Here is a 227,770-nt window from a genome sequence, read left to right on the forward strand (position 1 = left end):
GGGTCCGAGCGCCAGCAGCGGCGCCAAGCCGATCGCGGAGACCAGCATGATCACGTACAGGCCCAGCGCGTAGAAGCGCTGTCGCACCGGATGCCGCAGCGGTGTCTGATCGTGGGCCTCCACGATGGAGTCCACGAATGCCGACACCGCCGACGACCCGGCCCACAACGAGATCACGAAACCCACCGACACCACCTCGCCCCGGGCGCCCTTCACGATGTCGCGGATCGTCGGTTCGATGATCTCGTTGACGACGTTGGGGGAGAAGAAGCTGTTCGCCGCGTTGATCAGTTGGTCCTGGATCGTCGGCAGGGTGTCCGGCCCGAACAACGGCGCGATGTAGGCCAGGCTGCCGAGCATCCCCAGCAGGAGGGGAGGCAACGACAACGCGCACCAGAACGCCGCCTGCGCCGATTCCGAGAAGATGGAATCGTCCCAGCTCTTCGACAACGTGCGCCGAGTGATGTGCCAGATGTGGTGGCGTGATGGTGGTACTGGAAGCGGCTGGCCAGTCATGACCAGTCAAGCATTACTGACGAAACGTGCTCCTGCCCAGGCGGGTGGTGTCCGAGACGACGGCTGATGGCCGTCAGGCGTCTGCGGTGCTGGTTTCCAGCACCGCGGCCAGCTCGACCAGCTTGGCTTCGTGCTCGTTGGCATGGTGTTGGCAGAAGAGCAGCTCGGCCCCCGAAGGCAGCTTCGCGCGCACGCGTGCGGCCGCACCGCAACGATCGCAGCGATCGGCTCTGGTTAGCTCCGGGCTTGTCAGAGTTGCGTTCATGGCTCCTCCGTCTTCTGCTCTGCGCATCTCGGCAAAGTCGTCGTGATTGCGTATGTCTACTCTGTCAGACGTTTTGGATTCCGGCCTTGTTCCCCAAGGGTTCACCGGTGTGTCGTGTCTCACTTGGTCGCCGTGTTGCTGGACAGGCAAGCTGACGGTATGCATCCATCGCCGCGTGTCCTGGTTCACTTGTGCAGCGCCGAGGACTGGCTGACGGCTCAGCGGAGCGGCGAACATCGCCCTGACTCACTCGGCGTGCAGGGCTTCGTCCACCTCTCGGCTCCTGAGCAGGTACATCTGCCCGCGAACCGGCTCTACTCCGGACGCGGCGACCTGGTGCTGCTGCACATCGATCCGGCGAAGCTCACCGATCCGGTGCGCTGGGAGCCGGGGGTTCCGACGGACCCCGAGGCGATGCTGTTCCCGCATCTGTACGGTCCGCTGCCGGTAGACGCTGTGATGACCACCACGGTCTACGAACCCGACGATCAGGGACGGTTCGCGCCGTTGGCCGACACGCCGTCGGGGTAGAGCGCAGCTCAGCGGCCGGTGCGGCACGTGACATGCTCGTCACGTGTCCGGCGCGGCCCAGAATCGGCAGGGCGCGGCCACCCGGCTGCGCCTGGTGAAGGCTGCCGAACGACTGTTCGCCGCCCAAGGGGTGGATGCGGTATCCGTGCGGGCGGTCAACGCGGCCGCGGGCCTCGGCGCGGCGTCGGTGCACTACCACTTCGGATCCAAAGATGACCTGCTGCGCGCGGTGCTCACCGACGTCGGTGCGCCGGTGCGCGACGAGATCGCCGCCAATGTGGCGGTGCTCGCGGCCGATCCGGTTGCGCCCAGCCCCGACGCTCTCGTCCGGGCGGTGACCGAGCCGTACCTGAAACTGCTGCTGCGCCACCGCGTCCGGGGCATGCGCTGGATCAAGATCATCGCGCAGATCTCGCAGGAGAACAATCCGGTGCTGCTCGATACCGAGCAGCGCCTGCCCGACGAATTGTTCGCACAGGTCCAGCGGGTGTTTCCCGATTCGGATCCGGGCCGCCTGGAACTGCGGTGGGCCATCTCGATCATGAACTTCATCCAAGCGCTGAGCCGGGCCGACGAATGGCGCCGCAACGGTAGCCGGCTGGACGAGGGCGAACTGCGGGATTTCTACGAAGACCTCGTGTGTTTCGTCGTCGGCGGAGTCGATCGCCTCCTCGGTTCCTGACTGATCCGTCCTACCCAGCGGGAGCTTCCGCGGCAAAATTTCTGGATCACTTGATCCAATCAGTTGATCCAGATAGCGTCCCGGGCATGTGGAATTCGAGCTCGATCAAGTTCGGGGCGTTCCTGGCGCCCTATCACCCCCTCAACGCCGACCCGGCACTGCAGTTGCGGCGTGACATCGATCTGATGGAACATCTGGACCATCTCGGATTCGACGAGGCGTGGATGGGTGAGCACCACTCCACCGGATCCGAAACCGTCCCTGCGCCAGACGTGTTCATCGCGGCGGCGGCCGAACGCACCGAACGCATCCGGTTCGGCACCGGTGTGATGTCGCTGCCGTACCACCACCCGCTGATCACCGCGGACCGCATCACCCAACTCGATCTGCAGACGCGCGGCAGGCTGATCGTCGGCACCGGCCCGGGCAAGATCCCGCTGGACGCGCACATGATGGGGATCGACCCGATCGACCAGCGCCGGATGCAGGGTGAGGCACTGGAGGCGGTACTGCGCCTGCTGCGCGGCGAGGTCGTCGACATGGAGACCGACTGGTTCACGCTGCGCGATGCGCGGGCCCAGCTGCCCACCTACGACCCGGCCGGTGTCGAGGTGGCGACCGCGTCGACCATCTCTCCGAACGGGTCGGTGCTCGCCGGCACGCACGGATTGTCCCTGCTGTCACTGGCCGCCAGCTCGCCGAGCGGATTCGAGGTGCTGGACCGCAACTGGGGTGTGTACGAGCAGGTTTCGGCAGCGAACGGGCATCGGGCGGACCGCTCCACCTGGCGCCTGGTCAATCCGATGTTCATCGCCGAGACCCGGGCCGAGGCCGAACGGGCCGTCAGCCGCCGGATCCACGCCATCGCCGAATACGTCAACCGGCAGCAGGGCATCCACCCCGACTGGGCGCAGACACCCGAGGGCATCATCAACCAGTGGCGTACCGACAACCTGGGCGAGTTCGGTCAGGTGATCATCGGCACGCCCGAAGATGCGATCGCACAGATCGAGCGCCTCATCGAGAAGACCGGCGGATTCGGCACGCTGCTGATCCTGCATGTGGACATGGCCAGTTGGGAGGACACCAAGCGCAGCTATGAACTGTTCGCCTCCGAAGTGGTACCGCATTTCAAGAAGCGCAACGCAGGCCGGCAGGCCAGCCTGCAGTTCGCCGAGGACAACAGCGAGTACCTCCTCGGCGGCCTGATCGGCGCAATCACCAAGGCGCACACCGACTATTACGGCCAGCCTGCCGAGCAGCTCGCCGGGCAGCGGGCGTGATGCGCGCGGCCGAATACTTCGACGGTCGGTTCACCGTCACCGACGTCACCGAACCACCCGCCACCGGGCCTGGACAACTGCGCATCAAGGTCGCGGCCTGCGGCATCTGCGGCAGCGATCTGAGCATGTCCAAGGATCCGTGCCGGTTCGTCTCTGTCGCGGCGGCCGGAGGGTTCCCGCTCGCCGTGTTCGACCACAGCAAGCCCATCGTGCTCGGGCATGAGTACGCCGGCACGGTCGTCGAATGCGGCGCGGGTGTCACCGATTTCGAGGTGGGCGACCGGGTCGCGGGCATCGGCGTCGCAACCGAGGCCGACACCGGAATCCCGACGATCATCGGCTATTCGAACGAATACCACGGGGCCTTCGGCGAATTCATCGTCGTCGACGGTTTCTGGGTGCGCAAGGTGCCCGACGGCCTGTCGCTCGAACACGCGACCCTGGCCGAACCGCTGCACGTGGGTGAGATGCACGTGCAGCAATCGGGCCTCACCGAGACCGACGCCGCCCTGGTGATCGGTTGCGGCTCCATCGGTCTCGGTACGATTCTGGCGGCCAAGGCGCATGGTGCGCACACCGTCATCGCCGCCGAGCCGTCGCCCAAGCGCCGCGAGCTCGCCCTCAAGATGGGCGCCGACATCGTGGTCGACCCCGATGAGCAGGATCCGATCGAGCGCTGGAACTCGATGCTGGCTGAGGGCAAGGGCGGCTCAGGCATCCTCATCGCCTACGAGTGCAGCGGGCGCGTCGGCACCCTTAACACCCTGACCCACACTCTGCCGTTCGGTTCCCGGATCCAGGTCGTCGCTTCACCTTTCGGTGACGAGACGATCATCCCGGTGGTGGCCCAGTTCCGGCAGATCGCGATCAACTTCGGACACGGCCCCTACCACGAGGCCTACGAGACCGTGCTGAAGCGGCTGGCCGACGGCGAGATCGACGCCGAGGCGATCATCACGGGCCGCGTCGGACTGGGCGGTCTGGGCGACGCGTTCGAGGCGCTGCGGGATCCCGAGGCGCACGTCAAGATCCTGGTGCTGCCCGGGGCGTGAGCGGCCGGGGACCTCGCCTGGGGTTCAGCTGGTGTGGGCCGGCGTCACCGGAATCCGGCCCGCGCTGGCGCCGCCGTCGACCGTCAGGTCCGCGCCGGTGATGTACGACGACGCATCCGAGGCCAGGAACGCGACGACGTCAGCAACCTCTTCGGGGGTGCCGACGCGCGTGAGCGGTGCACCGGGATGGCCGCCGAGGCCGCGTTCCACCTCAAGGTGGGCGATCATCGGTGTGTCGATCATCCCGGGGTAGACAGTGTTGACGCGAATACCCAACGGGCCCAGCTCGATTGCCGCGACCTTCGACATGCCGCGCAGGCCCCACTTGGATGCGCCGTATGCGGTGTAGCCGGCGAGTCCCTGCACGCCCGCCTGCGACGAGATGTTGACGATCGATCCGCCGCCGGCGGCCTTCATCGGTTCCGTGACGGCCTGGATCCCGAGAAAGGCGCCGATGAGGTTGACCCTCAGCATCTGCTCGAATCCGGCGGTGTCCTGCTCGGCCAGCGGCACCACCTTGCAGATGGCGGCGTTGTTGACCAGTACGTCGACCCGGCCGAACTCTGTGACCGCGGTGTCGACCGCCACGCGCCAGTCGGTTTCGCTGCCGACATCGTGGCGGACGAAACGGGCGGCGGCGCCGATCGATTCGGCGACCCGCTCACCCTCCTCGGCGAGGACGTCGGTCAATACCACCCGGGCGCCGAGGGCGGCGAACAACCGCGCTTCGGCCTCACCCTGTCCGCGTGCGGCGCCGGTGACGATCGCGACCTTGCCGGACAGATCCATCAGCTTTGCGTCTGTCATCACTACTTCTCGTTCTGGTCGATGCCGGTCAGCAGGATCTCCGACATCCGGCGGGGGAACTCGGTGACCTTGGCCATGGCCACGATCTGACGCGGCATGACGACATGGCGCTTGTTGCGTTCGATGGCGTCGGCGATGGCAGTGGCCACCACCTCGGGCTCCAGCGCGGACGACGGCAGCATGCGCAGGCGTTCGAACCGCTCGATGGTCTTGCGGGCGGGCGTGAATTCCCGGATGTGGTCGATCATGTCGGTCCGCACCTCGCCGAGCTGGACGAGCGTGGTGCCCACGGGCTTGCCCCGCAGCTCCGCGCGGATGCCTGCGGTGAAATGGCTCAGTCCGGCCTTGGAGGTGCCGTACAACGTGACGCCGGGACCCTGCGCGATCGCCCCGTAGGACGACACGTTCACGATGTGACCGCGGCCCCGGCGCACCATCCGAGGCATGGCCTGTCGGCACAGCTCCAGGGGCGCGGCGAGGTTGACCTGCAGGAGGTTCTGCACGTCGGAGGCGCTGGCGTCGGGGAACAGGCCCACCCGGTCGATTCCGGCATTGTTGACCAGGATGTCGACCGGGCCGTCGGCCTCGACCTGGTCCAGCAGTGCCTCGACGGCGGCGGGATCGGTGAGGTCGGTGGGGTAGGCCTTGCCGCCGATCTCCTTGGCGAGCAGGTTGAGCGACTCGGCATCACGCGCCACCACGGCGACGTCGACACCGCGGGCGGCCAGCACCTCGGCGATGCTCTTGCCCAGTCCGCGGCTCGCGCCGGTGACCAGAGCGCGGGTGTTCGCAAGCTTCATGGGTTGCCTTTCAATGGTTTTCAGGTGTGGTCTTCGTTGTTCGGTTCGGGACGTACAGGGCCTCGCGGACGACGGCGCACACGTCTTCGGTGGCCTCGGCCGCGGCGGGGAGGTGATCGGCGAGGTTGAAGAATCCGTGGAAACCGCGCTCGTAGCGCCGGACGCTGACTTCCGCGCCGCCGGCGGCGAGCATGCGGGCGTATTCCTCGCCCTCCTCGCACAGCGGATCCAGCGCCCCGGTCAGCACGTGTCCATCCGGAAGCCCGGTCATGTCACCGAGAATCGGCGACGCCGACACCTCGGCCTGGGCGCCGCTGGCACCGAGGTACTGCGCGGTGAACCACTGCATGTGCTCGGCGGTCAGCACCCCGCTCTTGGTGTGCGGGCTGGACAGCGACGACTTGCGGCGCTGGTCGACCACCGGGTAGATCAGCACCTGGAATGCGATGGGCGGTCCGCTGCGGTCCCGGGCCGTCATCGCCACCACCGCCGCCAGGTTGCCGCCCGCGCTGTCGCCCGCGACCACCAGCCGGGCCGGGTCACCGCCGAGCTCGGAGGCGTGGGCAGCCGCCCATTCGGTTGCGGCCCAGGCATCTTCGACGGCGGCAGGATAGGGATGCTCCGGTGCCAGCCGGTAATCGACCGAGATCACAATCGCGCCGATGCCGTTGGCGAGCCTGCGGCAGCACGAGTCGTGGGAGTCGAGGTCGCAGAGGACGAACCCGCCGCCGTGGAAATAGACCAGTACGGGCAGTCCGGCGTCAGTGTCGATGCAGGAGTCGGCGGGGTCCAGCGGATGGTAGATCCGCACCGGGATGTCGCAGGCAGGCCCGGGAACGGCCCGGTTTTCCACGCTGCTCACCTGCATGGGCCTGGCCGGTCGGCGGCTGGCCTTGAGCCGGGCCCGCACCTCGGCCGCGGCGGCGATGGGGTCGTTGCCGCCGGAGAGGATCGGGGCGAACGCGTCGCCCATCCGTCCGGCGACCTCGCGCTTCATGGTCTCGTCGGGCGTGGGTGAGCCGGTCACCTGGAACCCCCGGTCAGCTCGCCGCGCAGCACCTTGCCGGTGGCATTGCGGGGCAGCCTGCTCAGGAACTCGACGTCCCGGGGGATCTTGTACCGGGCCAGGTTCGCCCGCACGTAGTCCCTGATGTCATCGGGGGCCAGGGTGGCTCCGTCGATCAGCACCACATAGGCGTTGAGCCGTTGGCCGAAATCGTCGTCGCTGACCCCGATCACCGCCACCTCGTCGACCTCTGGGTGGCTGGTGATCAGGTTCTCGACCTCCAGCGGATAGACGTTCTCGCCACCGCAGATCACCATGTCGTCGTCGCGGCCGTCGATGTAGAGCCGGCCGGTGTCGTCGAAGTGGCCGACGTCGCCGCTGCTCTGCAGTCCGTCGATCGACTCCTTGGTGCGGCCGTCGGTATAGCCGGCGAAGCTCACGTCGCTGCCGGCGAAAACCCGGCCGATCACTCCCGGCTCGGTGATCTGCACACCCTGCGAGTCGTACAGACGCACCGCACACCCGACCGGCGCCCGGCCCGCGGTCCGCGGATCGTGCAGCAGGTCCTCGGGCATCGCGACGGTCATGACCGCGAGTTCGGTTGAGCCGTACAGGTTGTAGAGCACCGGACCGAATTCGGCGAGGGTGCGCTCGACCAGGTCGGGTGGCATGGCCGAGCCCGAGACGAAGATGATCTTGAGCGACGACGTGTCGTAGCGATCGCGAACATCCTTGGGCAGCGCCAGGATTCGCTGCAGCATCGTGGGCACCACGACCAGCACGTCGCAGCCGTGGTTCTGGACCGCGCGCAGCGTTTCCTCGGGGTTGAACTTGCGCCGCAGGACCAGGCGGTTGCCCAGCGCCAGCGACAGCACCGCCTGGCCGAGCCCGGTGCCGTGGAACATCGGCGCGGCCAGCATGCAGGTCTGGCCGCGGCGCCGCGGCACCCGGTCCAACAGCTGCGCCGAGAACAGGGGAGAGGTCTTGCCGCGCGGGGCGCCCTTGGGCGTGCCCGTGGTGCCGCTGGTCAGCAGCGTCATGCCACCCGGCTTGGCGGGTGCGGCCACCGGCGCGGGTGAGGTGGCGGCGATCAGGCCCTCCAGCGACCCCTCGACATCGGCTGTCGAGCGTTCATCGGTCCACGCCAGGAAGCGCCGAACCCCCGGATCGATGGCGCTCACCAGGTCGGTGAACTCCTCGTCGTAGATCAATACGTTGACCTTCTCGCGAGCCGCGACATCCGCGAGCTGCGGCTTGGCGAAGCCGGTGTTCATCAGCAGCAGCTGCGCCCCGACCTTGCCGGCGGCGGCCAGGATGGTGACCAGCCCTCGGTGATCCCGGCACAGCGCCGCGATCACCGCGCCCGCGCCGATACCGCGTGAGTTCCAGGCCCGGGCAAGTGCATTCACCCGGTCGTTGAGTTGGGCGAACGTCACATCGCCCCATTCGTCGGTGATGGCGATGGCATTGGGATCGCGGGTTGCGGCGCTCTCGATCACGGCGGCGAAGCCCCCGAACCGGCGGACCAGCTTGGCCTGCCGGATGCCGTCGGCGGCCCCGCCGGACAGGCCTGACTCGCGGAGCACGGCGACGCTGCGGGCGACCACCCGGAGTCGATTGACCCTGGCGACGAGGCCGGCAGGGCGCGGAATAGCTCGCTTCATGGCGCAAACCGTACGGCGCACCGAGCCGGCCACGAGCCACGCAGTCTCGCTGGGCGGGACAGCTTGTCTACTGGGACACACGTTTGGATAAGAGTGATGGCAGCCACAGAAAGAGCCGTAATGGCGGCCGGACAAGCGAGGTTGAGAATGCGGCGTTTGAAGGGTGAGGACAACAGCTTCCTGGCATGGGAGAGCTCCGTCCAACCGCAGCACACGATGAAGGCCGTCGTGCTCGACCCGAGCCAGATGTCCGAACCGCTCACGTTCGACCGCCTCAAGACCGCCGTGCAGGGCTGGGTCGATCAGATCGAGCCCATGCAGTGGCAGTTGCTGTCCCCGCGAGTGGGGTTCGGCCGGCCGTGGTGGGTTTCGCGGCCGCAGATCGACATCGAGCATCATCTGCAGCGGACCACCGCGCCCGCACCCGGCGGAGACGAGGAGCTCGCCGCGACCATCGGCGAGATCTTCGAGGTGGCGCTGGATCGCGGTCGGCCGGCCTGGCAGCTGTGGTACGTCGAGGGCCTGGCCGACGGGCGCGTCGCGCTGGTGCTCAAGATTCACCATGCCGTCGCCGACGGCACCGCCTCACTGCGGCTACTGGAAACCCTCTACAGCGCGGACCCGCAGACGCCGTTGCCGCAGCCGCGGTCGACGCCGTTGCCGAACGAGCGCCGCCCGGCCCCGTGGCTCTGGTGGCCGCGCGTGCTGCGCCACCAGATCGCGGCACTGGCACGTTTCCCGAGCATCATCGCCCGCACCGCGGCGGTCACCGGGGTGATCCGCCGCCGTCAGAAGGCCGGAAAGCCCGGTTACGCAGAAGCTTTCGCCGCACCGGCCATGCCCTTCAACGAACCGTTCTCGGCCAGCCGCCGATTCGCCTACCGGCGCTGCGACGTGACAGAGATCAAGCGGGTGTCGAAAGCGTTCGGCGTCACCATCAACGACGTTTTCCTCACCATCTGCGGTGGGGCGCTGCGCGACTACCTGGCCGAGAACGGACAGCTCACCGACGAGAGCATGACCGCCGTGGTGCCCGTGTCGATGCGCCCGGACGAAACCGAAGCCGAGTGGGGCAACAAGGTGGCGCGCTGGAACGTCGACCTCGCGACCCACATCGCCGATCCGGTGGAGCGATTGGCCGCCGTCGCCTCGGCGACCCGCACCGCGCGTGAGGTGCAGGCCGAGCGCGACGCCTGGCTGCAGCACGACTGGATGGAGTACTGGCCGCTGTTCTGGTTGTACTCGCGGGTGTTGCCGATCCTCGGGGCCAAGATGAAGCGGCGCCCGATGTTCAGCCTGATCGCGTCCAACATGCGCGGCCCGCAGAACACCCTGTACTGGGGCGGTGCGCCGATCGAACAGCTCATCTCCTCGGGGCCGATCGTGTTCCCGATGGGATTGAATTTCACCGGATGGAGCTATCGCGACGAGATGGCGATCTGTGTGCTGACCTGTGGTGATCAGGTGTCGGACCCGTACGGGATCGCCGACCGGGTGCCGCAAGCGCTGGCCGAGCTGTCAGCGCGGGCGAACTCAGCCGGCGTTGAGGTCCCCGCCGATCCGTCGGATCGTCAGGCGGTATCCGGCTAGGACGTCGAGCCACAGGCGGGCCACCGGATCCGTCGCGTCCAGCGCGTGCCGGCTGCCGCTGCTCAACAGTTGGTCGGCGGCGTTGCGAGCGCGGGTGACGGCCTGGCGCAGCGCTGTCGCGGCGCCGGCAGCGTCGGCGCTCAGCGCCGCGACGAGTTGCAGCCGCGCGGCGTCGATGTCCGACTCCGCCTTGGCCACCAGTACCGCCGAAGCCGTCAGTTCGGTCGTGTCCTCGCTGCCGTACGAGGTGGCCAGTCGGCGGCGGACCTGGCCGACGTGTGCCTGCCACACGCCGGAGGCCGCGCCGACGACGGCGGCAGTGCGCGCGACTCCGGCGAGAATCCCGTAGGGAGGCCCGGCATCATCGAATTCTCCCGTGGCACAAGAGCTGTCGTCGGGACTCTCGAACACGGCCTGTGTGTCGACGAGCGCATCGGACACCGCGACGTCGCCGATTCCGGCGGCATCCAGGCCGCGCAGGCCGGCCTGTTGGTCTACCCGCACCGTGTCCCGGGGGAGAAGGACGCACCGGACCGAGTCCCCGTCCAGGGCGCTCAGCAGCAGCCAGTCCGCGCACAGCGCACCGGTCACCGACTCCCAGCGGCCCGTCAACCGAAACTGTCCGGCCTCGGCGGTCAACAGTCCCGCCGGCTCCTCGCAGGCGGCGACGAGGGCGCCGGTGTCGGCGCCCCATACGCGTTCGGCAGCAGCATCGCCCAGGCTCGCAACCCGATAGGCCGAGGTATTGACGGCCGCGGCGAACCACCCGCCCGATCCGTCGCGCTCGGCGAGGTCGGCCACCGCCGCGATGAAGCCGGACACCACCGAGGCCGACCGGGAGGCCGCGCGCCCGCCGAAGCGGACCGGCTGCAGCAACCGGCACGATTCCGAATCGCGCAGGACGGCAATCGATTCAGCAGCCGAGACACCGGGATCGGTACCGGGTGCACCGGGCGGCTCGGCCATATGACCTCCTGGGAGGGGTGACGAATGGTATCCACGATGGTGACATACCGGACGGGAAGGACAGGGCGGCACTGATGACGCAGAATGTGCGCGCTGCGGTGGGTCAGGCACTGCCGGCGATCGCCGACGCCGCTGCCGATGTCGACCGCACCGGGGCCGTCGACCCGTCGGTGATCAGCGATCTGCACGATGCGGGTTTCTTTGCGATGCTGCGGCCCAAGGCGTTCGGCGGGATGGAAGCCGACCCGGCCGAGTACCTGGCGGTCACCCGCGACCTGTCCGCGGCGTGTACCTCCACCGGCTGGCTGGCCGGGTGGTTGGGGGTCAACACCTGGCATCTTTCTTTGTTCGACGAGCGTGCCCAGCGCGATGTGTGGGGGCGGGACCCGCGGACCCTGCTCTGCGAGTCGTATGCCCCGACGGGCCGGCTCGAACGGGTCGGCGACGAATTCCGGTTGTCCGGCCGGTGGAGCCGGTGCACCGGAATCCTGCACGCGTCATGGCTCATGGCTGCCGCGGTGCTGGTCGGAGAGGACGGTGCGGCCCAGGATTTCCTGGTGGCCCTGGTGCCGCGAGCCGACTTCGTCGTGGAATCGAGTTGGAACAGCGTGGGATTGCGCGGTATCGGCGCTCACGATGTCGTCGTCTCGGGTGCGGTGGTTCCGCGATACCGGACGTTCGGCTGGGTCAGCGGCGAGCAGCTCGGCACACTGGCTCCGCTGTACCGGCTGCCGCAACCGACCATGTACACCCACACCGGCACGGTTCCCCTGCTCGGTGCGGCCGAGAACATCCTCTCGGCGTTGCGGCCCCGGGCCGGCTCATCGGTCGAGCCGGTGGCCATGGCGTGCAGCGACCTCGAGTTGTCGGTCGCCCAGATCGAACGCAACCTCGGCGACCTGATCGAGTCCGCGCGTGCCGACCGCGCCCCGGGCAGCGACCTGGTACTGCGATCGCGCCGGGACCAGGTGCTGGCCTCCGAACGCGCCGTCGCGGCGATCCGGACGTTCATCGCGCACTCGGGCGGCCGCGATACCGAGGACCCGCTGGTGGAGCGGGTGTGGCGCGACGTCCAGACCGCGCAGACCCACGTTGCCAGCAATGTGGAGCAGGTGCTGGCACTCGTCGGTCGCCACTCGTTCGGCATGGAGGTCGACGAGATCCTCTGGTAGTCGTGGCGTCAGACCCACGCGTCGGAGGTGAGCGTCCGCAGCACGCGGGACAGGAGGTTGTCGGTGGCCTGCGCCTGGGACGGGGCCGCCGACGTGGCATCCCGGCCGGCGCCGAGTTGCTGGGAAATGTGCCGGGCCGCGCGGATCACGAACGGGGCGGTCCGCTGCAGGCGGTGCAACGGGACCGCACCGGTCAGGGACAGGCCCGCCACCTCGCCGTCGGCAGAGCGCAGCGGGGCCGCCACGCTGGTCAGCCCGATCGCCAGTTCCTCGTTGTCGTAGGCCAGGCCGTGCCGCGAGCGGATCCGGGCCAGTTCCCGGTGCAGGGTCTCCAGATCACCGATGGTGGACCGCGTCGACCGGGTCAGCCGTGGCCCCAGGACTGCGTCCACCTCCTCGGCGGGCAGCTGGGCCAGCATGGTCTTTCCCAGGGCGCTGGCGTGCGCGGGGGTGTGCCCGGCGACGCGGGTGGGCACCACCGCGCTGTTGCGGCCGGCCACCTTGTCGAGGTAGACGACGTCACCGCCGAACAGCACCCCGAGGTGCACCACCAGTCCGGTGTCGGCATGCAGGCGGGACAGGGTGGAGGATGCCACGCTGCGCAGCTGCGAATGGTCCACCATCCGGGTCACCGGCAGCGGGGAGGCGGCCAGCGCGTAGCCGTCGGGACGGTGCTGCAGGAGCCCGGCGCTGTGCAACTGTTTGAGAATCCGGTGCACCGAGGACCGGGGCAGTCCCGTCCGGCCGGCGACCTGGTCCAGCCGCAGGTGCTTGCCCGGTTCGTCGAAGACGTTGAGGATCAGGGCGACACGGTCCACCATCGATACGGCCGTGTCGCGCTGTTCGGCGCGTGGTCGTGACGTCGCGTCACTGGCGGATGCCGGCACCTGCGCCCCCTCGGACGTCGAGCAATGGGTCACCCACCATCTCACTCAGCGGGATCGCGCCGCAAGCACATGACACAAGTACCCGACCATGAGGGTCGGCACGCGATGCGCGACAAGGGAGTTTTGGATGCGTGGTGTTGAAATGACCAGGGACGTTCTCGACGGCATCAATGACAATGCCGATCGGATACAGGCACTCGGGCCCGTCAACGAGAAGCTCGGCCGGCTCGACAACCGGACGGTCGACGCGCTGCGAGAGTGCGGGGTGATGCACATGCTGCAGCCCGAGGAGTTCGGCGGGATCGAGACCCATCCCGGCGACTTCGCCGAGGCGGTGCTCGAGATCGCCCGGCTGGACGGCTCGGCGGGCTGGGTCGCCGGTTCGGTCGGCGTGCCGCCATGGGCATTGGCCTCGGCCGACCGTCGTCTGCGCGACGAGGTGTGGGAGGCGGATCCCGACGTCTGGATCGCCTCGGCGCACACGCCTGCCGGGGTGCTCCTGCCTGTCGACGGCGGCTATCGCCTTTCCGGCGAGTGGCGGTCGGTCGCGGCGATCGACCACTGCGAGTGGGTGGTCGTCGGCGCCCGTGTGGTGGGTACGGGGGATACCGACGGACTCGGGTATTCGCTTGTGCCGCGGTCGGATCTGAGCATCGTCGAGGAATCCTGGGATGCGATCGGGTTGATCGGTACCGGAAGCAAGAGCATCGCGATCGATGACGCGTTCATCCCGGGACATCGGTTGCTGAACCACAACAGCATCGTCGACGGCACCGCGGCGGGACGCGCGGGCCTGCGCAATCCCATCTACCACATTCCGCTCAGTACCATTGCACCGCTGGGAATCACGGCCGCGGTGATCGGCATGGCCGAGGGTGCGCTGGCCCACCACGTCGACGCGGTGGGCTCAGAGGGTCCGGTCTCCGAACACGCCGCCGCCGAGATCCGGGCGTCGCGGCTGGCGCTGCTCGACACGCTCACGGCGTCGTTCAACCGGGTGCTGGACGGGCCGATCGACCCGGGTATGCGGGCACGTGCACGCCGCGACCAGATCGCCGCGGCTCGCCGGGCGGTGCGTGCGATCGATGAGATCGTCTGCCACTCAAGCGTTGAGGCCCTGCGCCGCAACAGCCCGGTGCAGCGGTTGTGGCGGGATGCCCACGTCGGTCTCGCGACGGTCGTCGGCGAGTCGAAGGCCGTGGCCCCGTAGCCCGACGGCTCCACGGAAGAACGGTGGGCGGCGCTGAGGTCAGCGCCGCCCACCGTTTTCGTCACCTGTGATCAGGCGTGCGTTCCGCCGTCGATCCGGATCTCGGTGCCGCTGATGAACGCACCGTCGTCGGATACCAGCATCGCGATGACGCCCGCGACCGCGGACGGGGCACCCATCCCGGCACCGCCGGAGGCCAGGTTGGTCGGCATGATCGGCGACAACTTGGCGAACAACGACCAGTCGCTGTCGGCGGGAACGAGTCCCGGTGTGGCGTCGGTGATTCCGGACTTGATACTGCCCGGCGCCACGCTGACCGCCCGCAGGCCCTGCTTGCCGTACTCCAGGGCAAGCGCATGGGTCATTGCCTGGATGCCGCCCTTGCTGGCCGCATAGGCCGCCATGTACGGATGGGCGAACGCCGCCGACGTCGAACTGAAGTTCACGATCGCACTCTGCGGATTCTCCAGCAGTGCCGGCAGAGTCTCGCGGATCACCAGGAACGTCCCCGTGAGATTGACGGTGATGATCTGGTTCCACGCCTGCAGGCTCATCTCGTGGGTGTGCACCGCGCGCAGCATGCCCGCGGCGTTCACCACTGCATCGAGCCCGCCCAGCGTCTCGACTGCGGCACGCGCGCCGTCGACCACCGACGCCTCATCGCCGATGTCCATCGTCAGCGCGGTGAGGCGGTCTGCGGTGCCGGCCTCCTGTGCGCTCTGCCGGGTGGTTTCCAGGCCCTCGGCGGAGATGTCGGCGCCGACGACCGCGGCACCCTCGTCCAGCAGTCGCAGCGCGGTGGCCTGTCCGATCCCGGATCCTGCGCCGGTGACCAGGATTCGGCGGCCCTCAAGTCGATTCATGACCATTACTGTCCCATCACGTATTTCACGGTCGGACCGGCGGTCCAGCCGCCGTCGACGGCGATCTCCGCGCCGGTGACGTAGGTGGAGGCGCCGGAGAGCAGGTAGCCGACTGCGCCGGCGATCTCGTCGGCCTCGCCGACACGGCCCATCGGGGTGTTGGGGTAGTTGCCCTCACCCTGTGCGATGCCGATCTGTGCGGTCATCGGCGTGTAGGTCATGCCGGGATGCACCGAGTTCACCCGGATCCGGTCGGGTGCCAGTTCCACGGCGGCGATCTTGCTCAGGCCGCGCACACCCCACTTGGATGCGCCGTACCCGGCGGTCAGCGCCAGGCCCATCAGGCCGGCGGCCGAGGAGATGTTGACGATGGAACCCCCACCCGCTGCGCGCATCGGCGCGATGACCGCCTGAAGGCCGTTGAAGACGCCGACCAGGTTGATCTCGAGCACGGTGCGGAAGTGGTCCAGCGGCTCGTGCTCGATGAACTGGCCGGTCGAGATGCCCGCGTTGTTCACCAGGCCGTTCAGAGTGCCGAACTCCGCCAGGGTCAGCTCGACCGCGGATTGCCACTGCGCCGCATCGGTCACGTCGAGGTGGACGTAGCGGGCGTCGGCACCGAGCTCGGCGGCCAGCGCGGCGCCGTCCTCGTCGAGCACGTCGGAGATCACCACCTTGCCGCCACGCGCGACGATGTGCCGGGCGAACGATGCGCCGAGGCCACGTGCGCCGCCGGTGACGACCGCTACGACATCCGACAAGCTGTCCGAATCTGCTTGCATCCCAACAATTTCCTTTCAGGGTAAAACCCGGGCCGGAGTCAGGATGGATCCTGGCCGCAGCGCCGCGGTGGATGAACGCAACGATATTCGTCACGGTGGTGGCGTGGCGGAAAGTCTCATTCAGCGGGAATGGGTGGGGCAGTGCTGCGACGATGCCGCCTAGTACCGGTGAGTGAGACAACGGCTGTCCGCTGCGCTCTCCGGTTCGTAACGTGACGAGCCGAATCATGAATCGAAAGGCAACGATGTGACAGCCCAGCCAGCTCCGTCAGGTACCGCCGACAAATCCGCCGCGGTGGATGTGGTCGTGGTGGGAGCCGGTTTCGCTGGGCTGTACGCACTGCATCGCCTTCGCAGGCAAGGCCTTTCGGTGCGGGTGTTCGAGGCCGCCGCCGGGGTGGGCGGAGTCTGGTACTGGAACCGCTATCCGGGCGCGCGCTGCGACGTGGAGAGCGTCGACTATTCCTACTCGTTCGACTCCGCCCTTGAGCAGGAGTGGAACTGGACCGAGAAGTACGCCACCCAGCCGGAGATCCTGGCCTACCTCAACCACGTGGCCGACCGGTTCGACCTGCGGCGCGACATCTCCTTCGAAACCCGCGTGACCGACATGGTGCTCGATGAGAAGACGCTGCGCTGGGAGGTCCGCACCGACCGCGGTGACGTCGTGTCCGCGCGGTTCTGCATCCTGGCGGTCGGGCCGTTGTCGAACGCGAACATCCCGGCGATCGAGGGCCTCGATTCGTTCGCGGGCGAGGTCTACCACACCGCGCACTGGCCGCACGAAGGCGTTGATTTCACCGGCAAGCGGGTCGGCGTGATCGGCACAGGATCCTCGGGCATCCAGGCGATCCCGCACATCGCGAAGGAAGCCGCACAGCTCTACGTCTTCCAGCGCACCCCGAACTACAGCGTGCCGGCCGGCAACATTCCGCTCGACGATGAAACGCGCGCCGCCCAGAAAGCCGGGTATGCCGAGCGGCGCAGGCTCTCGATGCTCAGCGGGGGCGGCTCACCGCATCAGCCTCACCCCGAGTCCGCCCTGGACGTCTCCGCCGAGGAACTGCGGCAGACCTACGAGCGGCGCTGGGAACTGGGCGGTGTGCTGTTCTCCAAGGCCTTCCCGGACCAGCTGGTCACCATCGAGGCCAACGACACCGCACGGCTGTTCTGGGAGCAGAAGGTGCGGGCCGTGATCGACGATCCCGCGGTCGCCGACGTGTTGATCCCGAAGGATCATCCGATCGGCGCCAAGCGAATCTGCACCGACGACAACTACTTCCAGACCTTCAACCGGGATAACGTCTCGTTGGTGAATCTGCGGGCCACTCCGATCGAGCGGATCGACGCATCCGGCCTCGACACCACCGAGGCGCACTACGATCTCGACGCTCTCGTGCTGGCGACCGGGTTCGACGCGATGACCGGATCGGTCCAGAAGCTCAACGTGGTGGGCCGGGGTGGCAGGACGCTGAACGAGGCGTGGGCGGAAGGGCCCGCGACCTACCTCGGTCTCGGTGTCCCGGGCTTCCCGAACCTTTTCAACATCGCCGGTCCCGGCGCCCCCTCGGTGCTGGCCAACATGGTGCTGCACTCGGAGTTACACCTGAACTGGGTCGCCGATGCGATCGCCTTCCTCGACGCCCGGAGCGCTCCGGCGATCGAGGCGCGTGAGGACGCCGCAGCCGAGTGGGTGGCCGAATGTACCCGGCGTGCCGCCGAAACGCTTATGCCGCAGGCCAATTCGTGGTACCTCGGGGCGAACATCCCGGGTAAGCCGCGGGTGTTCATGCCGTTCGTCGGCGGCTTCGGCGTGTACGGCGAGATCATCGCCGATGTCGCGGCGGCGGGCTACAAGGGCTTCGACATCCACCAGGATCTGACCGCATAGCGTCGGTCAGCCGTCACCGCCCAGCACCGCCCGGATGTCGGCGCACACCTGCCGCCTGGCGGTACCGGCCAGGGTCAGCGCCGGCATGGTCATGAACCCGTGGATGGCGCCGGGGTAACTCCGGTGCACCACCGGAACCCCCTGGGCCGCCAGCGCTTCGGCATAGTCTTCGCCTTCGGAGTGCAGCGGGTCGAAACCCGCGGTGATCACCACTGCGGCCGGCAGCCCCGACAGATCCGCCCGCAGCGGCGACGCATGGGGGTGGCTGCGGTCGCCCGCGTCCGGAACGTACTGGTCCCAGTACCACGCCATGGCGGCGCGGGTGTTGTAGTAGCCCGCCTCGAACCGGCGGTAGGACTCGGTGTCGAGATCCGCGGCGATCACCGGATACAGCAGTGCCTGGCACGCGATGTCCGGACCGCCGCGATCGCGGGCGAGGATCGCGGTGACGGCGGCGAGATTTCCGCCTGCGCTGTCGCCCGCGACAACGATCTGAGACGCGTCGGCGCCGAGTTCACCGGCCGTACGAGCAACCCAGCACAACGCGGCGTACACGTCGTCGGCCGCGGCAGGCCAACGCGCTTCGGGTGCCAGCCGGTAGTCGACGGACACCACCACCGCACCGATGCCGTTGCACAGGTCCCGGCACAGGTCGTCGTGGGTGTCGAGGTCGCAGAACACGAATCCACCGCCGTGCGCGAACAGCACCACGGGTGCCGGGGCACCGGAAGACGTTTCCGGCCAGTAGATCCGGACGGGAACATCGCTCCCGGGACCCGGTATCGTCCGCTGCTCGACCGCATCGATCGGCTGCGGACGGTCCGGTGCCCGATACCGGGACCGCACGGCGGCCCTGGCCTCGGCGCCGCTCATCGTCTCGACGGCAGGGAAACCGGTATTCAGTACGGGCAGCAGTTCTGCGATCTCCGGATCGACTGTCATCTCCACCTGTTCGTCGGGTTGTCCGCACACGGCAACGGGTCCTTTGGCTCACCAAACCACGCCGGCGCCGGCCCGGGTCTGTGTGTTCCGCGCAGCGGGATTCACGGGATCCGGCTCTCGGCCAGCACGATTGGGACTCGTTTTGTACCGCTGAGCGAGATTGCGGGTCCCCGTCGCACCGCGAGTGCGGACCATCACATGGCCCGGCCCAGTGAGGCGGTCGACACACCGAGCGGCTCTCGGCGAAATCCACAGTCGGGGAGTCGCATTCGGCCGGGCAACCTGAGCCGCCACTGCGGCGTGCTCGACAACCTGACAGATGGAGAGGAAATGGACCGACATAGCAAGTTCGACAACGGCGCCGTACCCGCTGTGCGTCGTCGTTCGAGAACGACATGGAGAGCCCTCGGCATCGTGCTGACCGCCTTCGGCTTCTTCGTGATGTCCGTGCTGCCCGCATGGGCCGCCGAGAACATGCGGGTCACCTTCGTGCGCCACGGTCAGTCCGCGGGCAACACGTCGGGGAACATCGACACCTCGACGCCGGGTCCGTCGCTCACCCCGCTGGGGCGAGAGCAGGCCCAGGCGGTGGCCGACAAGCTGGGGGACAACAACTATGACGCCATCTATGCGTCGCAGATGATCCGTACCCAGCAGACCGCAGAACCGATGTCGGCCTATCTGGGTTTGCCGATCCAGGTGCTGCCCGGCCTGCAGGAGATCGAGGCGGGTGACTACGAGGGCACACCCGAGAGCGGTGCACTGGGTGGTTATCTCCAGTCTCCGATCGCCTGGGCGTTCGCCGGTCAGCTCGGCGCACGCATCCCGGGGTCGATCGACGGCAACGAGTTCGACGCGCGTGTCGACGGCGCGTTGAAGACCATGTACGACAAGGGCGACCGCAACGCGGTCGTGTTCTCGCACGGCGGCACCATCATGTTCTGGACCATGATGAACGCCAAGAACCTGACCCTGGCGGAGAAGGGCATGCTGCTGAGCCAGCACGCACTGGGCAACACCGACTACGTCGTCATCGAGGGAAACCCCGAGGACGGCTGGACATTGGTGGACTGGAACGGCCAGCGGTTCAGCCCCGAGCCGACCTTCGGGCACGAGGTCGGGGTGCAGATGCGGACACTGACCCGCCAGCTCGAGGCCGCCATGAAGCAGGTGACGGATTCATTCGCCACCGGTGACGTGATCAAGGTTGCGACGGCGATCAACCGCAGCGTGGCCGATGCCTCCTTCTCGGTGGCCAAGTTCAACCGTGCGATCAATGCCGAGGTCATCAAGCGGGTCGGCAAGACCATCGATCAGGCGCGCAATCCGGATTCCGATCCGGTGCCGGATCTCACCGACAAGGTGTCCGAAACGGTCAAGAACATCGTCCCGGACACGGGTTCGGCCACGGACCTGCTGAAGCCACTGGACGCTGTGGTGCCAGATCCGAAGGACACGCCGGAATCGGCCGGTTCCGGCCGCGACAACGTGACCCAGAAGGTCACCTCCTCGGTGCGGGGCAACGGTGCGAGCGACCTGACCGCCGGCAACATGGTCAGGCCCGGCAAGGCTTTCACCGATGCCAAGCGTGCCGGCGAACAGGTTCGTACCGCGCTGTCCGACACCGCCGATCAGCTCAGGTCGACGGTGAAGTCCTCCCTTGGCGGCATCACCGGTGCCGCCAAGAAGGTGTCCGAGACTGCGGGCGCGCCAAGCGCTTCGCGTGACACCGCCGGTTCCGAGAAGGCCTCCGCCGATTCGGACAGCTGATGAGCGCAGACCGGCCGGTGTAGATGCCCGTCGCCTGCGGTAAGAAATTGGCCCCCTCCGTCAGACGGAGGGGGCCAATCTCGTTGTGGCACGTGGCGGCCCGGACCGGGCCGGGTGCTAGTCGAGGTAGTCGCGCAGAACCTGCGAGCGGCTGGGGTGCCGCAGCTTGCTCATGGTCTTGGACTCGATCTGGCGGATGCGCTCACGGGTGACGCCGTAGACCTGACCGATCTCGTCGAGCGTGCGGGGCTGACCGTCGGTCAGGCCGAACCGCAGCCGCACCACGCCGGCCTCGCGCTCGGAGAGCGTCTCCAGCACCGACTGCAGCTGATCCTGCAGCAGGGTGAAGGACACCGCGTCGACGGCCACCACGGCCTCGGAATCCTCGATGAAGTCACCGAGCTGGCTGTCGCCCTCGTCGCCGATGGTCTGGTCCAGCGAGATGGGCTCACGCGCGTACTGCTGGATCTCCAGCACCTTCTCCGGCGTGATGTCCATTTCCTTGGCCAGCTCTTCGGGCGTGGGTTCGCGACCCAGGTCCTGCAGCAGCTCACGCTGGATGCGGCCGAGCTTGTTGATCACCTCGACCATGTGCACCGGGATACGGATGGTGCGGGCCTGGTCGGCCATGGCGCGGGTGATGGCCTGGCGGATCCACCAGGTGGCGTACGTCGAGAACTTGTAGCCCTTGGTGTAGTCGAACTTCTCGACCGCGCGGATCAGGCCCAGGTTGCCTTCCTGGATCAGGTCGAGGAACGCCATGCCGCGGCCGGTGTAGCGCTTGGCCAGCGACACCACCAGACGCAGGTTGGCTTCCAGCAGATGGTTTTTCGCGCGATCGCCGTCGCGGCAGATCCACTGGTAGTCGCGTCGCACCTGGGTGGTGAGCTTCTCGCCCTTCTCGGCGAACTCGGCCATCTTCTGGGTGGCGAACAGCCCGGCCTCGATGCGCTTGGCGAGCTCGACCTCTTCCTCGGCGTTGAGCAGGGCGACCTTGCCGATCTGCTTGAGGTAGGCGCGGACCGAGTCGGCCGAAGCCGTCAGCTCGGCGTCTTTGCGTGCCTGCCGCAGCGCCTCGGACTCTTCCTCGTCCCACACGAAGTCGCCGGAGGCCTTGTCCTTCTCGGACGGCTCGGGGTGTTCCTCGTCGGCCTTGGCCGCTTTGGCCGGCGCGGCGGCCTTGGCGTCCTTGCTCTCGCCTTCCTCGGCGTCGTCCTCGTCCTCGTCGTCGGCGGAATCTTCGACCTCGTCGTCGGTGTCGAGTTCCTCGTCGAGCTCGAGGTCGGCGTCGTCGACGTCGAGCACGTCGCCGGGCTCGGCTTCGAGATCGTCGGTGGTCTCCAGATCGTCGTTGACGTCTTCGGGCTTGCCCGCCGCGGCCTTCGTGGCCTTCTTGGCGGGGGCGCGCTTGGTGGCGGTACCGCCCTCGGCCTTGGCCGCGGTGCTCTTGGCTGCCCGCTTGGCCGGGGCCTTCTTGGCGGGAGTCTTGGTAGCGGTGCGCTTCACCGGCTCGTCGGTCGCCGGGCTTGCCTTTGTCGCTGCCACGTACACCCTTTCGGTCTCGCGAAATTCTCGGTGGGCATGGGCATACTCCACCGAAAGCGTCTGCTATCGAATGTTGGCGTTCTTATCGGCTGGGATATTCACCGCTATTCGGTAGGCGGCCGCCGAGGACCATTGTAACGACAGTGTGGGTGTTCACCGTGCCGAGCGGCAAATTTCGCCACGTGACCGACCGAAAGCGGCAAAGTTACCCGGCGGTAGGTTGCGTGCCGGTGGGCCCCGGATCCTGACTGGCCATGGCCGCACCCACGATGCCTGCCGTGTTGAGCAACGCCGCCGGGACGATCGGGGTGCGGATCTTCAGCAGGGGAAGCCACTTGTCGGACTTACGGCTGATGCCGCCACCCGCGATGAACAGGTCCGGCCAGATCGCGTTCTCGATCGTCACCAGAACCTTGTTCACCTCTTCGCTCCACCGCGCGTAACTCCACTCCTTGCGTTCCTTGACCGAGGACGCGGCGCGGTGTTCGGCTTCCTTGCCTTCCACCTGCAGGTGGCCAAATTCGGTGTTGGGCAACAGCACACCGTTGTGGATCACCGCGGAGCCGATGCCCGTGCCGAAGGTCAGCAGGACCACGACGCCGCTGTTGTCCTTGCCCGCCCCGTAACGCTCCTCGGCAAGGCCTGCCGCGTCGGCGTCGTTGAGCACGCGCACCGGCTGCCCGCCGAGCGCGGCGCTGATCACCTCGGCGGCGTTCACCCCGATCCAGCCCTTGTCGACATTGGCGGCGGTGCGCACGATGCCGTCGGTGACGACGCCCGGGTAGGTGACGCCCACGCTGCCGGTCCAGCCGAACTCGGCCACCACCGCAGCCACCGTTTTGGCCACCGAGTCGGGCGTCGACGGCTGCGGCGTGTCGAGCTTGAACCGCTCGCCGATGAGCTGCCCGGTGTCCAGGTCGACGATGCCGCCCTTGATCCCGCTGCCGCCGACGTCGACGCCGAATCCGCGGTGTTGCGCGTCGGCGGGGGAAACCGGATCTGCCGCGGATGCGTCGGGTGCGGTCATGGGTGCTCCTTTGTGGGACAGGCGGTGAGGCTGTCGGACAGGATGAGGGACAAACCAAGGCGCGTCCCCACCCTAGTCGGTGAACATCGCACCCGCGGCTGGTCTGCCATCCACTGCGAAGCGACTTTTCGGTCAGAAGATGTTGCGATAGGGCCGTGACCGACAACAGTTTCGATGCTCCCGCCTTGCGTGCCGTGGCCGAGCAACTGGCCACCGAAGCCGCCGAGTTCGTCTCGCGCCGTCGCGCCGAGGTGTTCGGCGCCGGGGTACGTGACGATGTGCGGACTGTCAGATCCAAGAGCACCCCGACCGACCCCGTCACGATCGTCGACACCGAAACCGAGCGGTGGCTGCGTGAGCGGCTGGCGGTGTTGCGGCCCGCAGAGGCCATTCTGGGGGAGGAGGAGGGCGGTCAGCAGGACGACCGCCCGGGACTGAGCTGGGTGCTCGACCCGATCGACGGCACGGTCAACTTCGTCTACGGGATCCCGGCCTACGCGGTATCGGTGGCCGCGCAGTACGACGGACGGTCGGTGGCCGGGGCCGTGGCGAATGTTCCTGCCGGCGAGGTCTACTCGGCCGCCCTGGGGCACGGTGCCGAAGTGGTGCGGGACGGGGTGCGCACGCAGCTGCGGTGCTCCCGCGTCGAGGATCTGTCCATGGCGCTGCTGGGTACCGGGTTCGCCTACGCCCCAACCCACCGGGCGCGGCAGGCCGGGGTGCTGGCCCAGGTGCTGCCCTCGGTGCGCGACGTGCGCCGCATCGGCTCGTGCGCGCTCGATCTGTGCATGGTGGCAGCGGGCCGGCTGGACGCCTACTACGAAGACGGTGTGCAGGTCTGGGACTGGGCAGCGGCGGCGCTGATCGCCGCCGAGGCCGGGGCGACGGTGTGGCTGCCGACCGCTCCCGGTGCCGAGTACGCGGCGGCGTCGGCGCCGGGCATCGCCGACGCCCTGCACGAGGCGCTAGCAGGTGCCGGTATGGATCTTTGACAGCAGTGCGGAATCCGACGGTGCGGTGGCGTCGGGGCGCAGGCTGGCCAGCACGGCCTTGATATCGTCGTTGCTGGTGAGTTCGCTGAACTCGGTGCCGAGCGCCAGATCGACTGTGGCGTCCGGCCTTTCGTCCTGGAACAGCTCGGTGCACGGAGCCACCAGCCACACCGCTGCGGCGGCTGTGCGGCCGGACGGGCCGAACCGGATCTGGCCCTGGCATTCCAGCCGCGTGCTGGCGTAGATCGGGTCGTTCGCCGCCTCGGGCTGGGCGAAGCCGAGATCGCGCAGGGCCCCGGCCACCTCGCCGGCCTGGCCGCCCTGGCCGCTGGCGTTGAGCACCCGGATCCTGGTCTCGGCCAGCGGTGCCGGCGTGACTTCGGTCATCGCCGAACTGGCCACCTGCTCACCCAGCTTCGGGGCGGCCGGATCGGTGGCCGGCGGGTTGTTGCAGACCGTGGCCTCGTGCACATCGGCGGGCTGATTGAGGGCGATGATCCAGACGATCATCGTCACCACAGCGAGTGCGACGAAGAGCACAATGCCCGGAACGAAACTGCGCCGACGGAAGGGTCGACCGTGACGGTCGAAGGCGGTGCCATCGGTGATTTGCGCGACCACACCTGCACTCTAAGGGCAATGGTGTTCGCTGACGCAGTAGAGCTCAGACGGTAGTGTGATGTAAATCACACTGAAACGTGTGGCAATACGGGCACGAATCATTTGGGGAATGCGTTCGACGCTGGTACAAAGCTCTGCTGCAAGGTAAGGGAGGGGACACAGACGATGGCTACCGACTACGACGCTCCACGGCGTTCCGAAGCAGACGAGGTTTCTGAGGATTCGCTGGAGGAGCTCAAGGCGCGTCGCAACGAGGCGCAGTCCGCGGTGGTGGATGTCGACGAAACAGAAACGGCGGAGTCGTTCGAGCTGCCGGGCGCAGACCTGTCCGGCGAGGAATTGTCGGTACGGGTGGTCCCGAAGCAGGCCGACGAGTTCACGTGCTCCAGCTGTTTTCTGGTGCATCACCGCAGCCGGCTGGCAAGCGAGAAGAACGGCGTGATGATCTGCACGGACTGCGCCGCCTGACGGCGGCTCAGCCGCTGCAGTTAGATTCGCGGCTCAGCCGCGGAGCGCACCGAGGACACGATCCGGATGGCGGGAACTGATGAGCCAGTACGGGGTGGGATCATCCGGATCGTCGAGCACCACCAGCACCATCGGGCCCACCCAGGCCCGGTGGACGACGTAGGCGGCGGGATCGAGTTGGCGACCCAGCGCGGCGGACTTGGCGGACCGCGGCACCTCTGCGGTCCGGGAGATGACGCTCGTCGGCAGGTGTGCGTCACCGACCCACAACTCGGTGTCGCCACCGCTGTGGCGCACGACCTTCAATTCGGTCTTGCTGAACCACATCAGCACAGCCCCCGCCACGCCGAAGAGCAGCAGGTACGGCAACCACGCCGGAATGGCCGGCGCGGCCAGGCCGATCTCGAACGCGATGACCCCTGCCAGCACCGCAGCCGGCAGCGACCACCACCACGGCACCCACAAACGTTCGCGGTAGTGAACGCTTTGGGCGGTTGCGCGCGTGTCTGACACGGGGCTCAGAGTAATCTGTGACGTCGTGTCCACCTCTCTGGCGGTCGTCCGATTGGACCGCGAACTACCGATGCCCAGCCGGGCGCACGATGGGGACGCGGGCGTAGACCTCTACAGCGCGCGTGATGTCGAGCTGGCCCCCGGGCAACGGGAGCTCGTGCCCACCGGAGTCGCCGTGGCCATTCCGTACGGAATGGTGGGATTGATCCATCCGCGTTCGGGTTTGGCTGCACGCGTGGGACTTTCGATCGTCAATAGTCCGGGCACCGTAGACGCCGGTTATCGCGGCGAGATCAAGGTCTCGCTGATCAACCTCGATCCCGACACGCCGATCGTGATCAACCGCGGTGACCGGATTGCCCAGCTGTTGGTACAGCGGGTAGAACTGCCCGAGTTGGTCGAGGTGACCTCGTTCGACGAGGCGGGCCTGGCTGACACCTCCCGTGGCGAAGGCGGCCACGGTTCCTCCGGCGGACATGCGAGTTTGTGATGGCATTCGGAAAACGCAAGAGCAAGGATTCGGCTGACGATTCGGCCGGTCGGAACGATGACGAGCTGGTCGCCGACCAGTCGTCCTCAGCGGACGTGGCCGATGATGTCGACGAGGATTCCGACCAGGGCCCGTTCGACATCGAGGACTTCGACGATCCCGCGGTCGCGGTGCAGGGCAGGCTCGACCTCGGCTCGGTGCTGATCCCCATGCCCGATGGCGGGCAGGTCCAGGTCGAGCTGAACGAGGCCGGGGCGCCCAGCGCGGTGTGGGTGGTGACCCCGAACGGGCGGTTCACCATCGCCGCCTACGCCGCGCCCAAGAGCGCGGGCCTGTGGCGTGAGGTGGCCGGCGAGCTCGCCGAGTCGCTGCGCAAGGACGCCAGCTCGGTGAACATCCAGGACGGCCCGTGGGGCCGCGAGGTGGTCGGCGCGGGCAACGGTGGAGTGGTGCGCTTCATCGGCGTCGACGGCTACCGCTGGATGGTGCGCTGCGTGGTCAACGGTGCCCCCGAGACCATCGACGCGCTGGCCGCCGAGGCGCGGGCATCATTGGCCGACACCGTGATTCGTCGCGGTGAGACACCGCTGCCGGTGCGCACGCCACTGCAGGTGGAGCTGCCCGAGCCGATGGCGGCCCAACTGCGCGCCGCAGCGCAGCAGGCCGCGGTGCAGCAGGCCGCCCAGCAGCTCGCCGCTGCCACTCAGGCGTTGCCGCAGGATCAGCCTCCGGCCGAGCCGGTGGCGCGCCGCAGTGAGCAGGGCTCGGCGATGCAGCAGCTGCGCACCATCACCGGCGGGTAGTACACCCGCGCATCAGCCTGCGACGGTGTCGCTGGCGGCCTCGTGCAGGGCCGCCACGCAGGCGGCACCCAGCACGCCGGTGTCGAGCCCCATCTGTTCGAGGGTGACCGACCGCAACGCCGCCTGCGGTGCCGCGGCCACCCATTCGTAGCCGACCTCGGCCGGATGCACCGGATCGTCGGTCGCCACCGCGACGCCCATGGGCACCCGGAGCTGTTCGAGTTCGGCACTGCCGGGTGCGCGGTAACCCGAGGCTTCCTCCATCGCATCGGGCAACGTCGGCCACTGGCCCACCCAGGAGCGGGCGAGTTCGTCGGCCAGCCACGGCGGGCTGGAGGCACGCATCTGCGCGACTGTGGCCGCCAGCCCATCGCGGCGCAACAGGTCCGCCGATTGCCGGGCCAACAGTGCGGCGGGGGCGTGCTGGGAGGAGCCCGTCCAGGGCGGCAGGGCGGCCAGCACCGCCACCGTGTGGCCGGGATGGTCCAATGCCCACCGGAGCGCCACGACGGCCCCGATGGACACTCCGCCGACGGCGATCGGGCCCGATCGGGCCGCGTCGTCCAGCGCGTGCAGGTAACCCTCGACAAGCCGGTCCGGAGTCGGTGGCGGGGTCACCACCAGAGCCTCGGCGGCGTGCAGTGCACCCGAAAACGCCCGGTAGACGTAGTTGTCGTCGGACCCGGTGCCGGGCAGCAGAACGGTTGGGACACCGCGCAGAATGACGCTCATCACACGATCGTGCCTGCCCCGTCAAATCGTCGGCGTGCCGACCCACACCCCACGTGGCATTCCCCGTGCAAGAGGTCTACCGTGGCCTTGGTTGGGCGGATTCACAGTGGATCTGCAGAAGGTCAGGAGAGGCCATGGCTACGGCCGAAGGGTATCTGCGCCGGCTTACGCGACGCCTGACGGAAGACCCCGAACAGCTCGATGTCGAAGAGCTCAGCGACGAAGCCGCCAATACCGGCGCGCTCAAGGCGATCGATGCTCAGCGCGGCCAGGAAGTGACGATGGTCGGCACCCTGCGCAGCGTCGAATGTAACGGCAAGGGGTGTTCCGGCGGCATCAAAGCCGAACTGTTCGACGGTACCGACACGGTGTTGCTGGTGTGGCTGGGGCAGCGCCGCATCCCGGGTATCGAGTCCGGCCGCACCCTGCGGGTGCACGGCCGGGTCGGCAAGCTGGAGAACGGCGCCAAGGCGATCTACAACCCCCGCTACGAAATCCAGAAGTGAGTCAGCCCGACAACAACGCGCCCCCGCGATCCGAGAGTGAGCCGGCGCCGACCCCTGCCCATGGTGGCGGACGGGCCGTGCTCGACCAGATGGGCGGCATCAGCGGCCTGATCTATTCGTCGCTGCCGGTGGTGGTTTTCGTCCCGGTGTCAACGGCGTTCGGGCTGTTGCCGGCGATCGCCGCCGCACTCGGCGTGGCGACCCTGATCCTGATCTGGCGGTTGATCCGCCGCGATTCCATTCAGCCCGCGGTGTCGGGATTCTTCGCGGTCGGGGTCAGCGCACTCATCGCCTATCTGGTGGGGGAGTCGAAAGGCTATTTCCTGCTTGGCATCTGGAGCTCGCTGATCTATGCCGTGGTGTTCGGGGTGTCGGTGGTGATCCGGCGCCCGCTGGTGGGCTACATCTGGGGCTGGGTGAATTCACACGACCGGGCCTGGCGCGATGTCCGTCGGGCCGTTGTGGCCTTCGACGTCGCCACGCTCACCTGGGTCGCGGTGTTCGCGTCGCGATTCCTGGTTCAGCAGTACCTCTATGACTCCGACCAGACCGGCTGGCTGGGTTTCGCGCGTATCGCGATGGGCTGGCCGCTGACCGCTGTCGCCGCGTTGGTGACCTACCTGGCCATCCGGGCCGCGCAGCGCGCCGTACACGCCCAGGACGCCGCAGCGCCGGTCGAGCGCGATACAGCAGCGGGCTAGCCAACCTGCCTGGGCAGTACAGCTAGCGCGGCGCCGGACGCAGCAGCAGTTCGCGCAGTTCGTCCTCGGACTCCGTGACGGCCACGAACAACAGCTCGTCGCCACCCTCGAGGGGCTCATCGGACTCGGGCACGATCACCCTGGCGCCACGCAGGATCGTCACGAGAGCGGTGTCACGGGGCAGATCGAGGCGCTTGACGGGACGCCCGCCCCACGGGGTGTCGTCGGGCAGCGTGATCTCGACGAGGTTGGCCTGCCCTTTACGGAACTCCATCAGGCGCACCAGATCGCCGACCGCGACGGCCTCCTCGACGAGCGAGGCGAGCATGCGCGGTGTCGAAACCGCCACATCCACACCCCAGTTCTCGTCGAACAGCCACTCGTTGCGGGGGTCGTTGACGCGGGCCACCACCCGGGGAACCGCGAACTCGGTTTTGGCCAGCAGGCTGACCACGACGTTGACCTTGTCGTCACCGGTCGCCGCGATCACCACGTCGAATTCCTCGAGCTTGACCGACTCCATCAGGCTGAGCTCGCAGGCGTCACCGAGCCGCCAGTGGGCGGCCGGGATGGCGTCGACGTCAATATGGTCGGGATTGCGCTCCAGCAGCGTCACGTCGTGATCGCTGTCGAGCAACTCGCGGGCGATCGAGCGCCCCACGGCCCCGGCCCCGGCGATGGCAACTTTCATCAGTGAGACTCCAAGTCCTCGCTGGGCGGCAACGCCGCGATGGCCAGCGCTTCGGCGATGTGCCCGGACACGGCGGCCACGTACACCTGGTCGCCGGCCTGGATCACGGACTTCGGTTCGGGCAGGTAGCCGTTGCCGAACCGGATCATGAAGGCCACCCGGCCGCCCGTGGCGACCTCCAGATCGGTGACCAGGTGCCCGGCCCAATCCTGGTGCAGCGGAAGTTCGGCCACGCCCACGTTGCCCGAGGGGTCGCGCCACTTGGTGGTCTCGGTCTCCCTGGTCAGCACGTTGAGCAGACGATCGGTGGTCCACGGCACCGTGGCCACGGTGGGGATGCCCAGCCGCTCGTAGACCGCGGCACGCTTGGCGTCGTAGATGCGCGCCACCACGCGCTCGACACCGAATGTCTCGCGGGCCACCCGGGCCGAGATGATGTTGGAGTTGTCGCCCGAGGAGACCGCTGCGAAGGCGCCGGCCTCTTCGATTCCGGCGCGCAGCAGCACATCGCGATCGAAGCCCATCCCGAGCACGCGCTCGCCGGTGAACTCCGGGGAGAGCCGGTGGAAAGCGGTGCTGTCGCGGTCGATGACCGCGACCTCGTGGCCGATGCGGGCCAGGCTGTCTGCGAGGGAGGCGCCGACCCGGCCGCACCCCATGACGACTACACGCACCCGACGGTCCTTTCCGGTGGCAGAAACGCGCTGTTGCGCTATCCGTGCCCTCGAACGCTACAGCTTTGTGACGACTTTTCCCGTTCGGGCTTAGTCTTGGCTCTCGTGTCCAAGCTTTCGACGGCGACGCGCCGGTTGGTACTGGGGCGGCCGTTCCGCAGCGACAAGCTCTCTCACACCCTTCTGCCCAAACGGATCGCCCTGCCGGTGTTCGCCTCCGACGCTTTGTCGTCGGTCGCCTACGCGCCGGAGGAGATCTTCCTGGTGCTGTCGGTGGCAGGGCTGACGGCCTACTCCCTGACGCCGTGGATCGGCCTGGCGGTGGCGGGCGTGATGCTGATCGTGATCGCGAGTTACCGGCAGAACGTGCACGCCTATCCGTCTGGTGGCGGGGACTACGAGGTGGTCACCACGAACCTCGGGCCCACCGCGGGGCTCACGGTCGCCAGCGCTCTGATGGTGGATTACGTGCTGACAGTTGCGGTGTCGATGTCGTCGGCGATGTCGAACATCGGCTCGGCGGTGCCGTTCGTCGCGCAGCACAAGGTGCTGTTCGCGGTGGTGGCGATCCTGCTGCTGGCTTCGATGAACCTGCGCGGGCTGCGGGAATCGGGCACCGCGTTCGCGATTCCCACCTACGCCTTCATGGTCGGCATGTACATCATGCTGGGCTGGGGGCTGTTCCAGATCTACGTTCTGGATCATCCACTGCGCGCGGAATCCGCCGGTTTCGAGATGCGTCCCGAACACGGCGAGGTGCTCGGTTTCGCACTCGTGTTCCTGGTGGCCCGGGCGTTCTCCTCGGGTTCGGCAGCGCTGACCGGTGTCGAGGCGATCAGCAACGGGGTGCCCGCCTTCCGTAAGCCCAAGTCGCGCAACGCTGCGACGACCCTGCTGCTGCTCGGGGTGATCTCGGTCACCCTGTTCATGGGGATCATCCTGCTGTCGAAGGCGACGGGAGTGCAGATCGCCGAACGGCCACACGAACAGCTGATCGGCGCACCACCGGACTACAACCAGAAGACGCTGATCGCACAATTGGCCGACGCGGTGTTCCACAACTTCCCGGTGGGGCTGTACCTGATCGCCGGGGTCACCGCGCTGATCCTGGTGCTGGCGGCCAACACCGCGTTCAACGGGTTTCCGGTGCTCGGGTCGATCCTGGCACAGGACCGGTTCCTGCCGCGGCAGCTGCACACCCGCGGTGACCGGCTGGCGTTCTCCAACGGCATCCTGTTCCTGGCCTTCGCGGCGATCGCGTTCGTGGTGGCGTTCCGCGCCGAGGTGACCGCGCTGATCCAGCTCTACATCGTCGGCGTGTTCGTATCGTTCACGCTCAGCCAGATCGGCATGGTCCGGCACTGGACCCGGTTGTTGCGCACCGAAACCGACCCGGCGGTGAGGCGGCACATGATGCGGTCGCGGATCATCAACGCGGTCGGTCTGACGGCCACCGGCACGGTGCTGGTGGTCGTGGTGGTGACCAAGTTCCTCGCCGGTGCCTGGATCGCCATCCTGGCGATGGGTGCGCTGTTCGTCATCATGAAGCTCATCCACAAGCACTACGACACCGTGGCCCGCGAGCTCGAGAAGGAGGACGAGGAAGCGGGCGACATCGTGCTGCCGAGCCGCAACCACGCGGTGGTCCTGGTGTCGAAGCTGCATCTGCCGACCAAACGGGCGCTGGCCTATGCCCGGGCAACCCGGCCGGACGTGCTGGAGGCGATCACGGTCAGCGTCGACGACGCCGAGACCCGTGCGCTGGTGCACCAGTGGGAGGACAGCGATATCAGCGTGCCGCTGAAGGTCATCGCCTCTCCCTACCGTGAAATCACCCGGCCGGTACTCGATTACGTCAAACGGGTCACCAAGGAATCGCCGCGGACCGTGGTGACGGTGTTCATCCCCGAATACGTCGTGGGGCACTGGTGGGAACAGGTACTGCACAACCAGAGCGCGTTGCGGCTCAAGGGCCGGCTGCTGTTCATGCCTAACGTGATGGTGACATCGGTTCCGTGGCAATTGAGTTCGTCCGAGCGGTTGAAGGCGCTGCAGCCGCGCGCCACCCCGGGTGATGCTCGCAGGGGGTTCCTCGAATGACGGAACTCACGCTGACCGCGGGACCGGCGGCCAACGGCGGCAGTTGCGTGGCCCGCCACGACGGCCGGGTGGTGTTCGTCCGTTACGCCCTGCCCGGCGAGACCGTGCGGGTCAAGGTGCTCGACGAACGTGGGTCGTATTGGCACGCCGAGGTTGTCGAGGTCTTGGAACCTTCTGGTGACCGCGTCGATCCGCTGTGCCCGATCGCCGGGGTCGACGGCGCCGGGTGCTGCGATTTGGCGTTCGCCGAGCCGGAGGCGGCGCGGCGGCTCAAGGGCTCGGTGGTGGCCAACCAATTGGCCCGGCTGGGCGGATTCACCTGGCGCGACGAACAGACTGCGGTCGCCGAACCGGTCGGTGCCGGGGAAGTCCGTGGCTGGCGGACCCGCGTGCGACTGGACACCACCGCCGACGGCCGGGCCGGATTCCACCGGTACCACAGCGCCGATCTGGTCACCGACCTCGATTGCGGACAACTGCCCGCGGAGCTGATCGATGGCCTGGCCGAGATGCGTTGGACGCCGGGCGCGCACGTGCACGTGGTCCTGGACTCCGACGGCCGCAGGCACATCGTGCAATCAGGCCCCAAGGTGACCGGCCGTAAAGGCAGCCGAGCGGGCGGTCCGAAAAGTACGACACGGGTCATCGAAGGCGATTACGAGGCGGTACAGCGCGTCGGCGGGCGGCAGTGGATGCTGCCGGCGACGGCGTTCTGGCAGGCCCACCGTGATGCGGCGGCCCTCTACAGCGGGCTGGTGGCCGATTGGTCAGGGCTGCAGCCGGGCATGACGGCGTGGGACCTGTACGGCGGTGCCGGGGTATTCGCCGCGGCGCTGGCTGAACTGGTCGGGCCGGACGGACGCGTGCTGACCGTCGACACCTCACGCGGGGCATCACGTGCGGCGCGCAGCGCTCTGGCCGACCTGCCCTGGGTCTCGGTGGTCACCGAATCGGTGCGTCGCGCCCTGTCGGCCGAGTCGGGACGTCCCGACGTTGCGGTGCTCGACCCCCCGCGCACCGGTGCCGGCCGGGAGGTGATCGACGCGCTTGCCGCCACCGAGGTGCCGAGGGTCATCCACATCGGTTGTGAGGCAGCGTCATTCGCCCGGGACATCGGGCTGTATCTGCGGCACGGTTACGCCGTGGAGGAGCTGCGGGTGTTCGATTCCTTCCCGCTCACCCACCATGTGGAGTGCATCGCGGTGCTGACCCGCTGACCCGGGTGGACCCGCGCCGCTCACTCCTGGGTGTCAGGCCCCATCGTCGGGGTGGGGAAGTGCGCATAGGTGGCCCGGTTGCCGCCCTGGGCCCTCGACTGGTTCATCGCGGTATCGGCCAGTGCCACGAGGGCGTCGACGACCTGCGGGGTGGGCAGTTCGGTCAGCGGGCGCAATTGGCTGCAGGCCGTGCCGATGCTGGCCGTCAGGCGCATGGGCGTGGTGGTGATGGCCATCCGGATCCGGTTGACCAGTGGCGAGGGGTCGTTGGTCTTGAACACGTCGGCGATCAGAAACTCGCTGTCGGACACGTGGGCCAGCGGGACCTTGTGGCGCACCGTCTCACGGATGGCCTGCGCGACGGCGACCCGGGCGTGGAACGTGCTGTGGCTGCCGTCCATGTCGCTGAGTAGCGCCATGTCGTCGATGCCGACCGCTACGACCACCAGGTACTGATCGTCGTGGCGGCTGTGGGAGCCCAGCATCGTGGCGGTGTGCATGTCGAACGCCTCGCGATTGAGCAGACCGGTCAGCGGGTCGATCTCGGCCGGGTGCTGAACCCGGTCGGGTTCGATCAACTCGACTGCCATCCGGCATAACGCCGAGGTACTCAGGATCACCAGCAGTGCCACCAGCGTGCCCACGGCTCCCAGCCAGACATCCGTCAGCCCTACCCGCACGCCCAGGAAGGCCACCACCGCGCCCGAGGCCACCCAGGTCAGGTACAGCACCCGGCGACTGTGCAGGAAGGCCGTATAGGCGGTGATCAGGCTCAGGGAACTGGACCCCATGAGCCCGACGACCGGATCCACCAGCAGGATGCAGGTCGCCGCGATACAGGCCGTGCCCATCGACACGACGGTCCACGACTGGGTGCGGCTGGGCCACTGCCGCCGCCACCACCATTGCGCCAGGGTCAGGCCGCCGACGGCCACGGCCACAGCCACGTATTGCAGGCCTCCGTGCGGGCCCTTCGGGCTGACCAGCAACAAAAGCGGAACCAGGCTCAAGCCGACGATGGTGACCCCGACGAGGCGCTGCATCTGGATGCGCTTGCCCTGCGCAGCGAGCAGCGCGGTACGCGCGTAGTAGTTATCGAATGGACTCAACCCGCACCCCGGAGTAATCGACTTCGCCTTCACCTTACGTAATCATGGGAGCCGCGGTTTTGTCGCCGGTTTGAGGCGCTGCCACGGACTTCGCCGGTATTTGCTCGACCACCTCACCTGTTAGCGTTTACCTCAGGTGTGCCGGGAAGTCTGGTCGGCGTTCGATGCATGCTGACCCCAGGAGCCCCATGAGCAATCGCCGTGAACACAGCAGCCGACGACTGCTGGCGCGCGGGTCCTGGCCGGAGTGGCAGCGGGTCTCCGAGCTGCTGCGCACCGAGACGGTCGGCGGGGCGTTGCTGCTCGCTGCCGCGGGCGCGGCGCTGGTATGGGCCAATTCGCCGTGGTCATCCGGCTATCACCGACTTTCGGAGTTCACCGTCGGTCCGCAGTCCCTGCATCTCGACCTGAGCCTGTCGGCCTGGGCGGCCGACGGGCTGCTGGCGATCTTCTTCTTCGTCGTGGGCGTGGAGCTCAAGCGCGAGTTCGTCGCGGGGGATCTGCGTGATCCGGCCCGTGCCGCGCTGCCCATCGCGGCGGCCGTGGGCGGCATGGTGGTGCCCGCGGCGATCTTCGTCGGGATCAATCTGTTCTCGGGCCATCCGGAGAACCTCGGCGGGTGGGCGGTACCGATCGCCACCGACATCGCCTTCGCGCTGGCGGTGCTGGCCGTGGTGTCCACTCACCTGCCCACGGCGCTGCGGATCTTCCTGCTGACGCTGGCGGTCGTCGACGATCTGCTGGCCATCACGGTGATCGCTCTGTTCTTCACCGACCACGTGGCGCTCGGACCCCTGGTGGCGGCGCTGATCCCGATCGGCCTGTATGCGGTCGCGGTGCAGCGGGGGATGCGTCAGTGGTGGATCCTGCTGCCGCCGGCGATCCTGGCCTGGGCGTTCGTGCACGCCAGTGGCGTCCACGCCACCGTGGCCGGGGTGCTGCTCGGTTTCACCGTTCCGGTGTTGGGCCGCCATGCTTCGGCCGAGCACTTCGAACACTTGGTTCGGCCGCTTTCGGCGGGGTTCGCCGTGCCGGTGTTCGCGTTCTTCGCCGCGGGCGTGACGGTCGGTGGATGGTCGGGCTTCGCCACGGCGTTGTCGCATCCCGTGACCATCGGGGTGATCGCCGGCCTGGTGCTCGGCAAACCCATCGGCGTGCTGGGAACCACCTATTTGCTGGCCCGCTTCACCCACGCGAGCCTGGATGAGGATCTCGCCTGGCGAGACGTGCTCGGTGTCGCGATGTTGGCCGGGATCGGTTTCACGGTCTCGCTGCTCATCGGGGAACTGGCGTTCGGGCACGCGACCGTGGCCGACGACGACGTGAAGATCGCGGTGGTCACCGGATCGGTGGTCGCAGGCCTGCTGGCCGCGGTGGTTCTGGTGTCGCGCAACGCCGCATATCGCCGCATTCACGAGCTGGAAACCGTCGATGCCGACCACGACGGTGTGCCCGACATCTATCAGCCTCGACAGGACTGACTTCGGGATGCGTGCGTACACTGGCTGGATGCTTGAACAGGTCCGCGGTCCCGCTGATCTGCAGCACCTGTCACAGTCCGAGCTGACTGATTTGGCACAGGAAATCCGTCAGTTCCTGATCCACAAGGTCGCTGCAACCGGTGGACATCTTGGCCCCAATCTGGGTGTCGTCGAACTCACCTTGGCGCTGCATCGCGTGTTCGATTCGCCACACGATCCGATCATCTTCGACACCGGCCATCAGGCCTATGTGCACAAGATGCTGACCGGGCGCGCACAGGATTTCGACACGCTGCGGATGAAGGACGGGCTGTCCGGATACCCGTCGCGCAGCGAGAGCGAGCACGACTGGGTGGAGTCCAGCCACGCCAGCACCGCCCTGTCCTACGCCGACGGTCTGGCCAAGGCCTTCGAGCTGACCGGGCATCGCAATCGCCATGTGGTGGCGGTCGTCGGTGACGGCGCCCTGACCGGTGGCATGTGCTGGGAGGCGCTGAACAACATCGCGACGGGTGGCCGCCCGGTGGTCATCGTCGTCAACGACAACGGCCGCAGCTACGCGCCCACCATCGGCGGCTTCGCCGATCACCTCGCGGGCCTGCGCCTGCAGCCGGCCTACGAGCGGATCCTGGAAGAGGGCCGCAAGGCCGTGCGCGGGCTGCCCGTGGTCGGGGAGTTCTGCTACCAGTGCATGCACAGCATCAAGGCGGGCATCAAGGATGCGGTCGCCCCGCAGGTGATGTTCACCGATCTGGGCATCAAGTACGTCGGGCCGATCGACGGTCACGATGAGCATGCGGTGGAGAACGCGCTGCGCAACGCCCGCGGCTTCAATGCCCCGGTGATCGTGCACGTCGTGACCCGCAAGGGCATGGGCTACGCGCATGCCGAGAACGACGAAGCCGATCAGATGCACGCCTGCGGCGTCATCGACCCCGAGACCGGGCTGCCGACGAAGGCTTCGGCGCCCGGGTGGACGTCGGTGTTCTCCGACGAGCTCGTCAAGATCGGCACCAAACGGCGTGATGTCGTGGCGATCACCGCGGCCATGCCCGGGCCCACTGGTCTGAGTGCGTTCCGGGATCGGTTCCCCGACAGGTTCTTTGACGTCGGTATCGCCGAGCAGCACGCCATGACCTCAGCGGCCGGGCTCGCCATGGGCGGCCTGCATCCGGTCGTGGCGATCTACTCCACGTTCCTCAACCGCGCGTTCGACCAGCTGATGATGGATGTGGCGCTGCACAAGCTGCCCGTCACGATGGTGCTGGACCGGGCCGGTGTCACCGGGCCCGATGGGGCCAGCCACAACGGGGTCTGGGACCTGTCGATTCTCGGCATCATCCCGGGCATCCGGGTCGCGGCCCCCCGCGACGGTGCGCGGCTGCGGGAGGAGCTCGGCGAGGCGCTCACCGTCAAGGACGGCCCGACCGCCCTGCGGTTCCCCAAAGGTGATGTGGGTGAGGATGTTCCGGCGGTCGAGCGGCGCGGGGGCGTCGACGTTCTCGCTGTGCCCGCGACCGGTCTGACCGACGACGTGTTGCTGGTCGCGGTGGGCTCGTTCGCGACCATGGCCCTGGCGGTCGCCGAGCGGCTGCGCAATCAGGGGATCGGTGTCACGGTGGTGGATCCGCGCTGGGTGCTGCCCGTTCCGGAGGCCCTCGGTGAGCTGGCCCGCGGTCACAAACTGGTGGTCACAGTCGAGGACAACGGCGTGCACGGCGGCATCGGGTCGTCGGTGTCCGCGGCACTGCGTCACGCCGAGATCGATGTGCCGTGCCGGGATCTCGGTGTGCCGCAGGTCTTCCAGGACCACGCCTCGCGGGGAGAGGTGCTTGCCGAGATCGGCCTGACCGACCAGCACATCGCCCGGCAGATCACGGGATGGATCGCCGCGATCGGTGCGCCGGAAGGCGCGCAGGAAGTCAGCCAACAGGTCGACTAGGAATCGTCCGGCCTGTCGCGAATGTGGTCGGCGCCGGTTCGCTGTAGCCGCAGCACGAAGATGGCGATCGCAAGGACGAGCACCAGGGCGCCGAGCACGCCGACCTGCACGATGGCGCGGGCGAACTCGGGTCCTTTGTCGAACAGGTTTGCCGCGTCGACGGACACCACGACGATTTCTTTGATGCAGGCCAGGATGCCGACTATCAAGAACGGCTCGGCGACGAGCTCGCGAGATCGCAGCGAGGTCCGCACGGCGTACAGCAGCTCCACGAAGATGAAGACCAGCAGCAGGCCGTCGAGCAACTCCAGCATCACCTGAGTGGTCGGGGAGTCGCCCAGGTGCAGCAAGACTTTGACCTGAGCGATGATCAGCACGACTGACCCGGTGAGCAGGAGTGCGGCGATCGACCAGTAGACAGCGTCCTCGGCGATCCTCACCACCCGGTCCGCGAAGCGTTCCCGCTCCTGTTCGTCGTCCGTTTCTTCCCGCTGTGCCACCGCACTGACGATATTCCAGTCCCGGCGCGGCCATGGTGAAATCAGGTCGCGAACGCCGGGACGCGCGGTGAACTAGGTTGCAGATATGGACGCCGAACTGCAGAGCTGGAAGGACGCCGGGCGGTTCTTCGACTACCTGGGCTTCGATATCTTCTACCGGGTCGAGGGAAGCGGGCCGAATCTTCTTCTCATCCACGGCTATCCGTTCAACTCGTGGGACTGGTCGCTGATCTGGCCCACGCTGACCGGGCGGTTCACGGTCATCGCGCCGGACATGATCGGGATGGGTTTCTCGGACAAGCCCGCCGCCTACGGCTACTCGGTACCGGACCATGCCGACATGCACGAGGCGCTGCTGGATCACCTCGGGGTCGGCAGCGCCCACATTCTGGCCCATGACCTGGGAGTATCGGTCGGTCAGGAACTGCTGGCCCGCCACGAATTCGGTGGACGGTCCTACGGCGCACTGGACATCGAATCGATCACCTGGCTCAACGGCGGGTTGTTCAACGAGGCCTACACCCCACGGCTGCTGCAGAAGGCGATGTCGCGAACCCCGTTGGGCGACATCATGAGTCCGCTGCAGGGCAGCCGGTTCTCGCGCCGGATCGTGGAGCCCACCATCAACGAGATGTTCGGGGTGAACACCAAACCGTCGCCCCAGCTGATGGAGAAGTTCCATCAGATCCTTGAGTACAACGACGGTAAGCGGGTCATCCACAAGCTCGGCCGGTTCGTCAACGACCGCTACACCTACCGGAACCGGTGGGTGCGGGCTATGCGGGAGACCGAGGTGTCGATGCGGCTGATCGACGGGCCGTCGGACCCGAATTCGGGAAGGCACATGGCGCAGCGCTATCTCGAGGTGATTCCCGATCCCGACGTGGTGATGCTCGCGGACGACATCGCGCACTGGCCGCAGATCGAGGATCCACAGGGTGTGCTGTCACATTTCCTGGCCCACATCGACCGCATCGGCGGGTGAGCCGAAGGGTCAGTCGGCGCTGAGTGCGGCGGTCAGCACCGGCACCGTCAGCTCCCGCTGCCAGGGGCGGACGTTGGCCTCGACGAGGAATTCCGACACCGCGGTGGCAACGTCGCCGACCGGACGCCAGTCCCAGCACAGCCGGCGCACCACTTCGGGGGTGATGAGGTTCTCGGCAGGCACCGATACGCGCTCGGAAAGTTCGGCCAGGCCGGCGCGGGCGGCTTCGAGCCGTGCCGCCGCTTCCGGCTTGCGCCTGGCCCAACGAGCCGCCGGCGGCGGGCCGCTCTGGGTGTCGTTGGCCTCTGGCGGGTCGGTGCTCTCCCTGGCCCGGTTCAGTGCGTCCAGCCAGACCTTGGCGCTCTTCCGCTGTTTGGAGCCACCGAAGACCGGCAGTGCGGTGAGCTCCTCGACGGTCTTGGGATCTGCCGTGGCCGCGTTGATGATCGCCGAGTCGGGCAGGATCCGTCCGGGCGCGATGTCGCGGCCGCGGGCGATGCTGTCGCGGGTGGTCCACAGCTCGCGGACGGCCGACAGCGCCTTTGGGTTGCGCACCTTGTGTATGCCGGAGGTGCGCCGCCAGCGGTCACGCCGGGTGGGCTGGGCCACGTAGGTGCGAAGGTACTCGAATTCCTGTGCCGCCCAGTCGGTTTTGCCCTGCTCTTCGAGGACCGCGGCGATCGCGTTGCGCAGTTCCAGCAGCACCTCGACGTCCAGCGCGGCGTAGTTGAGCCATTCCTGCGGCAGCGGGCGCTTGGACCAGTCGGCGGCACCGTGCCCCTTCATCAACTGCAGGCCGAGCAGCCGTTGCACCATCGCGGCCAGGTTGACCCGTTCGAAACCGGCCAGCCGGCCGGCCAGCTCGGTGTCATAGAGGCTGCCCGGACGCAGGCCGATCTCGGACAGGCACGGCAGGTCCTGATCAGCGGCGTGCAGCACCCATTCGTCCTGGGACAGCGCTTCGGCCACCGGCGCCATCGCATCGATGGGGGAGCCGCCGTGGTTGACCGGGTCGATCAGTGCCGTGCCCGAGCCGGCGCGCCGGATCTGCACCAGGTATGCGCGGTTGGAATAGCGGAAGCCCGACGCCCGTTCCGCATCGATCGCGAAGGGCCCGCTGCCCTTCGCGAGAGATGTTGCCGCAGAGGATATTTCACCGGCGGTAACGCAGACCTCTGGAACCCCCTCGGCGGGTGACAGCAGTGGGGTCGAGTCGGCCTCTTCGGGCTCGGCTGGTTCTGGGTCTTCGTCAGTCATCTCACGCGCGCGTACGGGAACTCAAGTCGGTCACACCTGCCGGGGGCAACCCTGCAGCGTGCTCAAGCACTTCACAGAATGCCTCCACATGCGGCCCCAACTCCAGGTTGGTGGCGGTCCAGGAGGCCCGCAGTTCGAGCTGGTGTGCCCGCGGCGGGCCGGAGATGTCACCGTAGCGCACCGAGGTGGTGGCGGTGACAGTGCCGCCCAGTGCGGTGACGTGCTCGGCCCGCGATTCCAGGGCGTCCACCAGCCAGCTCCAGGCCACCTCGGGCAGCAGCGGGTCGACGGCTTCGCTGGAATCCAGGTCGGCCTGGATATACGCGACAAGCCGCATGGTGCCGTCCCAGGCCTCGGCTCCCTCGGGATCGTGCAGCAGGATCAGCCGTCCGAACGCGTCACCCTCGGAGCGCTCCGGGATGACCGCCGCATCGGGATGTCGGACCTCGGCGCCCAGCGCGTAGCTGTAGGGCGCCAGCCGCTGTGGCGGTCGTATCGGACCCAGTTCGATTTCCGGCCGTACGGTGGTGGCGTTCATCGCCGCCACCGCCGTCCGGAACTGGGCCGGTTCGGCAGAGGTCACGGCGTTTGACGCTAGCGGATACGGGCAGGACGGGACGCAGGCGCGCCGAAGTCGCGGCGTCACGAACCGGCAACGGTGCGTGCCCACGGGCACGTGGCACCATAGGAGCCGATGAATACCCGCCGGGAGCTGCCCGATTCCCCCTATCTTGCCGCCGCGAGCGGCCGCACTCCGCACCGCGTGCCGGTGTGGTTCATGCGGCAGGCCGGCCGCTCGTTGCCGGAGTACCGCGCGCTGCGTGCCCAGCACCGCATGCTGGAGGCCTGCTTCGACCCCGAACTGGTCTGCGAGATCACCCTGCAGCCGGTGCGCAGGCACGGCGTCGACGCCGCGATCCTGTTCTCCGACATCGTGGTGCCGCTGAAGGCCGCCGGGATCGGTCTGGACATCGTCCCGGACGTGGGGCCCGTGATCGAACACCCGATCCGGTCGGTGGCCGATGTCGAAGGCATGAAACCGCTTGATCAGGCACAGGTTTCGCCGGTGACCGAGGCCGTTTCGATGCTGGTGGGCGAGCTGAGCGAGGTACCGCTGATCGGCTTCGCGGGCGCGCCGTTCACGCTTGCCTCCTACCTCGTGGAGGGCGGGCCCAGCCGCCACCATGAACGCACCAAGGCGATGATGCTGGGTGAACCGGCGACCTGGCATGCGCTGATGACCGCACTGACCGATCTGACCATCACCTTCCTGCAGGCCCAGGTCGACGCCGGCGTCGATGCCCTGCAGGTGTTCGACTCCTGGGCCGGGACGCTGTCACTGGCCGACTACCGCACCTACGTGCTTCCGCACACCACGCGGGTGTTCGCCACCATGGCCGCAGCGGGGGTGCCGATGACCCATTTCGGCGTCGGCACCGCAGAGCTGCTCGGGGCGATGTCCGAAGCCCTGGGCTCGGCGCCGGCCACCATGGTCGGGGTGGACTGGCGCACCTCGCTGGTCGACGCCGCTGCCCGGGTCAAGCCGGGCAGCGCCCTGCAGGGCAACCTCGATCCGGTGGTGTTGCTGGCGGGCTGGCCGGTGGCCGAGGTCGCCGTGCGGCGCGTGGTCGACGACGGGCGTGCCGCGGTGGCGGCCGGAGCGGCCGGCCACGTCTTCAACCTGGGCCACGGTGTGCTGCCGGCGACCGATCCCGGCATCATCACCGAGGCGGTGACGCTGGTGCACTCGCTGTGAGTGCGTCCTATTGCGTTGTCGGCGGCGGTATTTCAGGACTCGTCGCGGCATATCGCTTGAGGCTCGCGGCCGGACCGCGGGCCCAGATCACCCTGCTCGATCCGGCTGACCGGCTCGGCGGTGTGCTGCGCACCGAACGGGTCGGCGGGCAGCCGTTCGATGTCGGCGCCGAGGCATTCATCGTGCGCAGACCCGAGATGCTGGACCTTCTCGCCGAGCTCGGCCTGGCCGGCCGCCGGCTCAGCCCCACCGGTACCCGGCCGCTGATCTACAGCGGGGCGCGGCTGCACCAGCTGCCGCAGGGCACCTTGCAGGGCATTCCGGCACAGGCGTCGTCGCTGCTGGGTCTTGTCGACGACGAGACCGTGGCCCGCATCCATGACGAGCGCTCCCGGCCTCTGCGGTGGAGCCGGGGCGCCGATCCGTCGGTCGCCGAGCTGGTCGGTGACCGGTTCGGCCCGCAGGTGGTGACGCGGTCCGTCGACCCGTTGCTCACCGGCGTGTACGCGGGGTCCTCGGCGACGATCGGATTGCGCTCGGCGGTCCCGTCGCTGGCCGCCGCGCTGGACCGCGGGGCACAGAGCCTCACCGAGGCGGTGCGTGAGGCGCTGCCGCCACCGTCGGACGCACCGGTGTTCGGCGCGGTCGACGGCGGGTACACCGTGCTGCTGGAGGAGCTGCGTCGCCGCGCCGACGTGCGGTGGGCCCAGGTTGCCGCGGTACGGGTGGACCGTCGCGGGCGGGGCTGGTCGGTGCTCGACGACGAGGGGGCCAGTTGGCACGCCGACGCGGTGCTGCTGGCGGTTCCGGCGCCGCACCTGCCGTCGCTGATCGAACACATCGCCCCCCGTACGGCGGCCGCGGCCAGGCGCATCCGGGTGGCCTCGGCGGCAGTCGTGGCCCTGGCGCTGCCGGGCGGGACACCGCTGCCGCAGCAATCGGGTGTGCTGGTGGCCGCGGGCGAGCACCTCAACGCCAAGGCGGTCACGATGTCGTCGCGCAAGTGGGGCCGGCGCGGAAACGTCGAGATGGTGCGGTTGTCGTTCGGACGCTACGGCGACGGCATGGCCGCCAACACCGGCGACGACGATCTGCTGGCCTGGTCGGCGCGCGATCTGAACACGCTGTTCGGTGTCACCGTGGACCCGGTGGACAGCCATGTGCACCGCTGGATCGACGCGATGCCGCAGTACGGACCCGGCCACGGCGATCTGGTCGCCGAACTGCGTGCGGGACTGCCCCCGACGCTCGCGGTGGCCGGCGGTTATCTGGACGGGATCGGGGTGCCGGCGTGTGTGGGCACCGCCACCCGGGCGGCCGCGGAACTGGTGTACAACGGCGTGGCACGATAGGCCTATGGCCAAGCTCGACTACGACGAACTGAACTCCACCATCCGCTACCTGATGTTCTCGGTGTTCGCGGTGAGCCCCGGGGAGCTGGGTGACGAACGGACCCCGGTGATCGACGAGGCGACGGCCTTCTTCAAGACCCAGGAAGAGCGTGGGGTGGTCGTGCGCGGCCTGTACGACGTGGCCGGCCTGCGGGCAGACGCCGACTTCATGGTCTGGACCCATGCCGACAACATCGAGGCGCTGCAGGCGACCTATTCGGACTTCCGGCGCACCACCGCGCTGGGCCGGGTCAGCGACCCGGTGTGGAGCAGCGTGGCGCTGCACCGCCCGGCCGAGTTCAACAAGAGCCACGTCCCGGCTTTCATCGCCGGTGAGGACCCGGGCAACTACATCTGCGTGTACCCGTTCGTGCGTTCCTACGAGTGGTACCTGCTGCCCGACGAGGAGCGTCGCCGCATGCTCTCCGAGCACGGCATGGCCGCCCGCGGCTACAAGGATGTGCGGGCCAACACGGTGCCCGCGTTCGCCCTCGGCGACTACGAGTGGATCCTGGCCTTCGAGGCTCCCGAGCTGCACCGCATCGTCGACCTGATGCGCGACCTGCGCGCCACCGACGCCCGTCGCCACACCCGCGAGGAGACACCGTTCTTCACCGGCCCGCGGGTCAGCGTCGAGGACCTGGTCGCCAAGCTGCCGTAGCTTTCTCCTTGCGCGAACAGACGCGAATGTCCCTGTGCAACCGGCGTGTCGGGGACATTTGCGTCTGCTCGCAGGGGTGGTTGACCTGGGCTTTTAGTTAGCGGGTTTACCCTCGCGGCCATGACTGCTCCGCAAGAATCCGATCGCTTCGAAGAGATGTACCGCGACGAGCGGACGGCGCACGGACTGCCGGCCGCGACACCATGGGACATCGGCGGGCCGCAGCCCGTCGTGCAGCAGCTCGTCGCGCTGGGCGCCGTCAAGGGCGAGGTGCTCGATCCCGGCACCGGGCCCGGTCACCACGCCATCCACTATGCGTCAAAAGGGTTGTCGGCCACGGGCGTTGACGCGTCACCGGCCGCGATCGAGCGGGCCCGGCAGAACGCGCGGAAGGCCGGCGTCACGGTGGATTTCCAGGTGGCGGACGCGACGAAGCTGGAGGGACTGGAGGGAAGGTTCGACACTGTCGTCGATACCGCCTTCTACCACGTTTTCACGGGCGAGCCCGAACTGCAGAAGTCGTACGTGCGGGCGCTGCACCGGGCCACGAAACCCGGCGCGCGGCTGTACATGTACGAGTTCGGTGAGCACAACGTCAACGGCTTCAGGATGCCGCGTTCGATGACTGCCGACGATTTCCGTGAAGTCCTTCCGGACGGTGGCTGGGAGATCACCTATCTCGGAACCACGACCTACCAGGGCAACGTCAGCGTCGAGGTCTTCGAGATGATGGCCGCGCGCAACCCTGACATGGCCGACGAGATGACCCCTCTGCTGGAACGACTGCGGGTGATCGAACCATGGCTGGTCGACGGCCGGGTGCACATGCCGTTCTGGGAGGTGCACGCCACCCGCGTCGACTGAGGACGGCCACCGCGTCAGTCCGTCTTGGGCACCAGCTTCAGCGAGATCGAGTTGATGCAGTACCGCTGATCGGTCGGGGTGGGGTAGCCCTCGCCCTCGAACACGTGGCCCAGGTGGCTGTGGCAGTTGGCGCACAGCACCTCGACGCGGCGCATGCCCAGCGTGGTATCCGACCGCAGGATCACTGCGGCCGAATCGGCCGGATCGAAGAACGACGGCCAACCGCAATGGGATTCGAATTTCTCGGTGCTGCGGAACAACTCGGCTCCGCAGGCCCGGCACTCATACACGCCTTCGGTCTTCGTGTCGGTGTACTCACCGGTGAAGGGCCGTTCGGTGCCCGCCCGGCGCAACACCGCGAACTCCTCGGGGGTCAGCTTCTCGCGCCACTCGTCATCGGTCAGTTGCAGCTTGGGACCGTCGGTCGTCATACCCCCAAATTACGTGCTGTCCGGCGGTGCGCGCCAGGTAGGACGGATCCGTACAAGCCACCGCGGCGCGCCCGGGCCAGGATCAGCGGATCGCGGCGTCGCGGGGCCTGATCCTCACCACCGATCACGTGCATCAGAATCCCCACGGGGCGATGGTGATCTCCGATGTGATCGAGGAACACGTGGACATGGTTGCGCCGCTGCGGCAGCGGTAGCCTGCGGTATGCGCGGCAGCTGGACCACCGGACCCGGCATGGTGGCGGTGGTGGGTTCGTTCGGTGACATCGAGTTGCACCACCATCCGGCGGTGCAACTCGCGATCGGCATCGATGGCCCGCTGGCGTTGGTGGCCGGAGACGGCACCGAGCAGCGCTGCTCCATCGCCGCAGTGGCCGGCGGAACCAGGCATGCGATGCGGCCCGACGGTGCGCGCGCGGCGCTGTCGATCTATCTCGGGCCTGAAACAGGCACGGCCACAACGCTTAACGCCACGATCCAGACGCACGCCCGCCATCCCGGCCTGTGGGCGGTGGACGGCGCCGAGCCGCTGGCCACCGCGGTGGCGGCCGCAGCGCGGGCCGGGGACCTCACCGGTGCGGCGGACATGGTGGTCGACGCCCTGCTCGGCAGGTCCGATGCCCCCGCCGGGACGCCGGTGCACCCGCAGGTGCGCCAGGCGATCGAACTCGTCACCGCCCGGATACCCAGTCGTACCGATCTCGGTTCGGTCGCCGGAGAGGTGGCGATGTCGGCGGACTATCTGGGCCGGCTCTTCCGCAAACAGACCGGGACCTCGTTCGCGGCGACGGCACGGTGGACACGGCTACTGGCCGCGTTGGAGCACCTGAGCGCGGGCGCATCGATCACCGATGCGGCACACATGGCCGGATTCTCCGACGGCGCGCACGCCACCAGGGTGTGTCGTGAACTGACCGGGATCGCACCCAGTGATGTGGCGCGGGCATTGAGCTGATCGGACGGATCCGTACAAGCGGCGGTGGTGGCGACCGGTTCAAGCTGGGGTACCAGCACATCGACAAGGGGAGCCCACATGCCGGCAATGTCACGGATCGAGCGCGCATTCTGCAAGACGGCACTGTGGCGCGGAGGAACCGGGCAGGCTGTCCTCGGTAGCATCCCGGTCGATCGGCTCGGCCACGATGTTCTCGAAATCGGTTCGGGCAGTGGCGATATCGCGGCGCGGCTACGCCAGGCGAACCCGGAGCTGGCCATCACCGCCACCGACTTCGATCCGGCCATGGTGCGCTCGGCGGCCCGGCGGTTGCAGGCATATCCAGATGTGACCGTGCGCGGGGCCGATGCCACCGATCTGCCCTTCGCCGACGACTCGTTCGATTCGGTGCTGAGTTGCCTGATGCTGCACCACATCGTGGAGTGGGAGAAGGCGATCGCCGAGATCGCCCGGGTACTGCGGCCGGGCGGTGTGTTCACCGGCTACGACCTGACCCGCACTCCGATGGCGACGGCGATCCACCGGCTCGACCGGTCACCGTTCCGGTTGGTCGATCCCGACGAACTCGACGAGGTCTGCGGGCGGTACGGCCTGCAGATGCGGACCCAGACCCGGCTGGCGGGTCAGGTCATGCAATTCACCTCAGACTGATTCGGGTTCCCGGGCACGGCTCAGCCACGGCGGGTCGATGCCCTCGTCGAGCCTGCCGTCCTGCTTGGCGTCGAGATACCGGAAGACCAACACGCAGAACACCACGATCAGCATGAGCGACCAGCCGTAGGTGATCTTCATGTATTCGAGGTACCGCCCGGTGGTGGGCCAGCGCCACATCAACCAACGGTCCATCGTCATGAATCCGTAGACGGCCAGCCAGGCCGGCCAGTTGCGCAGGACCGAGTTGGGCAGCACCACGGTCATCAGGAATGGGAACAGCATCATCGAGTAGTAGCCCTGGGCCAGCGACAGCACCAGCCACGAGGTGATCAGCAGCACGCCCGAGGAGGTGAGCATCCAGAACAGTTGATCGCGCTCGTGGTAGTAGCGGTACAGCAACCACAGGCTGATCACGGCCAGGATCACGAACCCGATGCGCAACAACAGGATCAGCCACTCCGGCAACCCGTAGTACACGCCGTTGCCGATGATCGAGCTGTTGAAGTAGTCACGCGTTTCGAACATGTAGGGCACCGTGTTGCGCACGAAGCCCATCGGGTCGGCCGACAAGGGCCAGGCCACCGCGTTGAACACCAGCGGGACGGCGAAGGCCGTCACCAATGCCCGCCACTGCCGGTTCAGCAGCGGCAACAGCAGCAGCACGGCCAGAACGGGTTTGACCGTCAGGGTCAACCCGATGGCCGCGCCGGCCCACCACTGATGACCCACCTTGCCGGACAGCAGCCAGGTGAAGAACAGCACCTCGGCCAGCAGCACACAGCCGTTGATATTGGTGAAAACGAGGGTGTTGGTGACTGATTCGGTGCAGAACATGGCCAGCAGCAGGGCAGGCAGGGCCACCGAGGTCAGCGAGAACTTGAACAGCCGTACCAGAAGAGCAGCAGCGATGATGATCGCCACGGAATTGATCGCCACGAACCAGAACCGGGACGCGAACTCCGGCAGGAAGCCGAACGGCGCCAGGAGCAGCGTGCCACCGGGTGGGTACAGGTAGTGCGGGTCGACGTAGCTGAAGTGCTCGTTGTAGATCGCCCAGTGCCGCCGGAAGTTCGACACCGCGCGATACACCGGACCGAAGTCGTCGGTGATGTAGCCGTTGGTGGCCAGCACGTAGCTGCGATGGATGATCGACAGGATCGCGAGCGGCCACAGCACCGAGCGCAGCACCGTGGCGGTGCTCGGCGCGGAGGTGCGGGGACGGAATGCGTTCACGAAACCGGAGATGATGGAATCTGCTGCCGCCACCAGCGAACCTTATACCGACGCCGATCGGGCCCCGCGTCAGGCGGGACAGTACGTGTCGGTCTCAGGCAGTTTGCCGCTGTTGAGGTAGCCCGTCAGCGGGGGCAGTGCACACGGGGTGTAGATGCTGGCGCCGTGGCCGATGCCCTGCCACATCACCCGGCGGTTGTTGGCGCCGGCGTTGATGATGGTCGCGGCGACGGCGGCGACGCCCTCGTTGCCGACGATCGGGTCGTTGTGCACACCGAGGAGCAGCACCGGAATCTTGAGGTTCTGCGGGTCTTTGGGTGCCGTGCCGCTGGGCCAGTTGAGGCATTTGACGAGGTTCAGCGCGCCGACAGCGCCGAACTGCGGGTAGAGCTTGCCCCAGGCGACCACCAGCTCGCGGACGCGGTCCGGGGTGGGCCGGTTGAGTGCGTCGCTGCAGGAGTTGACGAACTGTCCGTCGGTCTGGCGCAGGTTGTCGGCCTGGGTGATCAAACCCGAGATCGGTCCTGCGTCGCCTGCACGGGCCGCGGCCAGGGCGCCGGCCAGGTTGTTGGTGGCGGCCACCCGGTCGCCTTGGGGGAAGCCCAATCCGGTGGCGATCGCGTCGGCCAGCGTGGCGACCGAGGCTCCGCCGGGTCCGCGGCCGGCGCGGGCGTCGGCCAGCAGGGCATCGACGGCGCCCTTCGGGTCGGGGGCCAGCGGGCAGTTGGTGGCCACGCACTGCGCGGCGAACGCGTCCAGTGCGGCCTGCTGCCCCTTGACCCGCTGTTCGGCCGCAGCCTCGGCACCGACCGCCAGCGGCAGTGGGGAGTCAAGGATCAGCCGCGACACCTTGTTGGGGTGCGAGCCGGCGTAGGCGAGCGCCACCTGGGCACCGTTGCCGACGCCGAGCAGAGCCAGGGAGGGCACATCCCAGGTGCTGCGCAGCCGCTCCAGATCTTCGGCGGCGTGCGCGTTGTCGTAGGACGAGTCGCCCGGGGCGATCGTGTCGGTGCAACTGGTGGTCGCGGTCATGGTGACCGCACCCAGGTTGGCCACCGGATCGTCACCGGCCTGGAACTGCGTCTGGTCCTGCATTTCCTGGCGGTCGTAGACGTCGCGGCAATCCAGCGCGCCGGACATACCGATACCGCGCCGGTCCACAGCGACGATCGGATGAGTCTTGAGGATGTCGGTTCCCGAGCGCGCCAACCACGTCGGCAGCTGTACCGAGGTGGGGATGTCGGATCCGGTGGTCATCACCAGGGGACCGGCGTCGGGCGGGGTCTGCGAGGACCGGGCCCGCACCACGCCGATGCTCACCGTGCCGGTGGCCCCGTTGATCGAGTCGAGATCGGCGTCGTAGGTGGCACAGTCCAGCGTCACGTCGGGAGTCGGCTGGACGCCGGCGTCGCTGAACACGCGCGGGGTGCAGTCCCGCCAGGACAGGTCATTCTTGGGCGCGTCGATGCCGGGGGCACTGGGTGGGCCCGCCGAGGTGGTCACGGGCTGTCCCTGCGGGTGGGCACCGGAATCGGTGGCATAGCGCGGATCTGCGGCGAACAGCGGCGCGCAGGCAGTGAGCCCCAGTGACAGGACGGGCACGGCGACCGCCGACCTTCGCAGGGCTTTCACCAGCTGATGACGCATGCTGACCACAGTAGCGACACGTTTTGCACTACCCGCGGACGTAGCGCGTGTACAGGTAGCCCTCGTCGTCGGTGAGCAGGCGTGAGGGCCGCATCCGGGTGTGCGCCTGGCCCGGACCGGTGGCGATGCGCCGCGCCACGCCGCCGAGCAGGATCGGCGCCACGGTCAGGCACAGCTCGTCGAGCAGGTCGTTTTCGATGAGCAGGCTCAGCAGCGACGGGCCGCCCTCGGTCAGCACCCGGAAGAGCTTGCGTTCGGCGAGGATTCGCAGTGCCACCGCCGGGTCGACGCGCGTGGGGTCCGCGCCGGAGGCGTCGAGTACCTCCGCGAGAGTGCCCAGCCGGTGCCGTGCGTCGGAGACGGTCTCGGTGGCGGTGAGGATCAAAGGCGCCACCTCGGTGCGGGTGAAGAACTTGGAGTGGTGGTCGAGCTCTGCCGATGCGGTGATGACGGCGATCGGCGGCACTTCGGCCTGGCCACGCCGCTGGCGCTCCTGCCGTTGGGCGACCGAGAGCTGCACGCCGGAGTAGTTCTCGATCCGCACCGTCGCCGCGCCCATCAGGATGACGTCGGCGGCGTGGCGCATGAGATTGAACACAGCCCGGTCACCCGGACCGCCCAGCCCGCCAGACTTGCCGTCCTCGGTGGCACCGCCGTCCAGGCTGCTGATCATGTTGCCGCGCACCCAACATCTCTGCAGGTCATCGGGGTAGGCGTAGTACTGGGCCAGCTGTCCGTCGGCGATCTTGTCGACGTTTCCCAGCACGGTCAGGTTCGTGCCGGCGGTGTCATCGGACATGAACTGAATTGGAGCACGTCGCTACGCTGCCCCCATGCACGGGTCCAGCGGCGTCGCTCATCTCGCCGATCGTCATCCCACCGTCACACCGGAGCGGCTGGTCGCCCAGCTGGTTCCGCCGCCGACGTTCGCCGACGTCAGCTACGACAGCTACCGCCCGGATCCCGCCGAACCGTCCCAGGCCGCCGCGGTGGAATCCTGCCGCAGTTTCTGCGAGCAGGCCAGGCTTCGACGGGCCGGTAAGAAGAAGCTGTTCGGCAAGCGCGAGGTCCTGCCCGGGGTCGGGCTGTACCTGGACGGCGGGTTCGGCGTCGGCAAGACCCACCTGCTGGCCTCGACCTATTACACGCTGTCTCAGGGCGAAGCACCGACGGCGTTCGCCACGTTCGGTGAGCTGACCCAGCTCGCCGGCGTGTTCGGCTACAACGAGTGCATCGACCTGCTCTCGGACTATGTGGTGGTGTGCATCGACGAGTTCGAACTCGACGACCCGGGCAACACGACGCTGATCTCCCGGTTGCTCTCGGCTCTGGTTGAGCGCGGGGTGTCGATCGCGGCCACCTCGAACACCCTGCCCGAACAGTTGGGTGAGGGCCGGTTCGCCGCCCAGGACTTCCTGCGTGAGATCAACACGCTGGCCCAGATCTTCACCACCGTGCGGATCGAGGGGCCCGACTACCGGCATCGTGACCTGCCGCCGGCCCCCGAGCCGCTGTCCGATGACGAGGTGGCGCAGCGCGCCGAGCAAGTCGCCGGCGCGACCCTCGACGACTTCGACGCGCTGTGTGCGCATCTGGCCACCATGCACCCGTCGCGCTATCACGCGTTGATCGAAGGCGTCACCGAGGTGTTCATCACCGGGGTGCACCCGATCGAGGACCAGAGCGTGGCGCTGCGCCTGGTGGCACTGACCGACCGGCTCTACGACGCGGGTGTCCCGGTGCTGGCATCGGGGACCAAGCTGGACACCATCTTCAGCCCGGAGATGGTGGCCGGTGGGTTCCGGAAGAAGTACCTGCGGGCCACGTCGCGGCTGCTGGCCCTGACGGCCGCCGCGCAGCAGAAGACCGCCTAGACCGGGCGGACCATCACGTAGTCGTTCTCGATGCGGGTCCCGAGCCGGAAGGTCTTGGTGCCGCTGACGGTGAAACCGTTCTTGGCGTAGAAGCGCTGAGCGCGCCGGTTCTGCTGGTTGACCCCCAGCCACACGCAGCCGGCGCCGGATTCGGCCGCGCTGCCCAGGGCAGCGGACATCAGGGCCTGGGCCACACCGCCGCCGTGCCGACCGGGCAGCACATAGATCTTCGACAACTCCAGCGCGGGCCGCTGCGTCACCGCCCGCTGGACGTCACTGTTGTCGGGGACACCGTGAATCAGCATGGCGTATCCCGTTATCGAGTCCTCCCGCGCCACCAGCACGATGCGGTTCGGATCGGTGAGGTACTCGCCGAAGCGTTCCACCGAAAGGGTCTCGGCGATGAATGCGGCGATGTTGTCCGGCGTCACCGACGGGGGACAGGCCAGGGGAAAGGTGGCGGCGGCGACCGCCGCGAGTTCCGGAAGATCAGCCGCCGTGGCGAGGCTGATCAAGGCAGGGGCGCGCCCGGCTGCCACAGATTCCACTGCGCCAGGTGCTTGCCCGACTTGGTGTCGGTCAGCACCACGTTGGTGACCAGTGCGCGGTACACGTCCCAGTACACATCGCCGTTGACGGTGGCACCCGGGGGCGCGTTGCGCAGCGCGGCCTCGAGCCGGTTGGGCGCATCGGTGTGCTTGGGTGCGTACGCGTCGGCGTACGGGGTGACGCCGTTGAAGGTGAAGGCCAGCGCCATCGCATATGGGTTGGGTGCCTGGAGGGTCGTCACCGTGATCGGGACCCGCCACGGCCCGCCCTGGGCGCGCCATCGCGGCGAGCCGTTCCAGCCCCAGCCGGGCGGAACGTCGCTGGCGAGCACGTCGTGCACGGTGACATCGGCGACGATGCCGTTGTCGGTCTGGACGCGCAGCGTCTCGCCGATGTTGCCGATCGGGGTGCTATCGGCCGAGGCCGCCGGCGGGGCCACCAGGGCGGTAACCGCCACCACCATGGCCGTGAACATGAACGCAAACCAGCGAGGCATGCCAGGCATGATCGCACAGAGTGAAACGTGTTACAGCCGGATGGGTCAGGACACCCAGGGCCCGACGCCGCCCACCTTGTCGATCCGGATGCGGGTCAGCCACCCTGGCGGCGCATCCTTCGGCGGGAACGGAGCGTCGGGAGCGGCCAGCGTCTGCGCCAGCTCCTCGAGAAGTTCCGGTGCACCGCCTTCGACGATGCGCGCGGTGCCGTTGATCGCCAGGTACGGCCGCATCACCTCGCCGACCCGGCCGGGATCGACGATCGTCACCGCGACCCGGGGGTCGCGGCGGACGTTCCGGACCTTCTTGTGTTCGGACAGATGGGCGGTGACGAGTTCGTCACCGTCCGGGGTGGACTGCAACGCCACCCAGACCAGGGTGACCTGTGGACTACCGTCCGGATTAAGCGTGACGAGCGTGGCGTCGGCGCCTGCGCCGATCAACTCGCGTGCGGCGTCATTGAGAAACACATCAGGTTCTACGGTTGCGCCGACGCTTTCATTCCCGGTTCATTCCTCTTCGGTGTCCTGGCCTTTGGCGGCGAACGGGGCCAGGGCGGCGGCCAGTTCGGTCTCGAAGCGCTGCGGGTCGGCGCCGAGCCGGTGCAGCGGTCCGTCCTCGCCTTCGGCCTCGGCCAGGGCGAGCAGGATGTGCTCGGTGCCGATGTAGTTGTGGCCGAGCCGAAGTGCTTGGCGGAAGGTCAGTTCCAGCGCCTTCTTGGCGCCCCCGTTGAACGGGATCAGTGCCGGTACCTCCCCGCTGGGCGGCGGCAGGGTGATGGCGGCACGGGCGGCCTCGGCGGTGATGCCTTGACTCACAAGGAGTTTGGCGGCGATTCCGTCGGGTTCGGCGAACAGTGCCAGCAACAGGTGTTCAGGGGTGATCTCGGCGTTGCGCGCCGCGTGCGCGGTGTTTTGCGAGACGACGACGACGTTGCGGGCCCGCGGGGTGAACCGGCCGAATCCGGCGTTGGGATCGAGTGCGGCCGGGTCGAAATCGGGAACCTTCGGCACAAAGCGCTTCTGGGCGGCCTGTTTGGTGACTCCCATGGCCTTGCCGATGTCGGTCCAGGAGGCGCCCGAGCGCCGCGCCTGGTCGACGAAATGTCCGATCAGGTGGTCGGCGATCTCGCCGAGGGCGTCCGCGGCGATCACGGCGTCGATCAACTGTTCAAGAGGTTCGGTGTGAGCCTTCTTGATCGCGCCGATGAGGTCGTCGAGACGGACGGGGTTGGTGATGGTGACGGGTTGGCTCATGCGTCAACTCTAGGTTGACGATCTGATGTCGTCAACCACAAGTTGACGATGATTCGTGGTCGGTGGAGTGCCCGGGCATCGACCCGCGCGGATCGGGCAAGATAGCGCCGGTGAATCTCGAAGAGCGCGTGCTGAACCTGTTGCGGCCCGTGCTGCGGCCGGTGATGCGGGTGCTGTCGCTGCGCACCATCGTCATCGTCGGTGCGCTGTCGGTGGTCGTCACCGTCATCACGCTCGGGACCTGGGTATGGATCGGCGTCACCAACGACCAATACAGCCAGCTGGACCGGCGGCTGGATTCGTTGAGCAGCCTCGGTGACGTGAGCACGCTGCTCACTGCCACGAAGCAGGGTTCGGCCGACAAGTCCATGCCCGACGACGGCGGATTGGTCCGCACCGCGCACATCGGCGGTGTCAGCGTCTCGGTGCCCAGCGACATCGTCCTGCCGCGGCTGGAGAACGGTTACGCCAACACCACCATCGACGGGGTCGAGTACCGCGTGCGGACGTTCACCGCGGGTCCGGCCAGCATCGCGCTCGGGGCGCCGCTGGCGGAGACGCAGCGCCGGATCGACGAGTTGCACCTGCGGGTCCTGCTGATCTGCGGCGGGGTCATCGGCAGCACTGTCGTGGTGGGCTGGATGATCTCGCTGGTGATGATCACGCCGTTTCGCCTGCTGGCCCAGCAGGCCCGCGCCATCAACGCGCAGTCCAAGCCTGACGAGGTGCAGGTGCGCGGTGTGCGCGAGGCCGTGGAGATCGCCGAGGCGGTCGAGGGCATGCTGGCGCGCATCGGCAATGAACAGGAGCGCACCAAGGCCGCATTGGAATCGGCCCGCGATTTCGCCGCGGTGGCCTCCCATGAACTGCGCACCCCGCTGACGGCGATGCGTACCAACCTGGAAGTGCTGTCCACCCTGGACATGACCGCCGAGCAGCGCCAGGAGGTGATCGGGGACGTGCTGCGCACGCAGAGCCGCATCGAGGGCACCCTGACCGCCCTGGAGCGGTTGGCTCAGGGGGAGTTGACCACGGTCGAGGATTTCGTGCCGATGGATGTCACCGAACTGCTCGATCGCGCCGCGCACGACGCGCTGCGCACGTACCCGGGCCTGCGGGCCACCCTGATGCCCTCGCCGACGGTGCTGATGCTGGGCATGCCCGCGGGTCTGCGCCTGGTGATCGACAACGCCATCGCCAACGCCGTCAAACACGGTGGCGCCACCGAAATCCGGCTCAGCGCAGTCAGTTCGGCCGACGACGTGCAGATCGTGGTCGACGACAACGGCTCCGGGGTGCCGGAGGTGGAACGGGCCGAGGTGTTCGAGCGGTTCGCTCGCGGCTCCACCGCGTCGCGTTCTGGATCCGGCCTGGGCCTGGCCCTGGTCGCCCAGCAGGCCGAATTGCACGGCGGCACAGCGGCTTTGCTGGAGAGTCCGCTGGGCGGTGCGCGGCTGTTGCTACGGCTGCCGCTGACCCGGGCGCGCATAGACGACGCGCCGTTCTAGGCCCCGGGCTGCTCAGCAGTCCTGAACCGTTGACCGGGCCAGGATCTCGTCGAGGAAGCCCGCGGCCTCGCGCCCGGCGCGCTCCACGTCGCCTGCGGCGATGGCCTCCACCAACCCGTCGTGCGGAAACATGCCGCCGGGGGCGGCGCTCGTGGTCGCGACGCTGGCGGTGATCGCCTCCAGCAGTCCCCGGTAGATCTCGATGAGCACCGGGTTGTGCGACGCCCGCACGACGGCCAGGTGGAACTCGGTGTCGGAGTGCGTGAACTGCGCGTGGTCGGTGGTGTCGGTGTGCGCCAGTTGGGCGCGGAGTTCGGCGAGGTCTTCCTCGGTACGCGCGGTGGCGGCCAGTCGGGCGCCCTCCACCTCGAGGCAGCGGCGGACCTGCAGCACGTCGCGCAGTTCGGATCCGCACAGCCGGCGCAGTGCTGCCGATACCTCGCTGGTGGCGCGCACGTAGGTGCCGTCGCCCTGGCGTACTTCGAAGATGCCGTTGTGCGCCAGGGCCCGGACGGCCTCGCGCACGGTGTTGCGCCCGACGCCGAGGGCCTCGACCAGTTCGGGCTCGGTGGGAATCCGGCTGTCGACCGGCCATTCGCCGGAGGTGACCAGGGTGCGCAATTGCTCGATGACCTGGTCGACCAGGCCCGTGCGTCGCGTTGTGGCGAGCGGCACTGGAAAGTCCTTTCATCCAATCATGGGATGTATGGCATCATAACCGGGTGAGTAGGACCCTGCGCAATGAATCCCTGAACGGTTACGAGCACGATCTGGAGCTCGAGCTGGACGGTGCCGTAGAGGTCCGCCCCGGGACGATGGCAGCGGGCGGAGTCCTGCTTGTCGTGGCGGTGATCTTGACCGCGCTGAACCTGCGCCCCGCCATCACCAGCATCGGACCGGTTCTCGGGGAAATGCGGGAATCGCTCGGTGCCTCGGCGGTCTGGGCCGGCGTGCTGACCACCCTGCCGGGCCTGTGCTTCGCGGCAGCCGGACTGACCGCTCCGTGGTTGGCCCGCCGGATCGGGTTGGGGCGGGCGATCTCGGTCGCCCTGGTGATCCTCAGCATCGGCCTGGTCGTGCGGGTGCTGGACGGGCCGTACGTGGTGATCGGCGGAACGCTGGTGGCCACCGGGGGTATCGCGCTGGTCAACGTGCTCATCCCCGTCGTGATCAAGGGATCGTTCCCCGCCCAGATCGGTCTGATGACCGGTATCTACACCGCGGCCCTGCAGGGCGGCGGGGCGCTGGGATCTGCGGTCACCCCGCCGCTGGAGCCCCTGCTCGGCGGCTGGCGTGGGGCCCTGGGCTCCTGGGCCTTGGTGGCTGTCGTCGCGCTGCTGTTCTGGCTGGTCGGCGCCCGCGGCATCAGCCAGGCCCGCACCGAGAAAGCTCCCTCGGGTGCATCCGCGCGGTCCCTGTTGCGCAGCCCGTTGGCGTGGACGGTCACGCTGTTCTTCGGCTGCCAGTCGTTCCTGGCCTATGTCGTGATGGGCTGGTTGCCCGAGGTGTTCATCGACAACGGGGTGAGCAAGACCGATGCCGGGCTGTTGCTGGGGCTGGTGTCGATCCTCGCGGTCCCGATCAGCCTGATCGTTCCGCCGCTGGCGGCCAAGCAGAAGAACCAGAGTGGCTGGATCGTGGGGCTGGGCGTCGTCGGGATCACCGGCACCATCGGCCTGCTCGTGGATCCGGGCGCGGCGCCGCTGCTGTGGAGCTTCTTGATCGGCATCGGGATGAGCGTGTTCTCGTTGGCGCTCACAGTGATCGCGCTGCGTGCCCGCAATGCCGAGGACACCGCGCGGCTCTCCGGGATGGCGCAGGGCTTCGGCTACCTGCTGGCCGGCGTGGGTCCGTTCTCGTTCGGGCTGCTCCACGACATGACCGGCGGCTGGACCGCGCCGTGGGCCATGGTGCTGGTCGTCTACCTGGTGCAGATGGCGGTCGGGGCGTTGGCAGGCCGCAACCGGTACGTGTGAGTCACAAGTCTGGTTTGTGACGCCACAACATTGTGGCGCCTACCGGTGATCGATCGTCGCCGCGAACATTGTTGACGTGACCATTTACTCCGCCGCCTATACAGCCGAGAGGCCGTTCCATACCGCTCTGCTGGCCGAATTGGACAGTGCGGGTTCGGCGTTCCGGCACATCACGCCGAACTGGTTCGCCTCGGTGATGGGCACCGGAATCGTCGCGACGGCCGCGGCCACCCTGCCGCTGCATGTGCCGGGACTTCACGAGTTCGCCACTGCGGTATGGGTTCTTGCCGGCACCGTGCTGGTGGTGCTGACCGCGGCCTTCGCCACGCACTGGATCCGGCACCGCGAGCAGGCGAAAGCCTATGCCGCGCATCATGTGGTGGGCCAGTTCTACGGTGCACCGGCCATGGCGCTGCTCACCGTCGGGGCCGGGGCGCTGCTGCTGGGCCCGGCGATCATCGGGCCGTCCGCGGCGCTGGCCCTGGACGTGGTGTTGTGGACCGCCGGCACGGTATTGGGATTGGTTGTCGCTCTGTGGCTTCCGTTCGCGATGATCACCCGCGAGGACCACACCGACGTGGAGGCGGTCCCGGCCTGGATGATGCCGGTGGTTTCGCCCATGGTGTCGGCCTCCACCGGCGCCCTGCTGCTGTCCCACCTCGGCCCGGGACAGGCCGGGATGACCCTGCTGGTGGCCTGCTACGCCATGTTCGGTTTGGGCCTGCTGGCCGGTCTGATCACCACGACCATGGTGTATTCGCGGCTCATGCACGGCGGCTTCAGCCAGGTGCAGGCGATTCCCACGGTGTGGATCGTGCTCGGTGTTGTCGGCCAGTCGATCACCGCGGCCAATCTGCTGGCCGCCCACGCCGGATCGGTGCTCACCGACGCGGCCACGGTCTCGGCGCTGCATGCCTTCGGCATCGTGTACGGCCTGGTGATGGGTGGATTCGGAGCGTTCGTGTTCTGCCTCGCGACCGCACTCACGGTGCACGCCGCGCGGCGCGGGTTGTCGTTCAGCCTGACCTGGTGGAGCTTCACCTTCCCGGTGGGCACCTGCGTCACGGGTGCGACCGCGCTGGGTGCCGCCACCGGTGCGGCGGCCATTTCCGGGCTTGCGGTCGTGTTGTACGTGCTGTTGCTCGGCGCCTGGGTCACGGTCGCCACCAACACGGTGCGCGGGGTGCGGTCCGGCCGGCTACTGCGCGGCTGACACTTGGCGGGTGCGTCGAGCGCGACGCAGAGGTCGCACCTCGGTTGTGGAAACGACCCTTGCGTCACTCTCGGCGGTGTTGATGTGAAGCGATGTGACTGAGCAGGTCGCGCACCGCCCCGGCAGGCGGGGTGCGGCCTCCCGACCAGATGGCGCGCAACTCGCGACGCAGATCCAGCCCGGCGATGGGCACCTCGCGCAGGCGGCCGAGCGTGAGGTCGTCATCGACGGCCAACCGGCTCATCACGGCCGGCCCAGCACCGGCCAGCACCGCGGCGCGCATCGCTGCCGCCGAGGACAATTCGATCGCGGGATCGGACTGGCGGCTCGACGGGCCCAACGCGGACCGCAGCGCAGAACTGAGCGCTTCCCTTGTGCCCGAACCGGTTTCCCGTGACACCAGCGCCTTCTCGTTGAGTTCGGTCGGGCTGACCGGGACCGATCGGCGGGCCCACTTGTGATCCGGGGGTACCACGGCGACCAACTCGTCATGGGCGATCACCCGGCTGCGCAAACCGGCCGGCGTACCCGGGGATTCGATGAAGCCGAGGTCGGCCGAACCGTCGTGCACCGCGGCGATCACCTGGTCGCTGTTGGCCGCGGTGAGGATGACCTGTGGTGCCGCGACATTGCGGCGCGCGGCATCGGCCTGTAGCGACACCAGCCACCGCGGCATGAGTTGCTCGGCGATGGTCAGGCTGGCCGCGACGGTGATCCGGCTGTGGCTTTCGCTGCGCATCGCGGCCAACCCGGCGTCTACGCGCCCTGCGACGTCGAGCAATTGGTCGGCCCACTCGGCGACCACCGCACCGGCCGCGGTCAGCCGCGATCCACGGGGGCTGCGCTGCACCAACCTCACCCCGGTCTGGGCTTCGATGGAGGCCAGGCGGGCGGACACGGCTTGCTGGGTGAGACCCAGTTCACGCCCGGCGGCTCCGAGGCTGCCGGTGCGCGCGATCGCCAGCAGCACTTCGAACGCTGCCAGCTCGGGCATCCGGGCGCTGAGCGGCATGATCAGGATCGTAGGTCGTGGTCACAACTCACGGTTGTGAACGCACCGGTTGTTGCCCTGCCTGCTCAGTGGTGTAGCCTGGCCGACGTGACTATCGGTGTGTGTGCCAGCTATTGGCGCTTTATCGAGGCTCCGGGCGGAGCCGATAAAGCGCAGCACTAAGCACGCATCCACCCGGAGCCCAGGCAGTGACCATCGGTCGCTGCCTTTCGTCGTTACAGGGCGCCGGATCCTTTGCCAGGTGCCCACCACCCAGGAAGGCACCTGAAAATGAATTTGGCGCAGATCGCCAACGCCCCCGCCACATCGGACCGACGGGTCCGTAGTTTCAGCGCGATTCCCAGCCCGCACGATGTGCTGACCGAGTTCCCGCTGGGGGAGCGCCGCGCCGAGCGGGTGGCCCGCGACCGCGACGAGATCGCCGACATCCTGGCCGGTCGGGACGACCGGCTGCTGGTGGTCGTCGGTCCGTGTTCGGTGCACGATCCCGCGGCCGCGCTCGAATACGCCAGCCGGTTGGTCAAGGTGGCCGACGAGCTCAAGGATCAGCTCAAGATCGTGATGCGGGTGTACTTCGAGAAGCCGCGCACCACCACCGGTTGGAAGGGTCTGATCAACGACCCGGGCATGGACGGCACCTACGATGTCGCGCGTGGCCTCCGGGTGGCCCGTCAGCTGCTGCTCGACATCATCGACATCGGCCTGCCCGTCGGGTGTGAGTTCCTGGAGCCGACCAGCCCGCAGTACATCGCCGACGCCGTGGCGTGGGGCGCGATCGGCGCCAGGACCACCGAGTCGCAGGTGCACCGCCAGCTGGCGTCGGGGCTGTCGATGCCGGTCGGGTTCAAGAACGGCACCGACGGCAACATCCAGGTCGCGGTCGACGGCGTGAAAGCCGCTGCCGCCGAGCATGTCTTCTTCGGTATGGACGATATGGGCCGCGGCGCCGTGGTGAGCACCGCAGGCAATGAGGACTGCCACGTGATCCTGCGCGGCGGGACCGACGGACCGAACTACGGGGCCGACGCTGTGGCCGATGCCGCAGCCAAGCTGACCGGTGCCGGGCTGCCCGCTCGTGTCGTGATCGATTGCAGCCACGCTAATTCCGGCAAGGACCATGTCCGCCAGGCGTCGGTGGCCGTGGAGGTGGCCCAGCTGGTTCGTGACGGGCTGCCGATCAGCGGTGTGATGCTGGAGAGCTTCCTGGTCGCCGGTGCGCAGGCGCCCGAGGCGCGGCCGCTCACCTATGGACAGTCGGTCACCGACAAGTGCATGGATTGGGACGCAACCGATCTGGTGCTGCGGGAGCTCGCAAGCCGCAACGGCTAATTGCCGCTCGGCTTGCGGTAGCGGCCGCCGGGATCGGGGTCGAACTGGGGCGGGTTGGCGGGGTCGAGTTCGATCAGGACGTCGTCGCCCGTGTCGTGAGGCGCGGTGAAGACGACGACGGGTGACCCCGCCAGCGGAACCCGGGCGTGATCGGCGACCATGTTCGCAGTCACCACCCGGTGTCCGGTCGGACCCTCGAATGCGACCGTGACGGTGAACTGCGGGTCGTCCGCGGTCCAGCGTTTCAGGAATTTCAGGTTGCGCAGCTCGCCCGCCGAACGAACGCCGTGGCCGCGCAAGGCCGCCAGCCGGTCTTGGCGCCGCCGTATGTAACGCGCACCCCGCCATGCCGTGAGTGTCGCGATCACCGCGCCGGCCGAGCACACCACGCTGGCCAGCGCGATGACTCCGCTGCCGAAATCTCTGAACCAGACGGCGGCACCGAGTAACCCGACCGCGACACCGGACAACACCGGTATCAGGGCGATCCAATTGCCGGTCCTGCGCTGTCCGAACGTGTCACGGGCCTCGTCGGCGACGATGGTCGCGAGGATGGCGGGCAGGAACGAACCCACGATCGTCGCGACACCCAACCAGGGCGATGGGTCGTGGGTCTGCATGCTGTGAAACCAGAAACCCGCGCCGACCGCGACCACCGCCCACAGCACGAAGCTGAGCCCGGCGAAGAACCGCAGCGTTTCCGACGGCCGGCAGATCGGCACGGTGATGCCGCCGTGCTTCTCCATGGTCGAGAAGTGGGGGAGCGTGCTTTCCCAGCTGCCGGGCTGCTGCGCGGTGTTGCCGGTCATGCGATGCCCCCTCAGCTCGGAGACACCAGTATTGCCATGAGTTGCCGGGCACCGGGCGTCACGCACGGCCTCTGGCTCGGGTTCTCACCAATTGTTCACGGCCTCAACACAGATCGGTTAGGCGCCGGCCTCGTTCTCGGGTTGTTCGTCTGCCCCAGGTTGCCAGCTGCCCGGCATCATCGGGGTGGTGGTACCGCTGCCGAACGTGTCATCGTCCAGCATGGTCAGCCCGGCCGGGCCCGCAACGGCGGATTTCATCGAGGTGCCGGTGAATCCGAGATCTCCGGCGCCGCTGCCGGATGCGCTGGTGCTCGCGGGTTGCTCGGGCGTGGGCGCGGCGGCGTCGCCGTCGGCCGTCATGAACTCGTAGCGGTAACCGCGGTCCTTGGCCGTCCCGCCGCGACGCTTGCGGGCCTGGGCCCGTCGCTTGTTGATCGCTGCCGCCGTCGCTGCGGCCGCCGCGGAAGCCCCGACGGAGTCCGAAGCCTTGGCTGTGGCGCTGTATTTCGATGTCGAGCCGAAACCGAATCCTGAACCTCCGCCCGGCACCGCATAGAGGGCGTTCTCGGCCCCGGCCGGCATCGGAGCGGGAGTTGACGGTGCGGGGGCGGCGGGCGCGGAGCTGGGTGCCGTCGTAGGTGCGGCGCCCGCGGTCACCGATGCGGGTGCCGGGGAGCCGGGCAGCGCGGCCACCGCAGGCTGCTCGGCGCGCGGGGCGATCTCCTCGGCCGGCACCTCGATCGGAATGTCGTAGGCATTCGCCATCCCGACGATCCCGAGCAGTCCGAGCATGGCCGGCGAGGCCGCAGCGACCGCCGCGGCGTACAGCGGGGTGCCCAGCACCGCGAAGGTCGCCGCGTAGGCACCGAGGAAGAACACATTGATATAGGTGCTGAACAGCAACGACGGGTCGGCGATGATCTCACCGAGGATCTGCGGGATCTTCCAGGGCTCGAGAATGAATTCCCGGAGCTGGTCGTACATGCCGTAGAAGTGGTCGGACTGCCCCTTGATCCAATTCCCGATCGGATCGTTGGCCTCGATCCATTCGACGAACTCCTCGTACGAGCTGATCAAGTCGCTCAGGCTCAGGGACGAGCCCGATTCGCCGGCCCTGGCCACCGCGGCCGACTGCGTCATGGCCGCCGACCCGGCGCCTGCTTCCCCGACACCCGGGGCCAGCAGTATGGGCGCCGCGGTGGACGGTGGTGCGGCTGTCATCGCCACCTCGGAAGCCCCCTGATAGACGGTCATCGTGGTCGCGGCCTGAATCCACATGCGAACGTAGTCGGCCTCGTTGACCGCGATGGGGATGGTGTTGATCCCGAAGAAGTTGGTGGCCACCAGCACACCGAGGGTCGCCCGGTTGGCCGCCAGCTCGGCCAGCGATGGCATGGCCGCCAGTGCGGCGGTGTAGGACGCCGCCGCGGTCTCGATCTGGGCGGCCACCCCGGCGGTGCTCGCGCTCGTCTCGCTCAGCCACGCCAGGTAGGGAACATGTGCCGCCGTGTAACGCTCGGCGCTCGGACCCTCCCAGGCTCCGGCCTGCACGGTGCCCATCAGGGCCGTCAATTCGCTTGCCGCAGAGGAGTATTCGGTGCTCAGGGCGCTCCATGCTCCGGCGGCTGCCAACAGCGGTCCGGCGCCGGGGCCGCTGCTGAGCAGGGCCGAGTGCACTTCGGGCGGGACGGCCATCCAGACCGGGGCGGTCATCGCAGACCGCCGGGCAGGGTGGGGGACGGGGTGGCGTCGCTATTTGCTGCTTTGGGGATGGGGGTGCAGATGGTCATCGGCGTTGTCCGGGGTGCAGTGCATGCAGGCGGCCCGGCGTCTCCTTTCGATCGTTTGCTCCCCCATCGGACAAGTATGGTTAGCATAAGCTAACTTCAGCCGATTTGGGGTATGAACTTCCTATGTTTTGGCGGAATCGTCAATTTGGGTTCGTGCTGAACTAGCGGCGGTAGGCGGACAGGTTCTCGGCCAGTTCGTCGAAGACGCGCTGGTTGAGGCTGAACGCCAGCTTTACTTCGTCGACCACGCGATCGATCTCATCCCCGTCGAGGCCCAGTCCGTCGAGGCGGTCGCGGTAAGCGTCCTTGTACGGCTTGGGCCGCATCGGGAAGTCGTAGAACGCCAGCCCTTCGCCGCCGAGGTCGAACGAGCGCCCCAAGATACGACCGATGGCCTGGCCGCCGGAAAGATCGCCGAGGTAGCGGGTGTAGTGATGCGCCACCAGCGCCCCGCCCCAGGGGGCGTCGGCGAACCGGGCGCAGTATGCGCGTACCGCAGGTGAGTCGACGACGCGGTCCGCGCCGGGTGCCCAGTGGGCGAGGTCGGCATCGATGGCTTCCAGCCGCTCGAGTGCGGGGTCGTACACGGCGCCGACGAGGGGGTTGTCGCGGTGCTCCCGGACGGCGGTCTCCAGCGCGTCGTAGATCGCCCGCAACCGCAGCAGATAGTCCACGTAGCCCTGCTCGTTGACCCGGCCGCTCAGGAGTTCGGTGACGAACGGCGACTGCTCGGCGGCGTCGTGCTGGTCGGTCGAGTCCTGACGCATCGCCGCGGACAGCGAACGGACGGACTCGGTTGCGACAGCGCTTGGCGGCATTCTCGGCTCCACTTGGTAGGGCTCAACTTTGACAGCTTGTCAGCATGATGCTGACAACCTGTCGGAAACCTAGCACGGTGCCGACGGGTTCGGGGAGCTACGGGTGTTCGGGAGGCCGCGTCGCGGCTAGAGCGTGGCGCCCAGTGCGCGCAGGACGAATCGTTCGATTGCCTCCACCGGAAGGTGGCGCGGCGCGAGACACGCGTGAATCAATGACATCGTGGCGGGCTCGTCGTCCACGACGAACTGCCCGGTGGCCACACCCTGGGCCAGGATCTCGCGAAGCACGTCCTCGACGGCCACCACATGGTCGCGGATGGCCAGCATGGTTTCGGTCGACAGTGCTCCGTAGAGCTGCATACCCATGCCCATGTGGAATTCCTGCCCGGCCTCCAGCTGATGCCGGATGTAGACCCCCAGGCGTCCGACCGGATCATCGACGTCGGACAGGGCGTCCCGCAACCCGTCGAGGTAGCGGGTGGTCTCGTGCGAGGCGAAGGCGATCACCACGGATTCCTTGTCAGGGAAGTGGTGATAGATCGCGGTCCGGCCGATCCCGGCCTCGGCCGCGAGCTTGGCCATCGTGATCGCGTCGAAGCTGTGCTCGGCCATGAGTGTCGCGAACGCCTCGAAGATGCGCTGTTGGACCAGCTCGCGGTGTTCTTCGACCGATGAGGCGCTGATCCTGGGCACGCTCGACTCTAACGCCCGCTGCGAAATCCGAAGCTGTTAGTACATCCTTAGCAATCGGCCGGCGATCGCGCGGTCCACTACAGTCTCGATACCCAACTGAAGTCTCGATACCCAACTGAATGAACGGTGGTCCTTCGTGCTGCGTGCCTTGCGGGGCTCACCTATCCCTTCACGCTTCGCCACTGCGGCGCGCACCCTGCATCCGGTCGGTTTGTCGGTGGCGCTGCTGTTCTTCGCCTGGTCGATGAGCCCGTCACTGCTGCCGCGCGCCTGGTATCTGCAAGGGGTCGCGACGGGTATCAGCGTCGGGATCGGATACGGGCTGGGGTGCGCCGTCGCATGGGTGGTGCGGCGGTGCGGGATCCGCCCGCAGTGGTCTTCGCGCACCCGCAGGATCGGGTGGTGGACGCTGGCCGGTGCCGCTGTCGTGGTCGTCCCGACGTTTCTGGTGCTCGGGTCATGGTGGCAGCAGATCCTGCGCGACCTGATCGGGATGCCGCGCACCGAGCGGTCCTTCTACATCCTGGTGTTGTTGATCGCGGTGGCCATCGCCTTGGCTCTTGTCGCTATCGGGCGCGGATTGCGTTGGGCCACCAATCGTTTGACTGATCTCGGTGGGCGGTTCATACCCGGTCCGGCGGCCCGGCTGGCCGCGGTGGTCATCGTCGTGACCTTGGTGGCGATGGGGCTCGACGGTGCGCTGCATCGTGGACTGCTCAGCATGGCCGAGCGTTCGGCGAAGGTGGCCGACAAGAGCACCGCCGAGGGCGTGACGCAACCGAGTGCGCCGGAGCGTTCCGGTTCGCCGGCCTCGGCGCAGGCGTGGGACACCCTCGGGCGGGAAGGCCGCACGTTTGTGGCCGGCGGCCCGAGCGCCCAACAGATCTCGAAGGTGACGGGAGCCCCGGCACTCACCCCGATCCGGGTATATGCCGGCCGTACCTCCGCCGACAGTGTCGAAGGCATCGCCGAGCAGGTGATCGCCGAACTGCGCCGCACCCGCGCTTTCGAGCGCAAGGTGCTGGCCGTCGTGACCACCACGGGCCGCGGTTGGGTGAACCCGAATGTCGCGTCCGCCCTCGAATACGTCAACGACGGGGACACCGCGATCGCGTCGATGCAGTATTCGTTCCTGCCCAGCGCGCTATCCTTCATCGCCGACCGCGAGACCCCGCCGTTGGCAGGACAGGCGTTGTTCGAAGCGGTACACCGGTTTTGGGCTGCGCTGCCGGAGGCCGAGCGTCCGAAACTCGTGGTGTTCGGGGAGAGCCTGGGTTCCTTCGGCGGACAGTCGGCGTTCGCCTCCGGTGCGGACATCGTCGCCCGCACCGACGGTGCGCTGCTGGTCGGTACACCCAACTTCGCGCAGCCGTGGGGGAGGATCACCGCGAATCGGGACCCCGGCTCGCTGGAACGCCTGCCGGTGGTCGGCGAGGGGCGCCACATCCGCTTCGCCTCCCGGACCTCCGATGTGAATCTGGCCGGCCCGTGGGAGTTTCCGCGTGTGGTGTTCTGGCAGCACGCCAGCGACCCGATCACCTGGTGGTCGTTCGACCTGCTGTTGCACCGTCCGGACTGGTTACGGGAACCGCTGGGTCCCGATGTGGACCCGGGGATGCGATGGCTGCCGTTCGTGACGTTCTGGCAGGTGACGCTGGACATGATCTTCTCCGCGGACGTGCCCTACGGGTATGGCCATGCCTTCGGCCCGGATGCCGCTGACCTGTGGGTCGACATCCTGGCGCCGCGCGGTTGGGATCCCGCGCTGACCCAGCGGGTTCAGGACGCCATCGCGGGCAGCGATCTGTCCGGCTGACCTGTTCGCCCCGCAGGTTGTTGGCGCAGCTGATAATTTGCTGCCGGCACGTTGCCGGGCGCGGGACACTTGAGCCCTGGCCAACACGTACGACCAGGCCATCCATAGCCTGGCCGACCCGGAGTCGACGCCCGGGTACCTCTCGGACTACGACGATCTCTACACGGGCGACGCCGTCGAGGGGGGCGAACACTACAACAGCACCATCTTCAGACATGCCGCGTACCGGATGATGACCGACGAACGGACCGCGGATGTGACCGATCAGCAGTGGGCCGAGCTCTACTACGTCTCCATGACGATGCTCGACGATGGCGCGAAATTCTCCGACGGGCGCGACGCGATCGTGGCCACGGTCCATGACCAAGGCTTCGGTGACGACGGGATCGCGGCGATCGAGGATGCCTTCGACTACGTGCACATCGATGCGGGAGGCACGGTCGTGTCGGTGTGACGTTGAGCGGATGACGGGATTCGAACCCGCGACCCTCACCTTGGCAAGGTGATGCGCTACCAACTGCGCTACATCCGCGCGCCACGAGCGAGATCGTCGCCCGTCGCGAAGGCGAACACTAGCTGACCGATGCGTGCAGACACAAATCGCTGGTTCTGACTTGCATTGTGGGGCAACGCAAACAATCTGCGCCGGCGAACTGGCGGATACCGGCTATCGGCGTCACCGGGCAGTTCGTAGGATTCGTGGATGCCGCTCAACGTCGGTGAGACGTTCAACGTGTTCCGGATCGTCCGACTGCTGGGCTCAGGCGGGACGGGGGAGGTCTACCTCGCTCAGCATCCCCGGCGTCCCGGCCATGACGCGCTGAGGGTGCTGCGCGAGGACTGGTCCGCCGAACCCGGGTACCGGGAGCGGTTCGGCCGTGAGGCGGATGTGGCCGCGAGGTTGTGGCATCCCAGCATCGCCAGGGTCCGTGGCCGCGGCGAACACGACGGTCAGCTCTGGATATCGACGGACTTCGTCGACGGCACGGATCTTGCCGGTCTTCTCGATCAGCGATACCCCAACGGCCTGCCGCGCGAACAGGTTTTCCCAATCCTCATCGGGGTTGCCGGTGCGCTCGACTACGCACACAAACATGGCTCTGTGCATCGCGACGTCAGACCGGCCAACATCATCGTCGCTGATTTCGACAGTGATGGGGAACCGCGCGCGGTTCTCACCAACCTCGGTATCGCTCGCAATGACGGGGCCGTGGACAGGCCCGGCTATGCGGCACCTGAACAACTGGTGGGGGAGGACGTCGACGGCCGCGCCGACCAGTACGCCCTGGCCTGCACCGCGTACCACCTGTTGACCGGGGTTCAGCTGTTCGAGCACTCCAATCCCGCTGTCGTGGTGAGCCGCCACGTCAACTCGAAGCCGCCGCTGTTGGCCGACACCCGGCCCGAATTGGCCGGCCTCGACCCGGTGCTGGCCAAGGCCCTCGCCAAGAACCCGGCTGACCGGTTCGTCAGTTGCGGCGCCTTCGCACACGCCCTGGCCGATGAAACCCCGATGCCCGCATTGACTTTGGCACCAACGCCGGCCGCACCGGAACCCGGTCAACCGACGGCAGGGTATCGGCTACCCGTCGCGGCGATCGCCGCCGTCGGTCTGGTCGCCAGTGTCGGCCTGTGGCAGCTGTGGCCATCCGCTGACGCCGCAGCGAGTGAGCCGCCGAGCCCACCGCCGAGCGCCGTCACCGCGAGCGCCACGAACGCGGCGGCCACTCCAGCGCCCAGCGGGCCGGTCTTTGACGGTCTCTACCGGCTCGACTACGACAACCCCCACGCCACCCTCAACGGCAACCCCTGGCCGGCGGCGGGCAACCAAATCGCCAGCTACTGGTGGGCATTCCGATCGACCTGCAAACCCTCGGGATGTGCGGCGACGTCGACGCGCATGGATGGCGCCAACCACGCCATTCCCTCCCTCGAGGGTGGCGGCATGACAGCCGTGTTCCGCTTCCTCAACAATTCTTGGCAAGGCGAACCGGGGAGAGGCTCACTGCCCTGTGAGGCGCTGATCGTCGGGCAGGCGCAGGCGATGGATACGGCGTTGGCATTGACGCCGCAGCCGGACGGCGCGCTGGCCGGCGCTCAGACCACCACCATCCAATCCAATGAGTGCGGACTGCAAGGCGCGGTGATCACCGTGCCCGTTCTCGCTACCCGGCTCGAAGACGTGCCACCGGGCAGCCCGATTGCCGACCCCGCCGCGGTTGCGGACCCGCTGCCGCCCGCTCCTGCGCTGCCCCCGCCGCCGTCGATCGGTACGGTCGTGCCAAATCCCGTCCCGCCGGCCGCTCCGCCGGCGCCGCCACCACCACCCGTACCGCTGGTGCCGCCACCGCCTATGCCCGTGCCACCTCCGGGCACCAGCTGACGATTCGAGCGGCGTCGCCGAAAAGTGCCACCCGGCAGCGGCTTACGTACGCCGAGCCCGCTGCGGCGGGCTCGGCGTAGCCGAGTAAGGGCGTTGCGTCATTCCTCGAACAACAGAAAAGGCCCGGTTCGGAAACCGGGCCTGAGCTGTTCGAGCGTGGTGCGCGATACTGGGATTGAACCAGTGACCTCTTCCGTGTCAGGGAAGCGCTCTCCCGCTGAGCTAATCGCGCGGGTCGAAACTCTTTCTTGGAGGTGGAGACGGGAATCGAACCCGTGTGCACGGCTTTGCAGGCCGTTGCCTCACCACTCGGCCACTCCACCACTGGGGTTGATGCCACAAATCGCACCTTCGAGCGGATGACGGGATTCGAACCCGCGACCCTCACCTTGGCAAGGTGATGCGCTACCAACTGCGCTACATCCGCGCGCCACGAGCGAGATCGTCGCCCGTCGCGATGCAGAACATTAGTCCACCGACGTGCGCGGACACAAATCCCCATTACGCGGGGGCAAAGTGCAGCTGAAAACCGTGTTTCAGAACAGGTGATAGGCCTCACGCGAGAGGACGAACCCGTGCCGGGTGTTCGTGTCGCGGCATGTGATCCCCGTCGCAGCGCTTTCGCAGCGCAGCGCCCCGGCGGTGATCGAGTCTCGGTCTCCCAGTTGGGTGCTCGCACGAGGAGTGTCGCCGCCGGCGCAGATGAACTCGGCGGGCCGGCCCTGGCGCAGGGTGATGCCGTGGCCGTAATCGAACGCGCAACTGGCCGGTCGCAGCGGCGGGGCCCAGCTACGTTCGGAGATGTCGCAGCGCGCCGTCGTGGTGTCGAGGTAACACCGCACGTTGCCCGAGGGGGAGGTGAACGCCGTCGGCTCCTTGACCTGGCGGTTCACCACATCGGAGATGCTGCGGATGCTCGGCGTTACGGCAGGGGCCCGATCTGTCATCGGGGCCGGGGTGCTGTGGCAGCCGGAAAATAGCGCACTAGCAGCAAAAACCGCGCCGCCGACCCCTGGCCAGCGGACCCGCAGGTGAACCATGACGGGTGACCATACGCCCACGTCGGCGTGCATATTTGGCAAATCAAACAAGTCGATCCGGCGGATACCGATTCGGGTCTGGCCGGGTATGCGTGCTAGTGTTCGACGTCGTTCCCACGGTCTCGTAGCTCAGTGGGAGAGCGTCCGCCTCACACGCGGAAGGTCGCTGGTTCGAACCCAGCCGGGACCACCATCACCGCAGGCGGCTTCGGATATATCCGGAGCCGTTTTTTCGTGGCAGGACACACACTTCACGGTGACCGGGTGTTGTCCGTCCGATTCGGTAGGGTCCTCCGACGTGACTCAGAGCGTGACCGTCGGAACCATCAAATCCGTAACCGCCCGTCTGGCCGAGGAACTCGGCGTGGCCGAGAGGCAGGTAACCGCAACCGTCCAGCTCCTGGACGAGGGCTCGACGGTCCCGTTCATCGCCCGGTACCGCAAGGAGGTCACCGGCAGCCTCGACGACGGCCAGCTGCGCACGCTCGAGGAGCGCCTGGGTTACCTGCGTGAGCTCGACCAGCGTCGTGAGGCCGTGCTGGCCTCCATCGAGGAGCAGGGCAAGCTCACCGACGAGCTGCGGGCAGCCTTGATGGCCGCCGAGACCAAGGCCCGGGTCGAGGACATCTACCTGCCGTACAAGCCCAAGCGGCGTACCAAGGCCCAGATCGCCAGGGAAGCAGGGCTCGAGCCGCTGGCGGACCGCCTGCTGGCCGATCCGACGCTGGTGCCCGACGAGGTCGCCGGTGAATTCCTCAACGACGACGTCGCCGACGCGCCCGCGGCGCTGGAAGGCGCTCGCCACATCATCATCGAGCGGGCCTCCGAGGACGCCGAGCTGGTCGGCGCCACCCGCGAGAAGTTCTGGTCCGACGGTTCGCTGCGGACCGCCCCGTGGTCCGAAGAGGCCGCGAAAAGCCCTGCCGCTCAGAAGTTCCGCGATTACTTCGAGTTCAGCGAGCCGTTGGAGAACATGCCCTCGCACCGGGTGCTCGCGGTGCTGCGCGGCGAGAAGGAACAGGCGCTGTCACTGAACTTCGACGGCGGCGAGGACGAGATGTACCAGGCGATGATCGCCCAGTCACTCGGTATCGACATGTCCGTCAAGGCCCCCGCCACCCCGTGGTTGGCCACTACCGTGCGGCTGGCCTGGCGCGCCAAGCTGATGATCTCGGCCGCCGTCGACGCGCGAATCCGCCTGCGTCAGCGCGCCGAGGAAGAGGCGGTCGCGGTGTTCGCCCGCAACCTCAAGGACCTGCTGCTGGCCGCCCCGGCAGGCACCCGCGCCACCCTCGGACTGGACCCAGGTTTCCGCACCGGGGTCAAGGTCGCCGTCGTCGACGCCACCGGCAAGGTCGTCGACACCTGCGCGATCTTCCCGCACCAGCCGCAGAAGCAGTGGGACCAGGCCAAGGCCACCCTGGCAGCCCTGGTCGCCCGGCACAACGTCGAGTTGATCGCCGTCGGCAACGGCACCGCCTCACGTGAGACCGATGCGTTGGCCGCCGAGCTGATCGCCGACATCCGGTCGGCAGGGGCCAAGGCGCCGGCCAAGGCCATGGTCAGCGAGGCCGGTGCGTCCGTGTACTCGGCCTCCGAGTATGCGGCCCGGGAAATGCCGAACCTCGACGTGACGTTGCGCGGCGCGGTCTCGATCGCCCGCCGGCTGCAGGATCCGCTGGCCGAGCTGGTCAAGATCGACCCCAAGTCGATCGGCGTCGGGCAGTACCAGCACGACGTGACGCCCGGCTCGCTGGCGCGCAGCCTCGACGCGGTGGTCGAGGACGCGGTGAACGCGGTCGGTGTGGACCTCAACACCGCCTCGGTGCCACTGCTGGCCCGGGTGTCCGGGGTTACCGAATCGCTGGCCGAAGCCATCGTGGCGCACCGCGAGAGTGTGGGTGCGTTCCGGAGCCGCAAGGCGCTGCTGGACGTTCCGCGCCTGGGTCCCAAGGCCTTCGAACAGTGCGCGGGCTTCCTGCGGATCCGGGACGGGGAGGACCCGCTGGACGCTTCCGGCGTGCACCCCGAGTCCTACCCGGTGGTGCGGCGCATCCTGGACCGCTCCGGCGTGACGCTGGCCGAGCTGATCGGTGACGAGCGCACCCTGCGGGGGCTCAAGCCCGCCGACTTCGCCGACGAGCGGTTCGGTGTCCCGACCGTGACCGACATCCTGGGCGAACTGGAGAAGCCGGGCCGCGACCCGCGCCCGGCGTTCTCCACCGCCACCTTCGCCGCCGGCGTCGAGAAGGTCGCCGACCTGAAGGTGGGCATGGTGTTGGAGGGAGTGGTGACCAATGTGGCCGCCTTCGGCGCCTTCGTCGACGTGGGCGTGCACCAGGACGGTCTCGTGCACGTCTCGGCGATGGCCGACCGGTTCATCTCCGACCCGCACGAGGTGGTGAAGTCCGGCCAGGTCGTCAAGGTCAAAGTCGTCGACGTCGATGTGGAACGGCAGCGGATCGGACTGACCCTGCGGCTCAACGACACCCCCCAGCGCGAGCAGGGCAAGCGGCCCGACCGGGGCGGTCAGGGCGGTCAGGGTGGCCAGAACCGTCGTGACGGCGGCGGCAACCAGGGTCGCGGCGGTGACCGGCGAAACCAGAACCGCGGCAACAACTCCGGTCGCCGGGAGTCCAACCAGCCCATGGGCTCGATGGCCGAGGCGCTGCGCAACGCAGGTTTCGGAAAGTAGCGGTCAGGAGGACTGCTCCGGGGCCTGACCGGCCTCGGAGTGGTGGCGGCGCCAGGAGCGGTAGCCGCGGTGGGCGGCGAACGCCCCGATGACGGCGGTGACGCACCACACCCCGATGGCCGTATAGGCCAGCGGGGCCGACAGATCGCCGATCGACGCGCCCAGCGCGGTGTAGACGAACGCGCGCGGCACGGAGCCGATGAAGGCACCGACTGCCATCTGCCACAACGGCACACCGAATGCGCCGAAGGCATAGGACGCCAGGGCGTCGGACAGTCCGGGGACGAAACGCTGCCCGACCACCGCCCACAGGCCGCCGCGCTGGATTTGGTGGTCCAGCCGGTCGGCCCGCTGCGCCCCGAGCAGGGCCCGGGCGCTGTCGCGGCCCGCGCGCCGGCCGATCAGGCTGGCCACCACCGCGGTGCCCACCGTCGCGCCCAAGGTCACGAAGGTGCCCAGCACCGGACCAAACAACACTCCGCTGCCCGCGGCCAGGATCGGACCCGGCACGAACAGCGCGCCGAGGCACGCCGACACCACGACATATGCCAGCGGTGCGGCGGGACCCGTCGAGGCGACCAGGCTGCGGATGTCGTCGACATCGATGATGCGGGCGACGGCCACCAGATAGAACAGGCCGAACAGAAACGCCGCGAAGGCGACGAGCCGCAGGATGTGCGGTCGCCGGTTGATGGCGGGCGGATCGTCGTCGTCAGTCATGGCGACCACGATTCTTCCCCACGGCCGTGCCGTCATCGCCGAGCGCGGTCACCCGGCGTCGGGTTGGCACAGCTGCAGCGCTGCGTCGGCGGCACCGAGCTCATGACTTCTGCGGCGTGTTGGCCGCAGCCGTCCCAGGTTGTCTTCCCGCAGTGCGGACATTTGGCGATGTAGCACATGGTCTTCCTCGTTCAGCTCGCGGTGCTGTGGCTCTTGGCTTTCCGGGCCGCGATAGTGGCCCGGACCTGGTCCATGTCGAGTGCCGCGACCTGGGAGATGAGATCCTCGAGTGCCGCCGGCGGCAGAACCCCGGGCTGGCTGAAGACCAGAACCCCTTCGCGGAAGGCCGCGATGGTGGGGATGGACCGAATTTCCATCAGCGCCGCCAACTCTCTTTGCTGCTCGGTGTCGACCTTGGCATGCACGATCTCGGGGTGGTTGGTGGCCGACCGTTCGAATATGGGGGCGAATGCTCGGCATGGGCCACACCATGAAGCCCAGAAGTCGACGAGCACGATGTCGTTGTCTCGGATCGTGGACTCGAAGTCCGCGTAGCCGATGTTTCGGGTGGTCATTCTGACCTCCTTGTCTTGTGTCGAGTGGGCCGGCGATGGCCGTAGGTCGATTCGTTCGACGGTTGCAACATACCCCTGGGGGTATTTATTTCACGCGGTCGTTCCGCTCTTTGTGCGGCACTCGGCAGGTAGCGTGGCAGCAGGACGCGTGCTCGCCTGGTATGCGACGGAAGGAACAAGAGATGGACATCGCGTTGGTGGCCACCACTAGGGGCCCGTTCGACGAGGCAGTCGCTCGCACGCGAGAAGCGCTGGCCGATCAGGGGTTCGGTGTGTTGACCGAGATCGACATCCGCACGACGCTCAACGCCAAACTCGGCGGTGGTGCCGGTGACGAGTTGGGCGACTACCTGATCCTGGGTGCGTGCAACCCTCAGTTCGCCCAGCAGGCGCTCAACGCGTTTCCGCCGATCGGCGTGCTGCTGCCGTGCAACGTGGTGTTGCGCACCGGTCGCGGCGATGGCGCGGTGGTGGTCGTCGAGGCGATGAACCCCAACCTGATGGCCGAGGTGACCGACGAACCCGCGCTGGCCGATATCGCAGCCGAGGTCGGCCGACGCCTGCAGGCAGCACTCGACCGTCTGTAGGAGCTGCGTCAGCCCGATGCCGCGTCGATCACACCGTCGAGGATCTCGCGTGAGGTCGCCAACTCCCGGATGGCCTGTTCGAGCCGGTCGCGTTCGGCCGAAAGCTCGGTGAGAAGGCGGGGCGTGGCCTGCGGGGCAGGTCCGCCGTCGGCGTCGCGCATACAGGGAAGCAGCGACGAGATGGTGCGGCTGTGCAACCCGGCCGCGTAGAGCTCCTGGATGCGGATCACCCGGTCGACGGCCTTCTCCGGATACTCGCGCTGCCCACCGGGCGTGCGGTCGGACACCAGCAGGCCCTGCTGTTCGTAGTAGCGCAGCGACCGCTGGCTGACCCCGGTGCGGCGTGCGAGTTCGCCTATACGCATATGCCAGTTATACCGACGCGACTTGACCCTGACATTGGTGTCACCTCGTACCGTTCGTCATGACCACGTTGCAACCGCCTTTCACCTACAGCCCGATCACCGAGCGCGCGCCGATCCATTGGCCCGGCGGCGCGCGCGTCGCGGTGTACATCGGGCTCAACGTCGAGCACTTCCTCCCCGATCGCCCCTCGACGAGTATCTGGCCGGGCACCGCGGAACTGACTCCCGATGCACTCAACTACGGCTGGCGCGATTACGGCGCCCGGGTGGGGATCTGGCGCACGATCGAGGCTCTCGACCGGCACAGCATCCGTCCCAGTGTGCTGCTCAATTCGGCTGTCATCGAGCACCATCCGCAGATCGTGGCCGCCGGTGTGGAACGGGACTGGGCGTGGCTGGCGCACGGGCAGACCAACTCGATCCTGCACACCGGGTTCGACGTCGACGAGGAGCGCCGGATTCTCGCCGAGATCGCCGAAGACATCGCCGACGCGACAGGCCGGCGCCCACGCGGCTGGATGGGTCCCGGCCTGACCGAAACCGCGAACACTCCGGAACTGTTGGCCGAGCTCGGTTTTCACTATGTCCTCGACTGGACCAACGATGACCAGCCCTACCCGCTGACCGTTCCCGGCATGCTCAGCGTGCCGTACTCGGTGGAACTCAATGACCTCCTGATCTTCGGGAAGGGCTTCACCGGAAGCGAGTTCGTGCAAATGGTGATCGACCAGTACGAGCAGCTGCATGCCGATTCGGCTGAAAGCGGCCGGGTGATGGCGTTGGCGTTGCACCCGTTCGTGATCGGGCAACCGTTCCGGCACAAGTACCTCGACCAGGTTCTGGAGTATCTTGCCGCGCAACCCGATGCGTGGCTGACGACCAGCGATGAGATCGCGGCGGCCCGGCGAACTGATTGCGAACGCCAATAGCTGCAGCACTATTGGGCCCACAGTGCTGGACCGTCGCTGTGAGGGGTGTCACACTGCGGATAGGACGTCGGGGAGGACCACGATGACAGCAATCACCGGCATCGCCCACCGCAACAACGGCACCGCGCCACCGTCGGTGCCACTTGCCGACATCGACCTGGGGACACTCGACTTCTGGGGGCGTGACGACGATGCGCGTGACGGGGCCTTCGCCACACTCCGTCACGACGCGCCCGTCTCGTTCTTCGGGGTGGCCGACTTCGCCGGATTCCCCGCCGGCGCCGGGCACTGGGCGCTGACCCGGTACGAGGACGTGCACTTCGCCAGCCGTCACCCCGAGCTGTTCAGTTCCAGCCCGACCAGCACATCACTCAACGAGGTTCCCGCCGATATCGCCGAGTTCTTCGGGTCGATGATCACGCTGGACGACCCTCGCCACACCCGGCTGCGGTGCATCGTCAACCGGGCGTTCACACCCAAGGTGATCGCGCGGATCGAGCAGAGCGTGCGGGACCGTGCGCGTCGCCTGGTGGCGGAGATGGTCGACGCACATCCGGATGGCGCCGCGGACTTCGTCGAGGAGGTGGCTTCGCCACTGCCACTGCAGATCATCTGCGACATGATGGGCGTTCCGGAAGAAGATCGGGCCAAGCTCTTCCACTGGACCTCGGTGCTGATGGGGGCCGGCGACGACGAGGTGTCCACTGCCGAGTACGGCGAGTATCTGCAGGTGGCCACCGAACTCGCCGGTTACGGCGTCGCCCTGGCCGAACAGCGCCGCGAGCATCCCGCCAACGACCTTACGACCAGCCTGATCGAGGCCGAAGTCGACGGAGAACGACTGTCGTCCAATGAGATCGCGTCGTTCTTCATCCTGCTGACGGCGGCGGGCAACGACACGACCCGCAATGCGATCAGCCACGGGATGGTGGCGCTGAGCCGCTATCCCGACGAACGTGCCACGTGGTGGAACGACTTCGACCGGGTGACGCCGACTGCCGTCGAGGAGATCGTGCGGTGGGCGTCACCGATCATCTTCATGCGGCGCACGCTCACCGAGGACGTGGAGCGCAGCGGCGTTCAGATGAAAGCGGGGGACAAGGTCTCGATGTGGTACAACTCGGCCAACCGTGACGAGCAGATCTTCGCCGACCCATGGCGGTTCGACGTGTTGCGCGACCCCAATCCGCATGTCGGATACGGTGGCGGCGGAGTGCACTTCTGCCTGGGAGCCAACCTCGCTCGGCGGGAGATCCGGGTGGCCTTCGACGAACTGCGTCGCCAGGTCCCCGACATCGTCGCGATAGGTGAACCGGCGATCCTGCGTTCGGCGTTCGTGCACGGTGTCAAACATCTGCCGGTTGGGTGGTCCACGGTTACGCGCTGACCGTTGTTGACGAAGTCCCCGCCTGGGCCGCGCCGAACTTGCCCCGCCAATGCCGGGCCGGATGCCGCTCAGGGAGGGCGGGTCCCTCGCCGAAGAGCTTGTCGCGCAAGGTTCCCGGGGCGTACTCGGTCTGGGCCAGTCCGCGGGCCTGCAGTTCGGGCACCACGTGGTCGATGAAATCCTCGAAGGTGCCCGGCGTGGTGATGTAGCGGATGTTCACCCCGTCGACCCCGGCGTCCTGCCACACTTCGAGCGCATCGGCGATCTGCTCGGGAGTGCCGACGATCCGGGTGGATTCCTGTTGCTGGCGGACCAGGTCGGCGATGGTCGGATTGGTGCCCGGTGGCGCCGCGGCGATGAGTGCCTCGATGGTGCTGCGGGTGCCCTGAATGGCGGGGGCCAGATCGCCGATAGGGGTGTGATGGTCCAGCCCGCCCAGATCCACGCCGATACCGCCGCTACGGTGCGCGATCAGACCGTCGACGCTCAGGTACTCGTCGAGTTCGGCGGCCCGCGTCCGCGCCTCGGCCTCGGTGGATCCGACCACGAACGACAGGCCCTGGAAGAACTTGATGTCCTCGCGCCTGCGCCCGGCCGCCACGGCGCGGTCACGGGTGTCGTCGATGACCACGGTGGCGCCCTTGGGCGAGGCCGCGTTGATGAACACGCCCTCGGCGTGGCGCGCGGCGAATGTCCTTCCGGCGGTGGAGGTGCCGGCCTGGAAGATCACCGGCGTGCGTTGCGGCGACGGGAAACTCAGGTGCGGTCCCTCCACCCGGTAGCGCTTGCCGGCGTGATGAATCTTGTGCACCTTCTCGGGGTCGGCGTGGATGCCGCGCTGCCGGTCCCGCACCAGCGCGCCGTCCTCCCACGATCCTTCCCACAGCTTGTAGACGACCTCGGTGTACTCCTCGGCCCACTGGTAGCGCTCGTCGTGTTCCTCGCGTTCGGTCAGCCCGAAGTTGCGCGCCGAGTTCTGCAGCGCGCTGGTGACGACGTTCCAGCCGATGCGTCCCTTCGAAGCGTGATCGAGGGTGGAGATCTTGCGGGCGAACGAGAACGGATGGTCCTGCAGTACCGAACTCGTGATCACCAGGCCGAGGTGTTCGGTGGACAGGGCCAGCGCCGAGACGATCGCGGACGGATCGTGATTGGGAATCTGCAGGCCTTCGCGCAGATAGGTATCCCACCCGCCGCGGTAGTCGTCGTAGAGGCCGACGACGTCGGCGAAGAACACCGAGTCGAACTTGCCGCGTTCGAGCAACTTGACCAGATCGACCCAGACGTCGAGCTGATCGAATTCGAGGCTGCGGGTCTGTGGGTTTCGCCACGACCCGTAGGAGACGTGAGTGGCGGTGTTCATGGTGAACGCGTTGAGGATCAGCCGCGGGCGGGTCATGGTGCCGACCCTAGAAACGACCGTCGACAGGGACAACCGTTTACCTCACTCAGCGTGAAACCACACGTGATGCAGTGTCTTTGAGTTCACCCGGCCAGGTGATCGCGCAACGTCGATCCGGTGTACTCGCGGCGAAAAATGCCGCGCCGCTGAAGGATCGGCACTACGTGGTCGACGAACGCCGTCAGTCCGTCGGGTAGCCGGTCGATGTTCAGGTTGAATCCGTCGGCGGCGCGTTCACGGAACCACAGTTCCAGGTTGTCTGCGATGGATTCGGGTGAGCCCACCAGATACCGATGCCCGCCGGGATTGCGGGTCAACAGGTCGCGTACCGTCAGGTTCTCGTTCTGTGACTGTGCGACAAGAGCTTTGGCGAATGCAGGACTCACTGATCTGGCGGCGCGCGGAGCGTCGAGGACAGCGGCCGGAACCAGCTTGTCGAGGGCGAGCATCTCGGGGTCTGCGCCGATACGTTGAGCCAGTAGCTCGCGTTCGGAAACCACGTCGACATGGGCATCGATCTCGGCTTTACGGGCCAGCGCTTCGGTTTCCGTGCCGGCCGCCACCACGTACAAGCCGGGCAGAATCTTCAGGTCGTCCGCGGATCGGCCGTTCTTGCGGGCGCGCCGTTTGGCGTCCCGGGCGAACTGACGTGCCGCCCGGACATCTTGCTGGACCGTGAAGATCGCATCAGCCCATCGACCGGCCATGGCGCGCAACTGCTCGGAGTCTCCGGCCTGAACGATGACCGGACGTCCCTGGGGCGTGGGCGGAAGCACGAACGGGCCGGTGACCGAGAAGAACTCTCCGGTGTGGTCGATCGGATGCACCTTGTCGGCGTCCAGATAGATGCCTGCCAGCGGATCGCGACGCATGGCGCCGGGTTCGAAGCTGTCCCACAAGGCGTGTACCACGCGTACGGCTTCCTGCGCCTTGCGGTAGCGGTCGTGTTGGCCGATCGCGGCCACCTGTGAATAGTTCGCCTGCGCGGCGGGATTCAGGCTTGTGACGATGTTCCAGCCGGCGCGTCCGCCACTGATGTGGTCCAGGCTCGCCACTTGGCGCGCGATCGTGAACGGCTCGGTGAACAGCGCGTTCACCGTGGCGATCAACCCGATGCGCTCAGTCGCCTGTGACAGCGCGGTGAACAACACGATCGGGTCGAATGCACGCCACGGCCGGCGGTAGGCCTCGCCCTCCAGGGCCAGGCTGTCGGCGAGGAACAGCGAGTCGAACAGGCCGCGCTCGGCGATGCCGGCGATCTCGCGATAGTGCGAGATATCGACGGGGTCGATGACGTCGGTCTGTGAACGCCAGGCGTGGTCGTGGCGACCGGTGGCCAGCAGGTTGAGATTGAGATGAAGATGTCCGGGTTCGGTCATCGGGTGAGGAGGTCTGTCATGCGGCCGCACAGCTTCATGAGGCCAGAGCCAACTGGGCGAGACGACGGCCGGGCACCGCGTCGATGAGGGCCCGGGTGTAGGACGAGGTGGGCGATGAGAACACGGTCGCGGTATCACCGCTCTCCACCACCTGGCCCGACTTCAATACGACGACGCGGTGCGACAACCGCTGCACCACCGACAGGTCGTGCGAGATGAACAGGTAGGTGAGCCCGAGTCCGTCCTGCAGTTCGAGCAACAGACTCAGGATCTGGTCCTGCGTCACGACATCGAGTGCCGACAGTGGTTCGTCGAGCAGGATGATCTCCGGTTGCACCACCAGCGCCCGGGCGATCGCCACCCGTTGACGTTCGCCACCGGAGAGTTCAGCGGTGCGCCGGTCGAGTTTCTCGCGGGTGAGGTTGACGTTGTCGAGCGCCTCGGCGACCCGCTGCACGCGGCTATCGCTGTCGCCCAGATGGTAGGAATGCAAGGGGCTTTCGAGGATCTGGCGCACCGTCCAGCGCGGGTCCAATGCGGAATCGGGGTTCTGGTAGACGAATTGGATGTTCTTCCAGTGTGCCCGCCGTGCCCGATGATCGAGTCTGGTCACATCGCGACCGAGCACCTCGATCGATCCGCGGGTGGGCCTGGTCAGGCCGATGATCAACTTGGCGGTCGTAGACTTGCCCGATCCCGATTCGCCGACCAGTGCCACGGTCTCGCCACGCCGGACCACCAGGCTCACGTCGTCGACCGCGGTGTGCCGATTACGGCGGCTGATCCGGAAATCCTTGGACACGTCGGTGACGCGGATGACCTCCTCTGCCTCCGACCGGGCGGGTGCCACGGGTGGGCGCGACACGGTCGAGACACGGCGCATCAGGATGGCCGTGTAGTCCGACTCGGGCCGGCTGATGATGTCGTCGACCGGGGCATCCTCGACGATTGTGCCGTTGCGCATCACCACCACTCGCGACGCGTGATCGGTGGCGACACCGATGTCGTGGGTGACGAACAGGACAGTGGTGCCGTGTTCGGCCACCAGACGGTCGAACACCCGCAGGATCTGACTCTGCACCGTCACGTCGAGGGCCGAGGTCGGCTCGTCAGCGACGAGCAGTTCGGGGTTGAGCCCGAACGCGATCGCGATGAGCACCCGTTGGCGCATGCCACCCGAGAGTTCCCCTGGGTACTGGTTCAGGCGGCGCTCGGGATGATCGATCTCCACCTGCTCGAGCAACTCGATGCAGCGCTGCCTGCGCTCGCGTCTGCTGAGTTTCTCGCCCTTGAGGTCGAAGATCTCGCCGATCTGGGATCCGATGGTGCGCACCGGGTTCAGTGAGGCACCAGGGTCTTGGGGAACCAATCCCACGGCGGTGCCCCTGATGCGACTCCACTCACGTTCGTTCAGTCCGAGGGTGCTGCTGCCGCGGAGAGCGAGCCTTGCGGCGCTCACCGTCGCTGTGGCGGGCAGCAATCCGATCACGGTGTTGGCCAGTGTTGTCTTGCCTGAACCCGATTCGCCGACCACGGCGACGAACTCACCCGCGGACAGGCTCAGGCCGATGTGGTCCAGGGCGATCTTGGGCTTGGCGGTAGCGGTATCGCCCGGATACGTCACGGTGAGGTCGGACAATTCGAGCAGGGGTTCGGACATGTCGGATGCTCCTGGTCAGATGTTGTTGGACTTCAGGACGCGTCTGCTGATCACGCCGAGAGCGACGATGACGACGAGGATGACCGCGCCGGGCAGGGAGGTCAGCCACCAGGCGGTGGCGAGGTAGCTGCGTCCCTCGGCGACCAGCAGGCCCCACTCCGGTGTGGGCGGCGGGGCGCTGTACCCGAGGTAGCCAAGCGCCGAGATCGCGAGAATCGCGGCACTCAGGTCGATGACGGCCAGAGCCACCACCGCACCGACGGCGTTGGGGACGATGTGGCGCCGGATCACCGACCATCGGCTCTCGCCCGACAGGAACGCCGCTTCCACGTAGTCGAGTGCTCGCACCCGCATCACTTCGGCGCGAAACACCCTGGCAAATATGGCGATCGATCCGATGCCGACACCGATGCCCACCGACAGTGGGCCCGCGCCGTAGGCGGTGACGATCCACACCGACACCAGGAACCCGGGCAGCGCCAACAGCACGTCGCTGAACCGCATTCCGACGGCGTCGGCGAACGGCCCTGCGACACCGGCGATGATGCCGACAATGCTGCCGACGGCCAGACCGACGGTCACCGCCAGGCCCGCGGTGAGGATCGTGTGCGAGGTGCCATAGATGACGCGGGTCAGCACATCCCGGCCGAGATGGTCGGTGCCGAACCAGTGTGCCCAGCTGGGCGGCTGGAACTTCTCCAGGCGGTTGCCGTTGAGCGGGTCCTGGCTGGTGAACAGTCCAGGGACGATGGCCCATGCGGCGACTAGGACGAGTATCGCACCCGATACCCGCGCCGACCACGGCGCGGATGTGATCACCGAGATGGACTTGGCCCACACGGCTTTCGGCTGGAGGACATGTTGGGGAGATGAGACATCGGCGGTCACGCGAACCTACCCAACCGGGTGTTGAAACCCTGTCGCTGCGATTTGGTGACGCGGGGGTCGAGGATCGGGTAGATCAGGTCCACCAGGAGGTTGACCCCGACGATGACGAAGGTGGTGAGCAGCACGAGGCCCTGAATCAGGGAAATGTCCTGGTTGGACACCGCCTGAAGCAGCACCGTGCCCAAACCGGACCGCGAGAACACGGTCTCGGTGACAACCGAACCGCCCAGTAGTGCGCCAATGGTGGTCGCCGTGACCGTCAGTGCGGGACCGGCCGCGTTCTTCAACACGTGTTTGCGGATCACCCAGGTCGGGCTGCCGCCCTTGGCGCGCGCGGTGTTGATGTGTGGAAGGGCAAGCGTGGCTTCGGCATTCTTCAGCAACACCTGGGCGATCGGTGCTGATATCGGCACCGCGAGCACCACCGCGGGAACCAGCAGCGAGGCCATGGACCCATCCGGGAACAACGAGAACAAGCCGAGCTGAACCGAGAAGATCTGCAGGATGACGAGCCCCAGCCAGAATGTCGGAACAGCACTGAACAGTGGGGGGATGCTGCGGATGAAGGTCCGGAGCCAGTCGAACCGGGTGGTCGAGGACAACAGCAGAATCCCCAGCGCGAAACCGAGCGCCAGCACTGTCGCCGTCGCGGCCAGCTTGAGCGTCTCGCCGATCACGCCGCCGATCCGGTCGGTGACCGACTGCCCGCTGGACAGTGAGAACCCGAACTGGCCGTGCAGCAGCTGACCGAGCTGCGAGAAGTACTGTACGTAGACCGGCCGGTCGTAGCCGTAGAACTCCTTGACCTGCGCGACGATGTCCGGGTTGAAGTAGCCGTCGCCTTTCGCGACGAAGATCGACACCGGGTCGGTGGGCAGGATGCTGACACCCCAGAAGATCACGGTGAAAGCCAGCAGTAGTACCAGGAGCGACTGGCCGATGCGAGCGGCGGCGTATTTGATCATGGCTGGGTATCCCTGTGCGGTCAGTTCTTCCAGGCGCTCTGGAACAGCGGCTCGGTGTAGTTGGTGAACTCGACGTGCACGTTCGGCGCGGCGGCGTGCACCTGCACCTCGTCCCAAAGGATCAATGCCAGCTGGTCGTCGATGACCTTCTTCTGGATCCGCGCGACGGCATCTTTGACCTGGGCCGGATCGGTCGCCCGAAGCTCCGCCTTGGACAGGGAGATCAGTTCGTCGTTCTTGGCGAACGTCAAGTTGCCGTTGTCGCGCCCGAACAACAGGCCCAGGCCGTTGTTGTATCCGGTGCGGGTGCCCAGCAGGGGCGTCGATCCGTCGGCGTTGGCGGCGTTGAACAACGTGGTGTCACCGGCCCGGTTTTGTAGTGCGACACCGAGTTTCCGCCAGCCTGATTCGATGAACTCGAACGCCGGCCGGAACACCACACTCTGGTTGGATGCGGCGAGAGTGAGGTTGAGCTTCTTGCCGTCCTTTTCGCGGATGCCGTCGTTGCCGACCTTCCAGCCGGCCTCGTCGAGCAGGCTCTCCGCTTTCACAGGGTCGTAGCCGAGATCGGCGCTTTCGTTCGAGAACAGCGGGTCATCGTGTCCGAGAACGGAATCGGCGGCCTGGTAGCTGGGCGACAGCACGGTGTCGACCACGGCTTGGCGGTCGATGCCCAGTTGCAGGGCACGGCGCACCCGCTGGTCACTGACCAGATCGTTGTTGATCCTGAAGCCGACGATATTGGCGGTCAGCACCGGTGCTGCGACGGGGATCACCTGGAAGCCACCCTGATTCAGGGCCGGTTCGTCGGTCGGCTGGATACCGCGGGCCAGGTCGACCTGTTTGGACTGCACAGCGCCGGCCCGCAGACCGGGCTCGCCGATGACCCGTACCACGAGCTTGTCGAGGTAGGCCGCGCCCTGGTTGGGTGAGGTTGTCGGTGGCCAGGCGTAGTCCGGGCGCTTCTTGAGGACCACTTCCTGGTCGGGGATCTGGGACTCGTAGATGAAAGGCCCTGAGCCGACGACGTTCTCGATCTTGGCCTGACCGTCGTAGTCGAGGGCCAACGTCTTCAATCCGCGGATCGCGGCCCGGCCGTTGGCCGCGACCCGGTAGAAGTTGCTGTTGGGTTCGTTGAGGAAAACAGTGACGGTGTTGCCGTTCACCGCGCTGTGGTCGTAGCCGACGAAATCGCTGAACGGCGGGATCTTCTTGCTCGGATCCCCCTTGCCGAGCTGGTCGAAATTTGCCTTCACCACGTCTGCGGTCAACGGTGTGCCGTCACTGAAGGTGACGCCGTCGCGGATCGTGAAGGTGTACTGCGTCGCGTCCCCGTTGCGGGAGAACTGACTCGCCAGCCAACCGTGCACCTCGCCGGTCTTGGGATCGAGATAGACGAGCCGGTCGACCACCTGGAACAGCAGGTTGGCCGTCGTGTAGTTGGTGCTCAGCGCATCTGTGACGAACTGGACGTCGGAGAAGGTGAGCGTTCCGCCGGGAGTGGGCTCACCGGTGGGGCCTGAACTCGCCGCGTGTTGCTGGTTTGAGGCGCAGCCGGCCAGTAGGGCCACCAGCGTGGCACCGGCGATCAGTTTGAACCTTCGGCGCATGGGCATCCTTCGCTGTGTGGACCGCGGTGACGATCGGTTGGATTGAGGCGAAACGGAATTCGCGGGACTGCGGACCGGGTACCGGCTGCTCATCCGGAGACGTTCGTGGTCGTCGCAGCGCGTCCACGGTCATAGTTCGACTTCGGGATAGCCCCGTTCAGAATGAAGTCCCCGATGATTCTCGGTTTGTAGACGACCGGATTGTGGGAGGCCAGGGTTCGTGCAGTGCGCCAATGCCGGTCCAGGCTCGTTCCCTCGCGGATGGTCGATGCTCCGCCGGCGTTGAAGATCCGGGCACCCGCGTCGAGCACCGCCTCGATGATCGAGACCTGTGCCGCCGACACGTCGATGAAGTTCCGCACATAGTCCTCTTCTGCATCCAGCCCGGCCGCGGCAACCTGGTTGGCGCGTTCCAGGCTCGCGGCGACCGAGGCCAGCAGCGCATCGGCGGTCTGCGCTTGCCGGTAGAGGTGGCCGAGAACGGCAAGCACCTCGGGGTCGTCGGTGGGGTGTTCCGACAGCGCATGCAGGTTGGTGCGGACGCGTGACCTGACCAGCTCAGCCGCGTCGTCGACGACATTGCGTGCGATGCCGGCGAGGTTGGCCAGATGCACGAGCTGCACGAACGCCTGAATGGAGCGCAGATTCTCCTTGGAACGGCCCAGATCACCGTTGTCCTGAACGGGCACCGTGTCGAAATGCGTCGTTCCACTGCCGGTGAGGCGCTGTCCGATCCCGTCCCAGTCGTCGTCGTGGGTGACGCCGGTGTCGCGGGCCGCCACGATCGCGAAGGTGACCTTGCCGTCATTGGCGGCGTCGCCGGGGTCGTCCACGGTCGCCGCGACGCGGATGTAGTCGGCGTAGAGGGCTCCGGTCGAGTAGTACTTCACTCCGGAGATCACCGGGCGGCCGCCGACCCGGTGCAGACGGGTCGTGGGCAGGAAGTCTGGGCTGTCGGCCGCGGGTTCGGATTGCGCATTGCCGAAGATCGCACCGTTGGCGATGCGGCGTAGCCAGTGGGTGCGGAGTTCGGCCGACGGGGACTGCCGGAGAATCTCGACCGTGGTGAAATGGCCGCGCAGAATCTGCGGCACGTTGGAATCAGCCTGGCCCGCCTCGGCGAGCAACTCGAACAGCGTCGGTAGGTCGACGCCGAACCCGCCGTGCTCGACCGGAACCCGCAACCGCCCGAAACCGGCCGCGGCGAGCGCCTGAATCTCCTCGTGGACCGATTCATGCGTCTGATGGCGCTCGCCGGCCTTGCTCGCCAATTGATCGAAGATCCGGCGGAACTGGGCCAGACTGGACTGAAATGCTGCGGACACAAGTCCCTTTCGGTGGTCTGCTGGTGGCGGGTCAGGCGACGACGGATGCGCCCGTTGCGGGCCGGGGATCGCGCAATCCGAGTCGTTCGCGGATCGTGGAGCCGTCGTAGGCGGTGGGAAAGGCGCCCGATACCTGTAAGAGCGGGATGACGTCGCGATTGAACTCGGAGATGCCCTCCGGCAGCACCGGGATATGGATGTTGAAGCCGTCGACGGCGCCCTCGCTCCACCACTCGAGAATGGTTGCCGCCACCTCTTCGGGAGTACCGATCGCCAGCCGGTGCCCGCCCTCGACCCGCCGCACCAATTGTCGTGGGGTGACCTCTTCGGCGGCGGTCAGCTCTGCGAACGACCGTACGAAGCCCACGGGCCGGGACTGATCTTCGGTGTAGGAGAACAAATTCGGATCCAGCGGTCGGTCCGGATCGAGCCGGTCCGGGATGTCGAACAGCGCTGCGCGCTTGAAGAAGTCCGCGATCAACCCGTCCTCTCCGTTGAATCCGTGGAGGGCTTCGTGCTTGCGGTAGGCCTCCTCGCGGGTGTCGCCGACGATCACGGTCAGGCCGGGCATCAGGCGGATCTCATCGGGACCCCGGCCGTGGTAGGCGGCCCGGGCGCGCAACTGAGCCTGGTAATCGAACGCCGCTTGTTTGTGCAGCAGCGACGCGTAGACGATGTCGGCGTGCTTGGCCGCGAGATCGACTCCGGCCTGTGATGCCCCGGCCTGTGAGATCACCGGGTGGCCCTGGGGCCCGATCGGCACATTCAACGGGCCCGCCACGTCGAAGAACTCGCCGTGATGGTCGATGCGGCGGGCCGTCGTCTCATTCCACACCGAATCGGTCGGTGCCGCGCCCTGCGGGGTATCCCAACTGAGCCAGAGCGCTTTGACCACCTCAAGGAATTCGTCGGCCCGGCGGTATCGCTCGGCCCGCGGCGGCAGTGGGGCTGCCGAGAAGTTGGCCGCGATGTCGGGATTGAAGCTCGACACCACATTCCAGATCACCCGCCCGCCGGAGATGTGGTCCAGGGTCGCGAGGCGGCGCGCGAGGTTGTACGGGGAGTTGTAGGACGATGAGGCGGTGAGCAGGAACCCGATGTCGGGCACCGCCGCGGCGATCGCCGAGAACAACACCGTCGGGTCGAAGCTGTGCAGCGGACGCGCGGAATTGTCCCGCTGTAACGCGGGGTGATCGGAGACGAAGACGATGTCGAAGACACCGTCGTGCGCCAACTGGGCCGAGCGCAGATAGTGATCCCAATCGCTGAACCGGTTCCACCTCGTCCCGGGCCAGGTCCAGGACCGGGCGGCGGATCCGGTGCTGTTGACGGCGACGCTCAGGAACAATCGCCGGTAGTCGGACGTGGTCACGATCCGAGTGTCTCGGGCTGCCCGACACCGAACAACGTGGTGGGGCTACGCGAACCGTTGACAACAACTTAAGAGTCGGTGAGGCGCCCGCTTGTCCCGGAATGTATGTCGTGATCGGGTGGTTGGTAAACACGGACTCATCAAGACAGGCAAGGAACTGTTGACATGGCAGATGCTATTGACTTCGACGAGATGAACCGCGCCGTGATCCGTGAGTTCCACGAATCCGGCGGCAAGGCAGGCGGCGTGTTCGAGGGCAAGCCTCTCGTGCTGGTCCACCACACCGGCGCCAAGTCCGGAACTGAACGGATCGCGCCTCTCGTACCGTTGCTGGATGGCGACCGAATCTTCATTTTTGCCAGCAAGGGCGGTGCCGACACGAACCCGGACTGGTACCACAACCTGGTGGCCCATCCCGATACCGTCGTCGAACTCGGGACCGAGAGCTTCCCTGTGACCGCTCGGGTGCTCGCCGGGGCAGAGCGCGACGACGTCTATGCCAAGCAGTCGGCGGTGCAACCCCAGTTCGGTGAGTATCAACGCAAGACGAAACGCCTTATCCCGGTCATCGAGTTGGAGCGCTGAGCTACTGAGGAGCTGAGCCGGCACGTCTTCTTGCAACACGTGTCCGGCGTCGTCGATCCAGTGAAACTCGGCTTGCGAAATCTGGTCTCAGGTCATTGCGGCCGCGCAGGATGTCGAGCCTATGACGTCATCTGCGCGAGTTGGCTGCGCAGCCGGTGTCCGGGGGCGGCGTCGAGCAGAGCGCGCGGGTGTACTCCGAACCCGGCTCGGCAAAGATCCTTTCAGTGGGCCCTGTTTCGACGACGCTGCCGCGTCGCATCACCGCGACATGATCGGAGATCGAGCGCACCAGATCGAGGTCGTGTGAGATGAACAGGTACGTCAGTTCGAGCTCGCGCTGGACCTCGTGCAGCAGGCCGAGAATGCGGCGCTGGGTTACGACATCAAGTGCGGACAGCGCTTCGTCGAGCACCACGATGGGAGATCGAGGAGCCAGTGCCCGGGCGATCGCCACCCGTTGCTGCTGGCCGCCGGACAGCTCGCGAGGTTTACGGGTGGCGAAGGAACCGGGCAGCCCCACCTGATCGAGCAGCTCGGTGACCCGCCGCCGGCGGTCAGTGCGATCGCCCAGCCCGAACGATCGCAGCGGCTCGTCGACGATCTGTTCGACGGTGAGCCGCGGATCCAGCGCGACCTGTGGGTTCTGTTGTACCAGCTGGATTTTCCGCCATACGTCACGTTTGGCCTGCCGCCGCAGCCCGGTGACCTCCGTGCCCTCGATGGACACCTCGCCAGCGTCCGGGCGGGTGAGGCCCAGGATCAACCGGGCCGTCGTGGATTTTCCCGATCCGGACTCGCCGACCAGCGCGAAGGTGCTGTTGCGGGTGAGGGTGAAGGTGACGTCGTCGACGGCCTTGAAGTGCCCATTGGGTCCGTGGGCGAAGACCTTGGTCAGACCCACCACTTCGACGACGGGATCCGCAGGCGCGGCAGGAGCGCGGGAGCCCGGTGCACCGCTGTCGCCGAGACCGAAGGCGCTGCTGATGAGTTGGCGGGTGTAATCGTGCTCCGGCCGCAACACCAGGTCATCGATCGGTCCGTTGTCGAGTACCTCGCCGTTGCGCATCACGATCGCCCTGGTGGCGTGATCAGAGGCCACCGCCAGGTTGTGTGTCACGAACAGGACGGCCACTCCCGTCTGCCCGGTGAGCCGGTCGAAGACCTCGAGCACCTGCTTCTGCACGGTGACGTCGAGGGCAGAGGTGGGTTCGTCGGCGATCAGCAGCGTTGGGTGCAGCCCGAACGCGATGGCGATGAGTACCCGTTGCTTCATGCCCCCCGACAGTTCATGGGGGTACTGGCGCAGGCGCTGCTCGGGGTGGTCGATGCCGACCACGTCGAGTAGCTCGACCGCTTTGGCCCGTAATTCATCCCGCGACAACCGCTTTCCACCGGGATGCAGCCGGAAGACCTCCGTGAGCTGGCGGCCGATCGGCTGTACGGGATCCAGCGATGTGGCCGGATCCTGGGGGACCAGCGCCACCACCTTACCCCGGAGCTTGACCACCTCCCGTTCGCTCAGTGTGGTGAGCTCATGTCCGGCAACCCGGATGGATCCGCTGTCGATCCGCGCACTGTCGGGCAGCAGTCCGATCGCCGCCTTGCTCAAAGTCGATTTGCCCGAACCGGATTCACCGATCACCGCGACGACTTCGCCGGGCCGGATGGTGAGGTTGACGCCGCGCACCGCGGCCTGGGCGCCTCCGCGATACGAGATTGTCAGGTTCTGGATCTCGAGCACCGGTGGTGTGGTGGACGGGGCGGTGTCCTCGGGGGCGGTCGGCAGGGTGGTGGTCATCGAACACTCCTCGTCAGATCCTGAAGCGGCGCTGTAGCAGTCGGCCGGCGCGGGACACCGCCAGCACCGCGATCAAGACGACGATCCCGGGCAGGGTCGTCAGCCACCAGGCGTTGGCCAGGTAGTCCCGGCCCTCCGAGAGCAGGGTGCCCCACTCCGGTGTGGGCGGTGGCGCGCCGTAACCCAGGAACCCCAGGCCGGCGATGTTGAGAATCGTCGCCCCGAGTTCGGTCGGGATCAGGGCCACTATGGGTCCGGCCGAGTTGGGCAGGACATGACGGAACAGCACTGCTGCCGGACTTGCCCCGGAAACCCGTGCGGCGTCGATGTATTCGAGTTGGACCACACGCAGTGCCTCCCCGCGGGCCACCCGCGCGAAAGGAGCCACGGCGGCGATACCGACACCGATGGCGACGTGGGTGGTCCCGGGACCGAACGCCGCGACGATGCACAGCGCCAGCAGGAATCCCGGCAGTGCCAGCAGGACGTCGACCAGTCGCATGATGACCGCGTCGACGGCTCCACGAAGCACTCCTGCGGTCACGCCGAGGAGCGTGCCGACGACGAGCCCGATCGAGGTGCCGATCACGGCGCCGTACACCGTGTTGCGGGTGCCGTGCACAACGCGGGTGAACGTGTCCCTACCCGCCCGGTCGGTGCCGAACCAGTGGTCGAGGCTCGGTGGCAGGAACCTCTGGGCGCCCTCACCGATGAGCGGGTCGTGGCTGGTGAACCACGAGGGGAAGATCGTCCAGAGCGCAACGGACACGAGCACCAGGACGGCCAGGGCGGTGGCAACAGCACTGGGACTGAACCGGACCCGGTCACGGGTCGCCGGCTGCGGCACCGGTGGGGTGAGCGTGCTCGTCATGATCGTGCCCCGCCGGTGCTCAGCAGAATCCGCCGGTCCAGCGCGGGGTAGAGCAGGTCGATCAGCAGGTTCACCACGACGTAGACCCCGGCGATGATCAGGATGAAGCCCTGAACCAGCGATACATCCTGTTGGGAGACCGCGGTCTGCAGTACGCGCCCGATTCCGGCTCGGGCGAACACGGTTTCGGTGACCACGGTGCCGCCCACCAGGGTGCCCAGCACTGTGCCCGCCACCGTCAACCCGGGACCCGCGGCGTTACGGACCACATGTCGCCAGAACACCCAGTGCTTGCCTGCACCCTTGGCGCGCACTACGTCGATGAAGTCGCTTTCCAGCACGGTGTCCACGCTTTTGAGCAACACCTGTGCCATCGCGGCCGACAGCGGCAGCCCCAGCACCAGGGAGGGCACCAGAATCGACCAGAATGTGCCGTCCGGGAATGCCGAGATCCAGCCGAGCCGGAACGACAGGACGTTCAGCACCACGATGCCCACCCAGAACACCGGCGCGGCGGCGAACAGCGGCGGCAGAACCACGACCGATGAACGCAACCAGCGCCGGTTCGCCAGCGTCGCGGTGGACACGATCGTCCCGGCGATGAGCACGGCGACGACGAACGCGGTGAACGCCAGTCGCAACGTGGGCAGTGCGGCGTCGCCGATCGCCTGTGTCACTGTCTGGCCGGTGCTCATCGAGTAACCGAGGCCTCCGCGTACAACCTGGCTCAATTCGATGAAGTACCGCTGCAGGACACCGTGGTCGTACCCGTAGTACAGCTTCATCTGCGCCACGGTCTGCGGGTCGATCACCCCGGTGTCGTCCGCGGCGAACATCTCGATCGGGTTGGACGGCAACAGGGTGATCGCGATGAATGTCAGGGTGTAGGCCAACCACAGCACGACCACGGCCTGCGTGACGCGGCCGGCGAGATACCGGACGAGCCGGCGCGACCCGGGAGTGCCCCAGCCGGCCGGCGTGAATGCCGTCCGAACGTCAGGAATCGCCGTCATCCGGCTTTCCAGGCGTTGTAGAAGTCCGGATACGTCTGTGTCTGGAACGTCACGTGCACCTTGGGCGAGGCCCCGAATGTCTGCGCCTCTTCGAAGTACGCGATGACGTAGGACCCCTTGATCAGCGCCTTCTGTTGTTCGGCCTGAACAGCTTTGAACTCGGCATCGTCGCGGGCCTCGAGTTCACGGGTGTAGAGCGCGGTGAGCTCCGGCGCAGATCCGAGCAATGCGACGTTGCCCTCACCGCCGAAACTCTGTCCGAGCGAGATGATCGACGTTCGGCTGACCATGATCGGGACATTGACATCGTTGTTCGCCGCGGCGGCGAACGACGGATCGTTGCGCACGTCCAGCACGATGCCGAGTTCCTTGCGCCACTGCTGCGCGATGTACTCCCACGCGGGCCCCAGCGCCACCTGCTGTGCGCTCTGCGGAACCGTCAGATGAAGCTGCTTGCCGCCCTTTTCGCGAATGCCGTCGGAACCCTGCTGCCAGCCCGACTGCTCCAACAGGCCGCGTGCCTTGTCCGGGTTGTAGGAGAATTCTCCGGCCACATCGATCACGTTGGCGTTGTTGACATTCAGGATCGAGATCGGTGGGGGATAGCTCGGAGTGAGCGCGTCGCGGGTCAGGCCCTCCCGGTCGATGCCGAGCACAAGCGCTCGGCGCACCAGGGGATCCTTGGTGAACTCGTTGTCCACCCGCAGGCCCGCGTAGTTCGATGTGCCCAGCGGGGGACGGTAGAGCAGCAGCTGATAACCCGCGGCCTGGATCGTCGCCTCGTCGGACGGCTGTATTCCACGGGCGACGTCCACCTGGTCGGAGGTCAGAGCACCGGTACGCAAACCGCTTTCGGGGAGGACCTTCCAGACGATCTCATCGAGATAGGCCTCGCCCTGATTCGGCGAACTGGCCGGTGCCCACCGATAGCCCGTCCGCCGCGTCAGGATGGCGGACTGGTTGGGTACCTGGGACTTGAACACGAACGGGCCCGCACCAACGTGGTTTTCGGGTCGGCCGGCCTCTTCGAGCTCCAATCCGATGGTCTTCGCGCCGAGAATGGGGGAGTTCAGCCGGGTGGTGTCGACGAGGAATTGCTGGTTGGGTTTGGACAACACCACGGTCACGGTGTCGCCGTCGACTTCGACGTGGTCGTAGCCGCGGGAAATCTGCGGGTGCACCGGGATCCGCAGCTTCTCGTTACCTCGGCCGAAGAGCTCGTAGTTCTGGGCCACGATCTGCGGGGTCAGCTGGGTGCCGTCGCTGAAAGTGATGCCCTTGCGGATCTTGAAGCTGAACCGGGTGTTCTCGTCGTTCTTGGTCCACGATTCCGCGACCCACGGCTGCAGCTTCTTCTGGTACGGGTCGAAATAGAGCAGGAACACGTTGGTGTGGAAGGTCAGGTTTCCCGCGCTGTAGGTCCCGAGCTTCTGCGGTTGCCAGCTGGTCACCGATTCGGTGTCCGAAAAGGTCAGTGTCCCACCGCGAACTGGGTCGCCGGCCGGTCCCGCGGGTCCGGAAGCCACCCGATTCGGTTGCGCTCCGGGGCTGCACGCGGCAAGCAGGCCGGATCCGAGCATTACGGCGCCGAACCCAAGGAATGCGCGGCGATCGAGGAAGTTGGTCATATATGGGCTTTCTCGGTGTGACGACGACGGACGGACGCCTCCGGTGGGTCACCGGAAGCGGGCACCACAACATCGACTCGTCACGCTGGACAGTTTCGCGGCCGGTCGTCGGGTAACCAACGCTTTGGGGCTACGGGATTGGTTAAGGAGCGCTGAAGCGTTCCCGTAGTGGTCCGGTGTTGTTCCGCAGCGCATGGGCGGACAGCCTGATTGGGCGACCTGGGCGACGAAGGGACATGGCGGATGGCGGAACTGTTGCTGAACTCGGTGATTCGCGCGATCGGATTCACGCAGGGCGGATGGCGTCATCCCGACGCGACGCCGCAACGGGCGCTGGACCTGAGCTATTACCAGGAGTACGCCCGCACCTCGGAGCGGGGTCTGTTCGACGGTCTGTTCGTGGCGAACACCCCGGCCGCCAGGAGCAATGACTGGACGACGTTGTTCTCACCGCTGGAACCCGTCGCGCTGTTGTCGGCGCTGGCGCCGACCACGCACCACATCGGTTTGATCGCGACCCTCTCGTCGACGTTCAACCACCCCTACAATGTCGCCCGGCAGATCGCGACCCTGGACCACCTCAGCGGCGGGCGCGCCGGCGTCAACATCGTCACCTCCGGATCATTGGACGCGGCACGCAATTTCGGCTACGACGCGCTTCCGGAACATGGTGAGCGGTACGAGCGAGCCCACGAGTTCCTCGACGTTCTTCATCAGCTCTGGGACAGCTGGGATGCCGATGCGTTGATCGTCGACAAGGTCGCAGGGGTGCAGTCGAAACCTGGCAGTGTCCGCCCGATCGGATACCGGGGCAGGCACTTCGCGGTTCACGGCGCTTTGGATGTCCCCCGGGCCCCGCAGGACCGGCCCCTGGTATTCCAGTCCGGTTCCTCGGCACCGGGGCGTCGCCTGGCAGCGGCCTACGCCGACGCTGTCTATACCGCACAACGAACGATCCCGGAGTCCAAAGCGTTCCGCGACGATCTGCATCGCACCCAGAAGCAGTTGGGCCGCACCGGACCGCTCGTGAAGGTGCTGCCCGGGCTCATCCCCATCGTGGCCGGTACCGACGCCGAGGCACACGCGCTGCACGACGAGATCAGCGCGTTGAATCCGCCGGAGCGTTCCGTCGGAATCCTCGAGGAGCGGTTGAAGGTCGATCTGACCGGCGTCGAATTCGACGAGCCGTTCCCGGTGGTGCGGCTTCCACCGGTTCAGAGCCTGGCGGGCGAGCGCAGCTTCCACGAGATCGTGCGCAGCCACGCAGACGCGGGCGCAACCTTGCGGGATATCCTGCGGATCACCGACTCGGGCAACGGCCACCTACGCTTCGTCGGGTCGCCCGAGCGCGTTGCCGACGAGATCGAACAATGGTTCACCGCAGGTGCGGTCGACGGGTTCAACATCAACCCCGCGATCACGCCGACCGGTCTCACCGACTTCATCGATCAGGTGATCCCGCTGCTGCAGGCCAAAGGGATCTACAAACGCGAATACGCCGGCGCCGGGTCCCGGGCGGCGTTCGCGTGAGGCGCTACGGCTTGAGGCGGGCCCCGGTCCGGAACTTGTATGCCAGGAACACCCCGACGGCGATGGCGGCGACGATGACGGCGAGCAGGGCCGTCGGCGCCGGGATGTCGGCCGTACCCAGCATGCCGTGGCGCATCGCCTGCACCGCGTAGAACACCGGATTGAGGTAGCTCAGCGCCCGCCAGGTCATTGCCAGATCGTGAACGGAGTAGAACACACCACCCAGGAAGCACAGCGGCTGCACGATCAGCACCTGGATCGCCGCGACATGTTCCTGGGTCTGGTTGTACATCCCGGCGACCATCCCGGCCTGCGCGGCGAAGATCAGCACCGCAGCGAAGGCGATGATCGCGTATCCGGGCCTGGCGATGTGAGAACCCGTCAACGGCATGGCGATGAGCAGGATCGCCGACGAGATCAGTATCCCGCGCACGATCGACCCGAGCACCAGGGCGAGGTTGACCTCCCACCAGCGCAGTGGACTGGCGAGGACGGCATTGATGAATCGGTCTTTACGGGCTTCGAACAGCGACGCGGACCCTTGGATGTAGCCGGCCGTGACCACCGCGAGCACCACGAGCCCCGGAAGGATGAACTGGTCGTAGGGGACCCCGCGGACCGGCGAGACGCGGCTGCCCAACGCCAGCCCGAAGACGAAGACGAAGAGCAGCGCCGCGAGGACCTGACCGGCGACGGTGTAATACCAGACTTTCAGGTAGCGGACGATCTCGCGCTGCAGCAGCCACATGAACGCCGGTCGCTGGGGCCGATAAGGACGATCGTAGGGCGTCAGCGGTGCTGAGGTCAGCCAGCTTTCACTCACTGAGCACCTCCGCCAGTGGCGCCGCCATCGCCCGGTTGTACACCTCGGTGAGGTCGGTGGCACCGAATTCGGCGCGCAGACCCGCGGCGGTGCCGCGCGATATCAGGCGACCCGCTCTGATCAGTGCCACTTCGTCGCACAGCGCCTCGGCCTCCTCCAGGTAGTGGGTGGTGAGCAGGATCGTGTGCCCGATCCGATGCAGATCGCGCATGTAACTCCACAGGTCCGAACGCAGTTCGACGTCGACGCCTGCGGTCGGCTCGTCGAGAATCAGCAGGCGCGGGCGGTGGATCAGCGCTCGCGCCACCAGCAGTCGGCGCTGCATGCCCCCGGACAACAAGAGCGGACGCCCGTGCGCCTTGTCTGCGAGGCCGAGCAGCTCGAGCAGGTCGTGTGCGCGCCGGGTGGCTTCGCGCCGGCCGAGACCGTAATAGCCGGCGTGATAGATGAGCACCTCGATGTTGGTCAGGAAGCGATCCAGGTTCACCTCCTGCTCGGCGAGGCCCACCAGTGCACGCGCGGTGCGAGAGTCGTTCGGGTGACCGAAGATCCGGATCTCACCCGATGTCGGGCGCAGCAGGTTGCAGGTCGCCGAGATGAGAGTGGATTTGCCCGCGCCGTTGGGCCCCAACAATCCGAAGAACGCGCCGTCGGGGATTTCCAGATCCAGGGCATGCAAGGCGGTGAACCCCGAACGGTATGTCTTGCGCAGGTTTCGGACATCGAGAGCAGGTGGCACACGAGCAAATTACCTCCATCGGCATGCTGAATAGTTAAGTCAGGGCGCCGCATTCCCGTAGCCAAAGCTGCTTGTTCACGGCCCGGCCCGGGTCGATACTCGGCCAATGACGACAGTCGCGACCGCCACGATCACCGCCGGGAACCTCCACGAATTGCTCACCGCAGGAGCTGAATACGCGCTCGTCGATGTGCGGGAGGCTGGGGTGACCGCTGCGCAGGGTTCGATCCTGCTTGCGGTCTCGATTCCCCTCAGTGTGCTGGAGCTGCGGGTACAGACGAGAATTCCGCGGGTGTCAACGCCGGTGGTCATTTACGACGGCGGTGAGGGGCAGCTCGCCGAGCGGGCGGCGGCTCGGCTGGTGGCACTGGGGTACAACGACGTTCGCGTCCTCGACGGTGGTTTGCTTGCGTGGGCCGACGCCGGATACAAGGTGCAGTCCGGCGGTGACCATGTCATCGGACAGGCCTTCGGGGAGTGGATCGAGGAGGTCTACGAAACCCCCCACATCACGGTCGGCGAGTTCCGCGACCGGGTCGCGGCCGGGGAGGACATCGTTCTGCTCGACAGCAGACCGATCGGCGAGTTCGAGAATCACAGCCTGCCGGGCGGAACCTCCATCCCCGGAGCCGAACTCGTTTACCGGGCCGCAGAGGCGGTCAAGTCCCCCGATTCCCTGGTGGTGGTGAACTGCGCGGGGCGCACCCGCAGCATTCTCGGTGCCCAGGTGCTGATCAACGCCGGGTTGCCCAACCGGGTGGTCTCGCTCGAGGGCGGTACTCAATCCTGGGTGCTGGAGGGCCATGACCTCGACCACGGCAAGGCCGTGGCGGTTCCACTGCCCAGCGGTGACGCCCTCGCCTCGGCCAAAGCGGCGTCGGCCCGGTTCGCCGACCGCTTCGCGATCGTCCACATAGACAAGGCCACCCTGCAGCGGTTCCGCGACGAGGCCGATGTCAGGTCGTTGTACCTGCTGGACGTGCGCACGCCGCAGGAGTATGAGGCAGGTCATCTGGCGGGTTCACGCTCGGCTCCCAGTTGGGACGTCGCGCCGTGGACATTCCGGCATGTCGGCACCCACAACGCCCGCATCGTGCTGGTCGACAACGACACCGTCCGCGCGACTGTCGCCGCGTCGTGGATCACCCAGATCGGCTGGGGCGAGGTGTTCGTGCTGGACGATGCGTTCGATGGCGAGGAACTCGAAACCGGACCCATTCCAGCGCCTTTCGATGTCCCAGCCAACGGGTACCGCGTGACCGGCGCCGACGACCTGAACTCAGCCTTCGATGACGTCGTGGTGCTCGACCTGGCGGCCAGTCCCGCCTACCGCGCCGGCCACATTCCCGGTGCACAGTTCGTCATCCGGTCCCGTCTGGCTGCCACGGACATCCCCGGCACCGGACCGATCGTGCTGACGTCTGAGGATTCGGTGCTGGCCCGGTTCGCCGCAGCTGAGCTGTCCGCCGCCACGGACCGCCCGGTCCAGGTTCTCGACGGCGGCACGAAGTCCTGGACAGACTCCGGCCACGTGTTGGAAGCCGGGATCGAACACTGGCTGCACGAGCCCGACGACGTGGTGCCGTCGGGCTGGCGCGAAACAGATCCGGAGCGGCGCAAGGCCGGTTTCCGTCGCTACCTGGCGTGGGAGTTGGGGTTGGTGGCCGAACTGGCGCAGGACGACACCGTGCCGTTCAAGAAGTACGACTAGGGCGGGTGCAGCGAATGACCATCGATACCCGGATTGATTCCGCACCGGTTACTTTCGGCTCACCGGAGCTGAGTGACCTGATCGAGCAGATCGGTGACGGCGTCATCGACCGCGATGACCGTGGCGAGCCGCCCTTCGCCAAGTTCGACCTGATTCGCCGGGCCCGGCTCGGTGCACTGCGCCTTCCGGTCGCCTCCGGGGGTGGCGGTGCCACCCTGCGCGAGTTGTTCGAGGTGATCATCTCCCTCGGCGAGGCCGATCCGAATGTCGCACACAGCGTGCGCAACCATCTGGGGACCGTCGAGAATCTCATCCGGCGCCCACGCGCCGAGGACGCACGCTGGTTCGACCGCATCCGCAACGGCGACCTGTTCGGAATATCGGCGACCGAACTGGGCACCGCCCATGCCGGAAGTCCCGATTACCGGTACGCCACCGCGATCACCGAGACGCCGAACGGGCTGCGGTTGTCAGGGGAGAAGTTCTACAGCACAGGTAACCTGTATGCGGACTGGCTCGTAGTCGTGGCGAGCGACCAGCACGGTGACACCGTCCGGCTCATCGTCCCGGCCGACCGCCCCGGCGTCGTCATCGAGGATGACTGGGACGGCATCGGTCAACGGTTCACCGGCAGCGGGACAACACGATTCGTAGACGTCGCGGTGTCGGATGACGACTTCTTCGCGCCCGGCGGGTTCGGGGGCGACGTGCCCTACAAGGGCACCTTCCCGCAGCTGTATCTCACCGCCGTCATCGCCGGAATCCTGCGCCGCGTCGTTCGTGACGCCACCGAACTGGTGCGGGCCAAGCGGCGGACCTTCTATCACGCGGCGGCCGACAACCCGGTCGACGATCCCATCCTGCAGCAGAGCGTCGGCGTGCTCTCCAGTCAGGCGTTCGCCGCCGAAGCGCTCGTACTGTCGGCGGCGGAGGCGCTCGGGGCGGCCACCGAGGCACACGGCCGGCCCGACGAGGAAGAGGCGCTCTCGCTGGAGGCGACCCTGCGGGCGGCCAAGGCGAAAGTGGTGATCGACGAACTAGCGAACCGGGCGGCCTCGGAGTTGTTCGACGTCGGCGGCGGATCGACCGTCCGGCGCAGCGCCCACCTGGATCGCCACTGGCGCAACATTCGGACTCTCGCCGCGCACAATCCCAAGACATACAAGGCGAAAGCCATTGGCGCCCACGAGATCACCGGTGAGCCGCTCCCACGCGGTGGATTCTTCTGATGGCGCCGCGGCGCGAATACCTGAACCTGGTGCTGTTCGACCGGCCGAGCGGCTGGTCGGACAGACTCCAAGCCCACGGCTCGTCGCCGGGTTCGGCTTTCAGACGGATCGTCGACTTCGCGCAGCAGGCCGAGCACGCCAAGATCGATGCGTTTTTCAAGGCGGATTTCCTGGGGTTCGACAAGGACAACATCATCAACGATCCGAGCCTGCTCGGCGAACCGCTGGCGGTGACGGCGGCACTGGCCTCGGTGACCGAGCGGATCGGGCTGGTGGTCACGGCCTCGACGTCGTTCTTCGAGCCGTACAACGTGGCCCGCCAGATTGCCACGCTGCACAACGTCAGCGGGGGACGGGCCGGGTGGAACGCCGTCACCTCGTTCAACGGTGAAGTGAACTTCGGGCCGGCGACATTGCTTCCGCCTGCCGAACGCTACGCACGGGCAGCTGAGTTCATCGAAGTCGTCGTGAAGCTTTGGGAGAGTTGGGCTCCCGATGCGCTGTCATTCACGGATGGTCGTGCACCGACCGTGGATGCCGCCAGAATCCGCAACATCGACCACGTGGGACCGTACTACTCGGTCGAGCAGGCGCTCGACGTGTCTCGTCTCGTCGAGGACCTGCCTGTCGTGTTCCAGGCCGGAGCCTCCGAGGAGGGCATCCGATTCGCGGCGCGGTTCGGTGAAGCGGTGTTCGTCGCGACCCCGGACCTGGCCCACGCCCGGTCCTACTACGACACCATCAAGGGCTTGGTGGAGGCGGGTGGCCGCCACCCCGACGCACTCCGCGTGCTGCCCGGGATCCGTACCTACATCGCCGACACCGAGAAGGCGGCGCGCGACGAGTACCGGCAGGTGTTCGCCGAGCCCAATTTCTACGCCGACCGGCTCAAGTTCCTCGCACGCGAGGCGCCGTTCTTCGATTTCGCAGATCTGGACCTCGACGATGTCATTCCGGGCGAACGGATTCCGCCCCGGGAGACATTCGCCACCAGCCAGCGCCGGGTCAGCCGTGGTCTGCTGTTGCGCGATCTGGTCACCGAGGTGGAGAACATCACGCTGCGTCAGTTTCTCCAACGGATCCGGGGCAGTGGGCATCTGGATGTCATCGGCACACCCGAACAGGTGGCCGACGTGTTCGCCGAATGGTTCACCGTGCGTGCCTGCGACGGATTCACGCTGCACGGGGGCAACTCGTTTGACCGGCTCACCGATGAGGTAATCCCGCTACTCCGCGACAAAGGACTGGTCCGTCAGGAGTATGAGGGCGAGACCTTGCGGGAGAACCTCGGTCTGGAGCCCTACCATTTGACAGCCAGTCGAACGGGCTAGGGCCCGCGGGGTCACCGCCGGCCGGCACCCGGCACAAGGTTGGGGGGCAGGCCGCCGCCGGCGTAGACGTCGATCTGGTGGTGCGCGATCTCCCACGCCCTCTCCCAGGCGCCGGTTGTGCTCCCGGCGACATGCGGCGTCAGCAACACGCCAGGTGCCGACCACAGTGGATGACCCTGCGGTAGCGGCTCGGGGTCGGTGACATCGAGTGCCGCGCGCAGCCGGCCGGATCTCAGTTCCACCAGTAGGGCATCGGTGTCGACGGCGCTGCCTCGGCCCACGTTGACGATCAACGCCCCGTCGCGCAGGTTGGCCAGGAACGTGGAATCGATGACGTGGCGCGTGGATTCGTCCGCGGGCAGCATCGCGACCACCACGTCCGCGCCGGGCAGCAGCCGGTCGATGTCGTCAAACCCGTGGACGCCCGGCCTGGGTCGCCTGCCGACGAGTGTCACCTCGGCCTCGAACGGTGCGAGCCGCGACGCGAGGTTGACCGCCAGGTCGCCGGCTCCCAGCACGACGACCCGCTTGCCGATCAAGGTCTCGGTGTTTGTGGCCAGCCACACACCCCTGGATTGCTGTTCGTTGAACAGGTTCAGGTTCCGGTAGACGGCCAGGAGCACGGCCACCACCCATTCCGCCGACGAGCCACCGTGTGCTCCTCGCGCGTTGGACAGGATGACCCCGTCAGGTAGATACGGCAGCCACTGTTCGTATCCGGCGTTGAGGGTCTGCACGAGGCGCAGATCCGGCAAGTCGGCAAACCGTGAGCCCACGGCCGCCGCGGATTCGTAGCCGACCACCACCACGGTGGCGTCCAGATGCCCGGCCGGCCATGGTTGGCCGGGCTCGTAGCGGACCGCCTCGAGGTTCGTGGAGGTCTCCAGCGTCTTGACGCCGAGATCGTCTGGGACAAGGACTTTCACCGGCTCAACGCGGATTCTTCTCGCCGGCCTCGACGGCGACGGGCAACCTGTTCTCGGCCGGTGCCACCGGGCATGTTGCGTAGTCGGTGAACGAGCACGGCAGATTCGACGCCCGGTTGAAGTCGAGTGTCACCGTCCCGCCGCCATCGGGCGCGGCGATCGACAAGGACCTGGCGGCCGGATAAGTCGTCACTCCGCTGGTCGCGTCGGTGAACAGCACCTGTAACTCGCCGTCAGGACGGCCGAAGGCAACGAGTTGCAGCGCGGTTCCGTCCAATTCGAAGTCGATGGTGCCGACGGCGTTGTGGTGGTGCTCGAGGCCCTCCACGACCGCGCCGGTCGTGACCTTCTGCGGCCGCTCGTAGGGGGTGAACGTGCCCGTGACGCGCCAGTGCTCACCGGCTGGGTAGGCCGGAATTCCCTTGTATGCCTGAAGGTGTGGTGACTTTGGGTCGTGTACTCGCAGAGCCACGGAGCCGGTACGCCGAATGACCTCGATCCGCCGATCCCCATCGGCTACCAGGAGTCCCGGCGCACCCTCCACTGGTTCCAGACGTTCGGCCGTCCCCGACACTTCGAAGTATGCCGCGTCGGCGTCCGCTCGCCAACGCCCTGGTAGGTCGGCGATGGTATCGAATTCGTCTGTCAGCCAATATAATCCGGTTAGACTGACCCAGCCCAGTGGGTCCCCGTAATAACGTTCGCGGCCCTCGTGCCATTCATTCCAGGCTTGGCTGAACGCCGCGGCGTTCTCAATCGTGGTCATGGTGCGACTACTCCTTCCAACAGACTCTGTGCGGCCAGCGGCCGACTCGGAAACTTCTCGCGCAGGACCGGTGCGACGTCGGACTGAAACAGCTCAAGGCTGCGTCGTTTCTGGCCGACTGTCACACCGTCGGTGTCGGCGCTGAGATGGATCACCTCGTGGCCGAGTTGCTCGTGGTAACGCCCAACCTTGTCGATCACCTGCTCTGGGCTGCCGACCAATGCCGAGCTGCGGTCGACGAAGTCCTCGATCGACTCGAACACCACCGGAAGCCCGACCCGCCGGGCAAAGGCGAGGCGGGTTTCGAACGACGTCCGGTACTCCTCGATCGCCTGCTGCGACGTCGGTGCAATGTGGAAACCGGCAGTCCCGGCCCCTACCAACGCGTCCTCGGGTCGGTGGCCGTAGTACTCCCATTGCTGCCGGTAGTGCCGCACGAGGTCGGCATAGGGTTCGATCGGATACGTCACGTTGGCGGAGAAGATGGGATCTCGGTGGCGCGCCGCGAGGTCGACCGAATCCTTACTGGTTGCGCTGCCATGCCAGATGCGGATCCGCTTCTGCAGAGGTCTGGGGAGCGCCTTGGCGTCGACGAGGGCCGGCCGGAACCGACCGGACCACGTCACGTGGTCGTGGTTCCACAGCGCGCGGAACAACTCGTAGCCCTCCCGGTTGCGGTCCCACTGATCGGTGGTCGTGACCTGGAACAACTCGGCCTGCGCCGCGCCGTTGCCCTTTCCGATCATCAACTCGAGCCGCCCGCCGGACAGGTTGTCCAACGTCGAATAGTCCTCGAACGCGCGCACCGGGTCGAGCAGGCTCAACGTGGTCACCGCGGTGAACAACCCGATTCGCGAGGTGCGCGCCGCGATGTTGCTCAGCACCACCGGCGGGGAGGACGAGATGAACGGGTCCTCGTGACGCTCACCGACCGCGAACCCGTCGAAGCCAAGCTGCTCGGCGAGCTCGGCAGCTTCGACGACCTCACGCAGCCGGTCCGCGGGGCTCTTCTTCTGGCCCGTCGCAGGGTCGGGATGGTGCGCGACAAGGGTCAGCAGCAGGAACTTCATGATCGATCTTCGGCGAATCGGACGAACATGTGTGGTTCAACGCTCGTCGGCAGCGTCTTAGTTCGCAACGGTCAACCCGGGTGCCGGACGAATCGTCAAACCCATGGACGTCACCAGCCGGAATGGAGAGCCGGCAGGGTACTGCCTGTTCGAATCGGGCTGATGAGAACCGCTGATGCTGCGTGGGTCACTTGTTGGTCAAACCCCGCTGCCAGCGGGTGACACGCCATTCGATGCCGGTCATCACCGCGTTGACGACTACACCGATCAGGCCGAGTGCGAGTATCCCGGCGTACATCTGTGGGGTCTGGTAACGCAGGGCGGCGTTGTTGATGTAGATGCCGATGCCCTGTGCCCCGCCGACGAGTTCGGCGGCCACCAGTGCGGTGAACGCATTGGCCGAGGCCAGCCGGATACCCGGGAAGATCGCGGGGATCGCGGCAGGCAGGATGACATGGACGAAGGTGTACCAACGGCCCGCGCCGAGCGCGCGGGCCGAGTTCAGCAGTTGGCGTTCCACACCGCCGACCGCGCCGACCGCGTTGACGAAGATCGGCCAGAAGCACGCCCAGACGACGATCGCGATCTTGGACTCCTCGCCGATGCCCAAGAACACGACGAACACCGGCAGCAGCGCCAGCAGCGAGAGGTTCCGGAAGAACACCAGGACCGGTTCGGCGAGGGTCTGAAAGATCGTGAAGGATCCCACGACGATTCCGAGTGAGATCCCGGCCACGAGTGCGATCAGAAAGCCGATCAGGGCGCGCTGCACGCTGGGCCAGATCTCAGAGCTCAAGGTGCCGTCCAGCAGTCCGTCGGCGAACGCCTTGACCGTGTCCTGTGGCGTGGCCAGGTACATGTCGCTGACGTAGCCGGTCGCCACGACCAGCCACCAGATGACCAGGAACCCGGTCAGTCCGATCGCTCCGCCGAGGAACCTGCCGTACTTGGCGAGCCACGGACTGGGTATGTCGAGGTCGTCGTCGCGGTCCTCCACACCCGTGGGGTCATCCAGCGTGATGGCCAATTCGGACCTCCTCTTGAAGGATTCGCGCCACGTGCGCCCGGATATGGGCGAAGGCCTCCGAGTTCCGGACATCGCTGTCGCGGGGGTGCGGCAGATCGACATCGACGAGTGTCTTGACCGTGCCGGGGGCCTGGGTCATGACCGCGATCCGGTCGGACAGGAAGATGGCCTCATCGATCGAGTGGGTGACGAACAGGACCGTCTTCTTCGTATCGCCGGCCTCCCAGATCCGGAGCAGCTCGCCCTGCAGGAATTCACGGGTCTGCGCGTCCAGGGCAGCGAACGGCTCGTCGAACACCAGGATCTCGGGTTCGTAGGCGAGCACACGTGCGATCGCGACCCGTTGCCGCATGCCACCGGAGAGTTGATGGGGTAGCCGGTTCGCGGCAGCCTCCAGCCCCACGGTGCGCAGAACCGCCGCAGCGCGTTCGCGCCGCTGCGCTTTGGGCACCCCGCGGATCTTGAGGCCGGCTTCGACATTTTTCTGTGCGGTCAGCCACGGGAACAGCCCGTAACCTTGGAATACGACCCCGACGTTCTTGCTGACGCCGTCGACGGGCTCGCCGTCGATCGAAACGGTGCCCCTGTCGTAGGTATCCAGGCCCGCAAGGATGTTGAGGAACGTGGATTTGCCACAACCGCTCGGACCGAGCAGCGAAACGAACTCGCCGCCCTTGATCTTGAGATCGAATCCCGACAGCACCGTGGTGGCCCCTTGGGTCGATCGGGACCGAGGTTTGGGGTAGCGCTTGGTGATTCGACTCGCTTCGATCTTCCAGGACGGCTCGGTGAGCACGTTGTAGGTCATGTCAGCCGACTTTCACGCGGACGGATCACTTCTGGTCTTCGAGCCCTGCGATGTCGACCAGATGGGTCTTGAAGATGCCGGTGTTCTGCTCCCGGTCGAGGATCGTGGTGTTGTGATCCTGGGACTCCAGCAGATCGGCGGACTTCGCAAACGGATTGAAAGCGTTGGTGGCGATGTCTTCGGGCTTGAGGTCATCCGAGCCCGGCAGCGGATTGCCCACGTCCTTCACCAGGTCCCACCACAGCCGCAGACTCGCCTTGTCCAGCAGTGCGTTTGGCGCGTAGTGCCAGTTGGTGGTCTGCTCGACCGGATAGCCGGTGGTCTTGCCCGCGATCTCCGCGGATTCCCTGGGATGCGCGTTGGCCCAGTTCGCGGTCTTGGCGATGATACCGACGAACTCCCGTGCGGCCTTCGGGTGCTTCTGGAGCCAGGCATTGCTCGCGACAAACGGTGCCTGCCCGCCGAGCGGGCCCCATTCGTCATAGGAGGTGAAGGCCTGCGTGAACTTGTCGCGCTGACTCAGCAGCACACCTACGAGAGGGGGATGGAACACGCCGAGATCGACTTCGCCGCGTTCGATTGCGGGCGCGATGAGCTCGGGCTTGAGCTGCAGGAATTTGACCCGGTCCAGGTCCACGCCGTTCTTCTTCAGATAGCGCTTGATCACGAGGTCGGTGCAACTGTTGAAATCGGAAAGGCCAATTGTCTTGCCCTCGATCGCTTTCAGATTCTCCTTGGTGATATCGGACCGGGCCTTGGTGAAATAGGCCATATGGGGTTCGTTGGGCAGGTCGAGCATGCTCGACGCGATGGCCGTGAACTTGAAACCCTTGACCTTTCCGTCGATGTCGTTGTTGAACATGCCGGTTGCGATATCGATCGCCCCTTGGTCGAGTAACTGCACCGCGGGCACGGCGGTGGCGGGCCCGACGTATTCGGGACGGACCGAGGCATTCTTCCAGTAACCCAGTTCGTCGGCGATACGCACCAGCGACAGGGCGGTCGGCGAATTGGCGAAGCGGAACGTGACGACGCCGTCGTCACCCTTGTCGCTGCACCCGGACAGCAAGACCGGAGTGACCAGAGCAGCCAATCCGAGCGCAATCGACGATTTCCGGAAATGCCGCATACGGCTGGATGTCACCCTGTCCACCTTCTTCACGGATCGAGAATTCTGCCGATTCAATTGCGACGCTAAACTTCCCGGGAATTGCCGACCACCGATTAATTCAGCGTGAGCACAGCTGTGCCGGGATGTCCGGTCGTGACGGTGAATTGACGTGACGAGTGGAAAGGGTCCGCATGATCATCACTGCACAGCGATTCAGCTTCAAACCCGGTGTCGGCGAGGAAGACAAGTCCCGGGCGATCGCGGCGGTGGCCGCACTGGCGGACGCAGAACCGGTGGCGTTCGTGTTCGTCGGTCAGGATCTGGGTGATCCTGCCGACGGTTTCACCCATGGGTTCAGCATCGGGCTGGCCGATCTCGACGCGCTCGAACGCTATTTCGACGATCCGCTTCACGCCGCTGCCGACCGGGTCCTGCTGCCGCTGCTTCAGAAGACCGTCGGCAGCGGAGTATCCGACGACGGTGATCCTGAGTTGCGGAAGAAGATTGTCGAGCTGCATCAGCGCAGAGTCCAACGAGACCCTGAGTATCTTGCGCTCCTGAATGCGATCCCCGAGACGGCACTGCTCGACGAAACGCGCTGAGGGCGGTCAACTAGTAGTTGACCGTGCCCAGCAGTCCGCCGCCGGCGGCGACGGCGTCGCCGGTGATGCTGACGCTGCGCGGTGAGGCCAGGAATGCGACCACGTCCGCCACTTCAGCGGCCTCGACGACCCGGCCGATCGCGTTGTTGGCGATCTGCTTCTCGTACTCGGCGACGTCGAGTCCCGCGGCGTTTGCGGCGGCCTGGTATCGGGGTGTCTTGGTCTCGGTGCGGGTCTGGCCGGGGTGCACCACCGTGACATTGATCCCGTGTGGTCCGAGTTCGTCGGCGAGATTCTTCGTCAGCGCGGCCACACTGACGTTGCGGATACTGCGCACGATCGAATGTGTCTGGCGGTAGCCGAGGCCGCTGATGTTGATGATCCGGCCCCAGCCCTGTGCCGCCAGATGCGGTGCGACGGCCCGTGCGGTGCGCAGGTAGCCGACCACCTTGATGTTGACATCGGCCCAGAAATCTTCGTCACTGGTACCGGCCAGGCCGGGAAAGCCGGACCCCACAGACTGATTCGAGGCGTTGTTCACCAGGATGTCGACGCCGCCGAGTTCCTCGACGGCGCGGGCCACCAGCGCCTTGACCGATTCGTCATCGCCGGTGTCGGTGACCACCGGGATCGCCCGCCTGCCGCTGCGTTCGGCGACCTCGGCGGCGGCCTTCTCCAGCGTGTCCTGGGTGCGTGCGGCGAGTACCACGTCGACGCCTTCGGCGGCCAGGGCGTGTGCGATCGCCAGCCCGATGCCTTTGCTGCCACCGGTGATGATCGCGCGTTTGCCCGTCAGTTGTAGATCCACGTCCATTCTCCTTGTGTTGTTGGGTTTCGGTGTTTCACCACAGGGGCCGAGGCAGGCCCAGGTGGTCGCGCAGCGTGGTGCCCGTGTACTTGCGCCGGAACAGTCCGCGATCCTGCAGTAGCAGGAACCACCTCGTCGACGAACAGCGGCAGGCTTTCCTCGATGACGTCGAACATCAGGGTTGAAACCATCGACCGCTGAAGTGGCGAACCATGTTTCAAATGTGCCGGCCACTGTGCCGGGCGAAAGGACGCGTCGAACAGCCCTTGCCCGGCCAATTGCGCCAGGCGGATGTAGAACTCGCCGGTCGCGGTCGACCCGGGGTCGATGCCGTTGCGTCGCCAGGCAGACTTGTAGGTGCCGAGCCCAGGAGCGTTGAGCCCGAGGTGCAGTTCGCGGGTACTCAGAAGAACGCTCCGTTCGGAAGTGGCGCCCCGGTCAGTTCGTGCGCGCCTATGGCGCGGGCCTTGTAGGTCCTCGGGTTGTGTGCGGCCAACGTGCGGATGTTGCGCCAATGCCGGTCCAGGTGCGAACTGCGCCGTGCCGCAGTGCCACCGCCGACATCGAACAGGTCGCCCGCGGCGCGCAAGGCGAGTTCGTCGACGACGACCTTGGCCTTGGCCGCGCCCAGTGCCGCCCGCAGTGACAGGTCGGGCTCATCGGAGGTGCCGTGTGCCGCATAGGCATCCGAGAGCGCATCGGCGGCCGACGTCACCGAGGCTTCCGCCGCGAAAGCCTGGCTGGATAGCAGTCCCACCGTTTGTTGCAGGATCGGATCGTCGACCGGGCGCTCGGAGGCGGCGTGATAGAACGTGCGCTGCTTGCCCTGTACGAGCGCCGCCGCATCCCGGGTCACCCGGCGCAGGATCCCCGCGATCACCGCGGTGAGGTACAGCTGCGGGAACGTCGCCGAGTAGGGCAGCTCGCCGTAGAGGGTTCCGCGGCTCAGGAGGTTCTCGCGTTCGACAGCGACGTTGTCGTAGCTGGTCGTCCCACTCCCGGTGAAGCGCTGGCCGATTCCGTCCCAGTCCCGCGCTACGTGCACGCCCGGGCGGTCAGCCGGCACCACGGCCCGGACCGGATCGCCATCGGGACCGGTCGAGCTCACGACGAGGTAGTCGGCGTACAGGTTGCCGGTGCTGTAGAACTTGGTCCCCGTCAGACGCAGACCGTCGGGACCGTCGGTGATTGTGGTCTCGAACTCCCGGTTACGCCTGCCCGCCTGCTTACCGCTCAACTCGGTGGTCGAGGTCCCGAACAGCTTGCCTGCTTTGACCTCGTCGAGCCACCGGCGGTCAGCGTTGTTTCGCTGGCGCAAAAGGCTTTCGGTGAAGTTGAAATGATTGCGGACGCTGTGCGCGATGTTGGGATCGGCTTCGCCGAGGGCGATGACCGTTCGGAACAGATCGGTCAGCGTCGCGCCGCCGCCACCCTCGGTGACCGGAAGCCGCAGTGCGCCGAGGCGGGCGGCCCGGATCACCTCGAACTCCTCGAACGGGTGGCGGTCGGCGTCGTCACGATCGACGACGCCGGCGTCGATGTAGGCGAGCAGCGCGTCGAGGTCTGTGGAGCCGATGGTCACGGGCTTGTCACTGGCGGGTGCGGTAATCGTCATGTCTGGTCTCCTCATTCGGTTCGGGTCGGTATCACGGTTCGAATGGCACGTGCGCCGAGATGAACTTCCCGTGGTAGGTGGTGCTGAGGTACTGCGCTATCTCCTTGCCTTCCAGGGCGTGTGCGAGTGCGGACACCCGCGCATCACCCGCCAGCCTCGCTGGTGCCACCAGGACGCGGGAGTAGGGATTGCCGGGTCCGGGCTCGATGGCCAACGCGTCTGTGGCGGGGACGAGTCCGATGGACGACGCGGTGGTCGGGTCCAGGACCACCGCGTCGTAATTGTGATAGATGTCCTCGGCGTATTCGGTGAAGTCGATCCCGCGGATTGCCAGATGTCGTTGCGATTCCAGCACATTGGCGTCGGATACTGACAGATCGGCTACTGACAGGCCGCCGAACGGGCGGTCTAGTTTCACCAGGTCGACGGTCTGCAACAGGTACAGGCTGCGCGCGAAACCGGCCTTGGTCTCCGGTACGGCCACCTCGGCACCGTGCGGCAGACTCGTGCCGGTGATCTTGTCCGCCACCAGGTTCGAGTTGACCCAGTCCTCGGTGGGCTTGAGATCCTTCCACTTCGACGAGTACAGGGCGTATGGGGCCACGTCGACCTTGGAGACGATGCTCAGGGTGCTGTGGTCGTCGGCTTGCTGATTGCCGAGGAAGGCGGGTTGGGTCTGATAGAAGGCGAGGTCGGTCTTGCCCTCTGCCACCTGGGTATTGGCGTCGGCGGCCGCGTCCACCAATTCCAGTCTCAGGTCACCGGCCAGATGGTTCTTCGTCACGTAATCCAACACATCGCGGTAGCCTTCGCCGCCCACCTGGATTCGCAGGACATCGCCTGAGGCGTTCTCGGGGTACGTGACCGGCACATCGTCCGAGCAGCCCGACATCGCTGCGGCGATCGATACGGCAGCGAGCACAGTTGCAACCTTGCGTACCAATCTCATTGAACCTCCTACAACACCTGGTAGAAGAACGACGCCAGCTTCGGTCCGCTACCGTTGTCGAATCGGACGGTGACCTTCCATCGCCCCGGCGCGGGCACGATGAGTCCGGCGCTCCGCCACGTCACTGCGTCACCGGTGGTCCGGTCCTGCGAGAGTTCCACCGGCAGTCGTGCGACATTGGCCTGGGCTGAGGACAATTCGAGACCGACCCCGGCGTCGGGCGAACCGTCAGGGTCGCGGACCGTGACGACCTGGCTGCCGCGCCGGACCGTGTCGATATCGACGTCGAGCACGTCGGGTCCGCCGAAATCCAGTCGAATGGCCACGTTCGTGGTGTAACTGGCGCGAGCCGGCGTCAGTGACGACAGCGACGATGTCACCCCGACGATCAACAGGGCCAGCACGGTCTCGACGAGCACGGCCCGGCTCGGAATATGCGTGCGCGCAGCGCGGTAGACGACGTACCCGGCGACGACCGTGGCCGCCACCAGGCTGATCTTCACCAGGAGCGTGACTCCGTATGCCGTGGTGGTCAATGCGGCGAGCGGGCGGATCTGCAGCACCGCCAGGACCACGCCCGCGGCGCCCGCCAACCCCACATGCGCGACAGCGACCCGGTGCCAGCGCTGCGGAACGGACCTGTGCACCAGGGCGATCAGGGTCATCCCGCCCAACCACACGGCGACCGCGTAGATGTGGACGAAGGTGGCCACGAACGGGCAGACGGATGAGCCGCCGTGCCCTCCCAAGGTGACCGCGGCAATCGCGGCTGCGGCCTGTACGAGCCCGAGGACGGCCGGACGGGGCAACGCCGCCAGGCTGAGGACTACGGCGACCAGCAGGGCGGCCCCGAACGGCGTGCGAGCGATCGTTGTCGCCGCCTCCCACGAGATGTCGGCGACGGACCCGGACTGCTCGACGGCCAGTACAAAGAACCTGCTGAGCAAGCCCAGAATCAGCAGGGCCGCGCCGATCCGGTAGACGATCGGGAACCGGTGTGTTCCCAGGATGTCCGGCCACGCCCAGCGGGCAGCCAACAGCACGCCTGCCGATCCGATCGTGCCCAGGTACACCACGACCTTGACCGGAAGGAGCACTGTCCGGTCCACTGCCGACGCACTACCGACCTGCGACCACTGTCCCTGCTCGGTGACCGAGCCGACCGTGAATCGTATCGAGAGGGACACGACATGGGTGTCCGCGGAGACTACCCGGGCGGTCGCCAGATAGGCCCCGTCGGGCAGCTTCTCGTTCAGCGGCAACACGATCCGTTGTCGTCCGGCCTCCAGGTGTTGACCCGCCAGTGGGTACCGGGTGCCGTCGACGTCGATCAACTGGGCCGACCCGTCGACAAGCGTGACGGGCTCGTCGAGATCGAAGGTCAACACCGCGGGGGAGGTCTCCAGGCGTGTGCCGTCGGCCGGCGCGCTGGATACGACGGTGGCGTGAGCGACGGCTGGGGCCGCCGTCCACAGCAGGCCTGCGGCTGCGGCGGCGATCATCATGAGCCCCCACAGCGCGACGCGTGTTCGCGGCACACCCCTAGGACCTGCGCCGCAGCGTGACTGCCAAGGCGGCAGAACTGCCGAGTGCGAGCAACAGCGCGACGACGGAGGTCGCGCGCCATAGCCACGACTCGCCACCCGGCGATCCGGCTGGTACCAGCGTGGGTGCGCCGTGGCCGTCATGCGTGTGGCCCGCCTCCGCCGCTCCCAAGGTCACGACCGGTGCCGGATGTTCGGGTTCGCTGTCCTTGTCGACGGCGATCTCGTTCCACGACACCACCGAACCGTCGCTGTAGGACTGATCCGAAAGGAGCGGGACGGTTTCCGCGTTCTCGGGCCACGGACCCGCGGAGAACGCGAACTCACCGTACTCCGTGGGTTTGATCCCGCCGGCCTTGTCGATCGCGCGCCAGGTGATCCGGGACACCCGTTGGCCGTCGCCGGTTGGCTCGGTCTCCACATTCGCCGTCCACCCGGGAATCGGCAACGTGCGGGCCGAGGTCAGCTCGATGTTGTCGGGCACGGTCACGGTCACGCCGATCGTGGATGCCTGCTCGGATTCGGTCGGCACGATGAGCCGCACGATTCCGTAGCCGCCCCGCGGAGGTTGCTGTCCTTCGTCCACCCGGACATGGGCGGCCGCTGGTGCCGCCGTGACGATCATGCCTGTTACCACGGCAGTGGTAACACCAAACATGCGAAGGGGTTTCGAGGTTGTGGTCATGGCGATCTAGTCCCAGTTCTCGGCGATCAGGCGATAGGACGCGCGGCGGACGTCAGGGGCGTAGACGATGGTGCTCACCAGAAGCTCGTCGGCGGACACGCTGCCGGTCAGGGCGCGCAGCTTGTCGACCACGAATCCCGGGGAACCGGCGAAACTCAGCGCGCGGGAGTCGGCGAACTTCTGGCTGTCCGGTTCGATGAACCCGCCGTCGGTGACCGGTTCGGACGGCAGATAGGTTCCACGGGCCCGCAGACTGGCCAGTGTCCGCAGGTACGTTTCCTCCAAACGCCTTCCCAACTCATCGGTTTCAGCCGCGATGGCGTGTGCGGATACGCCGACGTAGGGGGAGTCCAGCCGCTTGGAGGGCTGGAAATCGTCCCGGTATCGCTGCACCGTGCCGACGATGTCGTTCTTGACGCTGTGCGCATTGACATAGAGCGGAAGACCGTACTTCGCAGCAATGGTCGCACTCCAGCCTGATTCACCGCCGAACACGGCGAGCCCGAGATCCTCCTGATAACCGGGGGAGACCCGGTACTCCTCGCCACCGACCACTGCGACCGGGCGCTCAAGGTAGTTGAGGATCTCGCGGATGCGCGACTCATCGTCAGGCACCGTGAGTGGAGCGTTGGACAGATATCCGAGCAACTCGAACAGGAAGTCACTGCCGTTGGCCGCCACAGCGACATCGCCGTCCTGGCTCCCCGGGTGCGCCGTGACCGCCGTCAGGATCTCGCTGATCTCCCGGTAGGGTGCCGACTTGCCGTAGCCCTGCTTGGAACGGCCGAGTCCGAGCACCACACGGCCCGGTGCCACCGCCGCCAGCGAACCGAACTCCTCGGCAATTTCCAGGCTGGTGTGAAACGGCAGCACTGTCGCTGCCGAACCCAGCTTGATCCGGTTGGTGGCCTGGATGACAAGGGCGATCAGGATCGCCGGTGCCGACGAGGCTCGGCCCTGGTCCAGGTGATGTTCGGCGAACCAGTACGAGGCATACCCGAGATCTTCCGCCTCGCGGGCGAGTTCGACGCTGCTGCGGATCGCGCAGCCGCTGCTCGTCCCTCTCGGGACAGGCACCTGATCGAGTACCGATAGCTGTGTCATGTGCCGCCCGTCTACTTGTTGGTAAGGCCGAGTTGCCAGGCAGTCAAGCGCTTTTCGACCCCAGCGAGCAGGAGGTTGAGAGTGACACCGATGATGCCGAGCACCACGATTCCCGAATACATGGCCGCGATTTGATAACTCTCCTGGCTGGAGCGGATGTAGATGCCGATTCCTTCTGTGGCACCGAGGTATTCGGCTGCCACCAAGGCGGTAAAGGCGTAGGACGCCGCGAGCCGCACCCCCGGGAAGATGTTCGGGACGGAGGCCGGCAGTACCACCCGGGTGAAGATGTAAGCGCGTCCGGCCCCGAGCGTGCGCGCCGCGTTGAGCAGAATCTTCTCGACTCCCTTGACCGCATTCACGGTGCTGATGAAGACCGGCCAGAACGCCGCCCACGTGACGATTGCCACCTTGGACTGTTCACCGATACCGAAGAACAGCAGGAACACCGGGAACAACGCCAGGATCGACAGGCTGCGAAAGAACAGCAGCACCGGGTCGAATGCCTTCTCCAGCACTCGGACCGAGCCCACCAGGATGCCGAGAACCACGCCGAGTCCTGTCCCGATCAGGAAGCCCGACAGGCCCCGGCGCAAGCTGGGCCATACCTGTTGACGCAGATCGCCCCCGGCTGCCAGTCCGTCGGCGAGCTTGCTCAGCACGGTCTGCGGCGGTGTCAGGAACTTCGGGTCGAGCACCCCGGTGGCGGTTGCCGACCACCAGGCGAACACCACCAGCGTGACGCCGACAGCCCCGTAGAGATATTTGTCGTACTTGGCCAGCCGTGCCCGCCACAGGGGAGTTCGCGGGGACGCGCCGGGGGCAGGCTCGACGGCCGGACTCGGCTGTACGGCTGTGGGCGTAGCCGCTTCAGTTGTTACCAACTTCGACCTCCTCCTTGAGGATCTGGGCCACCTGACCACGGATACGGCCGAATTCCGCGCTGGCGCGCGAATCGTCGTCGCGTGGTCTCGGCAGGCTCACGTCGATGAGGTCTTTGACCGAACCCGGCCGTTTCGTCATCACCGCGATCCGGTCCGACAGAAAGATCGCTTCGTCGATGGAGTGGGTGACGAACAGGATCGTCTTCTTGCGCGCACCCGACTCCCAGATCCGCAACAGTTCGTTTTGAAGGAACTCTCTGGTCTGGGCGTCCAACGCGGCAAACGGTTCGTCGAGGACCAGGACCTCGGGGTCGTAGGCCAACGATCGCGCGATCGCGACCCGTTGACGCATACCACCGGAGAGGCGATGGGGGAGGTGGTGCGCGAAGTTCTCCAGGCCAACGGTTTTGAGGATCCGCTGCGATGTCTGGTGGCGTTCGTCCGATGGGATGGACCGCACCTTCAGCCCGACTTCGACGTTCTTCTGTACCGACAACCACGGGAACAGGGCGTAGCTCTGAAAAACCACCCCGACGTTCTTGCTCACCCCGCGTACGGGTGAGCCGTCCAGCAGTAGCTCACCTCCGTCGTAACTCTCCAGGCCGGCCAAGATGTTGAGGAAAGTCGACTTGCCACACCCGCTGGGACCGAGCAATGCCAGGAATTCACCCTCATGGATGTCGAGGTCGAAGGTTCGCAGTACCTCGGTCACGGTCGGCGCGTCTTTGACGCCTTTGCCGACGTGCGGGAACTCCTTGCGCAGGCCTCGGGCGCGGATCTTGACGCCGGCGGTGTCGGCGGGAGATTCGGCAATGCTTGCCTGGGTCATGTCAGATCTCCCCGTCGGTCAGGATCTCGGTGTTGTCGGCCTGGGAATCGATCAGGGCGGGAGATTTTGCGTACGGGTTGAATTCGTTGGTGGCGATGTCTTCCGGCTTGAGCTTGGATTCTTCGGGAGTGAGGGTTCCGACGCGTTCGGCCAGGCCCCACCAGAAGCCGGTCTGTTCCTTGTCGAGGATCAGATTGTTCGCGTAGTAGTACTTGGTGATCTGCTCCTTGGGCAGACCGGTGAGCTTGGCGACGATGTCGCGGTACTCCTCAGGATGGGCGTTGCCCCAGTTGGCCACCTTGGCCAGAATCCCGATGAACTCGCGGGTCTGCTCGGGATATTTGCGGATGAACTTGCCACTGGCACTGATCGGAGCCAGCCCGCCGTCGTTTCCGGAATTGTTGAAGTCGGAGAACGCCACCTTGACGTCGGGATCGGTGCGCAGCACGCCGTTGAGCGGCGGATGGATCACCGCAAGGTCGACGCCGCCCTGCTGAAGTGACTGCGGCAGAAGGCTTTCGGACTGGGTCAGAAACTTGACCTTGTCTATGTCCACCCCGTTCTTGACGAGGTAGTCCTTGAGGATGAACTCGGCGCAGCCCTTGAGCGACGCCAGCCCGACCGTTTTCCCTTCCAACTGCTTGAGGTTGGTCTCGTCGAGATCGGAGTCCTTGCGTACGAAGTACTCCATGTGCGGCCCGTCCTTGGTCGTGTAGGTGCGCGAGGCGATGACCTTCAGGTCGACCCCGGCCGCCACGGCCGACAACGAGCGGTTGAACATGAACGACGCGAACGTGATGTCACCCGTCCCGAGCAGGGCGGGCAGCTGGCCGGAATCCACCGCACCCACATACTCGGGACGGATGCTGGCTTTGTCCCACAGACCGAATTCGTCGGCGATCTTCACCAGCGACGGCGCCTTGGGATCTTCGGACCACTTGAAATGGACCGGGTTGCTGGGGTCGGCGGGAACAACCTTGTCATCCTGCGCCAGGTCGGAGGAACCGCCCGATGAACACCCGGCGAACGCGGTCGCCGCGAATGCCACCGCGATGAGGGTGACGGCGCCGCGGCGGAATCGACTGGGTATCTTGCTCCGCGAATCGAGCATGAGGTACCTTCCCTGGGCTGACGGATTGCGTTGGTTCATGGTCAAGCGGATAACGCTGCGCGACAAGGAATATCGGCTACCAGAACGGTTAAGCTCAGCTACATCGGGGATGGCACACGGTGGGGCCGTGCGCAAGCCTGGTGGGTCAGACCGACGCGGCGGCGGGCGTGCTGGAATCGGCCCCGAGCTTGGCGAGTGCCGCCGCGGCATCCAGGGAACGCACTGGGCGGCCGACCCTGGCGTGTTCGGCGGTGACGCGTTGGATCAGCTCGTTTACCGGTGCCTGCCGACCGTGAAGGCGGGCCTGCAAGACGATTTCGCCGTTGAACCAGTCCGTTTCGACCTGGCTGTGCCCGCGGGCCACACTCTGCCAGGTGGAGCTGAAGTAGTCGTCGTGAACCCGGCCCTGCAGCAGATCGCCACGACGTTGCGCGTCCTGTTCGGCGGTCACGAAAGGGATCCGGGCCGCTGTGAGGACCTGTTCGGCCTCGTTACGTGCGCGCGCGACCAGTTCGTCGGCCTGGGGGCCGGGACAGTACACGGCAGCCACACCGTTGCCGAGATTCGCGATGAGCTTGCGGTGCTTCCACGCCATCACATCGTCGCGGACCCGGGAATGGAAGCCGGCGGCACGCAGGGTGGCCGCAACGAGGTCCGCCTGCTGGTCGTGCCCTCTCGGGTAGGCGCCCAGGTCGAGAATTCCCGCCACCGGATAGCTCTGTTGCACAACTACTCCCGGTTCCAGATGGGCGGCCGGGAGCATCACGGTGATGCCGTACACGTGAGCGAACCTCCGCAGCACCGCAGCCTCGTTGGCCACTCCGTTCTGGGCAACGAACACCCGCGTGGCCGCGGGCGCGTGGGCGCTGAGATCCTCCAGGGCCGCAGCGGTCTGGTGGCTCTTGACGGCCAGAATCACCACCGGGTCGTCGGACCAGTCGACCTGGCCGGCGTGGGCCGCGACCGACAGGTCCACGGCATCGGCGCCGGCCTGCGTCACCAGTGTGAGACCGCCGGCGCGGATCGCTTCGAGGTGCGCACCGCGGGCCACTGCGGTCACCTCGAATCCGGCCAGCCGTAGCCGGGCGGCGATCACGCCGCCGATGGCCCCTACGCCGTACACCACCACCGGGCGGGTCAGAGGTGTCGCCATCGGGGAGCCTCGATTCTGGGTTGCTCAGTACGCCAATGGCGCCGGATTGCGCAACAACGGCAGCAGTTGATCGCCGACCCGGGCGACCTCGGACCGGTAGGGGGTGTCGGACAGGACGAAATGCCGGATGCCGAGGTCGGCATAGCGCGCGAGGGCGGCGGCGACCTCGGCGGCCGAACCGACCAGCCAAGTCGTGCCCGCGCCACCCCCGCCGTAGCGGCCGGGGGTGGTGTACAGACACGAGTCGAGCACTTCGCCACGATTCGCGAGGTCGAGCAGGCGCTGTTGCCCTACCGCGGGGCCCTGCCCGTACCCGTGCAGGTCCGGTTTGCCCGCGATGGACGCGATCTTGGCCTCGGCGGCGCGCCATGCCTCCGCGGAGCTGTCCCGGATCAGGGTGGTCACCCGCAATCCGAATTCCAGCGGGGGATGTGCCCGGTCGAGCTTGTCGGACAACGTTGTGAGCCGGTCGATCCGCTCGGCGATCCCGTCGAGGGGTTCACCCCAGAACAGTTGCACGTCGGCTTCGGCCGCGGCGACCTCCTCGGCCGCCGCAGAAGCTCCGCCGAAGTACAGCCTGGGATGGCGTCCACGCTCGGCGCCGAATGTTCGCGGAGCCACGGTCGAATGCTCGACATGGAAGTGCTCACCGGAATAGGTGACGTCTTCGTCGCGCCAGAGCCGGCGCACCACCTGCAGGAATTCCCGGGTTCGGTCGTAGCGCCGGGACTTGTCGAACTCGCCGTCCCCGTAGGCCGCAAGATTGTCGGTGCCGCTGACGATGTTGATGAACAGACGACCGCCACTGAGCTGGTCGAGGGTGGCTGCCGCACTGGCGAAGTGGGCGGGGTGCCAATAGCCGGGTCGAACCGCGACCAGTGGGGTGAATGCCGTGGTCCGCGCGGCGACTGCGGTCGCCACGGTGAACGTGTCCGGTCGGCCCCATCCGGTGCCGATGAGCGCACCGCCCCACCCGTGTCGCTCGGCACGCAGGGCCAGATCCACGGAGTAGTCCAGGGTGCCCCAGCCCTCGACGGTGTCGTCTCCGCGGTGGCCGGGGTCGACGGTATTCGGTATATACCAGAGGAATTCGCGATCGGTCGCACTGAGTGGTTCCGTGGGGAGTGTCATCGGGGATCCCCGGCGGCACGCAGGTCGGCCAGCACCAGATCGCGGGTGATCGCCTCGGCCAGGCGCGGAACCCCGATCCGCAGGCTCGGGATGTCGCCGACCGGTCGCCCGAAGCTGACGTTGGCGCCGATGCTGAACACGTGGATATCGGCCAACCACGGTGCCGATCCCAGCTCCTTCTCGGCGAGTTGGTAGCCCGGGCCCAGATAGGGTGCCAGGCCGAGGATCTCGTTCTCCAGCCCGGGCGGGGCGGGGTATACGTCTTGCCAGCGCGCGATGTAGGGCGCGATTGTGGCCAGTTCGGGACGGGTGGCCGGATCTTGCTGGTAGCCGGTACCGGCGATGACGAAGTCGAACGTCCGCGCCCCGTCGCCCGCCTCGACCAGGACCCTGCCGCCCTGCTCGGACGCCGACGACCAGGGCGCCGAAACATGCAGGTGATAGTTGGGAAAGGCGGCGGCGCGGGCAACAGAGTCTTCGGGCACGTTGGCCCCCTGCCGGGCCGCCCTGACCCGTTGCTCCCACCGTTCGGCATCGCTGAGCAGATGAAACACGTCCTGAACCAGCGGGTTGGGGCGGTTGGCGAGATTGGCGACCACGACGGCAGGTCGGCGCGTGTACACATGCACCTCGGCCGCACCGGCCTCCAGGGCGGTGGCGGCCGCATCGTAGGCCGACGCCGCCGCTCCGAGGACGGCAACGGTCTTCCCGTGCAGAGCATCGAAGTCGATCAGGTCCGCGGTGTGCGCCCACAGCCGGTTCGAGAGTGTCCGTAGCTCGGCGGGGACGTGCGGCCCTCCGGTGCCCGAGACGCCACCGGCCAGAACCAGCTTGCGGGTGTGCTCGGTCCACCGGCGTCCGTCCTGCTCCAGGGTCAGCCGAAGGCCGGTGTTGCCGGGTGCGATGTCGGTGACCCGGATCCCCCGGCGCACCGCTATCCCGGTCTGCGCCCGAAACCAGCTCAGGTAGTCTGCCCAATCCGATGTCGGGATCCGATCGATGTCATCGAAAGCATTTGCGCCGCGGTTGCTTTCGTACCAGGCGCGGAAGCTGAGCGCAGGATTGCCGAGCTCGGGTCCCGAGATCGATTTGGCGGTCCGCAGGGTGCGCATCCTGGCCCGGGACTGCCAGGCCAGATCGGCATCCTGCCGACCGGAATCGATCACCGTCACATTGGCCACTCCCGCACGCAACAGCGCATGCGCGGTGGTGATACCGCTCTGGCCGGCGCCGATGATCGCCACATCGTGGTCCACGTCGTCCCGCGGTGCGATCCAGTTGTTGCCGTCGAGCCCGAGCAGACGTAGAGACTCCTGGGCGGCGAGATCGGCCGTGGTGATGTCGAGGTCCTGAGTGGTCATCGAAGTATCGCCTCCGTGAGCAGGTGAGAGTTGGCCGGCCGGGCCAACCCGTAGTGGCCGCGCAGCGTGGTTGCGGTGTATTCGGTGCGGAACAGACCGCGGGCCCGCAGGATCGGCACCACGTGGTCGACGAACAGCTCAAGGCTGGACGGCAGTGTTGGCGGCATGATGTTGAAACCGTCGGCGACACCACCGCGGAACCACGCCTCGATGGTTTCGGCCACCTGCTCCGGGGTGCCGGTGAACGTGCGGTGCCCGCGGCCCCCGCCGAGGCGGCCGATCAACTGGCGTACGGTGAGACGTTCGCGCCGGGCCAGTTCGACGATGAGCGTGTAGCGGCTCTTGGCGCCTTCGATGGCGTCTTCGGGCAGCAGATCGTCGGGCAACTCGCGATCGAGTTCCAGTCGTTCCAGCGGTATCCGCAGGGTCGAGGCGAGCTGTCGGTGCGCGTACTCCGGGACGATGGCCTCGTCGAGTTCACGGTCTTTGGCGGCGGCCTCGGCTTCGGTGCTGCCGATGACCGGGACGATGCCCGGCAGGATCTTGATCGTGTCCGGGTCGCGACCCCCGGCGATGGTGCGAGCCTTGAGTTCGGTGTAGAACGCTCGCGCCTCCTCGAAGGTCTGTTGCGCGGTGAACACCGCCTCGGCGTAGCGGGCTGCCAGTGCCTTGCCGTCCTCGGACGAGCCGGCCTGGACCAGTAGGGGATAACCCTGCGGGGACCGTGGGATGTTCAGCGGGCCCTCCACGGAGAAGTGCTCACCGCGGTGAGCGGGTGGGTGGATCTTTGATCGATCCCCCCACACGCCGGCGGCTTTGTCCGCGACCACTGCGTCGTCTTGCCAGCTGTCCCAGAGCTTCTGGGCAACCTGGACGAACTCGTCGGCGCGCGCATAGCGTGACGTGTGGTCGGGTAGCTCGTCGAGACCGAAATTGCGGGCCGCGTCCACGGTGGCGGTGGTGACGATGTTCCAGCCGGCGCGCCCGCCGCTGACGTGATCCAGCGACGCGAAGCGGCGGGCCAGGTTATAGGGCGAGTTGTACGAGGTTGACGCGGTGGCGATGAGTCCGATTCGTTCGGTGACCGCCACCAGCGCCGTCAACAACGTCAACGGCTCGAGCACCCCGAGCGGACGGCGGCCCACGTCGCCGTTGAGTTGGGGGCTGTCGGCCAGGAACAGCGAGTCGAAGGTGCCACGTTCGGCGGTCCTGGCCAGTTCGGCGTAGTGGTTGACGTCCGTTGCCGCGAACGGATTGCTTTCGGGCAGGCGCCACGACGCCTCATGGTGACCCGTGCTCATGAGGAACGCGTTCAGGTGCAGTTGACGAGCGCTCACCTACCTGGCCTCCTGGGTGTGTGCGAAATCTGTTGATGTATCAGGTCGCAACGTATCCGCACCGCCCGGATTAATCTGCAAACCCGCGCTACGGGAATGCTGAAGCCGAACTGCGACGTCCGGGCGTCACGATGCGACACCGAGCGATTCGGAGGGCTGCCCGGGTAGGGCCTGGTCTGCGATCGCCCGCAGTGTGCGCAGGATCAGCCCGATGTTCGGATCGCGCTGCCGGCCGGCGCGGACGACGGCGCTGATGGCCCGCCCGCCGAGCTCGATACCTCCGACGACCAGGCTTTCCAGGTTGGCAGGGACCGACAGCCGGGGCACGATCGCCGACGCGATCTCGGTTGCCGCCAGCTCGCAGATGTTCTGTGCCCCGATCAGCCGGTGCTTGACCTGTGGCGTGAAACCGGCGCTCTCGCAGGCATGTATGGCGGCGATCCCCAGCCCCGAATTCTGCGGACCGGTAACCCAGAACCCATCGGCGAGCGCTGACAGGCCCTGCTTGCGGATTCTCAGATGCGAATGGGTGGGAGCCAACAGCACGAGCGGCTCGAACAACAGCGGCACGGTGGTGAGTCCGCCGGTCGATTCCGCGCCGAGGAAGTCGTACTGGCAGGTGATCGCGACGTCAACCTCGCCCTGGCGGAGTAACCGCAGCGCTGCCGCGCTCGTGTCCTGTTGAACCTGTACACGCAGGTTCGGCTCCTCGGTGCTGAGGCGCTGCATCAGGGGCACGGCCAGGGTCGGAATGCCCATGTTGAACGTGGCGATGGCGACCTGCCCGGACACCCGGTCCCGGGTTTCGGCCACCGCGCTCATGGCCTCGTCGACGGCGACGAGAACTCGGCGGACATGCTCGGCGAGGACCTGGCCGCTGCGGGTCAAACCGAGAGTCCGGCCGTCCCGTCGGAAGAGCACGGCTCCTGCTTCTTCTTCGAGCACGCGAAGTTGTTGGGATACAGCAGAACTGGTGATGCTGCGCCGCTCGGCTACGGCGGTCACCGAGCCCAGGTCGGCCAGATCGGACAAGAGCATCATCCGGCGGAGGTCCAGCATCAGACACCCCCGGTACTGCGATGGGCGGCGGTAGGCAGGAGAGACATGGTGGACCTCATCAGCTCGGTACGAATATGCGGCTGACACCCCACGGACGGCAGCGGCGTCGATCGGTGTTTGTCGATGGTGGCTGTGGGACAGCGCGACGGGCAGCGGCCCGGAGCTGCTTCAGCGACAACAGATCGCGCTACAGTCGCGCATGAGATCGACGTGTAGCGAAGTGGTGAAGTCCGTCGAATTCACAGAGTCGATGATGGCAGAAGGACCCGGGTGGACGCATCGGCGTTGCGCCAACCGCGGGTCCTGACAATGGCCCTGAGCAGGGCTTTACACGGGACTGTCGGCAGGAATCACCGCGGTTGTAATTCCCGCGTCATCAAGGCGACGCCGGGCCTCGGCATACACATCGGCCGGGAGCGGACCCCGGCGCGCGGCAACCGCGTTCTGTCGCACATGGTCCGGGTCGGCCGTTCCGGCGATGACTGTCGTAACGCCCGGAGTCGTGATCGCATACCGCAGCAGGAATCCCTGCTGGCTGTCTTGGTCGCGAAGCTCATCGAGGCCGGTGTCGGCCCAGGTGACCGGACGTCCGTCGACAGTGGTCTTCTCGCGCTTGCCCGCCTGGGCCACACCGCCACGCACGATGATGCCGAAGCCGCGGTCACCGGCGATCTGGATACGAGTCTCCAGATCGCGTTCGAGGGCCGAGAACGGCACCTGGAACGCCGAGAACTCGTCGATCTGCAGGTGATCGTCGATCTCGGGGAGCGTGGAGGACACTCCGAATGACAGGATCTTGCCTTCCTCACGCAGCTCGGTCAGGGTCTCGACCGCGCCGTCACGCCGTAGCACTTGCAGGGACGGGCTGATGTGCAATTGCACCAGGTCGAGGCGGTCGGTGCGCAGCCGTCGCAGACTCTGCTCGACGCCGGCGCGGATGTTGGCCGGGGAGTAATCGTGTGGAAGGGGTCCAGGCGGGGCGTCAGGCTGGAAGTCCAGCGGGCATCCCGCTTTGGAAGCCAGGAAGTACTCATCGCGCCGGGCACCGATATGCCGGCCGATGCGCTCCTCGCTGAGGGCGTAGTCCACCGAGGTATCGATGAAGTTGATGCCTTCGTCGAGCACGGTGTTGAGCACCTCTGCGGCCACCGACTCGTCCAGCGGTCTCGGATTCCGGTGTGGTTCTCCACGTAGTTCCATGGCTCCGAAACCGAGGACGGTCACCTGCGGTCCGTTGTCACCGAGCCGGCGCCGTTCCAGATCACTCACGTGAGTATGCCTCCGATGCGTTGTAGTCGTAAGCGATGGTGATTGCCCCCGAGGACCTCATCAAGGGCCGCACGCTACGCGATCCGTTAATCAGATCTGTCCGGTCGTGCCAGACATTAAGCGGCTCTGAATTGTTCCGGTAGCCAAAGACTGTTGTTCGAGCCAATCCGCGCGCTGACGCTAACGAGTGCGAGATCCGGGCCACCGGCTCGCCAGCCCAACGCCGAGTCAAGACAAGGGAGTCAGCACATGACCGACCTCACCGAAAAAGTCAGGGAAAGCGGCCCTCTCACCGACGCCGGTCTGGACATCGTGCCGGTCGCGGGATACATCGGCGCCGAGATCCACGGTGTCGACCTGCGCGGCGAGCTGGAGGCCGGCGTCGTGGACGAGATCCGCGACGCCCTGCACACCTACAAAGTCATCTTCTTCCGCGATCAGGAGATCGGCCACGCCGAACAGATCGCGTTCGCACGGAATTTCGGCAAGGTGACCCCGGCCCATCCGCACGAGGAGGAGCCGCCGGAGGGGTTCCCCGAGATCCTGCCGATCGACAGCCGCCGCTATGAGCGTCATCTGGGCCGCAAGCGCACCTCGTACGACAACAGCTGGCACACCGATGTCACCGCACTGGTGAACCCGCCCGCGGCGTCGATCCTGCGCGCGCACATCCTGCCGCCCTACGGCGGTGACACGGCGTGGACCAATCTCGTTGCGGCGTACGAGAACCTGCCCAAGGAGCTCCGTGACTTCGCCGACAAGCTCGACATCAAGCATCAGTTCAACGCCCGTGCGGTGGCCGGCAGTCAGCGGGACCGCAAGGTGCGGGAGGCGAACCTGGTGACCTATCACCCCGCCGTCCGGGTGCATCCGGTCACGGGGGAGCGCGCTCTGTTCGTCAGTCCCGGCTTCACCCGCGGTGCCCGCGAGATCCGGGGTTACTCGCCGACACAGAGTGAGGCCATCCTCAAGCTGCTGTGGGACGAGGCGACCCGCACCGAGTACACGGTCCGGTTCCGTTGGGCTCCGGGCAGCATCGCGTTCTGGGACAACCGGGCCACCGCGCACCTGGCGATCGCCGACGCCGGCCACCTCGACTACGACCGGGTGCTCTACCGCGTCACCCTCGAGGGAGATGTCCCCACAGGCGTCGACGGACGAGTCTCCGAATCCGTTTCCGGTGAACCCTTTTTCGGATCCTAAGAAAGAAGACAACTGATGACAGAGGCACAACCACCGATCGAGCACCGGCGGCTGGGCACCGGCGGGCCGGAAGTATCGGCAATCGGGCTGGGGTTCATGAGCTTTCGGACCTCAGCCGGCGCCGAGGACGAGAAGCAGGCGACCGAATTGGTCGCCGAGGCGATCGACCTGGGTGTCACGCTGTTCGATACCGCCGACGTGTACGGCCCCGAGTTCAGCGAGATCCTGCTGGGTAAGGCAATCCGGGGCCGGCGTGATGCGCTGACCATCGCCACGAAGTTCGGTAACGCGCTGGATCGCGACTCCAACCCCGACGCGCGTGCCCTGGACGGTCGGCCCGAATACGTCCGCACCGCGATCGAGGGTTCGCTGCGCCGCCTCGGGGTGGACCACATCGATCTGTATTACCAGCACCGCGTCGATCCCGAGGTGCCCATCGAAGACACCGTCGGGGCATTGGCGGAACTGGTTGCGGCGGGCAAGGTACGCCACATCGGCCTGTCCGAACCCGGTCCGCAGACCCTGCGCCGCGCCCACGCCGTCCATCCGATCGCCGCGATCCAGAACGAATGGTCGTTGTTCACCAGGGATATCGAGGTCGATACCGTGCCGGTCGCCCGCGAACTCGGCATCGGCATCGTGCCCTACTCGCCGTTGGGACGCGGTTGGCTGACCGGGAGCGTGCGCAGCGCCGAGGACATCAAGGGGGTGCAGAGCCGTCATCCGCGTTTCGGTGCCGACGTGTTCGACCACAACCGGGCGCTGGCCGACACCGTGACCGAGATCGCGGCTCAGATCGGTGCCCGGCCCAGCCAGGTCGCGCTGGCCTGGGTGCTCTCGCGTGGTCAGGATGTAGTGCCGATCCCCGGAACTCGCCATCCGGAGTTCCTCCGGGAGAACCTCGGAGCGCTCACGGTGGAGCTCGGTGCGGAACACCTGGGTCGACTGGAGGCCATCGCCGATCAGGTCGGCGGCCATCGGTCGATCCGTCCGGAGCACCTCGGTGTAGAGGCTCCAGCGGCGGCGGCTTCGTGACCGTCATCGCCCGTTACGGCGACATCGACGCGGTGCTGGGGGTGCACAGCGAGACGCTGGCACTGCAACTCGCGCATCGGTCGGTGCGCAGGTTCACCGCGGAACCGGTGACCGATGAGCAACTTTCGGCGCTGGTCGCCGCCGCCCAGTCGGCGGCTACCAGCTCGAATCTGCAACCGTGGAGCGTGATCGCCATCCGCGATCCGCAGCGCAAGGCCCGACTGGCGAGGCTGGCCAACAACCAGCAGTTCATCAACGAGGCACCGCTGTTTCTGGTCTGGGTGGCCGATCTGGGGCGAGCGCGCCGGCTGGCGCAGCGGTCGGGGGCAGCGCTGGATGGTGCGGACTACCTGGAGACCACGATCATCGGTTTCGTCGACACCGCACTGGCCGCGCAGAACGCGGTGATGGCCGCCGAATCATTGGGGCTGGGTACCGTTTTCGTCGGGGCGATCCGCAACCACCCCGAAGAGGTAGCAGCCGAGCTGGGACTGTCGCCACACGCCGTGGCGACCTTCGGCCTCGCCGTCGGTACTCCCGACCCGACAGAGAACGCGGGAATCAAGCCGCGGTTGCCCCAGGACGCGGTGCTGCACCGTGAGCGGTACGACGCCCAGGCGGCGGATTCGCATCTGCCCGCCTACGACGAGCGGCTGGCGGTCTACAACAACCGCTACGGTCTGTCGGGCAGCTGGAGTGAGCGGGTGCTGAGCCGGCTGGCCGGCCCGCATTCGCTGTCCGGGCGACACCGGCTGCGCGAGCAACTGGAACGCCTGGGCCTGCCCTCGCGCTGACCGGGCGACACGCAACGAGCCGCTGAGCAGAAATGCTCAGCGGCTCGTCTCGCATAGGGCTCGTGATCAGAAGAAGCCGGTGTCAGGCAGCTTTGCCCCGTTGACCGCGACATCGCCGAGCACCCGCGCCTTGTAGACGGTCGGGTTGTGGGAGAACAGGGTTCGAAGATTGCGCCAGTGCCGGTCCAGATGCGACGCCGATCGCACCGACGAGGCGCCGCCGGCATCGAAGATGCGCGAGGCGGCCCGCAATGCGGGCTGTTCGATCGCCACCTTGACCCGGGCGGCGGCCACGGCGCCCTGATCCTCCAGGCGGGCGTCGATCCCGCTGACCCGGGCGGTGTCGAGGGCCGGGGCCAGCTCGGTCGCCGCCCGCAGCACCAATGCCTCGGCGGTGTAGGCCACCGCATCGATCTCACCGACGATCTCCAGCAGCTGCGGGTCGGCCGACGGGGTGTCGGTGGTGGCAAAGGTGTAGGTGCGGTGGCGATCACGGACCAGCGTCGCGGCCTCGGCGGTCAGGGTCTTGAGGATTCCGGCCGCGATCGCGTGCAGGTACAGCTGCACCAACGCGCCGCGCGCCCGGTCCACTCCGACATTGGTGCCGATCGGCAACACCTCGTCGTCGTGCACCGCGACATCCTCGAATATGGTTGTCCCGCTACCTGTGTGGCGTTGGCCGATCCCGTCCCAGTCGTCCGCGTGGACGATGCCGGCCCGGTCGGCCGGAATCACCGCGGCGACCGGCGCGCCTTTCTCGTTCTCGGCGGTGGCGCGCACGTAGTCGGAGAACTGGGCGCCGGTGCTGTAGAACTTGCGGCCGGTCAGCCGCAGCCCGTCCGCGGAGCGCACGAGCTTCGTGTCATAGGCCTGGCCGCCCACTCGGGCGCTGGTCAGCTCAGAGCTCACCCCTCCGATCAGGTGACCTTCGGCCACCACGGACAGCCACCGATCCTTGGCCGGGCTGCCCGGGACACGCTGCAGTTCCTCGACTGTCGCGTAGTGCACCCGCAGGATGTGGGTCAGGTCGGGGTCGGCCTGGGCCAGCCTGATGACCAGTTCGAAGAACTCGGGCACGGTGAAGTCACCGCCGCCGAGTTCGCCTGCCAGTCGGACCGCGCCCAGTCGATGCTCACGCACCAGGCTCAGCCCGTGCCCGGGTGGTTCGTGGCCGCCCTCGTCCAGGCGTCGGCGGTAGTCGGCGGCGATCGCGTCGAGCACCTCCTGCAGCTGTTGTCCCCGCGGAACGGCACGGGCCGTCAGTACCGAGTCGGTGGTCATCGGTGTCAATCCTTTCCGGTGGTTGCGGCCGAGGTGTCGTCGATCCAGGCGTTGTAGAACCAGGGCACCGAGTTGGCCGCGTTTGCGAATCCCCGCACCCGTGGGGCGACGGCGAAAATCTGGGTGTCTTCGAGCAGCGGAATGGAGTACGCGTTGTCGATGACGTAGCTGTTGTATTCCTCGAGCACTTTCAGCCGCTCGGCCGGATCGGTGGCTTCGATCTGGGCATGCAGCATGCGGTCGATCGCCGGGTCCGCGCCGTCGAGGGCGTACAGATCGCCGCCCTTGCTGTCGTAGTTCTGCCACAACCGCACCGGGTCGGCGGTGGGCCAGCCGTTGCGCCGCAGACCCACCGAATCCTCGATGCTGGCGGTGGGGTAGTTGGCGAAGTCGGTCTGGCGGATGACCAACCGGATGCCGATGCGCCGCAATTGCCGCTGGATCAGTTCGTACATCGGCTTGGCGGTGTGGTCGTAAACATCCACATAGATCTTCACCGCCAACTCGTGGCCGTCCTTGACCCGGTAGCCGTCGGTGTTGACGTGGGTCCATCCGGAGGCTTCCAGCCTCCGGATCGCCTCGTTCGGGTCGAAGCGGACCGCGTCACTGCGATCGGTGTAGCCGGGGAAGTTCTTCGTGACGATGTTCTGGGCGGGTTTCCAGTTGTCGGTGTAGAGGGTGTGCAGGATCTCGTTGCGGTCGATTCCGAAGCCGATCGCTTTGCGTACGTTGATATCCCGCATGAAAGGAGCGGTCTGGCGGACGTCGAGGGTGTTGGCCAGACCGGGAGTGCGCAGCCCGCGCACATCGAAGCCCTCCCGGGTCAGCAGGCGCTCATCCGGGGGCTGGGAGTAGCGGACGGCGTCGGCCTGCCCGGCCCGTAACGCCCCCACCCGGACGCTGTCCTCGGTCACCGGGATGACGGTGACGGTGTCCAGATACGCCTCGCCCTGGTGCGGCGCGGTCGCCGGTGCCCAGTTGTAGCCCCGGCGCTTGGACAGCACGATCTGCTTGTCCGGGATCTCCGAGGTCGCGACGAACGGTCCGGACCCGATCAGGTTGGTGACGACAGACTGCTGTTCCTTGGTGGCGTCGATCGTGGCGTCGGCGACCAGACCTGAGGTGTTCAACGACAGCACCGCGATGAACGGCGCGTACGGCTTGCGCAGCGCGACGCGGACGGTGCGGCGTGCGGGGTCGGCCGTGATCGAGTCGACCTCCGGGAAGTAGGTGTTGCGCGTGATGCCTTTGTCTTTGTCTCCTTTCGCTTCCCATTCCAGGTTGCGGCGCACCGACTCGGCGTCGACCGGTTGGCCGTTGCTGTAGCTGGCTCCGTCGCGGATGGTGAACTCGTAGATGCGCTTGGACGGGTCGACAGTCCACTTCTGCGCGATCCACGGCACGAAGTCGAACGTCTTGGGGTCCTGGTAGACCAGGCGGTCCAGCATCTGGTCCTTGAGCAGGCTGTTCTGCCAGTAGCTGACCTGGATCTGCAAGGAGGCAGGCGCCTCGGCGTCCAGGTACGTCAGGTCGCCACCCCGGGCGCCGGGCGCCCGGGTGGGGGACGGGGCATCGGAGCAGGCGCTCACCGAGCCGGCGACGATCAGGATCGCGGCCACCGCCCGTCGGATCGTCACGCCGCACGCGCCGGGACGCCGGGGACCGCGTCGAGCAGGCGGCGGGTGTAGGCCGCTGAGGGAGCGGTGAAAACGTCTGTCGTGGGTCCGGTTTCGATCAGCCTGCCGTGTTCGAGCACGCTCACCTGGTCGGCGATCTGGCGGACCAGGCTGAGGTCATGGGAGATGAACAGATAGGTCAGTGCCAGTTCCTGTTGCAGATCGATCAGCAGGTCCACCACCTGTGCCTGCACGTGGACGTCGAGCGCGGAGGTCGGCTCGTCGAGCACCAGGATCGCCGGGTGCAGCACGAGGGCTCGGGCCAAACCCACCCGCTGGCGCTGGCCACCGGAGATCTCCCGCGGCTTGCGGTCGGCCAGGTGGGCGGGCAACCCGACCCGGTCCAGTGCCTCGGTGACCTGGAGACGACGCTGAGCAGGGGATCCGATGCGGTTGATCCGCAACGGCTCGGCGATCGCCTCGCCGATGGTGAACCGGGGATCGAGAGCAGCGAGGGGATTCTGGTGTACCAACTGCAATATCCGGGCCTGCGCGCGCTGCTGCGCGGCACGCAGCGGCGTTTGCGCGGCTCGGAGGGATCCGTTCACCCGGACCTCGCCCGAGTCGAAGTCGGTGAGCCCGGCCAGCACCCGGGCCGCGGTGGTCTTGCCCGAGCCGGATTCACCCACCAGGGCATGGATCGACCCGGTCCGGACCTCGAACGACACGGCGTCCAGGGCACGGGTCTCGCCATAGCGTTTCACCAGCCGGTCCACCCGCAGGATCGGCTCGGCGGCCGCGCCCGCTGTCGGTCGGTGTGCGTACTTGTCCGGCGACAGCGCGGGCGCCGCGGCGATCAGCTGCCTGGTGTAGTCGTCCTGTGGCGCGGTGAGCACGCTTGCGGTGGGGCCGATCTCGCGCACATCTCCGTCGCGCAACACCACCACGGTGTCGCTGTGCTGCTCGGCCAGCGCGAGGTCGTGAGTGATGAACAGAACGCCGAGACCATGTTCGACGCGCAACTCGTCGAGCAGCTGCAGGATGCGTCGCTGCACGGTGACATCGAGCGCGGAGGTGGGCTCGTCGGCGATCAGCAGCCGGGGTTCGCCGGCGATGGCGATCGCGATCAGCACGCGCTGCAGCTGCCCGCCGGAGAGCTGGTGCGGGTAGTCACCGGCCCGGCGGCTCGCGTCGGCGATTCCGACGTGCTCGAGCAGTTCGACGGCCCGCCGTCGGGCAGCGGCCCGATCGGCGATCCGGTGCACCCGCAGCACTTCGGCGATCTGGTCGCCGACCGGTTTGAGCGGGTCGAGTGAACCCAGCGGGTCCTGTGGAACGAAACCGATGGTGCTGCCGCGAAGTTCGCGCCATCGGCGTTGCGACAGTGACGTGACCACGCGACCCTCGACGGCGATGTCTCCGGCGGTGACTCGGCCGTTGGTGGGCAGCAGGCCTTGCGCGGCGCGGGCGATGGTGGACTTGCCGGATCCGGACTGACCGACCAGGGCCACCACCTCGCCCGCCCCGACATCGAACGAGACGTCGTCGACCACCGGCCGGCCTGACGGACCATATTCGATGGTCAGACCGGAAAGAGACAACAGTGCAGGAGAATTCATTCTCAGCCGACCTTCTCTCGGATGATATGGGCGAGCCGCGACAGACTCATCACGGTCAACACGATCGCCACTGCCGGAAAGAACACGAGGCCCGGCGCGGAGTTGATGTAGTTGCGTCCCTCCGAGATGAGCAGTCCCCATTCGGGTTCGGGCGGTTGCGCGCCGTAGCCCAGGAAGCTCAGTGACGCGATCGCCAGGATCGCGGCGCCGAACTGCAGCGCAGCCAGGGCCAGCACGGAGGAGTAGGAATTGGGCAGGATGTGCCGGAACAACAGGGTGAGATGCCCGGCGCCCAGGTGTGCGCTGGCTTCCACGAAAGGCAGGTTTCGCACCGCCAGCACCTCGGATCGCGCCAGTCGGGCGAATACGGCGATGGATGAGATCCCCACGGCGATGGCGGCATTCACCGTGCCGAAGCCGAGGGCCACGATGATGGTTATCGAGAGCAGCAGTGTCGGGATGGACAGCAGCACATCGATGATCCGGCCGATGATGCTGTCGGTGATGCGGCCGAAGTAGGCCGCAAGCAACCCGAGAACCGTTCCAACGAGCAGTCCGATCACCACGGCGATGAACGACCCGGCGATGGTGGCGCCGGTGCCGGCGATCACCCGGCTGAGCAGGTCGCGGCCGATGTAGTCGGTGCCGAACGGGTGCGAGAGACTCGGACCGGCCAGCGGCAGATCCGGATTCTCCTGGAGCGGATCGTAGGGGGCGATCGCCGTAGGTGCGACGATCATCGCGGCGACCAGCAGCAGCAGCAAAACCGGTGGGACGTCCCACGGATTGACGCTGACCCGGCGGGGCAGCCTGGGAAGGGGCACCGCGGACGGTGCGTCGGTCAGGATCATGCGGGTACCAGCGCGCCTCTCGTAGTGGTCGATCTGTCGATGCGTGGGTCGATCAGCGGGTAGATGACGTCCACCACGAGATTGACCAGGACGAACGTGACCGACACCGTGATGACCACCGCCTGGATGATCGGTGTGTCCTGGTTGCGGACCGCGGTTTCGGTGAGATAGCCGATTCCGGTGCGGTTGAAGATCGTTTCGGTGATGACCGATCCGGCCAGCAGTTCACCGACCGTGATGGCCACGATCGTGACGGTGGGAATCGAGCCGTTCTTGACCAGATGGCCGAAGATGATGCGCCCGTCGTCGAGCCCTTTGGCGCGCAGCACTTCCACATATGGCTGCGCGGCCGCGTTGCTCAGGCCTTGGATCAGCACCTGGGCGATCGGCGCGGCAACCGGAAGCGCCAGTGGCAGCGCGGCCAGGACTGTCGACCGCATTCCCTCGTCGCGGACGGCCGATACCCATCCGAGGCTGAACGACAGCCATTGCAGAGCCACGAGTCCGGTGACGAACACCGGAATGGACAGGAATGCCGGCGGCAGAACCCGCGCGAACTCACGCACCGGTGACCAAGGCGCGAACACCGCGGCCAAGGCGATGGCGAAGCCGAGCAGTGCGGCCAGCACGAACGCCACACCGGCCAGGGCCAACGTCGAGGGCAGTGCGTGCGCCATCAGTCGCGCCACGGATTGTCCGCTGTTGAGCGAGTATCCGAGATCCCCGGTGAACAACCGCTCCACCGATACGCCGAACTGCACGATCGCCGGTTCGCCGAGCCGGTAATAGTCACGCAGCATCTGCGCATCCTGGTCGGAGATCGGGTTCTCAGGATTGGAGATCTGCTGCTCGATCGGGTCTCCCGGCAGCACATTGAGTACGAAAAACACTGCAGTGTAGGCCAATACGATCACGATGATCGACTGCCCGATCCGCCGCAGGGTGAAGTTCAACACCGGTCGAACGCTAAGGTGGCGCCGCGGGTGGAGCAATCATTCGCACCTTTAAGAACTTTAAGCCGACTGTTCAGTTCGACTTAACTGTTGCCTCCGTGGGCAATTGGAGTACCCGTGATCGCAACCGTTGTCCTGCGAGGGTCAATGGATCACTGTGGTGCTCATGGGGGCATCACTCACAGTTGGGGTTGAGGTGGCCGGCGACGGTCTCGACCGGCTCGATGTCGGGGTTGCCGGTATCGCCGGACTGGCCGGGAGGCTGGAGGCGGCCGGGGTGTCGTACTGGGTGATCGGTGCCGACCGCGGTGAGGCCAACGACGTCACGGTAGAAGGCCTCGACCCGTCCCTGCTGGCCACGATCGCGGCGCGGCACACCAGCCATCTCGGGTTGGTGGTCGCGGCTGCCGCACACCGGGATCACCCGTACAACCTGGCCCGGAGGCTGGTTTCGGTGGATCACGCCGCACACGGCCGGGTCGGCTGGCTGGCGCTGGACTTCGACCACAGCATCGCGCTCAACGCCAACACCGACACCTGGACCGGTGCCGACCTCGACGCGGCGCACACCGACGACGCCGTCGTCGCGGTGCGGGCGCTGTGGCGAACCTGGCCGCTGGACTCGGTGGTGGGGGATCTGGATACGGGGGTGTTCTCCGACGTGTCGAGAATCCGGCGGGCCGACGTGCACAACGCATATGACATCGCCGGTCCGCTCAATGTGCCCGGGTCGGTGCAGGGCGATCTCCCGGTGTGGCGGCAGGCCGGATTCGCTCGCGACAGTGTCGCAGGTGCTGCCGACCACCTCATCGTGGAGGACGGTGACCCGATCCCGGCGACCGGCAAGGTGGTGGTGCGGCTGAGATCGGCCGGCTCGATCGACGCCGCGCTCGAGCGGATCGCCGGCCACACCAAGGTATCCGGGGTCCTGCTGAGGCTGGACCCGTCCGAGTTGGACCACGTCCTGCACGAGGTCCTGCCGGCCGCCCGCAAGCGGGGCCTGCTGGGCGATCGGGGGACCGGGACATTGCGGGAGCAACTCGGTGTGCCGGTACCCGTGGCGCCCGACCTCACCCGCAATCCGACGGTGTTCGAGGCCGTGCCCAACCCGGGAGGACGACTGTGACCCGTGCAGGTCAGCTGATCCTGAACGTGAACGTGCTCAACCTCGGTATCCACACCGGCGCATGGCGGCGCACCAGCGAGCCGCCCACGGCGTTCGCAGACCCCGGTTACTACGTTCGGATGGCGAAGCTCGCCGAGCGGGGAAAACTGGACGCGTTGTTCCTGGCCGACGGACCGGCGTTGCGTGAGCATCCCGCACTGCGTCCGTCGCAGGCACTTGAGCCGAGCGTCATCCTGGCATCGGTGGCCGCCGAGACCGAGCACCTGGGCCTGATCGGGACGTTGTCCTCCACGTTCAACGACCCGGTCGAGCTGGCCCATCGTCTGCTCACCCTCGACCGGCTCTCCGGGGGTCGCCTGGCCTGGAACATCGTCACCACGTACTCGGTTCCGGCCGGCGCGAACTTCGGCCTCGCCGACTATCCGGATCGACATGTCAGGTACCGGCGGGCCGCTGAATTCGTCGACGTGGTCCGTGCGCTGTGGCGCGATGCCGCAGACCCCAGCGGTCGCGGAATCGATCACCAGGGCGAGTTCTTCACCGTGGTGGGGGGACTTCCGCAGGGGCCGTCGCCACAGGGCTATCCGCTGCTGGTGCAGGCCGGTGGATCACCTCAGGGGCGCGAGCTCGCCGGTCGCGTCGGCGATGCGGTTTTCAGCGCCGAACTCGACCTGGGCGCCGGGATCGACCACTACCGGTATGTGAAGGACGTCGCGGTGGCGTACGGGCGGCGGCGGCATGACGTCAAGATCCTGCCCGGCCTGATCACCACGATCGGCAGCACCAGGGCCGAGGCCGAGCGGCGGTTCTCCGACCAGAATGCCCTGCTGCCGCCCGGTCACGACCTGGAGCGGCTGTCGCAGGTGCTCGGCGAGGACTTGGCCGACTATCCGCTGGACGAACCGGTACCCGCACATCTCCTGGGAGAGGTCGCCGATCCGGCGAAATTCGGTGCATCACTGGGATTCCGGGAATCGGTCGTGCGATTGATCGAGAGCCGCGAACTGACGCTGCGGCAGGCCGTGCGTGAATTCAGCGGGGCAGGCCACCGCGTCATCGTCGGGTCACCGGTCGACGTCGCCGACACCATCGAGCGATGGTTCCTGGCCGGCGCGGCCGACGGATTCAACCTGATGCCCGATGTGTTCCCCGACGGTCTGGAGATCTTCGTCGACGAGGTGGTGCCGCTGCTGCAGGAGCGCGGCTTGTTCCGTACCGCATACGCCGAGTCGACATTGCGCGAGAGATTCACCGGCCGTGCTCATTCCGGTGGTGTCCCGACCCTGGTGAGGGCCCGGCTCGCCTAAGGTTGATACCCGTGGATACCCCGATCGCCGTCGTCACCGGGGCGAGCCGCGGCGCGGGCCGCGGGATCGCCGCGGCCCTGCTCGCCTCTGGTTGGCGGGTGTATGTCACCGGACGAACGGTGACCGATCCGGGGGAGGGCGGCATCGCCGTCCCACTCGACCACTCCGACGACGCAGCCGTGGCCGCGCTGTTCGAGCGCATCGGCGAGCAGGAGGGCCGGCTGGACCTTCTGGTCAACAACGCCGCGGCGGTCCACGACGACCTGGTCAACCCGAAACCCTTCTGGGAGAAACCCATCGAGCTGGCCGATGTGCTGGATGTGGGGTTGCGCTCGGCCTACGTGGCGTCCTGGTATGCCGCGCCGCTGCTGCTGGCCGGTGAACGTGGCCTGATCGCGTTCACCTCGTCGCCCGGATCGGTCTGCTACATGCACGGTCCGGCCTACGGCGCGCAGAAGGCCGGGGTGGACAAACTGGCCGCGGACATGGCGGTCGACTTCGCCGACACGGGGGTGTCGACGGTGTCCATCTGGATGGGCATCCTGCTGACCGAGAAATTCAAGGCCGCGTTCGCCGGGCACCCCGACGCCCTCGCCAAGACCGCGGAGCACGCCGAAACCCCGGAGTTCACCGGGTATCTGATCGACGCGCTGTACCGGGATCCGGAGCTGGCGCAGCTGTCCGGGCACACCGTGATCGGTGCCGAACTGGCGACCCGCTACGGCATCACCGACGAAGGCGGACGGGTGCCGCCGTCGCACCGCGGCATGCTGGGCGCGCCGCGGGAACCCAGCTCGGCCGTCGTCAGGTAGTCGCTACCGCCGGAACCCGGTGTGGCTGCGGATCAGTGGCAGTGTCGCGAGCGTGGCGAACCCGGGCTCGGCGTCACACACCTCGGGCACCGCGTTGAGGACCTGCATCGCCGTGGCGACGTTGGCCGCCCGCACGTGCTCGGCCATCGTTGCCTCGCGGGCGAAGCTGGCCAGGCTGAAGAAGTGGGTCTGCATCGACGGATCACCCTCGATGGTCAGCGTCCAGCCGTGCTTGGGCCTCGGCCAGTGATCGGGGTACTCGTTGCCCACCGTCCACAGGGTCTCGATCTCGACGAGTGGTTCGCCGTCACGCACTCCCACCCAGTTCCACCGCTGCCCGGCAGTGGTTCCCGCAGCCAGCAGATGGTCGAAGATCTGATGGTCGTGGCGGGCGGCGACCGCCTCCACGGTCGAGATCACCTCGTCGATGTCAGCGCCCAGCGCGTCGGCCAGCAGCCACACCTGTTCGGTGAACAGCTCGTTGTTGAACGCCAGGAATTCGGATGCGTCGACACGGATCTCGTCCATGGGCCGGCCGAACGACATGTTGTCGAAGGTGATGTGCGTGCTGTCGTAGTCCGACCAGTCGGCGCGCTCCTGCAGGGTGATCTTGTCGATCCGCCGGCTCATCCCGGACAGCACCAAAGGCAGGGCGCCCGACAGGTTTCCGGGGTTCAGACCGCTGCCGTGCACCGTCGTCCCGCCCGCGGTGCAGGCCGCCAGCAGCCGCTCGCGGTCGGCCTCGGGCAGCCGGCGCGGGTGGAACAGGAACGCCGTCGTCACCACGTTCTTGCCGCCGGCCAGAAGCGCGCACACGTCATCCAGATTCGTGATCCGCGGGGTGTAGACGACGCAGTCCGCCTCCAGATCGAGGATGGTCTGCACATCGGTGGTGGCACGCACGCCGATCGGCGCCCGGCCCAGTAGTTCACCGACGTCGGCGCCGTCCTTGGCGTCGGAGTACACCCGCACCCCGACCAGCTCGAGGTCGGGACGGTCGTCCAACGTCGCCGCCAGCGTCTCGACCCCGACCGCGCCGGTGCCCCACTGAATCACCCGATAAGACATACGGGTGAGGCTAGTCACACCCGCACGTTGACGGGACCCACACCCCAGATGTCGTCGCAGTACTCGGTGATCGCGCGGTCCGACGAGAACTTGCCGCTGCGGGCGGTGTTGAGGATCGACATTCGCGTCCACCCATCGGCCTTCTGCCATGCCTCCGAAACCCGTTGCTGGCATTGCATGTACGACGCGTAGTCGGCCAGCACCAGGAACGGATCGGTGTAGCGCAGGGTGTCGACGATCGGCCGGAACACCTCGGTGTCGCCCCGGGAGAACCGGCCGGCCGAGATCAGGTCGAGCACAGCGGACAGTTCAGCGTCGGCCGCGATGTAGTCGGCAGGCCGGTACCCGCCGGCCTTGACCGCCTCGACCTCGGACTCGGTCAGACCGAACAGGAAGAAGTTCTCCGGTCCCACTTCGTCACGCATCTCGACGTTGGCTCCGTCGAGGGTGCCGATGGTCAGGGCGCCGTTGAGCATGAACTTCATGTTCCCGGTGCCGGAGGCTTCCTTGCCCGCCGTGGAGACCTGTTCGGACAGATCGGCCGCCGGGTAGATGAACTCCGCATTCTGCACGTTGAAGTCCGGGACGAACGCCACCTTGAGGAACCGGTTGACATCGGGATCGGCGTTGACGGTCTCGCCGACGGCGTTGATCAGCTTGATGATTCGTTTGGCCATAAAGTAGCCGGGAGCCGCCTTGCCGCCGAAGATGAACGCGCGCGGGGGAATGGTCAGCCCCGGGTCCTGCTTGAGCCGGTGGTACAGCGCGATGATGTGCAGGACGTTGAGGTGCTGACGCTTGTACTCGTGGATGCGCTTGACCTGCACATCGAACAACCAGTCCGGATCGAGTTCGACGCCGGTGGTGGCGCGCACGAAACCGGACAGTCGTACCTTGTTCGCGCGCTTCACCGCCCGCCAGCGGGCTCGGAACACCGCGTCGTCGGCGAACGGTTCCAGCTCGCGCAACCGGTTGAGATCGGTCAGCCAGCCGTCACCCACGGTCTCGTCGAGCAGGCCCCGAAGGCCCGGATTGGACAGGGCCACGAACCGGCGCGGCGTCACCCCGTTGGTCTTGTTCGAGAATCGTTGCGGCCACAACTCGTAGAAGTCCTTGAGCACACTGGATTTGAGTAGCTCGGAGTGCAGCGCCGCGACACCGTTGACGGCATGGCTGCCCACGGTGGCCAGGTGCGCCATCCGCACGGTCTTGCCGCCCTCCTCGCCGATCAGCGACATCCGCCTGACCCGGTCCTCGTCACCGGGGAACGCGGTCCGGACCTCCTCGAGGAAGCGCCGGTTGATCTCGTAGATGATCTCCAGATGCCGGGGGAGGGACTCGGCGAACAACGCCAGCGGCCAGGTCTCCAGCGCCTCCGGCAGCAGGGTGTGGTTGGTGTAGCCGAAGGCCGCGACCGTGATCGCCCAGGCCTCGTCCCAGCCGAGCTGTCGCTCGTCGATGAGCAGGCGCATCAGCTCGGCCACACCGATCGAGGGGTGAGTGTCGTTGAGCTGCAACGCGAACTGGTCGGCCAGGGCGGTGACGGGAAGGCAGGCGAGGTCCTCCAGGATGTGCAGAATGTCCTGCAGAGAGCAGGACACGAAGAAGTACTGCTGCAACAGCCGCAACCGTTTGCCGGCTTCGGGTTCGTCGTTGGGGTAGAGCACCTTGGTCACCGTCTCGGAGGTGACCTCGTCCTCGACCGCGCGGTAGTGGTCCCCGGTGTTGAACGCGTCCAGGGCGAAGGATTCGACGGCTCGCGCGCTCCACAGTGTCAGCGTGTTGCAGGTGTTGACGCCGTAACCCTGGATCGGGGTGTCGTAGGAGACGCCCTTGATCGTGCGTTGCGGCACCCACCGCACCCGGTAGACGTCCGCCGCGTCCCGGTACGGCTCGGTGTGCCCGCCCCAATTCACCCGGTAGTTCACGTCGGGTTTTGCGATTTCCCAAGGGTTCCCGTTCACCAGCCAGTTGTCGGTCTTCTCCACCTGCCAGCCGTCGCGGATCTCCTGGTCGAAGAGGCCGAACTCGTAACGGATGCCGTAGCCGATCGCCGGCCGCTCCAGGGTGGCCAGCGAGTCGAGATAGCAGGCCGCAAGGCGGCCCAGGCCGCCATTGCCCAGCCCGGGCTCCTGTTCGCAGGTGAGGACTTCGTCGAGGTCCTGACCCAACGCGGCGAGCGCCTCTCGGGCGGCCGATTCGATCTGCAGGTTGAGCAGGTTGTTCCCGAGCTGCGGGCCCATCAGGAACTCGGCCGACAGATAGCAGGTCACCTTGCGGGACAGGTCGATGAAGGCCTGGGTGCTGGCGATCCACCGCTGTTGCATGCGGTCGCGAACGGCCAGCGACAGCGCCCGGTAGTAGTGCTCGGGGGTCAACACCGAGGCCGGGCGGCCGATCGAATACCTCAGGTGGTCGGCGATGGCGCGGCGCAGTGCATCGGCCGACAACCCGGTGCGGCTGTGTTCATCAGTGGGCGAGCTCAACGCGACATCGGTCATCGCTGCAATCTCGCACCGTCAGGTGCACACCAACCCTGCTTCGGACGTCCGCCAGATGAAGCGCGGACAGACCCCGGGCACTTCAGATGCCGGTGAGATAGCGGCGCGTCACCACCCGCTGGAGCAACCGCGTCACCGGCCCGCCCAACCGGCTCCACCAGGTTGCCGGCCGGGAGAACGCGACCACCTCGGCATGCACCGTGTCCGTCGCCGGGTCGTAGCGCACCGAGAACAACTCCTCGCCCGATTCGGGATGGCCGGCCAGCGTGCCGTAGGCGAAGCCGCGGCGGTCGGCTTCGTCGAGCACATAGACCACCCGGCACGGCGCCGGAACGGGACCGATCCGGACCACCAGCTCGGTGCCCACCGCCGCGGCCTCAGCGGTGGCCTGCACCCGCAGGCCCGCGCCGCGCTGCATGCCCCACCGCAGCACCTCCGCACCGGCCCGCTCGAAGCGGTCGCGGCCGGTGCCGATCGGCGCCGAGGCCCGGATGTGGCGATACCCCGCGGGCAGTTCGCCGGCCGTGGCGCCCACCTCCGGATAGGTCAACGAGCGCTGCGCCAGGTCGTGCAGTTTCACCTCACCACCATGGCACTAATACGGTGGCGGTGTGGCCCCAGAAATCGACACCGCCGACACGCACCCCGGCGGTGGGTTCAATCCGCCCGAACCCACCGATCGCGGTGGGCCGGATTACGGCCGTTTCATCGAAGCGGTGCGCACCCTGCAGGACCACGCACGCAGTGCCGACGCCCCCGACGAGGTCATCACCGAGGCAGCTGACCTGATCCAGAAAGTGTCGGCGCTGCTGGCTCCGTACGAAGCCGACGAGTGGAATTCACCGTCCGGACGGCGAATGGACCTGCCCAACCGTGGCAACGTCAACAACGTGCCGGTGCATCTGGAACGGACCGCCGACGGCCGGATCGCCGGGACCGCCCACTTCCGGCGGTTTCACCTCGGTCGCAACGGTGCGGTACACGGCGGCTCGCTGGCGCTGCTGTTCGATTCGCTGCTGGGCTACACAGCGGCCAAACTGACCGGCAGCATGTATCAGCGCACCGCGTATCTGCATGTCAACTACCGCAAGATCGCCCCGATCGACAAGGACTTACAGGTGCGGGCCGGCATCGACCGCATCGAGGGACGCAAGATCTTCGTCGAGGGCCGCCTGCTCGACGGCGGCGACGTGCTCGCCGATGCCGAGGCGTTGTTCGTCCGGCTCAAGCCGGGGCAGCCATGAGTCTGGCGACCAACCTTGCCGAGATGAAGCGGCGCTGGACGAGTTGGCGGGAACGGCTGCGCTCGCGCCGGGCCGCCGACTTCACCTACCGGATCGTCGTCGGCGTCGTCGGCACCATCGTGCTGGCGGTCGGCATCGTGGCCATCCCGTACCCCGGTCCCGGCTGGGCGATCGTCTTCCTCGGGTTGGCGATCCTGGCCAGCGAATTCGACTTCGCCAAGCGGGCGCTGCGCTACGTCCGGGCCCGCTATGACGCCGTGATGGCCTGGTTCGACCGCCAGCACATCGCGGTCAAAGGGGTCAGCGCGGCGTTCACCGGACTGGTGGTGATCGGCACGCTGTGGCTTTTCGGAGTGATCGGGTGGAGCGCCGGACTGGTCGGGCTGGAGCAACAGTGGCTCAAGAGCCCTATCGGGCTGGGGTCCTGATCAGGCCCACCGATAGCATGACAGCGTTCGCACTAGCCCTCGCATGGTAGGAGACTCCCCGATGAGCGCCGCCCCCAGCCCAGCCCCCGCTGCCCCGATCCGGGTCGCGGCCGGGACTACCGCCGGCGCGGCGGTGCGCGAGGCGGATCTGCCCAGTCGCGGAACCCCAGACGCGATCGTCGTGGTGCGTGACGCCGACGGGCGCCTTCGCGATCTTTCCTGGGCCCCCGACACCGATGTCGAGGTGACGCCGGTGGCCGCCAACACCGAGGACGGCCGCAGCGTGATCCGGCACTCGTGTGCCCACGTGCTGGCCCAGGCCGTGCAGGACATGTTCCCGCAGGCCAAGCTGGGTATCGGGCCGCCGATCGCCGACGGCTTCTACTACGACTTCGACGTCGCGGAGCCGTTCACCCCGGAGGATCTGCAAAAGCTCGAAAAGCGGATGCAGAAGATCGTCAAGGACGGTCAGCTGTTCTCCCGGCGCGTCTACGAATCCAAGGATCAGGCGCGCGAGGAACTGGCCGGCGAGCCCTACAAGCTCGAGCTGGTCGACGACAAGTCCGGCGACCCGGACGTGATGGAGGTCGGTGGCGACGAGCTCACCGCCTACGACAACCTCAACGCCCGCACCAAGGAGCGGGTCTGGGGTGACCTGTGCCGCGGCCCGCACATCCCGACCACCAAGTACATCCCGGCGTTCAAGCTGACCCGTAGCAGCGCGGCCTACTGGCGCGGCGACCAGAACAACGCCAGCTTGCAGCGCGTCTACGGCACGGCCTGGGAGTCGCAGGAGGCGCTCGACAAGCACCTCGAGCTCATCGAGGAGGCGCAGCGCCGCGACCACCGCAAACTCGGCGTCGAGCTGGACCTCTTCAGCTTCCCCGACGAGCTCGGCTCCGGCCTGCCGGTGTTCCACCCCAAGGGTGGCGTCATCCGCAAGGAACTCGAGGACTACTCGCGGCGCAAGCATTCCGAGGCCGGCTACGAGTTCGTCAACACCCCGCACATCACCAAGGAACACCTTTACATCACCTCGGGCCACCTGGAGTGGTACGCCGACGGCATGTACCCGCCAATGCACATCGACGCCGAGTACAACGATGACGGCACGGTGCGCAAGCCCGGGCAGGACTACTACCTCAAGCCGATGAACTGCCCCATGCACCACCTGATCTACCGGGCGCGGGGCCGCTCGTACCGCGAACTCCCGTTGCGGCTCTTCGAGTTCGGCTCGGTGTACCGCTACGAGAAGTCCGGTGTGGTGCACGGGCTGACCCGCGTGCGCGGCATGACCCAGGACGACGCGCACATCTACACCACGCGTGAGCAGATGCGCGACGAGCTGACCTCGCTGCTGCAGTTCGTGCTCGACCTGCTCTCGGACTACGGCCTGGACGACTACTACCTGGAGCTGTCCACCAAGGATCCGGACAAGTACGTGGGCTCCGACGAGATGTGGGACGAGGCCACCGAGACCCTGCGGTCGGTCGCCGAAGCCTCGGGCCTGGACCTGGTGCCCGATCCGGGCGGCGCGGCGTTCTACGGACCCAAGATCTCCGTCCAGGTCAAGGACGCGCTGGGCCGCAACTGGCAGATGTCGACGATCCAGCTGGATTTCAACATGCCCGACCGCTTCGAGCTGGAGTACACCGCCGCCGACGGCAGCAGGCAGCGCCCGGTGCTGATCCACCGTGCCCTGTTCGGCTCGATCGAACGGTTCTTCGGAGTGCTCACCGAGCACTACGCGGGCGCGTTCCCGGCTTGGCTGGCACCGGTGCAGGTGGTCGGTATCCCGGTCGCCGACGCGCACCTGGACTACCTGTACGACGTTGCCGCGCAACTGAAGTCGCGCGGCGTGCGGGTCGAGGTCGACGGCAGCGACGACCGGATGGCGAAGAAGATCGTCAACCACACCAACCAGAAGGTGCCGTTCATGCTGCTGGCCGGTGACAAGGACATCGAGGCAGGCGCGGTGAGCTTCCGGTTCGGTGACCGCACCCAGATCAACGGTGTCCCGCGCGATGAGGCCGTCGAGGCGATCGTGAAGTGGATCGCCGAGCGCAACAACGCGGTGCCGACGGCGGACCTGGTACCGGTGGGCTTGTGATGAGCGCTCGCGCGAAGAACCGACGGGTAAGCGAATGACGGGGGATGAGCGATCCATCATCGACCACGGCGTGGGCGAGCCGGACCATCTGCAGCGGTTGTGGACACCGCACCGGATGAGCTACATCGTCGATGCGGTCAAGAGCGACAACAAGATCGGCTCGGCCGGTTCGTCGCAGCCGTTCACCGACATCCCCGAGATGTCCGACGAGGACGGGCTCATGGTGGCCCGCGGCGAACTCGTGTACGCCGTGCTCAACCTCTACCCGTACAACCCGGGCCATCTCATGGTCGTGCCCTACCGCCGGGTGTCCGAGCTGGAGGACCTGACCGAAGCCGAGAGCGCTGAGCTGATGGCGTTCACGCAGAAGGCGATCCGCGTCATCAAGGCCGTCTCGCGTCCGCACGGGTTCAACGTCGGCCTGAACCTCGGCATCTCGGCCGGCGGATCGCTGGCCGAGCACCTGCACATGCACGTGGTCCCGCGCTGGGGCGGCGACGCGAACTTCATCACGATCATCGGTGGCGCCAAGGTCATTCCGCAGCTGCTGAGCGAGACCCGGGAGCTGCTGGCCACGGAATGGGCCCGCCAGCCGTGAGCAACCTCTTCCTGATGAGCAGGGCGGCCTACGCCAAGCTGTCGCGGCCGGTGGCCAAGGCGGCACTGCGCGCGGGCCTGACTCCCGACATCGTCACCATCGTCGGCACCGCCGGGACCGTCACCGCCGCGTTGACCCTCTTCCCGATGGGTCAGTTGTGGTGGGGCGCGTTCGCCGTGTTCGTCTTCGTGCTCGCCGACATGCTCGACGGGGCGATGGCCCGGGAACGCGGCGGCGGTACCCGGTTCGGCGCCGTACTGGACGCGGCGTGTGACCGCATAGCCGACGGCGCCATCTTCGCCGGCCTGCTGTGGTGGGCGGCGTTCGGCCTGGACAACCCGACGCTGGTGGTCGCGATCCTCATCTGCCTGGTCACCTCACAGGTCATCTCGTACATCAAGGCTCGCGCCGAGGCCAGCGGGTTGCGTGGCGACGGCGGCATCATCGAGCGCCCGGAGCGCCTGGTGATCGTGCTGGTCGGCGCGGGGCTCTCGGGTGTGCCATTCCTGCACATTCCATGGCTGCTGCACGTCGCGGCATGGCTGTTGGCGGTGGCCAGCGTCATCACCGTGGCGCAGCGGATACATGCGGTGCGCACCTCTCCGGGCGCCATGGACCTGCTGCAACCCCCGGGAGCCTCGTGAACATTCCGCTGTCGGGACAGGTGACCGATCTGGGTTATGCGGCAGGCTGGCAGCTGGTCCGTGCGATGCCGGAGCTGGTGGCGCGCAACCTGTTCGACGCGGGTGCCTTCTATGCCTCCCGTGGCGGTGGGCCCCAGCAGTTGCGCAAGAACCTGGCCCGGGTGATCGGGGTGCCCCCGGCCGAGGTGCCAGACGACCTGATGCGTGCTTCACTGGCCTCGTACGCCCGGTACTGGCGGGAGGCGTTCCGGTTGCCGTCGATGGATCTGACTGCTGTGGCCAAGCGTCTCGACGAGGTGTTCGTCGGCGCGGACAAGCTGCGGGCCGCTCGCGAGGCGGGCCGCGGCGCGGTGCTGGCGCTCCCGCACAGCGGTAACTGGGACATGGCCGGGGTGTGGCTGGCCCAGCAGTTCGGCACCTTCGCCACCGTCGCCGAGCGGCTCAAACCCGAATCGCTGTACCGGCGTTTCATCGACTACCGCGAGAGCCTGGGATTCGAGGTATTCCCGTTGTCGGGCGGTGAGCGTCCGCCGTTCGAGGTGCTTTCGGACCGGTTGCGGGACAACATGTTCGTCTGCCTGATGGCCGACCGGGACCTCACCCGCAACGGTGTGGAGGTCGGCTTCTTCGGCGAACCTACCCGGATGCCCGCCGGCCCGGCCAAGTTGGCGATCGAAACCGGTGCACCGCTTCATCCGGCGCATGTCCACTATGACGGGGACGACTGTGTGGTCGAGATCTTCGACGCACTCGACACCTCGTCGGGGGACGTGTCCGTGGTGATCCAGCAATTGGCCGACCGGTTCGCGGCGAACATCGCCGCGCACCCGGCTGACTGGCACATGCTGCAGCCGCAGTGGCTGGCCGACCTGTCCGCCGAACGTCGTGCCCGGTTAGGTACCTGAGGCCATGCGTATCGGGATGGTCTGCCCGTATTCGTTCGATGTGCCGGGCGGTGTGCAATCCCATGTGCTGCAACTGGCCGAGGTGATGCGCGCGGGCGGGCATCACGTCAGCGTCCTGGCGCCGTCGTCGCCGCATGTGAAGTTGCCTGAATACGTGGTGTCGGGCGGCAAGGCCGTCCCGATTCCGTACAACGGCTCGGTGGCCCGGCTGCGGTTCGGCCCGGCCACCCACCGCAAGGTGAAGAAGTGGATCGCCGAGGGCGAGTTCGATGTACTGCACCTGCATGAGCCCAATGCGCCCAGCCTGTCCATGCTGGCGCTGCAGGCCGCCGAGGGGCCGATCGTGGCGACCTTTCACACCTCGACGACAAAGTCGTTGACGCTCAGTGTGTTTCAGGGAATCCTGCGCCCGTTCCACGAGAAGATCGTCGGCCGCATCGCGGTGTCGGACCTGGCTCGGCGCTGGCAGATGGAGGCGCTCGGCTCGGATGCGGTCGAGATACCCAACGGTGTCGACGTACCGTCGTTCGCGAATGCGCCTCGGCTGGAAGGGTATCCGCGACCCGGCCGCACCGTGCTGTTCCTCGGCCGGTTCGACGAACCCCGAAAGGGCATGGCGGTACTGCTGGGTGCCCTCCCGAAGCTGGCGCGGCGGTTCCCCGACATCGAGATACTGATCGTGGGCCGCGGCGATGAGGACGCGCTGCGGGAGGAGGCCGGCGAGCTCGCCGGACACCTTCGTTTCCTGGGGCAGGTCGACGACGACGCCAAGGCCGCGGCCATGCGCAGCGCCGACGTCTACTGCGCACCCAACCTCGGCGGCGAGAGCTTCGGCATCGTGCTGGTCGAGGCGATGGCGGCCCGAACCGCCGTGGTGGCCAGTGAATTGGACGCCTTCAGCCGCGTTCTCGATCAGGGGCAGGCCGGCCGGCTGGTTCCGGTCGGCGACGCCGACGCCCTGGCCGACGCGCTGATCGAGGTGCTCGACGACGACGCGCTGCGCGAGCGGTACATCGACCAGGCCACCGAGCGGGTCGCCCGTTACGACTGGTCGGTGGTGGCCGGGCAGATCATGCGGGTGTACGAGACCGTGGCCAGCGCCGGCATCAAAGTTCAGGTGGGTGACTAGACGTGCCTACCTGGTTGGTGATCACCGCACTGGCCCTGCTGGTGGTCCTCCTTCTCATCGGAGGATGGGCCTACCAGACCGCCAACCGGCTCGACCGGCTCCACGTGCGCTACGACCTGTCCTGGCAGGCGCTCGACAGTGCACTGGCCCGCCGGGCCGTCGTCGCCCGTGCCGTCGCCGTCGACGCCTACGCGGGTGCTCCGGCGGGTAAACGCCTCGCAGCGCTGGCGGACGTCGCCGAGCGGGCTCCCCGTTCGGCGCGTGAAGCCGCCGAGAACGACCTGTCGGCCGCACTGGCCCTCGTCGATCCGGCCGGGCTGCCGGTGCCGCTGGTCGCCGAACTCGCCGATGCCGAAGCCCGCGTGCTGCTGGCCCGGCGCTTCCACAACGACGCCGTCCGCGACACCCTGGCCCTGCGGGAACGTCGCTTTGTGCGGCTGCTGCGGCTGGGCGGAACCGCGGCACTGCCAACCTATTTCGAGATCGTCGAACGGCCGGATTCGCAAGCCGAGGTCAACCCGGTGAGCCGCCGGACCTCGGCACGTGTGGTGCTGCTCGACGAGACCGGCGCGGTGTTGCTGCTGCGCGGCTCCGACCCCGCGATCGACAACCCGGACCGGCCCGCGCCGCGGTGGTGGTTCACCGTCGGGGGCGCGGTCCAGCCTGGTGAGGATCTGGCGGCCGCCGCGGTGCGCGAGCTCGTTGAGGAGACCGGGTTGCAGGCGGCACCCGCCGACCTCGTCGGGCCGGTGTGGCGGCGCGATGCCGTCATCGACTTCAACGCCTCGGTGATCCGCAGCGAGGAGTACTTCTTCATCCACCGCACCGCCCGGTTCGAGCCGTCGGCGACGGGTCGCACGACCCTGGAACGGCACTACATTCACGGGCACCGATGGTGCGATGCGAGAATGATCGCCGAGTTGGTTGCCGGCGGGGAGGCCGTGTATCCGCTTCAACTGGGTGAGCTGCTGGCTCAGGCCAACGAACTGGCCGAGCAGCCCGCAGCGACGCTGGCGAATACGCAGGGATCTGCGAATCGCGAGCTGCAAGCCATCCGGTGATGCGGATTTAATGGATTTGGCGGCTCCACTAGACTGAATCAGTAGGACTTTGGAGGAGATTGCAGTGGATACCGCGGCGCAGAATGGCTCTAGCAACCAGACCGGCACCGCGCGCGTGAAGCGCGGGATGGCTGAGATGCTCAAGGGCGGCGTGATCATGGATGTCGTCACCCCGGAACAGGCGAAGATCGCCGAGGGCGCGGGTGCCGTTGCTGTCATGGCGCTGGAGCGCGTCCCCGCCGACATCCGTGCCCAGGGCGGGGTGTCGCGGATGAGTGATCCCGACATGATCGAGGGCATCATCTCCGCGGTCACCATCCCGGTCATGGCCAAGGCGCGCATCGGGCATTTCGTCGAGGCGCAGATCCTGCAGAGCCTGGGTGTGGATTACATCGACGAGTCCGAGGTGCTCACCCCGGCCGATTACACCAACCACATCGACAAGTGGAAGTTCACCGTGCCGTTCGTGTGCGGTGCCACCAACCTCGGCGAGGCCCTGCGCCGGATCACCGAGGGCGCGGCGATGATCCGCTCCAAGGGTGAGGCCGGCACCGGCGACGTCTCCAACGCGACCACCCACATGCGCAAGATCGGCGGCGAGATCCGTCGGCTCACCTCGCTGAGCACCGACGAGCTGTACGTCGCGGCCAAGGAACTGCAGGCGCCGTATGACCTGGTGGCCGAGGTCGCCCGGGCAGGCAAGCTGCCCGTCACGCTGTTCACCGCGGGCGGCATCGCGACCCCTGCCGATGCGGCGATGATGATGCAGCTCGGCGCCGAAGGCGTGTTCGTGGGTTCGGGCATCTTCAAGTCGGGCAACCCGGCGCAGCGCGCCGCGGCGATCGTGAAGGCCACCACGTTCTACGACGATCCCGACGTGTTGGCCAAGGTGTCGCGCGGTCTGGGTGAGGCCATGGTCGGTATCAATGTCGAGGAGATCGCCCAGCCGCACCGGCTCGCTGAGCGCGGCTGGTAAACACCTCGTATGGCGATTGAAGAGATCCTCGATCTGGAGCAGCTCGAGGTCAACATCTATCGCGGTGGGGTGTTCAGCCCGGAGTCGGGTTTCCTGCAGCGGACCTTCGGCGGCCACGTCGCCGGTCAGTCCCTCGTTTCGGCGGTGCGCACGGTGGAGCCGACGTTCCAGGTGCACTCCCTGCACGGCTACTTCCTCCGCCCTGGCGATGCCCGGGCGCCGTCGGTGTACATCGTCGAGCGCATCCGGGACGGAGGCTCGTTCTGCACCCGCCGGGTGAGCGCGATCCAGCACGGCGAGACGATCTTCACGATGTCGGCGTCGTTCCAGACCGACCAGACCGGCATCGAGCATCAGGACGTGATGCCCGAGGCTCCCGGGCCCGACGACCTACCCGGATTCCGGTCCGGGGGAGCGTTCGACGATGCCGGGTTCGCCCAGTTCGCCGAATGGGACGTCCGGATCGTGCCGCGGGACCTGGTGGCGCGGATTCCCGGCAAGGCTTCTCAGCAGCAGGTGTGGTTCCGCCACCGCGACCCGTTGCCCGACGATCACGTGCTGCACATCTGCGCGCTGGCCTACATGAGCGATCTGACCCTGCTGGGCTCGGCCCAGGTCAACCACCTCGACGTGCGCAAGCAACTGATGGTGGCGTCGCTGGACCACGCCATGTGGTTCATGCGGCCGTTCCGGGCCGACGAGTGGCTGCTCTACGACCAGTCCTCGCCCTCGGCGTGTGGCGGGCGTTCGCTGACCCAGGGCAAGATCTTCAACCGCTACGGCGAGATGGTGGCTGCAGTGATGCAAGAGGGACTGACCCGCTTCAAGCGCGACTTGACGCCGGCGGAAGGCACGTGAGCCCCCGCGTGGGGGTGCTCGCGTTGCAGGGTGACACTCGCGAGCATCTGGCCGCTCTGCGTGAGGCGGGCGCCGAGGCGGGCACGGTGCGGCGGCTTTCCGAGCTCGACGCGGTCGACGCCCTGGTGATCCCCGGTGGGGAATCCACCGCGATGAGCCATCTGCTGCGCGAATTCGAACTGCTCGAACCGCTGCGCGCGCGCATCGCCGCGGGGTTGCCCTGCTACGGCTCGTGCGCAGGCATGATCCTGCTGGCCACCGAGATCAAGGACGCCGGCACCGTCGGGCGGGAGGCCGTTCCTCTGGCCGGAATCGATATGACGGTGCGGCGCAACGCCTTTGGTCGTCAGGTCGATTCCTTCGAAGGGGACATCGACTTCGAGGGACTGGACACCCCGGTGCATGCGGTCTTCATCCGGGCGCCGTGGGTCGAGCGGGTCGGTGCGGACGTCAAGGTGCTGGCGCGCGCGGCCGACCATATCGTCGCGGTGCGTCAGGGTTCGATGCTGGCGACGTCGTTTCACCCCGAGATGACCGGGGACCGCCGTATTCACAAGCTGTTCGTCGATTCGCTCTGAGTCGATAGGATCCGGCGGTGAACTGGCTGGGCGCCTGGTGGCAACACGACGTGGTGGACGGCTACAAGGGGCCACTGCTGCTGAGTTTCGTGGCCTTCGTGGTGACGTTCTTGACCACCCGCACCATCACGCGGCTGATCCGTGACGGCAGAGGGCCGTTCCACAACGTCAGTGCGGGCGGTGTGCACATGCACCACTCGACACCCGGCATCATCCTGCTGATCGGTGGTGCCTTCACCGCGGTGGGTTGCCCGCCGTTGTCGGGCTGGGCCTATCTGGCGGCGCTCCTCGTGGGTGTCGGAGCCTCACTGGTGCTAGACGAGTTCGCGATGATCTTCCGGCTGCAGGACGTGTACTGGAGCCAGGAGGGCCAGCTGTCGGTCAACATCGTCACGCTGGCCGGGGCTTGCGTGGGCTTGGCCGCCGCCGGGGTGTCTCCCATCCACACCGATGAATTGCCCGCCGGGGTGGCCGCCTTGCGCTACACGGCCGTGGTGGCCCTGCTGCTGCACTTCCTGGTGGTCGCGGTGGTCGCGCTCAAGGGCAAGTACCCGACCGCGTTGATCGGCCTGTTCGTGTCGCCCGTGGCCTGGGTGGCCGCGGTGCGGCTGGCCAGGCCGACTTCGCCGTGGGCGCGCCGGCGGTACGGCCCGAAGCGGCTGGAGCGCGCCCGCCGGCGCGCCGCCGAGTTCGACGAGCGGTGGGCACCGGTGCGGCGGCATTGGGACGACCTGGTCGGCGGCACCCCGACGGCGCCCGACCCGGGTCAGTAGTCGTCGAACGCCCCCCACGCAGGAACTACCCGGCTGGCACTCAGCTCGGTCAAATCTGGGCACGCCTTAATTGTGTGGTGACATCGACTCTTGACCAACCGTCGGCGGCGGACCCGGATCTGGCACCGATCGAGGCCGCCCAGCCGGTGCGATGGGATTTCTCCCGGGCCGAACGCCTGGCGCTGCCCGCTCTGCTGACGGCCACCGCCCTGGCCTACCTGTGGAACATCACCGTCAACGGCATGGGCAACCAGTTCTACGCGGCCTCGGCCTGGGCCGGTTCGCTCAACTGGGAGGCGCTGCTGTTCGGGTCGCTGGATCCGGCCAACTTCATCACCGTGGACAAGCCGCCGGTGTCGCAGTGGGTGATGGGCCTGTCCGGTCAACTGTTCGGGTTCAGCAGCGCCAGCATGCTCATCCCCGAAGCGTTGATGGCCGTCGGTTCGGTCGCGCTGCTCCACGGTGCGGTCCGCCGCATCAGTGGGCCCCGCGCCGCGCTGCTGGCCGGCGCCGCGCTGGCCCTCATGCCGGTGGCCGCGCTGATGTTCCGGTTCAACAATCCCGACGCGGTCATGGTGTTGCTGATGACGGCCGCCGCCTACTGCGCGGTGCGCGCACTGGAGCAGAACGGCGCCCGCTGGATGGCGCTGGCCGGCGTCGCGCTCGGTTTCGCCTTCCTGGCCAAGATGCTCGAGGGACTGATGGTGATGCCGGCCATCGGGCTGGTCTACCTGATCGCCGCGCCCGTCCCGGTGCGCCGGCGCCTGCTGCACCTGGTCGGCTCACTCGGGGCGTTTCTCGTCTCGGCCGGATGGTTCGTGGTGCTCACCCTGGTGTGGCCCGCCTCGTCGCGGCCGTACCTCGCCGGGTCCACCGACAACAACTTCATGAACCTGGTGCTCGGCTACAACGGATTCGGTCGCGTTCTCGGCCACAACCACTACGGCACCCACGTCGACGTCGACCCCGTGGTCCCCGCAGCGCCGCAGCACCACGGCGGCTGGGGCGATCAGGTCCAGGGCCTGCCGCGGCTGTTCACCGGCGAGTTCGGTTTCGAGATCGGTTGGCTGGTGCCCGCGGCATTGCTGGCGGTGGTCCTGGTACTGATCTCGCGTGGCCGGGCACCGCGCACCGACATCGTGCGGGCCGGGGCCATCCTGTTCGGTACCTGGCTCGTGATCGACGGTCTGGTGCTGAGTTTCATGAAGACCAACGTCCATCCGTACTACTGCATGTCGCTGGCACCGGCCGTCGCGGCGATGTTCGCCATCGGCCTCCACGAGATGTGGCGGCGCCGCGACGACCGGCTGGGGCAGATCGGTTTGGCGACAATGCTTCTGGGCACCGCGGCGTGGAGTTTCTGGATCCTGGCCCGCAATGCGTCGTGGCTGCCGCCGCTGCGGTGGTCGATCCTGGCGGTGACGGTCACGGCCACCGCGGCGCTGCTCTGGGCGTTGCGCTCGGGCACCCGCGGAATGGCGGCCGCCGCACTGGCAGTGGCGATCATCGGCGGACTGGCCGGATCCACCGCCTACACCGTGGCCACCCTGGGCCAGTCGCACACCGGGGGCGGTCCGAGCGTGGGACCCGCCGATCCCGACGACGATCACGGGCACGGTTGGAACTCCGACAATCCCGAGGTGAACGCGATGCTGCGGGGAACCAATACCGAATGGTCGGCGGCCATCAACCGGTCCGGCGCTGCGTCCGGACTCGAATTGTCCACCGACACAGCGGTAATGGCGATCGGCGGCTTCACCGGAAGTGATCCGGCGCCGACGCTGGACCAGTTCCAGACCTTCGTCGCCGACCGGAAGATCACCTACTACATCCTGCCCGAGTCCAAGAACGACCACGGCGGCTTCTTCGGCAACAATTCCCACACCGACATCTCCGACTGGGTGAAGGCGAACTTCGCCTCGACCAAGGTGGGTTCGGACACGGTCTACGACCTGCGCGCGCCTCTCAGGAAATAGCCGTCGCGCACAGGGATTCCGAAATCTCCCCTGGCGCGCGAGCGGGCCTGTCCGCTGACGGCGATCACATCTTCCCGCGACATGTGCCGGGCCAGGTTGGTGGCGGCCATACCCTGATGCACGGCGAACGCGTGGATGCCCCGATCGCGAAGTCGTCGGTCGAGCGCGACGGCATGCAGGATGTAGGCGGCGAACGTGTCGTATTCGCGGCGGTGCCAGTTGGGATCGTCCAGATCGACGTCGCCGAGACGATGGCCCTCGGAGGAGAGGTTGACGACGACGCCGGACAGCTGCGCCTCAGCTGTTCGGTGAGGATCTGGTCACCGGGCTGCGAGAGTGCGTCGGCGGTGCGGGACGCCAACACCACGTACGCCAGGACCCAGGCCGACTAGGTCTTGCCACCCATGCTCATCGGTTGCCGCCCTCCACGATGACGCCCGCGGCCTGCTCCATCGGCTTGATGACGGACGTGAAGTCGGATTCTGCGCCTTCGGTGCGAAGCGTCTGCTCCCAGATCCGTTGCACGGTCTGGGCCATCTCGACCGGCAGGCCCAGCGAGGTGGCCTCATCCAGGTACAGCCTCACGTCCTTGGCCATCAAGCCGGTGGCGAACCCGTAGTCGAAGGTGCGGGGGAGTACCGCACGTGGGAACTTGTCCCGGCTGGCGTGTGTGCCACCGGATCCGGCGTTGAGCACGTCGATCATCACGTCGGCGTCGAGCCCGGCCTTGACTCCCATCACCATCACCTCCGCCGTCGCGGCCAGGGTGGTGGCGGCCATCAGGTTGTTGATCAGCTTCATGGTCTGTGCGGCGCCGGGTTGTTCGGAGACGAAGATCGCCCGGCCCAGGACATCGAAAATCGGCTTCAGCGCATCGAATTCGGCGCGCGGACCGGACACCATCAGCGCCAGGGTGCCGGCCTGGGCGCCATGCATCCCGCCGCTGACCGGGCTGTCCAGAGCGGCGACACCCTGTGCGGCGAGTACTGCTTGATTGCGTTGTGCTGCCCCACCGCCCACCGTGGACAGGTCGACGAAGCGGCGGACCCGGTACCCAGCCGCGACGTCGGCCACCACGGATTCGGACACCTGCGGGGTCGGCAGGCTGGCCAATATCGTCTCGGTGCGGTCGGCCACGTCGCGCACGGAGCCGGCCCGCGAGGCGCCCAGCATGGTCGCCTTGGCCAGAACATCGTCGCGCATGTCGAAGGCCACCACCGGAAATCCCGCCGTCAGCAGGCGTTCCATCATGGGAAAGCCCATGTTGCCCAGGCCGATGAAGCCGATCGGCTCACTCATCGGCTGCCGGGATCTCGTCGAGGTCGGCGAACACGGCGCGGGCCAGCCGGAAGCTGTCGACCGCGGCCGGGATGCCCGCGTAGATGCCGACCTGCAGGAAGATCTCGCAGATCTCCTCGCGGGTGACGCCGTTGGTGAGCGCGCCCCGGATATGGGTGCTCAATTCGTTGGGCCGGTTCAGCACCGCGATCATCGCCAGGTTCAGCATGCTGCGGGTCTTCAGTTCCAGGCCCTCGCGGCCCCACACTGCGCCCCAACAGTATTCGGTGACCAGGTCCTGCAGCGGCTTGGAGAAGGCGTCGACGGTCCCGGCCGCTTTGCGGACATACTCCTCGCCGAGGACGGCGGTGCGGATCGCCAATCCCTTGTCGTACGTGTCTTGATCCATGGTGTGCCTTTCATGAGCTCGGGCAGATCGCTGGGCCACCACGAGGGTCGTGGTGGCTGTCACGGCATCGAGTAGCGACCACATCGTCATCGCGGTCGTACTCCGTCGAGGAACAGCCGCACCAAGGTCCGCATGCGTTTGTCCAGGTCGTCAGGATCCCAGGACACACCCCAGAGTGCGCCGGTGGCGGGGCCGCCGACCACCATGCTCAAGAACGCGCCCCCGACCACCGCGGGATCGTCGATCTCGATGATTCCCGCCTCGGCATGGCGGGCGAGAACCTCGGCGATGAACGTCAGCGCCGGCATGGTGCCCTGTTCGTACACGAGCTGGAACAGTCGGGGGAAGCGGTTGCCCTCCGCGTTGAGGATGCGCTGCAGCGCGGTGCCGGCGGGGCTGGTGATCCCGGCCAACCGGATCCGGCCGATGGCGAGCAGGGTTTCCTCGAGATCGTCGGTCTCGGCTGCTCGCAGCGTCTCGATGGGTACCAGCCAGCGGTCCACGGCACGTTGTACCGAAGCTTCGAACAGTGCGGCCTTGTCAGGGTAGAGGCTGTAGATGGTGCGTTTGGCCATGCCGGCGGCCGCGGCGATGGACTCGATGGTGGAACGCTCGAATCCGTTCTCCAGGAACACTTCCAGGGCGCAGTCGAGCAGTTCACGGTGTCGATGCTCGGCCTGTTCCCGGGTTGGCCGGCCCGCGCGGGGCCTTGACGGACTCTGGGACATGAGTACATAGTAACATGTAATGAAACGCATTAGGTGCTATTAATTCTTTCCTTCAGGAGTCACTATGGCCGCAATTGACCAACTACTTGCCCTTCAGGCGGCACCGGACAGTTACGACATCGCACCCGACGACGTGCAGCAGCTGCAGATTGACGCGGTGAACGAGCGGTTCTCCGAGCGTGTTGACCAGATCCCGTTGCTGCGCAACCGCGCTCAGGCCGCGGAGATCACCAAGGTTGCCCAGCGCGAGGATCTTGTGCCGCTGCTGTTCGCGCACGGCGCCTACAAGAGCTACGCGCAGAACTGGCTGACCGATGGCCGGTGGGATCGGATGGCCAAATGGGTCGGCACTGTCTCCACCTGTGAGCCGGCCGGTATCGCAGTTGACGGGATCGCCGGGCTCGATGAATTCGTTGCCCGGCTGGAGTCCGTCGGCTGCTACCTGAGCTGTTCCAGTGGTACCACCGGAAAACCGGCCATGATCGCCTGCTCGGAATCCGATCTGGATGTCGCGGCAAGATCGAATGTCACCGGATTGACCTGGTCAACCGGCATACCGGCCGACGGCAGCCGCAAGCTGTTCGGTCTGGGTCCGCGCACCAAGGTCGAGCGCAACGAGCGCACCCGGATCGCCCTGGTGGAGGCGTTCTCCACCGAGGCTGACAGCTATCAGCTGCCACTGGAGCCCATTTCGGTCGGTTCGATCATGGACATGATCGAACTGCGTCGCCACATCGCCGCCGGTATTGCCAGCCCTTCGGAGATCGCCGCGTTCGAGACCACCAGCGCGGAGCGGCAGAGCGCGATGGACGCCGCGAACGCCGGCGCGGTCGATGAGCTCATCGCCAGTCGCGACCGACAGCTGCTCCTTACCGGAATGTTCGCCTCGCTGTATGAGGTTGCCCAGGGGGTCCGGGCAAAAGGATTCTCCGGTAACGACTTCCGAGACGATACCGGGCTGCTGGTCGCCGGCGGCCTCAAAGGCGCCGCGCTGCCGCCGGACTATCGGGAGTTCATCTTCGACACCTTCAACATCGCCGACGAGCGGGTGTTCCACTTCTACTCCATGCAGGAGCTGAACACCCCGTTCCCGAAGTGTCGGGCCGGCCGCTACCACGTGCCACCATGGGTGCTGTTGCTGCCGTTGGACGAACCCGGCGAGAATCTCGTCGATACCTCCGCAGGTCCGGTGCAAGCGCGCGGGGCGTTCTTCGATCTGTCGCTGGACGGCCGCTGGGGTGGGGTCATCTCAGGTGACCGCATCGATGTCGATTTCGGGGCCTGCGACTGCGGCCACCAAGGGCCGACCGTCGGTCCGGACGTCACCCGCTATGCGGATCTGGGCGGGGACAAGATCACCTGCTCGGGCAACATCGAAGCCTACGTGCGGGGTGAGGCGTGAGCGCCGCGGTGGCCTTGTCGGCGCCGTTCGTGATCCGCGGAGAGCTGGTCGAGGGAGACACCTCGCGGCACCGCTCCCGCGACCTCGGTGTCGACTTCGCCACGCCCGCAATCGAACTGGATGCGCTGGTGACCCCGCGCTCGGAATTGCCGCCGCTGTTGAACGTGCCGCTGGCCGAGATCATCGACTTTCTGGTCGAGACCGGTGAACGGCTGCGGCTCGATGGCAATCCGCACATGCAGCGCTGCCTGGATCTGGTGGCCGAGACCAATCCGCTGCCACGCCGAGTGGTGGAAAACCTCTACCGCGCCGCACCGGCCCTGCTGAACCGGGACAGCCTGTGGGCCCAAGTCGAATCCAACTTCGCCGATCCGGCCGTGCTCGACGGCTGGGTGAGCCGTACCGATGCGGCCGGGAACACCGGCGCGGTGCGGGCCTTCCCGCCCCGCGTGGTGCACATGCTGGCCGGTAACGCCCCGTCCGGCTGCGTCGCGTCGATTGCCCAGAGCGCGTTGGTCAAGGGCATCAGTCTGTTCAAGATGCCCTCGTCGGATCCGTTCACCGCGGTGGCCGTACTGCGGACCATGGCCGAGATCGACCCGAACCATCCGGTGGTGCAATCGATGTCGGCGGTCTACTGGGCCGGCGGCGATGAGACGATCGAACGGACGATCTACCGCCCGCAGTACTTCGACAAGATTGTGGCCTGGGGTGGCGGACCGGCGATCAACAACGTCGTCAAGTACCTGGGCCCTGGTATCCAGCTGGTGTCCTTCGACCCCAAGTCGTCGATCTCGATGATCGGGCGTGAGGTATTCGCCTCAGACCAGGTGCTCGCCGACGTCGCCGAACGGGTGGCGGCCGACACCTGCGTCTTCAACCAGGAGGCCTGTCTGGCAAGCCGATTCGTCTTCCTGGAGACCACCGACCGGGCCCAGGCTCGTCAGTTCTGCGCCGAACTGTTGCCGCGTCTGGGCGTCGACCGGGTGTTCGGATCGGCGGTGGCGCCGCTACCGCCCACCGACATCCGCGACGAGGTCGAGGTGATGGGTGCGATGGGTGACGAACTTGAAGTGTTCGGCCGCTTCGACGGCCGCGGCATGGTGGTGCTGTCCGACGAGCCCGTGGACTTTCATCCGTCGAACAAGATCTCCAACGTGGTGATGGTGTCCTCGCTCGACGACGCGGTCCGCTACGTCAACGTGGCGACCCAGACCATCGGTGTATATCCCTTCGAACGCAAGGCCCAATTGCGCGATGCGCTGGCCGGCGCAGGCGGCCAGCGGGTGTGCCGGGTGGGCACCGCCAACGGTCACGTCGAGGGCGGCCCGCATGACGCCATGTACCCGCTCGCCCGGCTGGTGCACTGGATGGGCGATGACGACATTCTCACCGCCGACGCCAACCCGGCGCTGCCGTAAGTGCCGGGTAGCGCCCCTGCATCGGCGTACGCTGCCTGCATGTCAGCGTCGTCGACAACGTCCGTCCGGCGCCGGCCAAGTGTCGTCGAGTCGGTGATCAGTTGGGCCGTATGGGCCCTCGTCGGCCTGATCGCCGTGTTGCTGGCGTTCGCCGCGATCTTTCCGTTGGGTTTCAGCGGCGCATCTCCCGACCAGGCCGATGATGCGGCGACCGTGGCCGGATGGGCGGTTCTCACCCTGGCTCTGGTCGTCCTCGCCCCGATCGGCATGGCGATCGGGCATTGGCGGCATTGGCACATCTGGTACTGGCCGGTGCTGTGTGCCGCCTCGGCGGGTACGGCGCTCGTCTTGCTGCAGGCGTTGTAGACGTCGTATCGAGCGTGGTAGTACCGGCCACGTAAACTGGAGAGCCGGAGTTTTAACCGGAAAAGGGGCGTACCTGCATGAGCGGCCATTCCAAGTGGGCCACCACCAAGCACAAGAAGGCCGTCATCGACGCCAAGCGCGGCAAGATGTTCGCCAAGTTGATCAAGAATATCGAGGTCGCGGCACGTGTCGGCGGGGGCGACCCGGCCGGTAACCCCACTCTCTACGACGCCATCCAGAAGGCCAAGAAGAGCTCGGTTCCCAACGACAACATCGAGCGGGCCCGCAAGCGTGGCGGTGGTGAAGAAGCCGGTGGCGCCGACTGGCAGAACATCACCTACGAGGGCTACGGCCCCAACGGTGTCGCGGTGCTCATCGAATGCCTGACCGACAACCGCAACCGCGCCGCCGGTGAAGTCCGCGTCGCGATGACCCGCAACGGCGGCAACATGGCCGACCCGGGTTCGGTGGCCTACCTGTTCTCCCGCAAGGGTGTGGTGACGCTGGAGAAGAACGGCCTGACCGAGGACGACGTGCTGATGGCCGTCCTGGAGGCCGGTGCCGAGGAGGTCAACGACCTCGGCGACTCTTTCGAGATCATCTCCGAGCCCACCGACCTGGTCGCGGTTCGCACGGCGCTGCAGGACGCCGGTATCGACTACGACTCGGCCGAAGCCAGCTTCCAGCCGTCGGTGAGTGTGCCGGTCGACCTGGAAGGCGCCCGCAAGGTGCTCAAGCTCGTCGACGCGCTGGAGGACAGCGACGACGTGCAGGAGGTCTACACCAACATCGACATCCCTGACGATGTCGCTGCGCAGCTCGACGAGGAGTAGCCACTGCCCGAGCCGCCCCCATTCAGCCCGACCATCGCGCTGCTCACGATCAGCCGGGTCTGGGAATCCGCGTTCGTCGACGCCCTCAAACCGCTCGGGCTGACCACGCGCAAATTCGGATTGCTGGGGCACGTTCGCGGAAATCCGGGCATCTCGTTCAGCGAGCTGGCCCGGCGCTCGCGCATCACCGTGCAGAGTGCGCATGCGGCGGTCGCGTCGTTCGTTGAGGCGGGCCTGGTCGAGGACGCGACGGCGCACGCCGGCGCGGCGTCGACATTGCAGGTCACCCCCGAGGGCGAGGCGCTACTGGGCCGGGCTACCGAGGTCGTGGCCGAGCTGGATGCGCGATTCGCCGTTCAGTACCCCGAACTGACCGAAGCACTGCGTGCACATATGACACGGATCATGTCGGGTTCTCCATAACCTTCAGTTAGCCTGAAGGTTATGGAGTTCGTGTTGCTGTCCATCCATGTGGTGGCAGGCATCCTGTTCGTGGGCCCGGTGGCAGTGACCACCAGCATGTTTCCCCGATATGCGCCGGTGGCTGTGGCGCCGGGAGGCGGCGAACGCGTCGAGCGCAACGCCGACACCGCGCGACTGCTGCATCGCATCACCCGCGTCTACGGGCTTCTGGCGCTCGCGGTTCCGGTCATCGGCCTCGTACTCGCCACCGTGCAGGGCCGCGCGACCGAGATCTGGGTCGTCGTCGCCATGGCGCTCACGGCCGTGGCGGGCGGGTTGCTCGCGCTGCAGATCGTGCCGCGCCAACAGCGGGCGCTCGACGCTCCCGACGACGGCGCTCAATTGCGCCGTCTCGGCATGATGGCAGGCGTCTTCAACCTGCTGTGGGTGGTCGTCGTGGTGCTGATGGTCGTGCACCCGTGACGGGGTTACTCCGCACCCTCGGTGTGCTCTCGGTCCTCGAACTCGTCAGCGTGTTGGTTCTGCTGGTGAATCTCGCCACCGTGCACGACGAAGCGCTCGCACACGTCCTCGGCCCGGCGCACGGCGCGCTCTATCTGGCGGTGGCCGTCATCGCGCTGTTCGGACGTGACCTGACCGCGCGAACCCGGATCGGTGCTCTGATCCCAGTGCTGAGCGGTCCGCTCACCATGGTCAACGTGCGGCGAGAGGCGAAGAGCGCATGAGCTTCCGGCACTACCTGCGGCGACCGCCGGCCGTCAGCGCCGCCGAGGCGGTCCGCCTCGTCCATGGCGGCGCGCTCGTCATCGACGTTCGTCGCGCGTTCGAGTGGAACCGGGTTCACATTCCCGTCGCGGTGCATATGCCGCTCGAGGAGCTGCCCGAGCGCTGCCTGGAGCTTCCCGACGACCGTCTACTGATCACCTTCTGCACCGGCGGGCTCCGGTCCGCCGGTGCGGCAAATCTATTGGTGGAGAACGGTTTCGAGGCAGTCAACATGAGCGGTGGCCTGATCCACTGGCGTGCGGCGGGTGGACCGCTGACCCCCTGAGGTGAGAACGGTCAGTGCAGCGCCGAGTCGATGGGCGTCTCGCCGGAGATCACCTCGAAGGTCCGGCCCGCAGTCTCCGGCTCGTGCAGCACGGCAAGCAGCACCCCGGCGACATCCTCGCGGGGAATGCTCCCACGGCCGGTGGAATCGGCGACGGTCACGTTTCCGGTACCGGGCTCATCGGTGAGCCCGCCCGGACGCACGATGGTGGTCCGCAATCCGGAGCGGGCCCGCACGTCGGCATCCGCCTCGGACTTGGCGTGCATGTAGGCCAGGAACACCTCGTCGTAGTTCTCGTCGAGCGAGCGGTCGTCTGCGGAGAGCGCCGAGACCATCACGTAGCGGCCCACGCCGGCGGCCTCGGCCGCATCGGCCAGCAGAATCGCCGCATCGCGATCCACGGTCTGCTTGCGGGCCGCTCCGCTGCCCGGCCCGGCACCGGCCGCGAACACCACGGCGTCGGCGCCGCGCACGGCGTCCGCGACCTCGGCGACCGATGCGCTCTCGAGGTCCAGCACGACCGCGGTCGCGCCGGCCGCCTCCAGGTCGGCGGCCTGGGCGGGGTTGCGGATGAGCCCGACCGCCTCGTCGCCTCGCGCCGACAGCAACCGTTCGAGGATCAGGGCGATCTTTCCGTGTCCGCCGGCAATAACCACGCGCATATCCGTACCTCCCACGACCACGGTATCGCCGGGTCGCTCACTCAGCCCAGCGCACTGAGTGCGCGGCACTCCTCACCGGCGGCATTACGGTGATCTCGGATGCGGTGTGTGCCGCTGGAGGGGGTGGGGCGCATGGAGATCAGGCACGAGGCCGTGACCGATCCGCGCGGTGTCAATTGGACGGTGCGACGCAAGTGGATGTCCGGCCCGGACACGGCGGGGGACTCCGACGGGGTGATCGGGACGGTATTCACCGCCGTCGTGCTGCTGGTCTTCCTGGCCTGGCCGTTCTGGTTCGTGGCGAAATTCCTCGGGGTGCCCTGGACGATCGTCATCGAGCGGGACGGCAGGGAAGTCGGTACCGAACGCGTCAAAGGATGGCGAGCATCGGAGCGGCGAATGGATGAGATCCGCCGGAACATCCTCACCTCCGGTGTCTCGCAGCAGAACCCGCCGTACCCGCCGTCGCGTCAGGCGGATCGGCAAACCTCATCTGGGTACTGGTACCGCTGATTGGCGTGTCCCTGCGGCAACCCGTCGGCGCGGCCCGCTACGCTATCGAACAGATGTTCTGACGAAGGGGTTCGTGTGCGGGTGATGGGAGTGGATCCCGGGTTGACGCGCTGCGGCCTGTCTGTGGTCGAGAGCGGTCGCGGTCGGCAGGTCACCGCGCTGGATGTGGACGTGGTCCGCACCCCGGCCGATGCGCCGCTCCAGAAGCGGCTGCTGGAGATCAGCGATGTGGCCGAGCACTGGATGGACACCCACCGGCCCGACGTGATCGCGATCGAGCGGGTCTTCGCACAGCAGAATGTGTCGACGGTGATGGGCACGGCCCAGGCCGGCGGTGTGATCGCACTGGCCGCGGCCCGCCGCGACATCGAGGTCCATTTTCACACCCCGTCGGAAGTGAAGGCGGCCGTCACCGGAAACGGCCGCGCCGACAAGGCCCAGGTCACCGAGATGATCACCAGAATTCTTGCCCTGCAAGCCAAGCCGACCCCGGCTGACGCCGCCGACGCGCTGGCGCTGGCTATCTGCCACTGCTGGCGCGCCCCGATGATCGCGCGGATGGCGGCCGCCGAGGCGATGGCCGCCGAACAACGCCGCAAATATCAGGCCCGCCTGAAATCCACCGCGAAGGCGGCCCGGGCATGATCGCCTCGGTGCGTGGTGAGGTCATCGACATCGCCCTGGACCATGCCGTGATCGAGGCCGCCGGCGTCGGCTACAAGGTGATGGCGACGCCTTCGACGCTGGCCAACCTGCGCCGGGGTGCCGAGTCGCGGCTGATCACCGCGATGATCGTGCGCGAGGATTCGATGACGCTCTACGGGTTCGCCGATGGCGATGCCCGCGACCTCTTCCTGACGCTGCTGGGAGTCTCGGGCGTCGGGCCGAAGATCGCGTTGGCGACGCTGGCGGTCTACGACCCGCAGGCCCTGCGGCAGGCACTGGCCGACGGGGACGTGACGGCCCTGACCCGGGTTCCAGGCATCGGTAAGCGCGGCGCAGAGCGGATGGTGCTCGAACTGCGCGACAAGATCGGTCCGGTGACTCCCGGAGCGATCGGCGGGGCGATGGGTCACGCGGTGCGCGCTCCGGTGGTGGAAGCCCTTGTCGGACTTGGCTTTGCGGCCAAGCAGGCCGAGGAGGCCACCGACAAGGTCCTGGCCAACGATCCCGAGGCGACGACGGCTTCCGCGCTGCGGGCAGCGCTTTCCATGTTGGGTAAGAAGTAATGGGCCGTTTCGACGATGACGACGAACCCGACGAGCGGGAGGTCTCTCCGGCACTGACGGTAGGTGAAGGCGATATCGACGCCAGCCTGCGCCCGCGCTCACTGGGCGAGTTCATCGGTCAGCCCCGGGTTCGCGAGCAGCTGCAGCTGGTCATCGAGGGCGCCAAGAACCGCGGCGGCACACCGGATCACATCCTGCTGTCCGGCCCTCCCGGGTTGGGCAAGACCTCACTCGCAATGATCATCGCGGCCGAGCTGGGCTCCTCGCTGCGGCTCACCTCGGGTCCCGCGCTGGAGCGGGCCGGTGACCTGGCCGCGATGCTGTCCAACCTCGTCGAGCACGATGTGCTGTTCATCGACGAGATCCACCGCATCGCCCGGCCCGCCGAGGAAATGCTGTATCTGGCGATGGAGGACTTCCGCGTCGACGTGGTGGTCGGCAAAGGCCCTGGCGCCACGTCGATCCCGCTCGAGGTCGCGCCGTTCACGTTGGTGGGGGCGACCACCCGGTCAGGCGCGCTGACCGGTCCGCTGCGGGACCGGTTCGGGTTCACCGCGCATATGGACTTCTACGAGCCGGTTGAACTCGAGCGGGTACTGGCCCGCTCGGCCGGCATCCTCGGCATCGAGTTGGGTGTCGAGGCGGGCACGGAGATCGCCCGGCGCTCCCGTGGCACGCCCCGCATCGCCAACCGGCTGTTGCGCCGGGTCCGGGACTACGCCGAGGTCCGCGCCGACGGCGTGATCACCCGCGATATCGCCAAGGCCGCGTTGGAGGTCTACGACGTCGACGAACTCGGTCTCGACCGCCTGGACCGCGCCGTGCTCGCGGCGCTTACCCGCAGCTTCGGCGGTGGTCCGGTCGGCGTGTCGACCCTGGCGGTGGCGGTGGGTGAAGAAGCGACCACGGTCGAGGAGGTTTGCGAGCCCTTCCTGGTGCGCGCCGGCATGGTGGCCCGCACCCCGCGGGGCCGGGTGGCCACGCCGCTGGCGTGGACGCATCTGGGCATGCAACCGCCGGTTACCGGACTGGGACAGCCCGGCCTGTTTGAATAGACGGCATGGTCATCGCCGGTCTGGTGTTCGCCGCGCTCGCCGCGGTCCTGCATGTCTACATTTTCGTGATGGAGTCGCTGACCTGGACTTCACCGCGTACCCGCGCCACCTTCGGCATCAGTGAGGAGGAGGCGCAGGCCACCAAGGAGCTCGCGTTCAATCAGGGCTTCTACAACCTGTTCCTGGCGATCGTCACGGTCATCGGCATCGTCGCGGTGGGTGTGGGGCACAACGGGGTTGGGCTTGCTCTGGTATTCGCCGGGGTGGGGTCGATGCTGGCCGCCGCCGCGGTCCTGCTGACGAGCTCGCCGGACAAGGCGCGCGCGGCGATCACCCAGGGCGTCTTCCCGCTGATCGCGGTCGTGCTTCTGGTCGTGGCGTTGCTGGTCTAGGCCGCGCGCTTGTTGACCACGAGGTGGATTTCCCGGGTGAACACCCGCAGGCCACCGGCCAGCGGTGGTGCGGTCGACCGATAGGTGGCACCGGTGGGGGTGATGAATTCTGTCGTGTGCCTGCCTGATTCGTCGACACCGGCCACCACTTACCAGCCGGGGCTCTCCTTGACGTAATTGCAGCGCTCGCACTGCCCCTGACCGTTGGCCGCGGAGGTCGACCCGTTCCGGTGATGCGGCTTCACGTGGTCGATGTGCCGGATCGGGGCATCGCAGTACGGCGTGCGGCAGGTTTGATCTCGGGTGGCGATGAAGCGGGCGAGGCCCTTCGGGAACCGCCGGGACCGGGATTCCATTGCGACCAGTGCTCCGGTGTCCGGGGCGGCGTAGAGGCGGCGCAGGGTGGCCCAGGAACTGTCGTCCGCGAGGGCGTTGCCGATCATGCGCCGGGCTGCCGCTGCGGGAAGGGGCCCATGGCCCTGCAGGCGCGCGGGCTGCGCGCTGCCGGCGAACAGGGTGTCGTCGGAGAGCACCAGGTTGACCGCGACGGGGACGGGTTTGGTGACATCACGACCGGTGATGCGGGCAGTCAGCGTGTCGGCCATGACCTGACCGCGGTTGCGACCATCGGTGCAACGGTCGGCCGCATCGGTGAGTGCGGAGCGCACGGATGCCGCGTCGGTCGCGGGCAGCAGGGCCGTGACGATGGCCATGGCGTCGGGCGCCGGCCGGAAGGTGACGTTGCGATCCTCGGGGGCGCGGGTGGCCCGTTCGATGACGGATACCGGATCAAGTTGGTATGCAATGGTTTTCGCGTCCGACGTCAGCCGCGCATCGCCGAGGCCGACCAGCGTGGTGTGGTCCGCGCAGAGTTGTTCGTCGAGGCGGCGCCGGTCAGCGGGGGGACAGGCAGGCGGCCTCACGGACGATCAACCGGGCGCGGGATTCGGTCAACACCCCGGATTCCAGGGCAGCCAATGTGCACGGCATGTCGCGCACGAGGATGCGAGCATCGCTGAGGTGGTGGCTGCCGCGGGAGGGTGAATCCATGCGGGCCAGTCCGATTTCCGAGCCCAGTCCGCGCCCACGCCGCGCGACAGGAACGCCGGCGGCAGCTTCTGTGCCACGGCGGGCGGCCTCCAGGGCGGCGGCGGCGCGAGCCTGCCCGGCTGCGGCGGCCGACTTGAGTCGTTCGAGCTCCGCGATGCGATCCCGCAGCGCCGCCTCACCGGCACCGGGGTCGATCCGCGCGAATGATTCGAACATGTGTTCGATACTACGTCGAGCCTCCGACAACGGCGCACCAGTTCGCCTAGCTGTGGTTTTCCACCCATGCAGCCAGCGCGGCCAACGCCATTCGCGTGCCGGTCTCGTTGTCGGCCGGATTCACCGCGTCGGGAATCCCGTCGTGCTCGATGAGGACATCGGTGCCGTCTCCGGACTCACGCAACGTCGTCGTCATCGTCATCACGCCGCCCAAGGCGGGATCGTCGCTCTCGAACTCGATGGCTTCGACGACCCGCTCATCCGGCACCAGCTCGACGAAATGACCGTGATAGGTGTCGGTGTGGGCGCTGGACTTCCCGACGGCGTCCGGCGAGTCGTAGTGCAGTGAGATGCGGAAGGTTCCGCCCTCGCGCGCGTCGAACTTGTGTACCTCGCTGCGCATTCCGGCCGGAACCCGCCACGCCGCGATCGCGTCGGCGTCGACGAGCGCCCGATAGACCGCGACGCGGGGCGCATCGACGTGGCCGGAGACGCGCGTGCTGGTCATCTCGCCACGGTACATACTGATTGGCCGCGGTCCTTGGTAGGGACCGCGGCCGCTCAGGGGATTCTTCCCTTGTGGGGAAGTCTTTTACAGCAACCCGAGCATCTGCAGGTTGGTGATGTACTTGACGATCACTGCCGGGCTGACATGGGGGATGTCCTTGTCGGGCCCGATCTTGGCTTCCTGCACAGCCGCCCGGAACCGGTCGGTCGGCGCGGCCGCGCCCAACAACGGATGCGACGGCTGCTGGTAGTTGTGCAGCAGCGGCAGCAGTGAGGCCTGACGCTGCTTGTCCGGCAGCGTGCGCAGCGCAGTGTCGAAGCGCTGCAACCACTGGCCATATTCGTCGATGCGGTGCACCGGGTAACCAGCTTCGATCAGCCAGTCCACGAACTCGTCGAGACCGAGGCCGTCGTCGTACGGGTTCATCACGTGATACGTCTCGAACCCTTCGGTGACATGCACGCCCAGCGTCGAGATCGCCTCTGCGATGAACTCGACAGGAAGCCCGTCGTAGTGGGCCCGCTGGCGGTTGCCGTCTGCGTCGAGCTCGTAGAACGATCCGGGTGCGATGCCGGTGGCCACCAGGCTCAGCATCAACCGGGTGAACATGTCAGGCAGGTTGAGCTGGCCCGAGTAGGTGGTGTCGGCCAGGATCATGTCGCAACGGAACACCGAGACCGGCAGACCACATAGGTCGTGGGCCTCACGCAGCAGGACTTCGCCGGCCCACTTGCTGTTGCCGTAGCCGTTGGCGTAGGAATCGTCGACCTGCCGGGTCGGGCTGATCACCCGGATATCGGCATCCTCGACGAACTCACCGGGCTTGATGCCCCCGGCCACACCGATGGTCGAGACGTAGACGAACGGCTTGATCTTCGTGGTGAGCGCGATGCGGATGAGCTCGGCAGTGCCGAGGGCATTCGCGTCGAACATCTGGCTGTACGGCAGCACGTGGTTGACCAGTGCGGCCGGGTCGACGATCAGGTCGACGTCATCAGCCAGCCGCTGCCAGGTGTCGCGGTCGAGACCAAGATCGGCCTCGCCCTTGTCGCCTGCGATCACCTCAAGGTGCTTGGCGGCCAGATCCTGGTAGTGCGCAAGCAGTTTCGGGTCGCCGCCGCTGTTAGGTCCAGCACTGTCGAAGGTGGCGTCGAGCCGGGCGCGGGCCTCGGCGTCGCTCTTGGCGCGGACCAGGGCGATGACCTTGCCGTCGACCAGGTCCATGCGCTCCAGCCATTCCAGGGCCAGGTAGCGGCCGAGGAAGCCGGTGGCGCCGGTGAGCAGCACCGTGCGGACCTCGGTCGGCGCCTTGGGCAGCGACGGTGCGGCGGCCAGGGTGTCCGCGTCGAGGAACTTGTCCAGCGTCAGGTCACGTGCGTGCACCTCGGTGGCGTCACGTCCGTGCACCGACGCATACGTCGGGCGCTTGGATCCGTGGCGCTGCGCTTCGATGTAGCCGGCGATACCGGCTAGATCGGTGGCCGGGCTGACGATCACGCCGACCGGTACGTCCACGGCGAAGATCTCGTGCAGCAGGTTGGAGAATGTCAACGCCGACAACGAGTCTCCGCCCAGATCGGTGAAGTGGGCGTCGGGTGCGAGATCGGATGCCGCGGCGCCCAGCAGGGCTCCGGCGGCCCGGCTCACGGTGTCGATAACGGGTGCGTCGGCACCGCTGCGCCGTAGTTCACTCAGTTCGTTGGCCTGTCCCTCGGCCAGTTCGGTGTAGAGCTGCTCCAACCGCTGGCCGTAGTGGGTCTTCAGATTGGGCCGGGCCAGCTTGCGGATGCCGGTCAGCAGGCCGTTCTCCAGGCTGAAAGGTGTTGTCTCCACGATGAAATCGCGGGGCACCTCGTAGGACTGCAATCCGGCGGCGCGGGCCGCGTCCTGCAGCGAATCGTTGATCGCCTGCTTGGACACGGAAGGATCGGTGGGCACGACCACGGCCAGCAGGTAGGAACGCGCGCTGTTGCCGTAGACGAAGATCTGCCGCACCAGCGGGCTGTCGCCGAAGACGGCTTCCAACTTGGAAACAGCGACGAACTCGCCCTGCGAAAGCTTGAGCACGTTGTTGCGGCGGTCCAGGTATTCGACGTGATCGGGGCCGAGCTCGGCGACGATGTCGCCGGTGCGGTAATAGCCGTCCTCGTCGAACATCTCGGCGGTGATCTCCGGGCGCTTGTAGTACCCGGGGAACATCTGCTCGGACTTCACCAGCAGCTCACCGCGGGGGTGGGGCTGGTCGGTGCGGAAGTAGCCCAGATCCGGGACGTCGACCAGCTTGTAGTCGATCACCGGCGGCCGCTGGATGTGGCCGTCGACGAAGACCGAACCGGCCTCGGTCGAGCCGTACCCCTCCAGCAGGTGCATATCCAGCAGACGCTCCACCCAGCTGTGCATCTCGGCGGAGATCGGCGCGGAGCCGGTCATGGCGGAGACGAACCGCCCGCCCAGCAGGCCCTCGCGGACCTCGGTGAGCACCTCGTCCTCGCTGCCACCGGAGCGGTCCAGGCGGCTCTGATACTCCTGGAACAGCATGTCCCAGATCCGCGGCACGAAGCTGAGCTGCGTGGGCCGGACCAGGGCCAGATCGTCGAGGAAGGTCGACAGGTCGCTGCGTGCGGCGAAGTACGCGGTGCCGCCTGAGCTCAGCGTGCCGATCAGGATGCCGCGGCCCATGACGTGGCTCATCGGCATGAAGTTGAGGGTGATCGCGGGCAGCACGGACTGGTTCTCGTCCCAGGTGGCCTTCGACGCGAGCTGCCACATGTTGGCGACCTTGCTCTCCGGGTACATCGCGCCCTTGGGGGTGCCGGTGCTGCCGGAGGTGTAGATCAGCATGGTCAGCGGGTCGGTCTGACCCGGGGTGTAGAGCGGTGCGTCGGCCAGTGAGCGGCCGCGATCGAGGACGTCGGCCAGCGGCTCGACGACCACGTCGGTACCGGCGAGCGCGGTCTTGGCGGCCTGGAAGGTCTCACGTTGCGCGTCGACCTGGGGCCGGTAGTCGAAGACCACCAGGCGGCGGGGTGCGGGTCCGGAGCGGACCAATTCGACTGCGTCGTCGAGGAAGTCGATGCTCGCCGCGATCACGGTCGGTTCGGTCTCGGCGACGATGGGCCGCAGCGTGGCGACCGGGGCGCTGGTCTGCATGGGCACCGACACGGCGCCGAGTTCGATGAGTGCGGTGTCGATCGTGGTGTAGTCGACACTGGTGAACCCGAGGATGGCGACGCGGTCGCCGGGCTTCACCGGGTGGTTGTGCCAGGCGTTGGTGACGGCCTGGATGCGGTCGCCCAGCTGGCGGTAGGTGATGGTGTCAAAACGGGGCTGAAGCTCCGCGGTGGTGCGGCCGTCGGCGTCGGTGACGAGTTCCACGGCGCGCTGTCCGAGCGCGGGCCGGTCGGCGTAACCGGCGAGCACACCCTTGACGATCGCCGGCAGCCGCAGTTCAGGCTGGGCGACGGCGGCGTTGACGGCGTCGCTGGGGCGGGCGTCGGCGAACTGTGAATCGGTTTCGTACAGCGTTGCGATCCGGCGTTGGAGCCGGTCCTCGCGTGTTTCGGTGGTCATATCGGTCCCCTGAGCAAATCAAAATAACTATCGTCGGCACGTTTTCGGTGCCTACTGATTACTACGTTAGTAAAACTAATTATATTTCGAGATGCCAGCTCCGGCGGTGCGAGATGCGTCACCCCCGACGTCGTGCGCTCGCCCCACGACGGTGTGGGACGAGCGCACGGGTCCTTACAGGAGGCCCAGCTGCTGCAGGTCGGTGATGTACTTGACGATCACTGCCGGGCTGACATGGGGGATGTCCTTGTCGGGCCCGATCTTGGCTTCCTGCACTGCGGCCCGGAAGTGGTCCGTCGGGGCCAGGGCGCCCAGCATCGGCCGCTCGGGCTGCTGGTAGTTGTGCAGCAGCGGCAGCAGTGAGGCCTGGCGCTGCTTGTCCGGCAGGGCGCGCAGGGTGCTCTCGAAGCGCTGGATCCACTGCGAGTAGTCGGCGATGCGCTCGATCGGGTAGCCGGCCTCGATCAGCCAGTCGGTGAACTCGTCCATGCCGAGACCGTCGTCGTAGGGGTTCATCACGTGGTAGGTCTCGAAGCTCTCCACGGATTGCCCACCCAACGTCGAGATCGACTCGGCGATGAACTCCACCGGCAGGCCGTCGTAGTGCGAGCGCTGCCGCTTGCCGTCGGCGTCGAGCTCGTAGAACGAGCCCGGCGCGATACCGCTGGCGACGAGGCTGAACATCATCCGGGTGAACATGTCGGGCAGGTTCAGCTGGCCGGAGTATGTCGTGTCGGCCAGGATCATGTCGCAACGGAACACCGCCACCGGCAGCCCGCACAGGTCGTTGGCCTCGCGCAGCAGGACCTCGCCGGCCCACTTGCTGTTGCCGTAGCCGTTGGCGTAGCCGTCGTTGACCTTGCGGACCGCGCTCATCTCCCGGACGTCGACGTTCTCGACGAACTTGCCCGGCTCGATCTGATCGCCCACGCCGATGGTCGACACGTAGGTGTACGGCTTGATCTTCGTGGTGAGCGCGATCTTGATCAGCTCGGCAGTGCCGAGGGCATTGGGCCCGAACAACTCGCTGTACGGCAGCACGTGGTTGACCAGTGCGGCCGGATCGACGATCAGGTCGACGTCATCGGCCAGTCGCTGCCAGGTCTGCTGATCCAGGCCAAGGTTCTCCTCGCCCTTGTCCCCGGCGATCACCTCGAGGTGGTCGGCGGCCAGATCCTGGTAGTGCGCAAGGAGTTTCGCATCACCTTCGCTGTTGGGGCCGGCACTGTCGAAGGTGGCGTCCAGCCGGGCGCGGGCCTCCTCATCGGACTTGGCCCGCACCAGTGCGATGACCTTGCCGTCGACCAGGTCCATGCGCTCCAGCCACTCCAGCGCGAGGTAGCGGCCGAGGAACCCGGTGGCGCCGGTCAGCAGCACGGTGCGCACCTCGCTGCTCGCCTTGGGCAGGTTCGGCGCTGCGGCCAGGGTGTCCGCGTCGAGGAACTTGTCCAGCGTCAGATCGGCGGCACTGACTTCAGCGGCGTGCCGTCCGTGCACCGACGCATACGTCGGGCGCTTGGATCCGCTGCGCTGCGTTTCGATGTAGCCGGCGATGCCGGCCAGATCGTTGGCCGGGCTGACGATCACGCCCACTGGCACATCCACATCGAAGATCTCGCGCAGGAGATTGCCGAAGGTCAACGCCGACAACGAATCTCCACCCAGATCGGTGAAGTGGGCATCGGGTCCCAGATCAGACGCGGCAGCGCCCAGCAGGGCACCGGCAGCCCGGCTCACGGTCTCCAGCACCGGGGCGTCGGGGCTCAGGGACCGCAATGCTCGAAGCTCACCGGCCTGGGTCTCGGCCAGCTCGGTGTACAGCTGCTCCAGCCGCTCGCCGTAGTGCGCCTTCAACTTCGGCCAGGCCAGCTTGCGGATGCCGGTCAGCAGACCGTTCTCCAGAGTGAAAGGTGTTGTCTCGACGATGAAATCGCGCGGGATCTCATAGGACTGCAGGTCGGCGTCCCTGGCGACCTCTTGCAGGGATTCGCTGATCGCCTCTTTCGAAACGCTTGCGTCGGTGGGCACCACCACGGCCAGCAGATAGGGCTGCGCGCTGTTGCCGTAGACGTAGATCTGTTGCACCAGAGGGCTGTTGCCGAACACCGCCTCCAGCTTGGCCAGCGTGACGAACTCGCCCTGGGCGAGCTTGAGCACGTTGTTGCGCCGGTCGACGTAGCGCAGCTGATCCGGGCCGATCTCCGCGACGACGTCGCCGGTGCGGTAGAAACCGTCCTCGTCGAACACCGATGCGGTGACCTCGGGACGCTTGTAGTAGCCGGGGAACAGGTTCTCGGTCTTGAGCAGCAACTCGCCGCGGGGATACGGCTGATCGGTGCCGAAGTAGCCCAGATCGGGGACGTCGACAAGCTTGTAGTCGATCACCGGCGGGCGCTGGGCCACGCCGTCGAAGAGCGCCATACCGGCCTCGGTCGAGCCGTAACCCTCGAGCAGGTGGATGCCGAGCATGTCCTCGGTCCAGGTCTTGAGCTCGGCGGAGATGGGTGCCGAGCCGGTCATCGCCGCGACGAACCGTCCGCCGAGGACCTTGTCCCGCACCTCGGCCAGCACCTCGGCCTCGACCGCCTCACGGTCCTGGCCGGCATCGGCCAGGCGGTGATCGACCCGGCTCTGGAACTCGCTGTGGATCATCTCCCACACGCGCGGAACGAAATTCAGCTCCGTGGGCCGCGTCAGGGCGAGGTCCTCCAGGAGCGTCGACAGATCGCTGCGGGCCGCGAAGTAGCAGGTGCCGCCTGCGGCGAGGGAGGCGTAGAGGATGCCGCGGCCCATCACATGGCTCATCGGCATGAAGCTCAGATTGATCGCCGAGCTGACCGGCCCGAGCCAGGCCTTGCTGTTGCGCCGCCAGAACTTGCCGACCGAGCTCTGCAGGTACATCGCGCCCTTGGGGGCGCCGGTGCTGCCGGAGGTGTAGATCAGCAACGCGAGCGGGTCGGTGCCGTCGGTCTCCGGTGCCGGGGGTGTCGGCAGCTCGCTGCCGCGGGCCACCAGGTCGGCCAGGGTGTCGACCGCGATGGCGCGGCCGGCTGCGGCCAGTCGCTCGGTGGCCGATGCCACCGCGTCGCGATGGTCATCGATCTCAGGGTGGTAGTCGAAGACGAGCACATGGGCCGGAGCGTGGGCGGTCAGGGCCAGCTCGACGGCATCGGCGAGGTGGTCGACGCTCGCGGCGATCACCCGCGGCTCGGTCTCGGTCACGATCGGTGCCAGCGCCTCGGGCGAGGAGCTGGTCTGCAGGGGGACCGAGACCGCGCCGATCTGGGTCAGTGCGGTGTCGATCACGGTGTAGTCGGCGCTGGTGAATCCCAGGATGGCGATCCGGTCACCGGCTGCGACGCCGGACGCGTGCAAGGCGGCGGCGAGTGCGCGGAGCCGGTCCCAGAGTTCGCCGTAGCTGATGGTGTCGAACCGGGGGAGAAGGCGCGCGGTGGTCCGTCCGGTGGCCGGGTCGACGACGAATTCGAGGGCGCGTTCTCCGAGTGCGGGCCGCTCGGCGTAGCCCTGCAGGACGGTCTGGACGATTTCGGGCAGGAGTAGGCCGGGGACGTCGACGGCGGCGGTGACGGTGTCGCTGGGAATCGCGGCGGCGAACTGTGGATCGGTGGCAGTCAGATCGGCGATACGGCTCGCCAGTTGCTCATCACGAGTATCAAACGACATCAAAAACCCTCTTTACAGATAGCTGAAATAATCACCGGCGCGACGTTGCGCTAACCAACTACTACGTTAGTGAAACTAAACTTATTTCCGGAAAACCAGCTTCTCGGCTGTCAATGTGCTGTGAGTGTGAGCGTTCCTGAGTGCGAGCCAGGGAAGGCCTGATAGCCGGGTCAACGGATTGCTGGAACGGCCGCCCGCGCGGGTATCCGCCCGGTGGCCCCATCGTTCCCAGGCGGCGGCCAGCTCATCGCGCAGGGCGTTCCCGACGAGACGCATCCCCTCAGAGTAGGGGCGTTACTGCCACGGAGTTTGGGGTACCCACCGGGGTGTCAAAGGAGGCATCATGACCGAATTCGATACCCGCGGCAGTCGTCTGCGCATGGCACGCAGCCGCGGAGCCGCCAGCGGGTTCCTGCTGGTCCTGCTCGGAATCTGGGGTGCACTGATCCCGTTCGTCGGACCGTACTTCGACTTCGCGTTCACCCCGGATCAGGGTTGGGTCTGGACGACGGCGCGCGGCTGGCTGGAGGTGCTTCCGGGCGCCGCGACAGCCCTCGGCGGCCTTCTGCTGCTGGGCTCGGGGAACCGCGCCACCGCACTGATGGGCGCGTGGCTGGCAGTGCTGGCCGGGGCCTGGTTCGTGGTGGGCCGGGCGCTCGCAGGGCCGCTTGGCATCGGTGATGCCGGGATGCCGATAGCTGTGACCGACGCCAAGCGAGTGTCGCTGGAGCTGGCGTACTTCTCCGGGCTGGGAGCGCTGATCGTGTTCCTCGGCGCCATGGCGCTCGGTCGGTTGTCGGTCCGCAGTGTGCGTGATGTCCAGTACGCGCAACGCCCCGTCGTCCGCCCCGAGCCCGCCGAGCCCGTCGCGGTCGCCGACGCGCCGCCCGCCGAAGTCACGTCCGCGCCCAAACGCCGGAGCTGGGGCGGACTGTTCGGTGGACGTCACACCCACGCGCACTAGCGCGTCAGAGGTCCCGCAGGATCAGCTCGAGCACGTCGAGTCCCTCGACGAGCAGTTCGTCGCTGATCGTCAACGGCGGCAGGAAGCGCAGCACGTTGCCGTAGGTGCCGCAGGACAGCACGATCACCCCGGCCGCATGGGCGCCGGCGCACAGCGCCTTGGTGAGATCCGGGTCGGGTGTGGTTGTGCCTGCCTTGACCAGTTCGACGGCGATCATCGCGCCCCGGCCGCGCACGTCGCCGATCCGGTCGTCCTCGGCCTGCAACCGGCCCAGCCGGTCCTTCATCAGGAGTTCGATGTGCTGGGCACGGGCTACCAAACCGTCGGCCTCGATGGTCTCGATGGTGGCCAGCGCCGCCGCGCACGCGATCGGATTGCCGCCGTAGGTGCCGCCCAGTCCAGACACGTGCGGCGAGTCCATGATCTCGGCGCGTCCGGTCACCCCGGACAGTGGCAGACCGTCGGCGATGCCCTTGGCGGTGACGATGAGGTCGGGATCGATGCCCTCGTGCTCACACGCGAACATCGCGCCCGTCCGGGCGAACCCGGTCTGCACCTCGTCGGCGATGAACACCACGTTGTTGTCGCGGCACCACCCCAGCAGCGCGGGCAGGAACCCGTCGGCCGGGACGATGAACCCGCCTTCGCCTTGGATGGGTTCGATGATGACCGCGGCCAGGTTGTCCGCCCCGATCTGCTTCTCCATCACGTCGATGGCCCGCTTGGCCGCGAGTGCGCCGTCGGTGGCCAGCTCCTTGCCGAACTCGGCATCGCGGAAGGGGTAGGACAGCGGTGCCCGGTAGATCTCGGGCGCGAACGGGCCGAAACCGTGCTTGTAGGGCATGGACTTTGCGGTCAGCGCCATCGTGAGGTTGGTGCGTCCGTGGTAAGCGTGGTCGAACGCGACGACGGCAGACTTGTGCGTGTAGGACCGGGCGATCTTGACCGCGTTCTCCACGGCCTCCGAACCGGAGTTGAACAAGGCCGAGCGCTTCTCGCCGCGGACCGGCGTCAGCCGGTTGAGGTGCTCGCAGACCGCGACGTACTTCTCATACGGCGTCACCATGAAGCACGTGTGGGTGAACTCGCCGGCCTGCGTGGCCACCGCCTCGACCACGCGCGGCGACGAGTTGCCGATGGTGGTGACAGCAATGCCCGAGCCCAGGTCGATGAGCCGGTTGCCGTCGACGTCCTCGACGATGCCGCCCCCGGCCCGAGCGGCATACACGGGCATGGTGTTTCCCACGCCGCGGGCCACCGCAGCCGTTTTGCGGCCGATCAACGCCTCAGATTTGGGGCCGGGAATGGTGGTGGCCAGATGGCGACTCTGCTCGGGATGACTCAACACTGCCTCCTCGACGGGGGAAGGGCGGCGCCGGAAAGAACGCGTATCGAGCCTAGTCGCGCGGACCGCCAGTCGGCGGCGAATGGGGTGGTCCGGGTCGGCGGCGGTATCGTGGCCTCGGTCGCCCTGACATCTGACACAACACGAAAGACATAACTGACATGGATCTCGTCATTTTCCTGCCCCTGCTGATCGTCATGGGCGCGTTTATGTTCTTCGCGTCGCGTCGTCAGCGCAAGGCCATGCAGGCGACCATCGACCTGCACAACTCGCTGCAGATCGGTGATCGGGTACACACCACCTCGGGCCTGCAGGCCACGATCACCGGTATCACCGACGACAACGTCGACCTGGAGATCGCCCCCGGCGTCGTCACCACCTGGATGAAGCTCGCCGTGCGCGACCGCATCGAGGAGGACACCGAGGACGGTGCCGATGCCGAGGAGGCCAACGCCCCAGCGGCGGCGACCGAACTGACGGAGAGCACCGGTGTCATCGACACCGACGGTCTCAAGAAAGACTGACCGCAGAGCACCCAGGACAAGCACGTACCCTTTGCGGTGCTGACGAACTGATCTCGAGGAGACCCTAGAAACGTGGCATCGTCTTCGGCGCCGGTGCATCCTGCGCGCTACCTGACACTTTTCCTGGTCCTTCTGATCGGCGTATATCTGCTGGTGTTCCTCACCGGCGACAAGCAGGCCAAGCCAAAACTCGGCATTGACCTGCAGGGCGGTACCCGGGTGACGCTGACAGCGCGCACCCCGGACGGCTCGACGCCGACCAGAGAGGCACTCAACCAGGCCCAACAAATCATCAGTGCCCGCGTCGACGGTCTCGGAGTCTCGGGCTCAGAGGTCGTCATCGACGGCGACAACCTGGTGATCACCGTTCCCGGCAACGACGGCAGCGAGGCCCGCAACCTGGGCCAGACCGCTCGTCTGTACATCCGGCCCGTCGTGCACGCGATGCCCGCCAAGCCGCCGGCCGAGCAGGGGCAGCAGCCCGGCGCACCGGGCGCTCCTGGGGCTCCCACTGCACCGGGTGCTCCTGCGGCACCGGGCGCGCCCGGCGTTGTGCCCGGTCTCCCCGGTGCGATTCCGGGCCTGGCACCGGGTGCACCGGGCGAGGCTCCGGTGGCGCCGCCTGCGGGTGAGCCGGTCCCGGCGCCCCAGCCGCGGCCCTACCCGCTGGACCCCGCGCCGACTCCCGGCGAACCGACTCCGGCCCCGGCCCCGGGTGAGCCCGGCCAGGCACCTGCCCCGGCCCCCGCGCCGGCTCCGGCACCGCCCAAGCCCGGTGACGCCAAGGCCGCTCTGGCCCAGCGCATCTCCGACGAGAAGGAACTGCGGCAGAGCACCAACCCGTCGATCCAGATCCTGGCGCTGCAGTACCAGGCCACTCGTTGCGGCGAGGAAGACGTGCTCGCCGGCAACGACGACCCGAACCTGCCGCTGATCACCTGCTCCCAGGACGGCCAGACGGTCTACCTGCTGAGCAAGTCGATCATGAGCGGCGAGGAGATCGCCGACGCCACCTCCGGGCTGAACCAGCAGCAGGGCCAGTACGTCGTCGACGTGACCTTCAAGAGCGGGGGCGCCAAGACCTGGGCCGACTTCACCGCGGCGAACGTGGGTACGCAGACGGCGTTCACCCTCGACTCGCAGGTGGTCAGCGCGCCCGAGATCCGGGAACCCATCCCCGGCGGCAACACCCAGATCACCGGCCAGTTCACTTCGGACTCGGCCAAGGAACTGGCCAATGTGCTGAAGTACGGCTCGCTGCCGCTGTCGTTCGAGTCCTCTGAAGCCGAGACCGTTTCGGCGACGCTGGGCCTGTCCTCGATGCGGGCCGGCCTGATCGCGGGCGCGGTCGGCCTGGCCGCGGTGCTGTTGTATTCGTTGCTGTACTACCGCGTGCTCGGCCTGCTGGTGGCGCTGTCCCTGGTGGCTGCCGGCGCAATGGTGTTCGCCATCCTCGTGCTGCTCGGTAGATACATCGGCTACACGCTGGACCTGGCCGGTATCGCCGGTCTGATCATCGGTATAGGCACCACCGCGGACTCGTTCGTGGTGTTCTTCGAGCGAATAAAGGACGAGATCCGCGAAGGCCGGTCCTTCCGGTCGGCTGTGCCACGAGGCTGGGCGCGCGCCCGCAAGACGATCGTGTCGGGCAACGCCGTGACCTTCCTGGCCGCCGCGGTGCTGTACTTCCTGGCGATCGGTCAGGTCAAGGGCTTCGCGTTCACGCTGGGTCTGACCACGATCCTCGACATCGTGGTGGTGTTCCTGGTGACCTGGCCGCTGGTGTACCTGGCGTCCAAGTCCCCGACGATGGCAAAACCTGCCCTCAACGGTCTCGGTGCGGTGCAACAGATCGCGCGGGAACGCCGGGAGGCTTCGCATGCGACCGCGGGACGGGGATAAGCACATGGCTGCAAAGAGCAAGACCACCGACGACACAGCCGCCGAGGACGTCAAGGACACCGCAGTGGAGGCGCCGAACATCGAATCCTCTTCTGCGGCACTGCCCAAGCACGGATTCTTCGTCCGGCTCTACACCGGTACCGGCGCCTTCGAGGTGATCGGCCGCCGCAAGCTCTGGTATTCGGTCAGCGGCATCATCGTCGCGATCTGCATCGCCAGCATGGTGCTTCGCGGGTTCACCTTCGGGATCGACTTCGAGGGCGGCACGAAGGTCTCGATGCCGTCGGCCGGTTCGGAGGGGATCGTCACGGTCCAGCAGGTCGAGGACGTCTTCAGCAAGACCCTGAACAAGGCGCCCGAGTCGGTCGTGCTGGTCGGCAGCGGCGCCTCGGCGACCGTGCAGATCCGTTCGGAGACGTTGTCCAACGACGAGACCGAAAAGCTGCGCACCGCGCTGTTCGACGCGTTCCACCCCAAGGGCAGCGACGGCCAGCCCAGCAAGCAGGTGATCAGCGACTCGGCGGTGTCCGAGACCTGGGGCGGTCAGATCACCCAGAAGGCGTTGATCGCGCTGGTGGTCTTCGTCGTGCTGGCCTCGATCTACATCGCCTGGCGCTATGAGCGCTACATGGCGATGGCCGCGATGGCCACCCTGGTCTTCGACCTCGTCGTGACGGCCGGTGTCTATTCGCTGGTCGGGTTCGAGGTCACGCCGGCCACCGTCATCGGTCTGCTGACGATTCTGGGCTTCTCGCTGTACGACACGGTGATCGTGTTCGACAAGGTCGAGGAGAACACCCACGGGTTCGAGCACACCACTCGGCGAACATTCGCCGAGCAGGCCAACCTCGCGGTGAACCAGACCTTCATGCGCTCGATCAACACCAGCCTCATCTCGGTGTTGCCGATCGTGGCCCTGATGGTGATCGCGGTGTGGCTGCTGGGCGTCGGGACCCTGATGGATCTCGCCCTGGTTCAGCTGGTCGGCGTCATCGTCGGCACCTACTCGTCGATCTACTTCGCGACGCCGCTGCTCGTGTCGCTGCGTGAGCGCACAGAACTGGTGCGCAAGCACACCAAGCGGGTGCTCAACCGGCGAGAGAAGGGCGCCAAGGCGTCGACGGCCACCAAGGAGACGGCGGGCGCCTCTGACGCCGAGGTGACCGAGTCCGGTGCCGAGACGGTATCGGCGTCGGTCGCCACCGAGCCTGCTCCGGCCAAGCCGGCACCGGGTGCACGTCCCGGCCCACGGACCGGACGTCCGTCGGGCAAGCGAAACACCCGGCGGTAAACCGCATGGTTCAGTGGCGGACCGTCGCCCGCGCACGGACAGCGGTGACAGCGGCCACGCTGTCCGTGGTCACCGCGATGGGTCTGGCGGCGTGTTCGGACAGCTCGGCCGATGAGATCGCCTACGCCGTCGACGGCACGCTGACCACCTACAACACCAACACGGTGGCCGGGGCCGCGTCCGCAGGACCGCAGGCGTTCGCCCGGGCGTTGACCGGATTCGCCTATCACGGCCCCGAAGGACAGGTGGTCGCCGACAACGACTTCGGTTCGGTGTCGGTCGTGGGCCGCGCCCCGCTGGTGCTCGACTACGTGATCAGCGACAAGGCGGTTTACTCCGACGGCAAGCCGATCACCTGTGACGATCTGGTCCTGGCCTGGGGCGCGCAGTCGGGCCGCTTTCCCGGATTCGACGCCGCCAGCCGAGCGGGCTACCGCGACATCGGCTCGGTGGACTGCGCACCGGGCCAGAAGCGGGCCCGAGTGTCGTTCGCCCAGGATCGCGGATTCCTCGACTACGGGCATCTGTTCGCGGCGACCTCGCTGATGCCCGCGCACGTCATCGCCGACGAACTCGGCCTCGACGACGGGGGTGTGGCGACGGCGCTCCAGAACGGCGACCAGCCGACCATCGACCGCATCGCCAAGGCGTGGAACACCGTCTGGGATCTCAAGCCCGACCTCGACCTCAAGAAGTTCCCGTCATCGGGCCCGTACCGGATCGACTCGGTGTCCAAGGACGGGGTGGTGGTCCTGGTCGCCAACGACAAGTGGTGGGGCACGCCGGCGATCACGAACCGGATCGAGGTGTGGCCACGCGGGGCCGACATCCAGGAGCGGGTCAACGAGGGGTCCTTCGATGTCGTCGACATCGAGTCCGGGTCCTCGGGCCTGCTCAACCTGCCCGACGACTACGTCAGCACGGAGACCCCGTCGGCAGGGATCGAACAGCTGATCTTCGCGCCCGGTGGTCCGCTGGCCGCCACGCCGGCGCGGCGGGCCGTCGCATTGTGCACCCCCCGGGACGTGATCGCCCGCAACGCCGCGACGCCGATCATCAACTCCCGGCTCAGCCCGGTCGCCGACGACGCGTTCAGCGCGGCCGAGAACGTCGGAGAGGCCGCCCAATTCGGCGTGGCCAACCCTGACGCCGCCCGGGCCGCCCTCAACAACAAGCCGCTGACCGTGCGCATCGGGTATCAGACGCCCAACGCCCGGCTGGCGGCGACCGTGGGCGCCATCGCGAAATCGTGCGCCGCGGCGGGCATCACCGTTCAGGACGCCGGATCGGCCACGGCCGGGCCGGTGGCACTGCGGAACAACGAGTTCGACGGACTGCTGGCGAGCACCGGCGGGGCCGCGGGCAGCGGCTCCTCGGGCTCGTCGGCCATCGACGCCTACGCATTCCACTCCGGCAACGGCAACAACCTGCCCGGCTACGGCAACGAGCGCGTCGACGGAATCATCGACGCGCAGGCCGTCACGACCGACCCGAAGGAACTGGCCCGGCTGGCGGGGGAGGGCGCACCGATCCTGTGGAACGACATGCCGACCCTGCCGCTGTATCGCCAGCAGCGCACCGTGCTGACATCGACCAAGATGTACGCCGTGAGCAGCAATCCGACCCGATGGGGCGCAGGCTGGAACATGGACCGTTGGAAGCTGTCCACGTGAGCGGCGACGTCGCCGGGATCTCGGAGCTGGTCAGGAAACTGATCCGGGAGGTTCCCGATTTTCCCGAGCCCGGAGTGCAGTTCAAGGACCTGACCCCGTTGCTGGCCGATGCCGAGGGGCTGGGCGCGGTGACCGATGCGCTGGCTGCCACCGCGGCCGGCGCAGACCTGGTCGCGGGCCTGGACGCGCGGGGATTCCTGCTGGGCGCCGCGGTGGCGACCCGGCTCGGCACCGGTGTGCTGGCCGTGCGCAAGGGCGGGAAGCTGCCGCCTCCGGTGCACAGCGTCACCTATCAGCTCGAGTACGGCAGCGCGACGCTGGAGATCCCGGCCGACGGGATTGATATCGCCGGGCGCAACGTTGTGATCATCGACGATGTCCTTGCCACCGGCGGGACGCTGGCCGCGGCGACGCAACTGCTGCAGGCCGGCGGTGCCAATGTGCTGAGCGCGGCCGTGGTGCTGGAATTGACGGCCCTGGGCGGCCGGGATGTGGTGGCACCGCTGAGGGTCAGCAGCCTGCACACGGTGTGAGGGATATCCTCGGATTCTGAAGCGTTAACTCCGGGAGGTGACGATGGCCGGCGATACGGGTACGGACGCGACGGCGGGCCAGGCGGTGCAGTCGCCTCCGGTGTTGCCGGGCGCCACGGGACCCGACGCCACGAAGACCAGCGCCTCACGGCGGGTACGCGCGCGGCTCGCCCGCCGGATGACCGCGCAGCGCAGTGCCGTCAACCCGGTTCTGGAGCCTCTGGTCGCGGTACACCGCGAGATCTACCCGAAGGCCGACCTGCAGTTGCTGCAGCGCGCCTACGACGTCGCCGAGCAGCGTCACGCCGACCAGCTCCGCAAATCCGGTGATCCGTACATCACCCATCCGCTGGCGGTGGCCAACATCCTGGCCGAGCTCGGTATGGACACCACCACGCTGGTGGCCGCGCTGCTGCACGACACGGTGGAGGACACCGGGTACACGCTGGAGGCGTTGACCGCCGAGTTCGGGGCCGAGGTGGGCCACCTCGTCGACGGGGTGACCAAGCTGGACAAGGTCGTCCTCGGCTCGGCCGCCGAGGGCGAGACGATCCGCAAGATGATCATCGCCATGGCCCGCGACCCGCGGGTGCTGGTCATCAAGGTGGCCGACCGGCTGCACAACATGCGCACCATGCGGTTCCTGCCGCCGGAGAAGCAGGCCCGCAAGGCCCGCGAGACGCTGGAAGTGATTGCGCCGCTGGCGCATCGGCTCGGCATGGCGACGGTGAAGTGGGAGCTGGAGGATCTGTCGTTCGCGATCCTGCACCCGAAGAAGTACGAGGAGATCGTGCGGCTGGTCGCCGACCGGGCGCCGTCACGCGACACCTACCTGGCCAAGGTGCGCGCCGAGATCGGCGTGGCGCTGAGCGCGATGAAGATCAACGCGGTCGTCGAGGGCCGGCCCAAGCACTACTGGTCGATCTACCAGAAGATGATCGTCAAGGGCCGCGACTTCGACGACATCCACGATCTGGTCGGCGTGCGGATCCTGTGCGACGAGATCCGCGACTGCTACGCGGCGGTCGGTGTCGTGCACTCGCTCTGGCAACCGATGGCGGGCCGGTTCAAGGACTACATCGCCCAGCCGCGCTACGGCGTCTACCAGTCGCTGCACACCACGGTCGTCGGCCCCGAGGGCAAGCCGCTGGAGGTGCAGATCCGCACCCGGGACATGCACCGCACCGCCGAGTACGGCATCGCGGCGCACTGGCGTTACAAAGAAGCCAAGGGCCGCAATGGGGTTCCACACAGCCACGCCGCGACCGAGATCGACGACATGGCCTGGATGCGCCAGCTGCTGGACTGGCAGCGGGAGGCCGCCGACCCCGGCGAGTTCCTCGAGTCGTTGCGTTACGACCTTGCGGTACAAGAGATCTTCGTCTTCACCCCCAAGGGTGACGTGATCAACCTGCCGACGGGCTCGACCCCGGTCGACTTCGCCTACGCGGTGCACACAGAGGTGGGACACCGGTGCATCGGGGCCCGGGTCAACGGCCGGCTCGTCGCCTTGGAGCGCAAGCTGGAGAACGGCGAGGTCGTCGAGGTGTTCACCTCGAAGGCCCCCAATGCCGGGCCGTCGCGCGACTGGCAGACCTTCGTGGTGTCGCCGCGGGCGAAGGCCAAGATCCGGCAGTGGTTCGCCAAGGAACGCCGCGAAGAGGCGCTGGAGTCCGGGAAGGACGCCATCGCCCGGGAAGTTCGCCGAGGCGGACTTCCGTTGCAGCGCTTGATCAATGCCGACTCGATGGGCGCACTGGCGCGGGAGCTGCGTTACACCGACGTCTCTGCGCTCTACACAGCGGTCGGTGAGGGTCACGTCTCGGCACGCCATGTCGTGCAGCGTCTGCTCGCCCAGTTCGGCGGCGACGATGCGGCCGAGGACGAACTCGCCGAGCGGTCCACCCCGCTGACCATGCCGGTGCGGCAGCGCAGCACCGACGACACCGGTGTCGCGGTGCCGGGTGCGCCCGGAACCCTGACCAAGCTGGCCAAGTGCTGCACCCCGGTGCCCGGCGACACCATCATGGGCTTCGTGACCCGCGGTGGTGGGGTCAGCGTGCACCGCACCGACTGCACGAATGCGGCTTCCCTGCAACAACAGTCGGAACGCATCATCGAGGTGAACTGGGCGCCGTCGCCGTCGTCGGTGTTCCTGGTGGCGATCCAGGTCGAGGCCCTGGACCGGCACCGTCTGCTCTCCGACGTCACACGGGTACTGGCCGACGAGAAGGTGAACATCCTCTCGGCGTCGGTCACCACCTCCAACGACCGGGTGGCGATCAGCCGGTTCACCTTCGAGATGGGCGATCCCAAACATCTCGGCCACCTGCTGAGCGTGGTGCGCAACGTGGAGGGCGTGTACGACGTCTACCGGGTCACGTCGGCGGCCTGACACCCGACCGATCCGGTACCGCGATCTGCCACATCGCCTGGCCGATGGCCAGGACACCGCGCGCGGGCAGTGTCACGTCACCGATCACGGGGTTGGTGGCCAGCCGTGCCGGCCGGCCCAGATCGACCCCGCCGACGGTGGCAGATGCCTCCTCGATGAGGTACATCTGTTGGGGCATAAGGGTTCCCACGTGGCCGCTCGGCATGACACCCGTCATCCGCACCTGGCCCATCCCCAGTCCGGCGGCCAGCATCTCGCGTGCCCGCACCAGCGGCCGCGGCCGCCAGGTGCTCAGCGGCAGACGCCGGCTGATCGTGTTCATGGTGCGCAGCACCGGACCCGCGGTGGCGGTCAGCGTCCAGTCCAGCGCCGGACCGTCGACCGTGACGCGCAGCGATGCGGGCCCGGTCCAATCCAGGGCGATCTCGGCGAAGCCGGTGTACGAACATGCCGGCCCGTAGTAGCGGGGGCATGCCGTGTCGAGGCGCTCGCCGTGCACGAAGATCGACCACCGGCCGGACGGGTCACGGTGCCACACCGTGCGGTACGGCCCGAAGTCGTTCTCCGGGAACACCCTCAAGGCCAGCACGTGTCCGCTGTCGAAAGGCAGGCCGAAAACTCCCCAGCCCTTGACGTATTCGTGGCCGGGCCACGGCGCCTGCCCGCACCGTTCGGGCAGATTTGACAGGGGAGAAGCGAGATTCAGCATGGTTTGGCCCTCCTCACTTTGCGTTCTCGTTCAGGTAGTGAGGTGAACGCTAGGAGCCGGCAAGCCCGGCGTCGTCGGGCATTCGCCCTACTTTTCGGCTCCGGCCAGCGTGTCGAGCAGTCCGTGCGTGATGGCGTACAGCGTTGCGGTGCTGCGGGTCGACGACCCGGTCTTGGTGTAGATGCGCTCGATGTGGGTGCCTGCCGTTTTCGGGCTGATCCCCAGGGTGCTCGCGACCTGCCTGGTGGATGCGCCACGGGCGATCAGCCCCAGCACTTCGATTTCCCGCGGCGTCAGCCCGTCCGGGCCCGCGCGGCGTCGATGCCGGGGGCTGCCCGCCGCTTCGAGTACGGCGTCGACCGCGGCCGCATCCAGCCGTCCGCGGCGGACCTCGGCCCGCAGTTCGGCGCCGGCGGCCTTGGCGGACAACGCCGGTCGGTACGGCCGCGGCTCAGTCATGGCGCGATGGCAATCTGCGGCGGCGAGGATGCGTCCGGTCACCGGGATCGACGGTCCTGACAGACCGCGGTGCGCCCCCGAGCCGTCCATGCGCTCATAGGCCAGCGCCGCCACCGCACCGATGCGCGCCACCGGGCCGGGGCGGGCCAGAACCCGTTCGGTGTAGTACGAACTCAGCCGAAGTCGCTCATGGTCGGAGGCACTGAGTTTCCCTGGCTTGTCCATGATGGTGGCGGGCACGCCGTGCAGGCCGATGTCGTGCAACAAGGCGGCGCGACGCACCAGGACGGCGTCGCCCTCGGTCAGCCCGGCGATCTTGGCGGCCCGCGCCGCGAGTTCGGCCACGCCACGGGAATGCCCGGCGCGGTGCGGCGATCGCAGGTCGGTGAAATCGGCGAATACCTCCAGTGCCGAGTCGAGTTGGTCCTCGGTGAGACGCCGCTGCAACGCAGGTTCGGCGGCGATCAGTGCGTGGCAGTCCGACTCGTCATCGTCGTCGGACAGCAGATCGCCCGCCGCCGCGCAGAACGCGTCGACCACGGCCGGGTCGAACTGGGTGCCGCGCCGCGATGTCGCGACGTGGACGGCGGCGTCCACCCCGGCATCACGGTGCACCACCTCGGCCACGTCGGCGAGGTGAAAGAGTCTCATCGGCAAGGCAATCGCCTCCCCGCCGAGGCCCGCGGGCACTCCGTTGCCGTCCCACCGCGCGAAGAACTGGCGCAGTGCGTCACCGACCGCCGCATCGAGACCGAGCCGCTCGGCCATCGTCGAGGTGTTCAGGCAATGCGACATCAGCCCTTGCTCGATATCGCGGCCAGCGGTCGCGATGAGCGTCGCGGTCTTGCGCACCCGGTTCAGCAGGGGACCAGCCGAACCGGCGTGCGATAGCATGAAAGTCGCCCCGCCCAGCCCGCGGAGATCGACGCGGTAGCTGTCAGCGCGAAACGCGATGTCGTCACCGAACCAGGCCGACACCTCGGGCGCGTCGGCGATGCAACCCACCCAGGCCAGCACCGCCGTGTAGTACAGATCGGCCCGCTGCTCGGCCACCAGCCCGACGCGCTCACCCAGGCGTGCGGCGAGCCGCCACGACCGCAGCACATGCTCCATCGGCTGGCCCAGGCCGAGATCCATCGCGAACGAGAAAGCGGCCAGCAGTTCGGCCAGCGAGATACCCGAGTCCCGGCTGCCGCCATCCATTCCGGTGCGCATCGCTTCCTGCCTCACACCGGGCGGCTGCGCCGAGCGTGCAGGAGATACACCCCGGCGCCGATCACCACGACCGCCACGCCCAGGCCCGAGACGATCACGGCGCCGCGGATCAGCATGGAAAGCATTGTCGCCGGGAGCTTTTCGTCACTGGATGACGAGTACGTCAGAGCCACCGGCGAGGTGCCGCGATTGATCCCGCCGGCCAGATCGTGCGCTGAACGCTCGTCGAAGTCACCACTGATCTGGGTGCCGCCGTTGGGAATCCGCTCCCGGATCAAGGGCGCGCTCAGGACGCGGGTGTCGATGGTGAATGCCGCCTGGGTGCCGATGTTGGCCGCGGTGAAGTCCGCCCAGACCTGTGCGGCATCGTTGTCGAACTGCAGATCGATGATGTACCGGCCCCCCGGATCGGTGCCGGGTTCGGCGCTCTCGATCTGGTCGCCGCCGAGAATCGACTTCGCGAGCAGGTACACCGTCTCCCCATCGGCGGAGCAGGTGACCAGCGGCAGGTTCGGATCGTCGTGTCCGGCGAGCACGTCGTCGTCGCTGCACCGGGTGGCCTGGTACTGGAGCGCCAGGATCTGGATCGAGGGATTGGTGCCTTGGCGTAGTTCCTTCTCGTCGGCGATGCGTTGTGCCGGTTCAACCGCGGGCGTCGGGTTGATGCCGGACGGCGGCGACGCCTTGGCCGGTATCGCATGGATCACCGGTCGGACGTACAACGTCTTCGTCTCGCCCGGGCCGAACATCTCCTTCAGCGCCTCGGCGTCGAGCCCATGCCGGGAAAAGGTGGCGACCACGTTGTTGCCGTCGGACCCGATCTCGGCGTCGGCGACCCCGTAGTCGTCCAACCGGGCCTCGGTGGCGGCGATCGCCTGCTCGATGGTGTCGGCGGACAGTGCCCAGCCGTCCTTCGCCTGGACACTGAGCGTCAGGCGGATACCGTCCCGGTCGGCCCAGACTCCTCTGGTGAGGAACACCGCCAGCGCATAGCCGGCGATCAACACCGCCAGTGCCAGCAGCACCAGGAACTTGGCCGCGGGTGTCAGGCCACCGCGCGGCGGGGCGTAGGGAGGGACAGCGGGCGGGACTGCGGGCGCGGGCTGTGCGAACGACACCGGCATCTCCTCACCGCCGCAGACACTGTGCTGCGATGTGCCAACCCTATGTCTGGGCTCAGCCCAGGCTCGCCGATTTGATCGTCACAGGTGTGGCGGGCTTGCCGTCGTCGCTGCCGTCGGCGACTCCGCCGTCGGCAATCGCGTCCAGGGTGGCCAGTCCGGTGTTGTCGACGGTGCCGAACACGGTGTAGGTCGGAGGCAGCAGGGAATCCTCGTACACCAGGAAGAACTGGCTGCCGTTGGTACCGGGCCCGGAGTTCGCCATCGCCACGGTGCCGCGTGGATAGACGACCGGCTGGCGCAGCGCGGGGTCGGCGAGCCGGTACTGGTTGGTCGGGTACTCGTTGGGGAATCGGTAGCCGGGCCCACCGGTGCCGCTGCCCGACGGGTCACCGCACTGCAGTGCCGCGAGGTCTCCGGTGGTCAGCCGGTGACACTGGGTGCCGTCGAAGAATCCCTGCGAGGCCAGGGAGGCGAAGTTGTTCACCGTGCAGGGCGCTTTGCCGTTGGCCAGGTTGAGGCCGATGCTGCCGTGATCGGTGACGATCCCGGCTTCCACCGTGGCCGGTTCGGTCGGCACCGTGCCGGTGCGCGGCGGCCTGGCCGGTTTGGTGGCCGGCTCGGTGGTCGCCGGGTACTGGCAGTTGGCGCCGAGGTTGGCCGGCGCCGCGAATGCGGGCAGTTGTTGCTCCGAACCCGGCGAGGCCGTGTAACGCTCCCGCCGGGGCATGTCCTCGGCGGCCTTGACGACGATGAAGGCGAACACCACGGCCAACACCACCGCCACGATCGCCAGCGCCGTCATCACATACCCGATGACCAGGCCCGCGATCGCGATACCGCGGCCCTGCTCACCGCTGCGTTTGAGCTGCGACAGCGAGATGTGCCCGAAGACGATGCCCAGCGGCGCGAACAGGACCGCGCACACCAGTGCCGCGACCGCCATGCCGTTGGTGTGGGCAGACGGGGGATAACCAGCCGGATATCCCACCGGGTAACCCGGCGCATAACCGCGATCGTCCGGCTGGTAACCGCCGTAAGGGGGCGGGGCAGTCAAATTGCTCCCGTACCTAGTCCAGGGCCACAGACTTCAGCTCGACGTCGAGCGCCGGCTTGCCGTCCGGCCCGCCTCCGGCGACACCGGCAGCGGCGATCTTGTCGAGGGTGGCCAGGCCGGTGTCGTCGATCTTGCCGAACACGGTGTAGCCCGGGGGCAGCTGCGAGTCCTGGTACACCAGGAAGAACTGGCTGCCGTTGGTGTTCGGTCCGGCGTTGGCCATGGCCACGGTGCCGCGGGGGTAGAGCACCGGCTGCTGCAGCGCCGGGTTGTCCGGCTGGTACTGGTTGGTCGGGTACTCGTTGGCGAACTGGTAGCCCGGGCCACCGGTGCCCTGGCCGGTCGGGTCACCGCACTGCAGGACCGACAGGCCGCCCGAGGTCAGCCGGTGGCACGGGGTGTCGTTGAAGTAGTTCTGTCCGGCCAGGCTGGCGAAGCTGTTGACCGTGCACGGTGCCTTGGCGTTGTCGAGCTGCAGCCCGATGTTGCCCTGGGTGGTGACCATGCTGACGCTGACCGTGGCCGGATCGGTCGGAACCTTGCCGGTGCGCGGCGGGGTGGTCGGCTTGCTGGCCGCGCCCGCGGCCGGGTACTGGCAGTTGGCGCCGAGATCGGCGGCTGCGACGAAGGCCGGCAGCTGACCGTTGGCGGCGGGCTGGGCCGGCGCTCCGGAGGTTGCCGTCGTGGTGTCCGCCGAGGCGGTGGTGCTGCCCGAGTCCTTGCTGGTGAACACGAACGTGGCCACGACGGCCCCGATGACCACGATGGCCGCGGCGACCGAGCCCGCGATGGTCACGATGCGTCGTTTGCGTTCCTGGGCGGCGCGGCGCTCCAGCTGTTCCTCCAGCTTGCGCTTGGCGGCCTCACGCCGTTGTTCGTTGGTCGGCACCGCAGCAGTCCTCCTTGTGGGCGGTCGGGATTGCTCACGAGTCTGCCAGGCGGACCGGGGTGCCGGGCCTGCGACCCGCGGGAACCGCAGGTGGCGGCGTGGCCGTGGGAAACTGGGGCCGTGTTCATTACCGGATTTCCGGCCGGGATGCTGGCGTGCAACTGCTATGTCCTGGCCGATAGGCCAGGGGCCGACGCGATCGTCGTCGACCCCGGCCAGCGGGCCATGGACCGGCTGCGCCGGATTCTGGACGAGAACCGCCTCACCCCGGCAGCGGTCCTGCTGACGCACGGTCATATCGATCACATCTGGTCGGCCCAGAAGGTGGCCGACAGCTATGGCTGCCCCGTCTACATCCACCCCGAGGACCGGTTCATGCTGACCGATCCGATCAAGGGGTTCGGCCCGCGGCTTGCCCAACTTGCGCTCGGGGTGCTGTTCTCCGAGCCCAAACAGCTGGTGGAGCTGGACAAAGACGGCCAGACGCTCGATTTCGGCGACGTCTCGGTCACCGTCGACCACACGCCGGGACACACCAGGGGATCGGTGGTGTTCCGGGTCGCCGGCGGGCAGGAGCGCAGCGACCGGGGATTGAGCACAGGGACTGTGTTCACGGGCGATACGCTGTTCCGGGCCTCGGTGGGCCGCACCGACCTGCCCGGTGGCAGCGGACGCGACCTGCTCGAGTCGATCGTGACAAAGCTGTTGGTACTCGACGACGACACCGTGGTATTACCAGGACACGGCCCGCGCACGACCATCGGGCACGAACGCCGCACCAACCCGTTTCTCGAAGGTTTGACTCTGTGACATCTGCATTCCAGGCGCCCAAGGGCGTGCCCGATTACCTCCCGCCGGAGTCGGCGCAGTTCGTGGCGGTCCGGGACGGACTGCTGGCTGCGGCGCGCCGCGCCGGCTATGGCGACATCGAGTTGCCGATCTTCGAGGACACCGCGCTTTTCGCCCGCGGTGTGGGCGAGTCCACCGATGTGGTGTCCAAGGAGATGTACACGTTCGCCGACCGCGGTGACCGCTCGGTGACGCTGCGACCGGAGGGCACCGCCGGGGTGATCCGCGCGGTGATCCAGCACCGGCTCGACCGCGGGGCGCTGCCGGTCAAGCTGTGCTACTCGGGGCCGTTCTTCCGTTACGAACGTCCGCAGGCCGGGCGCTACCGGCAGCTGCAGCAGGTCGGGGTCGAGGCCATCGGGATCGACGACCCGGCGCTGGACGCCGAGGTGATCGCGGTGGCCGACGCCGGCTTCCGGTCCCTGGGCCTGGACGGGTTCCGCCTCGAGCTCACCTCGCTGGGCGATGACACCTGCCGGCCGGCGTACCGGGAGCTGCTGCAGGACTTCCTGTTCAAGCTCGATCTCGACGAGGACACCCGGCGACGCGCCGAGATCAACCCGCTTCGGGTGCTCGACGACAAGCGGCCCCACGTGCGGGAGATGACCGCGGACGCGCCGCTGATGCTCGACCACCTCTCGGACAGCGCCAAGGCCCACTTCGAGGTCGTGCAGGCGCACCTCGACGCACTCGGCGTGCCGTACGTGATCAACCCGCGGATGGTGCGCGGGCTGGACTACTACACCAAGACCACGTTCGAGTTCGTGCACGACGGTCTGGGCGCGCAGTCCGGCATCGGCGGCGGTGGCCGCTACGACGGCCTGATGAGTCAGCTCGGCGGGCAGGACATGTCGGGGATCGGATTCGGCCTCGGTGTCGACCGGACCCTGCTCGCCCTGCAGGCCGAGGGCAAGACGGTGACCGGTGCCGGCGGTGTCGAGGTGTTCGGCGTGCCGCTGGGGGATGCCGCCAAGCTGGAGTTGGCCAAGCTGGCCGCGCGGCTGCGGGCAGGCGGGGTGCGGGTGGACCTGGCCTACGGCGACCGCGGGCTCAAGGGTGCGATGAAAGCGGCCGACCGTTCGGGTGCCAAGTACGCGCTGGTGGCAGGCGACCGTGACATCGAGGCCGGCACCGTCGGGGTCAAGGATCTCTCGACCGGCGAGCAGGTGGATGTCGCCGCCGATTCCGTTGTCGCCGAGGTGCTTTCCCGCCTGGCCCGGTAGTGGGTAGCGCATCGATTCGCACCGCTCGCGCTTCGTTCAGCGGCCGTGCACCACGACGGTGAGCACTTCGTCGAGGTTGCCGATGCCACCGGTGAACGGGTTGCCGCGCTTCAGAATTCGATCGCCGTGCGGTGTACTCGCGACGAGCTTGGGTGAGCTCGATCCCAGCTGCATCCGACGCTCGAAGCGGACCTGGTCCAGCGGTGCGACGACCTCGCCCGCGTCATCGCGATAGACCCGGTGCGCCCGGTCGAACACGGCCACCGGCCGGTAGCTCTGCAGCGGTCGGGCGCGGTCGGCTCTGATGCGGCGCACCGCTGCCAACGTTGCGGCGGCAAAGGCGACGCCCGCGATGAGAAACAATCCGCTGACCCAGGTGGGCATCTGTGCCCGGCCGATCGCCGGCATCACGGCACCGAACCCGCCGAACACGACGGCGAGTAGCGCCAGCACGAACGTCACCGTCGCGAGGGGACCGGTCGCCCGGTCCACGACGATGACGTGTGGACCCTGCTCGGCGACCACCAGATCACCGATATCGGCGAGGACCCGGTGCTGCGCGGGTTGGGTCATGGTCGAAGTGTGCCTGTGCCACGCCGCGAGCGTGCGGGAAATACCGACGTCCGCGAGATCAGATGGCCATGGCGGCGCGGACGTCGGCCTCCGAGGTCGAGCCACCGGTGCCGCTTGAGGTGATGCGGCCGGCCTCCAGGATGTAGTAGCGCTGAGCGGATTCCAGCGCGAACCCGATGTGTTGTTCCACCAGCAACACTCCCAGATCGCCGCGTCCGGTCAACGAGGTGATCGCCGCCTCGATCTCGGCCACCACCGACGGCTGGATGCCTTCGGTCGGCTCATCGAGGATCAGGCACTTGGGGCTGGTGATCAACGCCCGGGCAATCGCGAGCTGCTGCCGCTGCCCACCCGAGAGCAGACCGGCCCGCCGGGTGAGCAGCTCCTTCAGGGCGGGGAACAGGTCCAGTTGCTCATCGATAAGGGCCTTGCCGTTCCGCCGGCCATCGGCGACCACCTGAAGGTTCTCCGCGGTGGTCAGCTGGCCGAAGGACTGCTGCCCCTGGGGCACGTATGCCAGGCCGCGGGCCACCCTCGCGCTCGGGCGGAGTTTGGTGATGTCCTCACCGTCGAAAAGTACTTTGCCCGCAGTGCATTTGAGCAGCCCGACGGCCGCTCTCAACAGGGTCGTCTTACCCGCGCCGTTGTGACCCATCACCGCGGCGACACCGTCGGACGGCACCGCGATGCTCGCGCCATGGACCACTTCGGACCGGCCGTAACCGGTTCGGACATCGAGCAGTTCGAGCATCAGGAGATTCCTTCCACGCCGGCCGCGGCGGTGCCGAGGTAGACCTCTTGGACCTTGGGGTTGGCCTGCACCTCGGCCACCGAACCCTCTGCGATCACCTGGCCGCGGGCCAGCACGGTCACCGAGGTGGCGAACGCCCGCATGAAGTCCATGTCGTGCTCGACGACCACCACGGTGCGGGTTCCGCCGATGCGGCGCAACAGGTTTCCGGTCTCTTCACGTTCCTCGTGACTCATCCCGGCCACCGGTTCGTCGAGCAACAGGACATCGGCGTTCTGCACCAGCAGCATGCCGATCTCCAGCCACTGCTTCTGACCGTGGGCCAGCACGCCCGCCGGCTGGTCGGCCAGATCGGACAGCCCGGTGGTTTCCAGGGCTTCCTCGATGGCGGGCAGGATGCCACGCCGCCGGCGCAGCAGGGTCCAGGGCGAACGGTTCGCGCCCGCGGCGATGTCGAGGTTCTGCACCACCGTCAGCTGTTCGAACACGCTCGCGGTCTGAAATGTGCGGCCCACGCCCAGTCGCGCGATCTGGTGCACTTTCTTCCCGAGCAGTTCCACACCCGACTTGTTCACCGAACCGGTGGCTCCCACCAAGCCGGTGATGGCGTCGATCACTGTCGTCTTTCCAGCCCCGTTGGGTCCGATCAGGAAGCGCAGATCTCCCTGGAACAGGGTGAGGTCTACTTCACTGACGGCTTTGAATCCGTCGAAATCGACTGTGAGACCGCGTACTTCCAGATACTCGGCACCCATGCCGGCGTTGCCGCCGGCCACCGGCTCGGGCGCCTCGGTGGCCTGCTCGGTTCCGGTCACGATGCGGCACCTACTTTCTCGGAATCGGGATCGGTGTCCGACGCGGTCTCGGGCCGGGACTGCTCGGCATCCGGCGCGGCGGACCGGGTGCGCCGCCACCGGGAGAACAGCACACCGAGCCCGGCCAGGCCGGCGGGGAAGAACCCGACCACGACGATGAACAACAGACCCTGGGCGTAGATCCACCCTGACGGAAACCGTTCGGAGAACAGGGTTTGCGCCCACGCCACGCCGACGGCGCCGAGGACCGGGCCGAGCAGCGTGGTGCGCCCGCCGATCGCGACCCCGATCAGGAAGGCGATGGAGGGCACTATGCCGACCTGTGACGGCGCGATGAATCCGACGATCGGCACGAACAACGCACCGGCGATGCTGGCGAACAAGGCAGCCAGCGTGTAGGCCACGACCTTGATGTTGGCCGGGTCGTAGCCGAGGAACCGCACGCGTTCCTCACCGTCGCGCACGGCGATCAACAACTCGCCGTAGCGGCTGTACATCAGTTGGCGCACGACGGCGACCACGATCAGCAGAGTGGCCGCCGCGATGAAGTAGACCATCCGCTTGTTGGCCGGGTCATTGAGGTTGAACCCGAAGAAGGTTCGGAAATTGGTCAACCCGTTGCTGCCGCCGAGGCTGGTCTGACCGACGAGCAGGATCGCCAGCGCCGCGGCCAACGCCTGCGACAGAATCGCGAAATAGGCGCCCTTGACCCGGCGCTTGAACACGCCGAAGCCGAGCAGGGCCGCGATTGCCGTTGGCAGCACCAGGATGGCCAACAACGTGAACGCGGGGGAGGCGAACGGTTCCCAGTAACCGGGCAGGTGGCGTACCCCGGCGATCTGCATGAAGTCGGGCACGTCGTGCCCGCGGATCTCGGCGTCGGCGATCTTGAGGTGCATGCCCATCATGTAGCCGCCGAGGCCGAAGAACACGCCCTGACCCAACACCAGCATTCCGCCACGGCCCCAGGCCAATCCGATGCCCACCGCGACGATCGCGAAGCACAGGAACTTGCCCAGCAGGCTGAGCCGGAAGTCCGACAGAACCGCGGGTGCCACGCCGAACAGCACCACCGCCGCGGCGCCGAAGCCGGCCCACGTCTGCCAGCGGCCCAGGTTCGTCCGTAACCCTTGTGTCAGTGCGCTCATACCAGACTCCTGGTCCGAACCGTGAACAATCCCTGGGGGCGCACCTGCAGGAAGATCACGATGATGGCGAACACGATCACCTTGGCCAGCGACGCTGTGGTGCTGTATTCGATGAACGAGTTCAGGAAGCCCAACGCGAGCGCCGCGATCACGGTGCCCTTGATCTGGCCGAGGCCGCCGACCACCACCACCAGGAACGCATCGATCAGGAAGCTCTGGCCGATGGTCGGACTGGTGGAACCGATGAGCGTCAGGGCCACACCGGCCACGGCGGCCAGACCGGATCCGATGAAGAAGGTGGTGATATCGGTTCTGCGCGATGAGATACCGCTCGTCTCAGCCAGGTCGCGGTTCTGGACCACCGCCCGGATCCGCCGCCCCATCGGGCTGGTCTTGAGCACGGTCGCGAGCACCGCGACGCACACGACGGCCAGCACCAGGATGAATATGCGGGTCTTGGGCACCACAGCGCCGAGTATCTCGACGCCACCCGAGAGCCAATCCGGGGCAACGACGTTGACCGCGGGCGCACCGAAGATGTCTCGGGCCACCTGTTGCAGGATCAGGCCGACGCCGAAGGTGACGAGCAACGTGTCCAGCGGACGGTGGTACATCCGCCGGATCAGCGTCACCTCCAGCAGCGCGCCCATGGCGCCGCCGACGAGGAACCCGACCAGTAGCGAGATCAACAGTGAGGCACCGGCGTTGGTGATGACCTGCTGCACCACATAGGCCGTGTAGCAACCGGCCATGATGAATTCGCCGTGCGCCATGTTGATGACGCCCATCTGGCCGAAGGTCAGGGACAGGCCGAGTGCGGCCAGCAACAGGATTGAGCCGAGGCTCAATCCTGTTGCCAGCTGGCCGATGAGGATGTCCATGCTGTGTTCGATTCCCCCGTCGCTTCGCTCGTCAGCCGGACAGCCCCGCAGCCCACGGGTAGGACTTCAGGTACGGGTCGGGGTCGATCGGGCCCTTGGACTCCCAGATCGTGTAGATCAGGCCGTCGGGCCGGATCTCGCCGATTCGGGCGGTCTTGGTGATGTGGTGGTTCTCGCCGTCGATGGTGACCTTGCCCTCGGGGGCGTCGAAGCTGACGCCGTCGGCGTTCTCCTGAATCGCCGCGACGTCGAACGACTTGGCCTTCTCGACGGTGTTCTTCCACAGATAGACCGAGACGTAGGCGGCTTCCATGGGATCCGAGGTGGGCTTCTTGGGATCCTTGACGAAGTCCTTGTAGGCCTTGACGAAGGCGTTGTTCACCGGGGTGTCGATCGTCTGGTAGTAGTTCCATGCCGTCAGCTGACCGGTGACGTTCTGCACACCGATGCCACCGACCTCTTCCTCGGCGATCGAGACCGAGACGACGGGCATCTCCTGCGGGGTCAGGCCGACGTTCTTGTACTCGCGGAAGAACGCCACGTTCGAGTCGCCGTTGAGGGTGTTGAACACGGCGTCGGCGTCGGCACTGCGGACCTTGTTGACGATGGTGGAGAAGTCGGTCGAGCCCAGCGGGGTGTAGTCCTCGCCCTTGATCTCGATGCCGTTCTCTTTGGCGTAGGCCTTGATGATCCGGTTGGCGGTCTGCGGGAACACGTAGTCACTGCCGACCAGGTAGAGCGACTTGACGCCCTTTTCCTTGAGGTAGTCCAGCGCCGGGACGATCTGCTGGTTGGTGGTGGCGCCGGTGTAGAAGATGTTCTTGCTCGACTCGAGGCCCTCGTATTGCACGGGGTAGTACAGCAGGGCGTTGGCGCTCTCGAAGACCGGGAGCATCGCCTTGCGGCTCGACGACGTCCAGCCGCCGAACACCGCCGCCACGCAGTCGCTGCTGATCAGTTTCTCGGCCTTCTCGGCGAAAACCGTGGGTTCGGAGGCCCCGTCCTCACCGATGAGCTCGATCTGTTTGCCCAGTACGCCGCCCTTGGCGTTGATCTCCTCGACCGCGAGCTTGATCGAGTCGCGCACTGTCACCTCGGAAATGGCCATCGTGCCCGACAGAGAGTTCAACGATCCGACCTTGATCTTCGGGCCGGATGTGTCCACACAGGATGCCGCGTTTGCTGTGTCGGTGTCGCTCGCCCGGCTGCCGCAGCCCGCCAGTAGCAAGCCGGCGACTGCGATCAAACTCCCTGCGGCTAGCGTCGACCGGCGCAACGGGGCACGTCCTGGATCTCGCATGGGCGACCTTTCCCTTTGATTGCAGCGCTTCTCGGCCGGCCAGGGCCGGCGGCGTGCAAGAGGTTAAACACCCTGTGCGGGTGTCGAATCGGGACGTTAGAGCGCCGCTGTTACTGGGAAATGTCTGTGTGTGACAAACAAATTAACCTCAAGCTAGGCCCAGTTGGTTTGCCGTTGGCGCGGTGTCACGAGACTCGTTAGTCGCACCTGTAACAAGGCGGTAGCCTGCGTCGATATGAGGAACATGCGAAAAGCGACAACCACGGTCGGTGCGGCGCTGGTTCTGGCGGCTGCGGGGATGGCGGTCTCCAACGCAACGTCGTATGCGGAACCGGACGCCCAGGGCCACAAGGTCAAGTACACGCTGACCTCCGGCGCACCCTACGAATTCGATCTCTACTACCTGACAACGCAGCCTGCCAGTAAAGACGCCTACAACGCTGACGCGTACAAGTACCTGCAGAAGGCGACGGTGAACGTCGGACCCGACGCGCCGTGGGTGTTCGAGACCACGCTCGCCGATCCGCAGTGGGCCATCTTCACCGTCGCGAGCACCACGCACGGTGGCCGCGCCGAGCCCAACGCGCATTGCGAGATCGCCGTCGACGGTCAGATCGCCGTCCAGAACGATCACCCGTACAGCCCGCGCTGCCAGCTCGGGCAGTGGTGATCTGACCACCTGATCCCACGAACTGAGATCCGCCTTGACGGCGCACTCGAACTGTTGTTCGATATTCAAGAGCGCGTCGGGCGGTTCGGCTTCCGATTCGATGCGCGATTGACTGGGCAAGCGCCCACGGCGCGCGCCGATGCCGTACCCGAAACCGCGGCATCGGCGCACCCAGTCGTTATCCGGCCATGCGAATAGCACCCGCGATGGCGTGCGCGAGTTCGGCGGGCGCATCGACGTGGGCCAGGTGGCCTTGACCCGGCAGTCGGATCACCCGGGCACCCGGTAGAGCCGTGGCGAACGCGGCGAAAGCCGTTCCGTAGGGTTCCAGGCCTTCATTGACGGCGCCGAGTATCAGGGTCACCGGAGTCTGAAGGTCCCGGTAGCTGTCCATCGACGGTTGGTAGGCATTGATGGCGCCGAGTTCCTCTGCAAGTGGTTCGGCGAGCAGTCGCAGGATCGACCACGCCGGGCTGCGGCGCAGCTCGGCCACGTGATCCGCGGAGAAGCCGGATACGTCGGTGTTGACCAGCTCGACCGCGCGGTCAAGGTCGCCCGCGGCCACCGCGGCTCGGATCGGTTCGACCGCGTCCGGCGCGAACGGTGCTGCGACCGGTTCGTAGGCGGTCAGTGACCGGATCTGAACGCCGCAGAGTGCAGTCTCCAGGGCGATGAGGGCACCGTAGCTCCACCCGACGAGGTGAACCTCGCCGAACGCTCCGATGGCGTGGCGGAGATCATCGATCTCGACGGAGGCCGAGTAGTGGCTGCCGAGAGCGTCGCTGCCCGCACGGCCGCGACGATTGAGGGTCACCACCGGATTCGGGAGGTCGATGCCATCGACGACCGGCCTCCAGGTCGCCGCATCGGCCATGACGCCGGGTACGACGAGAATCGGTGTACCCCGCCCGGGCCGGACTTCGGCCGTGAGCCTGGTACCTCCGTGGTCCAGGGTGATGCGATGAATATCCAGATGAGTGAAAGTCATTGTGGCGCGGCTCCGATCGTGAGTAGGGTGCGGTTGTCGCGGTGGTAGAAGTCGTTGCCCTTGTCGTCGATCACGATGAACGCAGGGAAGTCCTCGGCGCGGATCTTCAGCACCGCTTCCATGCCCAACTCGCCGTATTCGAGGGTCTCGATCGAGGTGATGCAGTCATGGGCGAGGCGAGCCGCGGGTCCACCGATCGATCCCAGGTAGAACCCGCCGTGCGCCTGGCAGGACCGCCGCACGGCATCCGAGCGGTTGCCCTTGGCGAGCATCACGAGTGACCCGCCTGCAGCTTGGAAACGCTCGACGTAGGAATCCATGCGCCCGGCGGTGGTCGGCCCGAACGATCCGGAGGCATAGCCGGAGGGTGTCTTGGCCGGCCCCGCGTAGTACACGGGATAGCGGCGCAAATAGTCCGGCAGTGGTTCGCCGGCATCGAGCCGTTCGCGGATCTTGGCGTGTGCGAGATCGCGTGCGACGACCATTGTTCCCGTCAAGGACACCCGGGTACCGACCGGATGGGCCGACAGCTGGGCTCGGATCTGGGCCGGCGATTCGTCGAGATCGATCCGCACGACGTCGTGGTCGAGAACTTCTGTCGCGTCGGGCAGGAACCGCGCCGGGTCGGTGTCGAGTTGTTCGAGAAAGACGCCGTCGCGCGTGACCTTGCCGAGGACGTGGCGGTCCGCGGCGCACGACACCGCCAGCGCGATGGGCAGCGAGCCGCCGTGGCGGGGCAGCCGTACCACGCGCACGTCGTGGCAGAAGTGCTTGCCGCCGAACTGCGCCCCGATGCCCAGACGCTGTGTGGCGGTGAGGATCTGCCGTTCAAAGTCGTGATCTCGAAACCCGTTGCCGGCAGACGAACCCGATGAGGGAAGTGAGTCGAGATGGTGGGCTGAGGCGAGTTTGGCGGTCTTGAGGGCGAATTCGGCGCTGCTGCCGCCGATGACGACCGCCAGGTGGTAGGGCGGGCACGCCGAGGTGCCGATCTCGGCGGCCTTGGTGACGACAAAGTCGAGCAGGTTGGCCGGATCGAGCAGTGCGGGAGTCTGCTGAAACAGGAAACTCTTGTTGGCGCTGCCACACCCTTTTGCGATGAACAGGAACCGGTAGCTGTCGTCGCCCTCGGCCAGGATCTCGATCTGAGCCGGGAGATTGGTCCCGGTGTTGCGCTCGTCGAACATCGACAACGGTGCCAGCTGGGAGTAGCGCAGGTTCAGTGTGGTGTAGGCACGCGCGATCCCGTGCGAAAGATGTTCGGCGTCGCGCCTGTCGGTGAGCACCTGTTGCCCGCGCCAGGCGTGCACGATCGCCGTTCCGGTGTCCTGACACATGGGCAGGATGCCGCCCGCGGCCACGTTGGCGTTGCGCAGCAATTCGGTGGCGACGTAGCGATCGTTCGCCGACGATTCGGGATCGTCCAGTATCGCCGCTATCTGGCGAAGATGGCTGGTACGCAACAGGTGTGAGACGTCGCGGTAGGCCTCGAAGGCCAACTGCTCGAGGATGTCGGGAGCGACGTCGAGGAAGGCTCGGCCCGCCGCCGAGAAGGTTCCGATGGTGTCGGTGTCGAGCTTGCGATAAACGGTCGTATCCGGTCCGATGGGCAGGAGCGGGGTGTAGTCGATCGTCATGGCCGTCCGATCCTTGAGGCCAGCTCGAAAAGCCGGTGTTCGTTGCCGGGGGTGGTGATCAGCTGCAGGCCGACCGGCAGCCCTGAGACGATCCCCGCGGGCACGCTCAGGGCCGGGTGGCCGGTGAGATTCCACGGACAGGTCAGTGACAGCAGGGCGGATCGCACTTCGACTGGGCGGCCGTCGATTTCGTGGGCGCGCTGGTCGATCGCGGTGGCCACGGTGGGGACGGTGGGCATTGCGAGCACGTCGAACCCGGTGAAGAGGTCGGTGACCGCCGCGCGCAACGCTTCGCGTTGACGGTCGGCGTCGACGTATTGCCAGGCCGCGGTGTCGCGACCGCTCGTCAGCCGCTCGACCACTTCGGGGTCGATGATGTGGGCGTGGTCGGCCAAATCTTCGCGGTGTTCGACGTAGGCCTGGCTGGACTGCAGCACGCTCAGCGCCGAGAACAACTCACCAGCGGCGAACGGGAGCCGGACACTGGCGTCGACGGAGATGCCGGCGCATTCCAGCGCGTAGCGCACGGTGTCGACGATCACAGGATCGCACGGCCCGATACACGCGGGATCGAGCCACCCGACCTGGGTTTCGGCGTCGTCGGCGCGCACCGGTTGTCCGGCCATGACGGCGTAGGCGGCCGCAGCTCCGGCTGCCGTCGACGCGAAGACGCCGACGTGATCCAGCGATGCGGCGAGAGGTTGGACGCCGTGATCGGGGATTGCTCCGAATGCGGGCTTGAACCCGACCACGCCGCACAACGCGGCGGGTACCCGTACCGAGCCCGCAGTGTCGGTCCCGACCGAGAGCGGCACCATGCCTGCAGCGGTGGCGACGGCGCTGCCACCACTCGATCCACCGCTGATCCTGTCGGGGTTCCAAGGATTTCGGGATGCGCCGTGCGCTGACCGATCGCCGGTGGCGCCGTACGCGAACTCGTGCAGAACATTCTTGCCGACGATCACCGCTCCCGCGGCCCGCAGCCGACGGACACATTCGGCGTCTGCGGCGGCGCGATGCGGGCGCACCACCGATCCCGACGTGGTGACCTGTCCGGCGACGTCGACGAGATCCTTAACGGACACGGGGATGCCGTGTAGCGGTCCGCGGTCGTACCCGTCAGCGCGCTCGCGGTCGGCATCGTGGGCAGCGGCCAGCGCTCCTGCGGCGTCGACGGAGGTGAAGGCGTTGAGGATCGGGTTGAGCCGCGCGATCGCCGCGAGACTGTGTTCGACGAGCTCGGTACTCGTCGTGCGCCCGGCCTGCAGATCGGCTGTCAGGGCAGGGATGTCGCGATCACGGAAGTACCCACTCGACACCGCGGTGTCGGCTATCTCGGTCATTTCAGAATCCTGGTAGGAGTTGTAGGGGAGGGACGATCAGCGAGGTGACCACCGCCATGGCCGTCACGTTCCCGATGAACGGGTGGAAGTGGGCGGGTAGTCGTGCCGAGATCGCCGCGGCGACTGGCGGACCAACGGCCGCCCCCAGAAGCGCACCCGCCAGCACTGAGGCCGGCGTGCCGCCATAGGTGAGAACACAAGCAGGGGCGACCGACACGATCGGTACGAAGGTCGGGTAGAACGGGCTGCGGGCCCAGCGTCGCCGCCACAGCACCACGCCGACGATCGCGGTAATCGCCTGCGCGGCGAGGATCTGCGGGAGCAGGCCCGACCCGTACGCCGGTGTAGCCGGATTCAGCAGGTAGGCGACTACCGCGCCCGCGATCAATCCAAGGCTGGCCCACTCGCTGCCGAAGAACTGTGCCTCGGAGAAATCGGCCAGGCTGCGACGTAAAACCCAAGTGGCACCGTACTTCTCCGCAACCGCCGGCGTTGGCTCGGCATCGCGGCGCACAAGTTCGGGCAGCCAGGGTAGCCGCCGGCAGACGGTGAACGCGACCACCGCCGCGACCGCCATGCCGCCGGTGACCCCGACCACCGGCGGCACACCGAGCTCCGGGCAGACGACGCTCGCGCCGAACACCGACAGCGGTGGTGTGACGACACCGCCGAGCATGCCGCCGGTCAGTACCGTCTTGACGTCGGCGCCGAACATCAATACGACGGTCGGCGATACCGACACGAACGGGGCGAACAGCGGCTGCCACGCGCCGCTCGCCAAGGTCCAGCCCCAGGCGAGATTACCGACCGCCACACCGAGCAGGGCGCTGGCCAGCATCGGGACCCACAGGCCCGATCCGCAGGCCTGGGCGAACCCTCGCCAGGACTGCCGTCGCATCTGCCGCCAGTGGGCGAAGGCTCCACCGGCGAGCACACCAACGCCAGCCAGCGCGCTGCTGTAGAAGTTGGGTTCGCTTGCTGCAGAAGCGATCACGTTGAGTATCGGGCTGACGGTCCGCAGGCTGCCGCTCCACAGCAGAGCTGCGAGCAGGCATATGGCGGCGACAAGCGGCCACATCTCGAGGGTGACGCGTTGGTATCGCGTCTGGGGTGCGGTGGTCATGTCGCGGCTCCTACCGGGGCAGGGCCGGGCCGCCGCGGTAGCCGAGAAGCTGGTCGTATAGATCGGTGCGCCGGTCGCGGTGAAGATCATTGAACTGATTCCAGATCGGCGCCCCGCGCGAGGCGGTTATGTCGATATCGGCGTAGAGGATGGTGTCCTCGTCCGGTCCGGCGATCCGGTCGATCGGCCAGCCGTTGGTCCCGGCGATGAGGGAGTTGCCCATGAAGCCCGAGGTGCGTTCGGTGCCGATCCGGTCGGCGGTCGCGATGAAGACGTTGTTCACGTGCGCGGCCGTCATGGTCAGGTAGGCCGCCATGCAGGTGCCGCTCGCGTCGTAAAGGGGCGGCGGCGTCCATACCCAGCCCGTCGGGATGCAGATGATGTCGGCACCTTGTTGCGCGACGATCCGTGCGGTCTCAGGAAACCAGATATCCCAGCAGACGAGCAGGCCGATCCGGCCGATCTTGGTGGGAAACACCGGGAATCCGAGGTTGCCAGGGGAGAAGAACAGCTTCTCCTCGTTCCACAGGTGGGTCTTGCGGTACTTGCCGATGTAGCCGTCCGGTCCGACCAGGACGGCGGTGTCGAAGAGTTCGGCGCCGTCGAGTTCGGGCAGGCATCCGACGATGTACACGTCGTGGGTAGCGGCGAATTCGACCCAGCCGGCCACCGTCGCGCCGGACGGTACGGGCTCCGCATGGGCATAGGCCTCTTCGCGGGATTCGAAGGTGTAGCCGGTGGTCGCCAACTCGGGCAGCACGATGAGGTTGGCGCCCTCCGTTACCGCCTTGTTGAGGCGTTCATACACCGCTTCGGAGTTGGACTTCAGGTTCTCCACCCCGACCTGGGGATTGAACTGCACGACGGCTACGCGCGCTGGGCTGTGTCGGTGATTGGTGGATGAGGTGGTCTGATCAGGCATTAATCGTCCTTGTCCCATGTTGGAGGAGTCGATGCGGGGGCCACTCGACACGCTCGACCCATTTGCCCGAACGTTCGGGCCGAACGTTCGGGCTATACTGCTCCGAGTCGTGCGTCACTGTCAAGGGGTGACGGTCCAGCAAAGAGGGAACTGAAGTGGGGAAGTCGAATCGGGCGACGCTGCAGTCGATCGCCGACGACCTGGGCCTGCACGTATCGACCGTCGCGCGGGTGCTCAACGGGATGCGTGCGGGGGAGCGCGCGGCGTCGGGAGCTACCGCCGAGCGCATTCGCCTGCGCGCGGCCGAAGTGGACTACCGGCCGAATCCGCATGCGGCGAGCTTGCGTACCAAGCGCACCAACCTGGTCGGCGTACTGGTGCCACGGCTCACCGACGTGGTGCTGGCGACGGTGTACGAGGGCATCGAATCCGCCGCGGCAGAGCGGGGTTTGACGGCATTCGTGGCCAATACCCAGGATGAGCCGGCCAGGCAACGCAATCGGATCGAGATGATGCTGGACCGCCGGGTGGACGGGTTGATCCTCGGCGACGCCCGGGCGGACGACCACACGGTGCTCGAGGAGCTGACCCGTCGCGAGGTGCCGTTCGTGTTGGTGAACCGTTGTGTCGCAGGCTATCCCGCTGCAACCTGTGACAACTACCTCGGCGGGAGGCTTGCGGCCGAGCACCTCCTCGAGTTGGGGCACCGCCGGGTCGGTGTCATCGCCGGCCTGGCGCACGCGAGCACCGGGATCGACCGGCCTGCGGGCTTTGTCGACCGTTTCCGGGAGGCGGGCATCGAAGTGCCCGAGGGGAACATTGTGTTCACGGGTCTGGACAGCCACGGTGGTCACGTCGCCGCGGACCGCCTACTCGATGCGGCATCACCGCCGACCGCGCTGTTCGCGGTGAACGACTTCGCCGCCATCGGTGCCGCCGGCTCGATTCGCAATCACGGCTTGCGGGTCGGTGAGGACGTGTCGCTGATCGGGTTCAACAATATTGCTCTGACGGACGAGATGCACGTCCCGTTGACCTCGATCGAATCGCATGCGTTCGACATGGGCCGTGACGCCCTGCAGTTGTTCGCCGAGGTGCTCGCGGGAGGCCTCGAGGTGCAACGGCGGACCGAACCGGTCCTGGTCGTGCGAGAGTCGACGGGCGAGGCGTCGCGGTCCCGGCTCGCATGATGTCGACACGGGTGGAATTACCTTGACATTCGTATCGAACAATTGTTCGATTGTGTTGTGCGATGGGAAGGTCAGCGAGTCGGCGTCGATGACGGCGCGCTGCCCGGTTTGCAGCGGTTGGGCTTCGTCCGCAGCGTGCGCACGCCGCAGTTCGATGGCATCACATTTCACGAGGTGCTGTGCAAGTCGGCATTGAACAAGGTGCCCGCGGCGTCGATGTTGCCATTCCGGTACACGGTCAACGGCTATCGCGGCTGCAGCCATGCCTGCCGGTACTGCTTCGCGCGTCCCACTCACGAGTACCTCGACTTCGATTCCGGAACGGACTTCGATACTCAGGTGGTGGTGAAGACCAACGTCGCCGAGGTGCTGGCGCGTGAGCTGAGCCGGAGGTCGTGGACGTGCGAAACGGTCGCACTGGGCACCAACACCGATCCGTATCAGCGGGCCGAAGGCCGCTATGCGCTGATGCCGGGAATCATTGCGGCGCTGACGAATTCAGGAACGCCGTTCTCGATTCTCACCAAGGGCACACTGCTTCGCCGTGACCTGCCGCTGATCGCCGAGGCGTCGCGTCACGTCGACGTCAGCATTGCGGTGTCACTGGCGGTCGGCGACCAGGAACTGCACCGCGACGTGGAACCCGGAACCCCGTCACCTGAGGCCCGGCTCGGCTTGATCGCTGCCATTCGCGACGCCGGGCTGCGGTGTCATGTGATGGTCGCACCCGTATTGCCGTACCTGACCGATTCGGCTGAACAGCTCGACGGCCTACTGAGCCGGATCGCAGCGGCGGGTGCCGATGGAGTGACCGTGTTCGGCCTACATCTGCGGGGGGCGACGCGAGGCTGGTTCATGTCCTGGCTGCAGCGCGCGCATCCGGAGCTGGTTCCCGACTATCAGCGGTTGTATCGGCGCGGGGCATACCTGCCCGCGGACTACCGCGACATGCTCCGGTCTCGGGTGCGGCCATTGGTCGCCAGGCATGGGTTGACGGGCGCTCCGCGGGTCGTCGGAGCCGGTTCGCCTACGACTGCCGCGTCACCCGAGCAGCCGACGCTGTTCTGAGCGGGCATTCGCCAACGGTCACCACGAGTGGGGCCCGACCTGGTGAGTCAGCGCCTCCAAGGCGGGTGCGGCTTTCTGTAGCGCGCTGAGCTGACTTTTCGGGATGGCGTCGAGTGCTGCCGACACCGTCGCCGCAATCGCGTTCTCGATCTGGTCGCGCTCACGAAGGGCCCGGGGCGTGGGGGAGAGCAGGTAAACGCGCCGGTCGTTGTCGGCGACCCGTTTGCCGACCAGTCCTCGTTCGGTCAATGCACGGATCGCGGTGCTCACGTTGCTGGTCTGCATCGACAGGGAGTCGGCGACCTCGGACACGCTGCGGTCCGGTTGCTCCATGATCGAGCGCAGCACTGCGAGTTCGGATGCCGGAAGTGGATCCACTCCGACCTGGGCCGGCCCCAACCGCGCGATGCGCCAAGACAGGTCGTGCAGCACGAGTGCGAGTTCGCGGAGTCGGCTGCCGTCGGCGGGAGGCGAAGTGTCGTCCATATCACCCTTCAATACTTATGGGTCAATAAGTATATTGATATAAGTAATCTTAACGCTCAAATGTAACGCTCAAATGTGAAGTAAGGGGCTCATGGCCTTTCGTTCGGCAACTCCGGCCACCACACCGCCTTCAGTGGCACTGATCATCGTGCTGGCCCTGCTCACCGCCGTGACACCGTTCTCGGTCGACATGTACATGTCGGCGTTTCCCGGCATGGCCGATGAGTTCGGGACGTCGGCGTCGATGGTTCAGCTGACCCTCACCACGTTTTTGGTGGGCCTGGCGGTTGGGCAGTTGTTCATCGGCCAACTCTCGGATCGGCTGGGGCGGCGGAGTCCGCTTCTGATCGGCGTCGTCGCCTGCTTGACGGCGAGTGTGTTGTGCGCGTTCAGCCCGTCGGTCGAGGTTCTGATCGCACTGCGGTTCGTGCAGGGATTCGCCGGCGCCGCGGGGGTCGTGATCGCCCGGGCGATCATCACCGACCGCACCCGCGGCTCCCAGGCGGCGCAGCTGTACTCGGTGATGATGGTCATCGGCGTGCTGGCTCCGATCCTGGCGCCCGTGCTGGGCGGTCAAGTCGTCGCCGGCCTGGGCTGGCGCGCGGTGTTCTTCGCACTCGCGGGGTTGAACCTGCTGATGCTGTTCGGTGCATTCTTCCTGGCGGGAGAATCGCTGCCCGTCGAGAATCGCCGTCCCGCCGGAATCAACGCCTTTGCCCGAAGCGCTGTTTCGGTGCTCGGCAACCGCCGGTTCATGGGCTACACGCTGGCGCTCGGCTTCGCCGCGGCGGCGATGTTCTCCTACATCTCGGCCTCGCCGTTCGTGCTCCAGAACATCATCGGTATGTCGCCACGCGCGTACTCGCTCACCTTCGGTGCCTGCGCCCTCGCGGTAGCCGTGTCGGGTGTGGTATCGGCCCGGCTGGTTCGTACCACCTCGCCACGCAAGCTTCTGTTGTGCGGTGTCTCGGCCATGGTCATCGTCACGCTGCTGATGCTGCTGAATGTGACTGTCGGTGGGGTGTTGCCCTGGGTGACGGTGGCACTGATGGCCGGCTTCATGGCTACCGTCGGCTTCACCTTCGCCAATGCGACCGCTCTGGCGATCGGTGAGGTCCGGTATGCGGCCGGAACCGGCTCGGCGATCATCGGATTCGTGCAATACGGCCTCGGCGCCGTGGCGTCGCCGTTGGTCGGTCTGGCCGGTGAGCACAGCGCGGTGCCGATGGGGACGGTGATGTTCATCTGCGCCGCGCTGGCCGCGACAGCGTTGTCGGTGTTGACCCGCGGCCATGTTCCCGGTGGTGAAAGCGACTGGGATGACTGCGAAGTCGAGTCACTCGTTCCCGAGGCCGTGGGTAGCTCCACGGACTAGCCGGCGAGCCCGCGAACGAAGTCCGCAATGGCCGCGCCGATCTCTTCGGGGCTGTCCTCCTGAATGAAGTGCGAACCGGCAACGGTCACCTCGGTCTGATTCGGCCAGGTCCGGACGAATTCACGGATGCGCCCGCGCATGATCGCACCGGGTTCGGCGTTGACGAAGAGTTTGGGGATATCGCTGGTCTTGAGCCAGTTGCCGTAGCCCTCGACGATCGCGACGACGTCGGCGGGCTCGCCGTCGACCGGGATGTTCCGTGGCCACGAAAGAGTGGGCCGGCGGTCTTCACCCGGTTCGCGGAACGGCGCGCGGTAGTGGTCCATCTCCTCGTCGGTCAGTGTGCGCCGGATCGCTCCCGGCAGAACGCCTTCGACAAACATGTTCTGTTCCAGCACCATTGACTCGCCGTTGGCGGAGCGGAAGCCCTGGAAGACCTCCCGCACCGGGTCGGGCCAATCCGCCCACGTCATCGGCGACGCAATGGCCTCCATGTAGGCGATCCCGGCCACGCGGTCGCGATGCTGATTGGCCCAGTCGAAGCCCAGGGCCGATCCCCAGTCGTGCAGGACGAGCACCACACGATCTCCCAGATCCAGTGCGTCCCAGAGCTTGAACAGGTAATCGCGCTGCTCCGCATAGTGGTAGCGGTCCGGCCCGGAATCGTCGAGCTTGTCGGAACCACCCATGCCGATCAGATCGCACGCCACCAGCCTGCCGAGGCCTTCCAGATGCGGCATCACGTTGCGCCACAGGTACGACGAGGTGGGATTGCCGTGCTGGAACACGATTGCCGAAGCGGCCGCGCCCTCACCCTGGTCGATGTAGGCCATCTGCTTGCCGTCGATTTCCTTGTACTGCAGCTTTCCGTACGGTTCAGCGCTGACCATAACGTTCTCCTCGATGTGGTTGGTCGTCGGCAACTTTGGCGGCGGCGGTCCGGGCGCAGTGCAGGATGCGCGCCGAGAATTCGGGGTCGGCGACTGCCCGGGACAGGGTCATGCCGCCGACGCAGAGTGCCATCAGTGCGATGGCCTCATCGAGCCGTTGGTCATCGGTGTCGTCGCCGCAGATCGCGGACAGCGACGTGCGCAGCTCACGCTCGTAGGCGGCACGGAACTCGTCGGATCCACGGGCCGCCTCGGAGCCCAGGGTGGCGAAGGCGCAGCTGGTCGCCAGGTCGTCGCGATGTGCCGGGGTGAGATAGCGCTTGGCCAGGCTGGTCAGCCGGGCCCGCCAGGACTCGCCGCGCGGCGGCTTGATCCAGCGGGGGCGACCGGTGCCGATGGCGTGGGCGAAGGCCGCGCCCGCCAGCTCGTCCTTGGTGTCGAAGTGGGAGTAGAAGGCGCCGTGGGTGAGCCCGGCATCGCGCATCACCGCGGCGATGCCCGCGCCGGTCAGTCCCTCTTCGCGGAGCCTGCGTGCGGCGGCATCGAGGATCCGGTCCTGAGAGTCCTGCTTGCTGTCCGCACGTTTCGTCGCTGCATTTCGCATGATGGCTGTCATGCTAATCGCATGACGGCCATCATGTGAAGACCTCAGGGATGCTCGTGCAGATCAGGTCTTGTTGCGCTTGACCTGATTGAACGGCACGCCGCGGTCGGCCGCTTGTTCGCGCGGGAAGCCCAGGATCCGCTCGCCGATCACATTGCGCGCCATCTCCGAGCTGCCGCCGCCCAATGATCCGGTCTGGCGGGACAGATAGCGGACTCCGATGTCGAGAAGGCCGGGGGCATCGTCGGTGCCTTCGTCGATCACACCGGCCGTGCCGGCGATGGCCAACGCGGTGTCCACCTCGAGTTCGGTGGTCTCGGCGTGGAAGAGCCGGATCAAGGTGCCCGCGTTCGGCGGCAGCGATCCGTTGCCGATGGCGTTGCCGACGTGATCGATGAGCTGTTTCTTGACGATGCGGCGCACCAGGGCGCGGCCTGCCAGATCCTGGACCCGGGCGTCGTCACCCTGCCCGGTGGCCTCGGCCAGCCCGATGTGGTCCGGCGGCATCTCGTTCGCGTTCTCGGCCCCGGTCCCGCTGGCGAACTCCGAACCGCCGCCGACGGCGCGACGTTCGTGGTGCAGCTGGCGCGAGGCGACGGTCCAGCCGTCGTTGACCTCACCCACCACGGCATCCGCGGGAAGCTCCAGGTTGTCGAAGAACTCCTCGCAGAACTCTTCGTTGCCGTTCACCTCGGTGATCCGGCGCATCGTGATACCCGGCGCGTTCAGCGGCACCAGGAACATGCTCAGGCCCTCGTGTTTGGGCACGGTCCAATCGGTGCGGGCCAGCATCAACCCGTAGTCGGCGGCGAACGCACTGGTACTCCAGGTCTTGGCGCCGTTGATGATCCACGTGTCGCCCTTGAGCTCTGCGCGGGTGATCACACCGGCCAGGTCCGACCCGCCGCTGGGCTCGGACAACAACTGGCAGAGCACCTCGTCGCCGCGGATCGCGGCTGAAATGCGCTCGCGCTTCTGCTTTTCGCTGCCCATGTCGAGAATCGTCGCGCCGCAGATGGTGAACGAGGGAGTGTTGAGGATCAACGGCATCTCGTAGGCCGTGCACTCGTCGTTGAATGCCTTCTGGTACGCGTAATCCAGACCCAGGCCGCCGTACTCGCGAGGGAAGCAGATGCCCGCGAATCCACCTTCGTAGAGGCGCTTCTGCAGTTCCTTTGCGCGCTCCCAGGATTCGGCTTCGGCACGCACCGCGAACGGCGGGTCCTCCGGATCGATGGACGGCATGTTCTCGGCCAGCCAGGTCCGGGCACGCAGGGCGAACTCTTCCACGGACTCTGTGGTCGCGGGGGTGCTCACGGTGTCGGTCATGCCCCAACCTCCTCGGCTGCGCGGGTATTGCGGCTCAGCGCGTACACCGCGCGATGGTGGTCTTCGGGTGAGCCGTACACGGCCCGGTACAGGGCGACCCTGCGCAGGTACAGATGAAGGTCGTGCTCCCAGGTCACGCCGATGCCGCCGTGCAACTGCACGCAGTCCTGCAGCATCACGGGAGCACGTTCGGCCACATAGGCTTTCGCGACGCTGACGAGCTTCGGCGCTTCCGGGGAACGTTCGGCCACCGCGGCCACCGCCCCCGCCGTGGTGGCGCGCGCGGCCTCGAACCACATCTTCATGTCGGCCGCGCGATGCTTGAGGGCCTGGTAGGAGGCCAACGGACGACCGAAGCTGTGCCGGTCGAAGAGCCACTGATTGGTCATAGTGAGCACGGCGTCGAGGATTCCGACGATCTCGGCGCACTGCAGCAGCAAGGCCACCTGACGCTGGCGTTCGATGATGGCCGGCGTCTGCTCGGCGGAGCCCACCGCGGCAGACTCGCCCACCTCGACACCGTCGAATCGCACTCGGGCGTAACGCTTGACCAGGTCGACCGACTTCTGATCGGTGACCGTCACCCCGGCCGCGTCGGTGGGCACCGCGAACTGCCGGATCTGGCCGTCACACACGGCCACCACCACTACCGTGGCGCTCTGGTCGCCGGCTTCGACGCGGTCCTTGACACCGTCGATCCGGTACCCCGATGCGGTGCGGGTCGCGGTGGTGCCGATGCCGGTGGCGGACTGCAGGGCCCCGAACGGCCGGTTGGGCTCATAGGCCGCCCAGGACGCCACGGTCTCGCCGGACACCAGAGCCTCGATCAATTCCTCATGCCCGCTGGGTGCTTCGACCAGGCCGGCCAGCACGACGCTGACCGGGTGCAAGGGACCGGGCGCCACCGTGCGGCCGGCCTGCTCGGCGAGCAGGGCCAGGTCGGTGACGCCGTCCCCGGACGGGCTGCCGCCACCCAGCTCTTCGGGCACCAGCAGGCTGGCCCACCCCAATTCCGCTGCGCGTCCCCACCATTGGGGGTCGAACGAGACACCCTCGGCGTGCAGCTGGCGCACGCGGGTCAGCGGCACCTCCTTTTCCAGGAAGGCCTGCGCGGTGGAGGTGAACAACATCTGTTCGGGATTTGCCACATCGGTCATGGAGTCGGCCCAGCTTCTTAGGTGTGAGGAGGACTAGATCAGTTCAGGACGAGCGCCGGGACATCGGGCCGGTACACCTTCTTGTTCTCGACCTTGAACAGGTCGACCAGGTTGCCGCCCATGACCTTTCGGACACCCTCTTCGTCGAGGCCGTGTGCCTGCAGGTCGTCGACCAGGTTGATCGGATCGGCCAGCCCCTCGGGGTGCGGCCAGTCGGACCCGAAGATGATGCGGTCGATGCCGCACAGGTCGGCCATCTTCTTGAAATCGTCCTCCCAGAACGGGGCGACGTAGATCGCGCGCTTGAACGCCTCGATCGGGTCCTCGGGGAACTCCTGCGGCATTTTCGAGTAGACGTCCTTGAATTGGTAGAACAGGTACGGCACCCAGGAAGCGCCGTTCTCCACCGACAGGATGCGCAGATCCGGATTGCGGGTCAGGGCACCGTGACAGACCAGCGCGGCCATGGTGTCCTCGATGGGCCGCTTGCCCATCGCGACCATCCGGAACGAGGTCGGCTTGAACGGTGTGAACTCCTCGGCCGGCTCCCAGTCGTTGAGGTACTGGGAGTAGCCGCTGTCCGAGGCGTGCATGCACACCGGGATACCGGCTTTGACGCAGGCGTCCCAGAACGGATCGAATTCGGGCAGACCCAGCGAACGGCTGCCACGGTAGCCGGGCACCGGCGCCGGGCGGACCAGCACGGTCTTCGCCCCGCGTTCCAGGCACCACTCGAGTTCTTCGAGGGCGCGGTCGACGACGCCGAGATTGATGACCGGGGTGGAGAAGATGCGGTCGGAGTAGTTGAACTGCCAGGTCTCGTACATCCACTCGTTGAGCGCGTGAATGATGTCCAGGATCAGGTCCGGATCGTCCTTCAGGCGCTCCTCGACCAGGCTGGCCAACGTCGGGAACATGATCGTGTAATCCAGGCCGAGGCTGTCCAGGACCTCAAGGCGCGCTTCGGGATTGCGGAAGGCGGGGATGGCCTTCATCGGCTTGCCCATCACCTCGCGGTAGCTCTTGCCGCCGCTGCCGTGACGGAAGTACTCCTCCTGGGCGCCCGGGCGTGCGACGACCTCGAACGTGGGGTTCGGGATGTAGTCGCTGATGTGGTTGCGCACCACGATCTTCGTGCGGCCGTGCACATCGATGTAATCGATGACGCCCTTGCGGTGGTCGGGCAGGAACTTGGTGAGCGCTTCCTTGGGCTCATAGAAGTGGTTGTCGGCGTCGAACACCGGGTAGGGAAGCTCGCGTGAGGGCATGTTCGCCTCCTGGAAGAGTCTGATTTTCGAAACTGGTAATGACGTTACCATGGGATGACCAGCGCGGACGAACGCATTCGGGCGATCGCTCAAAAACTCGGGAAAGCACTGGTCAGGCGGGGGATGCGGGCATCAGAAGGCCGCGTGCGCAGAACTCGTAGATGTGCTGGCCTTCGATCGGCGTTCCGTTGAGTTCCACGCCCAGTGAGCGCAGGCGCATCGCACCCAGCACCGACTGCATGATCAGGGCCGCGCTGCTCTCGACATCGATGTCGGGCCGGAAGGCTCCCGAGCTCATTCCGCGCCGCAGGATGTCGCCGATGAGCTCGTGCAATGGCGTCAGCACCCGGGCGTATTCACGGGGCAGCGACTCGGCGAGATGGTCGTTGTAGAAGGTCAGGCCGCGGTTGATGCTGTCCTGGGTGCTCGATGATGCCGGCGTGGTGATGCGCTCGATGAGCGACCGCAGGGCCTCGGGGCCTGCCAGTCCGTCGGTGTCGGAGCGCCAGCGCTGCGTGGACTCGGCCATGATCTTGTCGATGAGGGCGAGCAGTAGCTCGTCCTTGGTGGAAAAGTGCTGGTAGAACGATCTCAGTGAGGTCTTGGAGCGCTCCACCACCTCCAGCACGGTGAAGTCGGTGCGTCCTGTCTCGCCCAGGATGGCCAGCGCCGATTTCATGAAGCGGCGGGCCCGGTCCGCCTGCGCCTCGGCGCGTGCGCCGTCGGACGGTCGTTCGGCCGGCCTAACCATTGCGCCATCACCTCCGTCATGCTGCACTTGCGAGAATGACGTTACCGTTTTTGTAGAGGCAATAGGCAGGCAACGATTGAGCGAGTGGTTTCTGTTCCTACCCCAGGTGCGGTTGAGCGTCGACGACATCGTTGAGCGTGCGCGAGTGGCCGAGGACAGCGGATTCGACGGCATCGCGTTCATCGACCATCTGGAGGCCCCCGGTGCCACGCACCAAAGCATTTGGGAGGCAATGACTGTCGCCACCTGGGTGGCGGCCCGCACCGAGCGGCTGCGGATCGGTCACTTGGTGCTGTGTGACGCCTTCCGGCATCCGGCGGTGCTGGCCAAGCAGGCCGTCACGTTGTCGGCGGCCAGCGGCGGCCGGTTCGAGCTCGGGCTGGGCTCGGGTTCGTGGCCGCAGGAGTTCGAGCGGTTCGGTGTCGAGACCGGTGATGCCGCGGCCCGGGTACGCAGGCTCGGTGAGAATCTGGCGCTGCTGCAGCGGTATTGGGGCGGCGACGACGACCGGGCGCAGACCCCGCGTCCTGACCATCGAATTCCGTTGGTACTGGGCGGAACCGGTAAGCGCATGATGGAACTGGTGCGCGCCCACGCCGACTGGTGGAACATTCCGTCGCATCAGCTGGATCGGTTGCCCGCATTGCTGCCCACCGTGGGTTCGGCACGGGTCTCCCTGCAACAGATGGTCGGCTTCGTGGGGCGCGGTGCCGATCGATCGGCGGTGACCGAACGTAGCACCCGGTTGTTCGGGCACCTCGGCGGCGGGTTGGTGTGCGGCGACGCTGCCGAACTCACCGCCCATTTCGCCGGACTGTCGGCCCAGGGCGTCGAACGCTTCTACGTGTGGTTCGCCGATTTCGCGGCACCCCAAACTATTTCCGAGTTCGCCGAGACAGTCATCAACACGTGACAGAGAGGAACGACATGACCGCTGGAACCAACGAGGCACCCGCCGAGACCGGGGCCGAGCCCGCGCAGTGGACGCTGCAGATGCTGCTCGACCTGTTCGACGCGGAACCCGCGGGGGAGGACCGTTTCACCGTGCAGACCGGCATCGCCGGTGTCGACGAGCGTCAGGTGGTGGAGGGAACCCAGATCGTGGGTGCCGCCATCGTCGCAGCGGCCAAACGCTTTCCGGACAAGTCGATTCGCTCGGTACACGCGGTGTTCGCCCGCGCGGTCATGGTCGGACCCCCGGTCGAGCTCGAAATCGACGTGATCAGTGAGGGCCGGTCCACGGCCACCGCGGTGGTCGCCGCATCGCAGAACGGCAAGCGTTGCATCACCATCACGGTGTTCACCGACGTGCCGTCCGGTGACGTGATCCGTCATCACCTGGCGCGGCCCGAGGTCGCGGGCCCGGCCGACTCGAATGTCTCGCACATGCCGATGATCGGCCGCGAGCTCCGGCTCGTCGACGTCGTGGACGTCAACAGCCCCGACGAGGTCGGTCCGCCCGAGCTGTACGCGTGGCTGCACTACGAACCCGTCCCGGCCCGCGACGACCTGGCCAAAGCGCTGATCGCGTACTTCACCGGGCACCTGGGTATTTCGACGACCATGCGGGCCCACGAGGGAATCGGCACCGCCCAGGCTCATCTGACCGTCTCGACCGCGCCGATGACCGTCACCGTCAGCTTCCACGAGCCGGTCCGCTGGGACGGCTGGCTGCTCTACAGCCACGAGAGCACCCAGGTCGGCTCGGGCATGTCGTATGTGCGCGGCGCCGTGCACACCGAAGAGGGTGAACTCATCGCGTCGTTCAGCCAGGACGCGCTGATCCGTCCGCTGCGCACCACCGATACCAGCATCTCGGCCCACTCGCGGCTGTAGGCCGGCGCCGCCGCTCAGATCTTCAGATACCCCTTGTCTGCCGGGATCTGAGCGGCGGTGACCAATGACGACGCATCGCCGGCCAGCCAGACCACGATGTCGGAGATGTTGTCCGGTGCGATGAGGGAATCCGTCGGCAGCGCGCCGGGGGAGAAGCTGTGGATGTAGTTCGGATGGTCCTGCAGCACCTGGTACATCGACAGGTCGTTGCCCATCGGGGTGTCGGTGCCGTAGGGGTGGATCGAGTTGACCCGGATGCCGAACTCGCCCAGCTCGACCGCGAGTGAATTGGTGAGCCCGACCACGCCGAACTTGCTGGCGCAGTAGTGCGCACAACCCGGCACGGCCTTGATGCCGGCGGCCGAGCTGATGGTGATGATCGAGCCGCCGTTGCCGGCCTCGATCATCGGGGGCACCACCGCCTGCACGGTGTGGAAGAGTCCGGTGAGATTGACATCGATGACGTCCTGCCACTGCTGTGCCGGGATCTCCCACAACCGGCCCCAGTTGAGCACAGCGGCATTGGCGACGACGATGTCGAGGCGGCCGAACTGTTCGACCGCGTCGGCCACCAGCCGGCGTTGACCTTCGGCGTCGCGCACGTCGACCTCGCGGGCCAGGATCTTGCGCCCCTCGCCTTCGACCAGTGCCACGGTCTCGGCGAGATCCTCCGGGGTGGCGGCGGCATACCCGTTGTGCTCGGCGACGGGGGCACAGGCGTCGAGCGCGACGATGTCCGCACCGGCGCGGGCCAGCCGCACGCAGTGCGAGCGGCCCTGGCCGCGCGCGGCTCCGGTGACGTAGGCGACCCGCCCGGCCAGTGGGGCGTTGGGTGTCGGCTCCTCGCGCAAGCGCTCGTCGGTGGGGCTCATGCGGGTTGCTCCTCGGGTAGCGCGGTGACACGGACATTGGTGAACCCGTAATCGGACAGCGGAGAGCGGCGGGCGAACTGCCGGGATCCGGTGATCGTCTGCGGCCGGTAATACGGGGTTTCGTACTGGGAGTTGACGAAATAGGAGTTCAGGCCCGATGTCGCGGTGTAGTACAGGTGCGCGACGCGGCCGTCGCGGCGCATCCGTTCATTCCACAGGTTGAACGCGTCCTGGCTGACGGTGGCGACCTGAGCGCCGCGGTGGCGGGTCTCATCGATGATCCGCACGGCGTGTGCGGCTACGGTTTCGACATAGTCCAGCCAGGCGAAGCCGACGAAGCCGAGCGGTCCGACGATCTCCCAGCGGTTGGGCAGGCGTGGGTGGGCGGTGCCCGCGTAGCTGTGCAGGCCGTGCGCCCGGTAGTACCGGGCGAGGTCGAATCCGCATGCGCCCAGGATGGTATCCGGGCGGTAGGTCTCCGGGTCGATCCACAGTTCGTAGCCGGTGGCCAGTACCAGCAGTTCGGCCGGGTGCTCGACGCCGTCGGTGGTGCGGATCCCGGTCGCGGTGATCCGCTCGATCGGCGTGGTGATCAGGTTGGTGTTCGGATTGTTCAGCGCCGGCAGGAACGCGCTGGAGATCACCGGCCGCTTGGCCAGGATGCCGTAGCGCGGCAACAGCTTTCGCCGGGTGGCCGGGTCGTCGACGACCGCGCGCAGCAGCAGCCGGTACAGCAGCCGGGACCAGCCGTCGTAGAGCGGCATCAGTCGCCGCAGCCATTTGTCCGGCAGTCGGGAGAACACGTGCACGATGGGCGCCACCATGAAGATGTCCATCGCCAGCCGGCCCGCCGCGTTGACGGCCGGGACGACCCCCGGCAGCCGGAACAGCCGGCGCATCCCCGGCGAGATGTCGAAGTCGACTTTCGGTAGCACCCATGCCGGGGTGCGTTGGTAGACATCGAGATTGGCGGCTTTCGCGGACAAGGCCGCGGTGATCTGGACGCCCGACGACCCGGTCCCGATCACGGCGATGCGCTTGCCGTCGGTGTCGTAGCTGTCGTCCCAGGCGTTGGGGCGCAGGATGGTTCCGGTGAAGTCCTCGACACCCTCGATGTCGACGGTGTTCTTGGCGTTGACGTAACCACCGACGGAACTGACCAGAAAACGTGCGGTCACCGGCGCTCCGTCGCGGATCTCCAGTCGCCACAAACCATGTTCGTCGTCCCACTGCTGGCGGATCACCTCGGAGTCGGGACGCAGGTGTTCGTAGAGTCCGAGATGGGTGGCCGTGTCCTGCAGGTAGCGATGGATCTCCGGCCCTGGCGCGAAGAATCTGCTCCAGTTCGGGTTGGGGGCGAACGACAACTGATACCACAGGGTGGGGATGTCGACGGCCAGGCCGGGGTAGTGGTTGTCGCGCCAGGTGCCGCCGAAGTCGTTGCCGCGTTCGATGATGACGAAATCGCGGATACCCTTCTGGCGCAACATGTGTGCCGTGGCGATGCCACCGGGCCCGGCGCCGATGATCGCCACCTCGTAGTCTGGATCCGTCATTACTGCCTTCCGGTCAGGCCGACGACGATGTGGTCGGACACGAATCGTTTCACCGCACGTGGACTGTCGAGGTTCACGCCGATCGGTGGGAGAAGTTCGAAGCTCAGCAGCAGGCGCACGATCCACTCGCTGGCCCGCGCCGGCGCAACACCGGGTCCGACCTCCCCGCGTTCCTGGGCCGCCCGCACGAACGGCTTCCACAGGTCGATCGACCGCCGCATCAGATCGTCACCCGTGTTGCGCAGCAGCAGTACCAGGATGCTCTCGTTGATGCCGCGCGGTGCCACGGAATCCGACTGCTGGCGGTGCGCGCAGATGACGACCGCCGCCGCGGCGACCTGATCGGCCAGGGTGTCGTGCCTGCCCACCTCTGCCGCAATGGTCTCGATGAACGCACCGGCCAGGTGGTCGAGCCCGACCCTGATGGCGTTGTCACGGCTGCCCAGCGCGTTGTGGACGGTGCCGCGGGATACTCCGGCATTCTCTGCGACCGCGGTGAGGCTGAATTGCCTTGGGCCCAAGAGCCTCAGCGTCGATGCGGTGGCAGCGAGCAACGCGGGTGACACCGCCCGGTCCGCAACGCGCATTTGAACAGATTAGCGAGATCTGTTCAATGTGGTCAGTGTTTGGCCAGATCCGCCGCCGCCGCGTCCAACACGTCGTTGAAGACCCTGGTCAGCATCGGCCGACCCACCCAACGGGTCAGGGCTCCGCCGACGAGTGGGAACTTCACCCGGAACGTCGTGGTCCATGTGACGCGGGTGCCGCCATCCACCGCGGCGAAGCCGACTCGACCGTGTCGGTGTTCCGAGGGCGGGAAACTGCGTTCGACGGAGTAGTCGAAGGAATGCGGTGCGTCGTAGGCGGTGATGCGTTCCCGGAACCATCCGATGGTCCAGAGCAGGATGCGCACCGCTCCCTGTCCGTAGGGCGCCTGCAGGCCGGGTTCGGCCAGCCGCTGCCGAACTACCAGCGGAGAGCGCGTGAAATTGGCCGCGTTGCTCATGAAGTCGAACACCGCGTCCTGCGGTGCTGCGATGGTCCGTTCGACGGTGATGGTCTGCATCAGTCCTCCTGCTGTGTGGTCAGGGTGCGGGTCGCGGCGGCGTCGCGCAGTTTGTCGGGGTTGCGGATCGCGTAGAGCGCGGTGATGAGTCCGTCGGTCACCTCGATGAGCAGGACCGAGTCCAGCGTTCCGTCCTGGCGGAACAAGACGGCCGGCATCGAGTTGTAGCTGCCGAACGAGATGTCGAATCCGGCCATGCCGCCCTGGGCGAGTCCTGCCATGAACTGCGCGACCCGTCGTGGTCCGACGACCGGGCGACGCGCAGCCGATACCTGCCCACCGCCGTCGGACAACGCCACGATCTCGGGCGCCATCACCGCGACGAGGCCGTCGATGTCCCCGGTACGCGCGGCCCGGAGGAACTTCGTGACGGCGGCGCGCGCCAGTTGCCTGTCCGGTGTGAAGCGGCGCCGTCGGGCTTGCACGTGTTCGCGTGCGCGATGGGCGATTTGGCGCACCGCCGTATCGGACTTTCCCACCACGAGAGCTATCTCGGGATGGCTGTAACCGAACACCTCGTTGAGGACGAACACCACGCGTTCGTCAGGGCCGAGTGTCTCCAGGATCAGCAGCATCGCGATGGACACGGACTCGGCGAGGACGGCGTCCTCGCTCACGTCCGATGTGGTCTGGATCGGTTCGGGAAGCCAAGTGCCGACGTAGTCTTCGCGACGGCGCCGGCTCGTGCGTAGTGCGTTCAGAGCCTGCCGCGTGACGATCTGGACGAGATACGCGTGCGAATGGGTGACCTCGCCCGCTGTGATCCAGCGCAGGTAGCTTTCCTGCACCACATCTTCGGCGTCGGCGGCGCTGCCCAGAATCTCGTATGCCAGCGTGAAGAGCAGCGGACGGTGCCCGGCGAATACCTCGGTCGCGTTCAGATGGTCCCCCTATGCCCGTGGTCGTCACACTCTCAGACACCGCTCGGCGGCCGAACCGTGACAGCCTTCGGCTGTGAACCGCGTCACATGGCGGAGACGTCGTGCGCGTGGTGGACGATGTCGTGCAGGTGGTAGATCGCGATCGTCGCGACGGTGAACTCGCTGCCGTTGCTGCGCAGCCCGCGCCGCGACCAGGCGTCGGCCGGCACGTGGTCGTAGGTGTCGGCGATGACGTTCGCCGCCTCGAACAGTTCGGTGGCGACGGTGACCGGATCCTGCGATCCGTAGTCGTCGGCGATCGCGGTGGCATCCTGATCCCAGTTGGGGAACCGCGGATCGTCCTCGTTCAGCATCAACTGCACCCGGTGCTCGAAGATCCGGTGCACGTCACGGATATGGCAGCCGTATTCCAGGATCGACCAGCGATCCGCGCGGGTCCGGGCACCTACCCCGGGGCGGTGCAGACGGGGTACCCACAGTGCGGCATCGTCACGGATCAGGCCGGCCACCTCGCTCCGGTGCACCACCGTCGGGTCGAACCCGCACTCAGGGCAGGCGCGAGACAGTACCCAGGTCCAGTCCTTGTCGTCGGGCTCCAGTGCGCGGTCCATGGCACCAGTGTGTGCCACCGGTCAGCCCGACGACAACGCCGATCTGAGCACATCCAGCGGCAGCCCACCCAGATCCAGTGCGCGGCTGTGGAATTCTCGCAACGACGATCCCCGGCGCAGGGTCTCGTCGCGCAGTTCGTGCCAGATCCGCTGACCGATGGCGTACGACGGTGCCTGCCCCGGCCAGCCCAGGTAGCGATCCAGCTCGAAACGCAGGTTCTCCTCGGCCATGGCCGAATGCGAGGTCAGGAAGTTCCATGCCCGCTCGGCATCCCACACCTCACCGTCGGGTGCGGTCAAGCCGCAGTGCACGCCGATGTCGATGACCACGCGGGCAGCGCGGAATCGTTGCGCGTCAAGCATTCCCATCCGGTCACCGGCATCGTCGAGCCAGCCCAGCTCAGCCATCAACCGCTCGGCGTACAGTGCCCAGCCCTCACCGTGGCCCGACACCCAGCAGCCCAGCCGCCGCCACCGGTTGAGCTGGTCGGCCAGGGCCACGGCGCGACCGATCTGCAGGTGGTGGCCGGGGACACCTTCGTGGAAGACCGTGGTGGTTTCCTGCCAGGTGTGGAACTGCTCGACCCCGGGCGGCACCGACCACCACATGCGTCCGGGGCGCGACCAGTCCTCGGACGGCCCGGTGTAGTAGATGCCGCCCGTCTGGGTCGGTGCGATCCGGCATTCGAGGGTGCGAAGCGGCCCCTCGATGTCGAAGTGGGTGCCGGCCAGGGAGTCCACCGCGCGATCGGAGAGCTGCTGCATCCATGCCTGCAGGGCGTCCGTGCCGCTGACGACGTATCGCGGCTCCTCGTCGAGCCGGCGCAGCGTCTCGGCGACCGTGGCGCCGGGATAGAGCTGCTGGGCGATCGATTCCTGCTCGGCCACAACGGCATCGAGCAGTCCCAGACCCCACTCGTAGGCCTCGTCGAGATCGACGGAGGTACCGAGGAACAGCCGTGACATGAGCCTGTAGGCGTCGCGCCCGCAGGCATCGGTTTGACGGGCACGCGGGGCGATCTCCTCACGCAGCACCTCGCCCAAGTGCCGGTAGGCGTCGGCCGCGGCCTCGCTGTGCTGCCGCAACTCCGCCTGAAGCCGCGGGTTCTCCGGCGCCGCGCCGGTGCACATCTCGGCGAACAACTCGGCGATCTGGCGGGACTGGGCGACCCCTCGGGTGACCTGGCGCAGGGCGGGGGCGTGGCCGGTGCCCGACGCTTCGCGCAACGCGTCCGCGTAACCGGCGGCCCGCTCGGGTACTTTCGCCAACCGCGCGGCGATCAGCGCCCAATCATCCTCGGTATCGGTGGGCATCAGGTCGAATACGTCACGCATGGTCTGCAGCGGCGACGCGATGACGTTGAGCTCGCCCAGGTCCAGCCCGGCATCATGCACGTCGACGATCGCGCCGAGGCGCTCCCGCAGTGCAGCCACCGTCACCACGTCGATGTCATCGACGGGTTCGATCCCATCGATCTCGGCCAAGGTGGCACGGGCCGCTTCGGCGCGTGCGGTCACTCCCTGCGGGGAGTAGTCGGTGACGTCGTCGTCGTGACCGTTGATACCCAGTTCTGTTGCGGCACACGGGTCGAGGCGCGCATAGGTGTCCAGGTAGCGTTCGGCTACCGCGTCGACGGCGGTGGCGGCCCTAGCCAAGGTTGTTCGCGGCGAAGGTGTCGCACTTGTTCGGATCACCGGTCTGGTAACCGATGGTGAACCACTTCTGGCGCTGTTCGGAGGAACCGTGGGTCCAGGCCTCGGGGTTGACCCGGCCGGTGGCCTGCTTCTGGATCCGGTCATCGCCCACGGAGGAGGCCGCCGACAGCGCGTCGGTGATGTCCTTGTCGCTCAACGGTTCCAGGAAGGGCACGTCGGTGCCCTCCTGCCGGGTGATCGACGCGTAATGCGCCCACACCCCGGCGTAGCAGTCGGCCTGCAGTTCGGTGCGCACGCCCGCGCCGGTGGCGCCCTCGGGGTCACGCTGGGCCCGGCCGAGAACGCCCAGCAGGTCCTGCACGTGGTGACCGAACTCGTGGGCCACCACGTACTCCTGCGCGAGCGGGCCTCCGCTGGAACCGAACTGGTCGACGAGCACCTGGAAGAAGTCGGTGTCGAAGTAGGCCGTCTTGTCGACCGGGCAGTAGAACGGACCGACATCACTGGTCGCCGGACCGCAGCCGGTCTGAACCTGGCCCTTGAACAGTCGCACGTGCGGACGGGTGTAGCCCTTGAGCAGCTGCTGCCACACACCGTCCACGGAGTTTCCGGTGGCGACCACGCGGCATTCGACCTTCGAGTTGGCGTCGGCGCCGGTCTTGCACTGGCTCAGATCGAAACCTTCGGCCTCGACACCGTTGGTGGAGATCTCCTGCTGCTGGGGGAGCACGGTGCCGGGGTCCACGCCGAGGAACAGCGCGAGCACCACGATCAACAGACCACCCATGCCTCCACCGATCGCGATGCCACGGCCGGGGCCACGGCCGCCACCGGAACTGGAAGTGGTGCTCGTGTCGATCTGCATACCCTCGTTGAAGGTCATCGCGTCACTCCATCGCATTCGCCGGTAGGTGCGTGCTCAACAGCCCGTTCAGCGTACCTTTGCGAGGTACGTCCTCCGTTGACCATTGATAGGAATTGCTTCCCGTTGTCGGTGCGTCGTCGTGAAGCCTCGGCGCGCTGGGCTGTGTAGGTCTGCGTGTATCGGGGTTTGGCAGCCACCACCATAGCGACGGAGGCCGGTGCCTGTGTCCGGGTGAGTGAGCGTTGTCGTACCCGGGATCTAGTGTGCGGGCATGAAGTTGGCCGTGCAGGTGCGGTTGGAGGCAGACGCCGCCCAACTTGATGTGCTCGCACGCACGCTGATCGCCTGTAACGAGACAGCGAACCATGTATCGACCATCGCCCACCGTCAGGCTGTGTTCAGGCGGCGAGACCTGCGTGCAATCACCTACGCCATGGCCCGCCAGCACGCTGGACTGCGGGGCGCAGGCGGCGCAGTTGTGCATCCGAAAAGTTGCGGATGCCTACACCACGCTGGCATCGAATCTGGGCAGCGGCCGCCACGGGGTGCCGGGCAGCACACGCCGACAGAAGGTTCAGGCCCACCCGATCCGGTTCCGGTCTCTTGGCGCCCAGCCGTTCGACGATCGTTGTTTGTCGTGGATCCATGACGCCGATACCGATACCGATACCGATACGGGTGGGTCGGTCTCTATCTGGACGGTTGACGGGCGATTGAAGAACCTCCGGTTCACCGGCAAACCCGACCAGATCGCGCTTTTGCGGACGTCCCGCAGAGGGGAAACCGACTTGGTGCTGCGCCGCTGCCGTGGCACGCTGACCGCGTTTTTGATCGCCAGTGTCGTGGTGCCCGAGCCCCTGGCCTCTACCGGGGCTCATCTGCATTCGAGCGACGGGTGGATCGGTGTGGATCTGGGTGTGGAGAACATCGCGGTCACCAGTGATCGGCCGCTGGCCAGGGAGTTGTTGGCGACTGACGGCGCAGGCGCACCCGATGGGGCCGCGGGGCGAGGAAGTGTGAAGGACAGACGTACCCGTAACCGGGAGGTGCGCCAGAAGCTCCAGAGGAAGAACACCAAGTCGGCGAAACGTCTGCTGCGGATACGTGCCCGCAAGGAAGCGCGCTTCGCGGCCGACGTCAACCACCAAATTTCGAAGAGGATAGTGGCCGAGGCTGAACGCACCGGACGCGGAATCGCAGTCGAAGACCTGACTGGGATCCGCGAACGGGTACGGCTCCGCAAGCCCCAACGCGCCACCCACGCGAGTTGGACTTTCGCCCAGCTCGGGGTGTTCCTCACTTATAAAGCAGCCCGAGCTGGTGTGCCGATCGTCCGGGTGGACCCGGCATACACCAGCCAGCGATGTACCGCCTGCGGCCACATCGACAAACGCAACCGGACCAGCCAGGCCGAGTTCGTCTGTCGGGACTGCGGATTCACCGCAGAACACGCAGACATCCTCGGGGCCGATAACATCGCGCTCCGAGCCGCCGCCACCTGGGCCCAGTCAACGGCCCCCAGCGCGGCGTGACACCTGACACCCAGCCAGGGGCTACAGCTGCAAACCCGGTCCTTCGACCAGGTAGTTGGCCTTGCCACATTAGGATTCACACGTGTCCGTCGTTGCGGAACATACGACCATCGCCCACACCTCGCTTGGGCGGCTACGCGGCACCCGCGAAGGCGGGGTCAGCGTATGGCGGGGTGTCGAGTACGCCCAGCAGCCCATCGGCGCATTGCGTTTCCTCGCGCCGCGGCCCGTCGTGCCCTGGACCGGGGTGCGCGACGCCGTCGAGCACGGCCCTTTGCCGCCCCAAGGCCGTTCGTTCGTCGGGGGAGGCCGCGACGACCCCAAGGTCCGCGACGAGGCCTGCCTGACCGTCACGGTGTGGTCGCCCGACACGGGTGGATCGCTGCCGGTGATGGTGTGGATCCCCGGCGGGGCCTTCGTCTACGGCGCCGGCCAGCTGCAGCTGTACAACGGTTCGCGGCTGGCGGCCAACGGCAACGTGGTCGTCGTCAATGTCACGTACCGGCTCGGCGTGTTCGGTGGATTCGAACTTGGTGACCTGGGCGAGGGGTTCGACGACAACCTGTGCCTGCGCGACCAGATCGCCGCGCTGCAGTGGGTGCGCGACAACATCGCCGCATTCGGCGGCGATCCGGAACAGGTGACGGTGTTCGGTGAATCGGCCGGTGCCACATCGGTGTTGGCACTGTTGGCCAGCCCGGCGGCGGACGGTCTGTTCGCCAGGGCCATCGCCCAGAGCCCGGCGCTGCCGCTGATCGCCGATCGCGAA

General features: G+C 67.0%; 215 protein-coding genes, 5 tRNA genes and 2 pseudogenes (2 of these 222 cut by a window edge). 94 read left to right on the top strand and 128 right to left on the bottom strand.

Translation table 11 applies throughout. The features are described 5' to 3' along the window. Positions 1-516, bottom strand: the 5' portion of a protein-coding gene (locus EH231_RS03395) for a YihY/virulence factor BrkB family protein (protein WP_090425305.1). 477 nt of this gene lie to the left of the window's left edge; 516 of the gene's 993 nt are visible here — the first part of the coding sequence; it begins with the start codon at positions 514-516; its stop codon lies off the left edge, out of view. Positions 517-589: 73 nt separating this feature from the next. Beyond that, on the bottom strand, positions 590-781 hold the full coding sequence (locus tag EH231_RS03400) for a DUF7455 domain-containing protein (RefSeq protein ID WP_036444951.1): 192 nt from the start codon (positions 779-781) through the stop codon (positions 590-592). 159 nt (positions 782-940) lie between these two features. On the opposite strand from EH231_RS03400, the gene EH231_RS03405 reads away from it, so the two are divergent. The 4 genes from EH231_RS03405 to EH231_RS03420 all read left to right on the top strand — a co-directional run bounded on the left by EH231_RS03405 (position 941) and on the right by EH231_RS03420 (position 4,329). Further along, positions 941-1,312 carry a DUF952 domain-containing protein gene (locus tag EH231_RS03405; RefSeq protein ID WP_090426122.1) on the top strand — a complete coding sequence of 124 codons (372 nt, stop codon included), beginning with the start codon at positions 941-943 and terminating at the stop codon, positions 1,310-1,312. A 43-nt stretch (positions 1,313-1,355) separates the two neighbouring features. Continuing rightward, on the top strand, positions 1,356-1,994 hold the full coding sequence (locus EH231_RS03410) for a TetR/AcrR family transcriptional regulator (RefSeq protein ID WP_124711872.1): 639 nt from the start codon (positions 1,356-1,358) through the stop codon (positions 1,992-1,994). A gap of 86 nt (positions 1,995-2,080) precedes the next feature. Then, on the top strand, positions 2,081-3,277 hold the full coding sequence (locus EH231_RS03415) for an LLM class flavin-dependent oxidoreductase (protein ID WP_124711873.1): 1,197 nt from the start codon (positions 2,081-2,083) through the stop codon (positions 3,275-3,277). Further along, complete coding sequence (locus EH231_RS03420; protein WP_124711874.1) at positions 3,277-4,329, top strand: alcohol dehydrogenase catalytic domain-containing protein; 1,053 nt, start codon at positions 3,277-3,279, stop codon at positions 4,327-4,329. Before EH231_RS03415 ends, EH231_RS03420 begins: the two co-directional genes overlap by 1 nt. Before the next feature lie 24 nt (positions 4,330-4,353). Here EH231_RS03420 and EH231_RS03425 read toward each other — a convergent pair whose 3' ends face one another. The 4 genes from EH231_RS03425 to EH231_RS03440 are packed head-to-tail and all read right to left on the bottom strand — an operon-like array spanning position 4,354 to position 8,606. Then, positions 4,354-5,136, bottom strand: a complete 783-nt coding sequence (locus EH231_RS03425; protein WP_205866489.1) for a glucose 1-dehydrogenase — start codon at positions 5,134-5,136, stop codon at positions 4,354-4,356. Positions 5,137-5,138: 2 nt separating this feature from the next. Continuing rightward, positions 5,139-5,936 carry an SDR family NAD(P)-dependent oxidoreductase gene (locus EH231_RS03430; protein ID WP_044517860.1) on the bottom strand — a complete coding sequence of 266 codons (798 nt, stop codon included), beginning with the start codon at positions 5,934-5,936 and terminating at the stop codon, positions 5,139-5,141. A 10-nt stretch (positions 5,937-5,946) separates the two neighbouring features. Next, entirely contained in the window at positions 5,947-6,963 is a 1,017-nt protein-coding gene (locus EH231_RS03435; protein ID WP_124711875.1) for an alpha/beta hydrolase, read from the bottom strand. Beyond that, on the bottom strand, positions 6,960-8,606 hold the full coding sequence (locus EH231_RS03440; RefSeq protein WP_124711876.1) for an AMP-binding protein: 1,647 nt from the start codon (positions 8,604-8,606) through the stop codon (positions 6,960-6,962). Before EH231_RS03440 ends, EH231_RS03435 begins: the two co-directional genes overlap by 4 nt. Positions 8,607-8,753: 147 nt before the next feature. Between EH231_RS03440 and EH231_RS03445 the strand changes: the two genes are divergently transcribed. Next, entirely contained in the window at positions 8,754-10,196 is a 1,443-nt protein-coding gene (locus EH231_RS03445) for a wax ester/triacylglycerol synthase family O-acyltransferase (RefSeq protein ID WP_124711877.1), read from the top strand. Here EH231_RS03445 and EH231_RS03450 read toward each other — a convergent pair. Beyond that, complete coding sequence (locus EH231_RS03450) at positions 10,140-11,162, bottom strand: acyl-CoA dehydrogenase family protein (RefSeq protein WP_124711878.1); 1,023 nt, start codon at positions 11,160-11,162, stop codon at positions 10,140-10,142. The genes EH231_RS03445 and EH231_RS03450 overlap by 57 nt on opposite strands. Positions 11,163-11,236: 74 nt before the next feature. On the opposite strand from EH231_RS03450, the gene EH231_RS03455 reads away from it, so the two are divergent. Beyond that, positions 11,237-12,334 carry an acyl-CoA dehydrogenase family protein gene (locus EH231_RS03455; RefSeq protein WP_090425314.1) on the top strand — a complete coding sequence of 366 codons (1,098 nt, stop codon included), beginning with the start codon at positions 11,237-11,239 and terminating at the stop codon, positions 12,332-12,334. 8 nt (positions 12,335-12,342) lie between these two features. Here the strand turns inward: EH231_RS03455 and EH231_RS03460 are convergent, their stop codons facing one another. Beyond that, positions 12,343-13,221 carry an IclR family transcriptional regulator gene (locus EH231_RS03460; RefSeq protein WP_234927112.1) on the bottom strand — a complete coding sequence of 293 codons (879 nt, stop codon included), beginning with the start codon at positions 13,219-13,221 and terminating at the stop codon, positions 12,343-12,345. Between the two features lie 142 nt (positions 13,222-13,363). Between EH231_RS03460 and EH231_RS03465 the strand changes: the two genes are divergently transcribed. Continuing rightward, the gene (locus EH231_RS03465) at positions 13,364-14,431 is read left to right on the top strand and encodes an acyl-CoA dehydrogenase family protein (RefSeq protein WP_164480755.1); all 1,068 of its coding nucleotides are present in this window, start codon (positions 13,364-13,366) and stop codon (positions 14,429-14,431) included. A gap of 71 nt (positions 14,432-14,502) precedes the next feature. Here the strand turns inward: EH231_RS03465 and EH231_RS03470 are convergent, their stop codons facing one another. Together EH231_RS03470 and EH231_RS03475 are read right to left on the bottom strand one after the other, a co-directional pair. Then, positions 14,503-15,294, bottom strand: coding sequence for an SDR family NAD(P)-dependent oxidoreductase (locus EH231_RS03470; RefSeq protein ID WP_124711880.1), 792 nt, complete (start codon positions 15,292-15,294; stop codon positions 14,503-14,505). A 5-nt stretch (positions 15,295-15,299) separates the two neighbouring features. Further along, positions 15,300-16,076, bottom strand: a complete 777-nt coding sequence (locus tag EH231_RS03475; protein WP_090425317.1) for a glucose 1-dehydrogenase — start codon at positions 16,074-16,076, stop codon at positions 15,300-15,302. 247 nt (positions 16,077-16,323) lie between these two features. Here EH231_RS03475 and EH231_RS03480 point away from each other — a divergent pair, with 247 nt between their 5' ends. Then, positions 16,324-17,967, top strand: a complete 1,644-nt coding sequence (locus EH231_RS03480; protein WP_164480756.1) for a flavin-containing monooxygenase — start codon at positions 16,324-16,326, stop codon at positions 17,965-17,967. 6 nt (positions 17,968-17,973) lie between these two features. Here the strand turns inward: EH231_RS03480 and EH231_RS03485 are convergent, their stop codons facing one another. Beyond that, positions 17,974-18,909 carry a LipP1 family hormone-sensitive lipase gene (locus tag EH231_RS03485; RefSeq protein ID WP_124714160.1) on the bottom strand — a complete coding sequence of 312 codons (936 nt, stop codon included), beginning with the start codon at positions 18,907-18,909 and terminating at the stop codon, positions 17,974-17,976. Positions 18,910-19,239: 330 nt separating this feature from the next. Between EH231_RS03485 and EH231_RS03490 the strand changes: the two genes are divergently transcribed. Further along, positions 19,240-20,679 carry a histidine phosphatase family protein gene (locus EH231_RS03490; protein ID WP_241177875.1) on the top strand — a complete coding sequence of 480 codons (1,440 nt, stop codon included), beginning with the start codon at positions 19,240-19,242 and terminating at the stop codon, positions 20,677-20,679. Positions 20,680-20,796: 117 nt separating this feature from the next. Here EH231_RS03490 and EH231_RS03495 read toward each other — a convergent pair whose 3' ends face one another. Both EH231_RS03495 and ppgK read right to left on the bottom strand, forming a co-directional pair. Continuing rightward, positions 20,797-22,224: an RNA polymerase sigma factor gene (locus EH231_RS03495; RefSeq protein WP_124711881.1), complete on the bottom strand. Its 1,428-nt coding sequence runs from the start codon at positions 22,222-22,224 to the stop codon at positions 20,797-20,799. A 205-nt stretch (positions 22,225-22,429) separates the two neighbouring features. Then, entirely contained in the window at positions 22,430-23,251 is an 822-nt protein-coding gene (gene ppgK / locus EH231_RS03500; protein ID WP_090425319.1) for a polyphosphate--glucose phosphotransferase, read from the bottom strand. Between the two features lie 155 nt (positions 23,252-23,406). On the opposite strand from ppgK, the gene EH231_RS03505 reads away from it, so the two are divergent. Continuing rightward, positions 23,407-24,243, top strand: a complete 837-nt coding sequence (locus tag EH231_RS03505; RefSeq protein WP_124711882.1) for an inositol monophosphatase family protein — start codon at positions 23,407-23,409, stop codon at positions 24,241-24,243. Here EH231_RS03505 and cei read toward each other — a convergent pair. Then, a complete protein-coding gene (gene cei / locus EH231_RS03510; protein ID WP_044517873.1) occupies positions 24,217-24,864 on the bottom strand; it encodes an envelope integrity protein Cei in 648 nt (215 codons plus the stop codon). The genes EH231_RS03505 and cei overlap by 27 nt on opposite strands. Before the next feature lie 165 nt (positions 24,865-25,029). On the opposite strand from cei, the gene EH231_RS03515 reads away from it, so the two are divergent. Beyond that, positions 25,030-25,332 (top strand): DUF4193 domain-containing protein, encoded by a 303-nt coding sequence (locus tag EH231_RS03515; protein ID WP_029111033.1) that lies wholly within the window; start codon positions 25,030-25,032, stop codon positions 25,330-25,332. 33 nt (positions 25,333-25,365) lie between these two features. Here the strand turns inward: EH231_RS03515 and EH231_RS03520 are convergent, their stop codons facing one another. Beyond that, positions 25,366-25,845: a DUF3093 domain-containing protein gene (locus tag EH231_RS03520; protein WP_090425321.1), complete on the bottom strand. Its 480-nt coding sequence runs from the start codon at positions 25,843-25,845 to the stop codon at positions 25,366-25,368. Between the two features lie 25 nt (positions 25,846-25,870). Between EH231_RS03520 and dut the strand changes: the two genes are divergently transcribed. Together dut and EH231_RS03530 are read left to right on the top strand one after the other, a co-directional pair. Further along, entirely contained in the window at positions 25,871-26,335 is a 465-nt protein-coding gene (gene dut / locus EH231_RS03525; RefSeq protein ID WP_090425322.1) for a dUTP diphosphatase, read from the top strand. Next, the gene (locus EH231_RS03530; RefSeq protein WP_164480757.1) at positions 26,335-27,138 is read left to right on the top strand and encodes a DUF3710 domain-containing protein; all 804 of its coding nucleotides are present in this window, start codon (positions 26,335-26,337) and stop codon (positions 27,136-27,138) included. The genes dut and EH231_RS03530 overlap by 1 nt, the downstream gene beginning before the upstream one ends. A gap of 12 nt (positions 27,139-27,150) precedes the next feature. On the opposite strand, the gene EH231_RS03535 is transcribed toward EH231_RS03530, so the two are convergent. Beyond that, positions 27,151-27,870 carry an alpha/beta fold hydrolase gene (locus EH231_RS03535; RefSeq protein WP_164480758.1) on the bottom strand — a complete coding sequence of 240 codons (720 nt, stop codon included), beginning with the start codon at positions 27,868-27,870 and terminating at the stop codon, positions 27,151-27,153. A 134-nt stretch (positions 27,871-28,004) separates the two neighbouring features. Between EH231_RS03535 and EH231_RS03540 the strand changes: the two genes are divergently transcribed. Together EH231_RS03540 and EH231_RS03545 are read left to right on the top strand one after the other, a co-directional pair. Then, a complete protein-coding gene (locus EH231_RS03540; protein WP_090425325.1) occupies positions 28,005-28,376 on the top strand; it encodes an OB-fold nucleic acid binding domain-containing protein in 372 nt (123 codons plus the stop codon). Beyond that, positions 28,373-29,077 carry a DUF3159 domain-containing protein gene (locus EH231_RS03545; protein ID WP_420891950.1) on the top strand — a complete coding sequence of 235 codons (705 nt, stop codon included), beginning with the start codon at positions 28,373-28,375 and terminating at the stop codon, positions 29,075-29,077. Before EH231_RS03540 ends, EH231_RS03545 begins: the two co-directional genes overlap by 4 nt. 22 nt (positions 29,078-29,099) lie before the next feature. Here the strand turns inward: EH231_RS03545 and EH231_RS03550 are convergent, their stop codons facing one another. Together EH231_RS03550 and EH231_RS03555 are read right to left on the bottom strand one after the other, a co-directional pair. After that, on the bottom strand, positions 29,100-29,768 hold the full coding sequence (locus EH231_RS03550; protein ID WP_044517885.1) for a potassium channel family protein: 669 nt from the start codon (positions 29,766-29,768) through the stop codon (positions 29,100-29,102). After that, positions 29,768-30,442 (bottom strand): potassium channel family protein, encoded by a 675-nt coding sequence (locus EH231_RS03555; protein WP_090425326.1) that lies wholly within the window; start codon positions 30,440-30,442, stop codon positions 29,768-29,770. Before EH231_RS03555 ends, EH231_RS03550 begins: the two co-directional genes overlap by 1 nt. 96 nt (positions 30,443-30,538) lie before the next feature. Between EH231_RS03555 and EH231_RS03560 the strand changes: the two genes are divergently transcribed. Continuing rightward, on the top strand, positions 30,539-32,542 hold the full coding sequence (locus tag EH231_RS03560) for an APC family permease (RefSeq protein ID WP_241177876.1): 2,004 nt from the start codon (positions 30,539-30,541) through the stop codon (positions 32,540-32,542). Beyond that, positions 32,539-33,759, top strand: a complete 1,221-nt coding sequence (locus EH231_RS03565) for a class I SAM-dependent RNA methyltransferase (protein WP_090425328.1) — start codon at positions 32,539-32,541, stop codon at positions 33,757-33,759. Before EH231_RS03560 ends, EH231_RS03565 begins: the two co-directional genes overlap by 4 nt. 20 nt (positions 33,760-33,779) lie before the next feature. Here the strand turns inward: EH231_RS03565 and EH231_RS03570 are convergent, their stop codons facing one another. Beyond that, positions 33,780-34,868: a GGDEF domain-containing protein gene (locus EH231_RS03570; RefSeq protein WP_090425329.1), complete on the bottom strand. Its 1,089-nt coding sequence runs from the start codon at positions 34,866-34,868 to the stop codon at positions 33,780-33,782. A 188-nt stretch (positions 34,869-35,056) separates the two neighbouring features. Between EH231_RS03570 and nhaA the strand changes: the two genes are divergently transcribed. Beyond that, positions 35,057-36,349, top strand: coding sequence for a Na+/H+ antiporter NhaA (gene nhaA / locus EH231_RS03575; protein WP_090425330.1), 1,293 nt, complete (start codon positions 35,057-35,059; stop codon positions 36,347-36,349). Positions 36,350-36,377: 28 nt separating this feature from the next. Further along, positions 36,378-38,291 carry a 1-deoxy-D-xylulose-5-phosphate synthase gene (dxs, locus tag EH231_RS03580; RefSeq protein WP_090426144.1) on the top strand — a complete coding sequence of 638 codons (1,914 nt, stop codon included), beginning with the start codon at positions 36,378-36,380 and terminating at the stop codon, positions 38,289-38,291. Here the strand turns inward: dxs and EH231_RS03585 are convergent. Then, entirely contained in the window at positions 38,288-38,791 is a 504-nt protein-coding gene (locus tag EH231_RS03585; protein ID WP_090425331.1) for a phosphate-starvation-inducible PsiE family protein, read from the bottom strand. The two genes, dxs and EH231_RS03585, sit on opposite strands and share 4 nt — an antisense overlap. Positions 38,792-38,876: 85 nt before the next feature. On the opposite strand from EH231_RS03585, the gene EH231_RS03590 reads away from it, so the two are divergent. Continuing rightward, on the top strand, positions 38,877-39,776 hold the full coding sequence (locus tag EH231_RS03590) for an alpha/beta fold hydrolase (RefSeq protein ID WP_090425332.1): 900 nt from the start codon (positions 38,877-38,879) through the stop codon (positions 39,774-39,776). Positions 39,777-39,785: 9 nt separating this feature from the next. Here the strand turns inward: EH231_RS03590 and EH231_RS03595 are convergent, their stop codons facing one another. Next, positions 39,786-41,033 (bottom strand): HRDC domain-containing protein, encoded by a 1,248-nt coding sequence (locus tag EH231_RS03595; protein ID WP_090425333.1) that lies wholly within the window; start codon positions 41,031-41,033, stop codon positions 39,786-39,788. Between the two features lies 1 nt (position 41,034). Beyond that, the gene (locus EH231_RS03600; protein ID WP_090425334.1) at positions 41,035-41,616 is read right to left on the bottom strand and encodes a DUF3000 domain-containing protein; all 582 of its coding nucleotides are present in this window, start codon (positions 41,614-41,616) and stop codon (positions 41,035-41,037) included. Between the two features lie 111 nt (positions 41,617-41,727). Here EH231_RS03600 and hemE point away from each other — a divergent pair, with 111 nt between their 5' ends. The 4 genes from hemE to EH231_RS03620 all read left to right on the top strand — a co-directional run bounded on the left by hemE (position 41,728) and on the right by EH231_RS03620 (position 45,705). Next, positions 41,728-42,789 carry a uroporphyrinogen decarboxylase gene (gene hemE, locus EH231_RS03605; RefSeq protein ID WP_124711884.1) on the top strand — a complete coding sequence of 354 codons (1,062 nt, stop codon included), beginning with the start codon at positions 41,728-41,730 and terminating at the stop codon, positions 42,787-42,789. After that, complete coding sequence (locus EH231_RS03610; RefSeq protein ID WP_090425336.1) at positions 42,786-44,141, top strand: protoporphyrinogen oxidase; 1,356 nt, start codon at positions 42,786-42,788, stop codon at positions 44,139-44,141. The genes hemE and EH231_RS03610 overlap by 4 nt, the downstream gene beginning before the upstream one ends. Positions 44,142-44,145: 4 nt before the next feature. Next, a complete protein-coding gene (gene hemQ, locus EH231_RS03615) occupies positions 44,146-44,841 on the top strand; it encodes a hydrogen peroxide-dependent heme synthase (RefSeq protein ID WP_090425337.1) in 696 nt (231 codons plus the stop codon). A gap of 120 nt (positions 44,842-44,961) precedes the next feature. Beyond that, positions 44,962-45,705 (top strand): class I SAM-dependent methyltransferase, encoded by a 744-nt coding sequence (locus tag EH231_RS03620; protein WP_205263473.1) that lies wholly within the window; start codon positions 44,962-44,964, stop codon positions 45,703-45,705. Between the two features lie 14 nt (positions 45,706-45,719). On the opposite strand, the gene msrB is transcribed toward EH231_RS03620, so the two are convergent. Next, the gene (gene msrB, locus EH231_RS03625; protein ID WP_090425339.1) at positions 45,720-46,136 is read right to left on the bottom strand and encodes a peptide-methionine (R)-S-oxide reductase MsrB; all 417 of its coding nucleotides are present in this window, start codon (positions 46,134-46,136) and stop codon (positions 45,720-45,722) included. Between the two features lie 223 nt (positions 46,137-46,359). On the opposite strand from msrB, the gene EH231_RS03630 reads away from it, so the two are divergent. Both EH231_RS03630 and EH231_RS03635 read left to right on the top strand, forming a co-directional pair. Further along, entirely contained in the window at positions 46,360-47,109 is a 750-nt protein-coding gene (locus EH231_RS03630) for a helix-turn-helix transcriptional regulator (RefSeq protein WP_124711885.1), read from the top strand. 78 nt (positions 47,110-47,187) lie between these two features. Further along, complete coding sequence (locus tag EH231_RS03635; protein ID WP_124711886.1) at positions 47,188-47,760, top strand: class I SAM-dependent methyltransferase; 573 nt, start codon at positions 47,188-47,190, stop codon at positions 47,758-47,760. Here the strand turns inward: EH231_RS03635 and aftC are convergent. The 3 genes from aftC to EH231_RS03650 are packed head-to-tail and all read right to left on the bottom strand — an operon-like array spanning position 47,752 to position 51,442. Then, on the bottom strand, positions 47,752-49,032 hold the full coding sequence (aftC, locus tag EH231_RS03640) for an arabinofuranan 3-O-arabinosyltransferase (RefSeq protein WP_090425342.1): 1,281 nt from the start codon (positions 49,030-49,032) through the stop codon (positions 47,752-47,754). The two genes, EH231_RS03635 and aftC, sit on opposite strands and share 9 nt — an antisense overlap. Before the next feature lie 33 nt (positions 49,033-49,065). Then, entirely contained in the window at positions 49,066-50,643 is a 1,578-nt protein-coding gene (locus EH231_RS03645) for an alpha/beta hydrolase (RefSeq protein WP_170856240.1), read from the bottom strand. A gap of 28 nt (positions 50,644-50,671) precedes the next feature. Then, positions 50,672-51,442, bottom strand: a complete 771-nt coding sequence (locus tag EH231_RS03650) for a pyrimidine reductase family protein (protein WP_124711887.1) — start codon at positions 51,440-51,442, stop codon at positions 50,672-50,674. 34 nt (positions 51,443-51,476) lie between these two features. On the opposite strand from EH231_RS03650, the gene zapE reads away from it, so the two are divergent. Continuing rightward, the gene (gene zapE / locus EH231_RS03655) at positions 51,477-52,517 is read left to right on the top strand and encodes a cell division protein ZapE (protein ID WP_124711888.1); all 1,041 of its coding nucleotides are present in this window, start codon (positions 51,477-51,479) and stop codon (positions 52,515-52,517) included. On the opposite strand, the gene EH231_RS03660 is transcribed toward zapE, so the two are convergent. From EH231_RS03660 to EH231_RS03675, 4 genes are read right to left on the bottom strand one after another with little or no spacing between them, the layout of a single operon-like run. Continuing rightward, positions 52,514-53,065, bottom strand: coding sequence for a GNAT family N-acetyltransferase (locus EH231_RS03660; RefSeq protein WP_241177877.1), 552 nt, complete (start codon positions 53,063-53,065; stop codon positions 52,514-52,516). The two genes, zapE and EH231_RS03660, sit on opposite strands and share 4 nt — an antisense overlap. Beyond that, positions 53,029-53,562, bottom strand: a complete 534-nt coding sequence (locus EH231_RS03665) for a hypothetical protein (protein WP_124711889.1) — start codon at positions 53,560-53,562, stop codon at positions 53,029-53,031. Before EH231_RS03665 ends, EH231_RS03660 begins: the two co-directional genes overlap by 37 nt. Before the next feature lie 45 nt (positions 53,563-53,607). Then, a complete protein-coding gene (locus tag EH231_RS03670; protein ID WP_090425347.1) occupies positions 53,608-54,033 on the bottom strand; it encodes a PPOX class F420-dependent oxidoreductase in 426 nt (141 codons plus the stop codon). Positions 54,034-54,072: 39 nt separating this feature from the next. Next, on the bottom strand, positions 54,073-54,819 hold the full coding sequence (locus EH231_RS03675) for a Clp protease N-terminal domain-containing protein (protein WP_124711890.1): 747 nt from the start codon (positions 54,817-54,819) through the stop codon (positions 54,073-54,075). Between the two features lie 164 nt (positions 54,820-54,983). Between EH231_RS03675 and EH231_RS03680 the strand changes: the two genes are divergently transcribed. After that, a complete protein-coding gene (locus EH231_RS03680) occupies positions 54,984-56,327 on the top strand; it encodes a sensor histidine kinase (RefSeq protein WP_164481149.1) in 1,344 nt (447 codons plus the stop codon). 12 nt (positions 56,328-56,339) lie between these two features. On the opposite strand, the gene EH231_RS03685 is transcribed toward EH231_RS03680, so the two are convergent. After that, positions 56,340-57,002: a FadR/GntR family transcriptional regulator gene (locus EH231_RS03685; RefSeq protein ID WP_090425350.1), complete on the bottom strand. Its 663-nt coding sequence runs from the start codon at positions 57,000-57,002 to the stop codon at positions 56,340-56,342. A gap of 140 nt (positions 57,003-57,142) precedes the next feature. Here EH231_RS03685 and EH231_RS03690 point away from each other — a divergent pair, with 140 nt between their 5' ends. Together EH231_RS03690 and EH231_RS03695 are read left to right on the top strand one after the other, a co-directional pair. Next, a complete protein-coding gene (locus tag EH231_RS03690) occupies positions 57,143-58,303 on the top strand; it encodes a CynX/NimT family MFS transporter (protein ID WP_164481150.1) in 1,161 nt (386 codons plus the stop codon). A gap of 76 nt (positions 58,304-58,379) precedes the next feature. Then, the gene (locus EH231_RS03695; protein ID WP_241177878.1) at positions 58,380-59,516 is read left to right on the top strand and encodes a TDT family transporter; all 1,137 of its coding nucleotides are present in this window, start codon (positions 58,380-58,382) and stop codon (positions 59,514-59,516) included. 64 nt (positions 59,517-59,580) lie between these two features. Here EH231_RS03695 and EH231_RS03700 read toward each other — a convergent pair whose 3' ends face one another. Next, complete coding sequence (locus tag EH231_RS03700) at positions 59,581-60,528, bottom strand: LysR family transcriptional regulator (protein WP_124711893.1); 948 nt, start codon at positions 60,526-60,528, stop codon at positions 59,581-59,583. 270 nt (positions 60,529-60,798) lie between these two features. On the opposite strand from EH231_RS03700, the gene EH231_RS03705 reads away from it, so the two are divergent. After that, positions 60,799-61,857, top strand: coding sequence for a 3-deoxy-7-phosphoheptulonate synthase (locus EH231_RS03705; protein ID WP_124711894.1), 1,059 nt, complete (start codon positions 60,799-60,801; stop codon positions 61,855-61,857). Here the strand turns inward: EH231_RS03705 and EH231_RS03710 are convergent. From EH231_RS03710 to EH231_RS03725, 4 genes are all read right to left on the bottom strand, one after another. Next, the gene (locus EH231_RS03710; RefSeq protein ID WP_124711895.1) at positions 61,854-62,666 is read right to left on the bottom strand and encodes a DMT family transporter; all 813 of its coding nucleotides are present in this window, start codon (positions 62,664-62,666) and stop codon (positions 61,854-61,856) included. The genes EH231_RS03705 and EH231_RS03710 overlap by 4 nt on opposite strands. A gap of 117 nt (positions 62,667-62,783) precedes the next feature. Continuing rightward, on the bottom strand, positions 62,784-64,379 hold the full coding sequence (locus EH231_RS03715) for a PPE family protein (RefSeq protein ID WP_124711896.1): 1,596 nt from the start codon (positions 64,377-64,379) through the stop codon (positions 62,784-62,786). A 238-nt stretch (positions 64,380-64,617) separates the two neighbouring features. Then, positions 64,618-65,274 carry a biliverdin-producing heme oxygenase gene (locus tag EH231_RS03720; protein ID WP_124711897.1) on the bottom strand — a complete coding sequence of 219 codons (657 nt, stop codon included), beginning with the start codon at positions 65,272-65,274 and terminating at the stop codon, positions 64,618-64,620. Positions 65,275-65,400: 126 nt separating this feature from the next. Further along, positions 65,401-65,967 carry a TetR/AcrR family transcriptional regulator gene (locus tag EH231_RS03725; RefSeq protein WP_090425357.1) on the bottom strand — a complete coding sequence of 189 codons (567 nt, stop codon included), beginning with the start codon at positions 65,965-65,967 and terminating at the stop codon, positions 65,401-65,403. A gap of 136 nt (positions 65,968-66,103) precedes the next feature. Here EH231_RS03725 and EH231_RS03730 point away from each other — a divergent pair, with 136 nt between their 5' ends. Next, positions 66,104-67,783 carry an alpha/beta hydrolase gene (locus tag EH231_RS03730; protein ID WP_420891951.1) on the top strand — a complete coding sequence of 560 codons (1,680 nt, stop codon included), beginning with the start codon at positions 66,104-66,106 and terminating at the stop codon, positions 67,781-67,783. 109 nt (positions 67,784-67,892) lie between these two features. After that, complete coding sequence (locus EH231_RS03735) at positions 67,893-68,237, top strand: M4 family metallopeptidase (protein WP_241178116.1); 345 nt, start codon at positions 67,893-67,895, stop codon at positions 68,235-68,237. Between the two features lie 5 nt (positions 68,238-68,242). Here EH231_RS03735 and EH231_RS03740 read toward each other — a convergent pair. Next, positions 68,243-68,315 (bottom strand) — tRNA-Gly (locus tag EH231_RS03740). Positions 68,316-68,486: 171 nt separating this feature from the next. On the opposite strand from EH231_RS03740, the gene EH231_RS34075 reads away from it, so the two are divergent. Continuing rightward, positions 68,487-70,166 (top strand): serine/threonine-protein kinase, encoded by a 1,680-nt coding sequence (locus tag EH231_RS34075; protein ID WP_206429629.1) that lies wholly within the window; start codon positions 68,487-68,489, stop codon positions 70,164-70,166. Positions 70,167-70,323: 157 nt separating this feature from the next. Here the strand turns inward: EH231_RS34075 and EH231_RS03750 are convergent. From EH231_RS03750 to EH231_RS03765, 4 genes are all read right to left on the bottom strand, one after another. Continuing rightward, a tRNA-Val gene (locus tag EH231_RS03750) sits at positions 70,324-70,398 on the bottom strand. Positions 70,399-70,415: 17 nt separating this feature from the next. Then, positions 70,416-70,489, bottom strand: a tRNA-Cys gene (locus EH231_RS03755). Positions 70,490-70,520: 31 nt separating this feature from the next. Continuing rightward, positions 70,521-70,593: transfer RNA gene (locus EH231_RS03760), tRNA-Gly, on the bottom strand. Between the two features lie 109 nt (positions 70,594-70,702). Beyond that, entirely contained in the window at positions 70,703-71,113 is a 411-nt protein-coding gene (locus tag EH231_RS03765) for a hypothetical protein (RefSeq protein ID WP_124711899.1), read from the bottom strand. A 211-nt stretch (positions 71,114-71,324) separates the two neighbouring features. Between EH231_RS03765 and EH231_RS03770 the strand changes: the two genes are divergently transcribed. Beyond that, positions 71,325-71,399 (top strand) — tRNA-Val (locus EH231_RS03770). Positions 71,400-71,504: 105 nt separating this feature from the next. Continuing rightward, complete coding sequence (locus EH231_RS03775; protein ID WP_090425361.1) at positions 71,505-73,901, top strand: Tex family protein; 2,397 nt, start codon at positions 71,505-71,507, stop codon at positions 73,899-73,901. Between the two features lie 3 nt (positions 73,902-73,904). On the opposite strand, the gene EH231_RS03780 is transcribed toward EH231_RS03775, so the two are convergent. After that, entirely contained in the window at positions 73,905-74,621 is a 717-nt protein-coding gene (locus EH231_RS03780) for a TVP38/TMEM64 family protein (protein WP_090425362.1), read from the bottom strand. Positions 74,622-74,812: 191 nt separating this feature from the next. Then, the gene (gene trxA, locus EH231_RS03785; RefSeq protein WP_124711900.1) at positions 74,813-75,196 is read right to left on the bottom strand and encodes a thioredoxin; all 384 of its coding nucleotides are present in this window, start codon (positions 75,194-75,196) and stop codon (positions 74,813-74,815) included. A 182-nt stretch (positions 75,197-75,378) separates the two neighbouring features. Here trxA and EH231_RS03790 point away from each other — a divergent pair, with 182 nt between their 5' ends. Continuing rightward, complete coding sequence (locus tag EH231_RS03790; protein WP_090425363.1) at positions 75,379-75,783, top strand: DUF302 domain-containing protein; 405 nt, start codon at positions 75,379-75,381, stop codon at positions 75,781-75,783. 8 nt (positions 75,784-75,791) lie between these two features. Here EH231_RS03790 and EH231_RS03795 read toward each other — a convergent pair whose 3' ends face one another. After that, positions 75,792-76,148 carry a MerR family transcriptional regulator gene (locus EH231_RS03795; protein ID WP_090425364.1) on the bottom strand — a complete coding sequence of 119 codons (357 nt, stop codon included), beginning with the start codon at positions 76,146-76,148 and terminating at the stop codon, positions 75,792-75,794. 59 nt (positions 76,149-76,207) lie between these two features. Between EH231_RS03795 and EH231_RS03800 the strand changes: the two genes are divergently transcribed. Both EH231_RS03800 and EH231_RS03805 read left to right on the top strand, forming a co-directional pair. Continuing rightward, positions 76,208-77,077, top strand: a complete 870-nt coding sequence (locus EH231_RS03800) for a polysaccharide deacetylase family protein (RefSeq protein WP_124711901.1) — start codon at positions 76,208-76,210, stop codon at positions 77,075-77,077. 82 nt (positions 77,078-77,159) lie between these two features. Then, positions 77,160-78,464: a cytochrome P450 gene (locus EH231_RS03805; protein WP_124711902.1), complete on the top strand. Its 1,305-nt coding sequence runs from the start codon at positions 77,160-77,162 to the stop codon at positions 78,462-78,464. Here the strand turns inward: EH231_RS03805 and EH231_RS03810 are convergent. The 8 genes from EH231_RS03810 to EH231_RS03845 all read right to left on the bottom strand — a co-directional run bounded on the left by EH231_RS03810 (position 78,454) and on the right by EH231_RS03845 (position 89,065). Further along, on the bottom strand, positions 78,454-79,863 hold the full coding sequence (locus EH231_RS03810) for an LLM class flavin-dependent oxidoreductase (protein WP_090425367.1): 1,410 nt from the start codon (positions 79,861-79,863) through the stop codon (positions 78,454-78,456). The two genes, EH231_RS03805 and EH231_RS03810, sit on opposite strands and share 11 nt — an antisense overlap. Positions 79,864-79,949: 86 nt before the next feature. Next, a complete protein-coding gene (locus tag EH231_RS03815; protein WP_124711903.1) occupies positions 79,950-81,245 on the bottom strand; it encodes an NtaA/DmoA family FMN-dependent monooxygenase in 1,296 nt (431 codons plus the stop codon). A 34-nt stretch (positions 81,246-81,279) separates the two neighbouring features. Continuing rightward, positions 81,280-82,905 (bottom strand): dipeptide ABC transporter ATP-binding protein, encoded by a 1,626-nt coding sequence (locus tag EH231_RS03820; protein ID WP_124711904.1) that lies wholly within the window; start codon positions 82,903-82,905, stop codon positions 81,280-81,282. Between the two features lie 15 nt (positions 82,906-82,920). Next, the gene (locus tag EH231_RS03825) at positions 82,921-83,724 is read right to left on the bottom strand and encodes an ABC transporter permease (RefSeq protein ID WP_338134372.1); all 804 of its coding nucleotides are present in this window, start codon (positions 83,722-83,724) and stop codon (positions 82,921-82,923) included. A gap of 65 nt (positions 83,725-83,789) precedes the next feature. Then, positions 83,790-84,758 (bottom strand): ABC transporter permease, encoded by a 969-nt coding sequence (locus EH231_RS03830; protein ID WP_090425371.1) that lies wholly within the window; start codon positions 84,756-84,758, stop codon positions 83,790-83,792. Between the two features lie 20 nt (positions 84,759-84,778). Further along, on the bottom strand, positions 84,779-86,368 hold the full coding sequence (locus tag EH231_RS03835) for an ABC transporter substrate-binding protein (protein ID WP_124711906.1): 1,590 nt from the start codon (positions 86,366-86,368) through the stop codon (positions 84,779-84,781). Between the two features lie 89 nt (positions 86,369-86,457). Continuing rightward, positions 86,458-87,693 (bottom strand): acyl-CoA dehydrogenase family protein, encoded by a 1,236-nt coding sequence (locus EH231_RS03840; RefSeq protein ID WP_124711907.1) that lies wholly within the window; start codon positions 87,691-87,693, stop codon positions 86,458-86,460. Positions 87,694-87,724: 31 nt separating this feature from the next. Beyond that, positions 87,725-89,065 carry an NtaA/DmoA family FMN-dependent monooxygenase gene (locus EH231_RS03845; protein ID WP_164480760.1) on the bottom strand — a complete coding sequence of 447 codons (1,341 nt, stop codon included), beginning with the start codon at positions 89,063-89,065 and terminating at the stop codon, positions 87,725-87,727. Between the two features lie 165 nt (positions 89,066-89,230). Here EH231_RS03845 and EH231_RS03850 point away from each other — a divergent pair, with 165 nt between their 5' ends. Then, positions 89,231-89,650 (top strand): nitroreductase family deazaflavin-dependent oxidoreductase, encoded by a 420-nt coding sequence (locus EH231_RS03850; protein WP_090425374.1) that lies wholly within the window; start codon positions 89,231-89,233, stop codon positions 89,648-89,650. A 127-nt stretch (positions 89,651-89,777) separates the two neighbouring features. Here EH231_RS03850 and nikE read toward each other — a convergent pair whose 3' ends face one another. From nikE to EH231_RS03870, 4 genes are read right to left on the bottom strand one after another with little or no spacing between them, the layout of a single operon-like run. Further along, positions 89,778-91,448, bottom strand: coding sequence for a nickel ABC transporter ATP-binding protein NikE (gene nikE, locus EH231_RS03855; RefSeq protein WP_124711908.1), 1,671 nt, complete (start codon positions 91,446-91,448; stop codon positions 89,778-89,780). A 13-nt stretch (positions 91,449-91,461) separates the two neighbouring features. Beyond that, complete coding sequence (locus EH231_RS03860; RefSeq protein ID WP_090425376.1) at positions 91,462-92,319, bottom strand: ABC transporter permease; 858 nt, start codon at positions 92,317-92,319, stop codon at positions 91,462-91,464. Next, on the bottom strand, positions 92,316-93,332 hold the full coding sequence (locus EH231_RS03865) for an ABC transporter permease (protein WP_090425377.1): 1,017 nt from the start codon (positions 93,330-93,332) through the stop codon (positions 92,316-92,318). The genes EH231_RS03860 and EH231_RS03865 overlap by 4 nt, the downstream gene beginning before the upstream one ends. Then, complete coding sequence (locus tag EH231_RS03870; RefSeq protein ID WP_124711909.1) at positions 93,329-94,960, bottom strand: ABC transporter substrate-binding protein; 1,632 nt, start codon at positions 94,958-94,960, stop codon at positions 93,329-93,331. The genes EH231_RS03865 and EH231_RS03870 overlap by 4 nt, the downstream gene beginning before the upstream one ends. 243 nt (positions 94,961-95,203) lie before the next feature. Between EH231_RS03870 and EH231_RS03875 the strand changes: the two genes are divergently transcribed. Continuing rightward, complete coding sequence (locus tag EH231_RS03875) at positions 95,204-96,490, top strand: NtaA/DmoA family FMN-dependent monooxygenase (protein ID WP_090425379.1); 1,287 nt, start codon at positions 95,204-95,206, stop codon at positions 96,488-96,490. A 4-nt stretch (positions 96,491-96,494) separates the two neighbouring features. On the opposite strand, the gene EH231_RS03880 is transcribed toward EH231_RS03875, so the two are convergent. Then, the gene (locus EH231_RS03880) at positions 96,495-97,313 is read right to left on the bottom strand and encodes an ABC transporter permease (protein ID WP_124711910.1); all 819 of its coding nucleotides are present in this window, start codon (positions 97,311-97,313) and stop codon (positions 96,495-96,497) included. Further along, the gene (locus EH231_RS03885) at positions 97,306-98,052 is read right to left on the bottom strand and encodes an ABC transporter ATP-binding protein (RefSeq protein ID WP_124711911.1); all 747 of its coding nucleotides are present in this window, start codon (positions 98,050-98,052) and stop codon (positions 97,306-97,308) included. The genes EH231_RS03880 and EH231_RS03885 overlap by 8 nt, the downstream gene beginning before the upstream one ends. Before the next feature lie 106 nt (positions 98,053-98,158). On the opposite strand from EH231_RS03885, the gene EH231_RS03890 reads away from it, so the two are divergent. The 3 genes from EH231_RS03890 to EH231_RS03900 are packed head-to-tail and all read left to right on the top strand — an operon-like array spanning position 98,159 to position 102,323. Continuing rightward, on the top strand, positions 98,159-99,763 hold the full coding sequence (locus tag EH231_RS03890) for a rhodanese-like domain-containing protein (protein ID WP_090425382.1): 1,605 nt from the start codon (positions 98,159-98,161) through the stop codon (positions 99,761-99,763). A 14-nt stretch (positions 99,764-99,777) separates the two neighbouring features. Then, positions 99,778-100,992 carry an acyl-CoA dehydrogenase family protein gene (locus tag EH231_RS03895; protein WP_124711912.1) on the top strand — a complete coding sequence of 405 codons (1,215 nt, stop codon included), beginning with the start codon at positions 99,778-99,780 and terminating at the stop codon, positions 100,990-100,992. Beyond that, complete coding sequence (locus tag EH231_RS03900; RefSeq protein WP_090425384.1) at positions 100,992-102,323, top strand: NtaA/DmoA family FMN-dependent monooxygenase; 1,332 nt, start codon at positions 100,992-100,994, stop codon at positions 102,321-102,323. Before EH231_RS03895 ends, EH231_RS03900 begins: the two co-directional genes overlap by 1 nt. 11 nt (positions 102,324-102,334) lie before the next feature. Here the strand turns inward: EH231_RS03900 and EH231_RS03905 are convergent, their stop codons facing one another. The 6 genes from EH231_RS03905 to EH231_RS03930 form a co-directional block, all read right to left on the bottom strand. Then, a complete protein-coding gene (locus tag EH231_RS03905; protein WP_205263495.1) occupies positions 102,335-103,249 on the bottom strand; it encodes a 2-hydroxyacid dehydrogenase in 915 nt (304 codons plus the stop codon). 4 nt (positions 103,250-103,253) lie between these two features. Beyond that, positions 103,254-104,015 carry a DUF1684 domain-containing protein gene (locus EH231_RS03910; RefSeq protein ID WP_090425386.1) on the bottom strand — a complete coding sequence of 254 codons (762 nt, stop codon included), beginning with the start codon at positions 104,013-104,015 and terminating at the stop codon, positions 103,254-103,256. After that, positions 104,012-105,085 (bottom strand): LLM class flavin-dependent oxidoreductase, encoded by a 1,074-nt coding sequence (locus EH231_RS03915; RefSeq protein WP_090425387.1) that lies wholly within the window; start codon positions 105,083-105,085, stop codon positions 104,012-104,014. Before EH231_RS03915 ends, EH231_RS03910 begins: the two co-directional genes overlap by 4 nt. A 187-nt stretch (positions 105,086-105,272) precedes the next feature. After that, the gene (locus EH231_RS03920; RefSeq protein WP_234927119.1) at positions 105,273-106,112 is read right to left on the bottom strand and encodes an ABC transporter permease; all 840 of its coding nucleotides are present in this window, start codon (positions 106,110-106,112) and stop codon (positions 105,273-105,275) included. Next, positions 106,093-106,920, bottom strand: a complete 828-nt coding sequence (locus EH231_RS03925) for an ABC transporter ATP-binding protein (protein WP_124711914.1) — start codon at positions 106,918-106,920, stop codon at positions 106,093-106,095. The genes EH231_RS03920 and EH231_RS03925 overlap by 20 nt, the downstream gene beginning before the upstream one ends. Positions 106,921-106,945: 25 nt before the next feature. Next, on the bottom strand, positions 106,946-108,064 hold the full coding sequence (locus EH231_RS03930) for an ABC transporter substrate-binding protein (RefSeq protein WP_234927120.1): 1,119 nt from the start codon (positions 108,062-108,064) through the stop codon (positions 106,946-106,948). Positions 108,065-108,222: 158 nt separating this feature from the next. On the opposite strand from EH231_RS03930, the gene EH231_RS03935 reads away from it, so the two are divergent. After that, positions 108,223-108,633 (top strand): Dabb family protein, encoded by a 411-nt coding sequence (locus tag EH231_RS03935; RefSeq protein ID WP_090425390.1) that lies wholly within the window; start codon positions 108,223-108,225, stop codon positions 108,631-108,633. A gap of 10 nt (positions 108,634-108,643) precedes the next feature. Here the strand turns inward: EH231_RS03935 and EH231_RS03940 are convergent, their stop codons facing one another. From EH231_RS03940 to EH231_RS04010, 15 genes are all read right to left on the bottom strand, one after another. Next, the gene (locus tag EH231_RS03940) at positions 108,644-109,441 is read right to left on the bottom strand and encodes an SDR family NAD(P)-dependent oxidoreductase (RefSeq protein WP_124711915.1); all 798 of its coding nucleotides are present in this window, start codon (positions 109,439-109,441) and stop codon (positions 108,644-108,646) included. Positions 109,442-109,844: 403 nt separating this feature from the next. Beyond that, the gene (locus tag EH231_RS03945; RefSeq protein WP_206429630.1) at positions 109,845-111,056 is read right to left on the bottom strand and encodes an acyl-CoA dehydrogenase family protein; all 1,212 of its coding nucleotides are present in this window, start codon (positions 111,054-111,056) and stop codon (positions 109,845-109,847) included. A 31-nt stretch (positions 111,057-111,087) separates the two neighbouring features. Beyond that, positions 111,088-111,978, bottom strand: coding sequence for a MetQ/NlpA family ABC transporter substrate-binding protein (locus EH231_RS03950; RefSeq protein ID WP_164480761.1), 891 nt, complete (start codon positions 111,976-111,978; stop codon positions 111,088-111,090). Between the two features lie 35 nt (positions 111,979-112,013). Next, positions 112,014-113,543 carry a copper resistance CopC/CopD family protein gene (locus EH231_RS03955; RefSeq protein ID WP_241177879.1) on the bottom strand — a complete coding sequence of 510 codons (1,530 nt, stop codon included), beginning with the start codon at positions 113,541-113,543 and terminating at the stop codon, positions 112,014-112,016. Between the two features lie 4 nt (positions 113,544-113,547). Next, positions 113,548-114,174 (bottom strand): YcnI family copper-binding membrane protein, encoded by a 627-nt coding sequence (locus EH231_RS03960; protein WP_241177880.1) that lies wholly within the window; start codon positions 114,172-114,174, stop codon positions 113,548-113,550. Positions 114,175-114,240: 66 nt separating this feature from the next. Further along, positions 114,241-115,338, bottom strand: a complete 1,098-nt coding sequence (locus EH231_RS03965; RefSeq protein ID WP_124711918.1) for an LLM class flavin-dependent oxidoreductase — start codon at positions 115,336-115,338, stop codon at positions 114,241-114,243. Positions 115,339-115,349: 11 nt separating this feature from the next. Continuing rightward, on the bottom strand, positions 115,350-116,222 hold the full coding sequence (locus tag EH231_RS03970; RefSeq protein ID WP_164480762.1) for an ABC transporter permease: 873 nt from the start codon (positions 116,220-116,222) through the stop codon (positions 115,350-115,352). Further along, positions 116,209-117,051 (bottom strand): ABC transporter ATP-binding protein, encoded by an 843-nt coding sequence (locus EH231_RS03975; RefSeq protein ID WP_090425397.1) that lies wholly within the window; start codon positions 117,049-117,051, stop codon positions 116,209-116,211. Before EH231_RS03975 ends, EH231_RS03970 begins: the two co-directional genes overlap by 14 nt. Position 117,052: 1 nt before the next feature. Then, positions 117,053-118,162 (bottom strand): ABC transporter substrate-binding protein, encoded by a 1,110-nt coding sequence (locus tag EH231_RS03980; RefSeq protein ID WP_164480763.1) that lies wholly within the window; start codon positions 118,160-118,162, stop codon positions 117,053-117,055. A 145-nt stretch (positions 118,163-118,307) separates the two neighbouring features. Next, complete coding sequence (locus EH231_RS03985; RefSeq protein ID WP_124711920.1) at positions 118,308-119,315, bottom strand: ketopantoate reductase family protein; 1,008 nt, start codon at positions 119,313-119,315, stop codon at positions 118,308-118,310. A 24-nt stretch (positions 119,316-119,339) separates the two neighbouring features. Continuing rightward, the gene (locus EH231_RS03990; protein ID WP_090425400.1) at positions 119,340-120,446 is read right to left on the bottom strand and encodes an LLM class flavin-dependent oxidoreductase; all 1,107 of its coding nucleotides are present in this window, start codon (positions 120,444-120,446) and stop codon (positions 119,340-119,342) included. Then, positions 120,443-121,807, bottom strand: a complete 1,365-nt coding sequence (locus EH231_RS03995; RefSeq protein ID WP_124711921.1) for an NAD(P)-binding domain-containing protein — start codon at positions 121,805-121,807, stop codon at positions 120,443-120,445. The genes EH231_RS03990 and EH231_RS03995 overlap by 4 nt, the downstream gene beginning before the upstream one ends. Then, entirely contained in the window at positions 121,804-123,108 is a 1,305-nt protein-coding gene (locus EH231_RS04000) for an LLM class flavin-dependent oxidoreductase (RefSeq protein WP_124714168.1), read from the bottom strand. Before EH231_RS04000 ends, EH231_RS03995 begins: the two co-directional genes overlap by 4 nt. A gap of 162 nt (positions 123,109-123,270) precedes the next feature. Beyond that, complete coding sequence (locus EH231_RS04005) at positions 123,271-124,203, bottom strand: LysR family transcriptional regulator (protein ID WP_090425402.1); 933 nt, start codon at positions 124,201-124,203, stop codon at positions 123,271-123,273. 327 nt (positions 124,204-124,530) lie between these two features. Next, complete coding sequence (locus tag EH231_RS04010) at positions 124,531-125,472, bottom strand: aldo/keto reductase (protein ID WP_234927123.1); 942 nt, start codon at positions 125,470-125,472, stop codon at positions 124,531-124,533. A gap of 249 nt (positions 125,473-125,721) precedes the next feature. On the opposite strand from EH231_RS04010, the gene EH231_RS04015 reads away from it, so the two are divergent. The 3 genes from EH231_RS04015 to EH231_RS04025 are packed head-to-tail and all read left to right on the top strand — an operon-like array spanning position 125,722 to position 128,504. Further along, entirely contained in the window at positions 125,722-126,675 is a 954-nt protein-coding gene (locus tag EH231_RS04015) for a TauD/TfdA dioxygenase family protein (protein ID WP_090425403.1), read from the top strand. A gap of 15 nt (positions 126,676-126,690) precedes the next feature. Continuing rightward, on the top strand, positions 126,691-127,710 hold the full coding sequence (locus tag EH231_RS04020; protein ID WP_124711922.1) for an aldo/keto reductase: 1,020 nt from the start codon (positions 126,691-126,693) through the stop codon (positions 127,708-127,710). After that, complete coding sequence (locus EH231_RS04025) at positions 127,707-128,504, top strand: NADPH-dependent oxidoreductase (protein ID WP_124711923.1); 798 nt, start codon at positions 127,707-127,709, stop codon at positions 128,502-128,504. The genes EH231_RS04020 and EH231_RS04025 overlap by 4 nt, the downstream gene beginning before the upstream one ends. A gap of 66 nt (positions 128,505-128,570) precedes the next feature. Here EH231_RS04025 and EH231_RS04030 read toward each other — a convergent pair whose 3' ends face one another. From EH231_RS04030 to EH231_RS04050, 5 genes are read right to left on the bottom strand one after another with little or no spacing between them, the layout of a single operon-like run. Further along, positions 128,571-129,785, bottom strand: coding sequence for an acyl-CoA dehydrogenase family protein (locus EH231_RS04030; protein WP_124711924.1), 1,215 nt, complete (start codon positions 129,783-129,785; stop codon positions 128,571-128,573). Positions 129,786-129,790: 5 nt separating this feature from the next. Then, the gene (locus tag EH231_RS04035) at positions 129,791-131,422 is read right to left on the bottom strand and encodes an ABC transporter substrate-binding protein (RefSeq protein ID WP_124711925.1); all 1,632 of its coding nucleotides are present in this window, start codon (positions 131,420-131,422) and stop codon (positions 129,791-129,793) included. After that, positions 131,419-133,020 (bottom strand): dipeptide ABC transporter ATP-binding protein, encoded by a 1,602-nt coding sequence (locus tag EH231_RS04040; RefSeq protein ID WP_124711926.1) that lies wholly within the window; start codon positions 133,018-133,020, stop codon positions 131,419-131,421. The genes EH231_RS04035 and EH231_RS04040 overlap by 4 nt, the downstream gene beginning before the upstream one ends. 2 nt (positions 133,021-133,022) lie before the next feature. Further along, entirely contained in the window at positions 133,023-133,871 is an 849-nt protein-coding gene (locus EH231_RS04045; protein WP_124711927.1) for an ABC transporter permease, read from the bottom strand. Then, on the bottom strand, positions 133,868-134,827 hold the full coding sequence (locus tag EH231_RS04050) for an ABC transporter permease (protein WP_241177881.1): 960 nt from the start codon (positions 134,825-134,827) through the stop codon (positions 133,868-133,870). The genes EH231_RS04045 and EH231_RS04050 overlap by 4 nt, the downstream gene beginning before the upstream one ends. Before the next feature lie 163 nt (positions 134,828-134,990). Between EH231_RS04050 and EH231_RS04055 the strand changes: the two genes are divergently transcribed. The 3 genes from EH231_RS04055 to EH231_RS04065 are packed head-to-tail and all read left to right on the top strand — an operon-like array spanning position 134,991 to position 138,069. Continuing rightward, complete coding sequence (locus tag EH231_RS04055; RefSeq protein WP_124711928.1) at positions 134,991-135,950, top strand: LLM class flavin-dependent oxidoreductase; 960 nt, start codon at positions 134,991-134,993, stop codon at positions 135,948-135,950. A gap of 32 nt (positions 135,951-135,982) precedes the next feature. Continuing rightward, on the top strand, positions 135,983-137,257 hold the full coding sequence (locus EH231_RS04060) for an NtaA/DmoA family FMN-dependent monooxygenase (protein ID WP_090426174.1): 1,275 nt from the start codon (positions 135,983-135,985) through the stop codon (positions 137,255-137,257). An 11-nt stretch (positions 137,258-137,268) separates the two neighbouring features. Further along, entirely contained in the window at positions 137,269-138,069 is an 801-nt protein-coding gene (locus EH231_RS04065; protein WP_090425410.1) for an SDR family NAD(P)-dependent oxidoreductase, read from the top strand. 3 nt (positions 138,070-138,072) lie between these two features. Here EH231_RS04065 and EH231_RS04070 read toward each other — a convergent pair whose 3' ends face one another. From EH231_RS04070 to EH231_RS04080, 3 genes are all read right to left on the bottom strand, one after another. After that, complete coding sequence (locus EH231_RS04070) at positions 138,073-139,137, bottom strand: NAD(P)H-dependent amine dehydrogenase family protein (protein ID WP_124711929.1); 1,065 nt, start codon at positions 139,135-139,137, stop codon at positions 138,073-138,075. 14 nt (positions 139,138-139,151) lie between these two features. Next, on the bottom strand, positions 139,152-141,638 hold the full coding sequence (locus EH231_RS04075) for a glycogen/starch/alpha-glucan phosphorylase (RefSeq protein WP_124711930.1): 2,487 nt from the start codon (positions 141,636-141,638) through the stop codon (positions 139,152-139,154). A gap of 82 nt (positions 141,639-141,720) precedes the next feature. Next, the gene (locus tag EH231_RS04080; protein WP_124711931.1) at positions 141,721-142,218 is read right to left on the bottom strand and encodes a DUF1990 domain-containing protein; all 498 of its coding nucleotides are present in this window, start codon (positions 142,216-142,218) and stop codon (positions 141,721-141,723) included. A 31-nt stretch (positions 142,219-142,249) separates the two neighbouring features. Between EH231_RS04080 and EH231_RS04085 the strand changes: the two genes are divergently transcribed. The 13 genes from EH231_RS04085 (at position 142,250) to EH231_RS04145 (ending at position 154,918) form a co-directional block, all read left to right on the top strand. Continuing rightward, positions 142,250-142,882: a PaaI family thioesterase gene (locus EH231_RS04085; protein ID WP_090425414.1), complete on the top strand. Its 633-nt coding sequence runs from the start codon at positions 142,250-142,252 to the stop codon at positions 142,880-142,882. Continuing rightward, a complete protein-coding gene (locus tag EH231_RS04090; RefSeq protein ID WP_124711932.1) occupies positions 142,879-143,310 on the top strand; it encodes a TIGR02611 family protein in 432 nt (143 codons plus the stop codon). The genes EH231_RS04085 and EH231_RS04090 overlap by 4 nt, the downstream gene beginning before the upstream one ends. Positions 143,311-143,371: 61 nt before the next feature. Further along, a complete protein-coding gene (gene thrS, locus EH231_RS04095) occupies positions 143,372-145,420 on the top strand; it encodes a threonine--tRNA ligase (protein WP_090425415.1) in 2,049 nt (682 codons plus the stop codon). Between the two features lie 34 nt (positions 145,421-145,454). Then, complete coding sequence (locus tag EH231_RS04100) at positions 145,455-146,018, top strand: ATP adenylyltransferase (protein WP_090425416.1); 564 nt, start codon at positions 145,455-145,457, stop codon at positions 146,016-146,018. Continuing rightward, positions 146,015-146,662 carry a phosphatidylinositol phosphate synthase gene (gene pgsA / locus EH231_RS04105; protein ID WP_090426177.1) on the top strand — a complete coding sequence of 216 codons (648 nt, stop codon included), beginning with the start codon at positions 146,015-146,017 and terminating at the stop codon, positions 146,660-146,662. Before EH231_RS04100 ends, pgsA begins: the two co-directional genes overlap by 4 nt. 65 nt (positions 146,663-146,727) lie before the next feature. Next, positions 146,728-147,567, top strand: coding sequence for a phosphatidylinositol mannoside acyltransferase (locus EH231_RS04110; protein ID WP_241178119.1), 840 nt, complete (start codon positions 146,728-146,730; stop codon positions 147,565-147,567). A 4-nt stretch (positions 147,568-147,571) separates the two neighbouring features. Then, positions 147,572-148,696, top strand: a complete 1,125-nt coding sequence (locus tag EH231_RS04115; RefSeq protein WP_124711934.1) for a glycosyltransferase family 4 protein — start codon at positions 147,572-147,574, stop codon at positions 148,694-148,696. A gap of 2 nt (positions 148,697-148,698) precedes the next feature. Further along, complete coding sequence (locus EH231_RS04120; protein ID WP_090425419.1) at positions 148,699-149,757, top strand: NUDIX hydrolase; 1,059 nt, start codon at positions 148,699-148,701, stop codon at positions 149,755-149,757. A 64-nt stretch (positions 149,758-149,821) separates the two neighbouring features. Next, positions 149,822-150,733, top strand: coding sequence for a pyridoxal 5'-phosphate synthase lyase subunit PdxS (pdxS, locus tag EH231_RS04125; RefSeq protein ID WP_090425420.1), 912 nt, complete (start codon positions 149,822-149,824; stop codon positions 150,731-150,733). A gap of 9 nt (positions 150,734-150,742) precedes the next feature. Beyond that, the gene (gene tesB, locus EH231_RS04130) at positions 150,743-151,591 is read left to right on the top strand and encodes an acyl-CoA thioesterase II (RefSeq protein WP_090425421.1); all 849 of its coding nucleotides are present in this window, start codon (positions 150,743-150,745) and stop codon (positions 151,589-151,591) included. Continuing rightward, complete coding sequence (gene pdxT, locus EH231_RS04135) at positions 151,588-152,169, top strand: pyridoxal 5'-phosphate synthase glutaminase subunit PdxT (RefSeq protein WP_044518020.1); 582 nt, start codon at positions 151,588-151,590, stop codon at positions 152,167-152,169. Before tesB ends, pdxT begins: the two co-directional genes overlap by 4 nt. A gap of 17 nt (positions 152,170-152,186) precedes the next feature. Continuing rightward, positions 152,187-152,942 carry a hypothetical protein gene (locus tag EH231_RS04140; protein WP_090425422.1) on the top strand — a complete coding sequence of 252 codons (756 nt, stop codon included), beginning with the start codon at positions 152,187-152,189 and terminating at the stop codon, positions 152,940-152,942. A gap of 74 nt (positions 152,943-153,016) precedes the next feature. Beyond that, a complete protein-coding gene (locus tag EH231_RS04145) occupies positions 153,017-154,918 on the top strand; it encodes an ArnT family glycosyltransferase (RefSeq protein WP_409542602.1) in 1,902 nt (633 codons plus the stop codon). Between the two features lie 29 nt (positions 154,919-154,947). Here the strand turns inward: EH231_RS04145 and EH231_RS34190 are convergent. The 4 genes and pseudogenes from EH231_RS34190 to EH231_RS04165 form a co-directional block, all read right to left on the bottom strand. Beyond that, positions 154,948-155,196, bottom strand: a pseudogene (locus tag EH231_RS34190) (SDR family NAD(P)-dependent oxidoreductase); the annotation flags it as partial. Positions 155,197-155,326: 130 nt separating this feature from the next. Next, the gene (locus EH231_RS04155; RefSeq protein WP_124711936.1) at positions 155,327-156,217 is read right to left on the bottom strand and encodes an NAD(P)-dependent oxidoreductase; all 891 of its coding nucleotides are present in this window, start codon (positions 156,215-156,217) and stop codon (positions 155,327-155,329) included. Then, a complete protein-coding gene (locus EH231_RS04160) occupies positions 156,210-156,605 on the bottom strand; it encodes a carboxymuconolactone decarboxylase family protein (RefSeq protein WP_090425424.1) in 396 nt (131 codons plus the stop codon). Before EH231_RS04160 ends, EH231_RS04155 begins: the two co-directional genes overlap by 8 nt. Before the next feature lie 86 nt (positions 156,606-156,691). Further along, positions 156,692-157,333, bottom strand: a complete 642-nt coding sequence (locus EH231_RS04165) for a TetR/AcrR family transcriptional regulator (protein WP_164480765.1) — start codon at positions 157,331-157,333, stop codon at positions 156,692-156,694. Between the two features lie 64 nt (positions 157,334-157,397). On the opposite strand from EH231_RS04165, the gene EH231_RS04170 reads away from it, so the two are divergent. The 8 genes from EH231_RS04170 to EH231_RS04205 all read left to right on the top strand — a co-directional run bounded on the left by EH231_RS04170 (position 157,398) and on the right by EH231_RS04205 (position 162,829). Further along, on the top strand, positions 157,398-158,735 hold the full coding sequence (locus EH231_RS04170) for a long-chain-fatty-acid--protein ligase (protein WP_124711937.1): 1,338 nt from the start codon (positions 157,398-157,400) through the stop codon (positions 158,733-158,735). Then, entirely contained in the window at positions 158,732-160,156 is a 1,425-nt protein-coding gene (locus EH231_RS04175) for an acyl-CoA reductase (protein ID WP_124711938.1), read from the top strand. The genes EH231_RS04170 and EH231_RS04175 overlap by 4 nt, the downstream gene beginning before the upstream one ends. Positions 160,157-160,195: 39 nt before the next feature. Further along, positions 160,196-160,522 (top strand): hypothetical protein, encoded by a 327-nt coding sequence (locus EH231_RS04180; protein WP_090425427.1) that lies wholly within the window; start codon positions 160,196-160,198, stop codon positions 160,520-160,522. A gap of 77 nt (positions 160,523-160,599) precedes the next feature. Next, positions 160,600-161,355, top strand: a complete 756-nt coding sequence (locus EH231_RS04185) for a YebC/PmpR family DNA-binding transcriptional regulator (protein WP_090425428.1) — start codon at positions 160,600-160,602, stop codon at positions 161,353-161,355. A gap of 3 nt (positions 161,356-161,358) precedes the next feature. Further along, the gene (locus EH231_RS04190; RefSeq protein ID WP_124711939.1) at positions 161,359-161,778 is read left to right on the top strand and encodes a MarR family winged helix-turn-helix transcriptional regulator; all 420 of its coding nucleotides are present in this window, start codon (positions 161,359-161,361) and stop codon (positions 161,776-161,778) included. A gap of 21 nt (positions 161,779-161,799) precedes the next feature. After that, positions 161,800-162,240: a hypothetical protein gene (locus EH231_RS04195; RefSeq protein WP_090425430.1), complete on the top strand. Its 441-nt coding sequence runs from the start codon at positions 161,800-161,802 to the stop codon at positions 162,238-162,240. Next, positions 162,237-162,503 carry a hypothetical protein gene (locus EH231_RS04200; protein ID WP_090425431.1) on the top strand — a complete coding sequence of 89 codons (267 nt, stop codon included), beginning with the start codon at positions 162,237-162,239 and terminating at the stop codon, positions 162,501-162,503. Before EH231_RS04195 ends, EH231_RS04200 begins: the two co-directional genes overlap by 4 nt. Continuing rightward, complete coding sequence (locus EH231_RS04205) at positions 162,500-162,829, top strand: rhodanese-like domain-containing protein (protein WP_090425432.1); 330 nt, start codon at positions 162,500-162,502, stop codon at positions 162,827-162,829. The genes EH231_RS04200 and EH231_RS04205 overlap by 4 nt, the downstream gene beginning before the upstream one ends. Positions 162,830-162,840: 11 nt before the next feature. Here EH231_RS04205 and EH231_RS04210 read toward each other — a convergent pair whose 3' ends face one another. Continuing rightward, the gene (locus EH231_RS04210; RefSeq protein WP_124711940.1) at positions 162,841-163,491 is read right to left on the bottom strand and encodes an SDR family oxidoreductase; all 651 of its coding nucleotides are present in this window, start codon (positions 163,489-163,491) and stop codon (positions 162,841-162,843) included. A gap of 132 nt (positions 163,492-163,623) precedes the next feature. Between EH231_RS04210 and EH231_RS04215 the strand changes: the two genes are divergently transcribed. The 5 genes from EH231_RS04215 to EH231_RS04235 all read left to right on the top strand — a co-directional run bounded on the left by EH231_RS04215 (position 163,624) and on the right by EH231_RS04235 (position 166,680). Next, positions 163,624-164,004 carry a hypothetical protein gene (locus tag EH231_RS04215; RefSeq protein ID WP_124711941.1) on the top strand — a complete coding sequence of 127 codons (381 nt, stop codon included), beginning with the start codon at positions 163,624-163,626 and terminating at the stop codon, positions 164,002-164,004. A 75-nt stretch (positions 164,005-164,079) separates the two neighbouring features. Beyond that, positions 164,080-164,649 carry a crossover junction endodeoxyribonuclease RuvC gene (gene ruvC / locus EH231_RS04220; RefSeq protein ID WP_090425435.1) on the top strand — a complete coding sequence of 190 codons (570 nt, stop codon included), beginning with the start codon at positions 164,080-164,082 and terminating at the stop codon, positions 164,647-164,649. Next, the gene (ruvA, locus tag EH231_RS04225; RefSeq protein ID WP_090425436.1) at positions 164,646-165,233 is read left to right on the top strand and encodes a Holliday junction branch migration protein RuvA; all 588 of its coding nucleotides are present in this window, start codon (positions 164,646-164,648) and stop codon (positions 165,231-165,233) included. The genes ruvC and ruvA overlap by 4 nt, the downstream gene beginning before the upstream one ends. Then, positions 165,233-166,288, top strand: a complete 1,056-nt coding sequence (gene ruvB / locus EH231_RS04230; protein WP_124711942.1) for a Holliday junction branch migration DNA helicase RuvB — start codon at positions 165,233-165,235, stop codon at positions 166,286-166,288. Before ruvA ends, ruvB begins: the two co-directional genes overlap by 1 nt. Before the next feature lie 5 nt (positions 166,289-166,293). Continuing rightward, on the top strand, positions 166,294-166,680 hold the full coding sequence (locus EH231_RS04235) for a DUF1304 domain-containing protein (RefSeq protein WP_124711943.1): 387 nt from the start codon (positions 166,294-166,296) through the stop codon (positions 166,678-166,680). On the opposite strand, the pseudogene EH231_RS04240 reads toward EH231_RS04235, so the two are convergent. From EH231_RS04240 to car (EH231_RS04255), 4 genes and pseudogenes are all read right to left on the bottom strand, one after another. After that, positions 166,677-167,946 (bottom strand): annotated as a pseudogene (locus EH231_RS04240) (HNH endonuclease). The gene EH231_RS04235 and the pseudogene EH231_RS04240 overlap by 4 nt on opposite strands. 46 nt (positions 167,947-167,992) lie before the next feature. Beyond that, complete coding sequence (locus EH231_RS04245) at positions 167,993-168,454, bottom strand: SRPBCC family protein (RefSeq protein ID WP_090426186.1); 462 nt, start codon at positions 168,452-168,454, stop codon at positions 167,993-167,995. Between the two features lie 84 nt (positions 168,455-168,538). Then, positions 168,539-172,024 carry a carboxylic acid reductase gene (car, locus tag EH231_RS04250; RefSeq protein WP_124711944.1) on the bottom strand — a complete coding sequence of 1,162 codons (3,486 nt, stop codon included), beginning with the start codon at positions 172,022-172,024 and terminating at the stop codon, positions 168,539-168,541. Between the two features lie 174 nt (positions 172,025-172,198). Continuing rightward, the gene (gene car / locus EH231_RS04255) at positions 172,199-175,708 is read right to left on the bottom strand and encodes a carboxylic acid reductase (RefSeq protein WP_124711945.1); all 3,510 of its coding nucleotides are present in this window, start codon (positions 175,706-175,708) and stop codon (positions 172,199-172,201) included. A 343-nt stretch (positions 175,709-176,051) separates the two neighbouring features. Here car (EH231_RS04255) and EH231_RS04260 point away from each other — a divergent pair, with 343 nt between their 5' ends. Continuing rightward, positions 176,052-176,672, top strand: coding sequence for a hypothetical protein (locus EH231_RS04260; RefSeq protein ID WP_124711946.1), 621 nt, complete (start codon positions 176,052-176,054; stop codon positions 176,670-176,672). A 4-nt stretch (positions 176,673-176,676) separates the two neighbouring features. On the opposite strand, the gene gabT is transcribed toward EH231_RS04260, so the two are convergent. Continuing rightward, positions 176,677-178,017 carry a 4-aminobutyrate--2-oxoglutarate transaminase gene (gene gabT, locus EH231_RS04265; protein ID WP_124711947.1) on the bottom strand — a complete coding sequence of 447 codons (1,341 nt, stop codon included), beginning with the start codon at positions 178,015-178,017 and terminating at the stop codon, positions 176,677-176,679. A 161-nt stretch (positions 178,018-178,178) separates the two neighbouring features. Here gabT and yajC point away from each other — a divergent pair, with 161 nt between their 5' ends. From yajC to EH231_RS04295, 6 genes are all read left to right on the top strand, one after another. Continuing rightward, positions 178,179-178,541: a preprotein translocase subunit YajC gene (gene yajC, locus EH231_RS04270; protein ID WP_090425444.1), complete on the top strand. Its 363-nt coding sequence runs from the start codon at positions 178,179-178,181 to the stop codon at positions 178,539-178,541. Between the two features lie 72 nt (positions 178,542-178,613). Beyond that, on the top strand, positions 178,614-180,443 hold the full coding sequence (secD, locus tag EH231_RS04275; protein WP_124711948.1) for a protein translocase subunit SecD: 1,830 nt from the start codon (positions 178,614-178,616) through the stop codon (positions 180,441-180,443). A 4-nt stretch (positions 180,444-180,447) separates the two neighbouring features. After that, positions 180,448-181,734 carry a protein translocase subunit SecF gene (gene secF / locus EH231_RS04280; protein ID WP_090425446.1) on the top strand — a complete coding sequence of 429 codons (1,287 nt, stop codon included), beginning with the start codon at positions 180,448-180,450 and terminating at the stop codon, positions 181,732-181,734. Positions 181,735-181,739: 5 nt separating this feature from the next. Then, positions 181,740-183,407, top strand: coding sequence for an ABC transporter substrate-binding protein (locus EH231_RS04285; RefSeq protein ID WP_124711949.1), 1,668 nt, complete (start codon positions 181,740-181,742; stop codon positions 183,405-183,407). Further along, positions 183,362-183,940, top strand: a complete 579-nt coding sequence (locus tag EH231_RS04290) for an adenine phosphoribosyltransferase (RefSeq protein WP_090425448.1) — start codon at positions 183,362-183,364, stop codon at positions 183,938-183,940. Before EH231_RS04285 ends, EH231_RS04290 begins: the two co-directional genes overlap by 46 nt. A gap of 43 nt (positions 183,941-183,983) precedes the next feature. After that, positions 183,984-186,335 (top strand): RelA/SpoT family protein, encoded by a 2,352-nt coding sequence (locus tag EH231_RS04295; RefSeq protein ID WP_044519455.1) that lies wholly within the window; start codon positions 183,984-183,986, stop codon positions 186,333-186,335. On the opposite strand, the gene EH231_RS04300 is transcribed toward EH231_RS04295, so the two are convergent. The 5 genes from EH231_RS04300 to EH231_RS04320 form a co-directional block, all read right to left on the bottom strand. Beyond that, positions 186,319-187,044, bottom strand: a complete 726-nt coding sequence (locus tag EH231_RS04300) for a hypothetical protein (RefSeq protein WP_206429632.1) — start codon at positions 187,042-187,044, stop codon at positions 186,319-186,321. The two genes, EH231_RS04295 and EH231_RS04300, sit on opposite strands and share 17 nt — an antisense overlap. An 87-nt stretch (positions 187,045-187,131) precedes the next feature. Continuing rightward, a complete protein-coding gene (locus EH231_RS04305; protein ID WP_164480766.1) occupies positions 187,132-188,718 on the bottom strand; it encodes an HD domain-containing phosphohydrolase in 1,587 nt (528 codons plus the stop codon). Between the two features lie 11 nt (positions 188,719-188,729). Beyond that, positions 188,730-189,836: a SecDF P1 head subdomain-containing protein gene (locus EH231_RS04310; RefSeq protein ID WP_124711950.1), complete on the bottom strand. Its 1,107-nt coding sequence runs from the start codon at positions 189,834-189,836 to the stop codon at positions 188,730-188,732. A gap of 58 nt (positions 189,837-189,894) precedes the next feature. After that, a complete protein-coding gene (locus EH231_RS04315; protein WP_090425450.1) occupies positions 189,895-190,896 on the bottom strand; it encodes a peptidylprolyl isomerase in 1,002 nt (333 codons plus the stop codon). A 13-nt stretch (positions 190,897-190,909) separates the two neighbouring features. Continuing rightward, positions 190,910-191,785: a peptidylprolyl isomerase gene (locus EH231_RS04320; protein WP_090425451.1), complete on the bottom strand. Its 876-nt coding sequence runs from the start codon at positions 191,783-191,785 to the stop codon at positions 190,910-190,912. A 120-nt stretch (positions 191,786-191,905) separates the two neighbouring features. Here EH231_RS04320 and EH231_RS04325 point away from each other — a divergent pair, with 120 nt between their 5' ends. Together EH231_RS04325 and hisS are read left to right on the top strand one after the other, a co-directional pair. Continuing rightward, a complete protein-coding gene (locus EH231_RS04325) occupies positions 191,906-192,595 on the top strand; it encodes an MBL fold metallo-hydrolase (protein ID WP_124711951.1) in 690 nt (229 codons plus the stop codon). Then, positions 192,592-193,857, top strand: coding sequence for a histidine--tRNA ligase (gene hisS, locus EH231_RS04330; RefSeq protein WP_090425453.1), 1,266 nt, complete (start codon positions 192,592-192,594; stop codon positions 193,855-193,857). Before EH231_RS04325 ends, hisS begins: the two co-directional genes overlap by 4 nt. A gap of 36 nt (positions 193,858-193,893) precedes the next feature. Here hisS and EH231_RS34195 read toward each other — a convergent pair whose 3' ends face one another. Genes EH231_RS34195 through urtA form a run of 6 tightly spaced genes read right to left on the bottom strand, consistent with a single transcriptional unit; the run spans position 193,894 to position 199,325 of the window. Continuing rightward, complete coding sequence (locus EH231_RS34195; RefSeq protein ID WP_241177882.1) at positions 193,894-194,430, bottom strand: hypothetical protein; 537 nt, start codon at positions 194,428-194,430, stop codon at positions 193,894-193,896. A gap of 58 nt (positions 194,431-194,488) precedes the next feature. Then, positions 194,489-195,181: an urea ABC transporter ATP-binding subunit UrtE gene (urtE, locus tag EH231_RS04340; protein WP_090425454.1), complete on the bottom strand. Its 693-nt coding sequence runs from the start codon at positions 195,179-195,181 to the stop codon at positions 194,489-194,491. Next, positions 195,181-195,936, bottom strand: a complete 756-nt coding sequence (urtD, locus tag EH231_RS04345) for an urea ABC transporter ATP-binding protein UrtD (RefSeq protein ID WP_090426201.1) — start codon at positions 195,934-195,936, stop codon at positions 195,181-195,183. The genes urtE and urtD overlap by 1 nt, the downstream gene beginning before the upstream one ends. A 56-nt stretch (positions 195,937-195,992) precedes the next feature. Continuing rightward, positions 195,993-197,144, bottom strand: a complete 1,152-nt coding sequence (gene urtC / locus EH231_RS04350; RefSeq protein WP_090425455.1) for an urea ABC transporter permease subunit UrtC — start codon at positions 197,142-197,144, stop codon at positions 195,993-195,995. Beyond that, on the bottom strand, positions 197,141-198,025 hold the full coding sequence (urtB, locus tag EH231_RS04355) for an urea ABC transporter permease subunit UrtB (RefSeq protein WP_090425456.1): 885 nt from the start codon (positions 198,023-198,025) through the stop codon (positions 197,141-197,143). Before urtB ends, urtC begins: the two co-directional genes overlap by 4 nt. A gap of 31 nt (positions 198,026-198,056) precedes the next feature. Next, positions 198,057-199,325: an urea ABC transporter substrate-binding protein gene (gene urtA / locus EH231_RS04360; RefSeq protein WP_124711952.1), complete on the bottom strand. Its 1,269-nt coding sequence runs from the start codon at positions 199,323-199,325 to the stop codon at positions 198,057-198,059. A gap of 235 nt (positions 199,326-199,560) precedes the next feature. On the opposite strand from urtA, the gene EH231_RS04365 reads away from it, so the two are divergent. Next, the gene (locus EH231_RS04365) at positions 199,561-199,995 is read left to right on the top strand and encodes an Rv2576c family protein (protein ID WP_036444621.1); all 435 of its coding nucleotides are present in this window, start codon (positions 199,561-199,563) and stop codon (positions 199,993-199,995) included. 178 nt (positions 199,996-200,173) lie between these two features. Here the strand turns inward: EH231_RS04365 and EH231_RS04370 are convergent, their stop codons facing one another. Genes EH231_RS04370 through EH231_RS04390 form a run of 5 tightly spaced genes read right to left on the bottom strand, consistent with a single transcriptional unit; the run spans position 200,174 to position 206,008 of the window. Continuing rightward, positions 200,174-200,983, bottom strand: coding sequence for an alpha/beta fold hydrolase (locus EH231_RS04370; RefSeq protein ID WP_124711953.1), 810 nt, complete (start codon positions 200,981-200,983; stop codon positions 200,174-200,176). Then, positions 200,980-202,620 (bottom strand): FumA C-terminus/TtdB family hydratase beta subunit, encoded by a 1,641-nt coding sequence (locus EH231_RS04375; protein WP_124711954.1) that lies wholly within the window; start codon positions 202,618-202,620, stop codon positions 200,980-200,982. The genes EH231_RS04370 and EH231_RS04375 overlap by 4 nt, the downstream gene beginning before the upstream one ends. Next, the gene (locus tag EH231_RS04380; RefSeq protein ID WP_124711955.1) at positions 202,617-203,963 is read right to left on the bottom strand and encodes an amidase; all 1,347 of its coding nucleotides are present in this window, start codon (positions 203,961-203,963) and stop codon (positions 202,617-202,619) included. Before EH231_RS04380 ends, EH231_RS04375 begins: the two co-directional genes overlap by 4 nt. Before the next feature lies 1 nt (position 203,964). Next, on the bottom strand, positions 203,965-205,086 hold the full coding sequence (locus EH231_RS04385; RefSeq protein ID WP_124711956.1) for a hypothetical protein: 1,122 nt from the start codon (positions 205,084-205,086) through the stop codon (positions 203,965-203,967). Positions 205,087-205,096: 10 nt separating this feature from the next. Then, positions 205,097-206,008, bottom strand: coding sequence for a nitrilase family protein (locus tag EH231_RS04390; protein WP_124711957.1), 912 nt, complete (start codon positions 206,006-206,008; stop codon positions 205,097-205,099). A 155-nt stretch (positions 206,009-206,163) separates the two neighbouring features. Between EH231_RS04390 and EH231_RS04395 the strand changes: the two genes are divergently transcribed. Together EH231_RS04395 and EH231_RS04400 are read left to right on the top strand one after the other, a co-directional pair. Then, positions 206,164-207,198, top strand: coding sequence for a LacI family DNA-binding transcriptional regulator (locus EH231_RS04395; protein ID WP_090425462.1), 1,035 nt, complete (start codon positions 206,164-206,166; stop codon positions 207,196-207,198). Between the two features lie 57 nt (positions 207,199-207,255). Then, positions 207,256-208,266 (top strand): Rv2578c family radical SAM protein, encoded by a 1,011-nt coding sequence (locus EH231_RS04400; RefSeq protein ID WP_164480767.1) that lies wholly within the window; start codon positions 207,256-207,258, stop codon positions 208,264-208,266. 18 nt (positions 208,267-208,284) lie between these two features. Here EH231_RS04400 and EH231_RS04405 read toward each other — a convergent pair whose 3' ends face one another. Next, positions 208,285-208,752, bottom strand: coding sequence for a MarR family winged helix-turn-helix transcriptional regulator (locus EH231_RS04405; RefSeq protein WP_090425464.1), 468 nt, complete (start codon positions 208,750-208,752; stop codon positions 208,285-208,287). A 91-nt stretch (positions 208,753-208,843) separates the two neighbouring features. Here EH231_RS04405 and EH231_RS04410 point away from each other — a divergent pair, with 91 nt between their 5' ends. Further along, positions 208,844-210,127 carry a multidrug effflux MFS transporter gene (locus tag EH231_RS04410; protein WP_124711959.1) on the top strand — a complete coding sequence of 428 codons (1,284 nt, stop codon included), beginning with the start codon at positions 208,844-208,846 and terminating at the stop codon, positions 210,125-210,127. Here the strand turns inward: EH231_RS04410 and EH231_RS04415 are convergent. From EH231_RS04415 to EH231_RS04440, 6 genes are all read right to left on the bottom strand, one after another. Then, positions 210,124-211,017: a haloalkane dehalogenase gene (locus EH231_RS04415; protein ID WP_124711960.1), complete on the bottom strand. Its 894-nt coding sequence runs from the start codon at positions 211,015-211,017 to the stop codon at positions 210,124-210,126. The two genes, EH231_RS04410 and EH231_RS04415, sit on opposite strands and share 4 nt — an antisense overlap. Continuing rightward, positions 211,004-211,621, bottom strand: coding sequence for a TetR/AcrR family transcriptional regulator (locus tag EH231_RS04420; protein WP_164480768.1), 618 nt, complete (start codon positions 211,619-211,621; stop codon positions 211,004-211,006). Before EH231_RS04420 ends, EH231_RS04415 begins: the two co-directional genes overlap by 14 nt. A 63-nt stretch (positions 211,622-211,684) precedes the next feature. Further along, positions 211,685-212,950 carry an acyl-CoA dehydrogenase family protein gene (locus EH231_RS04425; RefSeq protein WP_124711962.1) on the bottom strand — a complete coding sequence of 422 codons (1,266 nt, stop codon included), beginning with the start codon at positions 212,948-212,950 and terminating at the stop codon, positions 211,685-211,687. Further along, entirely contained in the window at positions 212,947-214,107 is a 1,161-nt protein-coding gene (locus tag EH231_RS04430) for an acyl-CoA dehydrogenase family protein (RefSeq protein WP_124711963.1), read from the bottom strand. The genes EH231_RS04425 and EH231_RS04430 overlap by 4 nt, the downstream gene beginning before the upstream one ends. Positions 214,108-214,145: 38 nt before the next feature. Then, on the bottom strand, positions 214,146-215,375 hold the full coding sequence (locus EH231_RS04435; RefSeq protein WP_044518084.1) for an amidohydrolase family protein: 1,230 nt from the start codon (positions 215,373-215,375) through the stop codon (positions 214,146-214,148). Between the two features lie 112 nt (positions 215,376-215,487). After that, positions 215,488-216,126, bottom strand: coding sequence for a TetR/AcrR family transcriptional regulator (locus tag EH231_RS04440; protein WP_090425470.1), 639 nt, complete (start codon positions 216,124-216,126; stop codon positions 215,488-215,490). A 76-nt stretch (positions 216,127-216,202) separates the two neighbouring features. On the opposite strand from EH231_RS04440, the gene EH231_RS04445 reads away from it, so the two are divergent. Together EH231_RS04445 and EH231_RS04450 are read left to right on the top strand one after the other, a co-directional pair. Then, complete coding sequence (locus EH231_RS04445) at positions 216,203-217,039, top strand: LLM class flavin-dependent oxidoreductase (protein ID WP_124711964.1); 837 nt, start codon at positions 216,203-216,205, stop codon at positions 217,037-217,039. Between the two features lie 14 nt (positions 217,040-217,053). Next, positions 217,054-217,962: an acyl-CoA thioesterase gene (locus EH231_RS04450; RefSeq protein WP_124711965.1), complete on the top strand. Its 909-nt coding sequence runs from the start codon at positions 217,054-217,056 to the stop codon at positions 217,960-217,962. A 14-nt stretch (positions 217,963-217,976) separates the two neighbouring features. Here the strand turns inward: EH231_RS04450 and EH231_RS04455 are convergent, their stop codons facing one another. From EH231_RS04455 to ypfJ, 8 genes are all read right to left on the bottom strand, one after another. Continuing rightward, complete coding sequence (locus EH231_RS04455) at positions 217,977-218,834, bottom strand: mycofactocin-coupled SDR family oxidoreductase (protein ID WP_090425473.1); 858 nt, start codon at positions 218,832-218,834, stop codon at positions 217,977-217,979. Continuing rightward, a complete protein-coding gene (locus tag EH231_RS04460; protein ID WP_124711966.1) occupies positions 218,831-220,390 on the bottom strand; it encodes a flavin-containing monooxygenase in 1,560 nt (519 codons plus the stop codon). Before EH231_RS04460 ends, EH231_RS04455 begins: the two co-directional genes overlap by 4 nt. After that, entirely contained in the window at positions 220,390-220,977 is a 588-nt protein-coding gene (locus tag EH231_RS04465) for a TetR/AcrR family transcriptional regulator (RefSeq protein WP_124711967.1), read from the bottom strand. The genes EH231_RS04460 and EH231_RS04465 overlap by 1 nt, the downstream gene beginning before the upstream one ends. A 32-nt stretch (positions 220,978-221,009) precedes the next feature. Continuing rightward, a complete protein-coding gene (locus EH231_RS04470; RefSeq protein WP_124711968.1) occupies positions 221,010-221,456 on the bottom strand; it encodes an SRPBCC family protein in 447 nt (148 codons plus the stop codon). Next, positions 221,456-222,337, bottom strand: a complete 882-nt coding sequence (locus tag EH231_RS04475; RefSeq protein ID WP_124711969.1) for an RNA polymerase sigma-70 factor — start codon at positions 222,335-222,337, stop codon at positions 221,456-221,458. Before EH231_RS04475 ends, EH231_RS04470 begins: the two co-directional genes overlap by 1 nt. A gap of 83 nt (positions 222,338-222,420) precedes the next feature. After that, positions 222,421-222,948, bottom strand: coding sequence for a DinB family protein (locus EH231_RS04480; protein ID WP_090425478.1), 528 nt, complete (start codon positions 222,946-222,948; stop codon positions 222,421-222,423). A 21-nt stretch (positions 222,949-222,969) separates the two neighbouring features. After that, positions 222,970-224,604 carry a DUF885 domain-containing protein gene (locus EH231_RS04485; protein ID WP_124711970.1) on the bottom strand — a complete coding sequence of 545 codons (1,635 nt, stop codon included), beginning with the start codon at positions 224,602-224,604 and terminating at the stop codon, positions 222,970-222,972. Next, on the bottom strand, positions 224,597-225,487 hold the full coding sequence (gene ypfJ / locus EH231_RS04490; RefSeq protein WP_090425480.1) for a KPN_02809 family neutral zinc metallopeptidase: 891 nt from the start codon (positions 225,485-225,487) through the stop codon (positions 224,597-224,599). The genes EH231_RS04485 and ypfJ overlap by 8 nt, the downstream gene beginning before the upstream one ends. Positions 225,488-225,885: 398 nt before the next feature. Here ypfJ and EH231_RS04495 point away from each other — a divergent pair, with 398 nt between their 5' ends. Next, positions 225,886-227,001, top strand: coding sequence for an RNA-guided endonuclease InsQ/TnpB family protein (locus tag EH231_RS04495; RefSeq protein ID WP_241177883.1), 1,116 nt, complete (start codon positions 225,886-225,888; stop codon positions 226,999-227,001). 82 nt (positions 227,002-227,083) lie between these two features. Then, positions 227,084-227,770, top strand: the start of a protein-coding gene (locus EH231_RS04500) for a carboxylesterase/lipase family protein (protein ID WP_124711971.1). The gene runs 789 nt beyond the window's last position; 687 of the gene's 1,476 nt are visible here — the first part of the coding sequence; its start codon is at positions 227,084-227,086; its stop codon lies off the right edge, out of view.

Origin of the sequence: Mycolicibacterium nivoides, from assembly GCF_003855255.1 — a bacterium.
Classification (GTDB): domain Bacteria; phylum Actinomycetota; class Actinomycetes; order Mycobacteriales; family Mycobacteriaceae; genus Mycobacterium; species Mycobacterium nivoides.

What these genes read in the sequence shown, in the direction of transcription:
- EH231_RS04430 (WP_124711963.1), bottom strand. Translation starts at nt 214,107, where the DNA reads ATGACCGATGTGGCAAATCCCGAACAGATGTTGTTCACCTCCACCGCG.
- EH231_RS04390 (WP_124711957.1), bottom strand. Translation starts at nt 206,008, where the DNA reads ATGCCTGATCAGACCACCTCATCCACCAATCACCGACACAGCCCAGCG.
- EH231_RS03890 (WP_090425382.1), top strand. Translation starts at nt 98,159, where the DNA reads ATGACGACAGTCGCGACCGCCACGATCACCGCCGGGAACCTCCACGAA.
- EH231_RS03675 (WP_124711890.1), bottom strand. Translation starts at nt 54,819, where the DNA reads ATGAGCCAACCCGTCACCATCACCAACCCCGTCCGTCTCGACGACCTC.
- EH231_RS04210 (WP_124711940.1), bottom strand. Translation starts at nt 163,491, where the DNA reads ATGCGCGTGGTTATTGCCGGCGGACACGGAAAGATCGCCCTGATCCTC.
- urtD (WP_090426201.1), bottom strand. Translation starts at nt 195,936, where the DNA reads ATGGGTGCCGAGTATCTGGAAGTACGCGGTCTCACAGTCGATTTCGAC.
- EH231_RS03565 (WP_090425328.1), top strand. Translation starts at nt 32,539, where the DNA reads ATGACGGAACTCACGCTGACCGCGGGACCGGCGGCCAACGGCGGCAGT.
- EH231_RS04450 (WP_124711965.1), top strand. Translation starts at nt 217,054, where the DNA reads ATGACCGCTGGAACCAACGAGGCACCCGCCGAGACCGGGGCCGAGCCC.
- EH231_RS04425 (WP_124711962.1), bottom strand. Translation starts at nt 212,950, where the DNA reads ATGACCGACACCGTGAGCACCCCCGCGACCACAGAGTCCGTGGAAGAG.
- EH231_RS04165 (WP_164480765.1), bottom strand. Translation starts at nt 157,333, where the DNA reads ATGTCCCAGAGTCCGTCAAGGCCCCGCGCGGGCCGGCCAACCCGGGAA.
- EH231_RS04465 (WP_124711967.1), bottom strand. Translation starts at nt 220,977, where the DNA reads ATGCGCGTTGCGGACCGGGCGGTGTCACCCGCGTTGCTCGCTGCCACC.
- EH231_RS04405 (WP_090425464.1), bottom strand. Translation starts at nt 208,752, where the DNA reads ATGGACGACACTTCGCCTCCCGCCGACGGCAGCCGACTCCGCGAACTC.
- EH231_RS03865 (WP_090425377.1), bottom strand. Translation starts at nt 93,332, where the DNA reads ATGACGGCGATTCCTGACGTTCGGACGGCATTCACGCCGGCCGGCTGG.
- EH231_RS03720 (WP_124711897.1), bottom strand. Translation starts at nt 65,274, where the DNA reads ATGCCGCCAAGCGCTGTCGCAACCGAGTCCGTCCGTTCGCTGTCCGCG.
- EH231_RS03830 (WP_090425371.1), bottom strand. Translation starts at nt 84,758, where the DNA reads ATGATCAAATACGCCGCCGCTCGCATCGGCCAGTCGCTCCTGGTACTA.
- EH231_RS03590 (WP_090425332.1), top strand. Translation starts at nt 38,877, where the DNA reads ATGGACGCCGAACTGCAGAGCTGGAAGGACGCCGGGCGGTTCTTCGAC.
- EH231_RS03995 (WP_124711921.1), bottom strand. Translation starts at nt 121,807, where the DNA reads ATGACCACTCAGGACCTCGACATCACCACGGCCGATCTCGCCGCCCAG.
- EH231_RS04170 (WP_124711937.1), top strand. Translation starts at nt 157,398, where the DNA reads ATGGCCGCAATTGACCAACTACTTGCCCTTCAGGCGGCACCGGACAGT.
- EH231_RS04365 (WP_036444621.1), top strand. Translation starts at nt 199,561, where the DNA reads ATGAGGAACATGCGAAAAGCGACAACCACGGTCGGTGCGGCGCTGGTT.
- EH231_RS03415 (WP_124711873.1), top strand. Translation starts at nt 2,081, where the DNA reads ATGTGGAATTCGAGCTCGATCAAGTTCGGGGCGTTCCTGGCGCCCTAT.
- EH231_RS04030 (WP_124711924.1), bottom strand. Translation starts at nt 129,785, where the DNA reads ATGACCACCGACTCGGTACTGACGGCCCGTGCCGTTCCGCGGGGACAA.
- EH231_RS04420 (WP_164480768.1), bottom strand. Translation starts at nt 211,621, where the DNA reads ATGCGAAATGCAGCGACGAAACGTGCGGACAGCAAGCAGGACTCTCAG.
- EH231_RS04020 (WP_124711922.1), top strand. Translation starts at nt 126,691, where the DNA reads ATGACAGAGGCACAACCACCGATCGAGCACCGGCGGCTGGGCACCGGC.
- EH231_RS03820 (WP_124711904.1), bottom strand. Translation starts at nt 82,905, where the DNA reads ATGTCCGAACCCCTGCTCGAATTGTCCGACCTCACCGTGACGTATCCG.
- EH231_RS04215 (WP_124711941.1), top strand. Translation starts at nt 163,624, where the DNA reads ATGGAGATCAGGCACGAGGCCGTGACCGATCCGCGCGGTGTCAATTGG.
- EH231_RS04380 (WP_124711955.1), bottom strand. Translation starts at nt 203,963, where the DNA reads ATGACCGAGATAGCCGACACCGCGGTGTCGAGTGGGTACTTCCGTGAT.
- EH231_RS04160 (WP_090425424.1), bottom strand. Translation starts at nt 156,605, where the DNA reads ATGGATCAAGACACGTACGACAAGGGATTGGCGATCCGCACCGCCGTC.
- tesB (WP_090425421.1), top strand. Translation starts at nt 150,743, where the DNA reads ATGGCGATTGAAGAGATCCTCGATCTGGAGCAGCTCGAGGTCAACATC.
- EH231_RS04180 (WP_090425427.1), top strand. Translation starts at nt 160,196, where the DNA reads ATGTCAGCGTCGTCGACAACGTCCGTCCGGCGCCGGCCAAGTGTCGTC.
- EH231_RS34195 (WP_241177882.1), bottom strand. Translation starts at nt 194,430, where the DNA reads ATGACCCAACCCGCGCAGCACCGGGTCCTCGCCGATATCGGTGATCTG.
- thrS (WP_090425415.1), top strand. Translation starts at nt 143,372, where the DNA reads ATGAGCGCCGCCCCCAGCCCAGCCCCCGCTGCCCCGATCCGGGTCGCG.
- ypfJ (WP_090425480.1), bottom strand. Translation starts at nt 225,487, where the DNA reads ATGACCTTCAACGAGGGTATGCAGATCGACACGAGCACCACTTCCAGT.
- EH231_RS04290 (WP_090425448.1), top strand. Translation starts at nt 183,362, where the DNA reads ATGGGGCGCAGGCTGGAACATGGACCGTTGGAAGCTGTCCACGTGAGC.
- EH231_RS03645 (WP_170856240.1), bottom strand. Translation starts at nt 50,643, where the DNA reads ATGCGTCATCAGCTGGTGAAAGCCCTGCGAAGGTCGGCGGTCGCCGTG.
- hemE (WP_124711884.1), top strand. Translation starts at nt 41,728, where the DNA reads ATGAATACCCGCCGGGAGCTGCCCGATTCCCCCTATCTTGCCGCCGCG.
- EH231_RS03485 (WP_124714160.1), bottom strand. Translation starts at nt 18,909, where the DNA reads ATGACAGTCGATCCGGAGATCGCAGAACTGCTGCCCGTACTGAATACC.
- EH231_RS03680 (WP_164481149.1), top strand. Translation starts at nt 54,984, where the DNA reads ATGCGGGTGCTGTCGCTGCGCACCATCGTCATCGTCGGTGCGCTGTCG.
- ppgK (WP_090425319.1), bottom strand. Translation starts at nt 23,251, where the DNA reads ATGACCGCACCCGACGCATCCGCGGCAGATCCGGTTTCCCCCGCCGAC.
- car (WP_124711944.1), bottom strand. Translation starts at nt 172,024, where the DNA reads ATGACCACCGAAACACGCGAGGACCGGCTCCAACGCCGGATCGCAACG.
- EH231_RS03535 (WP_164480758.1), bottom strand. Translation starts at nt 27,870, where the DNA reads ATGAGCGTCATTCTGCGCGGTGTCCCAACCGTTCTGCTGCCCGGCACC.
- EH231_RS04045 (WP_124711927.1), bottom strand. Translation starts at nt 133,871, where the DNA reads ATGATCCTGACCGACGCACCGTCCGCGGTGCCCCTTCCCAGGCTGCCC.
- EH231_RS04040 (WP_124711926.1), bottom strand. Translation starts at nt 133,020, where the DNA reads ATGAATTCTCCTGCACTGTTGTCTCTTTCCGGTCTGACCATCGAATAT.
- EH231_RS03780 (WP_090425362.1), bottom strand. Translation starts at nt 74,621, where the DNA reads ATGACTGACGACGACGATCCGCCCGCCATCAACCGGCGACCGCACATC.
- EH231_RS03550 (WP_044517885.1), bottom strand. Translation starts at nt 29,768, where the DNA reads ATGAAAGTTGCCATCGCCGGGGCCGGGGCCGTGGGGCGCTCGATCGCC.
- EH231_RS03635 (WP_124711886.1), top strand. Translation starts at nt 47,188, where the DNA reads ATGCCGGCAATGTCACGGATCGAGCGCGCATTCTGCAAGACGGCACTG.
- EH231_RS04440 (WP_090425470.1), bottom strand. Translation starts at nt 216,126, where the DNA reads ATGGTTAGGCCGGCCGAACGACCGTCCGACGGCGCACGCGCCGAGGCG.
- EH231_RS03895 (WP_124711912.1), top strand. Translation starts at nt 99,778, where the DNA reads ATGACCATCGATACCCGGATTGATTCCGCACCGGTTACTTTCGGCTCA.
- EH231_RS04285 (WP_124711949.1), top strand. Translation starts at nt 181,740, where the DNA reads ATGGTTCAGTGGCGGACCGTCGCCCGCGCACGGACAGCGGTGACAGCG.
- EH231_RS04185 (WP_090425428.1), top strand. Translation starts at nt 160,600, where the DNA reads ATGAGCGGCCATTCCAAGTGGGCCACCACCAAGCACAAGAAGGCCGTC.
- EH231_RS03960 (WP_241177880.1), bottom strand. Translation starts at nt 114,174, where the DNA reads ATGATCGTCACGGCGGCACCAGCGGCCGCCCATGTCCGGGTGGACGAA.
- EH231_RS04000 (WP_124714168.1), bottom strand. Translation starts at nt 123,108, where the DNA reads ATGAGCACGGGTCACCATGAGGCGTCGTGGCGCCTGCCCGAAAGCAAT.
- EH231_RS04110 (WP_241178119.1), top strand. Translation starts at nt 146,728, where the DNA reads ATGCCGGAGCTGGTGGCGCGCAACCTGTTCGACGCGGGTGCCTTCTAT.
- EH231_RS03835 (WP_124711906.1), bottom strand. Translation starts at nt 86,368, where the DNA reads ATGCGCCGAAGGTTCAAACTGATCGCCGGTGCCACGCTGGTGGCCCTA.
- EH231_RS03935 (WP_090425390.1), top strand. Translation starts at nt 108,223, where the DNA reads ATGATCATCACTGCACAGCGATTCAGCTTCAAACCCGGTGTCGGCGAG.
- EH231_RS04155 (WP_124711936.1), bottom strand. Translation starts at nt 156,217, where the DNA reads ATGAGTGAGCCGATCGGCTTCATCGGCCTGGGCAACATGGGCTTTCCC.
- EH231_RS03765 (WP_124711899.1), bottom strand. Translation starts at nt 71,113, where the DNA reads ATGACAGATCGGGCCCCTGCCGTAACGCCGAGCATCCGCAGCATCTCC.
- ruvA (WP_090425436.1), top strand. Translation starts at nt 164,646, where the DNA reads ATGATCGCCTCGGTGCGTGGTGAGGTCATCGACATCGCCCTGGACCAT.
- EH231_RS03490 (WP_241177875.1), top strand. Translation starts at nt 19,240, where the DNA reads ATGGACCGACATAGCAAGTTCGACAACGGCGCCGTACCCGCTGTGCGT.
- EH231_RS03700 (WP_124711893.1), bottom strand. Translation starts at nt 60,528, where the DNA reads ATGCCGCTCAGCGCCCGGATGCCCGAGCTGGCAGCGTTCGAAGTGCTG.
- EH231_RS03440 (WP_124711876.1), bottom strand. Translation starts at nt 8,606, where the DNA reads ATGAAGCGAGCTATTCCGCGCCCTGCCGGCCTCGTCGCCAGGGTCAAT.
- EH231_RS03450 (WP_124711878.1), bottom strand. Translation starts at nt 11,162, where the DNA reads ATGGCCGAGCCGCCCGGTGCACCCGGTACCGATCCCGGTGTCTCGGCT.
- EH231_RS03650 (WP_124711887.1), bottom strand. Translation starts at nt 51,442, where the DNA reads ATGTCCGATGACACCGCCGGCACGAACCTGACCGTGCTGGGAAACGTC.
- EH231_RS04070 (WP_124711929.1), bottom strand. Translation starts at nt 139,137, where the DNA reads ATGTCTTATCGGGTGATTCAGTGGGGCACCGGCGCGGTCGGGGTCGAG.
- EH231_RS03540 (WP_090425325.1), top strand. Translation starts at nt 28,005, where the DNA reads ATGGCTACGGCCGAAGGGTATCTGCGCCGGCTTACGCGACGCCTGACG.
- urtB (WP_090425456.1), bottom strand. Translation starts at nt 198,025, where the DNA reads ATGGACATCCTCATCGGCCAGCTGGCAACAGGATTGAGCCTCGGCTCA.
- EH231_RS04300 (WP_206429632.1), bottom strand. Translation starts at nt 187,044, where the DNA reads ATGCTGAATCTCGCTTCTCCCCTGTCAAATCTGCCCGAACGGTGCGGG.
- EH231_RS03420 (WP_124711874.1), top strand. Translation starts at nt 3,277, where the DNA reads ATGCGCGCGGCCGAATACTTCGACGGTCGGTTCACCGTCACCGACGTC.
- EH231_RS03805 (WP_124711902.1), top strand. Translation starts at nt 77,160, where the DNA reads ATGACAGCAATCACCGGCATCGCCCACCGCAACAACGGCACCGCGCCA.
- car (WP_124711945.1), bottom strand. Translation starts at nt 175,708, where the DNA reads ATGTCGTTTGATACTCGTGATGAGCAACTGGCGAGCCGTATCGCCGAT.
- EH231_RS04205 (WP_090425432.1), top strand. Translation starts at nt 162,500, where the DNA reads ATGAGCTTCCGGCACTACCTGCGGCGACCGCCGGCCGTCAGCGCCGCC.
- urtA (WP_124711952.1), bottom strand. Translation starts at nt 199,325, where the DNA reads ATGCGAGATCCAGGACGTGCCCCGTTGCGCCGGTCGACGCTAGCCGCA.
- EH231_RS03715 (WP_124711896.1), bottom strand. Translation starts at nt 64,379, where the DNA reads ATGACCGCCCCGGTCTGGATGGCCGTCCCGCCCGAAGTGCACTCGGCC.
- EH231_RS04100 (WP_090425416.1), top strand. Translation starts at nt 145,455, where the DNA reads ATGACGGGGGATGAGCGATCCATCATCGACCACGGCGTGGGCGAGCCG.
- hemQ (WP_090425337.1), top strand. Translation starts at nt 44,146, where the DNA reads ATGGCCAAGCTCGACTACGACGAACTGAACTCCACCATCCGCTACCTG.
- EH231_RS03980 (WP_164480763.1), bottom strand. Translation starts at nt 118,162, where the DNA reads ATGCTCGATTCGCGGAGCAAGATACCCAGTCGATTCCGCCGCGGCGCC.
- EH231_RS03470 (WP_124711880.1), bottom strand. Translation starts at nt 15,294, where the DNA reads ATGAATCGACTTGAGGGCCGCCGAATCCTGGTCACCGGCGCAGGATCC.
- yajC (WP_090425444.1), top strand. Translation starts at nt 178,179, where the DNA reads ATGGATCTCGTCATTTTCCTGCCCCTGCTGATCGTCATGGGCGCGTTT.
- EH231_RS03400 (WP_036444951.1), bottom strand. Translation starts at nt 781, where the DNA reads ATGAACGCAACTCTGACAAGCCCGGAGCTAACCAGAGCCGATCGCTGC.
- EH231_RS04435 (WP_044518084.1), bottom strand. Translation starts at nt 215,375, where the DNA reads ATGCCCTCACGCGAGCTTCCCTACCCGGTGTTCGACGCCGACAACCAC.
- EH231_RS03405 (WP_090426122.1), top strand. Translation starts at nt 941, where the DNA reads ATGCATCCATCGCCGCGTGTCCTGGTTCACTTGTGCAGCGCCGAGGAC.
- EH231_RS03975 (WP_090425397.1), bottom strand. Translation starts at nt 117,051, where the DNA reads ATGACCCAGGCAAGCATTGCCGAATCTCCCGCCGACACCGCCGGCGTC.
- trxA (WP_124711900.1), bottom strand. Translation starts at nt 75,196, where the DNA reads ATGACCACCCGAAACATCGGCTACGCGGACTTCGAGTCCACGATCCGA.
- EH231_RS03475 (WP_090425317.1), bottom strand. Translation starts at nt 16,076, where the DNA reads ATGCAAGCAGATTCGGACAGCTTGTCGGATGTCGTAGCGGTCGTCACC.
- EH231_RS03800 (WP_124711901.1), top strand. Translation starts at nt 76,208, where the DNA reads ATGACCACGTTGCAACCGCCTTTCACCTACAGCCCGATCACCGAGCGC.
- EH231_RS03445 (WP_124711877.1), top strand. Translation starts at nt 8,754, where the DNA reads ATGCGGCGTTTGAAGGGTGAGGACAACAGCTTCCTGGCATGGGAGAGC.
- EH231_RS04115 (WP_124711934.1), top strand. Translation starts at nt 147,572, where the DNA reads ATGCGTATCGGGATGGTCTGCCCGTATTCGTTCGATGTGCCGGGCGGT.
- EH231_RS03690 (WP_164481150.1), top strand. Translation starts at nt 57,143, where the DNA reads ATGGCAGCGGGCGGAGTCCTGCTTGTCGTGGCGGTGATCTTGACCGCG.
- EH231_RS03795 (WP_090425364.1), bottom strand. Translation starts at nt 76,148, where the DNA reads ATGCGTATAGGCGAACTCGCACGCCGCACCGGGGTCAGCCAGCGGTCG.
- dxs (WP_090426144.1), top strand. Translation starts at nt 36,378, where the DNA reads ATGCTTGAACAGGTCCGCGGTCCCGCTGATCTGCAGCACCTGTCACAG.
- nhaA (WP_090425330.1), top strand. Translation starts at nt 35,057, where the DNA reads ATGAGCAATCGCCGTGAACACAGCAGCCGACGACTGCTGGCGCGCGGG.
- EH231_RS04410 (WP_124711959.1), top strand. Translation starts at nt 208,844, where the DNA reads ATGGCCTTTCGTTCGGCAACTCCGGCCACCACACCGCCTTCAGTGGCA.
- ruvB (WP_124711942.1), top strand. Translation starts at nt 165,233, where the DNA reads ATGGGCCGTTTCGACGATGACGACGAACCCGACGAGCGGGAGGTCTCT.
- EH231_RS03850 (WP_090425374.1), top strand. Translation starts at nt 89,231, where the DNA reads ATGGCAGATGCTATTGACTTCGACGAGATGAACCGCGCCGTGATCCGT.
- EH231_RS03965 (WP_124711918.1), bottom strand. Translation starts at nt 115,338, where the DNA reads ATGACACAGCTATCGGTACTCGATCAGGTGCCTGTCCCGAGAGGGACG.
- EH231_RS04305 (WP_164480766.1), bottom strand. Translation starts at nt 188,718, where the DNA reads ATGCGCACCGGAATGGATGGCGGCAGCCGGGACTCGGGTATCTCGCTG.
- EH231_RS03515 (WP_029111033.1), top strand. Translation starts at nt 25,030, where the DNA reads ATGGCTACCGACTACGACGCTCCACGGCGTTCCGAAGCAGACGAGGTT.
- urtE (WP_090425454.1), bottom strand. Translation starts at nt 195,181, where the DNA reads ATGCTCGAACTGCTCGATGTCCGAACCGGTTACGGCCGGTCCGAAGTG.
- EH231_RS03595 (WP_090425333.1), bottom strand. Translation starts at nt 41,033, where the DNA reads ATGACTGACGAAGACCCAGAACCAGCCGAGCCCGAAGAGGCCGACTCG.
- msrB (WP_090425339.1), bottom strand. Translation starts at nt 46,136, where the DNA reads ATGACGACCGACGGTCCCAAGCTGCAACTGACCGATGACGAGTGGCGC.
- EH231_RS03815 (WP_124711903.1), bottom strand. Translation starts at nt 81,245, where the DNA reads ATGACCGAACCCGGACATCTTCATCTCAATCTCAACCTGCTGGCCACC.
- EH231_RS04470 (WP_124711968.1), bottom strand. Translation starts at nt 221,456, where the DNA reads ATGCAGACCATCACCGTCGAACGGACCATCGCAGCACCGCAGGACGCG.
- EH231_RS03665 (WP_124711889.1), bottom strand. Translation starts at nt 53,562, where the DNA reads ATGCCTCGCTGGTTTGCGTTCATGTTCACGGCCATGGTGGTGGCGGTT.
- EH231_RS03710 (WP_124711895.1), bottom strand. Translation starts at nt 62,666, where the DNA reads ATGACCGGCAACACCGCGCAGCAGCCCGGCAGCTGGGAAAGCACGCTC.
- EH231_RS03915 (WP_090425387.1), bottom strand. Translation starts at nt 105,085, where the DNA reads ATGAAGTTCCTGCTGCTGACCCTTGTCGCGCACCATCCCGACCCTGCG.
- EH231_RS03530 (WP_164480757.1), top strand. Translation starts at nt 26,335, where the DNA reads ATGGCATTCGGAAAACGCAAGAGCAAGGATTCGGCTGACGATTCGGCC.
- EH231_RS04455 (WP_090425473.1), bottom strand. Translation starts at nt 218,834, where the DNA reads ATGAGCCCCACCGACGAGCGCTTGCGCGAGGAGCCGACACCCAACGCC.
- EH231_RS04415 (WP_124711960.1), bottom strand. Translation starts at nt 211,017, where the DNA reads ATGGTCAGCGCTGAACCGTACGGAAAGCTGCAGTACAAGGAAATCGAC.
- EH231_RS04385 (WP_124711956.1), bottom strand. Translation starts at nt 205,086, where the DNA reads ATGACCACCGCACCCCAGACGCGATACCAACGCGTCACCCTCGAGATG.
- EH231_RS04005 (WP_090425402.1), bottom strand. Translation starts at nt 124,203, where the DNA reads ATGCTGGACCTCCGCCGGATGATGCTCTTGTCCGATCTGGCCGACCTG.
- EH231_RS04460 (WP_124711966.1), bottom strand. Translation starts at nt 220,390, where the DNA reads ATGACGGATCCAGACTACGAGGTGGCGATCATCGGCGCCGGGCCCGGT.
- EH231_RS03900 (WP_090425384.1), top strand. Translation starts at nt 100,992, where the DNA reads ATGGCGCCGCGGCGCGAATACCTGAACCTGGTGCTGTTCGACCGGCCG.
- EH231_RS03790 (WP_090425363.1), top strand. Translation starts at nt 75,379, where the DNA reads ATGGACATCGCGTTGGTGGCCACCACTAGGGGCCCGTTCGACGAGGCA.
- EH231_RS03620 (WP_205263473.1), top strand. Translation starts at nt 44,962, where the DNA reads ATGACTGCTCCGCAAGAATCCGATCGCTTCGAAGAGATGTACCGCGAC.
- EH231_RS04055 (WP_124711928.1), top strand. Translation starts at nt 134,991, where the DNA reads ATGGGGGCATCACTCACAGTTGGGGTTGAGGTGGCCGGCGACGGTCTC.
- EH231_RS03455 (WP_090425314.1), top strand. Translation starts at nt 11,237, where the DNA reads ATGACGCAGAATGTGCGCGCTGCGGTGGGTCAGGCACTGCCGGCGATC.
- EH231_RS04375 (WP_124711954.1), bottom strand. Translation starts at nt 202,620, where the DNA reads ATGACGATCGACTACACCCCGCTCCTGCCCATCGGACCGGATACGACC.
- EH231_RS03630 (WP_124711885.1), top strand. Translation starts at nt 46,360, where the DNA reads ATGCGCGGCAGCTGGACCACCGGACCCGGCATGGTGGCGGTGGTGGGT.
- EH231_RS04370 (WP_124711953.1), bottom strand. Translation starts at nt 200,983, where the DNA reads ATGACTTTCACTCATCTGGATATTCATCGCATCACCCTGGACCACGGA.
- EH231_RS04235 (WP_124711943.1), top strand. Translation starts at nt 166,294, where the DNA reads ATGGTCATCGCCGGTCTGGTGTTCGCCGCGCTCGCCGCGGTCCTGCAT.
- urtC (WP_090425455.1), bottom strand. Translation starts at nt 197,144, where the DNA reads ATGAGCGCACTGACACAAGGGTTACGGACGAACCTGGGCCGCTGGCAG.
- EH231_RS03465 (WP_164480755.1), top strand. Translation starts at nt 13,364, where the DNA reads ATGACCAGGGACGTTCTCGACGGCATCAATGACAATGCCGATCGGATA.
- EH231_RS03910 (WP_090425386.1), bottom strand. Translation starts at nt 104,015, where the DNA reads ATGACCACGATTGAGAACGCCGCGGCGTTCAGCCAAGCCTGGAATGAA.
- EH231_RS03430 (WP_044517860.1), bottom strand. Translation starts at nt 5,936, where the DNA reads ATGAAGCTTGCGAACACCCGCGCTCTGGTCACCGGCGCGAGCCGCGGA.
- zapE (WP_124711888.1), top strand. Translation starts at nt 51,477, where the DNA reads ATGCACGGGTCCAGCGGCGTCGCTCATCTCGCCGATCGTCATCCCACC.
- secF (WP_090425446.1), top strand. Translation starts at nt 180,448, where the DNA reads ATGGCTGCAAAGAGCAAGACCACCGACGACACAGCCGCCGAGGACGTC.
- EH231_RS03985 (WP_124711920.1), bottom strand. Translation starts at nt 119,315, where the DNA reads ATGGCGACACCTCTGACCCGCCCGGTGGTGGTGTACGGCGTAGGGGCC.
- EH231_RS04195 (WP_090425430.1), top strand. Translation starts at nt 161,800, where the DNA reads ATGGAGTTCGTGTTGCTGTCCATCCATGTGGTGGCAGGCATCCTGTTC.
- EH231_RS34075 (WP_206429629.1), top strand. Translation starts at nt 68,487, where the DNA reads ATGCCGCTCAACGTCGGTGAGACGTTCAACGTGTTCCGGATCGTCCGA.
- EH231_RS04480 (WP_090425478.1), bottom strand. Translation starts at nt 222,948, where the DNA reads ATGGACCGCGCACTGGAGCCCGACGACAAGGACTGGACCTGGGTACTG.
- EH231_RS03875 (WP_090425379.1), top strand. Translation starts at nt 95,204, where the DNA reads ATGGCGGAACTGTTGCTGAACTCGGTGATTCGCGCGATCGGATTCACG.
- EH231_RS04295 (WP_044519455.1), top strand. Translation starts at nt 183,984, where the DNA reads ATGGCCGGCGATACGGGTACGGACGCGACGGCGGGCCAGGCGGTGCAG.
- EH231_RS03990 (WP_090425400.1), bottom strand. Translation starts at nt 120,446, where the DNA reads ATGACACTCCCCACGGAACCACTCAGTGCGACCGATCGCGAATTCCTC.
- EH231_RS04260 (WP_124711946.1), top strand. Translation starts at nt 176,052, where the DNA reads ATGACCGAATTCGATACCCGCGGCAGTCGTCTGCGCATGGCACGCAGC.
- EH231_RS03870 (WP_124711909.1), bottom strand. Translation starts at nt 94,960, where the DNA reads ATGACCAACTTCCTCGATCGCCGCGCATTCCTTGGGTTCGGCGCCGTA.
- EH231_RS04245 (WP_090426186.1), bottom strand. Translation starts at nt 168,454, where the DNA reads ATGACCAGCACGCGCGTCTCCGGCCACGTCGATGCGCCCCGCGTCGCG.
- EH231_RS03925 (WP_124711914.1), bottom strand. Translation starts at nt 106,920, where the DNA reads ATGACCTACAACGTGCTCACCGAGCCGTCCTGGAAGATCGAAGCGAGT.
- EH231_RS04090 (WP_124711932.1), top strand. Translation starts at nt 142,879, where the DNA reads ATGAGTCTGGCGACCAACCTTGCCGAGATGAAGCGGCGCTGGACGAGT.
- EH231_RS03810 (WP_090425367.1), bottom strand. Translation starts at nt 79,863, where the DNA reads ATGACCCGCCCGCGGCTGATCCTCAACGCGTTCACCATGAACACCGCC.
- EH231_RS03425 (WP_205866489.1), bottom strand. Translation starts at nt 5,136, where the DNA reads ATGACAGACGCAAAGCTGATGGATCTGTCCGGCAAGGTCGCGATCGTC.
- EH231_RS03945 (WP_206429630.1), bottom strand. Translation starts at nt 111,056, where the DNA reads ATGACGATTACCGCACCCGCCAGTGACAAGCCCGTGACCATCGGCTCC.
- EH231_RS04075 (WP_124711930.1), bottom strand. Translation starts at nt 141,638, where the DNA reads ATGACCGATGTCGCGTTGAGCTCGCCCACTGATGAACACAGCCGCACC.
- EH231_RS03705 (WP_124711894.1), top strand. Translation starts at nt 60,799, where the DNA reads ATGAATTTGGCGCAGATCGCCAACGCCCCCGCCACATCGGACCGACGG.
- EH231_RS03860 (WP_090425376.1), bottom strand. Translation starts at nt 92,319, where the DNA reads ATGACGAGCACGCTCACCCCACCGGTGCCGCAGCCGGCGACCCGTGAC.
- EH231_RS04015 (WP_090425403.1), top strand. Translation starts at nt 125,722, where the DNA reads ATGACCGACCTCACCGAAAAAGTCAGGGAAAGCGGCCCTCTCACCGAC.
- nikE (WP_124711908.1), bottom strand. Translation starts at nt 91,448, where the DNA reads ATGACCACCACCCTGCCGACCGCCCCCGAGGACACCGCCCCGTCCACC.